Consider the following 230686-nt stretch of genomic DNA (forward strand, 5'->3'; position numbering starts at 1 on the left):
AACAGTTCTAACTGTAAATATATTAAATCTAGGACTTGACGGTATTTGGATAGGAATTTTATCAGATCAAACTAGTAGACTCCTAGGTCTAAGATATAGATTTAAAAAGGGTAAATGGGTAGATTTAAAAATATAAGGAAAGGAATATGAAAAAAATAATAACTTTTATTTTCATTACTCTAGCCTTAGTCGGATGCGAAAAAAAAGAAGAAGATATCCATCCTACTGAAACTAAGACTACCATAATTGAAATAGATAAAGATAAATCTAATATAGATAGTGAAAAAGAAGAATCAGAAGAAAATAATACTAGCGATGAGAATTATTTAAAAGATTCTAATACAAATTAGTATTTAGAACTAAAAAGAACTGCTGCAAATTGCAACAGTTCTTTTTTAATTTATTCTGCCGATAATAGCTCTACAGTCGATGTTAATATATCCGAGTAAGAATATGATACTGTTCTTTCAACATCGAAATCGTTGTTCACCCTTACAGTAAAGACACTTGGAAAAGCATCTACAATGACACCTGTTCTAGTTTTAATCCTCTTTCTTCCCATGTCAGCTTTCAAAATTACTTCTTTACCGATATTTCTTTGGACTTCCTGTCTGATGTCATTTACTGACCTTTCTTCCATTCAATCATCCTCTCATTAAATACTAATAAGCATTATACAGCAAATTAGTAAAAATGTCAAGATAGTCGTTTATTATACTTTTTAGTAAATTGTATGTCAAATATTTTTGTAAAATGCTCTATAAGCTCTTACAGTCTCATAAAGATCGGCCTTACTTACTAGCTCAGTTGGGGCGTGCATACTTATTACAGGTGTACCACAATCGACAACGTCCATACCATATTCTGCGAGTATAAAAGCAATAGTCCCACCACCGCCTGCATCAACAGCTCCAAGTTCACCAGTTTGATAAATCACTTCTTCCTTATCAAAAGCAGTTCTAAGCTCTTGTAAATATTCGGCATTGGCATCATTTGACCCACCTTTACCACCACTACCTGTGTATTTTGTTAGAGCAACACCGCATCCAAATTGTGCTGAGTTATCTATTTCTGATACATCTTTAAAGTTTGGATCATATGCTGAAGTTACATCCGCTGATAATACCTTAGAGTTTTGCAAGCTTCTTTTTAAGCTGATTAAATTTGCTTTACCTTCAATATTTAATAATTCTAGGACTGTATTTTCAAAGAATTGGCTTGTCATAGCTGTAGCTCCATAGGACCCTATTTCTTCTTTGTCAACAAATAAAGCTACTGCTGTCTTGCTTGGATTTTCTATATTAAAGATTGCACTTAAAGCTGAATAAGTACAAACTCTATCATCTTGGCCATGAGCTATAATCATAGAATTATCAAGCCCTGCATTCCTAGCCTTAATAGCAGGTACTACCTCAAATTCAGCTGTTATAAAATCTTCTTCGACAATACCATACTTTTCATTAAGAATTTTTAGAATATTTTTCTTAACTGGATTGTCTTCTTCGTCTGCTAGTGGTATAGATCCTACAATGACCTTTAATTGTTCACCTTCTATAACTTCTCTAGCTGATTTATCCATTTGCTTTCTTGATAGGTGGATTAAAAGTTCTGATATTGTAAATACTGGTTCATCTTCATTTTCGCCAATAGAAACTTCTACCTTATCTCCTTGCTTAGTAAATATTACGCCATGAAGTGCAAGAGGTATTGTTGTCCATTGATATTTTTTAACACCGCCATAGTAATGTGTTTTAAAATAAGCTATAGACGAATCTTCTGCTAGTGGAACTGGCTTAATATCAAGTCTTGGAGCATCTGTATGAGCTCCAACTATCGACATACCTTTTTCTAAATCTTCACTGCCAATTACAAATAAAACTACCGCTTTATTTTTATTTACTGCATAAACCTTATCTCCAGCATCAAGACTTCCACTTTTAATTTTCTCATCAAGTGATTTAAAGCCAGCTTTCTCAGCACGTCTTATAATCTCTTTTGTGGCAAGTCTTTCTGTTTTTGAAACATTTAAAAAATCTATATAGTCTTTGGATATTTCTTCTAATTCATTTTTCTTATTCTCATCAATGTTTAACCAAACATTCTTTCTTGTATATTCCATAATTCTTCCTTAGATTAATTTCCAAATATTTTTAGTATAAGTTACAGGATCTTTAATATCTAATCCTTCTATAAGTTTTGCTTGATCTAATAGTATACTTGCAATTTCAGATTTTTTATCATCATCTTTTGCATTATTTAATAGCTCATAGGCTTTAGAATTTTTATTAATCTCTAGGATCTTTTCTGCTTTTATTTCTGGCGCGTTAGGTTGATTTTTGAGAGCTTTTTCCATTTCTATAGAAATCTCTCCTCTTTGTTTAATCATTGATGGAATATCTTCTAGCTTATCTGTAAATTTGATGTCTACTACGTCATCTGGTAGACTTTCTAATAATTTTTCTACTAGATCTTTACTATCAGAGTTTTCTTCGCTAGCTTCATCTTCTTCTGATATTGACTTAAATTTAAGACCTTCATATTCATCAAGCATTCTTATTAAAAATTCATCAATCGGTTGATCAAGTAAAATTACATCACGATCTTTATCTACCATATTAAGTGCTGGTGAGCTTTTAATTTTTTCTATAGAATCTCCAGTTGCATAAAGAATATCCTCATCAGTTGATTTCATATTTTCTTTATAGTCTCTTAATGAAATCATCTTATCTTCTTTTCTTGTCTTAAATAGTAGAAGGTCTTGCAATTCTTCTTTATTTGCTCCATAAGATTCATAAATAGCCATTTTTATATTATTACCAAATTCATTGAAAAATTCTTCATATTTTTCTGGCTCTTTTTCTTTAATATTTAGTAAATGAGAATTGATTCTTTTGTTGATTTGTTTTGATATCACTCTTAATTGTCTATCTTGTTGAAGAGTTTCTCTTGATATATTTAAGGTCAAATCATCGGATTCTACAACACCTTTTGCAAAAGAGTAGGCATCTTCTAGTAAGTCTTCGCTTCTATCCATAATCTTTACACCATGTGTGTATAATTGTAAGCCCTTTTGATAATCTTTTGAATAATAATCAAAAGGAGCTTTTTTAGGTATATAGATTATAGCTCTAAACTCTACAGCTCCTTCTACATTAAAGTGTAGCCAAGAAAGAGGTTCATCAAATCCAAAGTGTTGATCTTGGTAGAAATTAATATAATCTTCATCAGATAAGTCGTTTTTATTCTTTTTCCATATTGGCGTATCTGAATTAAGAACATCTAGCTCTTTATACTCCTCATATTTCGGATCATCTTCTGTAGAATCTTCTGCAAGACGTGATTTTGTAACTTCCATTTTAATTGGGTATCTGATGTAGTTTGAATATTTATTTACTAAATTTTCGATTCTATATTGGTCTAGATAACCATCATAGTTTTCATCTTCTGTATTTTCTTTTAAAAATAACTTGATTTCAGTACCTTGATCTTTTTTTTCTATTTCTGTAATTTCAAAACCATCAGCATTTTTACTTTGCCATAAATAGGCAGTATCTTCTCCATATTTTTTTGTTCTTACTTCTACCTTATCTGCCACCATGAAAGCTGAATAAAATCCAACACCAAATTGACCTATAAGATCCTTAATATCAGAATTTTCTACAGAATTTTTAAAGTTTTCTGTACCAGATTTAGCAATAGTTCCTAAGTTTTCGATTAAATCTGACTCATTCATACCAATACCAGTATCTACAATCGTTAAACTTCTTTCGTCTTTATTAGGTATAAGCTCAATATAATAATCATCTTTGTTGGTTTCATTGTCTGACTTTAAGTCTTTATAATATAATTTATCTAAAGCATCAGATGAATTTGAAATCAATTCTCTTAGGAATATTTCTTTGTTTGTATAAATAGAATTGATCATCAAATCCATTACTTTTTTTGCTTCAGCTTTGAATTCTTGTTTCATTTTTCCTCCTTAGCACTCTAATAGTACGACTGCTAATATTATACTAAGAGTCTCTTAATTTGCAATTGTTTTTTCAAGCTCTCTTAATTCTTTTCCCTTAGCAACAAGTTGTTTTTGAAGTGCTAATCTTTGTTCAACAAGCTCTTTTTTTCTTTTATTGAGTCTATTCTTATTTAGAAAGGTTGAAAACGCCAAGCATATAATAAAAGTAATTATAAAACATCCTGCACTTTGATTAGAAGTAAATAATGAAAGCTTCATAGTTATAAATGTTACAATTGTAGCAACTATTAAAGGAACTATAAATAAATGTATAAAAGAAATACTAGATCCTAAGTCATTTATCATATCATTTTTTTCTTTTAAATCTTCTCTCAGCTTTAAAATTTCATCTAATAAATCTTTTTTTTGCTCAATTTTATTACTTTCCATATTGACCAATCCTCCTTTTAGTATTATTATACTTATAAATGATAGAAGTCTAATTCCTACTGATTAGCTTGCTATTATTAAAATTTAATAGTACCATTAAAGTATAAAGAGGGGGTACGATAGACAATGGAAAAATCAACAGATACAAAAAAAACAACTGGTGATGTTGAGATTACAACTGATATGCTAATCGGTGAAATTATCCAAGCTAAACCAGAAGCAATAAATACTCTCCTTATGGCAGGTATGGGATGCATAGCTTGTCCATCTTCATTATATGAAACATTAGAAGAAGCATGTATGGTTCATGGAATGGATCCTGAATATCTACTTGGAGAACTTAATAAATAAGCTCGAAGCCTAGGCTTCGAGCTCTTTTTGTACTTAAATTTCTATTAATATGTATATAATAAGAGTCAAAAATCAAATTATTCATTTCAAATTTATAAGGAAATTATAGTTAAATTGTCATTTTTATATTTGCTACTAGTAAAGTATTATAATTCAAATTTCAACATATCTATTATCCTTACTCAATTCAAATAAAAATTTAATAAAGGACTCTTTATAGGCTACAAATTTACCTTCTCTCCTAAGTTTTAATATCCCCTCTAGACTCTCCCACCTAGCATCTTTTACCTCTTCTTCTTGCAAGACTAAATTATCTGTGTCTATATCTTTATGAAGTATATAAAAATCATCGAATCCATGGGCAAAATTGACAGTTAAACTTGGTCTTATATCTTTAAAATTTATTGCTACACCAAGCTCTTCGAATAATTCACGACTAGCAGCAACTGAAGATGTTTCACCAGTTGATACAGCCCCACCGCAGGTGACATCCCATAAACCTGGCATCTTTTTGTTATAGGTTCTTTGTTGGATAAGTAACTTACCCCTACTATTAAAAATACATACATGGACAACTAATCTATAAAATCCCTTTGGTTGGGCTGTTCCCCTTTCATATGTTTTATCTGTTCTTATTCTCTCTCTGTCATATAAATCCAATATTTCCATAAAAACTCTCCTATAAAATTTTTACCCATCTTTAAGATTATTTATAAGATTTATAAAAGATCTAGTATAAACTAAATAAAACTTAGACAAAATGTATTTCATAATTTACTAAGGTTTTATTTAAGCTATATCCTAGCTAGGCTAAATAATCGTGACAAATACATGGAGGGATTTCATGAGATTTCTCCACTATGCTTCGCTCCGTTCGAAATGGGTAAATTTTATATTTTCTAAATTATCTGAGATAGGAAGTTTAGTTTACTCATCTTAGTACGTAAAAAAAGTAGACTTTATAATTTACTAATAATTTAATTTAAACTATATCCCATTTAGGCTAAATAATTATGACAAATACATGGAGGGATTTCATGAGATTTCTCCGCTACGCTTCGCTCCGGTCGAAATGGGTAAATTTTATATTTTGTCAACAGTCTGACTAGCATAAACTAGAACCTTTACTAATTGTTAGTTTTTAAAAAAGCATTTGTAAGTCTGGGCATAACTTGTTTTTTACGACTTAATACTCCTGGAGCTGAGATAGTTCCATTCTTTACCTTATTTCCAAATTCTTCTTCTATATCTTCCAAATGATCACCAACTACAAGTAACTCACTAGTTTCATTAAATATATCTGTTAATACAAGCACGAAAGTAGTTTCGCCTTTTTTGTTAATTTTTTCTTGCATCAACTGTGTTATTTCTTCTCTTAATGGCTCAAGTTCTTCTGGATTCATTGTCATAACTTGACCTACTCTTATGACTTCCTCTCCTATGGTAAAGGTCTTTACATCCCCTTCTACTATATCTAACGAAGATTTTTCTTTTAAGGATGTACCTGCCTTAAACATTTTATTGGCAAATTCCTCAACATCTAGATCCGCAATCTTACTCATCCTGTCTAATACTCTTCTATCTACATCTGTAGTAGTTGGAGATCTAAATAAAAGAGTATCTGATATTATTGCAGCACATAATAAACCTGCTATTTCTTTACTTGGACGTAAACCACTTTCTAGATACATTTCTGAAATAATTGTAGCTGTTGACCCTACAGGCTCTGCCCTAAAAAATAATGGGGAAGTTGTTGATATATTTGCTACCCTATGATGGTCTATAATCTCTACAATTTCTGCTTGGTCTATATCATCAATTGATTGATTCTTTTCATTATGATCTACTAGAATAAGTTTTTTCATCCCGGAAGATATCAAGTGATATCTGGATATTGATCCTACTAATTTTTTATTTTCATCTACTACAGGATATGATCTAAATCTTGATTTTGACATAGTCTCTCTTACAGAATCTATAGTATCAGTAGTTGAAAAATATACTAAATCTTCTGTTGACATAACTGAGCTAACTGGAATAGTCATTGGAAGCAATCTAGATGTCATAAATGTATTATATTCTGTAGATAGGATTGTTACATTATTTTCCTTTGCATAAGTAATCAGCTCATCCTCAATTCTTGATCCATTTGTTAAAATTATTAACGAAACCTTGCGAGTTATTAGATATTCTAAATAATCTGTTCTATTACCTAAAACTACTATATCACCTTCACTAAAGTAACCATCAAATTCATCACTTCCATCATTCATAGCCATAACTGTAATCTTGCCGTCATACTTTCTAGGATTTTCTGGTAAATTATAAACCTTGGCAGATAAAACATCAATTATATTTTCTATTGGAGTTTCAGATCTGCCTATAATTCTGTCATCCCAAACATCCATGTAAGCTTTGGTTATATTTGAAAGTGAAGCGATCCCTATAATTTTTCCTTCACTATTTACAACTGATAAAGAGTGGGTTACCCCTTCTTGAAATATATCCCAAGCTGTTCTTACGGGTATAGATGGATCTATAGCATAGGCCTTATCATAGTTAATATCCCTTACCTGAAGTATCATGGATTCTTTAACACTGGGTGCTTTTACCCCAAAGTAATCTAACACGAACTTAGTTTCTGGATTTAATTTCCCAAGCCTAACTGGAATGGCGTTTACATCACCTTGTCTATTTTTAAGATTAGCGTATGTAATAGCTGCTACAATTGAATCTGTGTCAGGATTTTTGTGGCCTGTTATATAAACTGTATCTTTCACTCAAATCTCCTCATAAAAACTCTACTTTTAACATTTCTATCTTATATCTATCTACTTCATCTACAGTTATAAGCATTTTATTGACTTCTATGCTATCTCCTGCTTCTGGAATTCGAGATAGATGATCAATTACAAAACCTCCTATGGAATCGTTTTTAATCTCCTCTAATTCTACATTAAAATAATCATTAAAGTCACTAAGATGTAGGGATGCTTTGACCAGGTATGAATTTTCAGTTAATTTAAAAATATCTTTATCATCTATATCATATTCATCATCTATCTCACCTACAAGTTCCTCTACTATATCCTCTATAGCCACTAGTCCACTTGTACCACCATACTCATCAATAACTACAGCAAGTGATGCATTTTCACTTCTCATATTTGTAAAAAGATCAAATATGTGCATATTATCATAAACATAATAAGCTGGCCTTATTAGATCTTTTAAGTCCAGGTCTTTACCCTGAACTGTAGCAGAAACTATGTCTTTCATATGGAGTATACCCAATATATTATCAATATTTTTGCCGTAAACTGGTATCCTAGAGTGGTTTGTATTAGATAAAAGTTCGTTTAACTCTTTACTATCCACATCTATACTTATAGCTTCCATATTTGTTCTTGGAGTCATGATATCTGAAACATCAGAGTTCCCAAACTCAAAAACATTATTAATCATTTCACTTTCTTCGTTATTGATAACTCCTTGCTCTTCAGAAACATCTACAATAGTTTTTAGGTCCTCTTCAGTTACAAGATTATTATCTTCCTCTTCTCCTACAAATATACTTGATATAAAATTTGTAATATTTCCTAAAAGAAAACTTAATGGTTTAAATATTATATCGACAACCCTTATCGGTTTTGCTACTGAGAGAGCTAGCTTCTCACTATTTGAAGTAGCTATATTTTTAGGTGTAATCTCACCAAAAATAAGAACAACTATTGTAAGGATAATTGGAGAAATAACTGCTCCCTTTGATCCAAAAACATCAGTGAAAAATATTGTGGCTATTGTTGTTGTAACTATATTCACTATGTTATTTCCTATAAGAATAGTAGTTAACACTGATCCTATATCATCAACTAGCTTCTTCACTAAAGAAGCATTTTCAACTCCATTTTTTTCCATCTGCCTTATCTTAAATACATTTAAACTCGTAAGAGCTGTCTCTGATGAGGAAAAAAATGCCGATAGCATTATCCCTACTATTATTAAAATTAATTGTATAACATTTACCTGACTCATACATCCTCCTAAAGATATTATAGTTTAGTGAGCTAAAAAAATAAAGACAATTAACAAAAATGATGTATAATAGCTCTGTATCATTTTAATTTTAAGGAGGATTACATGGCATTCGAGTCGTTTAATGAGAAAACTTTTAAGCTGCGTGAGCATGGTACAGATACCCGTACAGAAATCATGGCTGGTATCACTACATTTATGACAATGAGCTATATACTTGCTGTAAATCCAACTATATTGGCAGATGCAGGTATGGATAATGGAGCTGTATTCACTTCTACTATCATAGCTTCCATAGTAGCTATGCTCATAATGGCTTTTTATGCAAACATGCCTTTTGGTTTATCAGCGGGTATGGGCCTTAATGCATTCTTCACCTATACAGTTGTAATGCAAATGGGTATGAGCTGGCAGTTTGCACTTACTGCTGTTTTTTTAGAAGGTCTTATTTTTATTATTCTATCATTTACAGGAGTGCGTGAAGCATTATTTAATGCTATACCAATCAATCTAAAAAAGGCGGTTTCTGTAGCAATTGGCTTATTTATAGCTCTTATTGGTCTTATCAATGCTAGTATTGTAGAAGTTGGGGATATATCTCTTAAACTTGGCAACATAGCAAGTAAAGAAGGTTTTGTATTCTTTATAGCTCTAATAATTATGGTAGTATTAACTGCTAGAAAAGTTAAAGGAGCCTTATTATGGGGAATACTAGCTTCCACAGTTATTTCACTTATATTAGGTGTTTCTAAATTACCTGATGGCAACGCAATAGTTTCTTTGCCACCATCTATATCACCAGTAGCATTTAAGTTAGACTTTTCAAATATATTTTCATTTGAAATGTTCTCGGTTTTATTCTCATTTTTGTTTGTGGATATTTTTGATACATTAGGAACACTTACAGGAGTCGCAACAAAAGCTAATATGCTTGATGAAAATGGTAATCTAGAAGATGGATCCAAGGCACTTTTAGCAGATGCTATAGGTACTACTATTGGATCACTACTTGGCACCTCAACAATAACAACATTTGTTGAATCATCAGCAGGAGTTGCTGAAGGAGGACGCACTGGACTTACTGCATTATCAACAGCAATTTGTTTTGGAATAGCAGCGTTCTTTTTCCCATTATTTTCAATAATTCCAGCTCAAGCAACAGCAGCAGCACTTGTAGTAGTAGGATTATTCATGCTTTCAACTGTTGTAGAAATAAACTTTACTGATATAACAGAATCTTTCCCAGCATTTATGACAATATTAATGATGCCAGCTACTTATTCTATAGCAGAAGGTATTTCATTTGGTATGATTTCATACGCAGGGATCAAACTCCTAACAGGACGTGGCAAAGAAGTAAGCCCTCTTGTTTACGGTCTTGCAATAATATTCTTATTAAGATATATAGTTCCTGTATTTATATAACTAAAAAGCACTAAACTTTAAACATAACGTTTAAGGCTTAGTGCGATTTTTTATATTCTATAATTTACTTTTTACGGATTTTACCTTGTAATCCATATCATGATCTTTATCACGTCTATCATCCATCTTTATAACAGTATAAACTCTATCAGAACCAGCATCAAACACTTCTTCTTGCATTTTTCTTGCTATTTCAAAGCACTTATCAGGATCTGCTTGTATAACAGTTCCCATTGGATTAAGCTCATGTTTTATCCCTTCTTTATCAAGTATTTTGCTAGCACTTGCTACATATTTACTAACTGATGTTTCTTTTGTGCCTATTGGTATTAGACAAATTTCCATTATAGCCATAATCTCTCCTAAAAGTTTGTTTCATAAAAAGCTTTATAAATCTTATACGCTTCCAAGTGGTCTTCTATGCCTCCTAACTCTCTTATAGAGTGCATAGCAAGAATTGGTTCTCCCACATCTATTGATGTAATTCCTAATCCTGTAGAAGCTATCGGGCCTATAGTAGATCCACCTTGTTTATCATTTCTATTATGGAACTTTTGAACCTTGCATCCAATAGAATTTGCTAAATCTATTAATCTTGCATTGGAATTGATACTTGATGAATAAGCGCCATTAGCAGCAGTTTTTATTACTAGTCCACCATTCATACTTATAGGATTAGTTGGATCGTGATACTCTTTAAAGTTTGGATGTATGGCATGGGCTTGATCTGCTGAAATAAGATAGCTATTAGCTAAAGCTATATAAAAATCTTCTTCATCAAGATCCCTATTGACCGCTAATCTTTTAAGTGTATCTTTTAAAAATGGTGAAAATGCACCTGCACTTGTCCTAGATCCTATTTCCTCATTATCATTTAATATTAATACATTATTTTTTGTATTTTCGCTATCACAGATAGCTCTTAAAGATGCATGAACTGACCCTAGATTATCTATTCTACCAACTTGATACATGTTATTTATAATAGCTCCTTTTTGTCTATCATAAAGAGCTAAATCATAGTCAAGTATAGCAGAACTTTCTATACTTAATTCTTCTGCTAATAATTCTTGTATATATCCTACATCAAAATTATCTTCTATAGTTTTTACAATAGGATATAAGTGATTTTGTGGATTAAACTCAAACCCTTTATTTACTTCCCTATTCATATGAATAGCCGCACTTGGTATAGTTAATAAGTCTTTGTCAATCTTTACTAGCTTACTTTCTATCTTATCCGCATTTTTGTAGGAAACTTTTCCTGCAAGTGATAAGGTTCTATCAAGCCATGTATAATAAATCATTCCTCCATATGGCTCTATGTTAAATTTTAGATATCCATTATCATTAATTTCAGGATTTGATTTAATCTTAAAAGTCGGACTATCTGTATGACTTCCTATAATATCAAAACCTTTTGTTAAATCATTTCCTACTGTAAAAGCAATAAGGGCTGAATCATTGCGAGTAATATAGTACTTACCATTATCTTCTAGCTCCCATCTTTCATTTTCCAAAAGTTTCTTAAATCCATTCTCCTCCAAAATATCACTTGCATTTTTAACTGCAAAATAGTTAAGAGGACTCTCATCAATAAATTCTATTAAATCTTTACTAAATTCTAAACTATTCATATATTATTATTACCCAATTTATAAGAAAAATTTTATCTTGACTTTGACTATTTATGATAATATCCTTATAATAAGTATAATAATTAATAGAAATTACATAAGGAGTTATTTATAATGAAAGAATTAGAACAAAAAATCCTTGATGAAGGTATAGTCCTTGGCGAAGATATATTAAAAGTAGACTCATTTTTAAACCAACAAATAGATGTTGAGCTAATTTCTAAGATGGGTGAGGAATTTGCTGAACATTTTAAAGATCAAAATATAGATAAAGTATTTACAGTAGAATCATCTGGCATTGCACCAGCCTTAGCTACAGCTAAAAATCTTGGCGTTAAATGTGTATTTGGTCGTAAAAAACAATCTCTTACAACAAGTGAAGATGTCTACCATTCCTCAGTATTCTCATTTACTAAGCAAGTTATGAATGAGCTAATAGTTAATAAGGAATTTATCAAAGAAGGAGAAAATGTCCTAATGATAGATGATTTCCTAGCAAATGGTCAAGCCGCAAAAGGAATGATAGCTATAATAAGACAAGCAGGAGCTAATCCAGTAGGTTGTGGAATAGTTATAGAAAAGTCTTTCTCAAACGGTCGTTCCATAGTAGAAGATATGGGGGTAGAGGTCTATTCTCTAGCAAGAATTGCTAAACTTGAAGAGGATAATATTGTGTTTGAGGAAAACTAAATAATCAATATATAAAGTAATTTATATATACTTACAATATAAGTTTAGATAAAAGATAATAAAATAAGACTATCAACTATATTAAAACAGTAATATTAATTATCTATGTTATCTAATAAAAAATTATAATATAAAAAAGTAGCTTAAGTGAATGTTGTACTGACCCCAAAAAGTTGGACTAAAAAACCAACTTAAGGAGGTCAGTTTTTAGTACCATAAATAGTGTAAGAAAGAAATTATTTCTATCTTGCACTATTTTTGTATAATTAAGAAGTAGTATGACGAGTCAGTTTTAGGGTTAAAATATCCGTCATAAAAACTGTCAACTACCTCTTCATTATTCAAATTCGGTTAAGCAGGTTGGGCAAAACGTCCGTGTCACGAGCTAAAATGAGTGTAATGGTGCAGGTAGGAACTATAAATTAAAGGAAAGAAGGTCATAATATGATATCTATAGGGATAGACATAGCAAAAGAAAAGTTTACAGCCTGTGCATTAGAACAAGGTAGCAAAATCGTTCGGAAGCCTTTTGATGTTCATCTTAACAAAACGAAAGTAGAAGAATTTTTTAAAAAACTAAATTCATTAAATGAAGAAGTCAAAATAGTCATGGAAGCAACAGGGAAATACCATCTTCCAATCCTCTATGAATTAAAAGATAAAGGATACTTTGTAAGTGTAGTAAACCCTTTGAAAATGAAACAGTTTTGTCGAGTACTTAACTTTAGAAAAGCAAAAAATGATAATATAGATGCCATACAAATAGCAGAATATGGCTTAATGTACTGGAAGGAATTACAAGAATATAAAGTGGATTCAGAAAATTTCAGAGTCCTAAAAAAATTAAACAGATCCTATCAGCACTATATGGACCTAAGAATCAATCAAATGAACTTCATAGACCAAACAATAAGCCAAACATTTCCAGGAATAAAAAAATTAATTCCACATGCTTCAGGAGACTTTTCAAAAGATAAACTATTGGATTTCTTAGAAATATGGTGGCATAAAAATTTAGTATTAGAAAAACCAGAAGAAAAATTCATAGAAGATTTTAAAAACTGGGCAAAAGAAAAGAGATACCATCCTAATGCAGATAAAGCTAAATCCATATACAAGCTCGCAGAGGAAAGTATCTCAACTCAACCTTCTAATAGCTCATATATAAAGACTAGCATACAAGAAGGAATAGAATTGATAAAACATATAAATCAAATTTTACACACTATTTTATCACAAATGATGGAAATTGCCGAGCCCTTAGAAGAATATCAAGAAGCAAAGAAATTCTCAGGAATATCAGATAAATTAGCAGTGCAAATTACAGCGGAATTTGGAGACTTATCAAAATTTAAAAACAAAAAAAGTTTAATATCATTTGTAGGAATAGATTCACCACCATATGAGTCAGGGAATTTTAAAGCCGATCAGAGAAAAATAACAAAAAGAGGCAATGCAATACTAAGAAAAGTAGGTTATCAAGCTATGAAATGCATGATGAGCGCAAAAGATACTGAAAACGATATATATCTGTATATGATAAAAAAAGAAAAAGATGGAAAGGCTAAGAAGATTTGTAAATTTGCAGGATTAAATAAATTCTTAAGAATATACTATGCAAAAGTTATGGCATCAAAACAAGAAAAGAAGGTATTAAAAGTAGCTTAGAATCAAGAATGCAATAGTTGAACAAGCCGATGTAACCGGCTTATTTGTTGTGCTCAAATTTAAACTCGAAATAACAAGGAGAAAAGTAAAATTAATTTGCTTTTCTCCTTGACTTTTGTTAGCAGGTTTTTATGGCAAAATACAGCACAGAATTTAAGATGAAACTAGTAAAAGAATATCTTGAAGGGAAAATAGGATACAGAGAATTAGCAAAAAAATATAATATACCTAATAAGCGTGCTATTCAAACGTGGGTCAGTGCATACAAGACCCAAGGCTATGATGGGCTAAAAGTATCAAGAAGAAATAATAATTACTCTTTAGAATTTAAACTAAATGTAGTAAACTTGTACTTAACAGGAGAAATGTCCTATCAAAGCCTAGCAAACAATCTTAAAATCAATAATCCATCGATAATCACTCAATGGGTCAATGAATATAGAAAAAAAGGAATTGAAGGACTTAAACCTAAGAAGAGAGGAAGACCTTCAAAAATGGCAAAAATACCAGATAAATCAAAAGATATAAATATAGAATTATCAGCACAATTAACCACTGAAGAAGATAATTCATTAAATGAAGCACAACTAAAAGAAAAAATAAAGAAGTTAGAAGAAAACAACTATTGGCTTCAACTAGAAAATGATGCAATAAAAAAAAAGATAGAATTATCTCAGATGACAGATGCAGAAATAAGACAATTGCTCGAACAATCGAGATCTTAAGAAATAAATACAAACTTAAAGATTTACTTAGCTACTTTAACTTTCCAAAATCAACCTACATGTATTGGCAAAAAAGACTAGACAAGCCAAGCAAAGATAAAGAAATTGAAGCAAAAATCCTAGAAATCAGAAAAGAAAATCCAAACTATGGATACAGAAGAATAACAGCAATGTTAAGAAGATTAGGACTAAGCATAAATAAAAAGAAAGTACAAAGATTAGTCCAGAAGCTAAAAATACAAGTAAAGAACTTTTCTAGAAAAACAAGAAAATACTCATCATATAAGGGAACTGTTGGAAAAATTGCAGATAATAAAATAAAGAGAAACTTTAAAGTGGAAAAACCATACACCCAAATAACAACAGATACAACAGAATTTAAGTATTGTGAAAAAGATAAATCAGGCAATTATCAAATAAAGAAACTCTATCTAAATCCATACTTAGATATGTACAACAGTGAAATATTAAGCTATGAAATATCAAAACAACCAACACTAGAACCAATCCTAAAAGCCTTAGATAGAGCAATAAAAATAACAAACAAAAGCAAAGAAGAAAGAATATTTCACTCAGATCAAGGCTGGGCATACCAAATAAAACAATACACATCAAAACTAGAATCTAATGGCATAATCCAATCCATGTCTAGAAAAGGAAACTGCTTGGACAACTCACCAATGGAAAATTTCTTTGGAATATTAAAACAAGAAGTATACTACGGAAATAAATTCTACTCATATGAACACTTAAAACAAACAATTGAAGATTTCATAAGATATTACAACGAAGAAAGAATAAAAGAAAAATTAGACTATTTAAGTCCAATAGAATTTAGAAAGAGAAATGCAGCATAAAAGTTTCCTACCCCTAGGGGTAGGAAAGAACAAAGAAATAGCAGAGCTAGTATTAAAGCTTGCTCTGCTATTAGGTCCAACTTTATGGGGTCACCTTAATGTTCACTTAAGCTACTTTTTATTGTACTATTTAATTTTACTTTGCATTGTTTGCTGCGTTTTCTCCAGCTATTCTACCAAATACTGTTATATCTGCTATAGCTGCTGATCCTAATCTATTTGAACCGTGAATTCCACCAGTTACTTCTCCAGCAGCATATAGACCTTCTATCCAATTTCCATCTTTATCTAATACTTCAGCATCTGTATTGATCTTAAGTCCGCCCATTGTATGGTGAACTGCTGGACCTGCTTTTAACATATAGTAAGGACCTTCATCTATTGTCCATCCTAGCATTCTTAAGTTAAAGTCTGGGTCTTCTTCTTTTTTAGAGTTTTCGTTAAATGTTTCTACAGTTTTTAATAATTCATCTTTGTTTATATCAAAGTGTTCTGCAAGTTCTTCTATTGTATCTGCTTTGTATAGATTTCCTTTGTCAAACTCTTCTTTGGCTTCTTCTGGATTAGATTCCATTGTTCCTGTTTCTTTATTTGATTTTTCATCCCAGATTAAGTATCCAACATGATCTGTTTGATCTTTAATTGCTAAAGAAATTTCACGACGTGTTGCAAGTTCTTCTACAAATCTATCGCCTTCTTTGTTTACTAGAAGCGCTCCACCTACAAGTCTTGTATCTCCAGTATAAAGAATTCTACCTGTATCTACATCACAGATAGGATAAAGTTGAATTTGATCCATGTCTACAGTGTCTGCATTAAGTTTTTCTGCCATCTTTATGCCATCACCTGTTGCTCCAGGAGCGTTTGTTGACTTAACATGTTCATCTATTTCATGATCATACTCGTAAGTCATATCATCATTTGCACCAAAACCACCTGTTGCAAGTACAACTGATTTTGCATTTACTGTTAATTCTCCATCAGAAGTTTCTGCTTTTACTCCTACTACCTTATCATCTTTAGTAAGAATTTCTTTTACGTCAGCTTCTGTGATTACATCTATACCAAGTTCATCACATTTTTTAGTATAATTCTTAATTAATTCATTACCAGAGTGTGCTTCTGGAATTAATGATCTTTTTACTGAGTGTCCACCAAAGAACATTAAACTATCTAACCAGTGAACTCCTATATCATCTCTTAACCAATAAGCATCTTCTGTCGCATGATCAGCTAATACATCTATTAATTCTGGATCTCCTCCAGCTTCTTTAACATCTTTAGCAAATTGTTCTTTGCTATCCTCTATACCTTCTTCTTTTTGTAGCTCATTATCTGGAGCTGCCATTTCTCCACCAGAGATTAATGTATTGCCTCCAACTTGTGGCATTTTTTCAAGTAATACTACATTTGCTCCGTCTTCTTTGGCAGTTACTGCAGCTGCAAATCCAGCTCCACCACCACCTACAACTACTACATCAACATCTTTTGTTGAATCTGTTTTTTCTTTTGTATCTTTTGCAGCTACTTCATTTTGGAAGTTCTTAACATCTCTTCCAGAATCAGCTATTGCTGCTGTTACAGCTTCTAAGAAACCTACTGATGAATTAGTAGCTCCTGATACAGTATCTACTTTTACTGAATTGTTAGCTACGACTTCATCTGTAAGTTTTTCTATAGCTTGATCTCCGAGTCCTTCTGTCTCGCTATGTACTGTTTCTATTGATTTAATCTTATCTCCATCAAAATCAACTGTGGCTGTAATATCGCCTTTATGTCCTTTGCCTACTCCTTCTCCAGTAGTTTTTGCATCTGTCCCACTGTTAGAACCTCCGCAAGCTGAAAGTCCCATTGCTAGGGATAAAATTAAAGGTATGATTTTATTCTTTTTCATACACCCCTCCTATGAATTTGTTACAGATATAATATTAACAAATAAAATAGTTTTATGCAAGGGTTTACATCTATTTTATAATTATTTTGATTAATATGAAAATCACTCCCTTATATTATAGAGTATCTTGTAAGAAATTTAGCTAAATATACCCTATATATAAAATACTTATAGTTAATAATTTAGACTAAAATTTCCCAAAACTTTATATAAGGAAGTGCCAATCATTTGCAATAGGTGAGAAATTTTAATTATTTATTATAACCTCTACCTGTTCATGGATTACGCCTAGGTTATGTTTATTTTCTGATGAGTATGCAAAAATCAAACCCTCATCTTCTATATTTAGTTTTTTCTTTATAGCATTAATGTGCTTATGAAGTTGATTCTTAGAAATTTTATCGTATTTTGTAGCTATTACAAAACCAGTAAATCCAGAATCAATTATCCACTCATACATCTTGCAGTCAAGATCAGTTGGATCGTGTCTAATATCTACTAAAAGAAAAACTTCTTTTAAATTTTCTCTTTGGTGAAGATATTCATTGATTAACTTATCCCATTTAGACTTTTCTACCTTAGATACCTTGGCATATCCATAGCCTGGCAAATCTACTAATCTAAATTTACTATCTATATTATAAAAATTAATAGTCCTAGTTTTTCCAGGTTTAGATGATGTTCTTGCCAAATTCTTTCTTCCCAAAAATGCATTTATAAAAGAAGATTTACCTACATTGGATCTACCAACGAAAGCTATCTCTTCTATAGATCTATCTGGCCACTGTGATTTGAATCCTGCTACTTGTTCTAATTCTATCGACTTAAATTTCATATCAGAGTCCTATCTATAACTTCTGAAACATTTGAAACTTCTATAAAATTAATCTTATCTCTAATTTCCCTTGGTATATCTTCCGTATCTCTTTTATTTTTCTTAGGTATTATTACATCTTTTATACCATAACTATAGGCCGCTAGGGCTTTTTCTTTTAATCCACCAATTGGTAATACATCTCCTGTTATAGTAACCTCACCTGTCATAGCTATATTATTTCTAGCTTTTTTTCCAGTAAGGGCACTTACCATAGCTGTTGTCATAGTAATACCTGCTGACGGTCCATCTTTTGGGGTAGCTCCCTCTGGTACGTGGACATGGATATCTTTATCATCATAAAATTTGACTTTAATGCCTAACTTATTAGCATTAGACCTTATATATGTCATAGCCGCTTGTCCACTTTCTTTCATAACATCTCCAAGAGAGCCTGTAAATTCTACATTTCCCTTACCTTCCATGACATTTGCTTCTACAGTAAGCATAGTACCACCAACTGACGTCCAAGCCAATCCATTAACAACACCTACCTTATCTTCACGAGATATATGATCTTCTAGGAATCTCTCTCTACCAAGATACTTGTTATAATTAGCCATCGTAACTCTAACTTGCGCTTTACCTTCTAAGATTTCTTTTACTGCACGCCTACAAATTTTTGCTATAAGTCTTTCTAATTCACGAACGCCAGCCTCTCTAGTATAATTTTTTATAATTGCCTCTAAGACGCTATCAGAGATTGTAAGCTCATTTTCTTTCAGACCATTTCTTTCTTTTTCTTTAGATACTAAGTATTTCTTTGCTATATTTAATTTTTCATTTAGAGTATAACCAGAAAGCTCAATAATTTCTAATCTATCATAAAGAGCATCAGGAATTTCATTTGCATCATTTGCTGTTGTAATGAAAAATACATCTGATAAATCAAATGGTATGTCCAAATATCTATCTATGAATTTATCATTCTGCTCAGGATCTAGAACTTCTAGCAATGCTGATGATGGGTCTCCTCTAAAATCTGATCCAAGCTTATCAATTTCATCTAATAAAAATACCGGATTCTTAACACCAGATCTATTGATATTTGCCATAAGCCTTCCAGCCATAGCACCTACATATGTTCTTCTATGACCTCTAATCTCAGACTCATCAGTAACACCACCAAGTCTCATAGTTACAAACTCACGGTTTAAAGCACGTGCTATAGACTTAGCTATAGAAGTCTTCCCAACTCCAGGAGGTCCTACTAAACACAATACCGTGCCCTGAGTATTTTTGTTTTTAATCTTTACTGCAATAGATTCTAGAATGCGTTCCTTAACCTCATCTAGTCCATAATGATCTTCATCAAGGATCTTTTGAGATCTTTTTATATCTAATTTATCTTTAGATTTTTTATTCCAAGGTAAATTAACAACAAAGTCTAAGTAAGCACTGATAACACCATAATCTGGACTCATTTCAGGTATAGAAGCAAGTCTATTAGCATCCTTTAACAAAGATTTTTTGCTGTTCTCATCTAGCTTAAGTTTTTCAATCTTATTTATAAGTTCTATGGCTTCACTTTCATAATCACCAGTAGCTTCATTTAATTCTCTTTGAATTGCATCAATCTTTTCCCTAAGAAAATATTCTTTTTGAGATTGATTGATGTTTTCTTGAACTTCTTGATCTATTTCAAGGCTTAGGTTCTTAAGATCTATTTCTCTAGTTAAAATCTCATGCAATAAAGTAAGACGGGCTTCTGTATCTAGTTCTTTAAGTAGTGCATAGTACTCTTCAGCTTTTAGATCTAGATGATAAATTATTACATCAGCAAGTCTATGAAGATTATGCACTTCCCCCATTGAAAATACTGATTCGTCATATACATTACCGTCAAGCTCTACATAATTTTTGAAATCTTCTACTAAGAGCTTTCTTAAAGCTTCTTTTTTAGCTGTTATTTCTTCATTATCTTCTATATAAGTATATTGCTCAACATTTGCTCTATAAAAACCTTCACCTATCTTTATTTCATTGACTTTTGCAATTGATTTTGCTTCAACATAAACTCTCAAATCACCATTAGGAAGAGTAAATGATTCTTTTATCCCTACTACCATTCCATAATCATAAAGAGCATCAGTGCGTGGATTTTCATCAAAAATATTTTTTTGGTTTACTAAAAATACATCTGTATTTCTAATATTAGCATCTTCAATTGCTTTTTTTGAGATAGCTCTAGCACAGTCAAAATTTATTATTGTATTAGGAAATGCCCAAAGTCCTCTAAGAGGTACTAAAGGATATTCATTTGTGCTTAGTTTATAAACATCTGCCATCTTTAACTCCCTTTTAAAAAAGGGAATGACTAGCATCCCCTTTTACTTATCTTTACTTATTTTTTCTTATATTTTAATTTAGAGTGATCATCAATCGACTCTTTTGTAACAACTACTTCTTTTATTTCAGTTTTTGATGGTATATCATACATAACATCTAAAAGCAAATCTTCAAGTATAGTTCTAAGCCCCCTTGCACCAGTTTTTTGGGCAATAGCCTTATCAGCTATTTCCTTAATTGCCTTATCTTCAAATGTTAGTTTAACATCATCTAAATCGAATAACTTTTTATATTGCTTGATCAAAGAATTTTTAGGTTCCTTTAATATGCGTATTAAGGCATCTTGGTCAAGACTATCTAAAGTAACAATGATTGGAACTCTACCTATAAATTCTGGTATCAATCCAAATTTTAGCAAATCTTCAGTATTAACATCAGATAAGTTTGCAACATGGTCATTTGACTTTATTTCAGCACCAAAGCCTATAGTCTTTTGAGCTTGTCTGCGATTGATAATATCTTCAATGCCATCAAAAGCACCACCTAAAATAAATAGTATATTACTTGTATCTACCTGAATGTACTCTTGGCTAGGATGTTTTCTGCCACCTTGTGGAGGTACATTAGCTTCTGTGCCCTCTATTAATTTTAGAAGTGCTTGCTGAACACCTTCACCAGATACATCACGGGTTATAGATGGATTTTCGCTCTTACGAGTAATTTTATCAATCTCATCGACATAAATTATACCGTGTTCAGCAGCTTCGATGTCATAATCTGCTGCTTGGATAAGTTTTAAGATAATATTTTCTACATCTTCTCCTACATATCCTGCCTCAGTAAGGCTTGTAGCATCTGCAATGGCAAATGGCACATTTAGCTTACGAGCTAAGGTTTGAGCAAGTAATGTTTTACCAGAACCAGTTGGTCCTAGCATTAAAATATTGGATTTTTGTAATTCTACTTCACCCATATTCTCATTATTTGCATTTATTCTCTTGTAGTGATTATAAACCGCCACTGATAGAGTTTTTTTAGCCTCATTTTGACCAATAACATAATCGTTTAAAAATTCATTGATTTCCTTTGGTGTAGAAAGATTTACATTACCATCTTCATCAAAGTAATCATTTTTATATTTCACTTCTGCATTAATAATATCACTACATAAATCTACGCACTCATTGCAGATATAAGCATCTGCACCTGCGATTATACGATCTACTTGCGAACTATCCTTGCCACAGAAAGAACATTTTACATCTTCACCTTCGAAGTTTGCCATCTTTGCCTACTTACTTTCAATTACTTGATCGATTAAGCCGTAATTAAGTGCTTCTTCAGCTGTCATGGCAAAATCACGATCTGTATCTTTTTCTATTTTTTCTAGGTCTTGACCTGTATTATTTGCAAGGATATGGTTTAATCTTTCCTTAATTTTTATTATTTGCTCAGCTTGGATAACTATATCAGAAGCTTGACCTTGTGCACCACCACTTGGTTGGTGAATCATAATATTTGAGTTTGGTAAAGAAAATCTCTTGCCTTTAGCTCCTGAGGAAAGCAATACTGCTCCCATAGAAGCTGCCTGACCTATACAAATTGTAGATACATCTGGTTTGATGTAATTCATTGTATCATAAATTGCAAGACCACTTGTTACAACTCCTCCTGGGGAATTGATATAAAATTGAATGTCCTTATCTGGATCCTCACTTTCTAGGAAAAGCAATTGGGCAATAATTATATCACTCATTTGATCATTTACTTCTCCTGATAGAAAAATAATCCTATCTTTTAGTAATCTTGAATATATATCATAGGCTCTTTCGCCTTTATTTGTTGATTCTACTACAGTTGGTACTAAGTAATTTCTTGCTTGCATAAAATCTCCTTTTATTTATAAAATGGAGGATGATATCTTAGTTTTCTTCGCTTTCTTCTTTAGAATCTTCATTATCATGGTCATCACCAACTGCTTTGTGATACTCTTCATGAGGTAGAGCTTTTGCATTATCAACTAATAATTCAACAGCTTTACGTCTTTTAATATTTTCTTTCATAGTATCTTCTGATACATTACTTCTAAAGATTTCTTTGAATTTTTCGATATCATCAACACCATACATTTTAGCTGATTCGTTGATTTCTTCTTCGATTTCTTCATCTGTTACATCAAAGGCTTCTTTTAGAGCTACTTCATCCATTACAAGATTAGCTTTTACTTTTTCTTCAGCTTGAGCTCTGTATTGGTCTCTGATTTGGTCCATATCCATTTGTGTCATTTCAACATATTGGCTAAGACCAATTCCCATTTGTTGTAATCTTTGGTCAAGATTTTGCATTTCAACGTCAATTTCTTGGCTTACCAAAGATTCTGGAGCGCTTACTTCACTTATTTTTACTAAGGCTTCTATGGCTTGATTTTGCATCATATTTGTAGCATAGTTAGCCTTTTCTTCTTTAAGACTTTCTTTAAGATCAGCTTTTAGCTCATCTAATGTTTCAAATTCAGAAATGTCCATAGCAAAATCATCATCTAATTCTGGTAGTTCCTTTTCTGTTATAGAATTGATTTCCACTTCAAATTTTGCATCTTTACCTTGGAATTCTTTAGCTTGGTAGTCTTCTGGGAATGTTACATTAACATCAAATTTATCCCCAACTTTGTGTCCTGCAACTTGATCTTCGAATCCTTCTATAAAAGTATGTGAACCTAATACTAGATCATAATCACTTGCCTTACCGCCTTCAAATCTTTCACCATCAAGGTATCCATCAAAGTCAATATTTACAGTATCTCCCTCTTTAGCTTCTCTATCTTCTACAGGGATTAATCTAGCATTTTCTTCTTGTTGTCTTTTAAGTTCATTTTCTACATCTTCATCAGTTACTTCTGATGGAATCTCTTCGATTATTAATTCTGAATAATCACCTAAAGTTGGATGTGGTTTTGTTTCTACCTCAACTTTAAATGTGATATCTTTATCTTTTTCTATATCATCTAAGTCTACGGATGGTTGGTCAATTGGTTCAAGCTCTAATTCTTCAATTGCTTTTTCATATGGTTCTGGAAAAACTATTTGAATAGCTTCATCATAGAAAATTTCTGGACCATACATTTTTTCTAGAACTCTTCTTGGAACATGTCCTGCTCTAAATCCATCTACTCTATATCTTTTTTTATTTCTGTTATAAACTGTATTTACAGCTTTTGCAAAATCATCATAAGCAACATCAAATTCAAATTTTGTAAGGTTATTATCATGAGATTTTAATTCTGTCATTTCTTCCTCCTGCTTTATAGCTACTCATTTGTCTAATATACTACTTTTGTATTCTTCAATCAACATTTTTAAGTCTGGAATTAATGTAATTTATAATATCTTTCTTATTATTCTTAAGCTTTTCATCGTATATTAAATTTTCTATTTTTCTAATAGTATCTCCTAGTTCTTTACCTTCTTTAAAGCCCAATTGCTTTAAATCATTGCCATTGATTTTTATCTCACTTCTAGTCTTAGGAATATCGTCATCTTTTATCTCTTCTAAAAGCTTTAGTCCCAAATCTATATTAGAATCATTACCATATCTTGTAGCAAGAACATCGGCTCTTTGTAAGGCAAATAATCTCAATAAATTATCTTCTCCTATATTTCTTAAAAGCTTTCTTACAGATTTTTTAGTATAGATATTTGTATTATCCATATGCCTTTTTACCAAAATTGAAGTTTCCTTAATAAACTTACTAGAGTATTTAAGCTCTTTAAGTCTATTTATTAAAAGCTCTTCTGATAAATTTTGATGTCCAAAAAATCTTCCTTCTCCATTTTCATCCAAAAAGAAAGTATCAACCTTACCAACATCATGGTAAAGAGCTGCCATTCTAACTTCAAGAATAGGAGGAGTTTTTGCTAGAACTGTTAAGCTATGATCATACACATCCTCAAAATGAAAAGTCGAATGTTGGTTAAAACCTTTTGTTCTATAAACTTCTGGAAAAATATATTTTAATAATCCAACCTCATCCAGTAATTTTACTCCCCTTTTTGGATTATCTGCTAATAAAATCTTATTTACCTCTACTTGTATACGTTCTTTAGATATATCTGAAATTAATCTTGCATTATTTTTAATAGCTTTTTTTAAATTATCTTCGATTTTAAAATCAAGTGTTGTTGCAAATCTTACTGCTCTTAAGGCTCTAAGCATATCCTCATTTATGCGATCATTAGCATTTCCTACAGCTCTAATAACTTTTAACTTTATATCTACTTTTCCATTAAAAGGATCTATAATTTCATTATTTCTCTTAGCCATAGCATTTATGGTAAAATCACGCCTTTTTAAATCTTCATATATATCATCTGAAAATTCTATTTTATCAGGATGTCTCTTATCATTATATGAAGATTCTTTTCTCATAGTAGTTATTTCATATTCTTTATCATCTTTGAATACTTTTATAGTTCCAAACTTAGCTCCTATGTCAACAAGTTTATAGTCCTTAAAAATTTCCTTTATTTCATTAGGCTTAGCTTGGCTAGTAATATCTATATCATAATTTCTTCTTCCTAAAAGCTCATCTCTGACATAGCCGCCAACTAAATAAGTTTCATAACCACAAACTTCTAGTTTTTCTAAAATCTCATCATTCATCTTTTTTTTCTTCTTCTTTGCCATCATCTTTATCATTAGTAGACTTTTTCTGTACATCAATTCTATAATTTACTAGATTTTCACCATTATAGACCTCGACATATTCAGGTAAGTCTAATCTTACATCTCCATAAGAAGATGATTTTAAATTATTTATATTTATCGGCTTTGTATTTATCTGTTCAATATCTCTTATAATGGACTCCGGACCTTTTATAACTACCTTATTTGGAGATACTTCTCTAGAACTTTCCTCAAATCCTTGAGCAGGCTCTCCTGTTGTATTTAAATTCACTGGAACTTTTTTAGTTTCATAAACTAAAAATGACACGTTTATATCATCATTTGAAATATCTAATCCAGAAATTTTATTCCCACTCCTATCAAGAATTGCGACAGGCAAGCTGTGAATCTTACCATCAAGTAGATCCATATCCTCAATTCTTACTTCTGCTCTATCAATCTTATTAATATATGAAGCAGGCCCCTTCACTTTTATATCTTCTGGTGAAAGTTCATTAACTTCTACAATTCTACCATCTTTAATCTTATCACTAATTATCAAATTAACCGGCAATGTTTTTTCTATAACTTTTTGAATATTAAGGTTTATTTCTTCAGGTTCTAACTCATCTACTGTAACTCCTGTAGGTGTATCTACAACTATCTCGACTGATTGAATACCTTCCTTAACATCTGCGATATCAATATATGCATAGATATTAGAAGTCTTAAGTCCCACTAGTTTTTCGCGAGTACCCTTTAATTTAATATTAGTAGTTAAAGACTCATCATTTCCAACTATAGTATATCCAGATTTTTCTAAATTATCCTGATTCTTAATAACTACTGGAATGTTCCTATATGTCTTATTTACTGTAGGATTAGTAGAATTTATTACAAAAGTCCACATAAAAATAGCTAGAAGAACTGAAAGTATTTTAAGTTTTGTATCATTTTTATTGTTCATCTGAAACTTCCTTTTCTTCTTTCATTACTTCTTTTACAACCAACTCATTATAAAGTCTTTGTTTAAAAGAGTCCTCATCCAAATATCTGTCTATTCTGCCTGACTCTATTACTGAAATATTTCCTGTTTCTTCGGAAACCACTACAACTAAACAATCTGATCTTTCAGAAATCCCAACTGCTGCCCTATGACGGGTTCCAAGTTCTTTGGAAATAGTATTTGAATTAGAAAGTGGTAAATAACAAGCTGCTGCTCTTATCTTATCACTGCTTATGATAACTGCTCCATCGTGTAAAGGGGTATTGGGTATAAAAATATTTATTAAAAGCTCACTTGAAACATCTGCTCCTAAAGTAGTACCTGACTCAACTATATCATTCAGGCCCACTTCTCTTTCCAAAACTACTAGAGCACCAATTTTTTGCCTTGATAATGATGTCATAGCCCTAACAAGCTCATCTATAGTCTTTTCACTTTTTACAGCTCTTTCACCAGTAAAAATTGATCTACCTCGACCTATCCTCTCTAGAGCTGATCTAAGCTCTGGCTGAAATACTACTATGATAAAAACAAGTGCAACTGTCAAAAACTGATTCATAACCCAACTTACTGTATTTAGATTTAAAATATCAGCAAGAGATGCGAATAATAATACAATTATAAGCCCATATAAAACTTGCTCAGCCCTTGTATTTCTTAAAAGTGAAAATAGCTTATAAACAGCAAAAGCTATTATAGCTATATCAATAATATCTGTAACTCTTATAAGTGCTAAAGAGTTAATAAAATCTGTTATATAATTCATAATACCCCCTATACTTTTCTAATAATATAGTACTATTTATTTAAATAAATGTGTACTTTAAGGCAAAACAAAAAAATAGGTGACCACAAATATTTTGTGCAAACTCTTACTCATAAAATATTACACTATTCATATTTTAGTTGTAATTCACATTAGAAAATTAATTAGGTTTTATTAATCAACTATTTATTCTCATTCAAACAATTCTAGCTTTTAAGTAACTAGAACTTCAATTATTATATTAATCTTTTATATAAAAAAATACCCAGTTTACCAATACTAGTAAACTGGGTATTTTATTAATTACTTTGGCAAAGATAAACCAACAAAGTTATTAAATCCTATCCCAACATAACATCAAGTATCATCATTATTACAAAGCCTGCTGCAAATCCTAGAGTTCCTATATTTGTGTGCGCATCTCCTTCTCCTGTTGCTTCTGGAATAAGTTCCTCTACCACTACATAAAACATTGCTCCAGCTGCAAAGCTTAGTAAATAAGGCAGGATTGGAATCATTATTTGTGATAATAGAATTGTCAAAACTGCTGCTACAGGTTCCACTGCGCCAGAGCCAACTCCTGCCCAAAATGATTTATTCTTTGAGACCCCTGCAGTTTTTAATGGCATCGATATGATAGCTCCTTCTGGAAAGTTTTGAATAGCTATACCAATTGATAGAGCTAAAGCTTGAGCATAGTTCACATTACCTGCTCCAAAAGCTGCTCCAGCATAAGTTACTCCTACTGCCATTCCTTCAGGAATATTGTGTATTACTACAGCCAATACCATCATAGTTGTTCTTCTTAAATTTTCGCTATTTTTTCCTTCAGGCTGATTAGAATCAATATGTTGGTGAGGTACATGCTCATCTAGGAATAATAGAAAAATTATTCCTATAATAAAACCAACTACAGCTGGAATCCAACTCATATTCCCCATTTTTTCTTCTACCATATCCATTGATGGAATTAGTAGCGACCAGATACTAGCTGCAACCATGACGCCAGCAGCAAAACCTGATAATCCTTTTTGTACTTTTTGATTTATCTCATCTTTCATTACATAAACGCATGCCGCTCCCAAGGAGGTTCCCAAAAACGGGATGAGTAAACCCATTGTTATATCTTTATTCATTTTTTTCCATTTCTAATAATTTGGAGAGTCTACTTTCCAAATATGATCTGCATAATCAATTATTGTTCTATCTGATGAGAAGTAACCTGCATTGGCAATATTCATTAAACATTTTTTAGACCAAGCTAATTTATCTCTATAGTCCTTATTTATTTGTTCGTGTGCTCTTCTATAATCTTCAAAATCTTTTAGTACATAGTATCTATCACCACGTGAACCGTCTTGTGGATTTATCAATTCATTATAAATATCAAGGAACATATATGAATTATTATCATCTAGCTCTCCATTTACAAGAGCATCAACTGCATCTCTGATATTCTTATCAGTTTGATAGAGTTTTACTGGATTATAGCTTGCTTGAATATTCTTTAAATCTTCAACAGTTGCACCAAATCTGTAGTTATTCTCTTCTCCAGCGTGATCAAAAATCTCTATATTTGCTCCATCAAGGGTTCCAAGCGTTGGGGCACCATTTAGCATAAATTTCATATTCCCTGTGCCAGAAGCTTCCTTACCAGCTGTTGATATTTGTTCAGAAACATCTGCTGCAGGATAGATTTTTTCTCCGTATGATACTCTAAAGTTCTCTACAAATACTACTTTCAGTTTATCATTTACTTCTGAATCATTGTTTACTACTCTTGCTACTTCGTTGGCAAGCTTTATAATACCCTTTGCTCTAAAGTATCCTGGAGCCGCCTTACCACCAAAGATAAATGTCGTTGGATAAAAGTCCATATCAGGATTCTTCTTAAGCTCATGATATAGATAAATGATGTGAAGTATATTTAAATGTTGACGTTTATATTCGTGAATTCTTTTTACTTGAATATCAAATATAGAATTTGGATCAATCTTAACTCCCTCATGTTCTAGAATATATTTTGCTAATCTTTCTTTATTAGCATGTTTGATATCCCAAAGTTCATTTAAAGTTTTTTCATCACGAGCAAACTTTTCAAGTCCTTTAAGCTCATCTAGATTATATTTCCAATTATCACTTCCAAGTTTTTCTGTTATAAAACTTGATAATGGTCTATTAGCATAAAGTAACCATCTTCTAGGTGTTATACCATTAGTCTTGTTATTAAACTTTTCTGGAAACACCTCATACCAGTGCTTAAAAGTATCCACCTTTAATATCCCTGTGTGAAGCTCTGCTACACCATTTATAGAAAATCCTACATATATTGCAAGATTTGCCATATGAACTTGATCATTTATTACTATTCTATAAGGATCTATTTCTGTTTCTGATAATCCTTTTTTCTTAAAATGATTTACTAAAACATCATTAATTTGATAGATTATCTCTAAACACCTTGGACTTACTTCTTCTACTATATCTATTGGCCATTTTTCAATAGCTTCTTGCAAAACCGTATGATTTGTAAAGGCAAAGACCTTTCTTGCAACTTCAAGAGCTTCTTCAAAACTTAGACTATTCTCATCCACTAGTACTCTAATTAATTCTGCAATTGCTATATTCGGATGAGTATCGTTAAGTTGTATAACATGATATTTGTGGAAATTTTTAAATCTCATATCATCTGCAAAATACCTCTTATACTTAGCAACTATATCTTGGATAGATGCTGATACAAAGAAATATTGTTGTTTTAATCTAAGAACCCTACCAGCTCTTTGTATATCATTTGGATATAAAACTCTTGTTATGTCTTCCGCTCTATTTTTTTTAGCAACGGCAGCATCGTATTCAAAATTATTGAATTTATCAAATTCAAACTCTTCAAACGGTTCAGCTTGCCAAAGTCTTAGGGTATTTACTTTACCATTTTCAAGCCCTACAACTGGCATATCAAATGGCACAGCTTTAACCTGTTGATCTTTAAAGTTTACTATTCTTGAATCAGAATCTACTCTTATAGACCAGCCATCTCCGTCTTTTATCCAGCTATCTCCTTGTTCCTTTTGGAATCCATTCTCAAATGATTGTTTAAATAAACCCTCACGATAACGTACACCATATCCATACATATTGATATCTTGAGTTGCAGCAGAATCCATAAAACAAGCTGCTAGTCGGCCTAATCCGCCATTTCCAAGGGCAGCATCATCTTCATAATCCTCTAAAGCCTCAAAATCAATACCTAGTTCACATAATAATTCCTTTACATCATCATAAATACCTAAATTAATGAGATTATTACCAAGTGATCTACCAATTAAAAATTCAGCAGAAAAATAATATGCTTTCCTTTCATGTCTTGATTTCTCTTTGCTCTCTCTCCATTCTTGATTGATTAGTTCCATAATGGTATCACAAAGTGCATCATATTTATCTTTCTCACTAGTTTCATCAAAGTTTTTTAGAGTAATTCTCTGTAGGTTTTCAACATAGCTATCCGTAAACTTATCTTTTTCTAACTTATCCATTGTATCTCCCGTATAATCTTGACATTTCTTTAATCTTCTCTGCTAAATCATCTGTAAAATCTTCTTCTTTACTTCTCCACTTCCAATTAATTCCTAGAGTGGATGGGCTATTTATTTTTGATTCATCTCCCATTTCAAAGAAATCTTGGATTTGATACATAGCTACATCTGAAACTGAAGCCATCAAGGCTCTAATAATTTCCCAAAGGTAATTATCATCTTCTTCTAATCCAAAATATCTAGTTACAAAACTTAATTCTTCTTCATCTAGATTATCAAGCCACCCTTTAAGGGTAGATGAATCATGAGTTGATGCGTAGACTACTGAGTTTCTCTCATAATTATGGGGCAAGTAATTGCTATCGAAGTTTTCGTTAAAAGCAAATTGTATAACATTCATGCCTGGGAAACCATAATAATCTTTTAGATCATCAACTTCTTTAGTGATATACCCCAAATCTTCAGCAATAAATTGTCTATCTGGATACTTTTTCATTATATGATCAAAAAATTCATAACCTCCACCAATTTCCCAGCTACCAAACTTAGCATTTTCATCTGTCGCAGGAATTGCGTAGTATTTTTCAAATCCTCTAAAGTGGTCAAGTCTTAATAAATCATAAGTTCGTAAAGCCATACCAATTCTCTTTTCCCAAAAATCATAGGAAGTTTCTTTTACCTTATCCCAATTATATACTGGGTTACCCCATAATTGACCATCTTCAGAATAAGCATCTGGTGGTGCTCCTCCAACTATAAGGGCCTTTTTTGTAACTTCATCCATTGCTAGTATTTCAGAATTCACCCAAGCATCGCAACTATCAAATGCTACATATATTGGCAAATCACCAATTATATCTATATTTCTACGGTTTGCATAATCTTTTAGTTTTCCCCATTGGATAAAAAATTCATATTGAATAAATACATAAAAATCTATATCATCTTTGTGTTTTTTTCTAAATTCATCCAAGGCCTTAGTATCACGATCACGCAACTTATCATCCCATTCAACCCAACTTATGTCTAAATTATCGTGTTTAATAGCCATAAACATAGCATAGTCTTCTATCCAATAAGCTTCTTTTTTTCTAAACTCTTTTATTTTATTATCAAGCTTTCCTTTAGAATTTTCATATGCTTTTTTTAGAATTCTATATCTTAAATTATATTGAATAGCATAATCTACATACCTATCATTATCTCCAAAGTTAAGATTATCCAAGTCATCTTCTTTTAAAAATCCATCTTCTATTAACATATCTAAGTCAACAAAATAAGGATTGCCAGCAAATGACGAAAAAGATTGATAGGGACTATCTCCATAGGAAGTTTGTCCTAATGGTAAAATTTGCCAATATTTAAGTGACGCATCTGATATAAAATCGACTACATCATAGGCTGCCTTACCAAAAGTTCCTATACCATATGGTGATGGGATAGAAAATATAGGCATTATTACACCATTAGATCTTTGTAATCTTTCTTGAGTCTTACTCATTACTCCCCCTTATAATAAATCTATGAAATTTATGACTGGAACTTCATAAGGATGATTTTCCTTAATTATGTCAAAAGCTAAATCTTTATAAGTCTCTTTTATCCTAAATTCAAGCTTTACTTCATTTACATCGCAAAGCTTATCTATTTCTCCCTTATCAGGATTAGATCCTTTTAGAGGAATAAAATGACCAATGACCTTAGCTTCTGAAAATACGGAGTCGTATCCATTATCTTTTAAAATTTCTTTTTTATTAAGACCTTCTATAATTTTCCATTTGTCTTCTTCTGGTACAAATACTTCAACTTTTATATAATCCATAATCTTTCCTTTCAAAATATATAAGACCAGTATATGATCTTATCTGTCTATCAAAAATTTCAAAATTTATCTTATACTTTCTACCCCAACTTGAGATTACTAGTTCATGGTAGTCCCCCATATCATTACATTCTGTAATAGTTACTCCATGATGTTTCATAACATTTATAACATTACTCATCCAATTTATAAAAATAACTGGACAATTTTTCCTTAATCCATCATTTATAAAAGCAATCTTTTGCTCTGTAGAAACTTTCTTGAAATAATTCTCAGTTAATAAGTGAGCATCAAGCTTTAATCCATGAATTCTCCTTATACGATTAACCCTATTATTTAAAGCCTTTACAGTTGGTACACCATTAATGTGAGGCCTAAGCCTTTTATAAAATTCATACTGATACTTGTTATACTCATCTAAGCTAAATTCTTCGTCAGGGTGATACATATATAGATAAGTATTGGTAAACGCTGTTACAACACAAGATCTATCCCTATAAAATTTATTTACTCCTAATTCCATCAAAGAGTTTTGATATCCACCATAATAAATACCTTCAGTGGTTTTTATAGGAACAAATTTTCCTACTTTGCTATTTTTAAGCTTCATAATCTTCCCCTTTACATAAAGGTTAATATACAATATATTTTACCCGATTATAAAATTAAAAGTGTTATAATGATATGTAATAAATAAAAGGGAGAAGATATGAAAAGGTGTTTTATAATTGCAGGTGGAGATTTTGATGGATTTTATGATCAAATCAGAGATGATGATTTGGTGATAGCTGCTGATAGAGGATTTGATCATGCAAAAAAATCAGGAATTAATCCAGATATAATAATTGGAGATTTTGATTCAAGTGATAAACCAATAGATAATAATAAAGTAATTAAACTTAATCCTATAAAAGATTATACAGATACAAAAGCTGCAATGATGATAGCTAAAGATAAGGATTATGATAAAATTATAATATACGGAGGTCTTGGAGGGCGTGATTCTCATACCTTTGCAAATATTAGAAGTAGCCTAGAATATAAAAAACTAGGTATAGATGTAATTATAAAGTCAAAATATAAAAAAATATTTATAATTAATGATAGCTTTACTTATAAATTTAAAAATGAAGATGATTTTTATGTTTCAATATTTGCGCTCAGTGAAGCTGTTAAAGGAATTAGTATAAGCGGTTTATTTTATGAACTCAATGATTATGATTTAACCCTAGATAGCAGTTTGGGAGTATCCAATGAAACTTGTAAGAAAGATTTTTCAATAAATGTAAACGATGGATATCTTCTAATAATATTTGAAAATAAAAATGTATAAAAAAGGGGCTGTTGCAAAAGTCCTAATATAGAAAAAAGACGAGGAAACTGAAATCCTCGTCTTTTTCTGATACAATGTATTTATGAAAACCGTTAAAAATACATCATCATTAACTAATTTTACACTAGTTAATGATACTATTCAATTAAAAATGAATTTTGACACTGAAATATATGTCAGAGATGATGTTAAGTTAAGGCTTGTAAAAAATATAATTGAAAGGATGGATCTATCAGAATTAAAAAAAGTCTACTCATCATTTGGAAGAAAACCTACAGTAAACCCAGTAACAATGCTACAAATAATAATATTTTGCTACTCTGAAGGAATATTCTCATCAAGAAATATAGAAAAATCATGCAAATATGATTTGAGGATAAAATACCTTTTAGATGGAGAAAATCCACCAGATCATAGTACAATAAACAGATTTAGACAAAAAATCGTAGAACTAGCACCAAACTTGTTAAATCAAATGATTCAAATACTAATAGAAGAAAATCAAATAGACTTATCAAGCATATACATAGATGGAACAAAAATAGAAGCCTACGCCAATAGATATAGTTTCGTGTGGCGAGGAAGCATTGAAAAATGGCAAGAGAAACTAAGAGTAAAAATAATAAAGCACTTTAATTTAAATAGAGAACTAACACCATCACAGGTATTAGCAGTAGTAAGAATAGCATTCAATCAGATAAGTACAGAAAATAAAATAAACTTTGTACATGGACAAGGAAAAAGAAAACACCAACTCCAACGAGACTATGAAAAGCTCAAAGATTGGAAGAACAAACTAGAAAGCTACAGGAAACATCTAGAAATAATGGGAGAGCACAGAAACTCCTACTCAAAAACAGACCATGATGCAAGCTTCATGAGAATGAAAGAAGATCATATGAAAAATGGTCAATTAAAACCAGCCTACAACATCCAACTAGCAAGTTCCTCAGGCTTCATCATAGGAGAAAATGTATCCCACCATCCATCCGATATGTACACCTTAAAACCATTTCTAAATAAATTACTCAAAAACCACCCCGACAAACTAAACAAAATAGTAGCAGATTCAGGATATGAAAGCGAAGAAAACTATGTTTTTCTTGCAGAAAACAAGCTCTTATCATACATAAAACCATCCAACTACGAACAATTAAAAACTAGAAAGTATAAAAAAGAAGAAGAATTCAGAAATAGTCTAAGATATGATAAAACATCAGACAAATACATATCAAAAGAAGGCAAAGAATTCATAAGGTGCACTGATAGATACAGAAAAAGAAAAAGCGGATACACAACAACCAGCAAAGTATACAGATGCTTTAACTGGAACAAAGATGGTCAGAAAACCAAAGGAATCTACATAGCAGAAATCTTTCAAAAATATAGGAAAGAATCCTTAGAAAATATAAGCTCAGACCAAGGAATAGAAGAAAGAATAAATAGATCAATCCAAGCTGAAGGTGCATTTTCCAAAATAAAATCAGGACTAAACTACAACAGATTCCACCATAGAGGAAAATCAAATATAATAAGTGAAATATGCCTCTTATCAATGGCACTAAACCTAAATAAACTGGCATCCAAAATAGAAAACAAGAATTTAGAACTCATAAAATACAAAGCTTCTTAAGAAAAAAATATTAAAAATCTTAGCTGTATTAATTGAGCCTATTTTTATGAAAAATGTGGATAAATTCATTTTCATATTAAAGAAAGATACAGAATTTAATGGCTTGATACCAATATACACTAAAAAAGGTGATGAGCAGAATAGATTTATCTATTCTGCAACATCACCTCTTTTAAAATTCTTTTCTCAATTTTTCTTCTCTCATCTCATCATATGATTTTTTTGCCTTTTCTGCCACTGTTATCCTATCCATTTTTTTCTCTTTTAGTTTTTTATTTACATTATCTTGACTTAAAGTATAAAGTACAGCTGCTATTGGCATAAATAAGATCATACCTGGTATACCAAATAATCTGCCTCCTAATATTACTGATACAAAAATCCATATTGCTGGAAGCCCAGAATTTTTACCAATAAATAAAGGATAAATAATTTTTTCTTGTAATTGTTGTAAAATCACAAGAAATATTATAAACACCAAAGCTTTAAATGGTGAATGGATAAATATCAAAATCACGCCTATTGCTGCAGCTATTATTGCTCCAAAGTATGGAATAATATCCAATGTACCAACCAAAACTGATATCATCCCTGCATAAGGCAATCTAAGTATCTTCATGCCTATAAAGTTTAAAATACCTAGTGTTATGCATGATAAGATTTTTGAGTTTAAAAATTTAGCAAAAGCATCATAGCTTAGCTTAAATACATAATTAATTTGATCTGCAGTTTCTTCATTAAAATTAGCATAAAGCAACCTATTAGAGTTTAATTTCAATGATTTTTTGTTTATACTAACATATATTGAAAAAATAAAACCAAGTCCAATTGCAGCCAACCCTGAGCTTACAGATGATATTATATTTTGTGCTCTACTTAATAAGTTTGTGCTATCTCCACTTGCATAATCAGTAATTTTTTGAGATATAGTGCTTAAATCAAGATTAGCAAAATTTTCTTTAAAATCAATAGCTGCTTGATTTATAGATGGCATTTTTTGTGTATATTTTATAACAGCATCCATAAAGGCTGGAAGGTTTTGTATAGTTGATTGAATTGCATTTATTAATTCTGGTATGACTACAACTAATATCAACGTAATTATAGCAAAAAATATGACCCAGCTTATAAATAAGGAAAGCGCTAATACAAGATTTCTATGCTTTAATGGATCTATAAATTTACCAAATACCTTTTCTTGAAAAAAGCTCATAGGTAAATCTATCACAAATGCTATAGCAAATCCTATTATCATTGGTCTAACAACCCCATAGGTACTAAGTAAAAAATTTGATAGAGGTTCTATATACCACAATGCAAAGAAAGTTAATATCAGGTACAAACCTACCTTGTAATTATTTTTAGATTTTTCATCTAACTTATTTTTTTCTTTCATCTTCACCTCTAAATATCTATTCTTCTAAAGAAATATTAAGATCAAACCACTGATCTGACAAAGATTCTTTTTTATTTTCTAAACTCTTTATTTCTTCAAATGTTTCTTTGACCTTATCTTGGTTACTATAAAAATTTTCCATTAAAGTAAGTTCAGTTAACTCATCAACCTTACTATCTATATCTTCCATTTCTTTTTCTATATTTTTAATAGTTTGTTTAATTTTTTTTATTTCATTTTTTTTAAGGTTTTGTTTTTTCTTTTCTTTTGCAAGTTGAGTCTTACTTACTATCTGACTTTCTCTTTCTATAGAAGATTCTTTTATTTCTTTTTGTTTATTTTCATAATAACTATAGTTACCCATATACTCATCCATACCATCTGATTTCATCTCTAAAATTTTTATTGCTATCTTATTTAAAAAATATCTATCATGGCTTATTATAAGCATGGTACCTTCATAATCTAGGATAGCATCTTCTAGGATTTCCTTACTATCTATGTCTAAATGATTAGTAGGCTCATCCATTAATATAAAATTTGTATCAGAGATCATAAGCTTAAGTAAAGAGATACGAGCCCTCTCACCACCAGAAAGTTCAGAAATTTCTCTATCTACATCACTATCATAGAACATAAATTTAGCTAAATAAGATCTAATTTCAAAGTTGGTAAGCATAGGATAAGTTTCCCTTATTTCATCAAAAATAGTGTTATTTAAGTTAAGTGATTTTTGCTCCTGATCAAAATATCCTACATTTACACTCTGTCCATGTTTAATTTTTCCACCACTCGGAAGTTCTTCTCCCATAATGATTCTAAACAATGTGGTCTTACCAACGCCATTTTCTCCTATTATAGCTGTTCTTTCATTTCGGTATAAATCAAAGCTAATATTTTTGAAAACTTCTTTATCTAAAAAATTTTTCTCTAGCTTTTCTACCTTTAATACATCTTCACCGCTTTGTATTCTTGGAGTAAACTTTAGTTTCATTGAACTATTTACACTATCAGGTTTTTCTATACGATCCATCTTATCTAAAAGTTTTTGACGGGATCTAGATTGTGATATGCCTCTCTTACGTTTGGACCCACCTTGATTTTTAAGACGTTCTATTATCTCTTCTTGACGGTCAATTTCTTTTTGTTGAGCCTTATATTGGTGCATTCTAACTTCTAAATCTTTTTTTCTCTTATTCATAAAAGTAGTGTAGTCACCATTATAAGTATTTAGACTACCATTCTCTAGAAGAAATATTCTATTTACTGTATTATCCAAAAAGTACCTATCATGGGAGATGACTATTACCGAACCTTGATAATTTTTTATGAAATTTTCAAGAAATCTTATAGCATTTATATCCAGATGATTGGTAGGTTCGTCTAGCAAGATTAGATCTGGCTTTTCTAATAGTAAATAAGCAAGCTCTACCCTAGCTTTTTGTCCACCTGATAGGTCATTGATATTTTTATCAAAGTCTTCTTCTAAAAAACCCATAGCTTTAAGGGTTCCTTCAAGCTCTGATTTTATAGAATATCCATTTTGTGCTTCAAACTTCTCAAATAACTTATTATGTTCTTCTAATAATGAATCCATCCTATCTGAATTCATGTTTGGATCAGCTAATTTTTTTTCTATATTTCTTAATTTTTTTTCTATATCTATGATTTTATCAAAAACTTTCATACAGTAATCATAGATCGAAATACTATAATCTATTGCTAATTGCTGTTTTAAATACCCTACTTTAATATCATTTGGGATATATATATCTCCACTGTCTTTAGAAACTTCCCCCATTAAAATTTTAAAAAGGGTGGATTTGCCTGCCCCATTTATGCCAATGAGGCCGACCTTATCACCCTTTTCAATCTTAAAGCTTAAGCCTTTAAATATTTCCTTAGTAGGATATGATTTACTTAAATTGCTTGCTGTAAGTATATTCATTAATAATTAAAATCCTCTGGAGAGTTTATAAAATATGTAAGCGTAAATAGTGACTCATCTAAGTGTACATTTTCTAAAACAACTCCATTTTTTGTTTTAAGATCTACTGGAGAAAAATTCCAAATACCCATAACTTCACCATCACAAAGTACGTCACAAACATCTTGACTTGCTTCTTTTGGCGTTGCAATTATTCCAATATCTACCTTGTTATTTTTCAGATAATCGCTAAGTTCATCTATATCTTTTACTTCAATCTCTTTATTAGATGTTTCTTTATCAAAAACTGCAGTAAAAGTATAGCCTAAATCTCTAAAAGTTTTATATTGGTATAGGGCATGGCCTATATTACCATATCCTATCAAAACCATATTATATTGTTTATCTACACCTATGATTTTTGAAAGCTCATCCATAAGCTCTTTTACATTGTAACCATAGCCTTGTTGACCAAAACAACCATAGTGATTTAAATCTTGTCTAATTTGGCTTGCTGTAAGACCTGTAATTTCTGAAAGCTCCTTAGAAGAAACTCTTACAATCCCACGATCATTAATACTTTCTAGATACCTATAATACTTAGGCAATCTTTTTATTACTGATAATGATACTCCATTTTCCTTAGCCATTGTTATCCTCACCTTCCATAAGTTTTAAATCTTCATCTGTTAATTCTTCTACAAGATCAACTTTTTCTGTATTATACTCCACTTCTTCATTAATATCAGATTCAAATACAATTTTATCATCAGAATTCTTAGTTATTATATCATAATCTTCATTGTTTTCTTCCAAATCATTGTTAATTATAGAACTAATATCTTCATTATCACTACACTCTACATATTCTTCTGTCATATTTCTAAGCTTTAAAATATTTAAAATGTGAATAAAGTACACAACTATTAGAACTGTATAGAGAATCAATTGATTATTTAAATTAAGGAACTGATTATTTAAATTAAGACCTACTGGTAATCCTGGTATAAATCTTGCCAATACTAAAATTGCAGGAACACTTAAAACTCCAAATCCAATAGCCGTTACAATAGCCGTAAATATAGATAAGCCATAGGAATTTTTTTGAAATAATATGTATATTCCATAGACTAACATGAGTGCCCAAGCTATCAAAAAGCCCACCGCCCAAATATAATTTATAGCAAAAATATTTGCACGAGACGATATTATAGTAATGATAAACAAAGTAAGAACCACTACGCTCAATATTTGGCTAAGGGTCTTTTCAAATCTTCTATCCATATAATCACCTATTTGTTTTTCTTTGACTTATATCTTAGATTGCTATCTAGAATTCTCTTTCTTATTCTTAAATTATTTGGGGTAACTTCGATTAATTCATCATCTTCTACAAATTCCATCATTTCTTCTACACTCATTTTTTTAGCAGGTGTTAGCATAATAGCATCATCAGATCCTGAGGCACGTGTATTTGTTAACTTTTTAGTCTTACATACATTTACATCAATATCTAGACCTTTGGCATTCATACCTACTACCTCACCTTCATAAACTTCATCCCCTGCTTCGATAAACAATTGTCCACGAGATTGAGCAGCATTTAAACCATATGCTCTTGCTATACCTTGTTCACTAGCTATAAGAGATCCCACCTGACGTGTCTCCATATCGCCTTTATATGGTGCATATTCTTCAAATTCTGAGTTAAGAATACCTGTGCCCTTAGTATCTGTTAAAAACTCTGTTCTATAGCCTATAAGACCACGAGCAGGAATTCTAAATATCATCCTTGTGTATCCAGATGAAGTTGGACTCATATCTACAAGTTCGCCTTTACGACGACCAAGTTTATCTATAACAGAACCAGTATATTCTTGGTCAACATCTATTGTTGCTAGTTCTATTGGTTCATGTTTTTTTCCATCTATATCTTTAAACATAACTTCAGGTTTTGAAACTTGGAATTCATATCCTTCTCGTCTTAGATTTTCTATAAGTACTGATAAGTGAAGCTCTCCACGTCCTGAAACTCTAAAACTTTCTGTTGAATCTGTATTTTCCACTCTTAGAGAAACATCTGTTTCTTTTTCTTTAAACAATCTTTCTCTTAAATGTCTACTTGTAACATATTTCCCATCGCGTCCTGCAAATGGTGAATCATTTACTGAGAATGTCATAGAAAGAGTTGGTTCAGAAATCTTTGTAAATTCAATTGGCTCATGATCTTCTTCTGTACCAATAGTATCACCTATTGATATATCCTCCATACCTGATAAAGCTACAATAGATCCAAACTTAGCTTCTTCTACTTCTACTCTTTCTAGACCATCAAATTCATATATTGTTACAATTTTAGATTTTTCAAGCCTATCTTTTTCATTATAGTTTGTAATTACAGCATTGGCATTTTTCTTAATAACACCTTGCTCTACCTTACCTATTGCGATAGAACCTAAAAAAGAACTATAGTCGGTTGTTGAAACTAACACCTTAAATGGAGCTTGTTCATCAGCTTCAAATGCTGGTGTATACTCTATAATTGTATCTAAAAGGTCAATCATATCATTTTTTACTGTATCTTTTTCAAGGCTTGCCCAACCATTTTTAGCAGAAGCATAGACAAATGGACTTTCTAGATAGGATTCATCCGCGTCTAGAGAAATAAATAAATCTAATATTTCATCTTCAACTTCATCAATTCTTTGATCTGGTCTATCTACTTTGTTTATACAAATAATTGCTGGTAGATTAAGCTCAATAGCCTTTCTTAATACAAACTTAGTTTGAGGCATAGGACCCTCATGGCTATCTACAACTAAAACAACTGACTCAGCCATATTAAGTACACGTTCTACTTCACCACCAAAATCCGCGTGGCCTGGTGTATCTATAATATTAATCTTTTTATCATTGTAATGGATAGCAGTATTCTTAGAAAGAATAGTAATCCCTCTTTCTTTTTCTATACTGTTAGAGTCCATAACCCTTTCCTTGACTTCTTGATTTTCTCTAAATGTTCCTGAACTTTTTAGTAAACCATCTACAAGTGTTGTTTTTCCGTGATCTACGTGGGCTATGATTGCGACATTTCTTACATCTTCTCTTTTCATATATCCTTCTTTCATAACTAACAAATTCTATCAATATATTATATCAATTGCGCAAATATTATCAATAAAAGCCATAAAAAAACATCTAGGTACTTTATTAATCACTAGATGCTTAACAAATTTTTTGATCATTTAGTTCTAAAAAAGCTACAGTAGTATTATCCTGCACCAAAAAATTATCTGCAAGGGAATAGACTAATTGGATGCCTCTGCCATGATCTGATAGTATATCCCTATATTTAGCATAATCTATGCCATCTCCCTCGTCTTTAACTTTAATCATACAATAATCTTCATCAATCACAATAATAATATCAATTAATTTTTCATAAATTTTGTGGTTACCGTGTTTATAAGAATTTATGATTAATTCGTCTAGAACGAGTCTAATTTTAAAGATAAAATCTTCATTATAGTTCTGTTCTTCTAATAAACTTATCGTATTATCCCTAAATTCTTTTATTAATGAAAGATCACTATGAATTAGATTTCTAATAATTTCCATAGCATGCTCCTTAAACTATTATGTTTATACCCAAAATTAATAAAATTATAAACTTATGAAAATCCTATGCATTATTGTAAAAGTATGTAATAAATTTAGGAAATAGGGTATAATATAAAATGTAATAACAATGAAAGGAGACATTGGTATGAAATACGTATGTACAGCATGTGGATACATTTATGATCCTGCTGAAGGAGATGTTGATAACGGAATCGAAGCAGGAACAGAATTTGACCAACTTCCAGAAGATTGGGTTTGCCCAGTTTGTGGAGTAGGCAAAGATATGTTTGAACCACAAGAATAATAAAATTAACAAGGAGGCTCTATGCCTCCTTTATTTTTTTGCAAATAAAAATAAGCCATAAGGCTTATTTGTTAACTATCTTCTCGTCTTTTTAATGTATAAATAAAAGCTAAAGAAAGTCCTACTATAAGTAATATTACCATAGCTATTTTCTTGGCTTTATAAGAATGATTTCCTTCTTTGTATACTTTAGGATCTTTTGATAATCCTTTTGGATTAGTATTATAATCCTCTTCAGAGTTATCTTTCTTACTACCTACTTCATCTTCACCATCTATTTCTATAACTAGGGTCTCATTCTTTTGATCTAATATTGATGGTTCAACTTCCTTTTTAGCATCATCATAGGCTAATTTTGACGTTTGCTCTAAGGTTTTGTTGATTTTCTCACTAGCTTCTTTAGCTAATTCCTTTTTTTCCTGTGAAGTTTTTGCAGCTTCAATTTTTTTGTTGTACTCTTTTACTATATCTTTTGTATCAGTTTCAATTTTTTTCGATTCCTCTTTGTTAAGTTTTTTGGACGAAATAATATTATTTGCTAAATCAACTGATTCTTTATAACTTATACCATCACTGGAAGTTTTATTTATATTAGGTTTAGGTATAGATGTTTTTATTGGCTTATTTTTTCTATTGATTTTATTTTCTTTATATTCTATATCTGCTTCTTCTTCTCTTCTATTTTTAGGTTTATCTAATTTTTCAGTGTATTTATTTTCAGTAGACTTCTTTTTAGTTTCTTTTTTTATATCACTTTTCTCATTACCACCATCTCTAGTGGGACTTTCATTATGTTTTTGGGAATTCTTATTATCTGTCTCTTTATTTTTATCATAATTAGAATCTTTCTGATCTTCTTTTGGATAAATCCTATCTCCAGCATTTTTGCTATTCACTTTAACTGATATTACCTCTTGGGAACCAACATCTTTATTATCTTCTGATTTCTTATTAATTTTTTCAGGAATATTAGTTGTTTCCTTTTTACCATCAGCTGGATCTTCTGTAATTACCAGTTCATCACCAGTTTTTATATCTGATTTTTGCTTAAATTCAACTCTTTGACTTTCCTCTTCAGTCGCATAAGATTTTGTGATAAAAGAAAAAGCAACTATGAAACAAAGAGATCTTCTTAATTTGTTCATATTTCCTCCAGCATAACTTTACGCTGATATTTTACACTTATTTACTACATAATTCAAAAATTATTTATTATCTTTTACCACAGCTTGCTTCCACATAAATTGATATAAAGAATTAAACTTCCCTACATAATTACCTTTCCAAGGCTTTCTCTTGCCACAAAAATGTAATATTGCTGTATCCAGCATAACATCTTCTAGCTCATAACCATATTTAACCTTATAGGTAGAATACCTTCTGGCATCATAATTGAATTTTAACTCTGAAATTTCTTTTATCTTATTTCTAAATACTACATTTAATAAATCTTGGTCAGGCATCATAAGACCTGCTTTGGGTGAGTGTTCTATATAATTTATAATTTTATCATCATATGATTTTTCTCTTGCTTTTTTAAGATTTATCATAAGGATTCCAGAATTATAGTAATTTACTATATCACTCTTTTCCGATGTTAGTATAAGCCTTGCTTTATTTGCTGATTGGACTGTTGGTATGGTATGGATAGCAGCCATATAATAATTTTCTTCAAAGTCTGACTTGTATAACTCCATAAGTGAATTTAATATAAGAGTGTCAGGATCCAAGTATAGGATTCTATCAAGATCTTCTGGAAGATACTTATATGCTATAAGTCTAAAGTACATTTCGCTTGTATAATAAAAAGTAGTATGAGCTTTTTTAAACTCGTCTACTACTTTTAAGTTAATAAGTCTTGCTTTGGAATTTGACTTATCTTTTATATAATTTTCTAGTTCTTTTATATTTTCATCACTAATTGATGAATGAAGAATATAAATACTAATATAATTATCATTTGTTAAAAACAATGAATATAGCATTGTCTTTAATGGATTTAGATAATTAGTATCGCAACTTACTAATATGTTCAATTTCTTCTCCTAATCCTGGTCATTGGTTAGATAAAATCCCTTACCAACAATCTTTGAGGTATTTATTATAGTAATAAATGAATATGGATCTACCCCTTTTATATAAGCCTTAAATCTAGGTGATTCTTTGGGTGATAGGGCAGAAAGAAAAACCGATCTTTCAGCTCCCTTGTATATACCTACCCCATCTATAACTGTAGCAGATCTATTAAGTTCATTTCTTATATAACTCCCTACTTGATCAGGCTTTGTAGTTATTATTATAAAAAGTTTATCCGTATTCATCGACTGAATTATAATATCTACTATTATACCCTTTAGTAAAAGACCAAGTACAGACAACAAGCCAATCTCAACATTAAATACCCAAATAGATGCTATAGTAAAAATACTATCTACACATAATAAAGCCTTACCTACTTCTATGGATGAATATTTTTTTATAATCATAGCTATAATATCTGTACCACCTGAGCTTGCTGCAAGATTAAATAAAATTGCAGATCCAAATGCTGATATAAGTAGAGTGAAAATTAATTCTAATAACTTATTATCTGTTAAAGCTGCATTTAAAGGAGCTATATAATCAAGTGCTATAGCAGTCAGTGAGTTTAATATCGCAACAAAGCCTGTTCTTAAAGTGAAATGCTTACCTAATACAAAAAATCCTATTGTTAATAATATTAAGTTTATTATTAGAGTTAGCACAGCTCTTGTAAGGGGAATAAATGTTGAAGCTATAATACTGATACCTTCAACTCCACCTATTACAAAAGAGTTGGGATATTTAAAAAAATGGGTTCCACAAGCCATAAGAATAGCCGCAAAGGCCATCATAAGATACCTTTGTAGCTCATTCATAGGATCATGGTTATATTTGGCTTCTGCTCTTTTTTCAAAATAAGTATTTATATAAGAGTTAGCAAAAGCTTTATTATCTTTTTTTTGCTGGCCGCTTGATTTTGCCACCATATTCTCCTTAAAAACTAATTATTAGAGTAGTTATCGAAATATCCTTGAACTAAAACTATAGGTGTTCCTTTATCACCAGATCCTGAAGTTAAATCAGCAAGTGATCCTAAAAGATCTGTGATTTGACGAGGAGTAGTTCCTAAAGTTTCATTTCTACCCACTAATTCTTTTTCCTTTTTTGAAATTCTATCTACCATAGCCGATGTTCTTTCTTCAAGAGATAAATCTGAAAACTCATTATCAGCTATATATTTGATTTTAAGCTCACTAGGAGTACCTAAAAGTCCTTTTGTAAAAGCTGGGGATACAACTGGATCTGCAAGTTCCCAAATTTTGCCTGCCGGATCTTTGAAAGCTCCATCACCATAAATCATAACTTCTATTTCTTTTTCAAATTCATCTACCAATTTCTTTTGTAAACTAGCAACAAATTTTTGACCATCTCTAGGGAAAAGTTTGATTTCATTTTCCGTTGAAAGATTAGATCCTAATAAACCATAATCAGCATTAAAACCAGATCCATCAATAGATTCTGTTAATATTTCATCTAGAGAAAGAATGTTTTTTCCGCCAGCTTCTTTAAGCTGTCTTTTTACAATATTTCTAGTATGAATTGATGAGACTAAAACTTCGTCAGAAAATTCTAAAGCATCTACTGGATTGTTTAGAAGATGAATTTCTGAATTTGGTGCGATTTGGCTATAAAGCTCAGGATAATCAATGCCTGTAAAAGTATGCTTATATTCTCCCGCTATTTTTCTAAATTCATTTAAATCTAAGACATCTTTATAAGGGTTTATATCACTGTTAAATAAATCCATCTCATCCATAAGATAGTTACCAACCTCATCTTGTGGATATGATAAACATATATGTAATTTCTTACCTGTTAAAGCTATGGCTTTTAGTATAATTGAAAATCTATTTCTTGACAAAATAGGGAATAATACTACTAGTTCATCTCCTTTAAACTTATTGTTTAAATCCTTTGCTATTGTATCTATACTTACATAATTACCTTGAGCACGTGCTACTAGAGATTCTGTTACACAAACCACATCCTTATCATTTAGTGTGATATTATGATTTGTAACCGCTCTTTTGACTGTGTCAAAAACTATATCTTCTAAGCTATCTCCCTTTTCAATAATTGGGGCACGTAGTCCCATTGATCTTGTTCCTATAATTCTTTCCATATTATAATCCCCTTTCTAAAAAATTATACATCTTATTAAAAAAAATTAAAAGATGCTAGAAGTTAACTTCTAGCATCGAACTTATTACCACACTTAGGACATCTAACTTTTATTTTACCCTTTTTTTTGGGAATACGGAGCTTTTGATTGCAAGAAGGGCACTCTACATACTTAAAGTTTTTGTCCCCAACAGTGTTTTTTCTAAAGCCTTTAAATGACTTTTTTACTGGATTTAAAAAACTATTTTTAAATTGTGCATTCTCCATAGATCTTTTTGTAGTATTTCTTGAAAAAAACCTATATATAGCATAAATCACTACGATTGCTGCTAGATAATTTAAAAATGAAGATTTAGCAAAATAGGAAATAATACTTATAATTATCCCTGTCCAAACCAAAAAAATCCCATATTCATCTATATTAAATTTATTTTCCATCTAATTCCTCAACTACTTCCTTCATCACTTTGCTTATATCATCTGCAATAACATAATCTGCTGCTGATTCTCTGCCTGTAGCTTCCATATTAATTAAAATTAGCTTATTTCCTCTATAGAAATCTATAAGCCCTGCTGCAGGATAAACAGCTAAAGATGTGCCGCCTACTATTAATACATCAGCATTGCTAATTAAATTTATAGCATAAGATAAATTATCTTGATTAAGTCCTTCTCCGTAAAGAACTATGTCAGGCCTAACTATACCCTTGCACTCATCACAGTATGCTATATCATCAAACTTATTTACATAGTCTAAGTCAAATTTTTTGCCACAAGATGTGCAATAGTACTCAGCAAGACTACCGTGAAGCTCTATAACATTCTTACTTCCAGCAAGTTGATGGAGACCATCAATATTTTGAGTAATGATTCCTTTAAGTTTTCCCATTTTTTCTAATTTTTCTAAGGCATAATGGCAATCATTAGGTTCTACTCCATCTATCATTAGATTTTCTTTTACATAAGTCATAAATTCATCAGGAGATTTAGAAAAAAATTCATGACTTAGCATATATTCAGGAGAGTAATTAGAGTTATTTTCCCTATTATAAAGACCTGTTGCAGACCTAAAATCTGGCAAACCACTTGCTGTGGATACTCCAGCTCCTCCGAAAAAAACAATATTATTAGAGTCTCTAATTAATTCACTTACCTCTTTTATATTATCCATAATAGCCTCCTATAAGTCTATATTATCTCTTAAATTAAGTTTATTTACAAAAATCACAAGAATAAGAACCAATATATAATAAAGTATCGGCGTTATATTTTTATAAAGACCATATTTTCCACTTGCAAATGGATATATAAAAGCATAGTTCATAGGATTTGCCTTTTGTAAAGATCCATTTACTATCACTAATGAAAAGTACTTACATATAATATATCCAAACAATAAGATCAATACAAATAACCCAATTATATAAAAGTAAAACATTACTTCTAAGTCAAACCTTTTTATCTGGATAATAAGGCTTATTATAGAAGTAAAGATTAAATCCCATATAAGTCCTAATAAAAAGTAATAACTTATAGATGAGTTTAGCTTAAAATTTATTATCTTAAAAAATATAAAGAAAAATAAAAGGTTTAATAAATAAACTAAACCAATCTCTATTAATTTGGCTATTAGTATCTTTGCTGGATTTAGTGGCAATGAATATGTTAAAATTACACTATTTCTATAATAGTCTCTTTGAACAGAATAGATTAAATAAAACATATTAAATATTAGAAAAATAAATAGTCCTAATAGCAGAACAGTCTTTGCTGAACCATTATTTGCAATAATACTACGTCCCATAGCTCCTAGCAAAATGAAAATAAATTGTATGATTACTATCTTTCCTATAACGTTTTTATTACTTTTTAAATTATATTTTAATAAATTATTCATAACTACCCTAAATAAATCTCATCGTAAAAATCATAAATATCAGACATATTTTCATTTCTAATATTTTTAGCTTGATCAATATGGTGGATACTACCCCTATCTAAGAATATGACCTCTTCAAAAAGATTCTCCATAGATTCAATTTGATGTGTTGCCATTAGAAATGTTTTTTCTCCATCAAACTTTTCAATTAATAAATCTTGAACTTTAGCAAGACTTATAGGATCAAGACCATTAGTAGGCTCATCAAGTAGATATAAGTCAGTATCTCTTGATAAAACTAAACAAATAGCAAGTTTTTTATAATCACCTTTAGAAAAATTTAAGGGTTTGTCTTTTAGATCCACACTAAAATAATCCATTAGTCTTTCCGCTAATTCCTTATCAAAATCATCATAAAAATCAGCAAAAATATTAAGGTTATCCTTTGCTGTTAAATTATCAAATAAAAATCTCTTGTCAGCAAGAAAAGATATATTGTTTTTACTCTTATAACTTAATTTTTCACCCGAAATAATAATTTCTCCATTATCAGGGCGAGCAAGTCCTGCGATAGATTTAAGTAAAGTAGTTTTACCTGAACCATTAGGACCTAGGAGCCCATAGACTTTCCCTTTCTCTAAATCTAAATTCAAATTATCCAAAGCTACAGTTTTTTTGTAAGTTTTTGTAAGATTTCTTACCTCTATATAATTATCCATTAGCCATATTCCTTATATTCAACACTCTTATAGCTTCATCAATGCTAACATCGATAGTATCTAGATTATCTATAAAATCATTTATATAATCATTTAGATACTCATCTCTTAAAATCATTATATGATGTTCGTCTGCTTTTATATAGTAAGACCCATCTATATTTTCTATTAAGTTTTCATCTAGAAGCTCCATAAAAACCTCATCTACATAGGTGGGATTTACCTTAAAAAGACTAGTAAAAAATTTCCTATCATGAAGTTTATCACCATAGTTAAGATTTCCTTTGAGTATATCTAAAATTATATATTCTTTAATTTTTTTTGTTTTACTTTTATAAGCCATATTAATACACCAAACTTATTTTAGAATCATAATCTTTGACAGCATCAATAAATACTCTCACTAGAATATTACCATAATCACCTAGATTTAAAAATATCTGTCTAAAATTAATAATCTTTATTTCATTATCTTTAGTTACAAGTTGATCATAAAGGGCATCTAAATTTTGGACATAATATATAAAGTCGCATTTTTCATTTAAAATTTTATACACAGTTTCTTTGTCTTTAAAATCATTTGCATCTATTTCTATCATAACTTTCCTTTTCAGATTTTTTATTTTGATTTTTTTCTTACTTATGGTATTATTATAACAGACTTTCTAAAAGCCATTAAATAAATATAGGTATTTTTTAGAAAAATCAAAAAAATACTTGACAAAGCAATTTATATATCGTATACTTAATTAGTAATCACTTAACGGGGTGTGGCGCAGCTTGGTAGCGCGCGTGTTTTGGGAACATGAGGTCGAAGGTTCGAATCCTTTCACCCCGACCATAGAATTATAGAATCTAGGTTTTAGACTTAGATTCTTATTTTTTTGTCTTATTTTGGAATTTAATCATATTTTGCTAGCACTGGCTTTGAGAAATTTAAATTATGCTATATCGCATATCAACTAAAAGAGTAGAACGAACGCATTAAGAGGTCTCACGAGATTTCTCCGCTCACTACGTTCGGTCGAAATGGGTAAGTTTTTTCACTCATATGTTTAATAAAATAATCATGAATACCAATATACCATCTCGACTAAATGAGCGGTAGCGAATGCACGGAGAGATCTCAATACCTTAGTATTACCAGAGATTTCTCCGCTTTCTGCCTTCAGTCGAAATAATCGCATTTTTTATATCTTATTAATAATTTAAAATCTTAACTAAGTAAGTATAAGGAACATATAAATAGAACCGTGAGATTTCTCCGCTACGGTCGAAATGGGTAAGCTTTTTCACTTATATGTTTAATAAAATAATCATGAATACCAATATACCATCTCGACTAAATGAGCGGTAGCGAATGCACGGATAGGTCTCAATACCTTAGTATTACCAGAGATTTCTCCATTCCGCTCCGTTCCAGTCGAAATGGGTAAATCCGCATAAAAAATACTCTAACCTTTACTTGGCTAGAGTATTTATAATCAGAAGGACTTCATCTTATTAAAAGTTTGTCCTTGCATTTCACCTTGTTCTGAAACATCTAAAGCTCCATCTTCAAATTTCGCATTAATTGGTGTATCTACATTAACTCCTTGAATTGTAAGGGTTACATCTGATCCATCTTCTTTCCATATTCCTTGGTGTACCCTTTGATCTATTTTATATTTTAGTGTTCCATCGCTTTTAAGCGAAAGTCTAGTGTTATCGCCTTGATATTCACCAGCAACACCATCACTTTTTTCAAAATATTTTGAAACATCTTCTGCTATTGAATCATCAATATCTAGTCCTGATAGAGCATTATTTACTCTTGTTATAACTTCTTCTAAAAAGGCAAATCCATAATATGGGATTTCATAATAAGTGTAATCATCTTCTACAAAGAACTTATGAAAGATTTCATTGTCTGTAGTGATTGGCCCTTCTGTATAGAAAGATCCATCTTCACCTTTTTTATCTTTTACATTTTGATATTCTACAAAGCTATAGTAAGTGTAATCGTTAGTGTACTTGCCTTCATAATCTTCTTTAGCTTTTATCTCATAAACTAACATCACTCTATTTTTAAGTTCTTGTGCGTTAGCATCCGATCCTGTAATAGCTCCCAGGTAATTAATTTGATCTATTTGTGTAAAAGATCTATCCTCAAAAGTATTTTTAATAAGATCTCCAGCTTTTTCTTTCATAGTACCTAGTAAATTTTCATCAATATTATCAATGCTAGTAATGTATCCGTCTGCTGAATCCTTATTTGACTTTTTATCTTTAGCATCCTCTTTATTAGCATCAGACTCATCGTTACTTTCACCTGGTGCTGTAAAGACCTTATCCTTAGGATCAAGTTTTATACCATAGCTTTTGTAAAGTTCATCTTCATCATAAATCAGGCTTACATTGACCTCTTCTCCACTAGATAAGTCTGTTGTCTTACTTGGAGCAATCTCTATATTTGCCATATACTCTGGTGCATCTTCTTTTAAATTTGCTGTAAGGCTTATATTTGGACTTTCCCCACTAAATGATACATCTATATATTCAAATGGATCTTGGTGTTCACTAGTTATTAGATTATCTACTATTGCAGATTTCATTGTATTTGTAAACATTACATTATAATCCTCCATTAATGAGGAATCTGTAATATTAGCAACTACCGTTATTTCTTCTCCATTTGATAGCCCATTATCTTTGCTATATTGGAAAGTAGTCCCATTTTCAAGTTCTGAAACAAATTGATTAGCAGCTGATGAAAATTCATCTTTTTTTCTATCTTTATTCTTATAGGCTATTTGATTACCATAATCCGAAAGTAGTTTAGAAGTGTTTAGACTAGCACTTGGGCTTGCAGCTCCGTCATCCCCATTGTAAGCTACATCTATATAGTCACTTAAGTCTACCTCAATCTGAGGAGCTTTTTTATGTGTGAAAAAATAAGCTGCTATAAGCCCTGCCAAAACTATAAGAATTGGAATAAGATAAATAGGTTTAAATTTAAACTTATGCTTTTTCTTTTTAGCTTCTTCTTCTACTACTGCAAGACTCGTAGTTTTAAACTTAGGATTTACTTCAAATGATTCCTCTTTAGGAGGCGGAGCTTCTTCATTAAAATTTTTCGTAGATACATGATAACTAGAATCATACCCTGTGTAAAAACTAGGCTTTTGATTATTTCTTATAACCCCGCATATATTACCGCTCTTTATAGCCTTTTCGTTGTTATAACTAAGATCTCTAATACGATTTTTGCTTAAAATTTGTCGTGCGATTCTCGCTTCCACATACTCTTTTGGTATGTCATCGTATTTTATATCAAATACAGATCCAGCGTTATTATTAAATCCTTTTTCTTTACCAATCTTATTAGCAATTCTCGCTTGAGCTGAAAGATTGTTCTCGCCTTTCTTATTTATTTCATCTTTTAGTGTATCAGAATCATATCTTACTTTATCACTTACTACTTTATTTTGATTAATGATAGGGGAACTTTTTGAAATATTCTTGGAAGAATTAATTTTATTAGATAAGTCATCATTTTTATCTTCTTTGGAATTTTGATTATCCTTTTTAACTAGATTACTTATAAAGCTACTTACTTTATTATCTTTACTCTTTTTGTTTTGAGACTTCTCTTCTATTAAATTTTCATTATTTTTTACCGATTCGTAGGTAGACTTTTCTATAACATCATCATGTTCTTTATGCATGTCCGTTGATTTTTCCATTTTATTACCACAAACCGGGCAAAAAATAGATTTATCATCTACCAGAGCACCGCAATTAGTACATTTCATTTGTACTCCTTATAAAGTTATATATATTATAATACAACAAAACAACAAAAATATAAACCCTATATAGGGTTTATATTAATTAACGTTATAAATTATCGACTGTTAAATAAGCTTTACCAGAAGCTTTTGGAGCTTTTGACTTTCTTTGGAATATTATTAGTATTAATAATGTAGCTATATATGGAATCATAGAAATAAATTCTATTGGTACATTTATAGATGATCCACCTAAATATGTTGCTATCGATTGTGCAAGTCCAAAAAATAATGATCCTATTAATACACCTTGCGGTCTCCAATTGCCAAATATAACAGTAACTAAGGCTATATATCCTTGCCCAGCTATCAATGATTGAGAGAAGCTTGAAACAACTGCAAGTGACATACTAGCTCCACCTAAGCCTGCCATAAACCCTGAAAATATCACTGACCAATAACGTGTTTTTGTCACAGAAATATTAAGTGTCTCAGCAGCTTTTGGATGCTCTCCTACTGCTATTACCCTAAGACCCCATTTTGTTTTATAAAGAAATAAGTATAAAACCAATACCATTATAAGAGCTATATAAACTGTTGCATATTGACCAAATAAGTTTTGCATAACTTGATTTTCAGATCCTCTAAATAATCTTGGAATCTTATTTTTAAGATCAATAGATGGTGTTTGAGTTGCTCCATCAAAAAACATCCTAGCTAAAAATAGAGCAAGACCTGGTCCTAGAGTATTAATAGCAATGCCTGAAATAGTTTGATCTCCTCCAAGACTTACAGAAATAATTGCATGAATTAACCCAAAGAAAGCTCCAGCAAGACCACCACATAAAAATGCAAGCCATGGCTTTCCAAGATAATAGCCAACTACAGCCCCTACCAGAGCTCCAATAGTCATCATGCCTTCAAGGCCGATGTTTATAACACCAGATTTTTCACTCATCATACCACCAAGACCTGCCATTAATACAGGAGCAGCATTTGACAAAGTATTCCCTAATATTAACGATAGCATTACCCAGTTCATTACTCCTCCTCACTTTCTATTGTTCTTACAATTATGTCTTCTCCAGTTTCATTTATAATATTAGAAGATGACTTATTATTTGATACAATTTTCTTTTCTTCTACATTATCACTTGTAACCGAATCATTTTGAACGTTTTCTTTTCTAATCCTTGTTGGATTAACTTTTTCTTTAGGATTATTTTCTTCTATATCTTTAACTTCGGTATTTTTTAGTTTTCTATTTCTTCTCTTTGCTCTAATTATTCTAAATATTAGAGGAACTGATGTAAAGAGTATTATTGTACCTATTATAATATTGATTAATTCAGATGGTACTCCTAAAACCCTTTGTAAATTGCTACCTGCATATTTGAGAGACCCAAAAAATAATCCAGAAAAAATCACCCCTATCGGATTATTAGATGCCAAAAGTGATACTGCTAGACCATCAAAACCATAGTTATCCATAGCACTTGTAACTGATATTGCATAGGTAAATCCTAGAATCTGTGTTGCTCCAGCAAGGCCACATATAGCGCCTGATATAGCCATTGATTGAACAATCTTTTTACCAGCATTTATTCCACCGTATTCACTTGCTTCACGATTAAGTCCTACCGCTTTAAGCTCATAACCTAAAACTGTTTTATTTAGAATATACCAAACGATTATAACTGCAACTATGGCTAAAATTATTCCCCAATGAATAGGCGCCTTGAAAAACTTTGAGAAGAATGGTCCCATAGTCTTTGCTGTCTTTTTACTGACCAAGGTAATCTTTGCAGTATCAATGACATCAAAAGTCGCCATAGAATTTGGTTTTAAATATTTATAAGCCACAAAATTAGAAAAATAGAAGGCAACCCAATTAAGCATTATTGTAGAAATTACTTCATGTATACCAAATTTCGACTTGATCCAACCAGCCAAAGCTCCATATAAAGCTCCTGCAAGCATAGCAAGTAATATAGCTACTATTGGATGAAGGATCGGAGGAAGAGGCAAGGCATAAGCTATTAAATATCCTACAACCGAACCTATTATAAATTGACCTTCAGCTCCCATATTAAATAAACCCGTTTTAAAGGCAAAACATACACCTAGACCTGTAAGTATAATTGGAGTGGAGTTTACTATAGCCCAACCTATATTACGAGGACTTTTACTGATCCCTTCAATAAGCGCTTTGTAAGCTTCTAGAGGATTGTATCCTGATACAAGCAAAACTACAGCTCCTACTATGAGTCCTAATAATATAGATATTATAGTAAATAAGATCTTATTATTGCCACGAGAAATACTTCTTTGCGCTTTAATTTCTTTTGAATTTTCCATTATTTACCACCTGCCATTAATCTACCTAGCTCAAACTCATCTGTATCTTTTGGGTATCTCTCGCCTACAATTTTTCCATCATAGATAACAAGAATCCTATCAGATAAATCCATAACTTCATCTAGCTCAAATGATATTAATAAAACAGCTTTGTTAGAATTTCTAAGCTCGACTAGATATTGGTGAATAAACTCTATAGCTCCTACATCAAGCCCACGCGTTGGCTGAGCTGCAATTAATACCTCTGGATTATTTGATATCTCACGAGCTATAATGACCTTTTGTTGGTTACCTCCTGATAGACTTGCTGCTTTTTCATTAATATCATCAGGCCTTATATCAAACTTTTCTACCAGGGTTTTTGCATTATCTTCAATATTTTTAAAATTTAACTTACCTTTACTCGAAAAAGGCTCGTGCTCCACATTTTCCAAAATCAGATTATCTTTTATAGGATATTCCAGAATAAGTCCTCTTTTTTGCCTATCTTCTGGTATTGAGTTTATGCCAGTATCTATAATACTACGAGGATTGGCGTTAGTTATATCTTTACCATTCAATATAACTGTCCCTCTATTAGCCTTAGCCATACCAGTTATTGCATCTATAAGCTCTGTTTGACCATTGCCATCAACACCTGCTATGCCAAGAATTTCTCCAGCACGCAGTTCTAGATCAAGACCTTTAAGTACATCTATTCCTCGATTGTCCTTAACCCACAAATCATCGATTTTTAGTACTACTCCTCCAGTTTCTTGAGCTTTCTTATCAACATTAAAGCTTACATTTCGTCCTACCATCTTTTCAGCTAAGATATTTTCATCAATATCAGCAACTTTAAGCTTATCTATATATTTACCACGCCTAATAATAGTACAATAATCAGCCATAGCCTTGATTTCAGAAAGTTTATGAGTAATTATAATTATAGATTTATCCATTGTTGTAAGCTTATTTACTATATCTATAAACTCCTTAATCTCTTGAGGAGTAAGAACTGCTGTAGGCTCATCAAATATGAGTACATCAGCTCCCCTATATAAGGCCTTTAGTATCTCTACTCTTTGTTGTTGACCTACAGATATATCCTCAACTTTTGCATCTGGACTAATATGTAAGCTATATTCGTCAGAGAGATTTTGAATTTTCTCACGAGCTTTTTTCCTATCCAAAAACAGCCCTGTATCTTCTTCATAACCTAGGATTATATTTTCTGTAACCGTAAGAGGCTCTATTAACATAAAATGTTGGTGAACCATACCAATTCCTGCATCTATGGCCTCTTTTGGTGTCATATTAGCACATGTCTTGCCATTAATAGTAATCGCTCCATCCGTCGGAGCAAACATTCCATAAAGGATATTCATAAGTGTGGTTTTACCAGCACCATTTTCGCCCAAAAGAGCGTGTACCTCACATTTATGGAGATCAAAGTCTATATTTGATAAAACTTCCTTATCCCCAAAACACTTGGTAATATTTCTCATAGATACAACAGGAGTTTCGTTGTAATACTTATCCATAATACCCTCACTTTTCTAATAGTTTCTACATATAATAATATCATAAATCCACTAATTAGGGGAATATTTTTGAAAATAAATTGCAAAGAAAAAGGATCTTTCAAGATACTAAATAATCAGCCTTAGTCTATCTTTATTAGAGATTTCCAATAAGTTATAACGATTATTTATCTTAAAAGATCCTATATTTCGAGTTAATAATATATACCAACCATTATATTAATAAGTAAAAATTATTTATTTTCTTTAATCCATCCTTGTTCGATAGCTTCTTCTTCATTCTCTGGAACTTCGATTTTACCATCTACGATATCTTTTCTGATTTCTTCGACTTTATCTTTTGTTTCTTTACTTACTAAATCATTTGTAGTTGGATAAGCAATTGTTACAGCATCTCCATCAGCTAAAGTAAATTCTTGGTCTCCTGCTTTGAAGTTTCCTTTAGCATATTCATCTATTACACTATTAACAGCTTCACCTACGCCTTTGATTGTAGAAACTAGCATATTATCAGGAGCTTCATCAGATTGGTCACGGTCTACACCTATTACCCATTTATCATTTTCTTTTGCTGCTTCGATAACACCTATTCCTACACCACCAGCTGCATGGAATATTACATCAGCTCCATCTTGGTACATTTTATTAGCGATATTTTTACCAGCTGATTGGTCACTATAACTATTCGCATACTGAACGATTACATCAATGTCTTCGCCTTTATCCTTAGATGCTTGAGCTACACCAGCTCTATAGCCATATTCGAATCTATCTATAACTTCACTTTTTTGTCCACCAACGAATCCAACTTTATTAGTTTCACTAGTCATACCAGCTATATATCCTACAAGGAATGAGTTTTGATGATCTGCAAATGTTACTCCAAGAAGGTTGTCTCTGTCGTTAAGATTTTTGTTATCAATAATAACGTAGTTTTGTTCTGGATTTTCTTCCGCTGCTTCATCTGTAGCTGGAAATAAAGCATATCCTACTGTAAGGATGATATCTGATTCTGAATCCAAAGCAGATTCTAGATTTGGCACATAATCATCTTCTTTGTGAGATTCTATATAATCAAATGTAGCTGTGCCATCCTTATCAGCTTTTTGTAATCCTTCATATGTTGATTGGTTAAATGATTTATCATTTATACCACCAAAGTCTGTTACCATTGTTACTGAAACAGCATCTTCAGATGGAGTCTTATCATCCTCTTCAGTATCTTTATCTTCTTCGGCTTCATCGGCTGTATTATCTACTTTTGTATCTTCATCTTTCTTTTCAGTTTCATCTACTTTTTCTTCAACAGCTGCTTTGTTATCATTCGTTTTTGTTTCTTTATTAGCTGTATCATTACCGCAAGATGCAAGTACTACTGATAATGATAGTGCTGCTGCTAATGACATAAAGTTTTTAATTTTCATCTCTTCCTCCAAAAATTATTTACTTATAATTATATTTTATTATAAATGTTAACCTTTGTCTATAAATAACATTTTTTAACTAATTATATAAGCCCCATAATTTGAGGTATGAAAGTTATTAATAATAGTACTACTAAGTTTGCTAGTAAAAACGGCAGCAAAACTTTAGCTAAATTTTCTATCTTTACTTTAGTAATTCCACTTGCCACAAATAACACAGATCCAACTGGCGGTGTCATGGTACCTATGCACATGTTATAGATTAATACTATACCAAATTGTATAGCATTCATACCTAGTGACTCTGCAATAGGTAAAAATATTGGTGTAAATATTAATATAGCAGGTGTTATATCCATAAACATACCTACAAGTAATAAGATTATATTCATAAGCAATAGAATAACATATTTATTATTTGTTAGACCTAAGATACCATCGGATATTGCTTGAGGGATACCAGTATAAGCCATTACCCAACTCATCACTGTGGATGCAGAAATCAAAAACAAAACTACTCCAGAAGTTTCTGCAGTCTTTAGAAGGATTTGTCGAAGAGTTTTTAAATTAATAGACTTATATAGTATAGAAAGTATCAACGAATATAGAACTGATATACCAGCTCCTTCAGTTGCTGTAAAAATGCCTCCTACAATTCCTCCTATAACTATTAATATCATTAGCAAAGATGGTAGAGCATCAAGTATAACTTTTCCTGGTTTTTTTGGTCGACCACTTACTGGATAATTATGCTCTCTTGCATATCTATATCCAAAGTAAATGGCAATCAAACCCATTATTGTTCCAGGTATATATCCTCCCATAAACATAGCAGAGATTGAAACTCCACCTGCAACTGTTGAATACACAATAGGTGCAGAAGTTGGTGGAATCAATAAGCCTGCCGGAGCTGAAGCAATATTAACAGCTGTGGCTATTTCTTTATCATAGCTTTGTTCTTTTTGTACTGGGTATATAGTTCCTCCCATAGCTGATGCCGCTGCAACTGCTGATCCTGATAATGCTCCAAAAAATATATTTCCTAATGCATTTGCATGAGCTAATGATCCTCTAATATTACCAACAAATAACTCTGAGAATTTTATAAGCCTACGAGCTATACCTCCATTATTCATTATATTTCCAGCTAATATAAATAAAGGTACAGCCAAAAGTGAAAATGATTCTATTCCCGAATTCATTTTTTGCATAGCTATAAATTGGATATGATTCCAAGTTAATCCAGATAAAATAGCTGTAGCTATAGATGACAGGAGTATAGAAACTGATATTGGTACTCCAATAAATAAAAATATAAAAAATATCAAAAATAGTGCTAGTGCTGTCATTCCTATTGACATAATCCCCCCTAATCTAAGTTGCCTTCGTATGAAGTTCTATTTTTATCTAAATTTGTTGTCTTATCTACTTTTTGAAACGAAAAATCTTCACTTCTTTTCTCTTGATTAGCTTCATAATACTTAGAAGCAACTTTCTTTCCAGTCCACGATTCCCATAAATTTATTATCTGAGCTAAAACTATAAAAATACCACTGATCGGGGCAACAATATAAACTAAAGATCTAGGAATACCTAATAAGGCTGATCTCTGTGATCTAGCAGAATGTACTAATTTAAATCCTCCTATAACTATTATAAAAAGAGCTACAAGTAGGATTGATAAATCTATAAGAACTCTTATTCTTTTTTGAGACTTTGAATTAACCCTATCAGGTATTAATGTTAAAGACATATGTTCACGAGTTAAAAATCCATAAGCTGCCCCTATAAACCCTATCCATATCAACATATATCTTATAATCTCCTCAGTAAAATCTGCAGGATTATTTAAAATATATCTTGTAAAAACCTGGTATATGATTAATATAGTCATAACAGAAAGCAATATAGCAGAAAGTCTTGAAAGTAACCATATAAGCCCTCTTTTTAGATTGTAAAAGGTTTTATCCATTATTTACTCCTTACTTTTTCAATAGTAGTTAACAATTCATCAACTTCTTTGTAATCTTTTCTATATTGCTCTACTAATGGTTTGGTTTTTTCTATAAATGGTGTCTTATCTATATCATCTATAAATTCAACATCCATATCCTTTTCAGCTGTTTCTCTAGCTTCTTTTATTGACTCAGCCCATAATTTTTTGTGAAGTTCTGTTGAATTTCTTGCAGCTTCTAATATAACTTCTTGATCCTTAGCATCTATTTTTTCCCAAATCTCAGAAGATATTACTAGTGCATCTGGTATCATAGCGTGTTCATCTTTTGAGTAAACTTTTGCTATTTCACCATGCCCTCCAATAGTTAAAGCGGTTTCATTGTTTTCTGTTCCATCTATAATTCCAGTTTGAAGGGATGTATAAACATCACCATAACCCATGGCTACTGGTGTTCCACCTAAAAGATTAACCATTTCTGTTTGACTTTTCATATCTTGCACCCTTATCTTGAGTCCCTTTAAATCATCAGGAGTTCTAATAGCTTTATTTTTTGTATAAAAACTACGAGCTCCTGAATCATAATATGTTAAAGTTAAAAATCCTTTATCCTCACTTGACATAAAAAAATCTCTTATTTCATCAGAGTCCATTATATGATAATAGTCTTGTGTATCATTAAAAATATAAGGAAGACCAAAAGTATCATACCCCCTTTCATAAGTTGCAAGACTAGGGGATGCAACTCTTGCCATAGAAAGTACACCCGCTAATATTTGTTCCATAGATTCATTTTCACTTCCTAACTGTCCATTAGGGAATATTTTCACTTTATAACGTCCATCAGTCTTTTCTTCCACTTCTTTAGCGAATTCCTCAAGGGCTATATGTACAGGATGATCCTGACTTAAAGAATGAGCTAATGTAAGTGTAGTAGTTTCATTTCCATCATCTTCCTGATTACAAGAACTTAACCCCACTACTAAAAATAAGCTTAAAATAAAATATAAAATCCTTTTCATTACATACCTACCAAATCAAATTCTTCAAATGATATTAAAACTTCATAATCTTTATCTAAATTTGCATATTTTATTAAAACCGAACGAGATGAGTTATTATAATACCAACCTTCATTTGCTTTATCAAATAATCTCTTGTTTAAATAATGTTCTATTTCTTTTCCATCAATATTAACAAAATATGGAGATTTTTCTTTATTAATAATTTCTAAATCTATATTTTCTATAGATGATTTGTACTTACCTTCTTTTTTGAAATTTATATATGTTTTTTTACCAGCATCTAAACTAATCAATGTTTTTAGGTAGTCTCCATTTCTATAGTTATAGGTCTTACCATCATCTTCATACATTATAAATTCATTGTTTTTACCATTTGCAATTAGTATATATAAATCCTTAACTTCATCATTCCCTAAGTTTCTTAGTTTAGTTTTAGATATAGGTAAAATAGAGCCTTTTTTTACAAATATAGGTATAGATTCTAAGTTCACATCAAAGTCATAACTTTGACCGCCCCTATACACTTCTTTAGTATAAAAATCATAATACTCTTCATCTTCTCCAGGAAAATAAACCCTATGCTTATTTTGACCTTCCTCTAAAATATTTGATACAAATAAGCTATCACCTACAAAAAAATCCATTCCATTATTATAAGTATTTGGATCTTCTTGATAAAGAGAAAAAGTTGCTTGCATTATTGGCAGACCACACTCACTAGCTCTATACATAAGAGAGTATAGGTATGGAGACAGTGCATATCGTAAATTCATAGCGTCCCTTACGATATCCTTAATTTCATCAAACATCCAAGGTTCTGTGACTGTATTATCATTACTTGCAGAATGTATAGAAAAACGTGGTTGAAAAATACCATTTTGAACCCACCTTACAAATAGTTCTTCGCTAGGAGCAGAGCCAGAAAATCCTCCGATATCACATCCTTGGTTAGATACACCAGATAAGCCCATAGATAAAATTGTCGCAATATTGTACTTTAGACTATCCCAACTAGTAAAATTATCCCCAGCCCAAGTTTGAGCATATCTTTGTATACCGGCATGGCCAGACCTGCATACAACAAATGGTCGAGTGTTTTGATAGACTTCTTTTATAGCATCGTTTGTAATCTTGCACATAATATTACTCATAACAACTCTATTTCTTGTAATAGGAACTTCTTCTCCTTCGTAATCACACATTACATCATCATCAAATACAGAGTCATATTCACAATTGTCATTCCAAACAGATGCTGTGCCCATTTCTATAAGATTTGCTTTGAGCATACTTTTCCATTTATCGCGAGTTTTTTCATTAGTAAAGTCTATGAAAGCTCCGTACCCTCCCCACCAATTGCCTATATATTCCTCCTTTTTATAAGGATCATAAAGAAACATATTATTATCTTTAAACTTCTTATAATCGGGATGTAGAGTAAGAATACCTGGCTTTACATTTGGACTTACTACTATGCCTTTCTCATCCATTGACTTAAAAAAATTATCTGGAGCAGGAAATCTTCGCTTATCCCAAGTTAAAACACATCTCCTAGGTCCTTGACTAGTATTATAATTTGTATAGCCGCTAGACAATTGGAATCCATCTATAGGAAAGTCTTCCTTTTTTGCTATGTCTACAAACTTTTCTATAGCCTTATCACAATCCTTATCTAGTTCCGAATAATACATAGAGCTTGCTAAATATCCCAAAGATTTTTTTGGCAACAATGCACTCCTACCTGTCAAAAATGTATATCTTTCTATTACATCATTAATCATTGGTCCATTTATAATAAATAAATCTATATCCCCACCATCGGCTTTAAATGATCCATATCTATGCCAATAATTACTTTTTTCCTTGCCCATATTAAATTCACTTATAAATGAATTATGATAGAAAAATCCACTAGCCTTTTTACTGTCACTATCTAGTTTTATATAAAAAGGTATATGTTTATAGAGAGAATCAGTATGCTTAGGGTCATATCCCATAGAATCCATAGGATTGTTGATCATTCTAGTCATTATCTTGTTTATGTCACCACTTTTTTCGCCAAAACCATAGAAATTATCATTGTCTTTTATTTCAAATTTATTAATGATTCTTCCATTAGAATCCTCATAAAATCCCACATCATTAATTGACTTATAAATCTTATCACCATAACTATCATAAACACCTATAGTCATAGGACTTTCTATAATCTCTATTTTTAAGTTTCCACCAGAAATTACATATCTATCATTTGTCTTATAAAAATCATACTTAAGTGGAACAAATCGATTCCTTTCATTCCCAAAAAATTCGTCTAATTCATCTTCATAGAATGTGGATACTAAGGAATAACTTTTCTCCTTAAAATCGTCATTAAAGTTTGCTCGAATTCTTACTATATCATCAGTTAGATAATAAATTCTAATTTCATTGTCTTCCGATATTAAAGATACATAGGAACTTTTATCTGTAATCTTATCAAGATTTCTAGTCAGTTTCATTTTAACCTCCTAAATAAATGATATATATAAATATTGGTTAATTCTATTCTGATGTTGTATGAAAACGATTAATATTTTACATATATTGTCTTTTGATTTATACTTAGATTAAAGGAGATTGCATATGTTTGATAAAGCAGCCGTCTATATGAATATAGGAGACTCCTTTTCCTTAGAAAGATTAGCAGATGTAAATACAAATATGACTAAGGCTCACTCTCACCCATATTATGAAATCTATTATCTTTTAGATGGAGAAAGGATTCAAGTAATAAATAACAATATACTTAAGATTAAAAAGAATGAATTCGTCATTATCGCCCCTAATATAAAACACTATTCGTATGGAGAGGAAAACGTAAGTTTTGATCGTGTACTAATTTATTTCACAGATGATTTTTTTATATCTAAAGATATCAAAGAAAGATTTTATCTTCTTGGGAATAATGGCTACAGTGCTAAAGAATCCACTAATACTAGAGCTTGTATATTCGACTTATTAAACTCCACTCCAGTAAGTAAGAATAAAATTGAGTACGAAAAAATCAAACTTATATTTAACTTACTATTAATAAGTATAATAGAGCATAAAGAAAATATTATTAATAAAAATATGGACATGAGTGTTCTAAAAATCATGAACTACATAAATGATAACTTCAGTAAAGATATCTGCTTAGATGATATAGCTAGAGAGGTCTATCTCAACAAGTATTATATGTGTAAGAAATTTAAAAAGTATACATCTCATACTATCTATGATTATTTGAATACAACAAGGCTAACTGTAGCCGAAAAGCAACTAATGGAGACTAATAAAAGTATTACACAAATAAGTTCAGAAGTTGGTTTTAACAATATTGTAAGCTTTAATCGTGCTTTCAAAGCAAAAAATAACATATCTCCTTCAAAGTTCAGAAGAACTTATAATGAAATCTATTAAAAATATATATTTACTATTGCCTTTATTTATTTTTATGTTATAATTAGTGTAGAACTGAAAAGGTTTCCACAAATATATATTAGGATGAGGGCGAGTTGGATTATTTTTACACTCGCTTTTTGCGTTCTAGAGCAAGGAGGATATTATGAGAGATATTTTTGTGGCAGAATTCGTTGGTACTTTTTTATTGATTTTATTAGGTGATGGTGTTGTTGCTAACGTACTTACACGTAAATCTGGAATGTTTCAAGGTGGCCCTGTTCAAATTACTTTAGCTTGGGGTCTTGCAGTAATGATTCCTGCAACCATTTTTGGTGCAATGAGTGGATCTCACTTTAACCCTGCTTTAACTATTGCACTTGCATTTAAAGGTGATATTGCTTGGAACACAGTCTTCTATTACATACTTGGACAAATGCTAGGCGCTATGCTTGGTGCATTGATGGTCTATCTATTATTCAAAGATCACTTTAACGATGCTTGCCAAGAAGACCCAGCAATAGTACGCGGATGCTTCTGTACAGCTCCTTCTATCAAAAATACTGGAAGAAACTTCCTTTCAGAAATGGTAGGAACATTTGTGCTTGTATTTGCAATCTTAGGTTTTGGCAATGTAGCAGGTGCTAGCGATGTTGGAATGAACTTCTTATATGTAAACGGTCTTATAGTATCTGTTGGTATGAGTTTAGGTGGATTAACAGGTTATGCTATTAACCCAGCTCGTGATCTTGGACCTAGAATTATGTATCAAATACTTCCATTTGATAAAAAAGCAGATGTTATGTGGGACTATTCATGGATTCCTGTCATAGCACCAATAGTTGGTGGATTAATAGCAGTACTTTGCTATAACTGGATATTTTAATTAATTATTGATAGCTTTTCTTCTTATTGTATAATTATTATATAAGAAATATAGCTAAAGAGGGTAAGTATTATAATATACTTGCCCTTTTATTATTATAAATTATTTAGAGAAAGAAGGAATATATATGTATGATGTTTTAATTATAGGCGCTGGTGTATCTGGAGCTTCAATAGCTCGTCGTCTATCAAGATATAAGCTAGATATAGCAATAGTAGAAAAAGATGTTGATGTTTCTATGGGTGCCAGTAAGGCTAATTCAGCTATAGTGCACGGTGGTTATGCAGAACCACATGAGGAGCTCCGCGGTAGAATTTGCTATCCAGGCAGAACACAATTTGAAGGATTAAACAAGGAGTTAAACTTTGGTTTTGTTGCAAATGGTTCACTAGTATTAGCCTTTGAAGAAGAAGACAAAGATGCCCTACAAAAGCTCTATGATATGGGTATAGAAAATGGTTTACCAGATATGGAAATCATCGATCAAGAAAAACTTAGAGAAATAGAACCAAATGTTTCCGACAATGCTATTGCAGCCTTATGGTGCAAGGGTGCAGGTGTATGTTCACCATATGAGTATGTAATAGCTTTAGTAGAAAATGCTGTAGCAAATGGGGCAGAACTTTTCCTAAACTCTAGAGTGTGTGACATACAAAAAGATGATGATCATTTTGTTGTAAAAACAGAAAACGATAAAGAATTAGAAGCAAAATATGTCATAAATGCCTCAGGCCTTGAAGGTGCTATAGTTTCAAAAATGATAGCAGAAACAGACTTTGATATCCACCCAAGAAGTGGTGAATACTTAATTTTCCAAAAAGGAACAGGCAAAAAAATAAACAACGTGTTATTTCAAGTACCAACAGAAAAATCAAAAGGTATACTTGCCACAAGAACTTTCCACCAAAACCTACTTCTAGGACCAGATGCTATAGACGAAGAAGAAATAGACTTATCAACCCATGAAGATAGACTAATGTATATATATGAAGAAGCTCAAAAATCTGTAAAAGACGATGTAATAAATCTAAGAGAATTCATCAGATCTTTCACTGGCTTGCGTCCAGCAAGCTCAACCCATGACTTTATCATAGAAGAAAGCAATGTCCCAGGGTTTATAAATGTTGTTGGCATCCAGTCACCAGGAATCACATCAAGTCCAGAAATCGCTAAAATTGTAGAGAGCATACTAAAAGATAGTGGCCTAAATCTAGAAGAGGATCCAAATTATGATCCACATAGAGATCCAATTATAGAATACAAAGAACTTGAAGATATGAACAAGATTAAAGACAAAGTCAACCTACCATTAGGGGATCCAGAAAGAATTGTCTGCCGTTGCGAACAAGTAACAGAAAAAACAATTAGAGATGCAATGAATAGAGGCATACCAGTAGAAACTCTAGATGCAGTAAAGAGAAGAACACGTGCAGGAATGGGATTCTGCCAAGGTCAATTCTGTAAACCAAGAGTTTTAGAAGTTATGGAAGATGAAATGGGCAAAAAGCCATATGACGAAAAGTTCGATAGCGAAAGAAGCGGTCTATCAAGGCTAAACAAAAAGCGTATAAACGAACTAATTAAAGAAATGCAAGATACAAATAGAAAAGAAATAGAAAAAAAGGAAGAAAAATAAACAAGATTTTATAATCCATTTCGACTAAAAAGATATAAAAAAGAGAGATCTCTCCATGCATTCGCTATCGCTCATTTAGTCGAGATGGTTTTTTTATTTTAAAATTAAAGCATTATCCATTTCGACCAGAGCGAAGCGGAGTGGAGAAATCTAGCATAATCACTCTAATAACAAGATCTCTCCGCTCACTTCGTTCGGTCGAGATGGAATATTTTTTACATTAATATCTTAGCGTAATACCTCCATTTCGACTGAAGCGAAATGGAGAAATCTCTTTTATATTCACATTACAAATCCATCCAAGAAAATCCCCTATAATTCTTATAAGCTACATATCTCCTCTTCCCGCTCTCTTGTCCTATATATGATAGCCAATAATAGCCATTTGCCTTAACAATACTATCATAATATATAACTTGACCAGGATGATAACTTGATACTGCATGGGCATTTGTACTTGGAGCAGATCTAACATAGGTTGCCGCTTTTACCCTTGCCATTTTTATATGTGACTTATTTTTTAATTCTTTCTGATTTATAATTGGTCTAAAATATCTTTCATTTTCACTTCTTTTACAATCCAAAAAATACCTTATAAAACTCGATTCATTGTTTATGCTGACCGTTCCATTAAAGGCATTGCAATGTATTATCTCACCCTTTTTTAAGAAAATCCCAGTATGACCGGCTGCACCTAAACTTCTCCCTTCTTTTCCCCTTATAAATATATCTCCAGACTTAATACTTTCATATGAATAAACTTCATCTAGAACTGTTCCTTTCAATTTATATAGAGTTTCAGTATTTCCTATAGTATGGTTGGTTGATAAAAATCCTCCAGCTTTTAAGCTATAATATACAAAAGATGAACAATCCAGATATTCTGGGCCTAACCTTTGAGGATAAGCCATAGAATAACGGACTCTTCTGTGTTTACTTTTTGCATAATCTAACATGTTTTCAATTGATGACATATACACTCCTTTATTCCTTATTATTTTTAAGTTCTCTAATTTCCTTTAATATTTCATCAAGTTTTACATCTACTTTGTAAATCATGATGAGAGTTACTACTATCGGAAATCCTAAATCACCTATTAATTTTGTTATATCCATTTAATATTTCGGCTAATTTCTAAAAAGCTTATTATCTTAATAGAAAAGACTATTTGTCAGTTTCTCTTTCAAAACTCCTTAAGATAGGTGCGCCACTCCTTTCTTTATAATTTAGTCTTCTTTTTTTATTTCTTGATCGTCATTTTCTTCATTTTCTGAATATATTAAAATAACTGCCATATCATCACCCCCTATATGTATATAGAAAAATAGTAAAATTTTTCCCTTTAGCATATATAGATCTTAGAAGCTTATTATGTTTACCTATTATCCATATAGACTTATTTTCTAAACTTTATCTCTACTTATCCAATTAAACTTTTCTGATAATTTGATATACCATACAAGTGTCGACAAATAAAATGAGCGCGCGCTTTGAAAGGTTTAATATGCAAATAAATATAGACAATTCAGAGCAAATTATTGATGCTTATATGCCACTAATCAAGGCAAATGCCAGAAAGTTTTCTAGATTTGAATACGATGAAATGATAGATGAATCAAAAATGTTAGCTATTGAAGCAATTTGTGAATACGATGAAAGTAAAGGGAGTTTTGGTAATTTCTTAAAGCTTAAGCTTTTGTATCATTATCTAGATAAATCAAAGATTGATCCAGTAAATTCCTTGGATGATTTGGATAGCAATGGTCAAGCTATAATAGATACTTTAATAGATGACTTTGATTTTGAAGAAATGCTATTTAACAAAGAAGAATATAAATATTTGTATAAGGCTATAAATAACTTAGATATGAAAGATAGAAAAATTATTATGTACAAGTTTTTTTATGATATGAACTTAGCCGAAATTGCTAAAGTGATGAATATTTCTTATAAAACGGTTGCTAATAGATCTAGTTTAGCTATAAAAAATTTGAGAAATTTTTATAAATTATCATAAATAAAGCAGACTAAATAGCTTTATTATATTATCAATAAATGAGATCTCTCCGCTCACTTCGTTCAGTCGAGTTGGGATATTTTTTACAATAACATTCTAGCACAAATACCAACACACATTTCGACTGGAGCGAAGCGAAATGGAGAAATCTCTTGTAAGATTAAGAATTGGGATCTCTCCATGCATTCGCTACCACTCATTTAGTCGAGACGGTTTTTTATTTTAAAATTAAAGCACTATCTATTTCGATCAGAGTGAGGCAAAATAAAAATACGGAGATATTTATATACCTCCGCATCTTTTCACATATTAAGCTATTGTAAGTTCTTCTCTATCTATTGTTTCTATTTCAGCTTTAGCCTTATTTGCTAATGGTCCATTTTTGGTTAATAGTACTCCTGATTTAATCATAGAATCCATAGCTAGTTTTATATCTTCTGATGTATAGCTTCCTTTAGGATAATCTACTGTAACTGATTTTGAATTATTTGCTTGATCTTTAAAATATAATTTTAATTTTCTGCTTGCCATTTATATATCCTCCCTTATATTTCCTTAACATCTATTAAATATACTTCGACTTCTGTAGCATCTACTAAAGCAGTATATGCTAGAGCAAAGTTTTTGAAGTTTTCTGCACCTGCTTTTTCATCTATTTGAGAAAATGTCTTGCTTACCTTTTTTAATGATCCTTCTTCTGATTCAACTTTAAATTTGATTTGTAATTTCATATTTTCCTCCGTTTTCTGTTTGTGTAGTGGCCCTACATATGTATATAGAAATCAAGAGGAATTTTTCCCGAAATTTTTAAAAAAAGTTATTAGTAGATGTTTTAAGAAAGAAAAAGAATCATCATGCTTAATATACAAAGTATTAATAAACGTCTATAATATATCTGCGCTCACCAAGACAGTTAAGTCGAGATAGCGAAAGCGAAATAGTTTATATAATAAGCACAAAAAAATCTTCCACCTTTTGGTGGAAGATCTTTCAAGTGAGTACCGCGGTATCTAATATTTATCTATAGAGCCCCTAGCGAGTGCACTCTTTTTTGGCTCTATTAATATTTTTTAGTAAACCTAACTATTAATTAGTTATTTTTTTTGCTTGCTGCGTAAGCAACTGAAGCTGCTGCTAATACACCTGCAACACCAGCAACGCCAGCAATACCTGTTTTAGCATTACGTCCAGCTGTTCTGTTTGAAGAAGCTTTTTTAGATGGTGTAACATCTTTTGTTTCTTTTTCTTTGATTACAGTTGTTTTTTCTTCTTCTTTTTCAGAACCTTTGTTTTCTTCTTTGTCGTTATCTTTTTCTTTATCGTTATCTTTTTCTTTGTCGTTATCTTTTTCTTTGTCGTTATCTTTTTCTTTGTCGTTATCTTTTTCTTTGTTGTTATCTTCGATTTCTTCTTCTTTATCTACTTTTCTTATAGCATCTTTCATTTCAGCATTTTTGTTATTGATCTTGTTTGTAAGATCTTCAACATCATATTCTTCTTCAACTGCTTCTTCTTCAGCAGCATATGCTGTTGAGAATACAGAGAAAGCTACTTTTTTGTAGTTGTAAGCTTTAAGAGCAGCTTCACCTTCTTTAATTAGTTCGTTAGCTTCTTTTACTAATTTGTTAAGGTAAGCTTCATTTTTTTCTGAAATGTGATCAGCTGTTTCTTTAAGAATGTCAACAGCTTTGATTGTTGCTTTTGCTTCTTCAATAGATTCAGCAAGTTTATCTAATTGATCTTTTGTTGGAGCTTTTTTAGATGGTTTTTCTTCTTTACCTGCATCAAGAACGATATTAATGTCACCTGCTTTTTCAGCTCTGTCAATTCTATCTACAGATACACCTTCTTTGATTAGAGCTTTTTTAGCTACTTTATATGCTGCTTGAGCTGTAGATAAAGCTTTTTCAGCTTCTTGTCTTTTATTTACAGATTCGTTGTAATCACCAAGTCTTCTAGAAACTTCTGATTGAAGTTCTGATCTTTTATTTTCTACTTCTTTGATCTCATCATTATATTTAGCAATTTTTTCATTTAAAGCAATAATATCTTTAAGAGCTTCAGCTTGTGCTTCTTGTTCTGCATCTGTAGCTACTGAAGTTTCAATATATTGTGATAAATTTCCAAGATCAGCTTTGCTTAAATTATTGTAAGGAACAGAAATTAGGCTATAACTATTTTGTTCATATTTGTTTATAGCTGCTTTTCTTTCATTTATAGATCTATCAAGATCATTTTGATAAGCTGTGCCTGTATAAGAATTTGGTGTTTTGCCATATCTAGCTTCAAGTTCTGCTAAGTTAGCAAGAGCTTTTTCATAAGCTGATTTAGCTGCTGCTTCGTTAGCTTCTGCAGCTTTTAAATTCTTTTCAGCTTTTCTTAAGTTATTCCATTTAGCTACAAAGTCTTCTCTAGCTACTTTGTAATCATATGTGTATTCAGCTGATTTTTTATCTTTTCCCTCAGCAGCAAATGATGGAGCTACTGCACTTAAACCCATTGCTAATGCTAATGCACCAGCAGCAATTTTATTTCTTTTCATTATAAGTTATCTCCTTATTTTTTTAATTACTATTTGTATCTTAAATAGTACTCACTTTACACTATCTATAGTACACTAGATTCTACATTTTTGCAACACATTTATTGCATTTTCTCAATTTTTCTAAAAAATATAGTTTAACTAATGCTCACAATATCTTCAATATTGTAACTAATGTGTAATTTATAATCTTTGTGATTATAGATGTCAATAGAATGCATATCCTCTATTTTTCAATAAACATAAAAGATATTTGTATTTATTTAAATTGATATAAAGTTACTACAATCTATTTGAAACTACCGTTTACTTATGCACTCATAATTAAGATTTTACCTATTGGTATTAATCTTTGTTTAATAAAACGTATAGTTCTTTATTATTTTAGCACTATTAACCTTTTAGTCAAGCTTTTACTTGTTTACTTTTTCTTACTAATTTACTATACATAATCATCTAGAATACGAGCAGTTATATATCTAATGTTTGCATCTGATTCTATTAACGACTTATTGATTTCTTTATACAACATTAGCTTAGCATTATTTAAGTTAGTTATTAGGGTTTGTCTTGTAGCAAGAGTTGCTACCGATTCTCCTGTTATTAAAATAATCTCGGGACCTACTATCTTTTTTACATATTTTACATTTACAAATCCACGTGACTGTTTGTCATATATAGCTTTCCTATATTTGAAGGCAAAAAATACGTGACTAGTGTCTATAACATATGGTAGGTTTTTGCTTATTTGGAGTTCTCTGCTAATTTGTTTATTTACCAACTTTTTGTTTTTGCCCTTATCCTTATACATAGTATCTAGGTAAAGGCTTGGAGTTTTGGGACTAAGTTTGACTTCTGTTTGGCTATAAATGCGAGCGCATATACCAGTTCCTTTTACTTCTTCTGGAAGTACTGCAATAATGTCACCTGCCATTTATACCTCCTTTCGCGATACTAGACATTTATTGTCTATATCTGTCTTTAAGTGTACCACGTTTGGAGTTTGATGTCTATTGAGTCTTAGTTGGAATGGTATAATTTATAACGATCTGCATCGAGTGCATGGAGTGGAGATCTCAGGTCTTGCGATTTACTGGAGATTTCTCCATTCCGCTTCGCTTCAGTCGAAATGGGTAATACTTTTAACCCATATGATTAATATAATAACAAGAATACCTATAAACCATCTCGACTAAATGAGCTATAGCGAATGCACGGAGAGATCTCTTTATTTGCACTATACACTTGAGATTTCTCCGTTCCGCTTCGCTTCAGTCGAAATGGGTAATACTTTTAACCCATATGATTAATATAATAACAGGAATACCTATAAACCATCTCGACTAAATGAGCTATAGCGAATGCACGGAGAGATCTCTTTATTTGCACTATACACTTGAGATTTCTCCGTTCCGCTTCGCTTCAGTCGAAATGGGTTGTCGTATCTTCTCTTTGTCATTAATGTGAAATATATTCCATCTCGACCGAACACAGTGAGCGGAGAGATCTCAGGTCTTGCGATTTACTGAAGATTTCTCCGCTACGCTTCGCTTCGGTCGAAATGGGTTGTCGTATCTTCTCTTTGTCATTAATGTGAAATGTATTCCATCTCGACCGAACACAGTGAGCGGAGAGATTTCAGGTCTTGCAATTTACTGAAGATTTCTCCGCTACGCTTCGCTTCGGTCGAAATGGGTTGTCGTATCTTCTCTTTGTCATTATTGTGAAATATATTCCATCTCGACCGAACACAGTGAGCGGAGAGATCTCAGGTCTTGCAATTTACTGAAGATTTCTCCGCTACGCTTCGCTTCGGTCGAAATGGATAGGGATTTTCCACCCTGTAGCTCTTTGTCCTCTCAGAACTCTTGCGATTTCTTCGCTTAGTTCTGCGGATTCGCCTTCGGCTTATCTCGCAGATGAAAAATCCTTTGGATTTTCCACCCAAAAGCTCGGGACTACTTATGATAAGGATGTCCATTTATAATTCTAAATGCTCTGTAGATTTGCTCTATTAGTATTACTCTCATTAGTTGGTGAGGGTAGGTCATTTTTGAGAAGGATTGTTTTTTGTTTGCTCTTTGGCTTACATTTTTTGATAGTCCGTTGCTACCTCCTATTATAAATACTAGGTTTCTTCCAAAGCCTTCTGCCATTTCTGTTTCTATGAATTTAGCGAATGATTCGCTTGTTTCTTGTTTTCCTAAGATTTCTAGGCTCACTACGTAATCATCGTCTTTTACTTTATTCAGAATTTTTTCTCCTTCTTTGTCTTTTACTTGTTCTATCTCTTTTTCCGAAAGATTTTCTCCTGCTGGTTCGTCTGCCACTTCTATTATTTCTATATTATTGTATGTTTGCATACGTTTAAGATATTCTTCTATGGCTTGTTTATAGAATTTTTCTTTTATTTTACCTACCGCTATGATTTTGATGTCCATTATTCCTCCTAAAAAATAAACTCAATCTTTTGATTGAGTTTAGACTTGTATATATGAAACATATGAGTCGTAAATTTTACCATATCCTTCATCTTTTAATGATTGTTTCACGAATTCCTTGATTTCAGAAGTTTTAAATACTTTTCTATTTAGATCTTTCATATGATTTGATACATCTTCCATAAGTATCTCCACATCTGATCTATTTAGGTATTGACCATTGCTATCTGCTGCGTTTTTTATTGATCTTGCTATTTTATCTCTTGAATATTGCTCTAGATTACCACTTCTTTTTATAACATATAGACTCTCATCTGGACTATTATCTAGGTAATCTTTTACTACATCTATTTTAAGCTTATCTATTTCATTAACTATTTTATTTATATCGTATTCTTTGTTTTTGTAGTAATCTAATACCATTTGACTTAGTTCACTCATTTAGATTCCTCCTTGGTCCTTGTTATTACCTTGCTTTGTTTATTATCCGCGATTTCTTTTGCCCTATGAGTAGCTTCTTTTTTGCTATCATAATAGCCTTCTACTTGGCTAGCTCCCTTGGATTCTACTTGCCACATTTTTTTATCATAGTTATAGGAAACTATGACGTCGGAATCTTGGAGTCTGGCTGCTGATTTTCCATATGGCTTATCATGATCTTTTAGATCTTTTTTTCTAATCTTTTTAAGTTCACTAGTACTGGCATCAGCCGCCCAATCCTTGGCTTGAGATATAGCTATAGGAATAGCATTATCATCGTCATATCCTTCCTCTATCATGGCGTTTGCTATGTCGATAGCTTTATCGCGAACTTCTTTGTCTAGATTTTTCATAGACACTGGGTAGTCTCTTCTATCAAAAGGCATAATACATCTCCTTTTTTACTTCTTTTGTATTATTTACCCATTTATAATTATCCTGTAAAAATTCTTTACATCATTAGTTTTTATGCCATCTCGATTAGATGATCTTAGAAAATGCATATGTTAAACTCATACTGGGGATTTCTCCATTTCGCTTTGCTTCAGTCGAAATGGGTAGGTTTTTTTATCTTATATATTAAGAGTAATCATCAATAAAATACAACCATCTCGACCGAACAAAGTGAGCGGAGAGATCTCTTATTTAAACTACATACTGGATATTTCTCCATTCCGCTTCGCTTCAGTCGAAATGGGTTGGTTTTTTATCTTATATATTAAGAGTAATCATCAATAAAATACAACCATCTCGACCAAGCGTAGTGAGCGGAGAGATTTCTTATTTAAACTACATACTGGATATTTCTACATTCCGCTTTGCTTCAGTCGAAATGGGTTGGTTTTTTATCTTATATATTAAGAGTAATCATCAATAAAATACAACCATCTCGACCGAACAAAGTGAGCGGAGAGATCTCTTATTTAAACTACATACTGGATATTTCTCCATTTCGCTTTGCTTCAGTCGAAATGGAGATAATTTGCACATCAAAAAACAGAGTCTTTTTTTCTCTAGACTCTGTTTTTTTAGTTAAGCACGTTGAGCTTCTTTATCTTCTTTTGCCCTTATAGCTGGAAAAATCAAACCTAAACCTATTAGTACTAGTGGTGTAAGTATGTTTAATATCATTGTTGTTTTATTTGGTGAATATATTCCTAATACACATGATATAAGAGTAATTATAAAGCACCACAGTCCCCAGAATTTACCTGCTCCTTGTGATTTTGTAAATTTGTATTCTCCATTATCCATGCCCTTTTTCTTTAGCAAGTAATAGGCTAAAAATACCCAAAGATATCTAAGTGGCATGGTCACTGCATTAAGCTTAGTTAAGGTTTGTAATACGGAAGCAGCTCCTGGTAAGAATATTTGAAAAAGTACTATAGCTCCTGATAGAACAAATACCAATTTTATACCATTGATGTAAGCTCCATATTTATTTTTCTTAAGTAACTTAGTTGGTACATAGATACTCGTCTTTGGATCAGCTAATAATATTCTAAGTGGTGCATCTATACTAAGTAATAATACTGATAATTGACCAATAAGATTTGCTAGAGCATATATAATCAAAAAGAAATTACCTAGACCGTAGTATTCTCCAAGTTTTTGGAAAGCCCAATAAGCGCCATTTGCCACATAGGAATCAAGACTTTCTTGGCTAGCATTTATAACTGCAGGATCAAACATTCTTCCCATGGCAATCGTTCCAAATAAGGCAGAAACAACTACCATAATAGCTGTTACTATCATAGCCTTAGGGAACTCTTTGGATGGATCCCCTTCCATCTTGTTAATATAAGGTGAGATTTTTTCTACACCACCTACGGCAAATACCAATATAGAAAGTGATGTAAAATATCCTACATTGAAAGTTGGTATTATTGATTTTAATGAGAGATTTATATCATTATAATTTCCGCTTGGATTAACAGCTGGAGCAAATAATCCTAGAATAATATATAAAATACCTAATACAAACATAGAGCTTCCAGCTATTCTTGTAAGATTTTTAAGTGGATTAAGTCCGCGACTTGCTATAAATGTAAATATCAAAAGTAGAATAAAAGTTACTATTTGTATCTTTACTACAGGAATTGCATCATATTTTTCGGCATTATGAAATATCAACCAACTTAAAGCCTTTAGAGCTCCTGAGCCTTTTGAAGCTATATATGGCACGTGTACTGCCCAGTAGGTCCATCCTGCATAGTAGGCAAGTTTAGTTGTTGAGGTTTGCTCAACCCATGATGAAACTCCTCCACCTAGATTTTTGAAAGTAGAGCCTAGTTCCCCCACCATAAGTGCATATGGTACAAAATATAGGGCAAACATCAATATCCAAGAAAATATTACTTGGGTTCCATTAAAGTACATGAAGCCGTTGGCAACATTACCAAAGCCCCACAACCCAGCAAAAGCCATAAATGTCAAGCTCTGCCAGCTAATTTTCGTCTTATCTTTTACTTGTTTCTTATTCATCGTTTCCTCCAATTCCTTATAAAATTATCATTTTAGTTAATATTTGTCAATAAAAGATTACAAGTAATTGTGCTGTAGATTTTTGTTTATTTTAAATTTATAGAATTTATAATATCCTTTTCTTGGCTATAACTAGTTTAATAAACATAAAAACAAGAAGAGTTCATACAATCTCTATACTAAATTTACGCAATAAAAAATCAGATATAATTTCACTTATATCTGACCTATTTATCTTATATGTTTTTATGCAAAAATTCCAAAATATAGGAATACTATTACTGAAAGGATTATTCTATATACGCCAAATGGTATAAAGTCGTGTTTTTTAATATATGCCATAAATTTCTTTATTACCACATATGCTACTATAAAGCTTAATACCATTCCTACAAGTATTAATAACCATTGGTATCCTGAAAAACCATGAACATTTTTCACAACTTTTAGAAGTGTTGCGCCAAGCATAGTTGGAATAGCTAGGAAAAATGAGAATTCTGCTGCAGCTTCTCTTGTAAGCCCCAAAATCATTGCACCCATTATTGTTGCTGCTGATCTACTTGTTCCTGGTATCATTGCTAGCGATTGAAAAAGACCTATTAGTAATACTGTCTTATATGATATATTTGCTATATTATCATGAGCAAATCCTGTATTGGTCTTATTTCTTTTTTCTACTAGGATAATTATTACACCCCAAAGCGCAAGCATAGTTGCTACAACCATAGGATTAAATAAATGCTCATCTATATAGTCATCAAATAAGAGTCCAAGTATACCTGCTGGAAGTACACCTACTATTACTCTCTTCCAGATTTCCATAGTCTTTTGGTCTGGGTGAGTAAGTCTATAATAAAATCTAGATTGTCCATTTAATCTTTCGTAATTTTTCGGAAAATATTTTGCTGTTTTATCATGATCCCAAGGATTAAGTCTCTTAAAATAAAGGACAACAACTGAAAGTATGGCACCAAGCTGAATAATTACATTAAATGCATTTGAAAAATCTGCTGGCTCTAGCTTTACAAATTCATTTACTAATATTAGATGTCCAGTAGATGATACTGGTAAAAACTCTGTAATGCCCTCTACTATAGAAAGTATTAGGACTTTTAAAAAATCAATCATTAAATTCCTCCAAGAACGAGTGCTTAACTCCCTTTAGTTGATAGCCTATTACCATATCACAATTGACGTTTTCTGCAGATTTAAGTATTGACTTTTCTACATCAGGATTTTCTTTTTTCATATCAGCTATCATATATTTTATCATCTTCCTAGTGTAGGCTTCCTGTGATTTTGTTACTGTGCAAGCACAGTTAAGGGCATGAAGACCTACATAATCACGCCACTTTATAATGTCTTCTTCTTTTATATAGTAGAATGGACGGATAAGCTCCATATTATCAAAATTTTGTGCCTTTAATCTCGGCTTCATAGTTTTGAAATTTCCTGCGTATAGGACATTCATCATGATAGTTTCTATTACATCATTCATATGATGACCAAGAGCAATTTTATTACATCCTAATTCTTGAGCCTTTGCATAAAGATTACCCCTTCTCATTCTAGCACACATATAACAAGGATACTCTCCCTTGGAAACTTCTTCTGCTATTTCAAATACATGGGTATCAAAGATTTGTCCATCTATACCTAAATAGTCTAAGTTTTTTTCTAATTGCTCGCGATTTATCTTATCGTAGCCTGGATCCATTGATATATATACTACATCAAAATCTACTTTACTATGCTTATGTAATTCTTCTATAACTTTGGCTAATAATAGTGAATCTTTACCGCCTGACATAGCAACTGCCACCTTATCTCCATCATTTATAAGCTTAAATTCTTTTATCGCTTTTATAAATGGAGACCAAATTTCTTTTCTATATTTTTTTATAATTGATCTTTCTATTTCTTGAATTTCCATTAATTTTCCTTATAATTCTACAATACCAGATGGATTATGTCTATCTGCTACATCTAAAAGTATATCATTTTTTGTATCTAAGCCAAGACTTGTTAGATAGTTATCTACTGTTAGCCTTGATAACTCTGGTGTATTGTTAGTTTCTGATAAGTGACCCAAAAAAACTTTTTCTTCTTTACCCTCTAGTGCATCTGATAGAACTTCTGCTGTTTGGTCATTTGATAAGTGACCCATATTGCTCATCACACGAAGCTTAAGTGAATATGGATAAGGACCACGTTTAAGTGCTTCAAGATCGTGATTGGCTTCTAGATAATAGATATCAGATCCTTTTAGTTCGTAAGCCATACTATCATCTACTATTCCAGTATCAGTTATAAGGCTAATCTTTCTGTTTCCAATATATATTATAAATCCAACTGGTTCATTAGCATCATGGTGTACTTTTATTGGAAGTATATCCATTGATCCAAAGCTTAAGAATTTATCGGAGTCAAATACTTTTATATTTTCTTCTTTTATTTTTCCACAAAATTTCTCTAAGCCTTTCCAAGTACCCCCGTTGGCATATATTGGCAGATTAAATCTTCTTGATAGAGTACCTGCACCTTTTGAATGATCGGCATGCTCGTGAGTTATAAATATTCCGTCAAGATCACTTGCAGTTTTGCCTATTTGATTTAATAAAGATTCAATTCTTTTTGCTGAAAAACCAGCATCTATCAGGATTTTGCTGCCCTTGTATTCTATAAAAAGACAGTTACCTGATGAACCAGATGAAAGAATCGCAAATTTATCCATTTATTCCCCTAGTCTAAAAATTGTTCTAAGAACTTTCCTACTCCTGCATCATCATTTGTTAAAGTTTCTTTATCCGCTACTCTTTTGCTCTCTTTTTCTGCATTGCCCATGGCTATACCTAAGCCTGCCAATTCTAAGGAAGCTTTATCATTGGCACCATCCCCAAAGTATACTACCTTATCTAAAGTTATGTCGAGATAATCGCATAATCTTTTGAGTGAATTTGCCTTACCGGAAGATTTTCTATGGACTTCTAAAGAATAACTTTCATTTCTGATAAGTATATAGTCTTTTTCCAAGCCTTCCCTTACCTTTTCATAAAAATTATCTATAGTTTCTTTAGCTGCCATAAAATTCATTCTGGCTACTTTTTCTTCTATATCGTCAAAGTCCTTGAACTTTTGACGTGGCATATGCATCACTTCTTGATCTTTTCTAAATCCTTCGTTTACTTCATCTGCATTATTATATAATACATCTTTTGTAAAAAGTGCAAGTTGTATATCTTCATCTTCTATTAGGGATGAGATTTTTTCATAATCATCTCTGCTCATTGAGTTATCTATAATGATTTTTGCATCTGCATTACGTCTTACAAAAGCTCCAGTATTTGAAATTGAGTAGTCCTCATAATCTTCTAAACCCAGAGCTTCTCTTATCCACCAAAATCCATTAAAAGGTCTACCTGTTGCAATTACAATCTTTATTCCTTTTTCATGAAGTTTTTTTATTATTTTTTTATTTTTATTTACCAATTTTTCATCACTGCCTAGGAGTGTACCATCTAAGTCTAGAGCTATTAGTTTGATATCTTTATTCATTTTGCCTCTCTTATATAGATCATTGAAATTTTTCCACTACTCTTCGCTTGGATCGAAATTGTTGAATGACTTTATTTTAATTTTAATAAAAGTGATATCTTAGCGTATCCATATCGACTAAATGAATATACCTTGATTTGGTACATTCATCCCTAAAACTAGTGCGAAAGCACGGAAAAGTTTGCCTAGCAAACGAGTTTTAGTGTGAGTGTAACGAATGCATGGAGAGATCTCAATATTAGCTCAATATAATTTATACAAACAAAAGAGACTGTTACTTAGTAACAATCTCTGTTCTTTTTATTGCTTATACAAATCTTATTTTACTTTTATACTCATAATTAGCAATTATTTTATTTCTTTCACAGCCTCTGCTACTGCATCTGCTATTCCTTCTTCAAATGCTGATGGTATGATGTATTCTTCTTTTAATTCCTCATCTTCCACAAAGGCTGCCAGTGCCTTTGCTGCTGACATTTTCATATCATCTGTAATTTGTGATGCACGTGCATCTAGAGCACCTTTAAAAATTCCAGGAAATGCTAGGACGTTATTGATTTGGTTAGGGAAATCTGATCTTCCAGTTGCTACTACCCTTGCCCCTGCTTTGATAGCTTCATTGTAATCTATTTCTGGTACTGGATTAGCCATGGCAAATACTATGGCGTCCTCATTCATATTTTTGATATCTTCCCCATCTATAATATTTGGAGCTGATACTCCTACAAATACATCTGCACCAACCATTACTTCTTTTAAAGAACCTTCAAAATCTTCTGGGTTAAATATTTCAGCTATTTGTGCTTTCACAGGATTGTCTGAATCTAACATTTTTTTTGTAATTGCTCCACGTGAATCGCATACTATAATATTATTTACACCTAAATCTCTAATAAGTTTAGCACAAGAAAATCCTGCTGCTCCTGCTCCTGAAATTACTAATTTGATATCTTCTGGCTTTTTACCAACTAACTTTAGAGCATTGATTAAAGCTGCTACTGTAACTATAGCTGTACCATGTTGATCGTCATGGAAAACTGGGATATCTAACATCTCTTTTAATTTATCTTCTATATATACACATCTTGGAGATGATATATCCTCTAAGTTAATTCCACCAAAACCTGGAGCTATATTCTTAACAGTTTCGATTATTCCATCAGGGTCTTGAGTGTCTAGAACTATTGGAACTGCATTTACCCCACCAAATTCTTTAAAAAGTACAGACTTTCCTTCCATAACTGGCATAGCTGCCTTTGGGCCAATATTACCAAGACCTAATACGGCAGATCCATCACTTACTACTGCTATAGTATTAGCTTTCATAGTATATTCATAGGCTAAAGATTCATCATCAGCTATTTTCTTACAAGGTTCAGCAACTCCTGGTGTATAAGCATAGGTCAAATCTTCTGCATTATTTACCTTAGCCTTTACATCTGTACCAACTTTACCTTGCCAGTTTTTGTGCTTTTCTAGTGCTTTTTCATAAACGTCCATAATATGCTCCTTTTAATATTATTAATCCACTAGTTTTATATAATATTTGTAAATAAAGAAAATATTTATCTTATATTTAATCTAGCAAATATTTATCTTAAATAAATAATAACACTCGTAAAGCTTTAATGCAAACATTTCCATAAAGGTTTTAAATATCCTTAAAACTAGTATAATAAAGGATATTACGGGGTGTAGCGCAGCTTGGTAGCGCGCGTGTTTCGGGAACATGAGGTCGAAGGTTCAAGTCCTTTCACCCCGACCATATTTTAATGGAGATCTTACATAATAAATAAACGTCCTAAAATCATTAGAATAAACTCAATGGATACTTTTACTCTACGAGTTTTTAGACTAAGTTTAACCAAACTTAGAGAGCGTAGATTTCTCAGTCCTTGGACTACATACTTGAGATTTTTCCGTTTCGCTTCACTTCAGTCGAAATGGGGGTTATCCATCTCGACCGAGCGTAGTGAGCGGAGAGATCTCTTCATTTGGACTATATACTTGGGATTTCTCTACTTCGTTTCGCTCCATTCAAAATGGGTGAATTTTTTATCTTAATTATTTAATAAATCACGTCTTAATTCTAAATTTTCTAGATAGCTTGTTATTGTTGGATATTCTTCCTTAGCCTTATTAGCATCTTCTCTTATACTTGCTTTATCTAGTGGATCTATAGTTACAGTTGCAACTTTTTTGAAATCCTTATATAGATTTTGTGAGAATCCATCTACTACAATATCAAAGTTTGGGCTTATTTCTTCTTTATCCTCAATACTTTCCAAAGCCTTATTATTGGAAGATTCTATACTTTCTAAGTCATTAATAATAGCAGCTATTTTTTCTTTTTCTTCTGGATTATCTATTACATTACCTGTTTCAATAGCAAGGTTGATTTGTCTTGCTATTTCATCAATTTTTTCTGTATTTTCTTTAAGACCAGTTAGCATTTTATAGCTATCCTCATCTATATTGTTACTTAGGGTCATTACTGATTTAACAGCAGATTTACCATAAATATTAGAAAGTTCTTCTTGAACCATCTTATTAGATTTTTGGATTTTCTTGGTAAGTGATTCAATGTAGCTTGCACTGTATTTTCCTATATATGATGCATCTTCTTTAACTACTCCATCACGTATCGCTTCTTCATCATCAACTACCTTGATCACTTCTTTTATTTCTGCAGTTACTTCATCAAGTTCTTTTGTTATTCTTACGACATTATAAGCATTTGGCTTAGAGTTATCATCATCTAAGCTAGCATCAGATTCATCAGCATTCTCACTAGTTGATTTCTTGACTGCATCTATTGAATCTCTAAGCTTTTGATTTGTAGCTTCTAATTTTTTTGATAATTCTAAAGCTTTCTCATCATCTGATTTAGAATCTTCTTTATTTACAAAAGTTGCTCTTAAAATCCCAAAATAAATAAAGAAAACTCCATCAAAAATAGCTACGATTGTTGAAATACCCAAATAAATATTTACAATATGTATATTATTTCCTAAAAATTTTACCAATTCTCTAACAATGATCATGAATAAAAATCTCTAATAAGACTATCAGGCAAAACACTGAAAGTAATTGCAATTATCAAAATTACAAAAGTAAAGTGACCAAGAAAGACCTAAGATATATTTATTCTTCATTATAACCTCCTATAATTTATATTATAAATAATATTACTTAAAAATATTTATAAAAACACCTTCATTATAAAGTTTAGTAGATATAATACCAATAATTTTTAATACATCTAAAATGCAAAATATTTTTTTGATTTATGTTATACTTCATATATGAGAGATATTAAAAAATACACATGCGCCCTGAAAAAATCTATAGATAAAGAATTATCCAGAAAATATGGCTTTGGTTGTGTGACTTATTATAGTAAAGGATCCCATGAGGACATGGACTGGACTTTATTTAATAAATCAGCTAATGCTATTTGCTTAGCTTTCGAAGAAACTGAATGGCAAAATATTAGTGATTTTTATGATTTACGTCAAAGGGGCATTGATATAGAAAAGACTATGTTTGCTTCTACCAATAATATAAACACACATAAGGGCCTTATATTTTTACAACTATTTCTAGCTTATAGCTATGTTTATGAAAAAAAATGGAAAGATTTAGAAAATTTCATAAAAACTTTCGCCTCTCCTCTTCTTAAAGATTATAAAGCTGAATTTAAGGCAATGTTCTGGGATAATAACGGATTAAGGGATATAAGGAACTATCCCCTAACTGGTTATAAAGAAATAATAAGTATTACAAATTATATTTATAATAAGGATATTTCTGATACTAGCTTGACCCTATACCTAATTGCAAATGTAGATGATACAACAACTTTTCACAGGTCAAATTTAGATACTTTAAGATATGTTCAAAATAAAGCATCTAATATCGCTGATATTAAGGACCCCGACATCTATCAAGATAAGCTAGAAGAGTTAAATAATTATTATATATCAAATAATATCTCATCTGGTGGAATTGCTGATTTATTTACAACTATTAGAACTCTAGAATTTTTAAGGAAGGATTTTGATGGAAAAAATTTATCCTAAAAAAATAAGTAGTGATAAAAAGGACCTTTTTGAACTTCTCAGATCAGAATCTATAAGGTTTGAAGAAAACATTGATACAACTTTTGCTAAATATGAGAATAATAAACTCATAGCTACAGCATCTTTATATAAAAATATAATCAAATGTGTAGCTATTGATGATAACTTTAAGGGTGGTGCTATCTTTAATGAGCTTATGACCGTTGCCTTAAACGAAATTGAATTAAAGGGCTTTGATGGAGCTTTTGTATATACCAAGCCAATTTATGAAAATTCCTTTACTGCTATAGGCTTTAAGGAAATAGAAAGGGTTGAGCCTGATCTAATATTTATGCAAAAAAGTCATAATGATTTTAGTAAGTATTTAGAAAGTCTTTCAAAGACAAAAGTAGAAGGTGAATCTATAGGAGCTGTTGTACTTAATGCAAATCCATTTACCATAGGCCACAAATATCTAATAGAATATGCAGCTAAAAACACTAGCTACCTTCATATATTTGTAGTAAGCGAAGATGCATCATATTTTACAACAGAGGATAGATACAATATGGTTAAGGAAGGTGTAAGAGACTTATCAAATGTAATTATACATAAGACAGATAATTATCTAGTATCATCTGCAACTTTCCCTTCATATTTTATGGATGAAGATAAATCCATAACAAAAATACAGGCTAAATTAGATGCCAAAATTTTTAAATATCATTTTTCCAAAGTTTTAGATATTGATAAAAGATTTGTAGGGACAGAGCCAAATGATGAAGCTACTAGAATCTATAACGAAACTATGAAAGAGATCTTTAAAAGCAAGCCTAATCCAAATAAACCAGAAATTGTAGTAATACCTAGAAAAAAGGTAAATGAAGAGGCAATATCGGCATCCAGAGTAAGAACTTTGCTTAAAAATGGCAAGCTAGAAAATACAAAGGATCTAATACCTATTACTAGCTATGAATACATAAAGAAGCTATTTAGTTGACTTATATTAAAAATAAGTAATCATAGTCCTATAAATGATCTATTTATAGTTTTAAATATAAAACTACTAATTATATCAGATTAAAATTTCTACCAATTGTGAATTCAACTAACTAATAGAATACTTAGATACTAAGGATATTAATAGGTTCACTTTGAGATATTAAATATATAATTACATTATTAAGGATGAAAATTTATAATTAAAAAGTACTATGTAAATATTGCGGGGTGTGGCGCAGCTTGGTAGCGCGCGTGTTTCGGGAACATGAGGTCGAAGGTTCAAATCCTTTCACCCCGACCAATATTTATCTTAACATCTTAGCTAGACTTTCTATTTTTTCTTCATCTCCTGGTACATATCTATTTTTAGCAATGTTTGCTATTAGGTATTTTTTGCTTACTCCATACTTATCTGATAAATCACTTACATTTTTCATAAAAGCAGAATATATCCCATAGTAACCAATCAATATCATATCTCTCATATCCTTAATATTTACATCATATTTTTTAATTATTTTATCAAGCACTTTTACACATTCTATAGACTTAAACATATCAGCATTAATCTTGTAACCTTCTTTATCTAATACTGCAACAAGGCTTTCTGTTCTAGTATTCCCAGCTCCTGCGCCAAGTCCTGCTATTGCTGTATCTATAAAGCTTGCCCCACTTGATATAGCAAGCATGCTATTACCCACAGCAAGTCCTAAATTATCATGAGTATGGAAGCCTATTTCAAGTTTTGTAGCTTCTTTTACTTTTTTTATAGTATCTACTACACTACTTGGAATCATAGCTCCAGCAGAATCTGTTATAGTGATTGTATCAGCTCCAAATTTCTTTAGTTTTGAAGCTTCACTTGTTATTTCATCTGCAGATAAACGACTAGCCATCATCATAAATCCTCCAACTTGAATCCCCTTATCTCTAGCAAGTTTTATATAATCTTTAGCTGGCTCTACATTACTAGCTTGTACTGCAAGCCTTATAAGTCCTATATCGTAGTCTAGAAGTTTCTCATAACTTTTTATATCAGCCTTATTTGGAAATACTAAGATTGCAATCTTACTATTTTTTGCTTGCCCTATAGCTGCATCTAAAATTTGATAATCTGTTGCAAATCCCTCTTTATTAAAACTTCCCATTCCAAAACCATATCCTACTTCAATATAGTCTAAGCCAGATTGATCTAAAGTTTTTACTATTGATTTAATATCATCCAAATCAAATCTATTACCTACTGTATGATTTCCATCTCTTAGAGTTGAATCTATAATTTTTATCTTTCTATTTACCATAAGTCCCCTCATAATTATCTATCAAATCTTCTATCCATCTTATCATGCTATCTAAATTATGCTTTCTAGATCTAGCACAAATTTTTGCATCATCATTACACAAAAAGCACTTTCGTGATCCAAGATCAAGCTCTTGTCTGCTTACACTTTTCCCTTTATATATTAAATCTATATCGTAAAGTCTACCAAAATATGAATTTTCCTCAATATTTACCATCTTCATCTTTAAATCACAAGGATCCCCTTTTGCCACACAAAAATACTCTGGTCCTGTAATATCTTTTTTGCTATCATTATAAATTATATTTTTAGAATCTAGCGTTAAATTTATATCTATTACTCCAAGATTAAAAATATTAATAATAGCATCATTAATTTTTTGTTCTCCTGGTATATTCAATTTAAAACAAATTATAATCATATCAGGATAAACTTTTTCTAAGTCATGAATCTTTATTATTCTTCTTTCTCTATTATCCAATACATCATTTAAACTTGGAATATTATCAAATGTAAAATATTTATAATCATTCCTCATTGATATCTTCCTCTTTTTCATTTAGAACGAAATCCTTATATTTATAGGATTCTCCAATTATATAATTTTTTGATCCTTCTAAATGTTTTATAATAAATTCTTCCAGACTATTAAAATCTTTTGCTTCCATAAGATCTAAGATCTTGCTATGCTCTTCTATAGATAATTTTCTTCTTGAATTTTCGCTTCTCCCATCAAAAGATAACTTTCTTAAAACTTCTAGATAATCATTTAAGTTCGCTATAATCATTGTAAGCCTAGGCATATCTGCAAAATCATATATTGCTTCATTAAATAACTTGGCAGCTGCTCTTATTTCATTAATTTCTCCATTTTTAGAAGCAAGATCTGCCTTATTCAATAAGCGCCTCATATATGAAAAGTCATTTTCCCTCATATTCAAGCTAGCTTCTCTAAAGGAAAGAACATCCAGAGCAGTCCTAATTTTAAATATCTCTTCTATATCATCAACGGTTATTATTCTTACACTGTAACCAATATTTCTATTATAGTTTAAAAGGCCCTCATCATAAAGGCTGTTTAGAGCTTTATTTATAGGAGTTCTAGAAACATAAAGCTCTTCTGCTAAGTCCTTAGCCTTAAGCCTTTTGCCCATAGGATACTTACCGTTTATAATATTAAATTTTATTTCACTTCTAACTTTTTCATATAAACTTTGTGTATCATTCATAGTTGCACCTTATATTCTTTCTAAAAATAAAAGCCTCTACTTTTGTAAAGGCTTTTAAATTACTATACAGCTATTATTCCAAATAAAACTCCAAATAATAGCATAATTAAACTTATACCATAGCAACAAACAAAGGAAGCTTTGATGTGATCCTTTAAGCTAATCTCATCTTCAAATAATCCTAATCCAAGCCAGGTTGCTGGAACCATAGGTGATAAAAGTAATATACAGTTTTTACCTAATACCATAGCTATAGCTGTGTATAGCGATTTAATACCAAATGCTTCACCTACACTTGCTAGTGGTGGTAATATTCCATAGAAGTAAGCATCTGTTCCTGTAATCATACCAAGCGGTCCGCCTAGAATACCAAATATTATATGTATATATTTACCTAAGGATTGTGGAATAATGTTTATTAGAGTATTTGCCATTGCTTCTAGCATTCCTGTCCCTTCCATTATTCCAACCATCACTCCAGCGGCCATTATAGTGGCTACAATTGATAAAGCACTTGCTGCATTCTTTTTAATTTGATCGTTTTGATCTTTTAGATTAGGAAAGTTTATAACCATAGCTAGCACTGTACCAATCATAAATATATAATAACTTGGCAAGTTTATTACACTATTTGCCATAAGTAAAGCTATAATGGCAATCGTTAACAATATATTTACAGGTAATAACTTTTTAATTCTAGGACTTAGTTCACTTTTATTATTTTGATCAATACAAGTTGCTTCTGACTTATTAGAAGTTTTCGTAACTTCTCCTGTATTAGCTATATTAAAGTTAGCTTCTGCATACCTTTTCTCTTTTATACCTAATATAATTGCAGTTGCTAAAGCTAAGAAAACGCCAAGAATTTGTATAGGTATTAACTCTCTCCATAATTCAGTAGGATCCATTTTAATAACTGTTGCTGCACGTACTGTAGGGCCACCCCATGGAAGGAGGTTCATAACTCCTACTGATGCAGCTATAATTGTTAAAAGTGTTTGACTTCTCATTCCCATCCTTTTATATATAGGAAGCATAGCTGGAACCGTTATAAGTAAGGTGGCTGCTGCTGATCCATCCAGGTGAGCAAGGATTGCTATAAGAGCTGTAGATACAGTGATCTTTACTGGATTATCGGACGCCCACCTTGCAAGTTTGTCTACAAGAGCATCAAATACACCTACATCTGACATTATCCCAAAGAATAATATAGAGAAAATAAACATGAAAGCGTTATTTTTTATAGAATCCATACCATCTGTCACATAAACAGATAGATCGTCTATGCTTGTACCTACTATAAATGCAGCCACAGTTGGTATAAGAACCATAACTGCGACTGGACTCATCTTTTCTTTTAATAACAATATAATGATCAGTGCAATCATTATAAAGCCCATTACTGATAACATATTTTCTCCTTGTAATATTTAATTTTTATTTTTAACTTTTTTGACAACATCTATAATAGATCCATCTCTGTATTCAACTACCGCAACTACATCATCTTCATATTCTATTTTATTAGGTTTTCCTGTGATTTGTTCACCACGTTTTATAAGATAATCCATATTTACTATAGGTAAGTCTGTATTTTGTAATTGCTTTAATAAATCTTCCCTATTTGGATTTACTGCTACACCATAGTCAGTTACTATAACATCCACTGTTTCACCTGGCGTTGTAATTGAGGTACAACTTTCACGAACTGTAGCTATTCTTCCTCTTATAAGTGGTGCAACTATAATTGTGCAATGAGATCCTGCTGCTGTATCCGGATGTCCACCTGGAGCTCCTTGTATAGTTCCATCTGATCCTACAACTACATTAACATTAAAGTCACGGTCTACTTCCAATGCTCCAAGAACTACATAGTCAAGTTTATTTACATATGCTCCTTTATTAAGTGGATTAGCATATTCACTAGAATCTATCTCAAAGTGATTAGGATCAGTATAAACACTCTCTACACTTGGTACATCAAAGGCTTGATCATCTGCAAGATATCTTACATATCCTTCTTTTAAGAGATTTACAATAGGCTCTGTAATACCTCCCATAGCCCATCCCATTTTGATACCTGTATGCTCTAAATAAGATTTTATCTTTACAGCTACTGCAAGACTTGCCCCACCTGCACCTGTTTGGAAGGAAAATCCATCTTTAAACCACTCAGTGTTTGCAATTACTTTAGCACAATATTCTGCCATTTTTAGCTCACGCGGGTCTTTTGTCATTCTTATAGCACCTGAGGCTATTTTAGAAGGATCTCCAATCTTGCCTACATTTACCACATAATCAACATCAACAGAGCTTATTGGATGGGGATAATTTGGGAACGGAACTAGAGTATCTGTTATAACTACAACTTTATCAGCAAATTTAGCATCAGCTCCTGCATAGGAAAGAACGCCACAATTAGCCTTACCATTGATACCACTAGCATTGCCGTATTCATCTGAAGAACTCGCAGCAATAAAAGCAACATCTATCTTTACCTTTCCAGATTCAATAGCTCCAACTCTACCACCATGACTTCTAATATATGCTGGATTTTTAAGCTTTCCTTCTGATATAGCTTCCCCAATTTCATCGCGTACACCTGATGAAGAAATACCTGTTATAGTTCCGTCTTCTATCATTGGTACAAAGTTAGCATGAGCTTTACCAAGGGATGATGCGCATATAAATAAATCTTTGATTCCTAGTTCATGGATAGCTTCCATAACCATAGCTGCTACAAAGTCACCATTTCTAAAGTGATGATGGAAAGAAATTGTATCTCCATCCTTTAGACCAGTTTTCTTGATGGATTCTTTTATATTTTCAAGTAATTTGTTTTCACTTGGTTTTATATTAGTTTTTATAGTAGGAGTCTCTTTTACAAGATCTTTACCATCATTAGCATAGGCTCCCTTAAAGACTTCACTACCATCTTCTAGTAAGTAATCTGGAATTTCTCTATTTACTGCGTTTTTCATATCAAATCCCCCTCATATATTCCTGCGGCTTTTGCCATACTTAAAGTTCTATAAGCTCCTTCTACGTGGGCATTATCAACCATCTTTCCATTTACAACCACTACACCAATACCAGCCTCTTTAGCTTCATTTACAGCAACTATAACACGTTCAGCATTTGATATTTCATTATCATTTGGTGTAAATACTTGGTGGACTGTATCAATTTGTTTTGGAGAAATAATTGATTTTCCATCAAACCCCATATTTTTTATTAACTCTGTATCGTGTCTTAAACTTTCTTCATCATCTAGATCTGTATATACTGTGTCAAAACACATAACTCCGGCCGCACGAGCTGATAAAACCATTTGAGATCTTGCTAAGAAGTACTCCTCACCTGTCTTTGTAGTCTTTGCATGCATAGTTCGAGCAAAATCTCCACCTGAAAGTGCCACACCCATAAGTCTATCGCTTGATGTGCATATTTCATAGCAATTTATAATTGAAAGCGGTGTTTCTAAAGCTGCCATAAGCATAGTTATACCTATATCTTTACAAAATTCTTCCTCAGCTTCTTCTACTAATTTCTCAACTTCAACTACCTGATCACGACTCTCGCACATAGGAATTCTTATACCATCGCATCCACCTGCTACAGCAGCTCTGATATCTTCTTTATAATATGGACTATCAGTAGCATTTATTCTAACCCAAATTTCAGTTTCTCCATAGTCTATATATTTTAAGGTATTGTAAAGTTGAATACGCGCGGAATCTTTTTCATTAGGGCTTACTGCATCTTCAAGATCCAAAATCACACAATCAGGACCATAGATGTATGGATCTTTTACAAGAGATGCTCTTTGAGCATTTAAAAACATCATGGTACGTCTTATTTCTCTTTTCATATCTTATCCCCCCATGGTATATTTTCTGTAATATTATTAGATCTTAATATCGCAGTTTCTACTCTAGATCTGATAGTGCAATCTAGTGCACCTCTATCATCTACTAAAATTTCACCTGATTCTATTTCTAAATTATCTAGTATTTCTTTGACTGTTTGTTCTATTTGACTACCAAATTGAGCATAAACACTACTCTTAACTTCTAATTTTAGCTCTTCACTAGGATATACATTAACTTCAGCATCACTAGACTCTAGAGTTCCAGCGCTAGCTTTATTTTCAATCTTCATAATCTCCCCTTTCTATGAAAAATGTTTTCATACTCCTTAATTCTATTTTACAATAAATAAATAATAATAGAACCCTGTATATTGCTTAAATACAATCTAAATGCAAAATATATATATTTAATATAAATTGATTTTCCCAGACTATTAATGTATAATTAAGACATTAAATGACTTTATCAAGAGTCCTTGATAGATTAGGAGAAAATATGGCATTTGCTAACAAATTAAAAGAATTAAGAGAAGCTAACAACATAACCCAAGAACAACTTGCAAAATATTGCGATGTTTCATTAAAGACTATCTCTAGATATGAATCTGGTCAGACTAGGCCAAGATATAGAAAGACCTATGATGCCCTAGCTGAGGCTTTGGGTACTACTCACGATTACCTGGTAACTGACGAAGAGGACTTTATCCTCAAAGCTCGTGAACGCTATGGTAATGCTGGGGGCAAAGATGCTGAAGAAATGGTAGAAGGAGTCATAGGTCTTATGGCTGGAGGGGAAGTCCCAGAAGAAGACAAGAAAGCAATCCTTGATGCTATAAGTGAAGCATACTATATAGCTAAAACAGAAAATAGGAAATATAATCCACATAAGGACAAATAATGTCTACTACCTATGATAAAATTTACACTGATGTAAATAACTTAATAAACTTATATAAAACTCGCGATCCTCGTGAAATCCTTGAAGGACGTGGAGTGTTTCTTATTCCCTTTCAAAACCCTACTAAAGTTTTGGGAATGTATAAGATCATTAAGAGAAATCGTTTTGTCTTTTATAATCCCTATGTTGATGATAGGATAATAAATATGGTCTTCGCACATGAGCTTGGCCATGATTTATACCATAGAACCGAAGCAAAACAAGGCGCAGCAGAATACGAGCTTTTTGATATAAGAAGTGAAATGGAAATTGAAGCGAATATTTTTGCAGCCCATCTATTGCTTGATGAAAAAAAACTTATGGAGGATGTAAAAGAAGGTTATAGTTACAATCAACTGGCCAGCCTTTATGATGTAAATGTCAATCTTATGATTTTTAAGCTAAATGAAATGCATAGGATGGGTATGCCTATTGTAAAAAACGAAACTGATTCTAAATTTTTTACAAAAATTGATGGTAGTAGTGAAAATTTAGGTAATTATTTATGATAGATAGGCCAACAGACTTAGCACATGAACTAATAAAGCGTGAAAAAGATATAAAAATCGCAGTAGACATGACTGCTGGAAATGGATATGATAGCAAGTTCATTCTAGATGAATTAGATCCAGACAAACTCTTTGCTTTTGATATACAAGAAAGAGCTAAAAAAGCAACCTATGATCTATTAGGTCAAAAAGATAATTTTGAATTTATTTTAGATAGTCATGCTAATATTGATAAGTATATAAAAGATGACCTAGATTTAGTAATCTATAATTTAGGATATCTTCCAAAAGGCGATAAAAATATTACGACTAAAGCAGATAGCACTATAAAAAGCTTAGAAAAAGTTTTAATACTTTTAAAAAAGAATGGTAAAGTTGTAATGACTATTTACCCAGGCCATAAAGAGGGCTTTATAGAGTCAAAAAGATTAGATGATTTCCTAGGAGCTCTATCTTATAAAGAATTTACAGTTTTAAAAATGGACTATATAAATAAAGTAAACAATCCACCTTATTGTGTTGTTATTGCTAAAAATTGAGCTTTTCTTCTTATAATAAATATTAATAAAAATAGATCTACTTTTATTTAGCAGATCTCATACTTACTGTTGACAAAATATAAAATTCGACCACCCGACCGAACGTAGTGAGTGGAGATGGGCTGTAGCTTAATTTAAATTTTAAATTATTAATAAATTATAAAATCGACTTTGTCTACATTCTAAGATTTACTTTTGCTTAGCAGATCTATTTTTACATTCTTTTTTTATTCATAAGTTCCTTTTACCAACATATTTTTATCTTTCATCATAAATTTGCCATTTGATATTACTGTATCCAAATCCAAATTTTCATCTAATAATAGTAGATTAGCTATGTATCCTTTTTTCAAATATCCAATCTCCTTATCTAACTTTAAAGCCTTTGCTACATTTGATGTAAAAGGTTTGATTGCATCTTCTAATTTCTCTCCCGATTTTACAAGTTCTTTTATAGCTTTTAGTCCTGTATTTACTGGACTATATCCAATTTCTATCAAGTTTCCTTTATCATCATAGTTTGACCAGGATCCAAATCCATCTGAAGAAAAAGTAATTTTATCAAGAACGTTACTTTCTTTTGCCTTTTTATAGGATTTAATATCAGTCAAGTCTTTACTCATAGAAGTTGTTAAGTCTATATATCCCCCATTTGTAGCAAACTTTATAGCCTCTCCATAGAGTTCTTTATTCCTATTAACATGAGTAGGTCTAAATGTTGTTATTGGAATATTAGAATATTTAAGGGCATCATTTATTTGCTCAAAATAAAATTTACCATCACCCATATGGATAGTTACATGCCCGCTTTTACCAGAAATCATACCAGCGATCCTAGCTTCTGAGCCTATCCTTTGAAGCTCTTTGTAAGAAAGAGAAGAATCTCGATGATCATTTATAGCAATCTTTACTCCAATTAACTGATTTATAAAAATAATATCCTTTTTTATAGATCCTGTTATAGTAGGACTTGGATAAGCATATGATCCTGTCAGTGAATATGTTTTTATTCCTTCATTTGTAAGAGCTATAGATTTTGCTACAAGATTTTCTACACTTCTTGTTTCTGAATCCGTACCCAAAAGCCCAACTGCCGTAGTAATACCAGCCTCTACTAATTTTGAAAGACCAATTTCTGGTACTCTTGTATGAAATCCACCTTCTCCGCCACCACCTGTAATATGAATATGCTGGTCTATAAGTCCTGGAATCACAGTTTTACCGCATGCATCAAATACTTCATCAACTTTATATGGTGACTTTCCAGAAAAAATATCGACTATTCTATCATTTCCAATAAGGATTCTATCCTTATTTTTTTTACCAAGTATTTTCGTATTTTTAATTAAAATCATAGTTTCTCACTCTCTTTTGTCAAAAATTTTTCTTTTTCTTCTTCACTTATTTTTGTGATACCTATACCCGTAATTGCCCAAATTATAGCAAATATGATTCCTGTATAATTTAAAACTGCCCAAGGAAGGTAAGTCAATGTTTCAACTCCCAAGGTTGCAGCCATATAAGCTCCTGCTGCTGACCAAGGAATCAGCGGAACCAAAACCGTACCAGAATCTTCTAAAGTCCTAGATAAATTTTTAGGATGCAAATTTCTCTCAAGATAAACTTTTTTAAATAATTCGCCAGGTATTAAAATTGAAAGATAAGAATTTCCCGTTACAAAGGCAACTGTAAAGCAAGATACTATAGTTGATATAACAACTCCAAATGTACTCTTCACCCTGCTTAAAATTGCGTCCAATACTACATCAAGCATACCTGAAACTGACATAATACCTGCAAAACCCATAGAGCAAAATACTAAAATTGTAGTAGTTGTCATCGAGACAGCTCCGCCTCTATTTATAAGGGTTGCTATATCTTCAATTATTTTTCCATTAAATCCAGTCATCCCAATATCAAAACCATTTATCATAGAAGCAAAGCCATCTTTTAAGGAAAATCCTTGGACAAAAATTCCAATGACAACTGAGATTAAAGAATTTACTACCATAGTAGGTAAAGTTGGAAATTTTAAGATTGAACCTGCAAGCATAATTATTACTGGAAGAAGTAAAATAATATTCCAATTATAAATTCCTGATAGTTGACTTTGTATTATATTTACAGAATCTGCGCTTGCAAGACTTGTCTTTGACGATAGACCTGCAATTAGATAAACTATAATGGATACAATAGATGCAGGGACAGTTGTATATAGCATATGTTTTATATGATCGTAAAGCTCACTTCCAGCCGCAAGTGGAGCTAAATTCGTTGTATCAGAAAATGGTGATAGCTTATCTCCAAAATATGAACCAGCTACAACTGCTCCTGCTGTAATTGCTAAATTCATATTAAGTCCTTGAGCAATACCCATTATTGCAACACCAATCGTTCCAGCTGATCCCCAAGATGTTCCTGTAACCGTCGATAAAACAGCAGTAATTAAAAACGCAGTTACATATAGAAATCTTGGGCTAATAATTTGAACGCCATAATAAATTATCATAGGTACAGTACCGCAAAACATCCAAGAACCTATCAAAAGTCCAACCGACCATAAAATAAGAGTAGCTGGTAGAGCACTTGATATCTTTTCTATTATTCCTCTTTGCAATTCTTCCCAAGTATATCCTAATGTTTTAGCAATCATGCTTGTAATAATCGTACATATTAAAATTATAGGTTCTGCCCTTAGTTTCAAAAATCCTACTCCTATAGTAAGCAAAACAATCATAATAACTAATGGTGAAATAGCTTGCAAAGTGCTAGGTTTAGTTTTTTCTTTTGTATCTATCATATTATTCCCCCACGAAATTTTATTTCGATAATTATATAATATACTTTGTTAAAAAGTCAAGAAATATATGCTATTACAAAGTACTAACATAGAATATATAAATAGATTTTATAAAAAAAGACGAGGAATTTATTTTCCTCATCTTAGAACGTAGACAAAATCAATTTTTAAATTTATTAATAATTTAAATTTTAAATTAAGCTCCAGTCCATCTCGACTAGATGAAAGTACCTTGATTTGCTACATTCATCCCTAAAACTAGTGCGAAAGCACAGAAAAGTTTGCCTGGCAAACGAGTTTTAGTGTGAGTGAAAAGAACACATGGATAGATCTCCTGAGATTTCTCCGCTCACTACCTTCGGTCGAAATGGGTAAATTTATATTTTATCAACAGTCTGAGATAAGAGATTTATTTTCCCCATCTATATACCTTAATATCATATTTTGTATCTTATTTATTTAATAAATCACGTCTTAAGTCTAGATTTTCTAAATAACTTGTTATTGTCGGATAGTCTTTCTTAGCCTTATTAGCATCAACTCTTACACTTGCCTTATCTAGTGGATCTAGAGTTACAGTTGCAACTTTTTTGAAATCCTTATATAGCTTTTGTGAGAATCCATCTACTACAATATCAAAGTTTGGACTTATTTCTTCTTTGTCTTCAATACTTTCCAAAACCTTATTGTTAGAAGCTTCTATACTTTCTAAGTCATTAATAATGGCTACTATTTGCTTTTTTTCTTCTGGATTGTCAATTATCTTACCTGTTTCAATAGATAGGTTAATTTGTCTTGCTATTTCATCGGTCTTTGCTGTACTTTCTCCAAGTCCTGTTAGGATTTTATAGGTATCATCATCTATATTGTGACTTAGAGTCATTACCGATTTAACAGCAGACTTACCATAGACATTAGAAAGTTCTTCTTGAACTAATTTGTTAGATTCTTGGATTTTCTCGGTAAGTGTTTTGATATACTCTACACCATCATTTTCTATATCTGATGTATCTTCTTTACTTACTCCATCTCGCATTGCTTCTTCGTAATCAATCATCTTAATCATTTCTTTTATTTTTGTAGTAACATTATCAAGTTCTTTTGTTATTTTTGGAACATCATAAGCGTTTTGATTAGAGTTATCATCATCTAAAATAACATCAGATTTATCACCATTCTCATTACTTGATCTATTGACTTCATCTAAAGAATTGCTAAGATTTTGATTTGTAGTTTCTAATTTCTTTGATAATTCTAAAGCTTTCTTATCATCTGATTGAACATCTTTTTTACTAGTTTCATTCTCTTTATCTATATCAGTGATAGTTTCTTTGATTTGCTTAGCATTATTATCTAAATTTCCACTTAATTCTTTTATTTCTTCATTAGATTTTTGATCTTGCTCTTGGATTTCTCCTTTACTAACTCTTACACCATTGATATCCCAAGCTGAATCCTTATTTGGATCAACTGTAGAATTAATTGTAAGTTTTACCAAGGTATTATCTGGTATTACTAGTCCATTGAAATCCTCTACATTAATTTCACTTACTTGACCTGCTGGCTCATAACCATTTTTTGTAAGTTGATATCCTTGAAGCTTAAGACTAGATGGCTCAAAACTTTGATTTTCACTAGGCTCTAGTGGATAAGCAAGTTTTATATCTTTATCAGTGGTATTTGTTAGATAATCTGTCCACTCTATTTGATTATTTCCCACAAACTTACCAGAAAGAATAGATGCAACACCATCAAGGTCTTTATCTAATAGAGCTTTATTGCCCTTAGAATCTTCTATAAGTTCGGAAAATACTTTCTTTACTTCCTTGATACTCTCGTCTTCACTTACTAAGGCTAAATCAAATGAGTAAGTAGTAGTTGAATCTTCCTTAATATCAGCTTCTAAAGTTATAGTATTTTGATCTGTATTTGATAAGTCAAGTTCAATCTTTTGCATAGAAGTTAATTGATCAAAAGTTAACTTAGCATTGCTATTAACTACATTTAGATTCTTAAGATTAGAGTTATCTGGCAAATAGATGTAGGCTCTTAGATTAGATTGGCTCTCTATTTTAGGTATATTGAAAGTGTAAGATGCTTTTTTACCGTCATTTGATAGATTGTTAGAAACTAGATCTATATAAGATTTTTCACTTTTTTCCACTTGATCATTTTGATCTTCACTAATATTTTGCTCGACTTCTTGGCTATTTTCTAATGTTTCACTTGCAAAAGAATTTATTGGTACAAATAAGGCTAAAGCCAGGGCAAATGAGCTATAAGTTTTTATTTTTGTGTTTTTTGTATTTTTCATGAATCCTCCAAATTTATAACATTTTACTCAAATCAAGTTATTTTTCAAAAATTTAAGCCTTTATATAAATATAACTAAAATTATTCTCCTCTAGTTTTAGGAGTGAGTGTATTTTTAAGTTCATCTCTTAAATTATTTTGTATATCCATAAGTTCTTTTTCTGCAAGCTTGCGTTGATTAGTAGCATCTTCTTGAATTTGCATAGATTCATGGATAGTATCTATTAGATTTTGATTAACTTCTTTTAGTGTGTCAACATCTATAGTTGATCTTTGAGCTTCTTTTTGAATTTCAACTGTAGAGTTTTTAAGATTTTCTGAATTGCGTTTTAAAAGTTCATTTGTAGTATCGGAAACTTGTTTTTGCATATCTACTATCTCTTGTTGACGGTTTAATCCTAGAGCTATTATAACTTGTGACTTCCAGAGTGGGATAGTGTTATTTATAGAATCTGTAATCTTATCTACAAGTAATTGGTCATTGTTTTGTATGAGTTTTATTTGTGGTGCAGTTTGGAGAGCTACTGCTTTACTAGTCTTTAGGTCAAATATCCTCTTTTCAAATCTATTTACATTTTCTTCAAAATCTCTAACCACTTGCATAGCCATAGGCTCATCTGAAGCTTCAGCTTCTTTGTATAAGGCAGGGAGCGTTTCATTTCTCATCTCTTCTATAGATTCTTCACCTGCTATTATGTATCTTTCAAGTTCTTTAAAATAATCTATATTTTCTTCGTAAAGCTTATCAAATACACCTATATCTTTTAAAATCTCCATGCGAGCAGTTTCTAGTTTGGCAGAAATCTTATCTATCTGTACTTCCATATTTTGAAAGCGAGTCATATATTTTTCAATTTGATTTTTAGATCCACCAAAAATCCTATCTATAAGCGATTTTTCACCCATAGTTTGTATATCAACATCATTTACTTTAACAAGCAAATCGCTCATCAACTCCCCTACTTCTCCAGCATCCTTACTTCTTACTTCTGAGAGAATAGTTTCTGAAAATTGGGCAATTGATTTTTGAGCATTGGTTCCATAAACTGATGACATTTGTGAATTTCTAAGGTCTATCTGATTTTTAATCTCATCTATTTTAGATCTATCTTCTGGACTGATCTTTTCTACTCTTTTTTCTGTAAGTTTTGCGATTTCCTTTTTATCTAAGCTTATATCATTAACCTTGCCACTATCTTTCATAAGATTATCTAGTGAATAATCTGCCATAATATCTCCTTATTTTATAGCTTCCATGAGTTCTAACATTACATCTACACTTGGCATCGGCATTATTTTAGTTACTTGATCTGCCATACCGTTTACATCAAATTCATCAGGATTTTCTGTTCCTGATACTGTTGTTCTAAATCCATGATCTTTCCATGCCAAAGCTTGAATATCTTTATCCATCAAAGCGTTAAGACCTACCTTACCACTCTCTGTTAGTGCAATATAAACATGAGATGACCAGATTGTTGGTTCTGGATACATGATTATGACATCATCTCTAATCTTATCATACATATCAGACTCTTGCTTAGAAAACTCTAATAATTGGGATTCATAACCTGCTATTATAGGATAAGATCCTACCCCTTGGCGGAGAAATTGGTTAAACATATCTATAGATGATGATTGCATATAGCCAAGTTGCCTATAAATATGAACTATATTATCTTTCACTTCATCAATATTTGACTTAGAAACTGGTTTATTTCCATTTAAGGCATTTGCTAAAAGTCCTAGAAACATATTGCCTGAATTGGATTCATTAGGATCTGTGGTGTCAACTAAAATAGGTCCATATAACTGATTTAACCCTATATCCGTCCAAGTTTTTTCCTCAACCATAAGATTTGCAAGTTTTATCATATCCACATAATAAACTCCATCTCGATTATCTACTACGCCTTCTTTTTCTAGTGCATTTACTACAACTTTTCTTGAATATAGGACTATTGGTGTGTTAAATACTATTTCATTTTGTAAGTCCTTACCTCCATTTTTTCTAAAAAGCTCTAGGGCAAGTTGACTTGATGGCCATAAATAGTCTTTATCACTTGTATCAACATTCGCCATAGCTAAGGAACCTTCTTTACGATAATCCATACTTAGACCATAGGCCTTTTTTACCTTTTTCTTAAATTCATCGTTTTCCACAAAGGGAATTTTTTCTCCTCCTATATATCCATTTATAGATACTTGGTCAGGAGTTTGCTTTTGGTAAAACATATAGCCGCCAGCGCCTACTATTACCAACAATAATACAATTAATCCCCGCTTTTTTTCTTTCATTTAATATCTCCCCCTAGTTTCATAGTTTGTTCAAGAAGATCTGTTTCTACCTCAAGTTGAGTTATTTTATCCTTATAATAAGAATCTCTTTGTCTTTTAAATATTTCATTGAGTAAGTCTAAGGATCTTGACGTTTTTTCCTTGATTTCTTTAAACTTATCCTCACTTACATTTGCCTTATCAAGGTTACTGTAGTTTTTGACTATTTCTTCAGCTGTTTTCATATAGTAATCCAGAAAATACCTAGATTTGGATATCTGTCTAGGATTATTTTCTAAATATGATTTGATATCTTTGGATGTTCTGCTTAACTCTATAACTTTTGTTTTTATACTCTTATCTTTTATACTATCAGCTAGGGTTATTAGAAATTCAATTCTTAATTCAAACTCATTAAATATAGCTTGTATCTCTTCTCCATTTTCCAAAGCTTCTACATCAGTATTACCTATCATCATTTTTGGCTTACTTATAAGATAAACACCTGTATAAACACCTATAGCAAGAATAGCTGCTATCCAAAAGCTCCGCTTAAGACCAACAAGCAGGCCAAAAAAAGTTAAAAGTGAGGCTATTAAAGCCTTAATAGTTCTGCTTACTTCTATCATTAGTTATATCCCTTTACATTTTGAAAGGCCTTTATCATATCATTTCTTCCATCAAAAACTCTTGCCTTTGACATTGTCGCTATTTCCTCTAGGTCTTCTTCTTGCGCATCTCCAAACATTATCCCAAAAATCGGTATATCCATGTCTAGATCATCATAAGCTTCTTTAAGATCTTCAAAACTCCATTCACCATTAGGCCTACCATCTGTTAGTACAACTATAGCTGGTGAGTAATCTTTTAAGATATCTTTATTTTCTTCTAATATATCTATAGCTTCTCCTATAGCTTCGTACATATAAGTTGCCGATAGGGTATTATACTGTTTCAAATCGTTATATAGATAAGTAAGCTCATCGCTATTTCCTTCAGCTTGCAATATAGTTATAATTTGTTTAGAAAATGGAAGCACGAAAGTGTAATCTTTGCTAGTTCCTAGTAAAAGATTTTTACTAGCATTTTCTGGAATTAGAACTTGATTCATGGCCTCCATTATTTGATTATAACCATCATTTTCATCCATAGATTCTGAATAATCTAAAACATATATGGTAAATGCAGGCTTTTTAAACTCTGTTTGGTACATATTTAATGCTTCTAAGATAACATCTGCTTTTGGCATCCTTACAGGTGATAAAGTCTTATCTAAATCTATTCCCCATTCTTTTTTGTATACTTCTCTATTTTCTTTTCTAACATTTCCATAGGCAGACCTTTTACCTATAGCTTCGATTTTACTTTGAGCCTTATCACTTAGTAAATATTCTTGTAATTTTTTGAAGGCTTTTTCCTTTTCTCCATCACCCTTATCTACATATGCTAGTGGAGAGTCAGATATTGATAAGCCATCCACTGGGTAAATCATATACAAAGGTTCTTTGCCCTCTTCTTCTAATTTCTTATTTGTGGCAATTATTAGTTGCTCATAGTTTACCATAGCATCATAATCACCCTCTAAAAATAGATCTACCAGCCAATTAGATGAACCTGATGATCTTTCTACACCAGATAATAAGGAAATTATTTGATCTTTAAGATTTTTATCAGCTAAATCTTCGCTAGTAAGGCCATCCTTATCTTTAGCTAGAGCTTGAAGAAATCCTAAATAAGCACTTGCGCCAGAGTTAGACTGAGTAGCTGAAGTCATAGTAAATTTTAGCTTTCCAGCTTTTATAGCATCTATAATTTCACTTGTTTTTACATCACGACCTACAAATCCCAAATCATCAGCAAGAGATTTTTTAATTCCAAATACAACTGGTGTTTGAGAAGTAGTCTCTGTATATTTTAGTATGTGATTGCTATCTCCTAAATTAAGCCATATAGAAGAAGCTGGCCAAACCGCATCATATGTAATATTTGAATCTCCTATAAGTCTCATAATATCTAGTGATCCTTGGTAGTCGATTTGTATATTTTGTTTATTCTCCTTGGCATATTCTTCTATTATAGGCTCTAGTTCTTTATTCTCAGAACCAGATACAATTTTTAAAGCTTCTCCCTTGTTATAAGAAGATGAAAAATTAGAACTATTAGCAACTGGAAGTTCATTATCAACTTGACTGCAAGAACTTAGTAAAAATAATGATAAGATGATGGTAAGTAGCCTCTTCATAAATTTCTCCTTTTATTTTTCTTATTATAATTATACCAAAAAGCTTTTATTTTTAAGCATAACCAGCAATTTGTAATGAATATTTTACAAAAAAGCTTAGGGTTCATTTATATATTAAACATATTCTCTCAAATATAAAAGACGATATATTTATATATTTAATATTAAATATTTTTTAAAAAAGTATTTATGTTTTGTTTATATTTTTTTTAGCAGAGTATTATTTAATTGATAAGAAATTTTAACTTATTACATACTAGTTAAAAATATATCTTATCAAAAGGAGAAAATAATGAAAGTAATAGATAGTTATGATGAGAGAGTTAAATTTGTAAGTAGAACTGCTATGGAAGCTGTATATGCCCTATGCGGTGTAGAAAAGGGAATCCCTGAGGTATACGCGTCAAGATATGATATGAGATACTTGATGAATGCAGTAAGTGCATTAAACGATTATGAAAAACCCCACCTACCAATTCCAAAACTAGCAGCTCATAACTTAGAAAAGAAAATCAAAGATACAGATATAGAAATCTTATTAAAAGAAAACAATCTAATCTAGATTAGCAAAATCCCTAGAATTCTAAACTGACCCTCCTTAAGTTGGTTTGAACCAACTTAAGGAGGGTCACATTATTCTCATTCTAGGGATTTTAATTTATAATCAGATTATTGCTTGGCCCTTATATATCTCATAGGAGAGTATATTGCCCATGTAGTTGACCATAAAAGATCTGCTCCAAAAATTATTTGAACATCTTTATTATTAAGATGCGGATTTAATTGAGCACCTTTTAGACTTATCTCATCTTGATCTATTTTAAATCTTAGAGTTGTTTCATAGCTTAGATTTTCACTTTCATTTAATCCTAACATTTCTATAGTTTTTTTTGTATCTTTTTTATCCACAATCTTGTCAAAAATTTCTTGACTAACATTTGTTACTGGTAGTGAAGAATTAAGGGCAGCAAGTATTTTTTCTCCTTCAAATTCTATATATAGCACTGGTGCATTTTGTTGGTCTTTTGATTTTGATTTTCTAAAATCATCTATTTGAACTTCAAAATCTCCTTTTCTAAGATCTCCTCTAAAACATAATTGCGAAATAATATTCCAGCCTAAAATCATATCTGCAGGGAATTTATTACCTTGTGGGTCTTGCATAAGGTCAAATGAATCATCATTTGCAATTATAACAGGGGCACTACCTATCTCAAGTCCGCCTATCCTCATATCTACACGAGCACGTCTCCAACCTCTTTTTTCATCTATTGGTTTATTATCTATATAGGATACATTTATTTGATCAGCTATAGATTTTTTAATTAAGGTATTTCCCCTAGTATCAAACATAGTAGTTACTACTTTTCCATCTATAGCTGATTCTATAAATATATAATTTAGATACTTTTTATCTGAGACTGGTACTTTACTATATTTCATTATTGCTCCTTCTGATTTATTACTTCTATATGGGTAATAGTTTTTTCATTTATATTAAAGATATAATTGGTATTATTTTCAGCACTAAATACCATCTTTAGTGTCCCATCTTTATTTTTGCCTTCTCTTAAAAGTCGTCTTGGATTTTGATTTTTCTTATCCATTTTCTTTAGCTCATCAATACTTGCTCCTACATAGGCATTCCCTACAGATAAGTCTGAACTATTTTCTGCAACGAGTTTTATTATTTTAGCATCTTCATATGACATTGGCTTATCTGAAGTATTTTTAAGATAGAAATCCACCCCATATGAGCTATTCTTATCTTCTATTTTTTCATACATTGGAGAATATACTCTATAGGTCGTTTCTTCACCTGGATCTAGGTTTTGATTATCTCCATCTTTATTTATATTAAAATCACTTGATAAAAGCTCTTCTAAATCTCTAATGCTTAAAGGAAATTTAACTGTTTGGCCAAATATTGCAAACTCTCCTCCAACATAATTTTCATCTCTCATAAAAGATTTAGAAAAAATAGCTACTGATGATAACTCATTATTAGCGAAATATAGCGAAACAAAATTATCATCTGTATAATAGTTTAAAGTTCTATCGTTTTCAGTAGCTGCTTGCTCAGTATTTAAGTCCTTAAGAGCCTTACTAGCTTCTTCGTAGGAAGTTCCCCAAGCTAAGTCATGTATGCTAAAATCTTGATTCTTACCATCTTGATTATTTATGTATAACTCAATGATAGTTCCATCTTTGGTATCTATAGGCCCATCTTTTGTATTCTTAAAAGTTGCGCTCACATCTGATCCATCAGCTTTCATATTTACCATTATTTGTTGACTTTTATTTATATTAGGATGATAGTATTCATTTTCGTTTATATAAAATCCATTTTTCTCGAACTCTTCAAAGGATAAGGGCAAGCTATAAGTTTGACCTTTGAGTTTAAAGGAATCATAATCAGTATTTATTTCTATGGGGGCTACAATTTTTTTAGCAGGTTCTAGATCTGCTGACTCCTTATTAGTACAAGATGATAAAAATATACTAGCAAAAATAAATAAAAATTTCTTCATTCCTTTCCTCCCTATGTTCTATTATACATTATTTTTATATTTGGTATATATGTATTATAATAAATTAACGAATAAAATAAACGGCTAATTTCCAAAGATGCAACCAACAGTTGACAAATTTCCAAAGCCAATTGCTGGTATGCCACGATATTTTTTTGTAAAATAACATTAATAAAACATAAGGAGGCTATTATGATACTAGCTGATAAGATTACCACTCTTCGTAAAAAAGAAGGAATGACACAAGAAGATTTGGCTCAAGAGATTGGAGTCAGCCGTCAATCAGTTTCTAAATGGGAAGCATCTATGTCTATGCCAGATTTGGATAAGATTATGAAACTTTCTAGGATTTTTGGTGTTAGTACAGATTTTTTGTTAAATGATGATTTAGGAATGGAACAATTTGTTGTAGAAGAAGTAAGTGAAACTCAAACCGGTCATGTTTTTGATCTAGATAGTTTGAATAAGTATTATTCTAGCTTTCAAAAGATAGCTAAGTACCTAGCTATAGCTATTCCTCTTTTTATACTATCTCCTATTCCGGCAATGTTACTTGATGGTATAAATGATAATATAGGAACAATTTTAACAATTGTTATTATAGCTATTGCAGTAGGGCTTTGCATATATACAGGATTTGAAGGAAACAAATACAACTTTATAGAAAAAGAAGCATATGGATTTTCATACGGAGTAGAAGGTGTTATAGAAAAAAATATTGCTGAATATGAGCCAATTTTTAAAAGAAATACAATAATATCTATAGCTATTTTTATACTATCACCTATTGTCTATACTATAGAAGAAAATAGATATACAAAGAACAATACACTTACAATTATTTTTCTAATACTGATTGCAATAGGAATGGGATTAATTACTTATAGCTCTGTTAAATATTCTAGTAATAAGGACCTACTAAAATATCGCAATCCTAAGATGCAAGAAGCAGATAATAAGCAATCCAAAGCATCAGCAATATTATGGGTTCTCGCTGTTGGAGTATATCTAGTATATAGTTTTATAACAGGCAATTGGTACAATAGTTGGATAATTTTTGTAATAGCAATATTTATTCAAGCTGCTATAAGTATATTTTTTGATAAACAATAAGCTAAAAGACGAGTCATAAACTCGTCTTTCTGTTTGTTTTATATATACTATATCATTTACCACTATATTATTAATACTATCTCTTTCTTCTAGTAAACCAATTATCAGTAGAATAATTTAGTATATTTCTCTTATAAACTCTTTCTCCAAATCTATAAACTAACAATATGGTAATGATTAGAATAGCTATTGAAATAATACCTTCCGTAAGACCCGCATATCCATTTAAAAGTCTAAGTGGCATAAAGAAAGTAGATGCTAATGGTACAAAACTTAAAATTTTTGTAGCCAAAATATCTCCTTTATCTTGTAACATCATTGCTAGGAAAAATAATATTATAGTTGAAAAAATAAGTGGAGTTCCCATCTTTCCAGCGTCTTCAACTTTGGTAGCAAAGGAACCAAGCATACCTGCAATTACTAAAAATATAAAAATGCCTAGTAAAAATAATAACACTATCTCTGCTATCATTGCATAAGTAGATCCAGAAATATTAAATGATAAATCAATTTCATCTAGTAAACCTTTTGATTTTACAATAAAAAATCCTATTATTCCAAATATCACATAGGTGATGATTTGAACAAAAACCGCTATAAAGTTACCAAACATCTTGCCTGCAAAATAATCTCCAGGCTTTACAGATGAGAAGATAAATTCTATCATCTTTGTACCTTTTTCTGTAGCTATATCAGCTAGTACAAGGTTTACAAAACTCATTAGTACAATATACATTAAGAATAATAGTACAAAGTATACCGCTTTACCAATCAACTTATTATCAGAATTTTCATCTGTGATTTTGTTTATAATTGGTGTTTTTGCAAGTATTTCTTGCTGATCACTATTTAAACTTGCATTTTTTTCATTAAGACTCTGTTGTATACTTGTCAAAATATTTTGAAAGGTTAATATTTCAGTCATTGAAGCATCCGCTTCATTAAAATCTGCAATTATTTGACCATTTTTTTCTCTTATTTTTGCATAAGTAGATATTTCTTTATCATCAATTAATTTATCAATTTCATCTTCACTTACAGATCTAAATTTTTCATCATCAAAGTATGCATTTAAATCTTCATTTGCAACTATGCCTATTTGACTACTATTAGATGATCCAGCAAAATATCCTCCTATACCACTAATAACTCCAAAAACTATAGGAATTAAAATCATAGCCCAAAAACTTGCAGATTTGAGATGATTTTTTAAGGTTTCTAACATTACAATTTTTGTTCTATTCATGACTTTCCACCACCTTTGCAAAAATTTCATTTAAACTTGGTGCAGCTTGGCTAAATTGAGATACAAAACCAATATCATCATTGATTAATTGATAAATCTCTTTACTATCGCTAGGATTATTTAGATAAATAGTCCAAAAATCTCCTTTTTTAATATAATTTTTAACTTTACCTTCTATTAGCGGAAGCAAGTCTTTGTCCGTTTCAACCACCACTTTTTCTCTAGGAAATGAGTTTCTGATTTCTTGTGGTGTACCATTTAAAACAATGCTACCATTTTTTATCATAACAAGCTTATTACAAAGAGCCTCCACATTTTCCATATTGTGAGAAGAAAATAAAATTGTCATGCCCATAGCATTTAATTCTTTAATAATATCTTCTAAAAGCCTAATATTGTAAGGATCAAGACCTGATAAAGGCTCATCTAATATTACAAAGTCAGGTTTATAAATAACTGCCGCCAAAAGTTGGACCTTTTGTTGATTCCCCTTAGATAAAGACTTAATTTTATCAGTAAGCTTTCCCTTTATCTCAAATCTATCGAACCATTTTTCTAAGTTTTCTTTTGGAATATTATCCATACAGTTAAGCTTTGCAAAGTAGCGGATTTCTTCCTCTATAGTTTTTTTAGGAGATAGGGACCTCTCCTCTGGTAAAAATCCTATTTTTTCAAGGGCTATATCTTTCATATTAACTCCATCATATGTAATAGCTCCTGTGTAATCATCAAAAAAGTTCATCATGCATCTAAAAAGTGTAGATTTTCCAGCACCATTTTGACCAATTACGCCAAAAACATCACCCTTTTCGACAGTGAATGATACATTATCGAGCGCTTTGAGTGATCCAAAGCTCTTGGATACATTTTGTACATCAATCATAAATAATTCCTTTCATTTTTTATCTTATTATATCATAAGAAATAATATTAATTGTAAAAAATAGTTAATATAAAAGTGGAGCCATTAGGTTTCAATATTTATGACATAAAAAAGCTGTTGCAAAATGATATTTGTAAGAATTTATTTTGCAACAGCTTCTTTCTTATTCATTATCTTTTAAAAATTGATGTATATCATCCACGCCCATTTCTTTTAGAGCATCTTGTAATTTTTTTGTTGTTTTATCTAAGTCACCTGTTAGCTCTTCCATTTCTTCGCTATCTAGATTACTTGTTTCTATATCTTCTTCACCTGGTAAGTTTGTAGGTAGATCTATAGAAAAATCATTTCCATCGCCTAGGCTAAAGCTTACCGGTCTACCATTAGACTTTGAATCCATATTATTATCTGACTTATTGTCTCTTTTTTCTTCTAATCCCATTCTTTTCTCCTATTTTTCTTTTAAAATTTTCTTTAAATATTGACCTGTATATGACTTCTTATTTTTAGAAAGTTCCTCTGGATTTCCACAACCTACAAGTGTACCCCCTCCATCACCACCTTCTGGCCCTAGGTCAACTAGATAGTCTGATACTTTTATAACATCTAGATTATGTTCTATGACTACTACAGTATTGTTTTGATCTACAAGCCTATTTAAAACGTCGATTAATTTGTGAACATCTGCCATGTGAAGACCTGTTGTAGGTTCATCTAGTATATATAGAGTCTGACCTGTACCTACTTTGGCAAGTTCTGTTGCAAGTTTTACTCTTTGAGCTTCACCACCTGATAATTCTGTTGATGGTTGCCCAATTTTTATATATCCAAGTCCAACATCATATAGGGTCTGAAGCTTTCTTACTATTGGAGCATGGTTGGCAAAAAACTCTATGCCTTCCTCTACAGTCATATCTAGGACTTCAGATATATCCTTACCCTTGTATTTTACTTCAAGAGTTTCTCTGTTGTAGCGTTTACCATGGCATACTTCACAAGGAACATAGACATCCGGTAAAAACATCATGTCCACCTTAATTGTACCATCACCCTTGCAGGCTTCACAACGTCCACCTTTTACATTGAATGAAAATCTACCCTTATTGTATCCCTTCATTTTTGCTTCATTGGTCATAGCAAAGACATCACGAATATTATCAAATACCTTGGTATAAGTAGCTGGATTAGATCTTGGAGTTCTACCTATTGGTGATTGGTCGATAGCTATTACCTTATCTATTTGATCAAGTCCTAGTATTTCCTTATGCTTTCCAGGTCTAACTTTAGTCTTATTAAGCTTTTTGGTGACGGACTTATATAAAATCTCATTAACTAGTGAAGATTTACCAGATCCAGATACTCCTGTTACTGACGTCAAAACGCCTACGGGAATTTTTACATCAATACCCTTAAGATTATTTTCAGCGGCTCCCCTTATTTCTATAAATTTATCACTTTTTCTACGTTCTTTTGGAATAGGGATTTCTTTTCTACCTGATAGATAGTCACCTGTTATAGATCTTTTTGAATTTATTATATCTTCTACAGATCCCTTGGCTACTACCTCACCCCCATGAATACCTGCTCTTGGTCCTATATCTACTATGAAGTCTGCCTCTCTAATAGTGTCTTCATCGTGTTCTACTACTATCAAAGTGTTTCCTATATCAGTTAAGTTTCTAAGGGATGATATTAGTCTATCATTATCTCTTTGATGAAGACCTATAGATGGCTCATCCAGTACATAGCAAACCCCTACAAGACCTGAACCTATTTGGGTGGCAAGTCTTATTCTCTGACTTTCTCCACCAGAAAGTGTTGATGCTGCTCTATTAAGGGTTAGATAACCAAGTCCAACATCATTAAGGAACTTAAGTCTTGCCTTAATCTCTTTTATAATAAGCTCTGCTATATTTGCTTTCATTTCTGATAGTTCCAGCTTATCAAAAAACTCTGCTGATTTTTCAACAGAAAGCTTGCTAAGCTCTGCTATATTTGTTTCATTTACTTTTATAGATAAAACTTCTGGTTTTAGCCTATCTCCATGGCAAGTCTTGCACTCTTCCTCGCCCATAAATTCTCTAAATCTCTTTCTTTGAGTTTCAGAGTTAGTTCTTTCGTATCTATCTGCAAGATTCGTTACCGCTCCTTCAAATTTTCCTTTATATCTCTTTCTTCCAGAAAATCTAGAATCAAAGACAAAGCTTAAATCATAATCTGTCCCATAGAGTATATCCTCAACTAAGCCTTTCGGGGCATTTTTTATTGGCTCATCATAGGGAAAATCATAATGATCAGCTATAGCTCTTATAGTTTGGTAATAATAAGAGTCCTTAGCTGATCCACTATAGGCATCAACTGCATCTTGATTTATAGATAAATTCATATCTGGGATTACAAGTTCTGGATCTATTTGTAAGTGAAATCCTAATCCATTACAATCTGGACACATACCAAGTGGTGCATTAAAAGAAAACATATTTGGTGTAATCTCTGGCAGACTCACATGTCCATCAGGACAAGCAAGCTTGCTACTAAGCATAAAACTTTCGCCATCTATAACATCTATAAATACTAGACCATCAGAAAGTCTTAGGGCAGTTTCTAAGGAGTCTGTTAGCCTTGATTCTATACCTTCTTTTATTACAATCCTATCTACTATAATTGATATATCGTGTTTCTTGGTCTTAGAAAGCTCTATATCTTCTTCTAAATCGTGACGTTGCCCATCTATTACAACTCTTACAAAGCCTTCTTTTTGTATATTTGCTAAGGCTTTTTTATGTTGTCCTTTTTTACCTCTAATTACCGGTGCTAATATTTGAATCCTTGTTTTTTCTGGCAGCTCCAAAATTCTATCTACCATTTGATCAATAGATTGAGCTTCTATTTTTTTGCCACAAACTGGACAATAAGCATCTCCTATTCTAGCATAAAGCAATCTATAATAATCATAAATTTCTGTTACTGTTGCGACAGTCGATCTTGGGTTTCTATTAGTTGTCTTTTGATCTATGGATATGGATGGCGATAGACCCTCAATAGTGTCAACATCTGGCTTATCCACATTGCCCAAAAACTGTCTAGCATAAGATGAAAGACTTTCTACATATCGTCTTTGACCTTCTGCATAAATAGTATCAAAGGCTAAAGTGGACTTTCCAGATCCGGAAAGTCCTGTAAAAACTATCATCTCATCACGTGGTAGTGTAATATCAACATTTTTAAGGTTATTAGTCCTAGCACCTTTTATAACTATATCGTGTTCTGTCAATTTATACTCCTGCGAAGTTTTCTTTCATACTCTTGATTTGGTCACGTATATTTGCAGCACGTTCAAAGTCAAGCTCCTCTGCTGCCTTATACATTTGACTTTCAAGATTGATTAAAATTTCATCTATATCTTCTCTATTAAACTCTTCTATCTCAGCCTCTTCTGCTGCCTTAGTAATTTGAATCATCTCACCTATGTTTTTTCTAATTGTAGTTGGTGTTATGTCATGTTCCTCATTAAAAGCCATTTGTATCTCACGACGTCTAGCTGTCTCGTCAATCGCCTTTTTCATAGATTTTGTAACGGTATCTCCATACATTATTACATGTCCCTCTGAGTTACGAGCTGCACGTCCGATTGTCTGGATGAGGGAAGTTTCTGAACGTAAGAAACCTTCTTTATCAGCATCTAGTATTGCTATTAGACTTACTTCTGGTATATCTAGACCCTCTCTTAATAAGTTTATACCTACCAAGACATCAAATTCTCCCAAGCGAAGTTCCCTAATAATTTCACTACGCTCTATAGTTTTTATATCTGAGTGCAAGTACCTTACCTTAATACCAGTTTGGGTTAGATAGGTCGTAAGATCTTCTGCCATCTTTTTGGTAAGAGTAGTCACAAGAACCCTATCTCCTTTTTCAATTGTAGTATTAATTTCACCAATCAAGTCATCAATTTGATTATCTGTTGGTCGTACTTCAACTAGTGGATCTAGTAATCCTGTTGGACGTATGATTTGCTCAACCATATCCCCGCCAGTTTTTTCCATTTCATATGGACCCGGTGTTGCCGAAACATAGATTGCTTGGTTAACCAAGCTCTCAAACTCATTAAACTTAAGAGGTCTATTATCTAGAGCTGATGGCAATCTAAAACCATAATCTACTAAATTTTGCTTACGAGCCCTATCTCCCTCATACATACCCCCAACTTGTGGAATAGACACATGAGATTCATCCACCATTAGCACAAAGTCTTTTGGAAAATAGTCGATCAATGTATAGGGTCTGCTACCTGGCTCTCTTTGGCTTAAGTGTCTAGAATAATTTTCTATGCCTGAGCAAAAGCCAATCTCTTTTAACATTTCTATATCATAGCGTGTTCTTTGCTCGAGTCTTTGAGCCTCTAACAGTTTATTTTCTTTATTAAGTTCAGCAAGTCTTTGCTCGAGTTCTTCTTCTATAGTTACAATAGCACGTTCTGTCTTCTCACTAGTTGTCGCATAGTGACTAGCTGGATATATATATGCATGGCTAAGCTTTGCAGTAATCTTGCCAGTAAGCGAATCAAACTCAGATATTTCTTCTATCTCATCTCCAAAAAACTCAAAACGTATAGCCTTTTGGTCAAAACCTGCTGGGAAAACATCTAAGATATCCCCACGTTTTCTAAAAGTTCCTCTGTCAAAGTCTATATCATTTCTCACATATTGAACATCTATAAGCTTTCTCATAACTTCCTCTGGAGCTATCTCTTGACCTGGACGTAGGGAAACTACCAGCTCCTTATAATCAATAGGATCTCCAAGGCCATAGATACAAGAAACAGAAGCTACAATTATTACATCTTTACGTTCAAAAAGTGCCATTGTTGCTGAGTGGCGCATCTTATCAATCTCATCATTTATCGATGAATCTTTAGCTATATACGTATCAGTAGCAGCTACATAAGCTTCTGGCTGATAATAATCATAATATGAAACGAAGTACTCAACAGCGTTATCTGGGAAAAATTCTTTAAATTCTGTAAATAACTGATAGGCCAAGGTCTTGTTATGGGCAAGTATTAAAGTCGGCCTTTGAACTTCTTCTATAATATTAGCCATGGTAAAAGTCTTACCAGAACCAGTAACACCTCTAAGAATCTGATGCTTTTTGCCATCTTTAAGGCCCTTTGCAAGGCTGGCAATAGCCTCAGGCTGGTCTCCACGAGGTTTATATTCGGAATTTATCTTAAATTTTTGCAAAGATTGATCCTTTCTTTCTTATTTATAAATTTAGTATTTTTAAATATTATTAACTAAACTTAAAGATCTCTCCATGCACTTTGCCTAGTCGATATCGTATAAGTTTTCATTTACATTAAGGAAAAGATTTATAAAACTATAATTTCTAAAATTTTATAATAATAAGCTTATAAATCTATATACTCATCCCTAATTAGTATCTTTTAACTAAATCTGAAACCATTTCGACCGAATGAAAAGAGTGGAGAAATCTCTACTATATTCAATAAATCAAAATTACTAATTTCAACTTATCTATAATGAAAAAATCAAAGTTTTTGACCAACTCTGACCTTTATTTTTTACTAATTTCTACCTATTCAATATACTATCCTAAGCCCTAAATTTCAATAAATATTTCCCTTTTCATTGGGTATAAGAGTATTGTAACGGATTTGTATAATTGGAGGTATATTATGAAAAAAATTATCAATAATCCAGAAGACATAGTTGACCAAATGCTAGATGGTTTGGTTAAAGCAAATAAAGATAAAATTATTAGAATAGAAGATACAAATGTAATTGCAAGAAAAGATACACCAGTAGAAGGTAAAGTCGGACTTATATCTGGTGGAGGATCTGGACATGAGCCTGCCCACGCTGGTTTTGTAGGCCGTGGTATGCTCGATTGTGCGGTAGCAGGAGATGTCTTCACATCCCCTACACCAGATCAAGTTTTAGAGGCTATAAAAAAAGCTGATTCTGGTAAGGGTGTCTTTATGGTAATTAAAAACTACCAAGGCGATGTTATGAACTTTGAAATGGCCAAGGAAATGGCTGAAATGGAAGATATTGAAGTTGAATATGTCATAGTAAACGATGATATAGTTGTAGAAAATAAAGAAGATAGACGTGGAGTTGCAGGGACAATCTTCGTTCATAAAACTCTCGGTGCTATGGCAGAAAATGGAGCAAGCCTTGCTGAAATTAAAGAAGCAGCTGATAAAATTATAAAAGATATCATATCTATAGGTATGGCAACCAAGCCTTGTACCAATCCATCCGATGGCAAAGAAAGCTTTGAACTTGCCGAAAATGAACTAGAAATGGGTATTGGTATCCACGGTGAAGAGGGTATACAAAAAGAGGAAATGAAATCAGCTGATAAGATCGTAAAAGAAATGGTTGATAGACTCCTAGAAGAGGTTAAAGATCTTGATAGTGAGTATGCTCTTTTAATAAATGGAATGGGAGCAACTCCAGAAATGGAATTATACGTTATAAGCAATAGTCTCCATGATTATCTAGAAGAAAAAAAAGTAAAAGTAGTTAGATCATATATAGGAAACTTTATGACAAGTATGGATATGGCAGGCTTTTCAATTACCCTATATAAAGTAGATGAGGATAGACTCAAACTTTTAGATCAAGAAGTAGATATAGTTAGAAAGTAGAGAGAAAAATGGAAATTAATGAAGTAAAACAAAGATTAATAAAAGCAGCAGATGAAATAATAGCAAATAAGGACTATCTAACAGACCTGGATAGGTCTATAGGAGATGCTGACCATGGCAATAACATGGCGAAAGGCTTCAATTTCACCAAAGAAGCTTTAGAAGATGATTTTGATGATTACAAAACACTATTTAATAAAGTAGCTACTATATTATTATCAAAAGTAGGTGGAGCAAGTGGACCGCTTTATGGATCATTTTTCATGAAATTTGCAGCAAGTTTAAAAGACATAGATGACTTTAATCGTGATCAGCTTAACAAAGCCTTTAAAGCAGGAGTAGATGGAGTTAAGCAAAGAGGTAAGGCAGAAGTTGGTGACAAGACTATGGTAGATGTCCTAGAACCTGTATCTAATGCTCTTAATGAAGACAAATCCTTTGATGAAATAATACAAATAGCAGAAGAATCTATGAATAAAACTAAGGACATAAAGGCTAATAAAGGTCGTGCTTCATATGTTGGAGAAAGATCTATTGGTCACATAGATCCAGGTGCAGCAAGCTCATATATAATTATAAAAGAAGCTTTAGGAGGAATAGATGATTAATATATTAATAGCAAGCCATAGCAGAAAACTTGCAGAAGGGCTCAAAGAACTTATTGGACAAATGGCAGGAGATATCAATATTGAGTATTCAGGTGGTACAGAAGATGGAGAACTAGGATCAAACTTTGAAGAAATCAATGATAAAATGACAAGTCTTGCAGAAGATGGACTAGTAGTATTCTTTGATCTGGGATCATCAATGATGAACTGCGAAACAGCCTATGATATGCTTGATCCTGAATTACAAGAAAAAGTAATTCTTGCAGGCTCTCCTCTAGTTGAATCTAGCGTGCAAATAGCTATAAGCATTACCGAAGATACTAGTATAGAGGATATAAAAGAAATGGTTAATAAGTACGATCTAAATAAATTAGGCTAAACTTCTATATAAAGCATACTTTAAAAAAGGAATAAAAAAATTAATATAATTAATTTTAAAGCCCCTCTTGTTTAATTTATTATAAGAGGTACATTAACAATATAAATTTCAAATTAGGAGGGTAATTATGAAATTAAATAAAAATATTAAATATGGAGTATCAGCTTTAGCATTAGCACTTGCTTTTTCAGCTTGTTCTAATGAAAATGCTAACAAAGCAAAAGATGATGCAAAGGATGCAGCAAGTCATACAGAAACAGCTGTTAATGAAGAGGTGGATTCTGCTAAGGATAAAGTAGACGATACTAAAGATGAAGTAGACGATAAGGTTGATTCTACAAAAGATAAAGTAGATGATAAAGTTGACTCTGCTAAGGATGAAGCAGATGATAAAGTCGATGAATTAAAAGCTGGCATCGAGGATGAAGAATTTGATATTAGTCTTGATGATGCAGTTGATAAATTTAAAGAAGAGTTTAATCAAGAATCAATGGAAATCTCATCTGTAAAATTTGATGAAGAAGATGACAAATACGCTTATGATATCAAAGGTTATACAGAAGATAATGAATATGAAGCAAAAATAGATGCTGAAAGTGGAGAAATTATATCTAAAGAAGAAGAAAAAGAGAAAGAGTCAAAAGATGATAAGTCAATAGACTTCGTAGCAATCAAGAGTCCAAAAGAAGCTATGACAAAAGCCTTAGAAAATAACGAAGGTCAAGTAAAATCTTATGAACTAAAATATAACGATGATGATAAATTAGTTTATAACATAGATATTGAAGATGGCGATGATGTAGAATTAGACGCTGAAACTCTAGATATAATCCATAAATAATATGTGATAAAAAGGATGTTGATTTCTCAACATCCTTTTTTAAACTTATAAATAAAAGCTATATAGACCTATAATCAGTACCTTTTCTACTATAAATATATAAAAAAAGACCAATTATAAAAATAACAAATCCCAGCTCGCCTTCTTTAGAAAAGAACATAAAAACAGATAAGATTATCATTAAAATTCCTAAAGTCTTTTCTACTTTTATTTTTCTCATAATTATCTCCTCTATCTATGTATAAAAAATAGCCCCCCATGGGAAGGCTAAAATCTATTATAGTTATCTTGGTACATAGTTTTGATTTTCATTTTCGCTTTTCTTGCCTATACCAAATACAATGGCACCGATTAAAAGTACGAAAAATCCTAAGCCACCTCTTTTGTCAAAAAACATATATACAGAAAATAACATTACTATAGCACCAATTATTTCTGCTATCTTTCCTTTTTCCATAACTAATCCTTTCTTTATTTCATTTCTTCTAATGAAATTATACCCTAAAAATGAATTTTTATTGATAATTGATAGCTTTAATATTTACCATTTTTATTTTCATTTTCAGCAGTGCTTTTTACACCCATTAGTATAAATAATAGTCCCACAATTATTGCTAAAAGTGCAAATGGGATTTGATTCCTACTAAATTCTATAATTGCAACAATAATCCATATACCACCAATAATAAGTCTCAAATTTTTTCTATCCATTATAATCTCCTTTAATATTATTATAACTTTATTACTTAACAATGACCAAGATTAAAAAACTTATAAAAAATACTATAATAGGCAAAATATATTTTCTAGGATGCTTCCATATTTCATTTTGAGTTTTAGTATTAGTAATAGCTTTTTTAATTTCAAGCCAATAAGAAACAAAAATTTCAATTATAGATATTATTATCATATTCGCAACAAGTAGATATGATGAATTAATTTTATTATATGCTAGTATAGATATGAATAAATTAATTAAGACAAAATATATAGATAATAGTTTCCTATAGTTTGTCCTTAAGCTAATTTCAGAATTAGGAAACATCTTATCATAATCCCTCAATCCTTCACTTGAAGAAAACATAGTTAAAAGTGGAGTATTTACTGCTCCTAGTGAAGTTGCTATAACTACCCCCATTTCTTTAGGTAATACATAAACAGCAAAACATATCATTATAATTAGTCCTATAGTATTAATTATATAGACACTTTCTGCAAAAAAGAATTTTAGAAAATAATTTTTAATATGTAACTTAGAAATTCTTTCAATGCTCTTAGTTGAAAAATATAAATCTTTAAGTAAAAACCAAGATAAAAATAGATTAACTAGTGTTATTAATCCTCCATAAACTAAGTTGAAATTTATGACAATATATAAACTTAAAACAGAAGCTACGAATAAAAGCGCTAGTTTTCCTAAATTTAAGTTAAGGCTATTACAAGCTAAAGCAAACATAGCAGTAATTAGCATAATGTAAATTGCTTTTATATAAATATCATTGGGAGCCTTAAATATATATAAAGCTATGAATACTAATATTAACTTACTAAAAACTGTATCAATAATTACTGATAAAATAAATTTTAAATTTAAATCAGCTCTACTAACGGGCAAAGCATAATAACTTAAAATCCTATCATTACCAACATAAGCTCTTATGTAATAAAACACAGATCCCAATAAAGCTATTGATAAAAATATAAGGAATCTTTCATTAAATTCTATAAATTTAATATTTTTTAAAAATCCATCTAAAATAGCATAGCTTACCACTACATATACAAAGTATTTTATAATTCTCTGTCTATCCAGGAGATCTTTTTGAAAAACCTTAAACATTCTATACCTCAAAACTTTTAATTATCTCATCAGAGCTTAATTTACTTGTTATACGATTTTTATCACTAACTTTTCCATTATGAAGTAAAACATAGGAATCAGCAACTTCGTTTATAGATTCCAATATATGTGTGGACATAAAAATTGAGCCATACTCCTTATATTTCCTAAGCTCTTCATATAAAAATACAGTAGACTCAAAATCCAAACCATCAACTGGTTCATCTAAAACTAATAAAGGTAATCTAAGACCTAGGGCAGATATTATATAAAATTTTTTTCTATTTCCCATAGACAAATCTTTTAGTACATAATCTTCATATTTATTAAAATTAAATCCCTCTAATAAATGCTCAAGATAGTTTCTATCCATAGTCTTTCCATAAGTTTTATGTAGAAATTCAGTATATTCCCAAAAACTCCAATATCTAAAAGCAGTATCATCAGAAAAAACTGCAAGTCTGTTCTTCTTAAAATTTATATCCTTAAAATCAGAATCCTTACCTAAAAACTCTACCTCATCTACTTTAAAATTATGATGTATATCCATAATAGTTTTTATCAAGGTAGTTTTACCAGAACCGTTACTTCCTACTAAGGCCACAATTTCATTTCGATTAATAATAAAATTGCAACCATCTAAAATATTTTTTTGAACCTCATACCAAGACTTTAAGTTACAAACTTTAAAAAGTGTATCTGGCATCGACGCCTCCTTTTTTACTTTTTATACCAAATTTATACCCACTTTGATAAATTTATATATATATCATTTACATCCAAACTATTAATTAAATATAAAAGCAAACATTTACCTATTGACATAGCATTTTAATATGCTATAATAATCATATGAACAGTAATTCATATAATTAGGAGGTATTATGGATGATTCATTGAACAATGTCTCGGCTGAAAATTTAGAGTTATTATCTGATTTATTCAAAGTTTTTGGTGATCTTACAAGGATTAAAATAATGAATAAACTTTTTAATGGCCCTACTAGTGTTGGTGATATTGCCGAATCTTTGGATATGAGCCAATCAGCCATAAGCCATCAATTAAAATATTTAAAGGATGCAAGTCTTGTTAAATGTCAGAGAGAGGGTAAACTCATGCTCTATTCTCTAGCTGATAATCACATAAAGATTATTTTTAAGACGGGTATAGAACACATTAATGAATAGGAGGAATTTATGAAACTAAAATATAATGTAAAAAGTCAAAGTCTATGCGCAAATTGTGCTTCTAAAATAGAAGAAGCTATCAAAGAATTAGATGAAATCAACGATGCTAATCTATCTTTTATGACTGAAAAGCTTAAGCTAGAAGTAAATGATGATGCTGATGTCGATCATATAACTGAGCTTTGTAATCAAATTGCTGATAAACTTGAACCAGGAACATATTTTGTGGCTAAATAAAAATGTTTAAAGATATGACAGAAGATCATAAGAGTGAGCTAAAGAAACTGATTGTTCTTGCAGTGCTTACTCTTTCACTTGGTATATATGACTATAAATATATTTCAGGGCCTAGCCTTATAGTTGTTTTTGCTATAGTTTACCTTTTTACCGGATTTGAAGTTTTAAAAAAAGCAGGGCAAATGATAGTCCGTGGACAAGCCCTAGATGAAAATTTTCTGATGGCTATAGCTACTATTACAGCTTTTGCTATAGGTCAGTATACAGAAGCCATTTCTGTTATGCTATTTTATAGTTTTGGAGAATTATTTGAGGATATAGCAACTAATAAGTCACGTGAAAATATCAAAAGCCTATTAGATCTTGTTCCAGATACTGCCAATTTAATAAAAGAAGATGGATCAACTATCGAAGTTGACTTAGATGATGTAGAAGTAGGCGATATACTCCTAGTCCGTGATGGAGAAAAAGTTGGAGTCGATGGCCTAGTTATAGAAGGTAATGGACTAATAGATACCTCTTCAATTACGGGAGAATCTATGCCTGTAGAAATAGAAGAAGGATCTGAAATAATATCTTCTTCCATAGTAACAGAAGGTATTATAAAGATGCGCTGCCAAAAAGAATTTGATGATTCAGTTGCAGCAAAAATAATGGAACTTATAGAAGATTCTGCTTCTAGCAAGTCAAATAGCGAAAGGCTTGTTACAAAATTTGCTAGAATATACACACCAATTATTGTAGGTATCGCTCTAATAGTAGCCCTTGTACCTCCCCTATTTTTTGGTGGATCCTGGAATGATTATCTAATCCGTGCAGCAACCTTTCTAGTATTATCCTGCCCATGTGCCCTAGTACTTTCAGTACCTCTTAGCTTTATGTCAGGGCTAGGACTTGCAAGTGATAATGGTGTCCTTATTAAGGGAAGTCAATACTTTGAAACCCTTAATGAATCTAAAATATTACTTTCTGATAAAACAGGCACCCTAACTACAGGAGAATTTGTTGTTAAAAATATTGAATACTTTAATGATTGTGATAAAGATTTAATCTTAGATTATATCTATAACATAGAACTTATGTCCACTCATCCAATAGCCAAGGGTATAGTAAATAGCTTAAAAAGAAGCAAAAAAAATGATTTATTCAAAGATATAAGCAACGAAAAAGGCTTTGGAGTAAAGTCTATAAGCCAAAATAATGAAAAGATAAAACTAGGATCAGCTAGATACATTGGATTAGAAGAAGATAATGACAGGGCAGTTTATCTATCTATAAATGACAAGCCTGTCGCAAAAGTAATAATAGAAGATAAAATAAAGGATAAATCTCTTGAAACAATTAATAGTCTAAAAAAAGACTTTGACCAAATAATAGTAGTATCAGGAGATGGAGAAAACGCTGTAAAAAATACTGCTAAAGCTTTGAGCTTAGATAAGTACTACTCTCAAGTTATGCCAGACCAAAAACTTAAAATAATGAAAAACTTTCAAGAAAATGGTCAAAAAACAGTATTTGTAGGAGACGGCATAAATGACGCTCCTGTACTAACCAATGCTGATGTAGGCATTTCCATGGGAGAAACTGCATCAGATCTAGCTATAGAATCATCAGATATACTAATAGTAAATGGTGAATTTAGCCAAATGAAAAAACTAATGGCTATATCAAATCTAACAAATAGGACAGTTAGGCAAAATATTATTTTTATAATGTTAGTAAAAATAACCATCCTAGTCTTAGGATTATTTGGCTATGCAAACATGTGGCTAGCTATATTTGGAGATGTAGGAGTATCTATAATAGCTATATTGTGGGCTATGAGGATACTAAAAAAGAAAGTATAAGAGAAGACGAGCAAATGGCTCGTCTTTTTCATTGAAAAAGTATATAAATAACCTTCTCGACTAAGCGAATGAAATGAGCGCATGGAGAGATCTATGGTTATGGGTCATACGATGAGATTTCTCCACTTCGGTCGAAATGGGCATTATCCCCATTATCCTTGCTTCTATTTAAAAATATATAAAATAATTAACCTTCTCGACTAAGCGAATGAAATGAGCGCACGGAGAGATCTCCTTATTATCTTCCATGCATTAGGAATCCAGGGATTTCTCCACTTCGCTTTGCTTCGGTCGAAGTGGGCATTACTACCATTATCCTTGCCTATATTTAAAAATATATAAAATAATTAACCTTCTCGACTAAGCGAATGAAATGAGCGCACGGAGAGATCTCCTTATTATCTTCCATGCATTAGGAATCCAGGGATTTCTCCACTTCGCTTTGTTTCGGTCGAAGTGGGCATTACTACCATTATCCTTGCCTATATTTAAAAAATTATCTCACAATCTATTACAAGGATAACTGGTTAAATACCTCATCCTCATACTTATTCCATATTATAAAGCCTTGGGTCTTATCTTTACTTCCATCTTCTTTTTTGTAATTCTTATCAAGCCTACTATCTTCACCAGGAAGGTACTTTGCAGGAGTTCCTGGTATATATAAGTAATAGTCTGCATCTGGCTTTATACCTAGAGCAAAGTCTACATTTATATAGATATCATCATACCTACCATTTTCAGATGTAATCTCAAAATTATCTAGCTTCATCTTGTAGACATAGTCATTGACCTTTTCTATGATTTTAAACTTTCCCTTAAAATCAGAAGTATGGATCTCCTCACCTCTATGCCAGTTCCAAGCATAGTCAGTAAGACCTCCATCATATCCATCGTTTTTGATCTTTCCAAAGTATGATCCAGTAAAGTTACCATCTGAGCTAAACTCTAAGTTGGTCCAGCCTGTGTCTTCTCCATAGTTTCTTACAAGCTTTTGACTATCTAACTTTTCAAAAAGATAATCACTAATAGAGGCAATATCCACATCACTACTTGACTCTTCTTTTGCCTCCTCTTCTACATTTACAGTTTTTGGCATATCATTTTCTCCACCATTCTTACAAGAAACAAGAAAGGATAGAGAAAAAACTAGCAACATTATTTTATTTTTCTTCATTTTTATATTCATAATCATGCTAATACTATATTATTTAAAATAATTGCTTCAATATATGATAATGTTTATGATTGAATGAAGTTTGTTTTTTACCAAAGAGCGATTACAAGGCTATATATGGTATAATTGAAAGGTCTCCGAAAGGAGGTGATTTCAATGGAGATAGTACTCTATATAATGGAAAACTTAGTTTTCCCCTTGTTAGTTGCTTTATGTGCTAGTTATATAGTTTATAAGTGCAAAAACAAGTAAAAGAAAAGACAGTAGTTTACGGCTACTGTCTTTTTTGATCCCTCTGGAGAATCATCGTACTCTATATTATTTTTCCTTGATACTTTCAAGGGCTTTTTAGAGGTGGCTTCTCTTAAGATTATTATATCATTTTTACTTATTTATTCAATATCACCCCCCCTTATCCCCTAAGTTTTCCAAACACTCTTTTAAATACTCATCATCATGGTCAGGATAAATTGGATAGGTCAAATCTAATTTTTTTATAGACTCGTATGGCTCTACTGACTTTCCTCTATAAAGAGGGTTGCGCCATTTGCTATCAGTCTTATAATCGCATCTTTCCATCTAATCGTCACTTCTTAAAACCATTATACTATAAGAATTTTTACAATTATAAATAAATATACAAAAACCCTTGAAATATTTATAACTATGTCTTATAATGTAAGTGAAGCTAGGGGTGCTTCATAGCTGAGAGACTTTGGTCAACCCTTAAAACTTGATGCGGCTAATACCGACGAAAGAAAGCTAATTATTAGGCTAAGTTTTAAAGACTCTCTCAAGAGAGTCTTTTTATTTTATAATTTTTAAGTCTCTTAGAAATTAAATAAAGTTTTTGTTAGAGTGCTTTAAGCGCGAAGGGGCATACCACCACGGGTATGGTATTTCCTTCGCGCTTTTTTAATAAAGGAGGTGAAAATATGTTAAAAATAAATTCTAAAGAAATACAATTTATAGAAAATGAAAGTTTGTATGAATTACTTAAAAGGAGTAACTTTAATCCAGATTTTGTAGCTGTGGAAGTTAATGAAAAGTTAGTCAAAAGAGAAAATTTTAAAGAATATATCTTAGAAGACACATCAAATGTCGAAGTATTTTCATTTGTAGGAGGAGGTTGATATGGATGAAATTAGAGAGAAAGTGCTAAAAAGACAAGATCCTATAGTTAATGAAAAACTAAAAAATGCTAAAGTTTCTATTCTAGGTTGTGGTGGATTGGGGTCAAATATTGCTATGACCCTAGCCCGTAGTGGTATAGGAGAACTATTCTTATATGATTATGATATAGTGGAATATTCCAACCTCAACCGCCAAAATTATACACTTGATGAGCTTGGAGGAAGCAAGGCATATCTTACCAAAAAGAAAATAGAATCTACACTTCCCTATGTAAAATGCCATAGCAAAGACATATATTTAACAACAGAAAGTATAGATACTATTGTAGATAAAACAGATATATTTATAGAAGCCTTTGACAACAAAGAATCTAAAACTATGCTATTTGATTATTTTGTAGGTAGAAAGGACAAACTTCTCATCACAGGATCAGGTGTCTCAGGACTTGGTGAACTTTCCGATATAAAGATAAAACAAATAGAAAATGTAACTATGATAGGTGATTTTAATTCGAATCCAAATGATGGATTGTACCTAGCCTATGTTTCACTTATAGCAAATCTAGAAGCTCTAGTTGCTATAAAAATTATAAAAGGAGATTATAATGGAAAATAAAGATTATTTAGAACTTGGGGATAAGAAATTTACATCAAGATTCATACTAGGAAGCGGTAAATACTCTCCAGAACTCATAGATGCTGCCATCCAAAGTGCAGGGGCACAAATGATAACAGTTGCTCTTAGACGTGCAAACACAAAAGATGTAGCCAATATACTAAACTACATACCAAAAGATATCACAATCATCCCAAACACATCAGGAGCACGCAATGCAGATGAAGCAATCAGAATTGCAAGACTAGCACGTGAAATGGGTTGTGGTAACTTTGTAAAAATCGAAATAATGAGAGATACCAAATATCTCTTACCAGACAATGCAGAAACTCTAAAAGCTACAGAAATTTTGGCCAAAGAAGATTTTGTTGTACTTCCATATATGTATCCTGACCTAAACTACGCTCGTGATTTAAGAGATGCAGGAGCTTCTTCAATAATGCCACTTGCAAGTCCAATAGGATCAAACAAAGGCTTATCTACTAAAGACTTCATAAAAATAATCATAGATGAAATCGACCTACCAGTTATAGTAGATGCAGGTATAGGAACACCATCCCAAGCTGCAGAAGCTATGGAAATGGGGGCTGCTGCAATTATGGCAAATACAGGTATAGCAAGTGCTGGAGATATAACTATGATGGCAGAAGCCTTCAAGTTAGGTATCCAAGGTGGTAGACTCGCATATCTATCTAAACCAGGCAGAATCTTAGACAAGGGTGCAGACCCATCAAGCCCACTAAGGGACTTTTTTGATTAATATGAATATAAAAAATGTAGAAGATTATTTCCCAGGAATGGATATAATCGATTCAGATATAAAAGATAAAATTGATACTATATATAAGGAAGTCAAAAATAATGAAGTCAATGATGCTGATATAATATCATCTATGGAAAAAGAGAGTCTATCCTATCAAGATTTTTATAATCTTCTAAATGATAAAGATGGAAAGTTCTTAGAAATTATGGGAGATAAGGCATATAAAAAGAGAATAAGATACTTTGGTAACAATGTTACTCTATTCTCCCCTATCTATATAGCAAACTATTGTGAAAACTCTTGTAAATATTGTGGATTTAGAGCACAAAGCGATATCAAAAGAGCTAAGCTTGACTTTGAAGAGATAGAAGCTGAGATGGCAGCACTTGCTGCAACTGGTATAGAAGATGTATTGATCCTTACAGGAGAAAGCGAAAAATTTTCATCAATAGACTATATAGCAAAAGCTTGCCAAATAGCTAAAAGATATTTTAAAGTAATTGGTATAGAAATATACCCAGCAAATGTTGATGATTATAAAAAATTAAGAGCAGCTGGTGCTGACTTTGTCACAGTTTTCCAAGAATCCTATAATAAAGAATACTACGATTTCTACCATCCAGCAGGACATAAAAGATCATTCTCTTATAGGATAGATACTCAAGAAAGAGCTCTGATGGGCGGCATGAGAGGAGTAGGATTTGGAACACTATTTGGTCTTGGAAATCCTATAGAAGAAGCCTTCAAATTGGGAATTCATGCAAGCCTAATTCAAAAGAAATATCCAGATGCAGAAATAGCCATATCTCTACCAAGAATAAGACCTACCCATGGAGCAGATGAAAGCCTTATATTTGAAAATATAATAGACGATAAGAAATTTTTCCAAATACTATTAGCAATTAGAATATTCTTGCCATATGCATCCATAACCTTATCTACTAGAGAATCAAGAAACTTTAGAAACCTAGCTGTAAAATATGCAGCTACAAAAGTATCTGCATCAGTAGACACTTCTATAGGTCACAGATCTAAGAAAAGCGAAAATGGTGGCGGAAGTCAATTTGAAATAGATGATAAAAGAAGCACTGATGATGTAGTAAATGACCTCAAAGATATAGGTATGACCGCTGTTTTTACTGACTATATAAATTTATAATAAGCTATAATATAAACATTGACACCTAACTTAGAGACCTCTCCGCTTCGGTCGAGGTGGAGTGGATGAAGATTTCAACATATTAATTCTTATTTCGAAAAACTTATATAAAGTGCAAAAGGCAACCATCTCGACTAAATGAGCGTAGCGAATGCATGGAGAGATCTCTATTTTAATTGTATGAGCAAATTTATACTCCAAGCTTAAAAACCTCTCCACTTCGGTCTAAGTGGACATAGGATGCAGTGATCTAGGTGGATATGGATAATTAGTCTAGGTGCATATAGCAGAAACAGTAGGTGAGTGCATTATTATAATGATAATTCAGACAAAAAGCTTAAATCTAATTTTAAAAAGCTCCCAAGTCCTAAAATAGACTTGGGAGCTTCATTATTTATAAACTGATTTTTTTCTCCTATAAAGATAGTACACTATAAAGATCATAATTATATTAATGATAAATACAAAAATACTACCTTCCATCTTAAAACCACCACCAGATATAAGCTGATTTTCAGTTATTTTTATATTATATAAATGAGGATAATCATCCGCTAAGGAAACTGTACCAAAGATAATACCGCCAAAAGTATTCCATATGAAATGCATAATTACTGGAATAACTAGGGAATTGCTATACTCCAAAATAATAGTCATCAATAAAGACATAGTTATTACATTGATAACAGCTATAGGTCCAGCCTCAAATGCTCCTCCATGCATAAAGGTAAATATCAAAGTAGTAACAATACTTGCAACCCACAGATTGTATTCCCTTTTTATTAGTTGATAAATATAACCCCTAGCCAAAAGCTCTTGCATAATAGTATTTATAAAAGCCGAAAATATCCAAAGTGAAAGAATATTTATAGAATTCTTGCTTGTTATTTCTAAATATCCAAATACTTTAAGTAAACAAAATGGTAAAAAGAACCAAATAAATCCAGCTAGTATAGCTAATGCTACATCTTTGATAGACTTATTATAAGGAAATACAATTATATTATCCTTATCCATCCTATAAAATATATATGTAATTATTATAATTGCAGCAAAAGAGATCAATTCTGCTACAAAACGCCATTTAGCATCATCAAGACTATCCGGTATGGGAATCAATACAGATAAAACTAGCCATGTCACAAAAAATATAATAGATTTTAAAATAGTTTTCATTAATTTTTCCATAAAATTACTATACTAATTAATTTTTTGGAATACAATAGAAATAAATAATAAAATATATTGATCTATAAATCAAATATATTAATTTATTGTTTTTCACTTTTCTACTACTTATTCCTTTACATATCAAGATTACTTTAAGCATTACCTATATAACTTATTTCCAAATTCCACTACTTCCAACTCCTCCTTACCAGCTAAGTCTATTCCTAATACCAGCTCAGCTAATTCACATCATATCGGCAAATTAATCATACAATCTCCCGATTACTCACTCCAACTCGACCAATTATTCACTCCAACTCGACCGAAGCGGAGAGGTCTCTTAAACCAAAATAATTGCTAATATATTTATAAATTCAAAAAACTACCAAGCAAAACCCATGAGTTTCAATTGGTAGTTCAAATTAATTATTAACTTCTTGAAGCAAATCCTTTACAACATAGCCAGTTTTACCTTGGTATTCTAGCTTCACCCAAGCCTTTCCATTAGCTTCTAATTCTTCCAATGCCTCAAATTCTGTACCTAAATCTATAGCTGTGATAATATTATCTGCATTAGTATTAGGATCAGTTCTTAAGTTTAGAGAATTTGTCGCCTTGTATTTTTTCTTATTATTGCTATTGTTTGCGTTATTATCCTTATTATTTTCATTAGGATTTTTCTTATCTTCTTCTTTTACTTGATCATTATTCCCATTCTGATCTTTATTTTTTTCTTGATTTTGATTATTAGATGCTTGCTGATTATCCTGATTTTCTTTTTTATCTGCTTGATTATTTGTATCATTGCTGTCTTTAGCATCTTCCTCTTTGTCAAAAACAGAATCTACCTTGACATTTTTGCTCTCATAATGGTCTTCTTCTTTATTACAAGCAGCAAGACTTAATAGAATCATTGCAGAATAAATTAAATTTTTAGCTTTCATTTTCTTCTCCAAAAATTAAATATCCCCTTTTTTTCTCTTTTCTCTGGCTTTATTATCTTATCATACTCACTTGATATAAATTCATCATTTATAACCTTAGCTGGATTGATAGTTGAAAGTATCTCAAATCTTTCTTCTGATACGATTTTTAGCATCTCATCCTTATATGCTCTAATATCAGGATTTCTCCATTCAGATTGATGAGAATCCGTTCCTATTATATGAACCATATTTCTTTCTAAAAGCTCTCTAGTAATCTCAAAATTAGACTTAATAGATGAATAGTTTATTTGTATAAGAGCCCCCATTTTTATAAAATCTTCCAACCATTCTATATTATTTTCTACATAGGGATATCTTTCCACATGAGCTATGATTGGAACATATCCTTCAAGCTCTAAATTATAGAACAAATCCTTCAAAAAAGTGGGTTTATTTACAAAAGATAGCTCACAAAGCACATATCTAGAGTTATTAAGAGTAAGCAAATCTCCACTCTTAATTTTTTTTATCATGTCAAGCTCAACTTGAATTTCATGACCTGGATAGACTTTAAAATCTAAAGTTCGTTTTTCAATCTCATCATTTATAATAGAAACTTTTTCTTTTATCTCGTTAGCATCTACCATGTATCTTGACTTATCATAGTGGCTTGTAGCTATGATCTGATCAAATCCAGCTTTTTTATAAAGCTCGACCATCTTAATACTTTCATCAAGATTACGAGAGCCATCATCAACCCCATATACGAGATGATTGTGTATATCTATCATTAATAATAATTCCCATACTTTTTATGTTTCATAGGTACATGAGTAAGTACAGTACCTAAGATATTAGCATCTACTTTTTTGAGATTATCCAAAGCTTGAACTATCTCTTCTCTTTTAGTATCAGAAGATTTGATAGCAAAAATAACTCCATCACATAGGGTAGATACAACGGATGCATCTGTAAATAGTCCTGCTGGAGGAGTATCTATAAATACATAGTCATAGATATCAGAAAGTTGTTCAACTAAGTTCTTATATGCTTTAGAGGCCAAAATCTCAGCAGGATTTGGTGGTATAGGACCAGTAAAGATCATGTCAAAATTTTCTTGGTCAGGATCAGTATTGATTATCCTAGAATAATCAACCTTTCCTGTCAAATAATTGGTAAGACCAATATTATTATCCACACCAGATATCAAAGGAATAGTAGGCTTTCTAAGGTCGCAGTCAAGTAATATTACTTTATCGCCATTTTCCGCAAAAGATTTAGCCAAATTGTATATAATAGTAGACTTACCCTCTGCTGGCTTTGTAGATGTTATAGATATAACCTTATTCTTCTTATCAACTCCACTAAATTGTATATTAGTTCTTACTGAACGTATAGCTTCATCATACATAGATGAGCTGTAGTAACCATAATTTTTCTTTGCCATAATCTCTTATCCTTGTTTCTTATCTGGAATCACACCGATGACTGGTATATCAAAATATTCCATAACTTGTTCTTGAGACTTTATAGTCTTATCTGATAGTTCCTTAAATATTGCAATAAGCACTCCCAAAACTAAACCTAACACAATACCAATAGCTGTATTTTTCTTAATATTTGGTGATGAAGGTCCTTCAGGAAGTGTAGCTCCATCTAGTATTTGTACATTGTCAACTTTCATGATATCGCCAATAGAATCTTTAAATATATTAGCTGTCTCATTAGCAATATCCTTAGATCTTTCAGGAATAGTATCAACAACTTTTACAGATATTATCTGAGTATCTTTCACAGGTTCAATAGATACTTTTGATGAGAACTCTTCATAATCCATATCAAGATCCAAATTATTTATAACCTTATCAGCTATGCCTTTTGACTTAACCACTTCTGAATATGTTGAAGTAAGAGCCTTATTAGCTTGAATTTGGTTATAATCAACATCAGTTTGAGGATTATTAGGATCATTATTTTGTGTTGAGCTACTAACAATCATAGTCGCATTAGAATCGTACTTAGGTGTTACAACATATTTAGATAATGCAAAACTAATAACTCCAACTATTATTGAAAATAGAATAATCAAAGGCAAGTGCTTAGAAAGTTTTTTCGATAATTCCACTAAGTCAATTTCTTGTTCGTCCATTTATTTTCTCCTTGTTACTTTTAATATATATAACCTCTTAACTAAAGAAATTATAATCATAGCTATCTTATAGTTTATAATAAAACAACTCAAGTTTCAATATTTATTTCACAATTATATATAAAAATGATCAATAATAATAAACCATGTTATTTTAAACATCATATTAGTGTGATTTTATCAATATATATCTTGATATTGTTATTTAAATTGACATCATGTATGAAAAATGCTATTATATAAACATTAATTAATAGAAATGGAGAAAATTATGAAAAAACTATCAGTAAGCAAACTCGCTGATACAGTGATAAAAAATCGTAAAGAAAAAGACTTAACTCAATCAAAATTAGCAGAAATAAGTGGAATAAATAGAGCTATGATAAGCCGATTAGAGTCTTGTGACTATATTCCTTCTATAGACCAACTACAATCTTTAGGAGAAATATTAGATTTTGAAATTGTAGATCTATTTGAAGAAGAAAATAAAATTTTAAATATTAGAACAATAAATAAAAAATATAATATAGCAGTAGCAGGTACAGGTTATGTTGGCATGTCAATAGCAACTCTTTTATCCCAACACAATCATGTAACAGCAGTTGATATAATCCCTGAAAAAGTAGAACTAATCAATAAAAAACAGTCTCCTATACAAGATGACTACATAGAAAAATATCTTAAAGAAAAAGATTTAGATCTAATAGCAACTTTAAACGCAGAAAGTGCTTATAAAGATGCAGATTTTGTAATCATAGCAGCTCCAACAAACTATGACAGCAAGAAAAACTTCTTTGACTGCAAAGCTGTAGAGGATGTTATAGAATTAGTTCTAAAAGTAAATCCAAGTGCGACTATGATAATAAAGTCAACCATCCCCGTTGGATATACAAAATCTATAAGAGAAAAATATAATACAAAAAATATAATCTTTAGCCCAGAGTTCCTACGAGAATCTCAAGCCCTATACGACAACCTATACCCTTCCAGGATAATAGTTTCTTGTGATGATAATTCTAGAGATAGAGCAGAACTTTTCGCTAATCTATTGCAACAAGGTGCTATAAAAGAAGATATAGATACGCTATTTATGGGTTTTACAGAGGCAGAAGCCGTTAAACTATTTGCAAATACCTATCTTGCTCTACGTGTATCATATTTTAACGAACTAGACACCTATGCAGAAAGCAAAAATCTCGATACAGAAGAGATAATAAACGGAGTATGTCTAGATCCAAGAATAGGCACACACTACAATAACCCAAGTTTCGGTTACGGTGGATACTGCTTACCAAAAGATACCAAACAACTTCTAGCAAACTTCGATAAAGTTCCTCAAAATATGATTTCTGCTATTGTTGATTCAAACAGTACTAGAAAGGACTTCATAGCAGACCAAGTTTTAAATATAGCCGGATACTATGATTACAATAGTCAAGACCAGTATAATCCAAATAATGAGAAAGAAGTTACTATAGGTGTATACAGGCTAACAATGAAATCAAACTCAGATAACTTCCGCCAATCATCTATTCAAGGCGTAATGAAGAGAATTAAGGCTAAGGGAGCAAATGTAATAATATATGAACCAACCCTTGAAAATGGGGAGACATTCTTTGGTTCAGAAGTTGTAAATGATCTAAAAAAATTTAAAAAGAAAAGCCAGGCAATCATAGCAAATAGATACGATGACTGCCTGGATGATGTAATTAATAAAGTATATACTAGAGACATTTTTAAAAGAGACTAAAAAGGAGAGCAAAAGCTCTCCTTTTATACTGGTTCTTATACTGGTTCAAAAAAAGTATCAGGATTTTCAGGATCAAATATCTCATTACAAGTCATAACAGTCACTAAATCTTCTGTTTCTGACAAGTTGATAATATTATGAGTCCATCCAGGAATCATATATATTGCTTCAATCTTATCGCCACTTACTTCAAATTCGACCATTTCACTTGTATTGATATTTCTTTCCTGAATAAGTCCATGACCATGCACTACTATAAATTGTTCCCATTTTGAGTTATGCCAGTGTTGGCCTTTAGTGATACCAGGTTTACTTATATTAATGGATACTTGTCCACAATCTCCAGTATGGATTAATTCAGTAAAGCTTCCCCTATCATCAACGTTCATCTTCATTTGGTATTTAAATTTATCTGTAGATAGGTAAGTCAGATATAGTGAAAATAGTTTTTTAGCAAATGAACCTTCAGGCATTTTTGGCATCATTAGAGTCTTTGGTTGAGATTTAAATTCTTCTAATAAATCTACAATTTCACCTAAAGTAACATGATGAGTTACTGGAACACAACAGAATTTTCCGTCTGCTTTTAAAACAGTGTTTACCCCATCGAAATCACAGTGCTTTTCTTTTCCTTCTATTAAATCGAACATACCCTCTATAAGGTCCTCAATGTATAGCACTTCTAATTCAGTAGACCTATCATTTACGTGATATTCTTTATCATTTGCAACTGCCCAGCAAAATGTGCTTATGGCACTATTATAATTAGGCCTTGAATGTCCCATCAAATTTGGAAACCTATAAATATATATAGGCGCGCCAGTTTCTTCTTGATATTGGAAAAATAAATCTTCACCAGCTTTTTTACTCTTGCCATATTCACTATCAGAAAATCTACCAGCTAGTGTAGCTTGAATTGATGAGGATAGCATAATTGGTGCTTTATTATTGTATTTCTTTAGTGTATCCAGAAGTTTTGAAGCAAAGCCAAAGTTACCTTTCATAAAATCTTCTTCATTTTCTGGTCTATTAACACCCGCCAAGTTAAAAACAAAATCAGCATTTTGGCAATATTTTTCTAAATCTAGCTCACTACTTTCTAAATCATATTCATATATCTCATCAATTGTTATATTAGGTCTAGTTTTATTCTTATCATCTCTTATGTTCTTAAGATTATTAACAAGAGCGGTACCTACCATACCCTTTGAACCTGTAACTAGTATGTTCATTTTTATCTCCCTTGATTACTGTTTTCTCCAAACCATCTTGTTAACAACATTTATATATCCTTGGATAATTCTAACAACTTTCATTGATACATTTTCATCAGTATAGTCAGGACTCGGTTTACCCAAAACTCCATCAAGTTTCATTTTTATGGCCATGTCAGTTGCATTTATCAATTCTCTTGTTGTTATTCCAGCTAAAATGAAATTTCCAGTTTCCAATGCCTCAGGACGTTCAGTCGATGTTCTAATACATACAGCAGCTATAGGACTTCCAATAGATAGATAGTAACTACTTTCTTCTGGTAGAGTTCCACTATCACTAACAACTGCCAATGCATTCATTTGGAGATTATTATAGTCATTAAATCCTAGAGGCTCATTGACACGGACTCTATAATCTAATTCAAATCCACTTTCTTCAAGTCTCTTCCTAGATCTTGGATGACATGAATATAAAATTGGCATATCATACTTTTCTGCAAGAGCATTTATTGCCGAGAATAGGCTGATAAAATTTTCTTCTGTATCAATATTTTCTTCTCTATGAGCAGAAAGCAAGATATATTTGTCCTTCTCTAGGCCAAGTCTATCTAAAATATTACTTTCCTTAATCTTTTCTAGGTTCATGGAAAGAACTTCTGCCATTGGTGATCCTGTGACAAATGTTCTTTCTTTTGGCATTCCCATTTCATGCAAGTATTTTCTAGCTGGCTCTGAATAGGGAAGGTTAACATCTGAGATTACATCTACAATTCTTCTATTAGTTTCCTCTGGTAGACATTCATCCTTGCACCTATTTCCTGCTTCCATATGGAACAATGGTATATGAAGTCTTTTTGCTGATATAGCTGATAGGCAAGAATTGGTATCACCTAAAACTAAATATCCCTCTGGATTGAGGTCAGATAAAATTTCATAACTTCTTGCAATAATATTTCCACAAGTTACTCCAAGATTATCGCCTACAACTGGAACAATCATGTCAGGTCCGTACTCCCCTTGACTATTAGTTAGCTCGAAATCTTCCCAAAAAACAGTACTTAAGTTTTTATCCCAATTTTGATTATAATAAATAACACAAGTATCGAAATATTCCCTGCATCTTTTTATAACAGCTGCAAGTCTTATTATCTCTGGTCTAGTTCCAAGTCCTATACAAAGTTTTATCTTTCCATTATTTTGCCAATTAAATGTATAATCCATGTCAACTCTCTTTAATCTTCTAATAATCTCTTTCGAATATAATCTAATTTACCTATAGTTTCTTTTGTTTCTTCCAAATTTAGCATCTTCGTATTGTTACTATTAAACTCTGTCAAAGTATTTCTATCAGAGTCACCATCCCTGAAGAACTTATCATAATTTAAACTACGGTTATCAGCCGGTACCCTATAAAAATCCCCCATATCTACTGCTTTCTCGCATTCCTCATTAGTAAGTAATGTCTCATACATCTTTTCACCATGACGAATACCTATAACTTTTATATCATCTTTATTACCACCAAATAATTCACATACAGCTTCAGCTTGAGTCTTTATTGTACATGCTGGCGATTTTTTAATCAATAGATCTCCATTTTTTCCACTTTCAAATGCAAACATTACTAAATCAACTGCTTCTTCTAAACTCATTATAAAACGTGTCATAGAAGGTTCTGTTACAGTAATAGGATTTCCAGATTTAATTTGATCTATCCAAAGAGGAATTACTGAACCTCGTGAACACATTACATTTCCATATCTAGTACAACATATTTTAGTATTTCCAGAATTTCTTGATTTTGCTATAGCAACTTTTTCTTCAATAGCCTTTGTTATACCCATGGCATTGATAGGATATGCAGCCTTATCAGTTGATAAGCAAATAACTGTGTCAACTCCTTCTTCAATTGCCGCTGTAAGTACATTATCAGTTCCAATAACATTAGTCTTAACAGCTTCCATAGGGAAAAACTCACAAGAAGGCACCTGTTTCAAAGCCGCTGCATGAAATACATAATCAACACCTCGCATGGCATTTCTACACGACTCAATATCTCTGACATCTCCAATATAAAATTTAATTTTGTCAGCAACATCAGGCATACGAACTTGAAAATCGTGACGCATATCATCTTGTTTCTTTTCATCTCTTGAAAATACTCTTATCTCAGCTATATCTGTTTTTAAAAATCGATTTAACACTACATTTCCAAATGAACCTGTTCCACCTGTAATCATTAATATTTTATCTTCAAATATACTCATATAAACACTCCATAAACATCTAAATAATTAAACACACTATATCACAATACTTCCAAAAATCCCAATAATTTTATAATTATAAGATTTAATCTCTTATAAATATTTTAATCTTTCATAGAAAATAAAATACCAAATAAAAGCCAAAGAAAGTAACATTTAATGCCTGGCCCAAACGGAGCTAAACCTTCAAATAAACTATTAATAAAATATCCTATAGAAAGAAAATATAAAATTTCCCATAAATCATTACTTTTTCGTTTTATTGATGTAATGAGCGGTAATAAAGATATATATATAAGTATCCCTCCCGCAAATAGCCCAAATTGCAAAATAGCTGATAATGGAAAACACTCAAAATAAAATGGTCCTATACCAGTCAACCAATTATTTTTAATTAAAATTGGGAATTCTCTAATTATACTAATTCTTCCAGAACTTAAATTATCTAAGTCATTAATATCTCTTCCAGCAAATATAATATTATTTAATACTATATCATTAAAATTATCGCTTATAAATAATAATATTAATAAAAGTATTCCTCCTATAATTACAATTATTTTCTTCTTTTTATTCATGCTTTTAGAAAAAATAATAAAAAAAGATACAATTACTAAACCTAAAATAGTTGCCCTTGAACGAAGAATAACTAACATAAAAATTTGGAATATAATTATTAATATTTTAATAATATTTTGAAAATTATTTTTAGGTTTAAAATAACAGTAAAAAATAATTACTGATGTAAATAGAATTTGAGAAAGCGAATTTTTTGAAGAATAAGCATAAATTCTTGTATTCAAGCTAAATCCAAATCCAAAATATTTTATAAATACTACAATTGATACAATTAATGATGATAAAACATATGATATCACAATCTCTTGAAAAGTATCTCTATTAAAAAATGGACTTATTAAACTTCCTATTATAATTATAAATAATGATATCGCCAGTGAATAAATCATTGAAGATGAAAAATAATTTTTATTATAAATAATAGAAAACGTCAATATCAATATTATGAAAATAATTGTCAATAATAATAATTTAAATAACTGTCTAGATATCTTGAAGCGATTAATTGATAATAAAATTATAAATAATAAAAACCATATAGGAATACTTATAATCTGAGTTTTATCATTATTAACAAAATAAGGCAATTGAGATAAATTAGATAATATACAAGCTAATACAATTAAAATTTTTGAAATCTTATTTTGATTTATTTTTGTATTCATCATTTAACTTTCCTTTCAATCTAAAATATATCAACTAATATTCTTATCTAGTAATTTTCTCCAAATAGCTCTTAGCAACATTATAGTCTGAGTATTTATTTGCAGTAACATACGCATTATTAGCTATTTTTTTTATTTCCTCAACTTCAGAACTCATTATCTTTTTTAATAATTTATTTAATTCATAACTATCTCCTTGTTTACATAAATAACCATTCAAATTATTTCTTATAACACCATCAACTCCACCATCCTTAGAGGCTATAGTTAGACAACTAGCCGCCATAGCTTCAAGATATACTAATCCGAAAACCTCATTAGTACTTATCATTATAAAAATATGAGTATCTTGTAAAACTTCCATAACTTCATCTCGGGATATATGCCCTAAAAAGTTAACCTTATCATCACAATTTAATCTTTCAGTTAATTTTTTCAATTCTTCTTCTTGAGCTCCATCCCCCACTATATTCAATTCCCACTCTACTTCTATATTAGATAAAGCCTTTATAATAGAATCAACATTTTTATAACTTACTAATCTACCTACAAAGGTGATTTTCCATTTTTTTATATTTTCATATTTATTTAAATATAAATTGTAATGATTTAAGTACTCATTTGGAACCCCAGAATTACAAACAAACGGCAATATATCTAGACCCAATATATCTTTAGCTTCTTTTGCTTGGTATACAGATCTAGCTCCAATTCTATCTATATTTTCAATATATTTACTTGCATTAAATTTTTCAGAATTAATGTAACCCATACCATGTAAAACTATAGCTGTTTTACAATTATAAATAGACTTTAATTCTGATATAATCTCCATTTGAGGACTAGCCCAATGTCCAGTGATAACATCAGGTTTAAATTTATTATGTTTTAAAATTCTATTTATTTTATTCACTTGATTTTTTATCGTCCTATTGCCAGGACTGGTATGAGGAATATATTTTTTTATGGGTAGCCTAAATACTTTAGCACCTTGTTGTTCAAAATATTTCTTTCTGACCCCATCATAGTCCGAAATAGGAAATCCCATGTCAAATTCTAATTTACTCTTTATTCGTTTTGGAAGATCATGAATAAATCTAGGGTAACTATGTGAATTATGGATGACTATAATTGAATGTCCTTGACGCGACCATTCTTTTACGAAACTATTTACTATATTTGTTGATCTGTCTCTCTTTCCTAGAGACTCATCTCTATAAACTGATGTTAGTATTAATATATTCATTCTTTTTCTTTCTTTTTACAATAAATAATATTTTTATTTAAAATTTGATAAACTATACAAAACATTTCTTTAAATTTAATAAATAAAAAAGTTATATTTGTATATTGACATATTTATAAATTAATTAGCTTTTATAATAAATATTTATTATATTTTAAATATTCTACTTTAAAAAAGTTACTTTAATTAAACTTTTCAACAATTTTTTTATAGGAATAATAAACATCAAAATTATTTTCTAAAAATTTATATGAATTTATCTTTTTTTTATCTACTTTCTCTTCATTAAGTTCTTCTAATATTTTATATATAGTTTCTTTAAATTCTTTTAAATTATTATTATTTATCCACCAACCAACATCGTTGCTGACTATATCTAAACCTATATCAGTGCTTGTATCAGTTATTGCTAAAATAGGTAATTTCGCTTGAAGATATGTTAAAATTCTACTCGGATAATTAGGTATGGTAAATCTATAATCTAAAGAGATTAATCCTATATCAGATGCGGCAACTAATCTTTCAAATTCTTCTTTTTCTACTCTTTCCATAATTATTAAATTATTTAAACTGAATTTAGATTTAGTATTTAATATATAATTAAATTCAGTGCCATTACCAATAATCAGAAATAATATATCATCGATATCTCGAACACTATATATACATTGTAAAAGATATTCTAAACCTTGTGGTTTTCCTAAATTACCACCATAAATAAATATTTTCTTATCTAAAGGAAGACTATATTCATTCCTTACATATGTTCTTTCTTTTACATCTATACTTATATCTACAGGATCAATACTATTTGGTAAAATTTCAACTTTACGTTTATCTATCTTAGAATTATTTTTTAATAAATACTCAACATTTGCTTTTGACATACAGCCAATATAATCCGAAATTTCATAAAGCTTTTTCTCTTTATTCCTAAAATACATATAAATAGGACTCCTTTTACTAAAAAAGCCTAAATCAACTGCATTCTGAGGAAATATATCTTTAAGCATAAGATATGCCATAGATTGATCCCTTTTTTTTAAGTACTTTATTACTTTATAAAATGTAATAGGTGGAGTGGGATAAATAATCAAGTCAAACTTAATATTGCTTAAATATTTTTTTATAGCCTTTATATATTTTTTTTCAATATCAATAGTTGATATTCCTTTTTCTAACTTATTAGTTTTAGTAATATTCCCTATCAAGACATTTAAATAGTTAACCCCATCAATTTTTATTAACTTTTCAGATTGACCATTATATAATCTTTTTTCTATTGGATTTAATATATATACATCAAAATCATTTTCAATAAATTTGTTTAGTAAACTTGTATATATCCCATTAGAATCAATATTTGATGGGTTTATATTACTTAATGATAAAAAAATAAGATTTTTTTTGTTCATATATTTTCCAATCCTATGATAGACACTTCATTATATTTCATCATATAAACACCATCTTCATATGAAATATCTTTTTTATTTTTTATATTATTTAGATTATTTAAGATTAGTTTCATATTATTAACCCCACATTCATAGGCATGAGGATATCCTCCTCCAAATCTTGGGTTGACTTCTGAAATATAATACTCTCCATCTACATCAAATATATCTATATCTATCTGTCCTCTAAACCCTGCTTCTTTTACAAATTTTTCAATTAGCTCAAATAATCTCTCATCTTTAAAAGAAACGGATTTATCAGTTTCACCAGCTCTCATTAGGATTTTCTTTTTAGTAAATATAGAAACAACTTCTCCACTAATTAAGTCGATGTATACATCTGCACCAATTTCTTGTCCATTTAGGAACTCTTGAATCATTAAACCATCATGGTCTTCAAATAGTAGGTCTACTTGCTTTTTACTATCGACTTTATTAATTAATAAGGAGGCACTTCCGTCATAGGGTTTTACAAAAACAGGAAAAGATATATTACCTTTATCCAAATCCGTATAGAACTCATTTTTATCTAAATAGCTTTTTGCACTATTATATCCATTATTTTTTAGCCAATTGAACATATTCATTTTATCAAGTGCAAGCTCACAGCATTCATAAGATGATCCTATTATTGTTATGCCAATTTCTTTAAACCTATCTTCATTTTTTGCCAAGAGTGAAAGTTCAGGATCTATCAGTGAAAGTATGCCATCAATATTTTCTTTCTTACATATATCTAAAATAATATCAATATAATTAGGATCAGTTATCCTAGGAACAATATAGTATTCGTCAGCCTCATATAAAGCTGGAGCAAGTTCACTCATATCAGTTGCTATTGTCTTTCCATCTTTATTATTTTCTTTGAAATATTGAATTATTTTATTTCTTGTTCCTGCACTAGTTACCAGTATATTTTTATCTTCTGAGTTAATATTCATTGTTATCTCCCATGCTTAGCATCCAATTATTCCAGTTAAGAAAGTCATCCTTTGAAATTTTAGTATTAAGTAATCTTCCTCCAAAATATCTAATTGGATAATTATTATAAAATCCTAATTTTTCAAGGTCATTCCTTAGGTCACTATCTATACTGTTCCATAAGGTAACTTTTTTTATATCTGTATCATAACAGAGATTTATTATTTTATTAAATAAAGAAAAAAATTCGTCTTTACTTTTATATATATAGTCGATAATATTTATCTGATCGTTATACTTTTTAGCAACTATAAACGAAGAAACTGCATTGTTATCAATAATACAGTAATTAATATACTCATTATTAGGATTATTATAATATCTCCGCTTTAAAACTGAAGAATCCTTATTTACAATAAATTTCGATGCATCCAGACTTAATTTGTCATAATCATTATTAAAACTATTGTCATTTACAATTTTAAACTTCTTTTTACAAGAAATCTTATCTATATTTATATCACCAATATTATTCTCTAAAGTTGGTATCTCATAGATATTATTCCATTGTAGTTTACTTATAAATGTTCTATGAGAGATATTATTAGGATAACCCCAAACCATCTCATAACCTTGATTATACAGATTTTTATATAGTTTATCTGCTAAAGTAACAAACAAACCACGTCCTCGATAATCTGGATGTGTCATTGTGTTTAAAGAAATGGCTGTCTTAAATGTTTGATTTTTAAACAATAATTCTCTTGGACTAACTGCATAGAATGAAACTAATTTAGAAGCATTTATAGCTACTATTATTTGGATATCATCATAAGGATTGTCTAAATATCTCCATTTAAAATAATCATCTGTATTTAATTTTCCGAAACAATCCTTGTATAGACTTTCAATCTCGGATAAATAATTGTTAAAGTTAGTTCTATTTATATAAATATATTCCATAAATTTCTCTACTGCCTCATATATACAGAATCAGAATTAATAGCTTTTACTAATGTTTTAAGTAAAATTTCAAAGTCTAAAATGATATTAAAACTATCTATATACTCTAAATCTATTTTTATTCTTTCATCCCAAAAAACAGAATTCCTTACTGTAACTTGTGCTAAACCTGTTATACCAGGTTTGAATATGAATCTAGCCTTTGCCCAATCTGGATAGTTACCATATCCGTCATATGGTGTATAAGTAACAGGCGGCCTTGGACCAACCAGACTCATATCACCAACCAGTACATTTATTAATTGTGGTAGCTCATCTAGGCTATATTTCCTAAGAAATTTTCCTACTTTTGTTATCCTTGGATCACTTGAACTTCTTAAAGAAATTCCATCGCCAATATTCTCTGCATTAACTACCATGGTTCTAAACTTAAGTATATTAAAAACTCTACCATATTGACCTAGTCTCTCTTGAATAAAAAAAACAGGACCGTCAGAGTCTATTTTTATTAATATTGCTAATATAATAAATAGCGGGGACAAAATAATTAAACCTATCAGACTTAAAAATATATCAAATATTCTTTTTATAATTAAACTTATTTTTTTCAAACTGTCCTCTATTCAAAACAAGCCTTAATGACCTCTATAATACGATCTTGCTCTTCTTCTGTCATCTTATTATCACTTGGCAAGCATAAACCTCTTGAGAATATATCCATAGATATGTCTTCTGGTAGATTGTCTCTTTCATCTATAAATCCTCCTGATATATAAGCATTGGTCATAGCTTTTGCATGACCGTATCTATTTATAAAGTCATAATTCATAAAGATAGGTTGTTTATGCATTGGCTTCCAAATCGGTCTTCCTTCTGCATTTATGGACTTTATAGCATCTAATATCTCATGAGGCGATGACTTTCCATTCTCTTGTTTATAAAGGTACTCTTTATCAGATCTTACTTGTCTTGCCATATAATTCTTATCTATTATCAAGCATGATAACCAGTAATTAGGATTTGATTTATCTTCTTCAAATGGATTCATTTGTATTGGCAATCCTTCTAATCCTTCTTTATATCTATAATATATATTTTTCTTTTCTTCTATATGTGTAGTCAATCTATCAAGTTGATTTCTAGCTATACCAGCTATAACATTACTCATCCTATAATTATAACCTACTTCTTCGTGTTGATACCAGGGAGCATTTTCTCGTGATTGGGTTGACCATTTTCTTGCTTTCTCAGCAGCTTTTATAGAATCTGTTAGAAGCATACCTCCAGATGTCCCAGTAATAATCTTATTTCCATTAAAGGAGATAGCATTGTGGGCACCGAAACTTCCTGTTTGTTTACCATTATAAGTTGCTCCAAAAGATTCTGCTGCATCTTCTATGAGAGTAGCACCATATTTTTCGCATATTTCTAAAATTTCATCTAGTTTTGCTGGAGTACCATATAAATGTACTAATAAGACATATTTAGTATCAGGATAAAGTTCAAAAGCTTTTTCTAATGCTTTTGGATCCATATTCCATGTATCATATTCTGAATCTATGAATATAGGTTCTGCTCCTTCATAACAAAGTGGATTAACTGTTGCAGAAAAAGTTAAAGTTGTACAGAATACCTTGTCCCCTCTTTTTATTCCAGCAAGTTTTGTCATTAAATGTATAGAGCTTGTACCAGATGCAAGAGCAACTGCTTCCTTGCATCCCACCAATTCTGCAACTCTTTTTTCTAATACATTTATATTCTCTCCTACTGTCGACATCCAATTTGTGTTGTAAGCTTCCATAGCATATTGCATACTATCTTCATACATGGTGGGACTTGATAACCATACTTTATTTTCCAAAGCTTTTATATGCTTCTTATACACGCTACTCCTCCTTATTGTGTTTATTTTCCAATAAAAGTATCTATTAGACTAGTGATTGTTTGTATAATGTCTATTTCATCTATTTGTTCTTGATTTATTACATAATCAAGTTTTCCAAAAAATTCTTCCTTAGAGAACTCTAACGGTCTACCTATAGATATACCTTCTATGGACGTATCTGATAGCGCTTCCTCGTCCATGAGTCTTTCTTCATATAGTTTTTCTCCAGGTCTAAGTCCTGTATAAACTATTTTCATGTCAATATCAGGTTGATATCCTGATAGTCTTATTAACTGTCTAGCCAAATCATCTATCTTAACAGGGTCTCCCATATCTAGAACAAATATTTCTCCACCTTTAGCCATTGAACCAGCTTGTAAAACAAGCTTTACAGCTTCTTGGATAGTCATAAAATATCTAATTATATCAGGGTGTGTTACTGTAACTGGCCCTCCTGCAGCTATTTGTTCTTTAAATAGTGGAATAACCGAACCATTGGATCCCAGAACATTTCCAAATCTTACTGCTACAAATTCTGTTTGAGGATTTTTGTCCTTTAGTTTTTCACAAGGATCTATAGTTATATTTCTATCTCCATCTTGGACTATGACTTTTGCAAGCTTATCAAATTCCTTATTTGTTCTAGCTTCATTGAACCCTTGTATTATTTTCTCACAAACTCTCTTCGTTGCTCCCATTACCGAAGTAGGATTTACAGCCTTATCTGTGGATATGAGGACAAATCTTCTTGTATCATAGATAAGTGATAGGAGTCCAATTATATATGTACCTCTAACATTATTCTTTATTGCTTCTGCAGGACTTTCTTCCATAAGTGGCACATGTTTATGAGCCGCTGCGTGAAATACTATGTCTGGTTTGTAGTCTTTGAAGACTTTTCTGGCTCTATTGTAGTCTCTGACTGATCCTATAAGAGTTTTTAATTTTAAATTACTGTAGTTTCTCTTTAGTTCTTGCTCTATTTCGTAAGCATTGTTTTCATAGATATCAAATATAATTAATTGTTTTGGGCCGTATTGGGCTATTTGTCTACATAATTCTGACCCTATAGAACCACCACCACCTGTCACCAAAACAGTTTTATTATTAAGATAGTCATTACTAGCATTATTAAATAATCTAACTGGTTCTCTACCTAATAAATCTTCTATTTGTATGTCTTCCATTTTGGAAACGGAGATTTTACCAGAAACTAATTGGTAAATGCCTGGAAGAATTTTTATTTCACAATTGGTACTATTACATATCGTTAGGATTTCTTTCCTTTGATCTTCTGGTGCCGAAGGAATCGCTACAAGAATAAGATCAATATCTTCTTTTGTTACCAGTTCTCTTATTTTCTTTCTGCCACCATATATAATTGTCCCATCTATATATTGTCCTTCTTTGGAAGGATCATCATCTATAAATGCTACTACTTTTATGTGAGTACTCTCTTCTTTATTAGAATTATTTATATCTTTTTTTATAGTCTGTCCAGCTGAGCCAGCACCTATAATTATAGCTTTTTTTAAATTATTATTTCTGAATTTTATATTGTATCTACGTTGTATTAAAATTTTCTTTGCGAACCTCAAAGATACTGTCAAAACATATTGTATAAGAAATCCAAATACAAAATAAGAAACAGGCATTCTTCCAAATAAAATACTTATTCCTATAGCATGAGCAAAAAATGATAAAATAACAGCTTGTGTTATTTGAATTAACTCTCTGTAAGATGCATATTCTAAAATCATCTTGTACATTCTAAATCTGTAGTATATGAATACAGTAAAAATAGTATTTATAGTGGAATATCTTTTAAAATAATCTAAATATACCTTAGGTATACTATTAAACGATGCATCAAACCTGAAAAAAAGTGCTATAAAATAGCTCAAATTTATAATTAAAACATCAAATATTAATAGCAAAATTATTTTTTTATTTAAACGCTTTTTTTCATTAATTATATCTTCCATGGCTAATTTCCCTTAATCTTATTCTTAAATGATTTTCTTAACTTATCAAATTCTGGTACTCTTAATAATACTATCAAAACAATATAAATGAGACCAGCTATAGCAACAGCTATAAATAAACTTGGTAGCAACGTGAGTATTTTTTTTAGAAATTCATATATGATTCTCGCCAATATTGAAATTATAATAGATGCTGTTAAAGTTTTAATAATAGACTTTAAGCCTTTATTAGATTCTAATTGTCCAACCTTTTTCTTGAATGCAAATATTAATATTAATGATGCAACAATAGTTGAAATACTAGTTGCATAAGCTAGTCCATCCAATCCAAAAATTCGAGATAATAATACGTTCATAACAATATTAAGTAATTGTTGAATTATTATTATTATAACCGGTGTTCTTGAATTTCCAATTGAATAAAAAGCATTTGTTAATATTTGCATAAAAGCAGCAAAGATTATAGATGGAGCATAGGCTACAAGAAGACTTGCAACTATACTAGTATCAGACGGCAAAAAAGCATTTCTTTCAAATGCGATTTTAATAATAGGTACTGACAAAGCCATCATGCCTAAAGTCGCAGGGATAACAAGTAGCATAGACATTACTATTGCAGAGCTTACTGACTTATTCATTTGAACTATCTCTCCAGATTGTCCTAATCTTGCTATTTCTGGAAATGTCACTGTTGAAATAGATAATGTTACAACGCCTGTAATAAAATTAAGCATTGTCTTTGCATAAAATATTTTTGAAATACTATCCGCTCCAAAAAATGCTGAAGCCATAGAGTTGTCTATTAAAACTGATAATTGATTTGCCGCACTAGAAAATATTATTGGTAGTATCATAACCATTAAATATTTTATATATGGATCTTTAAAATCAATATTTTTGCTATAAGAAAAGCCTAACTTCTTACTTGCAAATGGAAACCTTATAAATTGTAAGTTTAGCCCAACAAAAGTACCTATAATAAGTAAATAAGGGTTTCGTGTCTTAGCATATAAAATTGTAGAAGCAATAATGATAGAATTATTTATAAACCCAATTATAGCTGGGTCAATAAAATTACCATGAATATTTAAATATCCGCCAATAACTGACGCATATAAGGACAAAAATACTGATAATGATAAAATTCTAGAAAAATTAGCAGCAAGATTCAATGAAGAACCACTCAAATCTGGCGAAAAAATCTTAGATATTGGATCCGCAAATAGTAATATCAAGATTACGGAAATTGCCCCATAAACAATTAGTATATTTATAAGATTAGATGTAAAGCCATTTGCTTCTTTAGTTCCTTTTTCATTCTTCACCTTATTATATACTGGTATATAAGCAGATTTTATTCCCACAATAATAACAGATGTTATAATTGTAGGAATTGTCATTGCAGTTGTATAAATAGATTTTAGCTCGCCAGCTCCAATATATGAAGCCATTACTGATTCCCTTACGAATCCAAATATTTTAGATATTACTGTTAAGATCATCAGCACTATTGTTGTTTGTCCCATTATTCTTTCCTTAAGTTTATCTTTTGTGTTCTATTTATCTTACTTATTATTCTCTTCTATCTTGTCGTGGACTTCTTTTATGGAGTCTTTGTTTGGTTGCATCATGTAAAGTTTGGAGTTTGGCATGAGATATGAGTTTAAACCACTTGCTCCTTCACCCTTTAGTGCTTGTGTTTCTATTGTCCAATCTCTGCCGTCTTCTAATTGGTTGTTTACTAGTTCTATCATCTTGTTATAGGATATGTCTGTGTCTACTGACTTAAGAGCTATGCTTGATATTTCGTTGAAGTTTAGCAGGATTTCTGGTCTAAGCATCTTTTTAATAATGGCTGTCATGACTCTAGTTTGGTTTTTACCTCTATCAAAGTCTCCTTCTGATAGATTGTATCTTTCTCTAGAATATGCTAATGCCTTCTTACCATCCATATCTACTTTCCCTTGAGGAAAATCGTATTTGCCACTAGAAGATGTAAAGGCCACAGGATTATCTACGGTTATTCCACCGATAACATCTATAAGCTCCGTAAGTGTGGTGAAGTTAACTTTACCATAGTAATCTATACCAACATCCAATAGATTTTCCAAACTTCTTATAGATGTATCTATACCAAATAATCCAGCATGAGTAAGCTTATCTAGTTTATTACTATCTCCGCCTAAAGCTAGGTAGGTATCTCTTGGCACTGTTGTTATAAGGATTTTTCTATCTACTGGATTGACACTTAATATTAAGTTTACGTCTGATCTAGATACTGTAGAAAGACTACCATAGGTATCGATACCTGATATATAGACATTGAATGATTCTGATTCTTTGACTTGTTCTTTTTCTTTCTTTTCTTTCTTATCATCTGCTACTACTAATGACTCTAATACTCTTGTCTTTTCTGAAAAGTTCTTTATATCTTCTTCTATAAGTGGTCTATAGTTTTCGTTAAGTAGCATCACTTCGCTTTCGCCACTCATAAGGGCACTGGCTGCTTGTGAATAAGTACGCATATCTTTTGTAATAAGATCATATGAATAATTTTTTTTGTATTCCGCTAAGGCTTTTTTAGTATTATCCTCATCGTAAGCATTGGCAACTCCTATCTCTTTGGTAGCTGCTTCTTCTAGGCTTTGAATACTCGAATCTTTTAATACAACAAAAGACATCTCGTTCTTATTAAGTTCATTTTTTTGATTGATTTGCTCTACAGTCTTGATTGATTTGTTAGCATAAGCTACAAAAAAGCCTTGTAATATACTTGTAATTATCAATATAACTGCAAAAACTGTAAGAGCTTTTGATGATTTCTTTTTTTTGAATGCTGAATATAGGGAATAAGCAATAAAGATTGCAAAAATTAACAATAGTATCAATCTTTGTTTTGATGGTAAAATATTGTATCTAAACAAAAATATAAAAAAGAAAATATTAATAATAGTAGCTAATATGACTACAATTTTTGAAAATTTGTTACTAGATCTTTCCATTAATCCACTCCATCTGACCTTATAATATATATATTTCCTTAAACATATTATATTATCATATCGATTTTGTCAATTATAATAAGATAAAAATGTAGGAAATATGTGAACATTTTGTCGGGAATATGTTTGCATAATTGTTATTTAATATTTACTATTAAAGAGTATTTTTTATTGAAAAGACTCATATTCTACCTAAGAATCTTACTTATTAAACTAATTACTTAATGAAATTCCTAGTTGCATTTAAATATTTTCCCAATCCATTATTATACAATTAATATATACTATCAAATTTTTGGTTTTTTAATCGCTCTATCACGTGAAATTTCTATAATCACGCCTTTATATTCTTTCAGATCTTGTATTATTTGTGGTTTGAAAAATATTTATGAGTTTTTAATTTGTTCATCTATTATTAATAGATGCCTTATATAAATTCATTTTTGTAAAAAAAATTTTACTTTTTACCCACTTAATAAGTTAGAAATATTTCTGTACATTTTTTATCTTTTAAAATTTAAACTCGATAATAGTTTTGATAATTTAATATATTCATATTTGTTATAGTCTCCTAAGCTTAGATCAAGTTTCTCATAAATGTGTTCATTAGTAGTCCAATTATAAAATCTTTTATAAAAAGCATAAATCCTTCTTAAGGAAGCATATCATGTCAAAAATAAAATATAAAAAAGGCCCACTCACAAAAGTGAGTAGACCTATTACTATGTAAACGCACCGATCTTATTCACAATATGGCATACTAAAACAACCTAAATAGGCTAAAAATAGTATCAAAATTTCTATATTACTTATAAAATCAGTGTACATTTACCTCCGTGTATGTTTGTTGATAATAATATACTAGCATCTATTTCTAAATCAAATCTGATTATAACCATATTAAAATATGTCTAATAAAGTCAAGAATAATAGCTCATAAATAAATATTCATTTTTAGTAGTTTGTGATTTTTCAAATCATATATTTTCATTATCTAAGCAAAAGCAAAATGGATTTATGTCTTAATAAATCCAAGCTTCTGCTAAAGAATAAGAAACGCTATCAGCAAAATCCTATTCCCAACACTAGAATCTAGATTTATAAAAACATTAAAATTTTCCTCTTATATTTCTTACAAAGTGATCAACACTTTGTCCTTTTCAAATAAAATATGTTTAAAACGTTTATTAGTTATCGATATTATAAAGTTCTTTTATAGTATCTAAATATTCCCTTCTACAAAGAAAAATAATTAATTGTTGATAATAATTATACCAGCACAATGCGAAATTGGCTTAAAAGTCGAATTTGGAAGATAATCTCTTATCTCATCATAGACAAAATAAATTTCATCATTATCCCAATATTTTCCTGCTTGCTCTTTACAGCTCTCTAATTCTTCACTGGTTTTAAATGCTACATCTCCAATAAAAATCTTACCTCCATCAGCTAGCAATGGAATCAATGACTTTATAAACAATATTTTTTCTTTATCTTCTAAGTGGTGTAGAGAGTATGTAGCAATTATAGCGTCGTATTTATTCTCTTTTAACGATTCATCCAAACCTTCAGAAATATCTTTTAAATAAAGATTTGCTTTTGGCATCTTTGCTAGGGCATGATTAAGCATTTCTTGAGAAAAATCTTGTCCATAAATTTCTATTCCTTTTTCATAAAGCTTCGTAGTAAGATTACCTGTACCAAATCCAATATCTAGAACCTTTTTACTAGATAATGCTAGTACTTCATTATAAATCTTATTTAAAATCTCCTTATATCCCGCAAATGGATAGGTATTATCATAATCAGATAAACCAACACTTTTATCATAATCATCATACCATAGGTCAAAGCCTTTATTATCTAACAAAATTTCACCTCTTTCTTTACTATCTTATTAATTATATGTTGTATTACATTTTAAATTTTATATTAAAATTCACTAAAACTATGTGTGGTTTTATCAAATGCCCTACTACTATAAATGTACGTTGATTATTTGTTAATATTAATATAAACTTACTGTATTAAATAGTACTAATTTTCTTCGTTATTAGTATTTGAACCCCAATTTATAATAGAATAAGCACACAATTGTGTAAGTGGATCTCCAATTGCAGTTTTATAATTAAAACCTAATAGCTGCATAGTCTTTAAAGTATCTACACTAATTAAATCTTTTATTTGATTTAAACTCTCTGCTATTTCTCTTGCTTTTTGTATAGCTTCATTCCCTTCTCTTTTTGCTTCTCTCATTTGAAAATTATTAACTATATCTAATATTTTCAACAGTTTTATGTAAGTGCTTAATATCTTCATCTTTAATTTGAATTTTATCAAGCTCTGACTTATATGCTTGTGCTATTCTTACCGCTTCTTCTCTCTCTAATAATATTTCATTTATAATTCCATCATAAGTTGCGCGCAAATTATCTATATTTTTTTCTTCTTTACTTGCTCTTATTTTTTATTAACAACAGATGCAGTGCCTTTTACTATTAATTAGCTAATGATAACGCCATAGTTGTTAGATTTTCATTAGTTAGTGGCTCCATATTACTAATAATTCCTCCTTAAATTAGTTCCTATAATAATATATAAATCATCAATTTTATCGCTTAAATAAATAGTGTTATTATTTTTAATGTATTACTTAAGCTCTATACTAAATTTAAATTATTATCACTATATTAGTTTATACAATTTTTCTTATCTATTCCACCTTACCTTTAAATAATGATCAAAAAAGATGGGAATAGCCCCATCTTTTAGATATCTCTTTTATTAATATTTCATAATTATTAATAAGCAATTTCCCAAATTTTTATCAATACTATTTAAAAGCTTAATCCAAAGCAATAAACATTCAAATAAAAATATATTTAGCTACTCAAATTAACTTGACACTAATATAGCTATTTTATTAGTTGAAATTCCAACAATTGGCTCTGACATAAAAATATATCTTTAAATACTGAATCCTCTCGAAAACTCTTCTAGAGTTTTCTCGCTTAGTTTTTCAAATGCTCTAACAAGCTTCGCTCATTAGTTTATCTAGAAAATGACCGATGCAAAGCATCCGGCCATCCAAAGAGGTGGGATTATTCCCACTCCCGACTCAAAATCGCTGATGCTCCTATTCGTCAAATCAGCGCTTCTCGCCTAAGAAGAGCAGACCAGCTATTGTTGAAACTTCGTTTCAACAATAGGGTCCTGACATAAAATAGCCTTTCAAGCTATTTTATTCCCATTCAATAGTTCCAGGTGGTTTTGAGGTTATATCATACACTACTCTACCAACTCCAGCGACTTCGTTTATCATTCTACTTGATAGGGTTTGTAGCAGATTGAATGGTAGCTCTGCTGCCTCTACGCTCATTGCATCTGTTGTTTCTACTGCGCGTATTGCTATTACATTGTCATAGACTCTGGCATCGCCTTTTACTCCTACTGTTTTAATTGGTGTCCATACTGTAAAATATTGCCATATGTCTTCGTTTAGACCATGGTTTTTGATTTCTTCTCTAAGTATTGCGTCTGTTTCTCGCACTATCTTTAGTTTTTCTTCTGTAATATCTCCCATGACTCTTATAGCAAGACCTGGCCCTGGGAATGGTTGACGCCATACCATATCGTGTGGTACTCCTATGGATTCACCTAGAGCTCTTACTTCGTCTTTGAAAAGATCTCTTAATGGCTCTACTAGGCCTTCGAAGAGCATATCTTCTGGAAGTCCTCCTACGTTATGGTGAGATTTAATGACACTTGCCTTGTCTTTTCCACTTTCTATAACATCTGGGTAGATTGTTCCTTGGACTAGATATTTTGCTTCACCGAATTCTTTAGCTTCTTTTTCGAATACTTCTACAAAATGGTTACCAATGATCTTTCTTTTTGTCTCTGGATCATCTACTCCTTTGAGTAAGTCTAAAAATTCTTGACTTGCGTCTACTTTTTTGACTTTAAGTCCTAAATTTTTATAAGTTTCCATAACTTCATCTGCTTCGTTCTTACGTAGTAAGCCATGGTCTACAAAAATACATTGAAGATTATCTCCTATAGCTTTTGATACTATAGTTGCTGCTACAGATGAATCTACTCCGCCTGATAAGGCGCATATCATTTTTTCCCCAGCGTACTTTTCTTTGATTTCTGCTATAATTTTATCTGCAAAGTCATCCATCTTCCATGTTTTTTCTGCTTTACAAATACCAAGAACAAAACTTGCTAGCATTTCTTTACCGTATTCTGAGTGAACAACTTCTGGGTGGAATTGTACTGCATAGATGTTTTTCTCTTTGTTTTCCATACCTGCTACTGGACAGTGAAGTGTCCAAGCTGTTTTCTTAAAACCATCAGCAAGCTTGCTTACTCTATCTCTATGATTCATCCAAATTGTTGATTCTTGTGGGACATCTTTAAATATCTCGCTATTTTTATCTACTAAAAGTGGTGTCTTGCCGTATTCTCCATTTTTGGGTGTTTCGATTTGTCCACCATAGTAGTTATTGATATATTGCAAACCATAGCAAATACCTAATATTGGTACTCCTAGTTCAAATATTTTGCTATCTGCTCTTAAAGAATCTTTGTCGTTTACTGATTGTGGCCCACCTGTTAGAATAATTCCAGCTAATCCTTCTAAATCTAAGCTATCGATATCAACATCGCATGGGTGAAGTTCTGCATAAACTCCTAGTTCACGTACACGTCTTACGATAAGTTGATCGGTTTGTCCACCAAAATTTAGTACAATAATTTTGTTTAAACTCATCTTTTCTCCTGTTTCTTATTCATCGCCGAATTTTGCTTTATAATATTCGATGATATCTGTGGCTGTTTGTTCAATAGTATTGTTGGTTACATCTATAACCTTGCAATCTAGATCTTTATAGACTTCTTTAGCATATTCTAACTCTCTATTGATTCTTGCATCATTATAGTAAATAGAATCTCCAATTAAGCCTAATTCCTTGCTCCTATCCGCTCTTATATCTACAAGTTTTTCTGGATCTATGATAAGACCTATTATTCTATCTGGATCTACCTCAAAAATCTCTCGTGGCATTCTAGATTCTGGTACAAGCGGTAGATTACTTACTTTATAGTTCTTAGTTGCAAGTATCATAGTTGTAGGCGTTTTGCTAGTTCTGCTAACTCCCAAAAGTACTATATCTGATTTTAAAAATCCTCTAGGATCTTTGCCATCATCGTATTGAATAGCAAATTCTATCGCCTCAATCATACTGAAATATTCTTGGGAAAGAGTACGGATTAACCCTGGCTTTCTAACAGCTTTTTTGTCTGTTACTTTTTCAAATACATCAAGTCCATACTCAAGGATTGATAGAACCTCTATATGATTTTCATCTGCAAGCTTACAAATGTAATCAGATATTTCTTTATCAGCCATTGTTGGAACTATGATAGAGTAGCTAGGTATAGTTAAAAATATCTCATCTACTTGTTCCATATTTCGCACTTCTGGATGTCTTACTACCCTAATTGGCAAATCTGGAAATTGGGTTGTAACTGATTTTAGATAGGCATCAGCAGTTTCACCTGTCGAATCACTTATAATTACAATTGTTAATGTTTCTCCCATCATAATTCCTTTCTAGCTTATCTGACTATTTGGCTAATATCAAATACCCTACTTATTCTATTTGAAATAGTATTTAACATAGCAAGTCTATTGTTTTTGACAGCCTCATCTTCTACATTTATCATTGTATTATCTAAATAATCATTACCCACATTTTGGGTTTGTGCTATCAGTTTTAGCTCATTTCTGTAATCTTCGCTATTTTGGAAAGGCTTCTCTTCTAGACTCTTAATAGTCTCATAGAAGCTTCTTTCTATATCATTTTCTAATAAATCTGGATTTATTTCTGTAAGAGATCTATCCCTAGCTAGGTTATTTATCCTTGTAAAATAACTTAATGTGTCATCATTATCTTCTACAAAGTCGCTTACTGCTGCTACTCTTTGTGCTATCCTTAATATATTTGTATCATCTGAATTAATTACAGAATTAACTACATCATATCTATAGCCATCATCTATAAGTAAGTTTCTAAGTCTATCTTTAATGAATTCTATTGATTTTTCCATAGTTGTATCATAGTCAAATGGCAAGCCATTTTTTTCTGTATAGACTATAAGTGAGTCGTTAATTAGCTTTTTAAGGTCTACGTCAATATTGTTTTTAAGGATAATATTAATAAGACCTAATGCTCTACGACGTAAACCAAATGGATCTTGGCTACCGGTTACATACCTTTCTATAGCATAAAGTCCTACTATAGAATCTATCTTATCTGCTATGGATAAAACTATACCTGTAATAGATTTTGGTAGAGCTCCACCTGCTGAGTTTGGAAAATATTGTTCTTCTATAGCTGTTGCAACTCTATCTGATTCGCCAGATTCTTTGGCATATATCCTACCCATAGTTCCTTCAAGCTCTGTAAATTCTATTACCATCTTTGTTACAAGATCTGCCTTAGAAAGGTAAGCTGCTCTTTTTAAATCTTCTTTGATATCCTCACCTAAGTTAAGTTGTTGTTGGTACTTAGCTGTAAGATCCATAAGTCTTTGAGTTTTTTGGTACATATCGCCAAGACCTTCAAAGAATGTTAAATTCTTAAGCTCTTCTACATATGATTCGAGTGGTCTTGCTGTATCAATATCATAGAAGAACTTAGCGTCTTCGAGTCTTGCTACTAATACTTTTTTATTACCTGAAACTACATTTTCGCTATGGTTATCATCGCCATTACGTACCAGTAAGAAGTATGGTAACAAATGACCTGTCTTCTCATCTAGGACTGGAAAATACCTTTGGTGGTCTTTCATAGGTGTAATGATTACTTCTTTTGGAAGTTCCAAATACTTCTCGTCGATATTTCCAGCAAGCACTGTAGGGTATTCTACTATATTTACTACTTCATGAAGGAGGTCTTCATCTTTCATGAACTCTCCACCCTTTTCCATATTTATCTTATTAAGACCACGTATAATTAAATCACGTCGTTCTTTACTAGATAGTATTACATAATTTTCACGAAGTTTATCTTCATATTCATCTATAGTTGATATTTCTATATGATCACTACCAAGACTTCTATGTCCTTTTGTAATATTGCCTACGCTGATACCTTCTGCATCAAAATCTAAGACTTTATCATCTAGGATTGATACAAAATATCTGATAGGTCTTGCCCAACGGATGGATTTGGCTCCCCAGCGCATAGACCTATTAAATGATATTGATTTTACTAGATCATATACATTTTCTCTTAGAACTTCTTCTACGGATTTGCTCTCTTCTTTTTTTTCTATAAATATATAATCAGACCCATTAAAGTCCTTTACTACTACATCTGATAACTCTGCTCCTTGACCTCTTAAAAATCCTAAAAGTGGTTTATTAGGATTTCCATTTTCATCATAAGCTATAGCTGCACTAGGTCCTTTTATAGAGATTAGCTCATCAGACTCACCTGCATTGATATTCTCTAAAAATATTGCAAATCTACGAGGAGTTGATTCTACTCTAATCTCATCTACAGTAAGTTTATTATCATCTATTAATTTTTTAAATTTATCTTTTAATTGGGTTTTAGTAGCCTCAATATAATCTGAAGGTATCTCTTCTACTCCGATTTCTAATAAGTATCTACTCATCATTATCCTTTCTTAGAAGAGGGTATCCTAGCTCTTCTCTTTTTGCTAAATAATTTTTCGCAACCTTGCTACTTACATCACGCACTCTTTTTATATAGTGGCTTCTCTCAGAAACTGAAATAGCCCCTTTGGCATCAAGTGTATTAAAAGCATGGCTGGTTTTGAGTACATTATCATAGGCTGGATAAACTAAGTCTAAGTCTATGAGTCTATTTGCTTCTTTTTCGTATAGATCAAACAAGTGCATGAGTGTATCATTGTCTGCATCTTCGAATGAATACTTTGAGTTTTCGTATTCTGGAATCTTAAATACATCTCCATATGTGAGATTCTCTGACCATTTTATATCGTAAACATTATCAACATTTTGAAGGTACATACAAATTCTTTCAAGACCTATAGTGATCTCTCCACTTTCAATCTCGCAGTTGATGCCTCCTACTTGTTGGAAATAAGTGAATTGAGTAATTTCCATACCGTCTAACCATACTTCCCAACCAAGTCCCCAAGCGCCTAGTGTTGGTGATTCCCAATTATCTTCTACAAATCTTATATCGTGTTCTTTTGGATCAATACCAATTGTTTCTAAACAATGTAGATATAAATCTTGGATATTATCTGGGCTTGGTTTAAGTAAAACTTGTAATTGATGGTGTTGGTAGAGTCTATTTGGATTTTCACCGTAACGACCATCTGCAGGTCTACGAGATGGTTCTACATATACTACTGACCAAGGTTCTGGTCCTAGTGCTCTTAGGAAAGTATTTGGGTTCATAGTTCCTGCTCCCTTTTCTATATCATAAGGGAACATGACTGAGCAACCTTGTTCTTTCCAATACTCTTCTAATTTTAGTATTAAATCTTCAAAATACAACATGTTAATTCCTTTCACTAACATTTCTATACACCCAATCAATAGATGAAAACCTAGTTATTTCAAGGTTTTTTAGGGTGTAATCAATTATTAAAATTGCTATCTTTTTATAGCCTGCTGGCTTTTCTATACCAGCCAAGTCCTCTGATTTTGTATAGAGGAGTTTTTTTAGGTAGGTAAATTCTTCCTTATTTAGGAAAATTTTATCACGTATCAAATTTTTGTCATCATCACAAATTATTGATGACTCATAAGGTGAGAAAAACACCTCTTTATAACTTAGCCTTTTTCCACATATACTGCAAGAATTTAAGTTTGGTTTAAAACCTGAAAATGAGATATATTTTAATAAAAATGCCAAAAATATATTAATTTGATTGCAATCTGCATTTTCAAAGGCTTCAAATGTATTGTCAAGCAGCTTAAAAATCGTCTCAGATTGGATCTGATCAATTGTTCTTAAAAGTAAATCTGCAATGGCTGATTTATATAGGATAACATCAAAATTTTTGTTTGATTTGCCGTAAGATTTTATAAGGATCGCTTCCTTAATTCCATAAAAATCATTTCCAGATTTATATAAATTATAGGAAGCTTTCACAAATCTTTGGGTAACCCCAAGAGTTTTGCTTTTTTTACTAAGAGCTCCTTTAGCAAGGATTGATATCCTTCCAAAGTCAGCTGTAAATATCTCTATAATCTTGCTTGTTTCTTTATAAGGAAATTCTCTTAAAACAAAGCCACATACATCTGAGAGATCATTTGTAGCCAAACCTATCCACCAGTTTTTCTTTTTTGCGCCAGTCCTTTTCGACTTTTACCCAAAGCTTGAGATTGACCTTGCTATCTAGGAATTTTTCAATTTCTTTGCGAGCTTCTATACCTATTTTCTTTACCATAGATCCACCCTTGCCAATTACAATTTCTTTATGTGAATTTTTCTCGACTATAATTGTGGCATCTATGTCTATTAATTTTTTATTATCACGTTCTTTAAAATTATCTATTCTAACTGCTATACCATGAGGAACTTCATAAGAAAGATTGTTAAGAGCTTTTTCTCTTATAATCTCTGACACTATAAAGCGCTCGCTCTTATCAGTTATCATATCCCTATCATAGTAAGCTGGACCCACATCAAGCATTGATTTTATCTGCTCAATATAATTATCAATATTAGTTTCTTCTAGAGCAGATATACCAATTATAGCTTCAAACATATTCATTGCTTCAAACTTTTCTTTTATAGTTTCAAATTCTTCTTCACTTAAAAGGTCAGTTTTATTTATAAGCAATATTTTTGGAACATGAATGCCCTTTAACATTTCTATAATTTCATTATCGAGTCTACCTATTTCTAGCGAATTGTCTATAACAAATGTTACTATGTCAGATTCCTTAAGACTATCCTCACTAAACTCAAATAATTTTTCTTGTAGTTTATTTTTAGGAGTTTGAATACCTGGCGTATCTATAAAAATAATCTGACTATCTTCGTCATTATAAATTATCTGTATCTTATCTCTAGTAGTCTGTGGCTTGTTTGAAATTATGGAAATCTTTTCTCTAAGAATTTTCTCCATAAGAGTTGATTTACCAACGTTAGCTCTCCCTACTACTGATATAAATCCTGATTTCATATCTCTTTTAAATCCTCGTTACTAAAACTATGTGGCAAAAGCTCATCGATGGTGAATATTCTATAGTCATCAACTGCATTTGCTATTACAATCTGTGTATTCTTATCGGCAAATTCTCTTATAAATTGCCTACAAACCCCACATGGAAAAGTATCATGACTATCTCCATTTATAACTATGTGGGTAAATTCTATTTCTCCTGCACTTATCGCTGCGCTCATGGCAGATCTTTCTGCACATATACATGGAGAATAAGCGGCGTTTTCTATGTTTACTCCCTTATAAATAGAACCTGTTCCAGTCTTTACAGCACAGGATACTCTAAAATGAGAATAAGGCGAGTATGAATTTTTCTTATTTTCTAAAGCTATATTAATTAATTGTTCGATTTCATTCATGAAAATATACCAAATATTGCCATTGCCATGGATGTACCAAGAATGGCTCCTCTAATTATTTCTGCCATTGAGTGAATATTTGCTTCATATCTGCTTTCTGCAACTATTAGTGCTAGTCCTATTAGCATAAGTCTAATTAATGGATCAGTAGTCAAAAACATACCAATTGTAGCTATGCCAAAGGCTATAGATGTATGACCACTTACAAAGCCACCCTTAAAGGCAGTTCCATGTCCTTCATAAAAGACACCTTTTAAAAATATAGTTACTACTATTACTAGAGATAGTGTTATAATGGCAAGATGGCTTGGCCTTCGAACTATCCTTACGATAACTGAATTGTAAAAATCTATAAATTTATCAAAAAATATTAGGTATGCTACAAAAAGTGCATTGAGAGCTGCTATAAAAGTAGCTGCTGCCGCAAGATCCTTACTTGCCTTGGCAAATGATGAGTACTTACCCTTGCTTGCTAAGTTTACTGCTTGCTCCACCGATGTATTAATAAGCTCAAAAGCCAGGACAAAGCAAACAGCAAAAACTAGGGTAATCATCTCTACCCTAGATAGGTTAAAAAATAAAGAAGCAACTAGGAGTATAGCTAGGGCAAACATATGAAATTTCATATTTTTTTCATGATTAATAGCCCATACCAGCCCTTCATAGGCATAATCAAAACCTTTTAGGAACTTTTGTCCATGACTAAGCTCTTCTTTTTCAAAGTTTCGATCATGGAGCTTTTGCTCTGCCTCTTCCTTTTTTGCTTGTTCTTTTTTCCGCTCTTCAAGAACTTCTACTTTGATTTCTTCTTTAAGAATTTCTCTCCGGTCTTTCTCACTCATTTTTAAAGACTCCCAAGCTTTTCATAACTTCTTTTTCTCGGGCGCGCATTTTTACTTTTTCATCATCTTCCATGTGATCATACCCTAAAAGATGCAAGCAAGAATGAGCTGTAAGATACATTATTTCACGGTCTAGGCTGTGACCAAAATCTTTTGCTTGATCTTTCGCTACATCCATGCAAATCACTATATCACCTAGCATTGTGTCCACACCCTCTATAAAAAAGTCCTCATCCATAGGAAAAGATAGGACATCTGTTGGCCTATCTACTTTCCTGTAATATTTATTTAATCTGTGAATCTCATCCTTATCTACAAAGCTAATAGAAACTTCATAATTCAAAGAAAGTCCTTCTGTTTCAAGGACTGTAGTAATAACGTCTTCTAACTTATCATCCATATTTATATCTTGGTCTGTTTGATTTGTTATAATGAGATTCATAATTTTTTCCTGTTCTTTTTTCTATGCTATGAAACTATTAGAAATCAACATAAAGTCAGCTAAACTACACCGCCCTACGCCCTACTTTTGTTCTTCTTTTATTTTTAGCTCCATTTTAGCATCCTCTTTATCGTAGGCATCTATAATTCTTTGCACTAGTGGGTGTCTTACTACATCTATTGATGTGAAGTTTTGAAACCCTATTCCTTTTACACTCTTTAGTATGCGTTCTGCTGTCTTTAACCCACTATTTTTGCCACGAGGAAGGTCTACCTGAGTTTTATCTCCTGTTATAATAGCTTTTGATCCATAGCCTAGACGGGTCAAAAACATCTTCATTTGTTCACTTGTAGTATTTTGAGCTTCATCTAGGATAACAAAAGCATTATCAAGTGTTCTACCTCTCATATATGCAAGGGGAGCCACTTCTATCATGCCTTTTTCTACAAGACCTTGATAAGTTTCAAATCCTAATATTTCAAAAAGTCCGTCATAAAGTGGACGTAAATATGGGTCTACTTTATCTTGCAAATCCCCTGGCAAAAATCCTAGGCTTTCTCCAGCTTCCACTGCCGGTCGGGTTAGGATGATCCTATTTACTTCACCTTGCTTAAAACTTCTGACAGCCATAGCTACAGCAAGGTAAGTCTTACCAGTACCTGCAGGGCCTATACCAAATACTACATCGTTATTTTTAATTTTATCTATATAGGACTGTTGTCCTAATGTCTTTGGTTTTATAGGTTTGCCCGTCGCAGTTATTATTATTGAGTCATCAAGGGCTTGCTTGATGACATCCTTGTTTTCTCGCTCCAACATATCAGCATGGTATTTAATCTTTTGAAACTCAAGATTGCCATTTTTATTTATCTCATTGAGAAGCTCTATGATAAGTTCCTTGGTAAACTCGACATTGATACCTTCACCAGTAACATCTATAGCATCTTCTTTTAATTTTATTTTTGTGTTAAAGCGTTCTTCTATATATTTTCTATTTTTATCAAAATTGCCAAACAAGGTCACAACATTGTTTGGATTATCTATTTGTATACTTGTATTAATGTCTATCCCTCCGCATTAAATTTGTGTATATACTATACCTTTTTTAGCGATTTTTTCTCTTAGAAAGAGGTGGAGATAGGATTTCTGCATACAGGATAGCTTTTTTAAGCTCCTTTTTCTTTTTTAGAGCATCATGATTTGCCTTAGACTTTTTTAATGCATAAGCTTCTTTTTTTCTAGTATAGGCTTCTTCTCTTTCCTTTTGCCTATCCTTTGCCTTTTTTTCAGCAAGTCTTCTTCTAAGGTCAGGGTTTACTGGATCTCCTTGCGCTCCCATCATGGTAGATCCTCTTATGCTGCCTCTTATGCTCTCATTGCCTTCATGAGTTTTCTTGTCTATATTATTTGAGCTTTTCTTATTTTTTTTGCTTTTATTTTTAGACTCTCTAGGAAAGAGTTCGCTCACTTCTTTATTATTAGAAAATTTCCTATATACTTTTTTATCTTTTGACTGTTCATTAGCCTCAGCTTCAAGATCATCTAGATATTGTTTAGCTTGCTTTGCCCAGTCATCAAATGACTTTATTGTTTTATCACTTTTTTTCTTCTTCTTAAACATCCATATCACCACTATCTACATCTGATAATGATTCTCGCATTTTAGTATCTGCATTGATATTTTTCATATTGTAATAATCCATAATACCTAGGTTACCATCTTCAAAAGCTTTTGATATAGCTTCTGGAATTTTAGCTTCTGCAGCTACTACCTTAGCTCTATTTTCTTGCTCTAGAGCTATAGCTTGGGCACGACGTTCCTCAGCCTTAGCTTGGGCAATATTCTTATCAGCTTCTGCCTGATCTCTTTGTAACTCAGCACCAACATTACGTCCTACATCGACATCTGCTATATCTATAGATAAAATCTCATAAGCAGTACCAGAGTCTAATCCCTTTAATAGTACTGTTTGGGAGATATTATCTGGATTTTCTAAAACCTCTGCATGAGATTTAGCAGAGCCTACAGTTGTTACAATTCCTTCACCGACACGAGCGATAATTGTTTCTTCTCCTGCACCACCTACTAACCTTTCTATGTTTGCTCTTACTGTTACTTTTGCAATAACCTTTACTTCTATACCATTTTTAGCAACTGCTGCTATAACTGGTGTATTGATTACCTTTGGTGTTACAGAAACTTGTACTGCTTCAAATACATTACGTCCAGCAAGATCTATTGCCGCTGCTTGTTCAAATGTCAAATCAATATTCGCTCTTTCTGCTGCTATTAAGGCATCTACAACTTGATTGATATTACCGCCTGCTAGATAGTGACTTTCTAAATCTTCTGTTCTGATTTCAAGCCCTGCTTGGTGAGATTTTATAAGTGCATTTACTATAAGACTTGGATTTAATCTTCTAAATCTCATAGCTACAAGGGAACCCATAGAAATATTAACTCCAGAAAATCTTGCTGTTATCCAAAGACCTACTGGCACCATGGTGAAAAATACTATCAAAACTATAATTACTATTGCCGGTACTATAAAATTACTCATGCTATCTCCTTTACGATTATATGTCCATTTTTTATGCTAGTTACTAAAACATTTCTATCCTTTGATATAAAATCACTCTCAGATTTTGCATCATATGTGTTTCCATCAATTTCAATTCTACCAGTTGGTCTTAAAATACTCTTACTAAGGCCAGTCTTACCTACTAAATTATTATGATTAGTTTTACTATTATATCCTCTAGTTGATGAATTCGTATTTGACAAGATCATCCTATCAAATAAAGACCTATCAAAACCTAGTTTTACATAAATAGTAACTGTGAGGATTATAGCAAGCGCTGTTACTACTAATACCAAAATCCCCATCATGCTATCAGAAAAACTATCCATTACTGAATATCCTGTTAAAATCAGACCAATGATCCCTATAACCCCAAAGCTTGGTATAAATATTTCCAAAGCCAAGAGAGTTATACCCATTATAAAGGTTAATATTGTTACATTATCTGCCACATTATATTTACTATTTTGATAGTAAAAATATCCAAATAATATTAGAGTTATTATGCCAAAAAGTAATTTTTTGTTAGTAAAAAGAACCGATATCAAAGAAATCACTGCCAAAACAAAGCTTAGAGCAATCACAATATCGTTTATAAGCATCTGCTACACCCCCCTCTTATTTTTCTTACATCAATTATCTTATAAAGTTTATAAAATTGCAAGATATTTACATTAACGAAAAAAGCTAGCAAATGCTAGCCTTCGATCAATTCCTTTAGCTCTCCCACTAGTTTGTAATCAACTTTCTTTAATTCTTTGATATTTTTCACACCTAGTAGAGCCATTATTATTTTTATTTTGTGTTGTATTTCTTTTAGAAAGTCTTCACAAGCTTCATAGCCACCATGTAGAAGGTAGTTTAGAACTTCTCCTGTCATAGCTGCCATATCTGCTCCTATTATAATGGATTTCACAACGTCCATAGCAGTTCTTATACCACCTGAAGCTATAATAAATGTTTCATCTGATATACTTCTTACATCTATTATAGATTTCGCTGTTGGAATCCCCCAATTATATAGATCTGAATAATCAATTTCAAAATCTCTTAAGTCCTCAATCTCTATAAAATTGGTGCCGCCTTTACCAGCAACATCAATATATCTTACTCCTACATCAACTAACTTTTCAGCTACTGCTTTAGAGATTCCTGAACCCGTTTCCTTTACAATAATTGGATAATTAAAGTTTTCAACCAAATCTTTAATAAGCCCTAGGGATGAATGATAAGAGTTATCCCCTTCTTTCATTACTAACTCTTGAGCAAGATTCAAATGAACTTGCATAGCATGAGCATCTATCAAATCTCTAGCAAATACAAAGTCATCAAAGTCTCTCTCAAATCCAAGATTACCTATTCTTAGTAAGTCTTCTTTTACCTTTACTAATTCAAATGATTCCCTAGAATCTGTATCGGAAATAGCTATAGATTCACTTCCTACAGCCATGGGAATATTTAAAGACTCACATATCGATGATAAGTCTTCATTAATAGACTCAGAAGAAGAGCCCCCTCCAGTCATGGCATCTATCATAAGTGGCATAGCTATAGTCTTGTCCATAAATTCTATAGATGTATCAATCTCATTCAAAGAAATATCTGATATAGCGTAATGCTCTATATACACATCTTCAAGAAGGGTATTTTCACCTGACCTAGTTCTTAAGTAATTTTCTATATGTTGGTCTTTTCTCTCTCTTCTTTGACTATTCATACTTAGTAATTCTCCTTATCATCACTTAATGATTCATCAAGCATATCTCTAGGTTCATCTGGTTTAGCAAGGTTATTTTTTTCTGATCTAGTCTCTTCTACAGTCTTGGTTTCAGGCAACTTAATATCTTTTTTAGGTTCTTGCTCTGGTTTTTCTACTTCTGGTATTCCTTTTCTTTTGGATTCATCTATGATATCTCCATAGCTATCGTACTCATGGTAACCAGAATCCTCTTTCTTCCAATTTTTAAGCTTAAAGTTTGGATAGACTTCATCTACTATTTGCCAAGTTTTTTCATAATCAGGGATATAATAGCTGACCCCATTTATAGTTTGTTCCATACCTGGAACTATGTGAGTATCCATCTTATCTGATGAAAAATTATTAACATTACCCGCTAGATCCATTATTACACTCATAGGCAAATTAGTTTTGACGTATTTAAGGTAGTTTGATATGAAGGTCATCAGATTCATATTTTTACTTTTTTTGACCAATTCATCTACCATAGCTTTTACAAAGCCTTGTTGAGTATTTACTCTACCTATATCACCGTTATTATATATACTTCTAGTTCTTAGATACCACATAACTTCGTTACCATCAAGGTGATTCTCTCCAGGTTTGATTTGAACCTTACCCTTATCAATACTTATGCCTTCTGGTACGTCATAATCCACTCCACCTAGAGCATCAATAATATTTATAAGAGCTTGATAGTTTATTTGGACATAATAATCTATATCAAGTCCTAAAAAGCTTCTTAAAGATTGCATTGTTAGCTCTATACCTCCAAAGGCATGGGCGTGGTTAGCCTTATCAAACTTATCGCGAATCTTGATACGACTATCTCTAGGTATACTCATAAGATCCATCTTGCCTGTTTTAGTATTTGCCTTTAAAAGCATGATAGTATCAGTACGAGTAAAGTCTGTATTGTTATCATCATCTCCATTCTTGTCTACACCAACTAATAGAATTAGATATTCTCCATCAGCTGTTTTAACTGCATCATCATCATAATTTGGTATGTCCTTATAAGCATAGTCTTTTTCATTAGCTTCAAATTTATCAAGAACTAATTTTGTTCCAAAAAATGAAGCTAGGACTACAAGTAAGGCAATAAAAAATCGTTTTGCTTTCATATTTTAATCTTCCTTTATTAGTTCATTATACCATATGTAAATAGATTTGAACTTTTATAGTAAAAAAATAAAGCCGCCACAAAATAATAACTCTATTTTGTGGCGGCTTTATTTTTTTTATAATAGTTGCTTATCTTCTTTTACTGTCACTACTAATGCTCTATTAGCAAATGAATATTTATCATGTACTTGATTGAAATAATCTCCTTCATTTAAAAACTCAGCTGATCCAATTATTCTAAATCCTGTGCCTTGATATCCATTAAATCCTTCGACTTCTCTAGCTGCCATGGTTAAGATCACATTGTCATTTTCTTTTACATCATTTTCTGTACTTGTCATACCTGCTGCCGGTATAAGTATTTTTTCTATATTATTTTCTTTCACCACTTGTAGATAGCTATTCCATGTACAAGTTACATGAGCTCCTTTTTTTGTCCATGAAGTTATTGATACACTTCCTTCATGATCTATGACATCATAAAATTTTTCACTTAACATTGTTTTCTCCTATTTATTCACTTCTTGTAATTCTTTTTGTTTTAGATTATCTCTTGCTTGACTCATCATTAGTTTTACACGGTTGATTTGGTTTACTTCACTAGCACCTGGGTCATAGTCTATTGCTACAATATTGGCCTGTGGATAATCTTCTCTGATTTTTTTCATAACTCCCTTACCTGTGATATGGTTAGGTAGACAACCAAATGGTTGTATACATACTATGTTTGGTGCATCGGCGTGGATTAGCTCCACCATTTCACCTGCAAGTAGCCATCCCTCACCCGCTTGGTTACCTAAGCTTGTAACTGTATCAGCATATTCTACTATCTGATCGATATATTCTGGCTCATTAAATCTTTTGGATGCTCTAAGAGCTTTTCTAACTGGTTTTCTATATTGTTCTACTATATTTATACCTAATCTACCAAACCTTGCACTCATCTTACTTTTGCCGTATAAATCTGCTTTAAGTTCTGAGTTTTTCATACAATACATAAAGAAGTCTGTAAGATCTGGTAAGATTACCTCTGCTCCTTCTGCTTCTAAGACTTTTTGTAGGTTGTTATTAGCTTCTGGCAAGAATTTTACTAGTATTTCCCCTACTATACCTGCCTTTGGCAGTTTAATATCTTTTACTGGAATATTATCAAAATTATCAACTATTTCTTTTACACACTTTTTATATTCCCTATCACTCATAGTAGGAGCTTCTACCTGTAGTCTTTCTATCCAAGCTTCTTTTAAGCTATCTGTAGCACCCTTCTCTACTTCATAAGGTCTTGTTGCATTGGCAACTCTATTGATTAGATCTCCAAATATTATCGCTCTAAATCCTCTTTTTAGGAAAGGTATAGTTGATGGCTTCTTAAGGTCAAAACCTGCATTTGTCTCTATTCCTTGAGCAGATAAGGCTATTACTGGGATATTTGGATAACCCGCATCACGTAGTCCCTTTCTAATGTATCCTACATAATTACTTGCTCGACATGCCCCACCTGTCTGAGTCATTACTATAGCTAGTTTATTTGTATCATATCTACCAGAATTAACAGCCTCCATGAACTGACCTACTACTGTTATTGATGGATAACATGAATCATTGTTTACGTATTTTAGACCTTGGTCTAAGACCTTATCATTTACCGAATCCAAAAATTCTATATTCATTCCATAATGGTGAAATACAGGAGCAAGTATTCTAAAGTGTTCTCTAGCCATTTGTGGTGCAAGTATTGTATAACCTTCATCAACCATTTGTTTTGTAAATTCTGGTGTAGAATAATCAAGTCGATCTAGGTCTTCTTTAAATACAATACCTTCCATTTTCTTTTGATTAAGAGCTTGGAGGAGTGATCTAATTCTAATTTTAATAGCACCAAGGTTTGAGACTTCGTCTATTTTAAGAAGTGTATAGATTTTACCATGAGCTTCCAATAAATCTTGTACTTGGTCTGTTGTTACTGCATCTAGTCCGCAACCAAAAGAATTTAGTTGGATTAGTTGTAGATTTGGGTTATCTGCTACATATTCTGCTGCACGGTAAAGTCTAGCATGATAAGACCATTGGTCAAGTACTCGTACCTTGGTGTCTACATCCTCTATATTATATGCAACTGCATCTTCAGATATAACTGGAATTTTCATTCCTTCAATCAACTCTGGTATACCATGATTTACTTCTGGATCAATATGATATGGGCGACCTGCTAAAACTATCGCATTAAGATTGTTGGCATTTACATAATCTATAATCTCCTTACCACGGATCTTTATTTGGTCGTGATAGTCTTGAAGCTCTTTCCAGGCAGCTGTAGCCGCATTTTTTATTTCTTTTTTACTAAGGACAATGCCATTATAAGTGTATCCATCAAATTCTTCTACTAATCTATCAGCAATTATCTTTTCACTTTCTAGTGATAGATAAGGATTCATGAAGTTTTTGCCTTCTAGGTTTTCTACGTTATTTTTAATAACATCAGGATAACCACTTACTACTGGACAGTTCATGTGGTTTTGCGCTTTATCAAATTGTTTATATTCGTAGAAAATTGCAGGATAAAATATCAAATCTAAGTCATCCCTTGCTGCTAGATCTTCTATATGACCATGAGCAAGTTTTGCTGGATAACAAGCAGTTTCTGATGAAATAGAGCTGATACCTTTTTCATACATTTTCCTATCAGACTTGCCAGATAGAACAACATCGAAACCTAGTGATGTAAAAAATTTATGCCAGAATGGATAGTCTTCGTACATATTTAATACTCTAGGAAGACCTACCCTACCCATACGAGCATTATCACCTAAAGTTTTTCTATTAAAGAGCAAATTATTTTTAAACTTATACATGTTTAAATCTGCTGCTGTTTCTTCTTTTTTGACTCCTGCGCCTCTTTCACATCTATTGCCTGTTACATAGCGAGTTCCATCTGGGAATACATTTATGATAAGAGCACAATTATTGGTGCAAAGACCACATCTTGCACTTTTTTGGCTATAAGTAAAGGACTCTAACTCATCTACACCCGCTAGTGTTGATTGACCAGTAGACTTATCACGAGAAATAAGAGCCATACCCATAGCTCCCATAAGTCCTGCTATTTCTGGTCTAGTTGTCTTTCTTCCAGTGATATTTTCAAAAGATCTAAGGATAGCGTCTCCATAAAATGTACCACCTTGAACAACTATATTCTCGCCAAGAGATTTTGGATCACGGACCTTAATTACCTTTTGGATAGCATTTTTGATTACAGAATAACAGAGTCCTGCCGCTATATCTCCTACTTCAGAGCCCTCTTTTTGGGCTTGCTTTACCTTTGAATTCATAAATACTGTGCAACGACTACCAAGATCAGCTGGCTCTTTTGCAAATAGAGCTTTTTTCTGAAAGTCCTCCACACTCATACCTACACTTGCTGCAAATGTTGATAAGAAAGACCCACAGCCTGAAGAGCAAGCTTCATTTAGCTGGATAGAATCTATAATACCATCTCTAATATGCATAGCTTTCATATCTTGGCCGCCTATATCTAGGATAAAGTCAACATCAGGATTAAAGAACTTAGCTGCTGAATAATGAGCTATAGTTTCTACTTCTCCATTATCTATATGTAGAGCATTTTTAATAAAATCCTCTCCATAACCACAAATACCAGATGAAGCTATATAAGCCTTAGGATTTTTCTTAGCATAGGCGTCTTTTAGCATATTTATGACTACTTCAAGTGGTCGACCTAAATTCATCCTATAATCATCGTGTAATATATGACCCTCATCTGTTATCAAAACCATTTTACTAGTTGTAGATCCTGCATCAATCCCTATATAGATCGGGCCTTCATAGTCTTTGATATCTTCATAAACTATTTGTTCTGTCTTATGATCTGCTACAAACTTTTTGTATTCTTCTTTTGAAGTAAAAAGTGGATCAAGCTTTTTTGTCATCTCCATATCTTCTGGAGCTTCTTTTTCAAGTTCTTTTATTAAGTCCTTATAAGGAACATAGTCTTCGTTTTCAGCAGAAAGGATAGCTGCACCCTTTGCTACATAAAGCTGAGCATCTTCTGGTGTAGTAAATGTATTTTCATCCTCTCCAAGAGTTTCTATAAACCTATCTCTTAAAGCTGGCAAAAAATGAAGTGGACCACCTAAAAATGTTACATTACCACGAATTGGTCTACCACAAGCAAGATTTGATATAGTTTGGTTAACTACAGATTGAAAAACAGAGATTGCTATATCTTCCCTGCTCGCACCTTGATTCATCAATGCTTGTATATCAGTCTTTGCAAAAACTCCACATCTACTTGCTATAGGATAAATTTTCTTGTAATTTTTAGATAGATCGTTAAGTCCAGATGCATCAGTATCTAGCAGAGCCGCCATTTGATCTATAAAGGCTCCTGTACCACCAGCACAGATTGAGTTCATCCTCTGTTCAACAGAACCTGATAGGTAGATGATCTTAGAATCCTCTCCACCTAGCTCTATAACAACATCTGTTTCCGGAATAAATTTTCTAATAGCTGCGGTTTCAGCTATAACCTCTTGTACGAAATTGATTCCCATATATTTTTCAAGGAACATACCCCCAGAACCAGTTACATTTATAGTTATATTATCATCCTTAAACTCATCATAAGCTTCGTTTAAGACAGCTTTTACCGTTTCTTTGACATCTGATTTATGTCTTCTATATACTTGATAAAGGGTGTTGAAATTCTCATCTGTAATAACAATTTTTACAGTAGTAGAACCAACATCAAGTCCCATATGCAAATTCATATTAAGCGCCTTCCTTATTTTAATCTATAGTGAAATTTATCTATAAAATAATTTTATTTATTGTATAAGTAACAATACTATTTTACCACTTTAGAAAATTTAATCACAAGCAAAAAACTAGGAATTAGACAAAAAATAAATCACATTAAAAATAACAAATCAAAGAATTTAAAAGACTTTTAAAAAGATAAAAAATACAAGAATTACAAAAACTACCTAATTCATTTTAATAATTCTTAGATAAAAATGCAAACGATAGAAAAAATCAAACTCAAGCAAAGAGCTAAGAGAAATTAATCTCTAGCTCTTATTTCTTTTACAAGATTTGATATAACTTTGAAATGTGCATCTTTTGAATCTCTCGCTATATCAAATAATAACATTTCTGTATTTACTACCATAGCTCCCATATCTCTCATGTTTATTAGAGCTGTATTCTTTAGTTCTTCTGAATAAGATGAAACTGCATCTTCTGCCAAAAATACGTTAAGTCCTAAATCTCTTAGAGTTCTAACTGTTTGGTAAACACAAATATGACCTTCTGCACCTGTCAAAACTACATTTGTAATCTTGTTTTCTCTTATATATTCTATAACTTCAGGAATAGCTGCATCAAAGATTGATTTAGCAAAAATATTATTTTCTTCTATTTCTGCTAGTAATCTATCATCTGATCTACCAAGCCCTTTTGGATATTGTTCCGTTGCAAGAATTGGCATACCATATTCTTTGAATGCATTTATTAGTACTAGAGTATTTAAAATAGTTTGTTCCCCATTTTCCATAGTATTCATTAATTTTGGTTGTTCATCTATTACTAAAAGTAATGTATTTTCTTTACTTGAATAGATATCTTTTTCTTTATCATAAGAATTCACATAGTATTTTGCATCTAAATTTCTTTCCATAAGTCCCCCTGTTTATAATCTTTTTCTTTCATTATTTTATCAATAGTTGATAAAACAGCCCCCTTGTTCTTTGACCAAGTAGGATAAGCGATATTTGCTCTTATTCCATCTCCCGTTAGTCTATTAATTACTATACCAGGATTTAAGTTTCTAAGCATCCTTACTACTATATTTACATAGTCCTCCTTAGTCATTGTATAGGATATATTGTTTTTTTCATAATAATATTTAAGATAGGTGTTATTTTCTATATAAAGGTTGTGGATTTTAATCCCCCAAAATCCTTTATCATTTATATAACTTATATCCCTTATATAATCATCTATACTTTCATTCACCAGCCCAACTATAACATGAGCTATAGTCGCTATTCCTAGATAATGTAATTTGTTAAGACCTAAGTTAAAACTTTCATGATCATAGCCTCTATTTATAAATTTGATAGTGTTATCATTTACTGTTTGCATACCAAGTTCTACCGTCAAATCAGTCATAGAATTAAGTTCATTTAATAAGTCTAATACCTCATCAGGCAAGCAATCAGCTCTAGTTGCTATTGAAAGCCCTACTATATCTTCATCTTCCAGTGCAGAATAGAACATCTCACTCATTTTACCTACATCTCCATAAGTATTGGTAAAGCTTTGAAAGTAAGCTATATAGCCTTCATCCTTACCCTGCTTTGATAAATTAGATTTTTGATAGGCAATCTGAGCTTTTATATCTCCTGCTGATTTATATGTCCATTCTCCAGCGCCCTCATCTGAACAATATATGCATCCTCGCTTTGATAAAGTTCCATCTCTATTAGGACAAGTAAAGCCCCCATCTAAAGGGAGCTTTATAATTTTTTTATTATATTTTCTTTTATAATAGCTATCAAGATCATTGTAACGTTTTTTATTAATCTGCATACTTTTATTTTACTTTAAAAATTTCGATATCTCATCTGCTAACCTTTTATGAAAGTCTCCTCTCATATGAAGGCCATCTATAAAATATGAAGGCTCGATTTTTCTAGCATCTACTACATCACATTCTAGGGAGTTTATCAAATCTCCCAGAGCATTGATAGCATTATTATTTAGTTCATATCTTGGGTAGGCCTCTTCTAACTCCATTAGTGGTGGTATAATCACAATATTTTTATCAGATAAAGATTTATCCAAAATTTTCTCTATATTTTCAAAACTATCATCAGGACTTATTTGATCATAGGTGTCGTTAGAACCGCCAAAAATTATCAGAACATCTGATTTTTCTGGTATAAATCTTTCAAGCATTTGATAAGTCCTATTACCATTTATACCAAGATTTATAACTTTATGACCCATGTCTTCTAAATAATCTGCATAGCTTTTGTCAACCAAAAATCCTTCAGTAAATGAGTCTCCCAAACAGATTATCTTCATTTGTTATATTTCTCCAAAGCTAAAGCTGTTCTTGATGGTATATATATTTTTATGCCATCATAATCCGTTCCAGCAAGTCTTTCTGTGTTATAAACATATGAGTGGCTAATCCTACCTGCTCCTCCAAATTTCTCTTCATCTGTATCCATGACAACTCTAAATTGTCCAACATCATGAATTGGTACCGCAAAAGATTCATAAGAATCTGTCGGATGAAAGTTAAATATATAGACTATATCCTTATTTCTAAAAGCTATTATCTTTCTGTCATTATCTATCCACAATCTAAATATAGTATTACCTAATTGATTATATTTTTCACTATGCTTTAGCATAGCTTTATCAAAATCTGCTAGATAATGATATTTCAAGTTTTCATTGTCTGCTAAAGACCATTGTCGTCTAGCATAATGAAAAGAATAATCATTGCCCTCTCTAGGGAAGTCTATCCATTCTGGATGACCAAACTCATTACCCATGAAGTTAAGATATCCATCACTTCCCATAGATATAGTTATCCACCTAATCATCTTGTGAAGTGCAAGGGCTCTATCTATGATGTAGTTCTCACTATCTTTAGTCATAGAATCATACATCTCTTTGTCTGCCAATCGAAAGATTGTAGTCTTTGATCCAACTAAGGCTTGATCATGGCTTTCTACATAGCCTATGCGCTTTTCTTCCGGTCTATGAGTAGATAGTTCATACCACATATTTGATAAATCCCAGTCTTCATCTCTTTTTAGGAGGGTACGCTCCCAAAAATCTGGCATACCCATAGCTAAGCGATAATCAAAACCTACTCCACCCTTGGATATAGGTAAGCACATACCAGGCATTCCTGACATATCCTCTGCTATTGTTATAACATCTGGTTTAACCTCTCGTGCTAATTCATTAGCTAATTGTAAATAATTTATAGCTTCTATATCTGTGTTCATAGAAAAATATTTTTTGTAATTATTAAAGGCATCTCCACGACCATGGTTTTTATAAATCATTGATGTTACACCATCAAATCTAAAACCATCAAAGTGGAATTCTTCTAACCAATATTTTACATTAGATAATAAAAAGTGAAGTACACCTGGCTTAGCATAGTCAAAAAGCTTGCTATCCCAGTCAGGATGATTACCTTCTTGCCCAGTATGGAAAAATTGATAATCCGTGCCATCAAATTCATTGATCCCCTCCACAGTATTTTTTACTGCATGAGAATGAACCAAATCCATTATTACATTAAGTCCCATTTCGTGGGCTGTGTTAATTAATGATTTTAAATCATTTATTTCTCCATACCAAGAACTAGGTGCATAGAAGTTGCTTACTTGATAACCAAAGGAACCATAATATGGATGCTCAGCTATAGCCATAAGTTGAACTGTATTGTAACCTGCTTTTTTTATCCTAGGGAGTATATCTACTTCAAATTCCTTATAAGTAGAAACCTTACCCTCTTCTCCTGCCATACCTATGTGAGATTCATAGATTAAAAGATCATCGTGATTTACCTTAAATTCCTCATCAGTCCATTTGAATTTAGACCTAGGATTTTGCATAATAGCAGCAAAGTCTCCATCATCATTCCTCTCTACACGAGTAGCATATAGAGGAATCCTATCACTTATAGAGCCATTAGTATCTACCAAAACTTTAATCCTTGAACCATGGGGAATTGTCTTGATGCCTTTTATAAATATCTCCCAGTCTTCTTCATTTATTTTTGTAAGTGGGTGGGCATGCCTATCCCAATCATTAAAGTCTCCTATTAGATAAAGACCATCGGCATGAGGAGCCCATTCTCTATAAATCCATCCATTTTTTACCTTGTGGAAGCCATAATAATGGTGAGCATTGGCAAAGTCTGTAAGTTTTTCTCCATCACTTATTAGTCTACTTTTCTGCTTTTCATATTCATTCATTCTAAGATTGATGTCATCTTCATAGTCCTTTATCCAAGGATCTATGTCTAAAATTTCCCGCTTTGCCATATATTCCTCCTATATTATGATCTATCTTCTATAACCTTTTGAGTAATTTCTTTTGGCACTTCTTCATATCTTTCAAATTCCATGGAGAATGAACCGCGCGCTGAGGTTTGGCTTCTTAAATCTATTGCATAAGTTAGCACTTCTGATAGCGGAGCTTCTGCTAGTATTATTTGACTACCATCTGCTTGTGGCTCTATACCTAAGATTCTACCACGTCTTTTGTTCATATCTCCCATTACATCACCCATGTTTTCTTCCGGAACCTTTATTTCAAGTTTCATAACCGGTTCTAAAAGTATAGGGTCTGCTTCTTCTATACCCTTTTTGAAGGCAAGTCTAGCAGCTGTTTTGAAAGCTTGTTCATTACTATCTACTGGGTGATAGGATCCATCATAAAGAGTTGCATGGATTCCAGTAACCTTAAATCCACCAAGAGGTCCTTCAACTAATGATTCTTCTAAACCTTTTTCTACAGCCGGAAAATAATTTTTAGGAACTGCTCCACCAAAAACTTCTTCATCAAATAAAAATTCTTCATCAGTTGATTCAAATCTAATAAATACATCACCATATTGACCTGCTCCACCAGATTGCTTTTTATGCTTACCTTGTACGTCTGATTTTCCCTTTATAGTTTCCCTATATGGAATCTTGTACTCAACAACCTCTGTATTTACACTGTAGTTATCACGAAGTTTATCCAATATTACTTCCAGTTGAACATTTCCAAGTCCAGATAATATTTGTTGGTGGGTTTCTATATTTCTTTCATCTTTAAGGGTTGGATCTTCTTCTATAAGTCTTGATAAGGCTTCAGAGATCTTATCTTCATCATTTTTACTTATAGGGTTTATAGCATAAAATAAAACTGGTTTTGGATATTTGATAGGCTTATATTCTATTGGCTTATCTTTACTTGCAAGAGTATCCCCAGTTGATAAGATATCTAATTTAGAGAAAGCTCCAATATCGCCTGCTACAAGCTTGTCAGTTTTGATTTGCTCTTTACCCCTTAGGAAAAATAGATTGCTAGCTTTAAGTTCTTCATCTTTATTCACATCAAAGATCTTATCATCCTTATTAATTGTTCCAGATAATACCTTAAAGATCGAAATCTTACCTAAAAATGGATCAGCTAAAGTCTTAAATACTACCGCAGAGAACGGTCCATCTTCTCTTGGAGTAAAAGCTTCATATCCATCTTTAACTCTAAATCCGATATTAGCAGCTTCATCATCTATAGAAGGCATATATCTTGTTATGACTTCTAAGAGTTGTGTCAAGCCTATTTCTTTTTCACTAGAACCTGCTATTAGTGGAACTACTGTTCCTTCAAGTATAGCTTGGCTAAGTCCTTTTATAAATTCACTTTCAGAAAATTCTTCTCCTTCAAAGAATTTTTCCATCAAAGAATCATCTGTTTCAGCAACAGCTTCTATGATTTCTTCATAAACCGCATCAACCTCTGCAAGTCTTATTTCAGGTATTTCTACTTCTTTTTTTACACCATTTTCGTAAGTGTAAGCTTTTTTATCTAAAACATCTATAATACCCTCAAACTTATCTCCCTCACCAAGCATAAGGGTAAGTGGTATAACTTTTTTGCCAAATTCTATATGTAGATCTGATACGATCTTGTTGAAGTTTGCATTTTCCTTATCTAACTTATTTACAAATATTATAGATGGCAGATTGATTTCTTGTGTATATTTCCAGTATTTTTCAGTTCCAACTTCTATACCATTTTCTCCATCTATAACAAAAAGTGCTGCCTCACTAGCCCTTAGAGCTTGTAAAACTTCACCTTCAAAGTCAAAAAATCCAGGTGAATCTATAAAGTTAATCTTATAATCTTCGAATTCTATAGGAATAATTGATGTTTGAATGGAAATATGTCTCTTTTTTTCTTGATTTTCATAATCTGAAACTGTAGATCCATCTTCAACACGACCTTTTTTATCTATTGCTCCTGTTTTATATAAAAGAGCTTCTATTAAAGATGTCTTTCCACTGCCAGAGTGGCCAACTAAACTTAAGTTTCTAATCTTGTCAGTAGTATAATTTTTCATATTTCCTCCTTATGAAAACATTTGTATTTATAAAAATAAAAATATCCTCAATTATATTTATATATTATATTATAAGATAATTTTATAAATTAATCTAGTATATCGAAAATGTTTTCATAAACAATTGCCTTTCTATAAATAAAAAGGCAATCGCAAAACTATTAATAATTGTCATATCATCCTTAGAAACTTATCCTAATGATTTTGGGACGATTTTTCATTCTGCAACAGTCCTTACATATTAGTTTATCTAAATCCATGATATTTCTTACTGTCCCAAAGCATCGCTCTATTGCTTCTTTTCTTTGTTTGTATTCTACTTTTTTCTATACTCCTCTAATATGTCTAAGTGGATTTACCATATATATCTTATTATTGTTTTCTGATTCTTTTTGTTATGATTAAGCTCACTTACTCTTAGACAATTTTGAATTAAACTAGATTTTCTTTTGTCTATCCTCATCAGTTTTATTTAATATAATACACCTTTTTCTATAATATATTTATATTGAAATCAAACCGTTTAAAGACAAAAAGTAGATAAGATTATGCTTTCTTACCTACTTTATCGACATTCTGAAACGAATATATACTAGTTTTTATCTACCATTTGCTTTTAAAATAGCTTCGGCTTTATCTATAAGTTTGTTTTGTTCTTCTATCAATTGATTAAGTTCATCGCCATGCTTTTTGGAAAAGTTAGGCATTTTGTTCATTAATATTTTTGCACCTTCTATAGTTTCTTTTGCATCTTCGATTGCTTTTTCTAATTCATCTAAAGATTCTTTTGAAGATTTCTTGAAGTTTGGATTACCAAAACTCATTGTGTAATTGCCAACGTAATCAACTTTTTCAACTTTATCTAGAAAAAAGAAAGGATCTTTGTCGTCAAAAGCAATTACTGCTGCACTTTTACCAGTCTTAGGATTTTCAACCTGACCATAACCTACACCTATACGCGGTGGACTGTATATTAGCATATTATAAACAGATTCATTTCCGTCATATGCACCGTTTTCATCAATTAATCTCTGATAGCCATTTTCACCTTTTTTATCCTTATTATACAAAATAGTATCAAATAACTTTTCCAGAGATATTTCTTCACCATAGTCATAGCAAACCCAATCATGTTTGCCTAATCTTAAATCTTTATAAGCAATTGTCTCATAAGAAGAATCATCTGGTCTTAATTGACTATCTCCTGTTAAAGTCAATTCATAAGCTCTTTGTAAAGCTAGATGCTCAAGTTCCAAGCTATATTCATATTTATTTACGTAATCTTCTTTACTGGGATTTCCTTTCGGATAATAATAATTAGCTACATCTCTAATTGTAGCTGTTCTTCCATCCTTTGCTCCCTCTAGAGTCACATTATCATCCCAAGCTTTAGATCTAATAGCTTTAAGCTGATCCAAAGCTTGCTGTCTAGTAGCATCACTTTGATTTAATTTAACAACACTTTCTTGATAAGGAGCATTTGATTGTGTAATTTCTAAGTTAGCTATTGGAGCATTTTTTTCTTCAGATGCCAAACTTACGTTATTATTAACTATAACATTTGCTCCTTAAAGAGAAAATGAAATTGCTAAGGTTGCTGCGGCTAATTTTTTGTAATTTTTCATATTCCTCTCCTATTTAATATTTTAATCATTAATATATTACCCAATTTGCTTATAATATATCGTTTTATAATTAATATTTTTATCTGATAGTTTGTAAAATTAAATGCAACAGATTATGTAAATAAAAAAGATGCAATTTTTAACTGACTGCCAAAAATTAGACATAAAATTAACTTAAGAAGATCAATTCTTTAATGTCAAAATAAGCATAGAATTTAAAATGAAATTTGTAAAAATATATTTAGAAAGCAGTATAGACTTTGAAAAATTAGCAGAAAAATATAATATTTCTCACCTCGAAATAAGAAGATGGGTTAACTCTTATCAAATACAAGGGTATGAAGGATTAAAAGTAGATAGAAAAAATACCAGAGCTAGTCTTAATTCTAACTCTGGTGTCTGATATAGTTTTATATTATCAGCATAATTATCACATCTTCATTTATTTGTCCTATGCAGTTTTATTTATTTTTTAATTGTATTTTATAGCTTATAAAAATAATTAAAATTAATATCACAGTCATATAAACAATGCTTGATATCGTATCTTTATTTTGCCTTTGGCTTATTTTTATTTTAGCACTATTTTGGGTATTATTAATATTAACTAAATTATGGTATTTAATATTACTTGCTAGTGTATTAATATCATCCTCATCTGAAACAAACTTATCATCAAGATGATATAGATTAAAAAGTAAAGACTTACTATAAATAAATATGTATTCTTTACTATCATTTATCCTATAAGCATAGACTATATTATAGTTAGCCTGCTTTTTATCATCTAATTTATAATTATTTAAGTTTTCTTTTTCTAGTATTTCTATATTTTTAGCTTCAATATCATCATAATTTATAGTAAAAATTTTATTACCATTAAGAGTAAATAAAAATATTAATAATATGATAAGAAGATATAATATTGTTTTTTTATTTGAACGTGTATGCATAATCATTTACGTAATTCCTTCCAAATACGGAGCTTATTACCATACTAGCCAACCTTGATGTTTTAGAGTCCCTTCCAGTTACACCATCATAGTAAGTATTACCTTTATACTTACTTCTACTATCATTTACAGCAACTTTTTTAATATAACATCCTAAAACTGAAAAATCTAATTAATTTATAAATAAATCAACTTCAATAATACTTAGTGATAAGTTGTGAAAACGTTCTTACTTTTAAGTCAAACTTAAGCCAATAAAATTATACACCTATTTATATTTTATTGTCAATATAACTAATATTAGCTAACAAATAAATAAAAAATGATATAATAGTTAAAAATGCTAACTAATAGAAATTAGCTAGTTTAATATTTTCAATTAGTATTTAGTATTAATATAAAGATTTAAGAAAAAAGATGATGCACATAATAGTTTTAACTATTCTATACATCATCTTTCTTTACATTCTTTCAAACAAAAATCTGCTATTTTTTAATATATATAATTTATGTGGGTCCATATTAATATCTTATTTATTAAAAGCTTTTTTTATATAATCCTTAATTGTAAGGGATCTTCTAAGCTTATCACTGGCTATATATTTATTGATAGTTCTAAGAGTAAGCTTATTATCTTTAGTTGAAAAGATAAAGTCGCCGTTCTTTTTTGTATGGACAGCAAATCTAGGAATTCTCTTTTTAAATACAACTTCTGCTGTAATTAAATCTACTTCTTGCCAAGGAATTTGTATATAGTCATTAGGGTTTCTTTCATTATAATATTCAAAAGCCTTATCCCCTACTATCACATTGCCTTGGCTAGTAAAGCCTTGTAAATGACTAGCTTGGATGGTTAAATCTACTATTTTATTCTGTGATTGTACCATGATCCTACATTATATTAAAGTATCTAGCTACAATTCCTATAATAAATAGGGCTATGATTATAGTTATTGGAGATACATCTTTTTTAAGAAGCTTAGATATACCTAAGGTTAATAGTAATGGAACTAATCCTGGTATTAATAAGTCTATGTTATCTTGTAATGTAGTAACTTTTACTGGATCTAGTGAACTTGGTCCATAAGTAGTATATGCCTTAAGAGCCTCTCTAATACCTTCAGCACCTGCTGGTAGATTTGCCCAGTCTATATATAAGTCGCTGTCTTGAGTAACTCTTGTAATTGGAACTGTAAAGTCAATATTTACCCAACGTTGTACTAATGCTCCTATGACAAACATACCTATTATAGAAGCCATTAATGTAACTCTACCTAAAAGACCTCCTGATAAATCCTTGCTGATCTCCTTACCTGCTTTATAGCCAAATTCTTGAGTCTTCCAAAGGAATATATATCTTATTAGATTCCAAAAAACAAAGAATATAATAGGTCCTAATATACTTCCACCAAGGGCAAGAGAAGCTCCTAAAGCTCCTAAAATCGGCCTAATAGTAAACCAAAAGACTGGATCTCCTACACCTGCTAGAGGACCCATCATACCTACTTTTACACCATTTATAGCTGCATCATCTATTGGTGTTCCATTCGCTCTTTCTTCTTCCATAGCTAGGGTTACACCTAAAACTGGTGCTGATACATAAGGGTGAGTATTATAGAACTCTAAGTGACGTTTTAAGGCTTTAACTTGACTGTCTTTGTCTTTGTATAAGGTTTTGATAGCTGGAATCATAGAATAAGCCCAACCACCATTTTGCATCCTTTCAAAGTTCCAAGTACCTTGTAAAAATTGATGTCTATTGCAAATATTTTTTCTAGTTTTTTTATCCAAAACTATTCTATCTTTGTCTTCTATAACTCTATTTTCACTAGATTCTTCTACTATTTGATCTTTTTCTTCTTTATTATCTATAGCAGAAGTATCATTTACTTTTTTATCAGTATTAGTTTCAAATACTTCTACATCTTTTTTATTTTTATCTTCACTCATTTAGCTCTCCTTAATAATCATTTATTACATCACCTAAAGGATCACCAGATCCATGAGATGAGCTACTGCTACTTTGAGCTAATCCTTTAAGTTTCATATATATAAGTCCAAGTGCTAGCCCTATTACTCCTAATCCTATAAGAGTAATTTGAGGGATAGCTGCAAGTACAAAACCTAAGGCAAAAAATGGCCATGTTTCTTTTGTACTCATCATATTAAGTACCATTGCATAACCTACTGCTGCAACCATACCACCACCTACTTGCATACCCTCTTTTAGCCAAGCTGGCATAGCATTTAAAGCATTTGTTACAGCTGAGGCTGGGATAAAGCAAAGGATGAGGGCAGGTATAGCGATTCTAAGACCTTGCATAGCTACACCTGACCAGTGGATTCTTTCAATTTTCTTAAAGTCTGCTGTTTCTGCTGCGCTATCCATTCCATGAACCATTGGTATAGCAAAAGTTCTTGCAAGCATCGTTAAGAATAGACCTGCAACTGAAAGTGGTATAGCTAAAGTTATCGAAGTTGAAACCACCTGATCTACATTACTAGCACCACCATTTAAGGCTAGAGCCATTATTATAGCTGAAGCTGTAGATGCAAGTGCCGCATCTGGAGCTATAGCCGCTCCTACATTTGACCAACCTAGTGCATAAAGTTGTAGTTGACCTCCAAGTATAATACCTGCTTTAAGATGCCCTGTTACAAGTCCTATTAGGGTACAAGCAACAAGTGGTTGATGAAATTGGAACTGGTCTAATATCCCTTCACAACCTGCTAAAAAGGCAACTACGAATATTAAAATAATATTAATAGCATTCATTCATCTCTCCTATATATTTAATTCTTTTTTTGCTTTTTTAAGCATATTATCTAAATTTTCCGGCTTATCAGCTGGAACTTTACGAACATCAAAGTTTACGCCGTACTCTTTGATCTTTTCTATTGTTTCTACATCATCCTTATCCATAGCAACAGAAGTTGAAAGATTTACTTTTCCTTCTGAATAAGACATGGAACCAAGGTTTACTGTATCAATTTCGCCCCCAAGTTCTAATAACTGCAACACATCTTGAGGTTTCTCAAATAATAACAAAGCTCTTGTAGCCCCAAATCTAGGATCTTCTAAGATTTCTTTCATCTTCCAAATTGGTACTACGTGTGCCTTTACCCCTGGTGGCTCAGCTTGCATAATCATATTCTTTCGCAAATCATCTTGGCTAACTGCATCAGATACAACTATAATTCGATCAGGTTTTGTTGATTTTGTCCAGCTAGTTGCTACTTGACCGTGCAAAAGTCTTGTGTCAATACGAGCTAGAACTATATTTATCTTTCCATCTCCTATAATAGTTCCTTCTGGAATAGAGCCATTTTTAGTAGCCTCTTCTATTTCCTTATCTGCTTGATCTTTCTTAGAATCTCCACTATCTTTAGAATCACTTACTTCGTTTAGCTCTTCTGGGTTAATCTTAACCCCTTCTCTAGCAGAAGCTATAATTGCTTTTGCAATATCATGAGAAGATTCACTAGTAAATCTCTCTGATAAGGCTTCTATAACCATAGGTAGATTCATCCCAGCTACTATTGCCCACTTATCTTCATGGCCTTCTAGTAAATTGGATGTTTGATTAAAGGGAGTACCTCCCCACAAATCTACTAAGAATAAAATTTGATCACAGTCTACTTTTTCTATAGCAGATTCTAGATCATTTCTTAAGTCATCTGGTCCCATGGAAGGTAAAAGTATAGCTGATTCAAATTGTTCTTGCTCACCAAAAATCATTTGAGCAGATTCTTTTATACCTTCAGCAAAGTGGCCATGACTTGCAAGTATTATTCCTACCATCTTTTCTCCTTTCATATATAATTTATATAAATACAAATAATTATTTATGCTTATATTATAACAGATTATTAGTCAACTTTATCAGCAGGATAAAAAATATTTGCATCAAAGCGAGCACGTGTTAAAACTTCCATATAATTTTGAGTAAGATTTAATAGATCCTCTATTTTTTTCCTATCATTATTTCTTAATATTCTTTCAATTTCTACAAATTCATAGTATAATCTTGACTTATTTTCTAAATTATAATTAAAATATTCTTTACTACTTCCATTAGTTCTACTAATATTAAATTCTCTAAAGCTATTTAAGGCATCAGGAATTTCAATTGTGGCATCCGTTCCTTGAATAGTATTTACAAGAGGTGCGGCAGAATCTTTTGACCCTATAGAAGATACTTTAAAGTCACCGTAATCTAAGATGACAACCCCAGAAGTATCTATATCATTTTCAATATTTGCAAAATACATTACATCTTTTGGCAAACCAAAAGCATCAACAGCAAAGGCTACATTATATAAATTTAAGTCGATTAAAGCTCCTCCAGAATTTTCTAGACTAAAGACCGGCTCTATAATACCTTCCTTGAATTTATCGTATCTTGATGAATATTGAGAATAGTTAAGAGAAACAATTTTTATATCTCCCAATTCTCCTATAAGTTTTTTAATTTCAATAGAATTTGGTATAAATCTATGGCTCATTGCTTCTACTATCATAAGATCATTTGCTTTTGCTTTTTTGATTATTTTTTCTGTTTCATAAGCATTTGATGTAAATGGCTTTTCACAAATAATATTCTTTTTATAATCGATGGTCTTATCCATTGCTTCAAAATGCAAATTATTTGGTAAGGCTATATAAACAGTATCAATTTCTGGATTTTCTAATAAACTTTCTATACTTGTATAATAATTTTTTATAGAAAAATCTTTAGCAAGTTTTTGTAGCTTTTCTTCATTTCTTGCTGCTATTGCATATACATCAATATTTTCTATTTGATCTAATACAGGTAAAACTTCCTTTACAATTTTACCAGAGCCTAAAATTCCTAATTTCATAAATTCTCCTTACTTTAACTAGTTTTTTACAAACTTATCCTTATATAAGTTAATATAATACATCTTGTAGTATAGTTAAACAAATGGAGGAGAAATATGACTTACACTTTAAAAGAAAAACAAACTTATAAAAAGATGGGGGTTACCGTCTTTTTATATGAACATAATAAAACAAAAGCTCAAGTAGCTTATGTAAAAAATGATGATCACAACAAAACTTTTGGAATAGGCTTTAAGACGCCTCCTACTAATTCCAAAGGTATGGCTCATATAATGGAGCATTCTGTTCTAAATGGATCCAAAAAATATAGGACTCGTGAGCCTTTTATGGATATGGCTAGCTCATCATTGCAGACTTTCCTAAATGCTATGACTTATCCAGATAAAACCGTCTACCCTGTTTCTAGCGAAAATGACAAGGACTTTTTCAATTTAACTGATGTTTATCTGGATGCTGTATTTAATCCACAAGTTATTAATAAAAAAGAAATACTAGACCAAGAAGGCTGGCATTATGTCATGGAAGATGGAAAAATAACTGGTATTTCTGGAGTTGTCTATAACGAAATGAAGGGAGCTTTAACAGATCCTGATGAGCTGGTTTATGATGACTTTATATCTTACTTATACAAAAATAGTCCTTACCAATATGAATCTGGCGGGGATCCAGCTGAAATTTATAAACTAAGCTTTGATGAATTTAAGGAATTTTATAAGAACCATTATCATCCATCCAATGCTTATATCTATTTTTATGGTGACTTAGATATAGACTTTTATCTAGACCATCTAGATAAGGAATATTTATCAAATTATGAATATAAAAATCTTGATTTTAATATAGAAGTCCCTAGTAATCAATATGATAAAATAATCGAATCAACCTATCCAGCTAGCAGGCTAGATGAAAGTAGTGATTATTTAGTCTATGGATTTTTGACTAAGGAAAATACAGATACAAAATATTATCTAACACTTTTGATACTTCTTAGCGCACTTTTTCATATGGATTCTTCAAAAATCCGTAATCAAATATACGAACAAATTGATCCAGAAGATTTTACAGCTCGTGTTGGCTATGGTGTACGTAGTTCTATAATTCTTCAAGCTCAAAAAACAGATGCATCAAAACTAGATAGATTTATCCAAATAATCGAAAATGGACTAAAAGAAGCTAGCAAAGGAATGAATAAAGAAAGTCTAAAGTCAGCCTTTTCAATATTTGAATACGGCCAAAGGGAACAACTAATCTCTGTAATGCGAGGACTCACCTATTTTCTTATGTGGTCTTTTGAAAAGCCAGTATTCGAAAGCTTTAAAATAGTTGATTACCTAGATGAATTACGTGACTTGATAGATACTGACTATTATGAAAACTTTATAAGAGATAATTTTATAGACAATCCTACAAAATTAATCTACATTGCTAAGCCAAGTACTAAGTATACAGAAGAAAAACAAGTTGAATTAAAATCATATATAGAAAATTTAAATTCTACTATGACTAAAGAAAAACTCGAACTCATAAGAACAGACTTGGAAAGATTAGATATCCATCAAAATAAAAAAGACAATGAAGAAGAAAAAGCTACAATTCCTGTTTTAAATATAAAAGATGTGGAAACTCATGTAGAAAAGACTCCTAGAGAAATTGTCGATGACAAATTTAAGTATGTTTACCATAATATAGATACAGCAGGACTAATATATACTTCGCTCTACTTTGATGTTGATCATCTAAGCCTTGATGAATTAAGATATCTATCACTAATAAACGACTTCATGGGTTCTGTAGATACTAACAATTTGCCATACACACAAATAGATGATATCTTATTTCAAAATTTATCAAGCCCTAACTTTTCAAATGCTTTCATAAGTATTAATGATAAAGACTCAGCAAGGCTAGAAAAAGTTTCATTTACTTCAACTATAGAAACTATAGAAAAATCTATAGATCTTATAGCTGATTTTATGTTTAATTCAAAGTTTGACAACAAGAAAAGGATCATAGAACTTTTAAGAATGAGAAAGTCATACTTTGAATCCACTATGTATGATAACGGTCATATCCTAGCGATTAATAGGGCAAATAGCCATATAGATGAGAATATTATGCTAAAAGATGAATTAAGTGGCATTGGCTCTTATTTATTTACTAAAGAAGTTATAAATCAAGCACAAGAAGACTTTGATGGATTTATAAATAAGTTAAATGATATATACAAAAAAATATTTACATCAAATCTTGAAGTAAATATAACTGGTTCTAGAGAAAATTTTTTAAAAGTAAAAAAGCTCTTAAATAACAAATTCAACTCTTTAGATAAAAAAGAAAATAAAGTTAAGTTAGATTTTATTCCAAAATCTTATAAAGAAGCTATAATTAGTGGAGCTAATGTAAACTATGTAGCAAAAAGTGCAAATATAAAAGAACTAAAATCAAAATTTAATGGTAAGATAATGTTAGCAACAACAATACTATCAAATCCTTATCTCTATGAATTAATAAGAGCTAAGGGTGGTGCTTATGGTGCAGGTCTTACAATAAGTAAAAACGGACTATTATCAGCTTATTCATATAGAGACCCAAATATCCTAAAAACTATAGAAAATTTTGATAAGATAAGTGATTTAACTAAAAATATTGATATAAGCAAAAGGGATTTTGAAAATCAAAAAATATCCTCTATGGGATCAATATTACGTCCAAAATCTCCATCCACCCTCGCTGATGAAGATTATGTAAGATATAAAAAAGAAAATCCTATTGATCCCGAAAAACTTTTATCTGAAATCAAGACAAGTACTCTTGATGAAATTAAGGCTTATAATGATTTATTTAAAAAATCAATGCAAGAAGAAAATATATGTGTCTTCGGTAATAGAGAAAATATAACAGATATAAAGAATGAATTTGATAAAATAATAGATTTAAATGATTAATTAATGAATATCAATTGTATATTTAAATATTTTAAAGTTTAGGGTATGATGTTTATAAGATATAAGGAGCTTTTATGAGTGAAAATAAAAATAAATTTAAATTTGATGATTTTAACTTAAATGATATAAATTTTAGCGAAATTGGTAATTCTATTAAAAAATCTGTAAACTCTACCCTGAAAAAATTTACAGAAGCAACAGAGACTGAAAACCTACCACAAACTAGAAATAAGGAAGTATGTGCCCAAAAACCACCTGAAATAAGCAAAGCTCATACTTTTCAGGCTCTTACTATACTATCAGCAATTGGACTAACTATAGTATTTTTTTACTTTTTATTTAGTTTTTTTAGCTTTAAAGGTTTTGGAAACTTCTTTGGATCAATATTTACTTTACTGTTGACGATTGCTATTCCTTACGTTTTTTGGAAAGCTAGCAAAGAATATCTAAGACTATCTAATAACTATATAAGATTTCTTAGAGAACTAGGCAATAATACAGTTATATCAATAAGAGACTTGGCTAGCTCCGTTACCCAAAGTGAAGAAAAGACTGTTTCGGACCTTACAAAAATGATGAAACGAGGCTATTTCTACCAAGCACGTATAGTAGAAGATGATTCACTATTTATACTAGATATTCCAACTTTCCGCCTATATAAGGAAAAGAAAAAGGAAATTCCACAAACTAGCAGAAATGAGGATAACATAGAAAATAACGAAGAATTGGTAGAAGATCTAAGCTATGAGAAAGCAAGTGAAATACTTAAAAAGGGTAATGATATATTAGCAAGAATTAACAAGACAAAGGCTAATATAAAAAGTGAAGACTTTAAGTCAAATGTAGAAAAGGTGAGCCACAATTCTACTGATATTCTAAGAATTGTAGAAAATCATCCAGAAAAGTCCTACGCCCTTAATAAATTTTCAGACTATTACTTACCTACCGTGGAAAAACTTACAGACACTTACTATGAATTTGAACTTATGCGTACAGATGATAGCAGAATAAAAAAATCAATGCATGATATAAATGAATCTATAATAACAATTACAGAAGCCTTTGATAAAATAAAAGTAGAACTTTTAGGTGATAGAGCGATGGACATTAAAACTGATATAGATACCATCAACCTACTTTTAAATCAAGAAGGCTACACAGAAGATGATTGGAGCAAGGAATGAGTGATATTGAATTAACCTTAGACGGTGCAGAAGAAAAAAAGACAATAAGCTAGAAAGCATAACCAACCAAGGACCTGATCTTGTAGAAAATAATATCAAATTTTCACCAGAAGAAGAAAAGATGATAGATGATTTTTCTAAAAAAATTAGCCTAGAAGATACCAACATAATACTTCAATACGGATCCGGAGCGCAAAAAAAGATTTCAAACTTTTCAGAAAAAACTTTAGATACGGTAAGGAACAAAGACCTTGGCGAAATAGGTGGTTTACTTGATTCTGTTGTAATGGATATAAAATCTATGGAACGCGAAGAACCATCAGGCCCTTTAGGATTTCTAAAAAAACAAGCAAATAAAATAGACGATATGAAAGTACGCTATCAATCAGCTGAAAAAAATATAGACGATGTAGCAAAAGCTCTAGAAAATCATCAAATCACTTTGATGAAGGATATTTCTATGCTTGATCAAATGTATGATTTAAATGAAGAATACTACAAAGAAATCACCATGTATATAGAGGCTGGCAATAGAAAGCTTAAAGAAACTTATTCCAATGAAATCCCAGCCCTAGAATCTAAGGCTAAAGAAAGCAACTTACCACTTGATGCTCAAAAAGTAAATGACATAAAATCTCAAGCAAATCGCTTTGAGAAAAAACTTCATGACCTAGATTTAACACGTATGGTTTCCATACAAATGGCTCCACAAATCAGAATGGTACAATCTTCAAACTCTATAATGGCAGAAAAAATTCAAACAACAATAGTAAATACCATTCCCCTATGGAAAAACCAGATGGTACTAGCTTTAGGTATGAATCATACTAACCAAGCTATAGCTACCCAACAAAGAGTAACAGACCTTACCAATGATTTACTTCGTAAAAATGCAGATACTCTAAAACAAAATACTATAGAAACTGCTAAAGCTACAGAGCGTGGTATAATTGACCTAGATACTATTAAACATACCAACGATCAACTTATTTCTACAATAGAAGAAGTTAGAAATATACAAATCGAGGGTAAAAAGAATAGGTCACTAGCTCAAGCAGAAATCGCAAGGCTAGAAGATGAACTAAAAAGTAACTTAACAAAAGGAAATACAAATTAGGAGAAACAATGGTAGATATAGGAGATTATAAATTTGATACTCAAATGCTAATAGCAGGAGAGGATTTAGATGAAGATGAGATCTTTGATCATATAACAGAAAATTTTGAAGGAGATAGCCTACTTGCTGTAGGTGATGAAGAACTAATCAAAATTCACTTTCATACAAACAAACCTTGGGAAGTCTTAGAATATGCTGCAAGTCTTGGAGAAATACATGATATAGTTGTAGAAAATATGCTAAGACAGGCCGAAGGATTAAAAGGCTAATAACTTATAAGACTAGAACTTCGGTTCTAGTTTTTTATTGAAATATTCGTATTTTTTAATATAATAATAGTTAAAGAATATATAAAAGAAAGAGTATATTATGAAAATAAAAAATTATATAGGAGCCTTTGCTTTAGGATGTGCTTTAGTATTTCCTTTAACAAACCTACCTGCCCAAGCAAGTGAACTCACTATAAATACCAATGAAAATATAATAGAGAAACAAAATACTAATATTAAAAATCTTCCAAACTACGATCTAGCTTCTAAAAGAGAAATTGAATCCTACAAGAAAATTGATATTTCTGATAATAAAGAAAATATATTTGGCAAAGAATTCCAAACTCGTCTAGATTTAGCTAGAGAAATCAAACTTTTAGAAAAATGTGATTATAAAGATAAAGAAATTTTAAAAGAATCTTATGATATCCTAAATTCTAGTAATTTAGAAAAAATCTCAGGACAAACACAAGCTTTACAAATATTAATTGATCAAATCCAAAAACAAAATCCAGAAAAAACTATATCTATTGATGATCAAGAAGAAAAAGCTATCCAGGAAAGTGTAAGAGGATATCTAAGTGATGGTATACTCGTAGGCTTAGATATCGAAAATAAGGATAATTTGAATACTTTTATAGAAGCTATTAAAAATTCAAAATCTTATTATGAAGCTAATGATAAACTAAAAGAAAAATATGATGAAGTACTCAAATCTGCTAGTGAAAATAAAGATTATAAAGAAGCTAATGAACTAATAGTTGATTTTATTAAAGATCCAAATAAAGAAGAATATAGATTAGAAGGTAGTAAGGCTTCCGATAATGAAAATATAAACTTTCAATCTTCAAATAATGAAAATGCCGAAGACAGCTTAACAATAGATGAAACTACCTTTGAGAATCCAAGTCAAAATACCTCCAATGAAACTACTACAAGTAGTCAATCAGCTTTTTTAAAGAATGAAAAGACTAAATCTAAGTATAGCGAATTATCAGATTCTCAAAAACGTGAACTAGATGCTATAGATACTAATAAAGACGGTAAAATTTCTAAAGAAGAATTAGATAATTCAGCAAATTATTCTTCAAGTCTCGGAGAGGACTCATGGATATACCCTTTTACCGAAGAAGCCTTATCCAAAGATACTAGTAGCAATTCATCTACTAATGATTCAGATCATAAAAGCTCAGAAAAAAACACAAGTACAAATGATAACAAAGATACTTCCAGCAAAGCAATGCCTCAGACAGTTACCATTGATGAGGAAAAAGTGAAGTCACCGGAATTAAAGTCTGATGATGACAATAAATCTACTTATAATAAAAACGATGAAAATAAAAATTTCAACGAAGCTCAGGCAAGTCAAGAAGCAGTAAAGAAAAATACCTCAGCTGCAAGCATAGTAAAAACAGGAATCAAAGGCATTAAAATAATATTAGTAGTATTAATTGTAGCAATTATAGCTTATTACTTTATGGCCAAGGATAAGAATAAAAGAAAATAATATATAAAAGGGACTGTTGCAAAACTACGAATAATTATCGCTCATTCTGCACAGCCCCTTTTTGCTTGCATTAATTTGTCTCATATTATAATATAATAATGAGGTGAATTATGAAAATACAAAGTAGTTTTCTTATTATACTTAGTTTATCTTTAATGATGTCGAATAATCTTTCCTATGCAGATGAACTAGATAATAAGGAAAATATCCAATCTCTAGAAATAGAAAACTCAGATAATATTGATACCTTAGATAACTACACTCTTTTATCATATATTGAAGAAATAAAAAATAGTCCCCAGTATTTATCCTCAAACAGCGAGATAAAATTACTGTATGATAATGCAATAGACTTTAATTCAAGAGCCTTAAAAAAAGATAATAAAGAATGGTTAGAATTTTCTTATAATAATTTGAAAGGTGATATTAAAATTATAGAAGAACTAACTAATGATAATGAGGATATTTCAAATATAAACTTGCATTCCCCTTTTTATACAGATTCTTCTTATAAGATAGCCTATTTGAAGCTAGATAAAGAAAAGCAAGATATCTTAGATAAGTTAAAGTCTGATAAAAGCAAACAAAGTTTTTTAACAATAGCAGAAGTAGACAATTCAGGAAAGTTTGCCCTCCCCGTATTTTTTAGTGATTGGCTATATCCTTTTATGAAAGATAAAGATCTAGATGGAACAGTTGGAGAAAGTAGTGCCGAACAAGAAGCTTTTACAAGGGATAAGGATCTATTAGAGGCTTATAGAAATACTAGTTTAGAGAAAAGATATGAACTAAAACAAGGATTATATAATAAAGAAAAAGTTATTAGCAAGGATCAATTATTAAATACAGATAACAATTTGACAGAAGTAGACTCTCAAAATCCTTATAATACTAGAGATGATGATAAAATTCCAGATATTAATCCTAATAATGAAGAAGATTTTTCTAAAAATGAGCTTGATGATAGTATTTCTGAAAATAATATTAACGATATATCCAAAGATAATAAGATAGAAGAAGACAATACTGATAAGTATAAGTATTCTTCTGTGTTTTATATAAAAAATAGAACTAAGGATTTATATGTTGCTTTAACTGATGACCAAAGGGAAGATTTAGATAATATGAATACAGATGGTGATGAATATTTAAGTATTGAGGAGCTAGAAAAATATGGAAAATATGCTTTACCTATTAAAGACGGCATAGATTGGCTATATCCTTTTATGTTTGATAAAAATGAAGACGGTATAATTGATGACTCCGATAGAAATAATAAAGCTAAGCAAGAATATGACAATAGTTATAATGATAATTACCAAAAAAATAATGTAAATCAAAAAAGCAGTGAAACAAAATCTATTTCAAATAATTATGATTCATCATTCTATAAAAATAACAAGACTCGTAATGCTTATCTAAACTTACCAGATGAAAAAAAGGAATTGTTAGATAAAATGAATACTGATGGCAATTATCCTTTAACTATAGATGAAGTTTTAGCTTCTGGATTATTTACTCTACCAATAAGTGAAAATGACTGGGTTTATCCATTTATGATTGATAAAAATAATGATGGACTAATAGGTGAGGACTATTATTATTTTAAAGAAAATACAATACCACAAAATTCTACAAGCTATCCGAAAATAACTTCTAACTCATATCCTAGTACACAAAAAGTATCTAGTATGAAATCAACACCCAATATCCAAGCAAATAAGAATGTAAAGACAGGAATTAAAAAACTAAAATTGCCTTTAGTCTTACTAATAAGCTCTTCTTTTGCTTATAGTATTACTAAAAAATATCATTAAAAATGACCTTCATTAGTTGCTTTTAAGCTCAACTTTTGGAGGTCATTTTATTAATAATCAAATTTCTTATTTAAAAATTTCCATCTTCTATCTCTTCAATAGTATCTATAGAATTTCTAAAACTACCTGATTGTATATCTGGGCTGGTCTTTTTTTCTGCATTTATTGTGCCGTCTGGCGCATAACCTAAAGTATTTGTATATGTAAATACTAGGCCTGAATTTGGCATGACATCATTTATGACGCCAAGAGTTATACCATCTCCTCCTGTTTTCTCTCCTACTAGAGTTGCTGATTCGCTATTTTTCATAAAACTAGCCATTCCTTCTGCAGCAGAAAACACAGCCTTATCCACTAAAAGATATACATTTCCATCAAAACCATTATTTTTATTTTTCTCATCTGGACTAATGCTTATAGTATCCTTTATATAATAGTCAAAATTTTTTAAATCAGCTGAATGATCTAATTTTACTCCTGAAATATCTACATTGCTTAGCTTCTCTACATTTAATGTATCATCGGCAAGTATCAACTTTGCTCTATCAGAATCTTTGAAGAATAAATGATTAGTTACTGATTTTTGGCTGGTTAAAAGCTTAGGTAACAAGAAATTTTGCCAATATTCCATATTGCCACCGTAATTTTCTCTAATATCTATTACTAAAGCCTTATAAAGATGTTTATTTCTCAAAAATTCATTTAAAACATCTTGATCAGCTGCAAACTTATCAGGATCCACCATGCCATTTATTTTTATAATTGCTATATTTTCATTACTCGTATCAAGAGTCATATTGCTAGCTTGGTTGTTTGGGATAATTGTTGATATTGCAAGCTTATTATTTTGTCCATTATCTACTATTTGCTTGCCATCTATATGATATCTATTTCTCACCACTTGTTTATTTAGACTTAAAAACTCATAATAAATTGATGGGGAATTCCAGTTTTTTGAATAATAATCTAAAGTACTTTTTACGTAAGCTTCATCTGCAATTCTGGCGTGATGGTTATTAAGCTCTCCCATAATACCAGTCATTACATCTATAAACTCTTGATCAGTTTTAGCTTCCTCTACCCTTTTTAAATATTTATTATAATTACCTATAAAATCTACATTTTGTTCTCTTTTAAGAACGTCAAAAAAAGGATAATTCTCCTTTAGCTCTTCAAATAAATAATTGAAATCATCTACCATCTCTTTATTTGTAAGAGACTTTGGATTTTCTGTTGCTGGCAATTGTAATTTAGGAGGCTTATCTAAATCCTTATACCACTTTAGATAGCTATCTACATCAAATTTGTCAATATTCTCAGGATAAAAGATATTGCTGTTTGCATCAAAGCCATTATTTTCTACTATATCTTCAGCTCGATTTGCTTCTAATTTGTCTAGTCTCCTTTTTGCGCACGAGGTATTTATGAGCATAAAAACAAGGATCAGACAAAAAATCTTAGCTTTATTTTTCATCAAATCCTCCTTTTATGGCATAATCTCTTTTATATAAGTCAAATATTACTGCAATATTTCCTATAGGATTTACTAGTGAAAATACCACTATACTTATAACAAGAAATTTAAGTCGGCTTCTTTCACTTCTTGCAATAGCTGCTAAGCTTGTAAGCCTCCTTGTTCTTAGGCTCGCCATACCATAAATAGATGCAAGTATGCCAAAGATAATCTCAAAAATTTCCTTATAATAGATGCCAAAAGCCAAAATACCCAGCCCTGATAAGATCCAAATTATGGAACTTATAGTTTTCATTTTATTATATTTTTTTAATAAATTAGTATTCTCACTTTTTCTTCTTCTCATAGTTTAATTATATTATAATTCTAAGTTTGGGTAAACTTTCATAAATTTATTACTTCTTTGCCCTGACTTATAATCTAGATAACCTGTCATAGCTATCATAGCTGCATTGTCTGTGCATAGCTCTAGGGAAGGATAATAGAATTTTATATCCTTTTCTTTACAGGCTACTTCTAATCTTTCTTTTAATCTAGAATTAGCAGCTACTCCGCCAGACACAGCTAATTTATTATAGTCTGTTTCACCGATTAACCTCATAGACTTTTCTACTAAAACATCTACCACAGCTTCCTCGAAGCTCGCTGCTATATCTGCTTTATTAAGCTCTTCGTCTTTCTGCTCAAGTTGATGCATATAATTAATTACAGCTGTTTTAAGTCCTGAAAATGAAAAATCATATGAATCTTTTTCCAGCATAACCCTAGGGAATACTACTGCTTCTTTATTACCCTTTTTCGCTATTTTATCTATCTTTGGACCACCAGGATAACCCAATCCCATTTTTCGAGCCACCTTATCAAAGGATTCACCAGCAGCATCATCTCGGGTTTTGCCAACTATCTCATAATCAGTATAGCCTTTTACCTTTACTAAATAGGTGTGACCACCACTTACTACAAGAGATACAAAAGGTGGCTTGAGATCTTTATTTGCTAGATAATTTGCACATATGTGTCCTCGCATATGATTCGCTCCTATCATTGGAGTATTTGTAGCTAAAGATAGAGCCTTGGCCGCAGAGATGCCTACAAGTAAAGACCCCATTAGACCTGGTCCCTTTGTTACAGATATTAAGTCGATATCATCATAGCTAAGATTTGTTTCATTAAGAGCCTTATCTATCAAAGGATTGATAGCTTCAAGGTGCTTTCTACTTGCAATCTCTGGAACAACTCCTCCAAAAAGAGTATGAATATCGATTTGTGATGATATTAAATTTACTAAAAGTTCTCTATCATTTTTAAGAATTGCCACACAGCTATCATCACAACTGGTTTCAATTCCCATTGTATAAAAATCAGACATTTATAATTCCTTTAACATATTATAGGCATCTTCACCTATTTTTTGATAATAGTTTTTACGCAAGCCCATTATTCTAAAGCCAAACTTTTCGTATAAATTTATAGCAGCAAAATTTTTAGTAGATACCTCTAGCCAAATCTGTCTGACATTTTCATTTTTACTAGATTTAACTAAATGATTTAATAGCCTTGTGCCAATGCCCATATGGTGGTAAGCTGGATCTACTGCTATAGTAAAAATTTCTACTTCATCCAGTACATGGCTTGATATGTAAAATCCTACGACTTTACCTTCAATTTCTTCAACAAAATGACGCAAAAAGGAGTTGGACTCTAGTTCCTTTATTAAATGTTTCTTAGACCAGGGTTCAAAAAAGGCTTTATTTTCTATATCATAAACTACATCAGCATCACTAATTTGCATTTTTCTTATCATTTAAAAGCTCTCTTTCAGCTTGTGATTTTCTAAGATAATTTGGGCTTAGTTCATACAAGTTGTAGGACTGATCAAGGTTTTCAAGACATACTTTTATTAAAGATTTGCCTATACAATTATTAAAAGAAATTGGTAAAGTCCTTCTATTAATAAATAAATCTTCGTATTTACTAGATACTTCTCCTATCAATTCAACTTCATCATCAAGTTCATTAACAAGTTTTGAGAATACATCTATGGTATACAAATCTTCTTTTATAACTTCATTAAAGTCCTTATCATAAACAGCTCCATAAATCCTGTTACCTCTGGCATCAATCATAGGAGCCTTTAGCTTATCACTACACGAATTATTAGCAAGAGCTAAAAGCGTACTCACAGCTATTAGCTTTTTATCATTTGCCTGTGCAAGAGTTTTTGCTATAGTCATTCCTATTCTAAGGCCAGTAAAAGAACCAGGACCTTTAGATATAACAAATCTATCAATATCCTTTATATTCATGCCAAGCAAATCCAAAAGAGTTTCTATCATAGGAACTAGGGATTCACTATGGGTCTTTTGTTGGTTTACATTAAAATCGCCTATGATCTCACTATCACTAGCTATAGTGACAGTAGAAATCATAGTCGATGTATCAATTGCCAAGATATTCATTTATCTCTTTCCCCCTTTCCGAATCCTCATAAATTTCTATTTCTCTCTTATTTCCGCTGATTTTTCTAATCTCTATATTTATCATATCATCTGGCAGATAATCACTTACATTCTCTGCCCACTCAAGTATAGTAAGTCCACCATCTGGATAAAAATATGTCTCATAATCTATATCCAAAATCTCATCTTGATCATCAAATCTATAGAGATCTAGGTGATAAATCTTGATATCTCCTTCGTATATATTTACAATTGCAAAGCTTGGAGATGAGCTATTTTCTATAGAAAAATACTGGCTTATAAATCCTGTTAAGGTTGTCTTTCCAGCACTCATTTCTCCTATCAAATTAAGGACATCACCCTCTCTAAGGCTGGATGCCAATTTATTTGCAAATTTTTTCATTTCACTTAATCCGTTAATAATCATAATCCCTCTTTATCTGTCTATTATACTATTTTTGTAGTAAAAAAAAATGAACTAATACAGTTAATACTTCCTGTACTAGTTCATACAATCTATAAAAATAGATTTATATAATCAGTAAACTTATTATTTTAAAATCAAACAATCTCTTACTTATTCAGTATTATACACTTTATAAAAAAGGAATTTATAAAAATTCTAGAATTAAATTGAATAAAGTCATATTACATAAGCATGTTAAAATTATATACTTTTTTTTCTTCTCTAATATAGATTTTATAAATAAGTATGGTGTAATAAAAGCTAAAATTAATATAAAAAGTATTATTAAATCATTAATCATTAAATCCTCCATGCTATAATAATAAAGATAATTGAATATACAACATTAATTACACATAATATTAATACAAGTTCAAAGTCCAGTCAAATATTTAACTAAAATAATTATATATATAAAATCCTTTCCATCACTTTCTTTTTTAATATATAAGTTTACACTAATAAAACCCCTCAATCTTTACTCTAGATTTTTGGGGTTTCACTACCCTTAGAGAGTAGATATAGTTGTATTTAAGAGTATTTAAGTATCGGTGAGATACGTTTATATATTAGCTCGGTTACTATAGATGCCACAGCTCCTTTTATAATATTAAATGGTGCGATTGAAAATATCATAAGTGTAAAATAATTTTTTACTAAAGAATTTTTTCCAGCCTGAGCTGCAAAAGCTGATAAGTCCATATTCATTGCCTTACCATATAATGGGAATACTACAAAGGCATTGGATATAGTTGCTACTGCACTCATTGCAAGAACTCCTAATATTAAAGATAATATAGAGTTCTTTTTGGTCTTATTATTTCTATAAATTAAACTTGATACTAGAACAAATGTTGATCCTACTATAAAGTTAGATAATTCTCCTACTCCACCTGTCATTGTCTTTGAAAGGTTGAGTAAGTTTTTTATAAATTGGATCATAACCCCATACCAAGGTCCTAGGGCAAAGCCACCTATTAAAGAAGGGACATCTGCTAGGTCTAGTTTCATAAATGGTGGTGCTATAGGTATTGGTACTTGGATAAACATAAGCCCATATGATAAAGCTGAAAGAATTCCAACTTTTGTAATCCTATCTAAACTAAATGATTTACTTCTACTTTGATTCATTAATACCTCCTAATATGGGCAATAAAAAATGCCCTAATAATCAGGGCATGAAAGTTAGCTAATCCATCCATAATATAAAGGAAGTGCTATTATATACTTCTCTCATCCAGACTATACTGTCGGTATTGGAATTTCACCAATTCAACCAAGATGGCTCGCAGACTATAACTGCCGGTTTAGGAATTTCACCTTACCCCGAATTAAGCTCGTATGACTAGAATAATCCTATAATATATTCAAGTCCAAACAAACTTATAAATTATTTACTTCTTGTTATTATTATATCACAAGGAAAACATTTTTCAAGTTTATTTTAGGTCAAATTTAACTAAGGAAGTCATATTTTTCCCTGCTTCCCAACTTGCTGAAACTTCTTTTCCATTATTTAAAGTATCAGATATGGCAAGTTCGCCACCCTTACCTACAACATACACTGTATAATCATAATCAGTCTTTGAACTAAAGCTTGCCCCTAGATTATCTCCATCTTTGCTAATATCCCAGTTTTTGATATCTGGTATGTCTATATCTTTCTTTTCTCCCTTATTTTCATTTTCTAAAATAAGTTCATTATCTGAAACATTTTTTATTTTTATCTTATCATTTTCTTTAAGACTTATCTCTTTGCTAGTATAGCTATTACCCTCTGAGTCTTTTGCCACTATCCTAAAAGTGCCGCCATTAGCAAAAAGACTATTTGGTATTACATAGTTGCTATTCTCATCCTTGCAAAGGAGGATTTGGCTATCATCTGCAATTCCTAAAGCTTCAAAATCTTGCTTACTATCATTTCCTATGTGCACCGCTTCTAGCTTATTGTTATTTCTATTTATAAAATAAACTGCTAATCCTATAACTACTACAGCTATCAAAACAAATAAGGCTGTGTTCTTTTTATTTCTCTTCATTTTTTAATCTCCAAACATTTATCAATTATTTCATAGCTAGTCTTGCTTATATTTGCAAAATCTTTATCATGGCTTACTATTACTATAGTTTTGCCCTTAGCATTTTCCTCTAGAAAAAGCTGCATCAAAATATCTTTATTTATAGTATCTAATGACCCTGTAGGCTCATCTGCCAGGAGCAGGTCATAAGGCTTTAATAAAACTCTTGCCATAGCTACCCTTTGTTGCTCCCCACCTGATAATTCATATACTTTATTATTTAGCTTATCAGCTATGCCTAGCTTATCTAAAGTAATATTTATCTTTTCTTTATCATTTTTAAACTCACTATATTTTAGGGCTATGTCAATGTTTTCTTTAACAGTCATATTATCTACAAGGGCAAAGTTTTGAAACAAATAAGCTATCCTTTCTCTCCTTAAGATCATTGACTTATTTTTATCCTTATAAGGATCAGAATAACCAAAGCTTCTTATGCTACCACTATCATAATCTTCCAAAGTTCCTAGTATATTTAGTAGGGTAGACTTTCCGCTACCACTTCTTCCAAAAATGGTTATAAAATCTTTTGGGTATATATTAAGATTAACATTATTTAATATAGTATGGTCCCCATAAGTTTTATTTATATTTTTAAGGCTTACTTGAGCTTCCATTACTTATCCTCCTTTAAACTTTTGATTATATTAGCTTCTTTTCTTAACATTACTATTTCAGCAAGAGTAAATATTATAAATAAGAGGAGGCTAATCCCAAAGCCTATTAAAACCATCCTGTTAGTCCAACCTTCTCTTGGAGCATAAAAGCCTAATCCTCCAAAAACTACACTCAGTCTGAGTACTAGATAGTAGATAGCTATAGATAGTAGATATGAGAAAGCTATAGACCTTATCTTGCCTTTGTGTATGTCCTTAAAAGGATATCCAAACAAGCTCTTTACTGCAGATTCATCTCCATGGTTTAGATAGTAATTTTTATGATCTGTATTTACTATAAATCCATAAATACATAGTAGGATAATTGAGGCTATAATATAAATTATAGTTTCATTTTTGTATACTTGAACTTTATACTCTACATGGTCATAGGCTGTCTCAATCCAAAGAACATACTTACTAGCTGGCGTAGTGGATATTAGTTCCTTTAAGTCTCCTAGACTCTCCTCACCCTTATCTAGATAAGGGTGTAGCTGAGAATTATCTAATCCCTTAGACAGTAAGCTTTCTTCTGACTTAAGTCCGTCCTCATTTATTAAAATGTAAACATAATTGTCCGCATAAGGCTGATCGATCTTAGTATTGGAGTCTAGGCTTGCTAGCTTTTGGCCGCTTTTTATTTTTACAATATTCTCAACTAAATCATCACTATTTTTAGATTCAGATATTTGATTTTCTTTGATATCATCCAAATCTTGATCAGTAAGATTAATATCTTCTGGAACTAATATAACCCATTCATTTTCCTTTGCTTTAGTATCTAAAGCATGTCCCTTATCATCTAATATATCAAACTTTGTAAGGTAATTGTGGTTAATGAAGGCAAATTTTCCATTATTTAACTTATGTTCTCCAAATAAGTCATCATCTATATTTAACCCTTCGACATCTTGGTATGGGTTTAGGAATAATACTGCCCCTCTATCTACTAATATCCTAGCCAATTCTTCTGTAGGTTTTGCAACTAATTCTTTATCTTTATCTCCATCAATTACATATTGCCAAGGTTCCCCAGTGGCTATGTTGGCATATGATTTTGCATCATCCCAATCACTTAAATATTTATTTACATCTTTATAGTCTCTTAAAGAAAAGACAGTGATAGCTAATAAGTAGGCCAAGGACCCTGCAAATATTATTTTGAATATAGATAAGAATTTAGCAGAAACCTTTCTCTCTCCCTTTAATACACTTAATATATCTTCATGATTTGTTTTATATAATAATAGGATAAATTCTAATAAAAATATTACTAAAGCAAATAATAAAATAAATATATACATAGGCGTCATAGCTATCAAAAATCCACCAATGCTATCTGGACTAACTAAGCTATAGAGCAAGACCGAATCAATTATTAAAGCTATTAATATAGGCATAGCTATAAGATTAACAGACTTGTTTGTGGCAATCTTCTTATCATCATATCCAAATAGGAGTGATATGGACAGCTCCTTAACTAGGCTCCTATTATAAATAAGCAAAGCAAATATAGTAGCAAAAATACTAATCAAATTAATGACAAGCATTAAGAAAAACTCTTTCATAGTCATTTCAGAAACACTCATATAATCAGGTGTCTGTACAATATCTGCATAAGCTTTTAAATCATCTATAAATGATTCGACATTATTTTGATCTCCACTTATAGCATAGTCTCCAGATATATTATCTATGTCGATATCTTCATATTTTTTTATATCTATATTGTTTTTAGTTAAAAGATTATTAGAACTTATGCTATCAAATTTATTAGAAGTATTGCTATCTTCATCTATCTTTAAGTCCTTATGGGACTTAGTAAAACTACTAGGATCACTTAAAAATAAATAAGCATCTACATCCATATTTTCTTTTTCACCAACTCTAGACTTCTTGACAAATTTTATTAAATTGATATTATTATCTGATGCAGCTTTAGCAATGTCATCTCTAATATCCTCATCATTATAGTTGACAAGATTTACAAACTTATCAAAATCAGGGAATTTACCTATAGCCTGATTGCTATCTATGTAATAAAAATAAGTTAAGGAACTTAGTATTAATGTTATTGTTATTAATATCTTTAGTATTTTTTTCATAGCTTTACTACCTTATAAAAACCAACTTGTATAAAATCAAAAGATTTTATACAAGTTGACTTAACCATACTTTATTCTACATTTGCATATGCTTCATTTCCAAAAGGTGCTTTTTCCCAACTAGCATAAGCTGTTTTACCAGGAGCAGTTCTACCAGATTTTCCAAACCTACCGCCTGCACCCTTTACCTTGGTATTATGATATTTACTTACGTGATAAAATCGTGACCACACATGGGAAGTGTTAACTCCATGTCTCCACTTACCACCTAACCAGTCCTTAACTCCACTGTCGTAGGTTTTTGATGAATAAGTGCTAACACTCTCTGATTCTACTGTAACCACATCATTGTTTGATGAATCAATGCTATATTCTTGATCTGCAAAAGAAACTGGCGTATTAAATAATATTAGTCCTCCCAAATATATTTTTGGAATATAAAGTGTACACTTATTCTATATCTTTATTATAAAATATTTTAAAATATTAATTAATAGCCTATATGCATGATAAAAATACCAATACAGATACTGATAAATACACAAAAAGCCAGTTTTTATTAATTAATATCAAAAATGATTTGAATTTTTCTAATATTAACTTAATAAAAACTGGCTTTAAAGCATGGTTACTTGTCTTGATAAATTAATTTATTAAATTTTTCTTTTAATTCTGACCTATTTGTTAGTAAACATAAGTCCATAGATTTATTTAAATATGATAAAAACTCTGGGTTTTCAATTTTAAAAAGGATCTCGCCTCTCTGATAGTATGAGTTAATCAAGTTAATAGTGTCATTATTTCTAATAGATGAATCGATAGATTTTTTATTCCACTCTAAAGCTTTTTCAACATCACCTTCATAACTATATGAACTACTAATATCATAAGATACTCTTGGATACAAATTATTATTTTTACCTATATTATTTGCTATAAATAGTAGTATATCGTAGCTCAATCCAATGTCTCCATTCTCCCTATAATAATGAGCCATAGCAGATAATATCCTGTATTCGAAATTTGTATAGTTATAATTTTTATACTTTTCAATCTTAAAGTCTTTATGAGATATAACCATAGCCTTATTTAGACCTTTTATAAAACTTTCGCTGTTTCCTTTCGTATTATAGATTATAGATTGGTAAAATTTAAAATACTGGCTATATTTCTTTTGATAAAAACTAGGTAGAATATCTTTATTTACCTTCTCAAATTCTCCTAATGTTTCCTCTACTTTTTCATAGTTAAATTCATCCATATAATAATCTAAGTCAGTTATGTAATCATCTATATACGACCATATAGATCCCTGAAAAGAATTGAATATAATGTCAAATTCAAGGCCCAGCTCTTCTAAAATCAACAATAAAGAGCTAAGCTTTATATCTACCTTTCCACTTTCAAGCCTCCTTATTGTATCTACTGATAAATCAGCAGCAAAGGCCAGTTCCTCTTGGGTTAGTTTTTTTTCTTTTCTTATAGTCCTTATTTCATTACCTATATAGGCTAAATTATAATTCATTATTCACCCTTTCTATGGTGTACAAGAATCGAGTACCCACCTATAACCCTTACGGTTTACAGTTTCAATTGGATTTAAGTCAGCTTTTTTAAATTCTAGTCTTATTTTTCTAATATGCTCCCTTACAGATCTTTCTGTTGTTTTAAGTCCTTTCTTTTCCATGGCTTCTACTATTTCATCCTTTGATAAGGTTTTACCCATCTTGGATATTAGTACTGAGCAGATGCTTATTTCAAACTTGGTTAAATCTAGAATATCATTGCCTATCCTAAAGATACCGTTATCCTCTTCCATAGTACAAAATCCTAATCTTACAATATTTGTATCGTTGATTTCTTCTACTTTATTAAAAACATTATTTATAAACTCCTCACGTGTGTTAGAATGGATTACAAAATCTTTATCATCTATTTCTTGTTCGTAAGGATTATCTGTATTTCTCTCTGTTAGATATATTACTGGAACGGATGTAGTTTGTTTTATGTATTGAATTACTTGAAGACACTTATTATAGGTCATATCTACCAAGATTAGATCGTAGCTATCTAAATCTAAGTCAATCAAGTCTTCCATTTGTTCGAATTTATGTATAACTACTTCATGTTTATCAAAATGTGAGTTTAAGAGAGAAGATACACCGTTTTCATTTTCTACTGATGCTATTTTCATATTTTCTCCTTTTTGTTTATATATAGATTATATACTTTCTAATGACAAATGTAAATATATTTTTATATAAATTTATAAACTTAAGATAAAATACTTAAATTTCTTTGTAAAAAGACAAGCAAAAAGGACTTGCTTTGCAAGTCCTTTTGAATATATCTTATAAATAATATTTTTTAACCATCTTAAGATCATCATCTAATTCATAAACTAGTGGTTGACCTGTTGGGATTTCTAAGTCCATTATATCTTCATCTGAAATTTCTTCTATGTGTTTTGCAAGTGCTCTTAAGCTATTACCATGAGCTGCTACTAATACTGTTTCATCTTTTAGTAACTGTGGAGCTATGTTATCAAAGAAGTATGGTAGTGCTCTATCTAGAGTAATCTTTAAGTTTTCTGCTGCTGGGATTACATCTTGTGGAAGATTTTTAAACTGTCTCATGTTTAATTGTTCTTTTTGAGCTTCTTCTGATAATAATGGAGGGAGTGTATCATATGATCTTCTCCAAATGTGAACTTGTTCATCCCCGTATTTTTCAGCTGTTTCTGCTTTGTTTAGCCCTTGTAAAGCCCCATAATGACGTTCATTTAGTCTCCATGATTTTTCTACTGGAACAAATAGTTGCTCAGAATATTCTAGTACATAGTTACAGGTTTTTATAGCACGTTTTAGTATAGATGTATGTGCATGATCAAATACTATACCTGCTTCTTTTATTTTTTTACCAGCTTCTATAGCTTCTTCTGTTCCTTTTTCAGAAAGATCTACGTCTACCCATCCTGTAAATTTGTTTGCAAGATTCCATTCACTTTGACCGTGTCTTACCATTACTAATGTTTTTGTCATTATCTTCTCCTTAATTTTTCATTCTTTTCAAGTTCTTTTTGCTTAGCCTTAATAGATTCATTATGTCCTTTATCTATTTCATCTAGCCAATTTAAAGCTCTACCTGTACCTACTATTACACATTGTTCTGCATTTTCTGCTATTTTTACGTTTATTTGGAATTTTTCTCCTATACGCTCACGCAGACCTAATGTATAAGCTGCACCACCTGTTAGAATAATTTCTTTTTCATATATATCTGCAGCTAGTTCTGGAGGTGTTACCTCTAATACCTTTTTTACCCCATCCACGATTAAATCCACATCAGGTTTTATCGCTAGAGCAATTTCTCCTACTGGGACATATACTTTTGCTGGAAGTCCATCTGTTATTTGCCTACCTGCAACTTCTATGGATTCGCTAGGTTCTGCCTTACCTGATTCAATTTTTATTTCTTCTGCCTTGTTATCTCCAATAAGTAATCCATATCTTGATCTTATATAATCTTTAATAGCTTTATCAAAGCTTAGACCTGCTACTGGCACTGATGTACTTGCTATAATCTGACCCATGGAAATAACCGCTATATCTGTGGTTCCTCCACCTATATCAAGGACTAATTCTCCACCTGCATCTGTTATATCAACCCCAGCTCCAATTGCTGCTGCTAAAGGTTCTTCTATAAGATAAGTCCTGTGTGCTCCAGCATTTTCGCTTGCTTGAAGAACTGCTCTTTTTTCAACTTGAGTTGATCTACTTGGAACACAGATGAGAACGTCTGGTTTTATAAGAGCCTTGCTTATTGATTTTTCTAAAAAGTACTTAAGCATGCGCTCTGTTGCTGGAAAGTCTGCTATAACTCCATCTTTCATAGGCATAACTGCCTTAATGTTACCTGGAGTCCTGCCAACAAGTTTTTTAGCTTCGCTTCCTACTGCAAGTATATCATCTGTTAGGATATCAATGGCTATTACTGATGGTTCTTCTAAAACTATTCCCTTGTTATTTACATAGACTAGAACTTGAGCTGTTCCTAAATCTATTGCTACACTTCTTCTAAAGCTTGCCATTTTTTCTCCTAATAATTTTTAAGTATATCTACCTTATCTAGTTTTTCCCATGTAAAATCGGGATTATTTCTACCGAAGTGTCCATAAGATGATGTTTCTTTATAGATTGGTCTTAACAGATCTAAATAATCTATAATTGCTTGTGGTCTAAAATCAAAGTTTTCCCTTAGTATTTCCAGTAGTCTCTCGTCATCATATTTGCCAGTTCCAAAGCTATCTACGTAAATTGAAAGTGGATGTGCTACACCTATAGCATAGGATATACCTATTTCAAGTTTATCCGCAAGTCCTGCTGCAACCATGTTTTTAGCTGCATATCTTGCCATATAAGCAGCTGATCTATCAACTTTAGTAGGATCTTTTCCAGAAAATGCTCCACCACCTGCTTTAGAGTATCCGCCATAAGTATCAACTATGATCTTACGACCTGTTAGTCCACTGTCTCCCTTTGGACCGCCTATTACAAATTTACCTGTTGGATTTACATAGATTCTTGTATTTTCATCAATTAAGCTATCATCTATAACTTTATTTATTACCTCATCTATTATATCTTGACGAACTTTTTCTAATGATACGTCTTCTGTATGTTGAGCAGAAATAACTATATTATCGATTCTAACTAGTTTATCATCATCATATTCTACAGTCACTTGAGTTTTTCCATCTGGTCTTAGATATGAAAGAGTTCCATCTTTACGCACTTCAGTAAGTCTCATGGAAAGTTTATGAGCATAGGTTACGGATACTGGTAGATATTCTTCCGTTTCATTATCTGCATATCCAAAGATAATACCTTGATCTCCTGCACCTATTCGATCATATTTTTCATTAGTTGATTTATATTCTTGGGCACTATTTACACCTTGGGCAATGTCTGCTGATTGCTCTATTAACGAGGTTAAAACTGCTACATTTGAATAGTCAAACCCTAAACTAGGATCATCATATCCTATTTCTTTTATGACATTTCTAGTTATTTGCTCTACTGGTGCATAGGCTGTTGTGGAAATTTCTCCAACTACTAAAACTAAACCAGTTGAGGTTACTGTCTCGCAAGCAACTCTACTATTTTTATCTTGTCTTAAACATTCATCTAGTATTGCATCAGAAATCCTATCACAAACTTTATCTGGATGGCCTTCTGTTACTGATTCACTTGTTACAAATCTTTTCATCATTTCTCCTCTAATATTACAACTGCACGAGCTTCTATACCTAGACCTTCTCCCGTAAAGCCTAGACCTTCACTTGTTGAAGCTTTGATTGATATGTTTTCCATATCAGTATTTAGATGCTCTTTAAGTAATTTCCTTATTTCTTCTCTCTTTGGACTTATCTTAGGCATTTCACAAATTATTACACTATCAATATTACCTATCTTATACCCTCTATCATCCATTAGCTTTACTACATTATCAAGTAATTCTATTGAATAAATCCCTTTATATTTAGGGTCTGTATCTGGAAATAACTTTCCTATATCAGTTTCTGCTAAAGCTCCTAGTATAGCATCCATAATAGCATGTGTAAGTACGTCTGCATCAGAATGCCCTAACAGGCCTTTTTCATAATCAAATTTGACTCCACCAAGAATCAAATCCCTATTTTCTACTAGCCTATGAACATCATATCCTATTCCTATTCTCATCTTTGCCCTCTATTCTGGGTTTCAATATATGCATCTGCAAATAATATATCTTCATTAGTAGTGATTTTTATATTAGAATATTCTCCTTCAACTACTTTTACTGCTTCTTGTCTATTGAAAAATTCAAATAACTGACTATCATCTGTTATCATAAATTCACTAGCAACATACTTCTTATACATAGAAAATAGTATATTTTTATCAAAAGCTTGGGGAGTTTGAATATTATAAACAAAGTCCCTATGTGGGGTAAAATCCACAAGCATATTTTCATCTACGATTTTAACTGTATCTTTAGTTTTTGTAGCGCTTACTACTGCCTTATATTCTCTAAGTTCATCTAATGTTTTATAGAAAAGCTCTCTACTAGCAAAAGGCCTTACCCCATCATGGGTTAAGACCAATTGTGTTTTTTTATTTAAAGCTTTAAGTCCTTCAAAGGTTGACTTTTCTCTAGTATCACTACCGTAAACATACTTAATCTTTCTATCATAATTTTTGAGTATATCTTTGATAATATCCTCATCTTCAAGTCTGATAACTAAGATAATCTCATCAAATTCCTCGATACCTACTATGGTATCTAAAGTACGTTCTATAATCTTTTTACCTTCAATTTCTAAAAAGGGCTTATTTATATTGCTATTCATACGTCTTCCAGATCCAGCTGAAGTTATGATAGCTGATAAAAATTTGTTATCAAACATCTAGTCCTCTTCACTCTTTACAAAAATCATACGCCCTGCAGAAGTTTGTAAAACACTGGTAACGACAGCATTTATGGTTTGGTCTATATATTTATCACCATCTTCAACTACAACCATAGTTCCGTCATCTAAGTATCCAACTCCCTGGTTTTTACCCTTACCTTCCTTGATTACATCTATTTTCATATGCTCTCCAGGAATTACTACCGGTTTAAGTGCATTGGCAAGATCATTTATATTCAAAACTGGTATGCCTTGAACATCTGCAACCTTATTTAGATTATAGTCATTGGTAAATATTTTACCATCCATATCCATAGCTAACTTTAAAAGTTTGCTATCAACTTCTTTAATCTCAGGATAATCAACATCAGTTATTCTAAAATTAATCTTACCACTTTTTTTGATAGTGTTTACTATATCTAAGCCCCTACGGCCTCTTTCTCTTTTAAGATCATCTGGACTATCAGCTATATGTTGAAGTTCTTCTAGGACAAACTCAGAAATAATAAGCTCACCTTCTATAAATTCTGTATCTATAATATCTACTATACGGCCATCTATAATTACAGATGTGTCAAGGATTTTTGGACTAGCAATCTTACTATTTTTACTAGATTTTAAAATATGACGAGAATCTTTATTTTCTTTGTTCTCTTTAGAGGTCTTAAAAAGATTTAAAAAATCATCACTATTTTTTGTAGCAACTCTCCATCCTAAATAACCTAAACCAATATATAATAAAATAGATAATAACACAAAAATAGAATTGCCTACATATGGTAATTGTAAGCTGGTTAAAGGTCTTGTAATTAAGGTTGCTATAAGAATACCAATTATCGCTCCAACTGTACCGACTATAAGATTTCCTGCTGGTATCTCACTAATTTGTCCTTCTATATTCGAGAAATTAACGAGAAATTTATCTACAAATGATGTAGATATAAAATAAAAGATTATTCCTCCAATTAGCCCTGCTATTATGTTTGCAATTATAAATATAATGCCGCTAGAATCTATGAAAGAACTTGCGGCATTAACCACATTTAATATTACAATACCAAGAGCAGCTCCAATTAGCGTAATAACCAATTGAATTATTCGCTTCATTTATGCTCCTTGTTATCATTTTTAAAGAAAACAATCAAAGACCAATAGATTCATCTATCATTTCTTCAGCTTTTTCTTTTTCTAGAGAACCTGCCATGACTAACTCACTAGCCATAATTCGTCTTGCCCTGTTTAATAATTTTTTCTCAGTAGTGGATAGACCCTTTTCTTTATCTAAAATCGCTAAGTTCCTAACCATTTTTGCAATTTCAAATATATCCCCAGACTTAATAACTTCTTGGTTTTGTCTATAGCGGACATTCCAGTTATTTGACATTTGGGTAGGATCATCATCTAAGATTCTAAGTACTTCATCGCCTTCTTTTTTGCCGATGACCTCTCTTATGTTCATTTTGTCAATATTTGCCATTGGAATCGAAATATCCATAGAACCGATTGGCATTTTTAGGATAAAATAATCTTTCTCTTCTCCTAAAAATTCTTTTTTTTCAATAGAATCAATTATACCCGCACCATGGTTGGGGTATACGATTTTATCGCCTATTTTAAACATTTTTACCTCCTAGGTTCTCAATTATATTATATCAAATTAGCACTTTTTCGTAAAACAAATTTGAAAATCTAGCTCTTTTGGGGTAAAAAGATAGACTAGTTACGTAATCCAGTTCGCATTCTTATTTTTTCTTGTTCCACCTTAATTTTTGCATGAGTAGTAGATCCACCATACTCACCATCCAAAGACCAGGCTACTTTACTGTTAGTTTTTATCTCAAACTCACTTCCTTGACGGAGAATTAACATATCATTTTCTTTTCTATTTGTTAAACCAAATATTATCTTATTTATATCAGAAAGAGATTGGGGACGCTTTACCATGGTTAGCTCAAATATCCCATCCGATAAACCGACATTATCTCCTGTTATGCCTATAAAACCGCCTACAGACACTGAATTAGTTACCATAAAATGGATGAAATCTCCCTTTATGGTATCTCCATCTACTGATACTTCTATTTTATAGGTTGGAATGTTAATTAGAGGTAAAGTTTGCTTAAGACCTTCAAATATATATGCATTTCTACCAAAGATATTTTTGACATCTTGGCCAGTATTATAGGAAACTTCTGCTATTGTTCCAAAAGCTGCTACATATACAAAAAACTTATCATCAATTTTCCCTATATCTATGCGCTTTTGATAACCTCTTGTGGCTACTTTAGTAGCCTTTTCTACATCCTTTGGAATATTTAAAGATTTTGAAAAATCATTTGTTGAACCAGTTGGTATGTATCCTATCAAAGGGTCTATATCAAGTTTTGATACAGCTGCTATGACTTCATCAAGTGTTCCATCACCACCACCTACTATAATTTCATCAAATCTATTTCCCAATTCTACAATAGTTTCACTTGCATCTTTTGGGCTTTGAGTTGCATATATACTTGCTAAATATTCTCTCTCACTTAAATAATCAACAATCCAAGACAAGTGCTCATTGATTATTCTTTGACCACTATTAGGATTGTATATAAAAAGGGCTTCTTTCATAGTTTCTCCTTTTACTAAGTTAGCTAAGTCAAGTATACACCAAATCAATATTTTATAAAAGAAAAAAGGGGGAGTATCCCCCTCAAAACTTCTTAGTTTACTGATAACTTTTTATCATGGAAGTAATATGTTAGACCATAAAGAATAGCTGATATTACTATATTTATAATTATAGGAAAAGCCATAGAAGCACTAGGAAGCTCTGCAGATATCTCTAAATTATTTGGCCCATAATTAAAAGTAGAAGATACATACTCAGCTAAAGCAGATGCTTGAATCTTAGATGATAGCATACCTAGGGCAAAAAATAATACTAGGAATATAATTATAGGTGTCCATTTTGATTTTTTGCCAAATAACTTAGTAGATCCAGCTGTATTAGCTAGCATTATTATATTTACTAAATAAAGTCCTATAGTAAATATAGTAATTATCAAAGCAAGCACAGTATTTGAACCTATTTGTCCGATACCATTTGCTATTGAGTCTAAAAGCTCTCCTATGCTTAAGTTAGAAGTAACTAATATTAATATGATATAGTTTATAAAAGTAACAATAGCTATTAAAATCCCTAGTAATATGAATCCTACAAGCCTTGCACCACTAATTGCTGATGAAGCTAAGGGTAAGGCTGAATAGAAGGCTGCATTTTTCCCATAGAATCTTTCATAATCATTTTTAGCAGCTATCCCTAGAGCTATAAGAGGACCTATGGTAAGCAAAGTCATAGAAATTGTCATTCCAATTCCTAAAAAAGGGCTATCTTTAAAGATATTTAATAATTGTAAAAACATTAAGGCCGAAGCTATTGGCAATAATAACCATAATATTATAGACTTAAAGTCTTCTTTAAATATTTGTCCTAAAAGTTTTCCCATTATATAACCTCCATAAAGTAATCTTCAACACCCATATGGTGTTTTTCCCTTATATCATCAACGCTCTCATTTACCACTAGTTTACCATGATCCATAAATAGGACTCTATCTAAGGCACGTTCTACTTCACCGATTAAATGTGTTGATAAAAGCAAAGTTCCATCATAATCAAAGTTATCGATTATAGTAGTTAAAACCATCTTTCTTGATTTTGGGTCAATACCACTTAATGGTTCATCTAAAAGATAGATCTTAGATTTTCTTGATAAAGTTAAGGCTATTTGAAGTTTTTCTTTCATTCCTTTAGAACATTCCTTAATCTTTAGATCTTTGGATATTTCAAATTTTTCTAATAGTTTATAAAATTGATCGCTAGAGAAGTCTTCAAAAAATTTATTATATATATCTACTACTTGATAGATTTTTAAGTTATCATCTAAAGCCAGATGATCTGGTTGATATGACACCATATTATTAGTATCTCCACCAGGTAATTCACCATTTATTTTTACTCTACCTTGGTAGTTTCTCTCAAGACCTGCAAGTATTCTTATAAGCGTTGTTTTACCAGATCCATTTTCACCTACAAGTCCAACAATCTGCCCATCATCTAAGTTTAAGTTGACATTGTCTAAAACAGCTTTGCCGTTATAGACCATAGTTAAGTTTTTAGCCTCAATCATCTTTTCCCTCCCAATATAACCTTAATTGATCAATAGCTTGATTAATATCTAAGTGCAAATTTTCCGCTCCTTCTATAAATTGGTCTGCTAATTCATAAAAGGAAGAATTTTCTAATTTTAATATCAAGTTTTTATTTTCTGTAACAAATCTACCAGCTGTTCGTCTGGTTTCTGTAAGTCCAGCACGCTCAAGCTCTACCAGAGCTTTTTGAACCGTATTTGGATTGACCTCATAAGTACTTGCAAGGTTTCTTACGGAATCAATCTTAGAACCTGCGGGCCATTGTCCAGTCGATATTTTTAGCTTAAATTCTTCTAGAAGTTGCAGATAGATAGGTCTAGAATTATCAAAGTCCATCTACGTCTCCTTAATTTGTATTATTGTATTACTATCTTAGTACAATAATATTATAGCATGGTTTTAAATAAATGCAAGCACTTTTTTCATTTTTTTAAATTAAATAAAAAAAGAGCAAGTTAAAGCTTGCTCCAAAAAAAATATTATCTATTTTCTAATTTAGGTAAATCTCTTGTCAAGAAATTTCTTAGTAGATATATGATTAATACAGTTATTATAAATTCTACCGCCAAGAAAGATCCATTATAGGTTATTGAATAAACCCATGAATTCATCCCTTCTGGTGTATATTCTTTAAAAAATATAACTCCTGACAATACATGACAAATTAATCTAGCTAAAACTCCAATAGCAGATCCTTTTAACACAGGTGCTATTGATTTGGTCTTTTGGAATTCTTCTGCATAGATCCCAGCAAGACCTAACAGTCCAAACGCTAATGGATAGTCTAGGATTGCTTGTACTGGATGATATATACCCCCACCTAGCATCATATCTATAATCCCATATAAGGCTCCAACAACAAACCCCTTTCCTGTTCCATATCTCATAGCAAATATAATCAAAGGAATCATTTGTCCAGCAGTAACTGAACCTTCTTGAGGCATGGTAAAAAGCTTAATACGTCCCAACACAAATGATAAGGCTAAACAAATAGCTCCCTCAGTTAACATTCTCGTTGTCCAATTTTTATTATTTTCCATAAAAAATACCTCCTTCTAGCACAATGCTAATAAGAGGTCAGACACTTTCCCCCGCAAGCATTACCTTGAACTGGTTTAAGGGTATATTCTCAGCCATAAGGCACCCCTAGTGCATATGTATATTATAACTTTTTGATAAATTTTTGCAAATTGGAGTAAGGAGTCTCTGATCTAGATATTAGCCTATCATATATCCATAATGATAATAGAATCATTTACTCCTTACAATATTTAATTTACAGATACTTAGATACCTTTTAGTAAGCTTACCTTCACATAAGCTTGATTCCCATTATAATCTACCTTAACAAATCCTTTTTCAGCTTCTTCTAGAATTGTTACTACAGAACCTTTATCAAGACTATCAAAAGCTGTGCTATCATCTGCTTTAGAGTACATTTTAGCATCTTCTATAGTCTCATAAAGTCCATTTATTTGGACTTCTTCATCTATATATTTGCTTTTTTTATTTTCTTTAATTTCTATATGCTGAGGATTATATGTCACTTGATTTGTACACGATGTTAATGTTAGAGCTATGAGTAAAATTAAGCGCTTATTTATAATAAATCACCCCTAGTACTTTTATACCAAGTCTTTCTAATTCTCTAACTTGCTTTATTAAATCTTTTTTATGTGTAGACTTTTTAGCAACAATTATCTTATAATCTTCTAAACCTGCTAAATCATAGGCTTCTGAATTTTCTAGAGACTCTTCATCTACGAGTATATAATCCTTATCCACATCATAATTTAGAATTTGCTTTTTGACTTGCCTATAATCAAGTCCTTGTGAAGATACAACTGGTGCCTCTATATTCTCAGCTAATTTTTTTGTGATATTAGCTTCATAAGATTTATCATTTATAGAACTTAGACCAATAACTGCTTTGTTAGAAGTATTTATGATTTTTCTTCTAATCTTACCAAGCTCACTTTTATTATCATAGGAAAAATCTCCTAAAACCTCAAGGCCAAGTTGTCTTATATCATCAGCCTCTTCTATCTTATCGGAAAAAATTTCCTTAATTAATAGTATTAAAAGACCTACTAAAGCTCCTACTATAAGTCCTATGATAGAAAATACTATTCCTCTAGTCTTAGATGATTCTTTAACCACAACATTTTGTAGATATTCAATATTTTCCATATTTAGATAATTTTTAGCATAATCTCTAAACTCTTCAGTTATTAAAGTAAGGCTATCTCTTGCTCGATTTTCATTTCTATCTTTATAACTAAAGCTAATTACTCCGCCTTGTGGATTTACTTCATACTCTAATTTATCTTCAATATCATCTGATTCTAAGTTTGTATCTAGTTTTTCAGATACTCTTTCGTATAAATCCTCTGATTCCAAAAATTGTGCATAAATATTTGCTAATTTCTCATTTAAAATCAACTTATTATAACTGATGGGTTCATCGTCATTACTTGTTACCATAAGTACTGCCTGAGCCTCATAAGAATCACTATTTAAAACTTTTGTCCCAAAAATTCCAAGTCCTAATACAAGAGCTGGAACTAAAATAAGCCATTTATTCCTTTTGATTGACTCCATAATTTGTTTTGTAGTTATTTTTTCCATTTATCCTCCTTACCTTAACGAATGGATAGCATTTAAGTTTGTAAAGAAAAAATCATAAGCTGGTGCCTTAGCCATTAAAAATATGGCATAAGGAATTAAAAATATTAGAACACTTAATCCTATCAAAAATCTGCCCAGCTCATCTTCCTCTTTTATTTCTTCCATAACAAGTGGTATGTAAATAATCTCTAATATTGTAAAAAATGTTGAAAATCTGAAAGCTATAGCTATAGATGATCTAAATACTAATAACACTAAAAGACTAAACCAAATAGCCTTGTTACTCGCTTCTTTCATAGATAATTTATCGAAACTCTTTTTGTTAAAATACATTAAGCTTGTCATAAATAAAGCTATAACAAAAATTATCCTAGGATCATAAAATTTCATAGCTCCTGCAAATTTTCCTGTAAAAGTATAGGTCATTACCTTAGTAGACATTCTTCCAAGTCCTATTGCTGCTAATATATTAGCTAGCATTCTAAACATAAAACTAGAAAATACCGATATAACAAAGGCTAAACCTGCTGTAATAATCTTAAAAAGATTGCCTATACTAAAAGACATAAAAAATAAAAATGGCAAGAGAATTATACTCGCTCTATGAAAACTAAAGGCAAATAGAAAAAATAAAAAGCTCTTTAGCCATCTTTTTTCACTAAAAGAATGTATACTTATTAGTCCAAGCCCCACAGCACTAGCAGTTCTTGCAGTCTGCATATCAAACTGGATAAATATAGGTAAAAATATTAAGGCTGATAGAAAAGGATTTGGACTATACTTTAAACTTATAAAGGCTACAGGAATAATAGATAAAATATTCATAAGTACAATTATCCACTGACGTGATAAGCTTAAAATATTTATTAGATAGGAAAATAATCTAAAAGAAAATTCTACAGGATATGAAAAATTCATAACTTTAGAAAAATCAGTTCCTATATCACGGGCAAACCACAAATAATTATAGTAATCCGCATCTCCAGAACCACGAAAGGCTGCAAAGATAAACATGATAAAAAACATTAACCCTGCTAAAAGTTTCTTCTCCCTTTCATCTTTAAATTTTATTAAAGTATTTATTAAAAACAAGCTTAGTTCACTAAGCGTAAATAAAGTAAATCCCATATGCTCCTCTTATTCTAGAAATATTATAACAGATATCAAGACTATTAAAAATATAAATTTAATCTTACTTTGTAATAATACGATAAACATTATATATTTTTTATTAAAATAAATATAACTTAACAAATACTTTACAAATCTCTTATGTTTCTAAAACAATTATCCACTATCATACTTAATAAGGAAACAGTTATAGTTCAACGTATTAATTTTCATCGCAATGCGTACTCTTCCTTAATAAAAAATTATATAAACTGTTTACCTATATGTGCAAAGGTCCTTACCCTCAAACTTTTGTGCTCTCTCACTTAAACTCTTCTTAGCATATATTTTGCAAACTCCGTGAGAGCTTTCAACAGTCAACATGAAGCGTTGGCTGTTTTATTATTAAGGAAGTCTCTTTCTTCCAATCACTAATTTATTAAATATTTAATAAAATTTTACATTAAAAAATAGAGCTGTTTGACCAGCTCTATTTTTTAATGTATTTGTAAACATATTACATATTTATTTCTTTGTATTCCATTTCAAGGTCTTCTGCTACTGGTTCGTAAGCTATGCTTCCTTCAAATGTATTAATACCACTGATTATTTCTGGGAATCTTTCACAAGCTGTTTTTAGGCCATTATCCGCTATAGCTTTTGCATATCTTGTTGTAGCATTGCTTAATGCGTAAGTACTTGTTCTAGCAACCGCACCTGGTATATTTGCTACAGCATAGTGAACTACTCCATATTCATTAAACACTGGATTAGAGTGTGATGTTGGTCTATTCTTAGTAAGGTCTGTAGAACCACCTTGGTCAATAGCAACGTCTACTACTACTGAGCCTTCTTTCATCTCTTTTACATATTCTTCTTTGATAAGTTGTGGAGCTTTACGTCCTGGGATTAATACTGTAGAAATTACTAAGTCTGCATTTTTAGTAGCTTCTTTGATATTAAGTGGATTTGAATAAAGTGTTTCTACCTTATCTGGGAATATGTTTGTGATCTCTGTAAGTGCATCAATATTAACATCTAGAACTGTAACTCTAGCTCCCATACCAACTGCTATTCTTGTTGCAGCTGTACCTACTGTACCAGCTCCTACTACAACTACGTTTGCAGGTCTAACACCTGGTACACCTTGAAGTAGGATTCCTTCTCCACCTTCTGGACTTGTTAGATATCTTGCACCTTCTTGTACAGCCATACGTCCAGCAATTTCTGACATTGGACGTAGTAATGGAAGTTTATTTTCTAGTTGAACAGTTTCATAACCTATACCTATAACTTTATTATCCACTAAAGCTTTAGCTAGTTTTTCATTGCTTGCTAGGTGAAGGTAAGTATAAAGTATAAGACCTTCTCTAAAGTATTGGTATTCCTCTTCTAAAGGTTCTTTAACTTTATAGATCATGTCAGATTTTTCCCAAACTTCTTTTGCAGTATCTAAAATTTCTGCTCCAGCTTCTTTATAATCTTCATCTGAAATACCTGATCCTATTCCTGCACCTTTTTCGATGTAAACTGTATTATTTTTACTTAGTTCTAATACAGACCCTGGTATAACAGCAACTCTGTTTTCATTATCCTTTATTTCTTTTGGTATTCCTATAATCATATTTTAACTCCTTATATACTATTTAACGAATTCTCTTTGTGACTTTAATTTTATACCCATTTATAATAAATATTAAAACTTGCAATATAATAAGTTTTATTTTTCATCTAATAAATATATATCTTTACTAGCTTTCGGAGAGATTCTTATTTCCTTATTTTTAGTTTTAACAATAACCGTATTATCAAAGTTATCATAAGCAATAAGTTTTATTTTATCGCCTATTTTTATATCAATAGATTCGCAATACTCAAGTAAATCTCTTTTATCTCTTATTCTACTAATTATATACTCTTTATCCGGATTTGCTTGATTCATTTTTATAAGATCCTTTGAAGAACTTTCATTGTTAATAAAAATAACTGAACCATGAGGGCAATAATCAGGATATCCTAGATAAGCATTTAACTTGTCTAATAATTCATCATCTGTTACAGATTGCAAATTATTCGCTATAGGATGGACATCTTTCCAAGAAAATTCTAGTTCCTTTTCAAGAAAGTACTCCCATAATCTATGCTTTGATAAAATCTTTTTTGTTAAAGCTAGACCACTATCTGTTAGTATATTCTCTTTGCTATTTTTAACTAGACCTTGGTCTTTAAGTTTTTTAAGCATCTCTGTAACTGAAGATGGAGCCAAGTCAAGCTGTTCACTTATGGACTTATTAGTTACTTTCTCACCTTCTCCCATCAGTTTGAAAATTGTTATTAAATAATCTTCCTTTTGTGAATTTACTTCTGACATATGTCTAAATTTCCTTATCTAACTACTAAATATTCCTTAATTTGTATATTTAATATACTTCTTAACTAAAAGTATAGCTAGATAAGTAATCATATTGATAAATGCAATAAAACCTGCCACAGAAACATTTAAGAATAGGGCAAGATAAAATCCCACTATAGAATTTATAGCTGCTATAATGCAGGCCACTATAAGCGCTGATTTTAAACTCTTTACAAGTTGAAGACTACTAGCTCCAGGCCCTATAAAAAACGATATAACTAGTATAGCACCCACACTATTAAAAGAAATAACTGATGTGATACTAGTTAATGTCATCAGTCCATAAAATAAAAAACTAGTTGGTATGCCTATCAAATAAGCAAAATTATTATCAAAAGTAGATATTTTTAACTTCTGATAATTAATAATTATAAAAAGTATAGTCAATATCAAAATTAATATTCCATAAACTATTGCCACAGATATCTGATGACCAAATATATTAGCAGTTACTAAAGAGGAAAATAAAACTTCCCCCATCAAAACAACATCAGTATCTAGATGAACATTCCTAAAAAACTTACTAATAAGTATTACGGCAAGCGCAAAAAATATTGGAAATACCATACCTATGGCATCATCATATTTACTAATTCCTCTTTTACCTATATTTTCTACTAGATAAACTGTCAGTAAACCTATTAAAGATGCACCTATTATTAATAAAGGAGAGTCTAAATCTTTAACTAAAAAATATGCCAAAACTATACCTAACAATACCGTATGACTTATGGCATCTGTAAGCATAGAAAGATTTCTCAAAATCAAGAATACACCAAGTAAGGAGCAAGTTATTGAAGTTATTATTAAAACTATAAGTGAATCAATCATAAGCTAGCTCCTTATCTTTAAAAATTTTGTAAATGTAATTACAAGAATAGCTATAAATCCTTGGCAAAGAATAATAGTAGGCCCTGTAGAAAATCCAACATATGCTGTTGATATAATACTTCCAACTACTGATGCAAGGACTGATAAAAGGCTAGAGATTATCAAAACTCCTATAAATTTATCACTTAACTTTGCAGCAGTAATAGTAGGTATTATTAATAGAGAGCTAATAAGTATTACACCACAAGTTTTTATCCCAAGACCAATGACTAGAATAGTCATAAATAAAATTAAGTAATCTAATTTATTGGTTCTTATACTCATCATTTCAGCAAATTCTCTATCAAATAAATAACACTTTATATCTCTATAATTTAAGATAATTATAGAGATACAAATCAAAAAAGCTATAGCAAGCAAAAAAATATCTTCTTTCATAAGATAAGCTGCTTGCCCAAAAATATACTTATCAAGTCCTGCCTTACTAGCTTGAGAATAAACAGGATTACCCTGAATATATGACTTAAGAAGTAATCCAAGGCCAAAAAATCCTGTTAAATGTATGGCCATATTTGCATCAGCTCCAATTTTACTATTCCTATTAGAATACTGTATCAGAAAATAAGAAAGGCTAGCTGTAAGCATAGCGCCTATAAGTAAAATCGTTGGATTTTTTTGACCACTTAACATAAAACTTAAGATTATGCCTGGATATGTTGAATGACCTAAAGCATCCCCAATAAGAGATTGAGATTTATAAACATTCAGGGAACCTACTATAGCAGATATTATTGCCAAAAGAGAGGTTCCTATTAATATTATCTTAAAAGAGTATAAACTCAAAAGCTTCATAGCTAACTCCTAAATCCAAGGTTAATTACTTCATCAATTTTATTAATGAACAAAGGTCCACAATATTTGATATTCTTATTCAAAACAACAAGATTATCAAAATATTTATTGAGAGTATATATATTATGATGAACAGCTATAATTGTTTTTCCTCTTTTTTGTAGTCTCAAAAATTCATCTGATATAATATCTTCTGTTTTCATATCAACTCCTGTTAGGGGTTCATCTAGTATATAAATATCAGCATCAGAAACCAAGGCTCTTGCTAAAAAGACTCTTTGCTTTTGCCCACCTGATAGATTATTGATTTGCCTATTTTTTAAATCTGCTATGCCCATTTCCTCTAGGGCAGCCATAGCTAAAGCTTTTTCTTTATTAGATATACGACCAAAGGACTTCATTTTTTTATACATTCCCATCATAACAACATCTATTACAGTGGTTGGAAATTGCCAATTTACAGAATCTTTTTGAGGAACATAGGCAATAGATGTCTTAACTTCTTCTAAAGATTTATTCAAAATTTTAATCTCCCCTCTATCCTTTTTTATTAGACCCAAGATAGCTTTGATAAAAGTAGACTTGCCAGCTCCATTTGATCCTACTATTGCACTTCTTGTATTAATGGGAATCTTGACATTTATATTATCTAAAACCAAATTATTACCATAAGAAACATCAAGATTTTTTACCTCTATTGCATAATCCATTTCTACCTACTTTAAATTATCGACCATAAGATCTATATTATGCTTATACATTTTAATATATGTGTCAGCCTCACCAGATTTAGCTGATAAAGAATCCGAATAAAGTTCTTGACCCTCTCCACCTACTACCTTAGTTTCAAAACCCTTGCTTTTTACTATGTCAGCTAATTTCTGCATTCTTTCCGGATTTGTGGTAGATTCTGCAAAAATGGCCTTTATTTTTTTATCAGCAATAAAACTTGCTGTATCCTCTAAGTCTTTATTAGATAACTCAGAATCTGTAGATACACCTTGTGGTGCCATAACACTTATATCATATTTTCTTGAAAAATAATTAAAGGCATCATGAGGTGTTATTAAATATCTTTTATCTTCTGGTAACTCATTTAATCTATCTACTACATAAGTATTTAAATCATCGAGTTTGGCTAAGTACTTTTTGCAATTAGTATCAATTAAATCTTGCATTTTTTCATCATTCTTGTAAAGTTCTTTTAATTTATTAGCTGTATTGGTAAAAGCTTCCTTATAAAGGTCAATATCAAACCAAAAATGTGGGTCAACTATAGTTTCTCCATCTTCATCCATCTGACCTATATCTTTTTTATCAAAAGTTTCAGTTATAGGATAACCAACAGCCTCTAAAGCATCTACCATTTTCCCTTCGAAGTGAAGACCATGATATAAAACTAAATCAGCATCTTTAAGTTTTTTTAAATCTTCTGGTTTGGCAACATAAAGATGAGGGTCTTCTCCAGCAGGTATAATCAGCTCAATATCTGCTTTATCCCCAATAAGTTCATTTACCATATCCGCTATAAATGTAGTAGTAACTGTAATAGATTTCTTATCAGTCACTTCTTTTGTATTTATCTTTGCTCGAGTATCATCATTATTTATATCTTTTTTTATTAGAACAAGCTACCAAACTTGCCATAATCAAAATCAACGCTAAAATTCTTTTCTTCATATTTTACTCCTTATATTTGTTTCATTCAGGAATATTATAATATATTTTTCGCATTTTGTAAATACATTTTTAGGTAAACCTAATTATTTAGAGCTATATGCTTGTCTTACTTATTAAAGGTATAGTTCTACTATGATTAAATTAATAACCATTGATGTGGATGGCACCCTTGTTACACCACTAAAAAGACTTACAAGTGAAAATATAAAGGCTATAGACAAGGCTCGTGATATGGGAGTACATATAGCTTTAGCATCCGGCAGACCTTATTCTGGTATGAAATCCATTAACAAAAAAATTGGTTTAGATAGAAAGGGCAATTTTACTGTCTGCCAAAATGGATCATATATTTTTGATAATGCAAGCCACAAGCCTATTTCAGGCACTTTCCAAAATCCAGTAGACTTAAAAATTGTAGATGATCTAGTAAAAGATTTTAATGTAGAAGTTTCTGCAATGGATCATGAGGGATTTTATTCAAGACACAAAAAGCCGAGTATTTATACTAAAATAGATGCTAGAATATCAAAACTCCCTATAACCTATGTAAAATACGATGATTTTGCTGATAATAAAACTTTTGGTCGTATCTTAATCTTAGGTAAAAGATCTGCTGTAGATAAACTTTATAGCAATATGCCAAAGGATCTTTGCGAAAAATATTATGCTGTTAGAACAGCCCCATTTTTAATTGAAGTAATGAATAAAAAGACCAATAAAGGATATGCCATATCCGTAATGGCAGAGGATTTAGGTATAAAACAAGAGGAAATAATGAGCATTGGTAACGAGAGAAATGATATACCCATGCTAGAGCAAGCTGGATTTGCAGTAGCTATGGAAAATTCTGTAGCAGAATTAAAATCACACGCAGATTTTATAACAAAATCTAACCGAAAATCAGGTGTTGGATTTGCTATTAATAAATTGATAGATAATAATTTAGAAAAATTCACATAAAAAGAGCGTTTCATAAAAAACACTCTTTTCTTTCACTATTTTTTCTTATTATCTTTCTTTGGCTCTACTATAGAACCTTTATAATCATCTTTAATATATTCATCAAGTTCTTTTTCTTTAGAAATTTCGTAAACAGTTTTCTTCTTTTCAGCTTCTAGTCTTCTAATTATAGTTTGAACTGTTCTCTTAGATTTTGTGATATCAAATTGCTTAAAACGCATATTAGTCTTAATAGCAACATCACTCGGCTTACTATTAGCTGAAGAAAATTCACTCATTTTGCTTGGTAATGAAATCTTATTAGCTAATCTTTCATCAAATAAAAGTAAATTTGCATGAAAATCTAATAACGCTTGCTGTGCACGATCAATATTGCTATTAACAGCACTAACCTTATTTCCTCTTAAGAAATTTCCTAAAAAATTTCCTCTAAGAGCTTCATGAGATGAATAATCATATTTGCTATCGATTTTTCTTTCCGCTCTATCTAATTGATTAAAAACATCTTTTGCTTGTCTTAATAAACTTTCTACTTGCTTTAATTTTAATTGATAATCTGGTCTTTGGTAACCAGCTGTTGTTTTAATTGCCATAGTCCCTCCCTATGTCTAGTATTTATGATACTTATACCCAGATTTATTATTTGTTTATCATTTGCTTATAAAGTATAGTTGTTTTAGTAAAGTGAGGAAATTATGACAAAAGTTTTATTATATAATATTAAAAAAGATTACGACATAGAAAAATTTAAGGAGCTTGCTGATAGCAAAGACATTGAAATTATTCGTGTTGAAAAAGATGATATTGATCAAAACATTGGCTATCTTTTAGGTTTCGATGGCTATAAAAAAAATGATAAAGATTTAGAATTTGATGCAAGTTTAGATTTTCCATTCATACTTTTTGCAGGATTTGATCGCGATCAATTATTTGAATTCTTAGATCTAATGAGAGAAAATGGTCTTGCTATACAACATAAGGCAGGAGAGACGGAAAATAATGTTAAATGGACCTTGCGTGAACTACTTACTGAAAATGATAAAGAAGCAAAAACCATGGGCCTTATTCACAGCATTAATGGGTTATTAGCCAGAGCAAGCGAATTAAAAGAAGAACATGGAGAAGATCCTAAACTTAAAGGATTAGTAGATGAAATGCAAGCATACTTTGATAATTCAAGCCTCTTTGAACTAGAAGTAGCCCAACAATATTATCTAAAACTCGCCAATGAAGTTGCTAGAGTAGAAGAATCTTATAAGTAAAATGAGGTGCTTTTGAAAAACGATAATCATTTATCGTTTTTCAAAAGTTCCCTTTTTAAGTAGCTTCTTATAAGTCTTATCTGTTAGTATTGCACCTATAGGTGCTGTAATTAGTATTGCTATTACTGATACTGACAAGATTAAATTTCCACTAGAAAGACCCATGGATAAAGCTACAGGTCCTATGGCTGCCTGGACTGTGGCTTTTGGTAAATAGGCGAATGATGTAAATAATCTTTCATCTTTATTTAGATTTGTTCCTAAAAGGGAAACATTTACTCCAATCATCCTAAATATCAAACCTATTAAAATTAATAATACGGCTAGTATTCCAGCTTCTTTTACATATGACATGTCTACAGATATTCCTACTAGTACAAATAAAAATAGCTCAAATACTTTCCATAGTCTGTCATATGAACTTAAAAGTTCTTTTGTTAAAGTTTCATCTTTCCTATTAATAGTCATCCCACTGACCATAATTGCTATTAAGGCTGCCATAGCTATATAGTTTTCTATTAAATTTTGAAATTTCATCATCAAAAATGAAGTACTTATAAAAATCATTGCCTTATAAATAGAATTAATATAAATTTTATTAAATAAAATAGCTAAAATTTTTCCAACTATAATCCCAAATAAAATTCCTGTAAATATAGAAATAGGAATATTTATAAAGCTCATAGCTGATAATTCACCTCCAGTTTTTAGAGCTAAAAAAGAGGAGAAAAATACTATTACAAATACATCATCTACACTAGCTCCAGCTAAAATCATCTCAGGAATACTTTTATCTCTTCCATACCCCTCATCCATAAGTTTTATCATTCGTGGCACAACTATAGCTGGGCTTACTGCTGCTAAAACTGCTGCAAGTATACCTGCGTCTATAGTGTCTATCTTAAATATCATCTTGCCAAAAATAATTAATCCTAGCATCTCAAAAGTAGCTGGCAAAAAGCTTAAAAAAATAGCTGGACGTCCAACTTTTTTTAGTTTATCAAAGTTTAAAGAAAGTCCCGCACGAGTCAATATAGTTACCAAGGCAATTTGCCTTAAATCAGCACTTAAATTTACAATATTTTCACTAACAAGCCCAAATTGATTAGGACTTATTAATATCCCCGCAATGAGCATGCCGATAATAGGTGCAAGCCCTATTTTTTCTGAAAATCTTGCAAAAATAATACCAAAAATAAAAATAATAGCTATATCTGTTAACATAAAATCTCCTCATATTAAAAAAAAGCTGATACTATCTGCACTCGCAGAAGTCATCAGCTTTTAGCGGTTTTGAATAATTTCATGGAAGAACTTCATTTCCATTTCTATAATAAATTTTACTAATATCTCTATATTTTACAAGTATTAATAGACAATATTTTGTTAATCTATTATAATTATACATATTAGAAAAGAGGTTATAATGAATAATCAGAGAAAATACATAAAAAATATTAGCAAGGAAAATTTTATATTCATAGTCCTATTTTTCGGATTTTTTATCCCTATCGCAAAAACAATGGGCCTTACTAATATGCTTTCAACAATTATGAGTCAAGCCTTTGATTTACTTATAAACACTTGTCTTTATCTTATGGCAATATGTGTATTAACAGGAGCTCTATCAGCTTTATTTGCTGAGTTTGGATTTATTGCCTTAATAGATGTCCTGCTTTCAAAAATAATGAAGCCTATCTATAATCTTCCAGGAGCATCTTCTCTAGGTATATTAAATTGTTATTTGTCAGATAACCCATCAATATTAACTCTGGCAGATGAGGAAAACTTTAAATCACTATTTAAAAAGTTTCAACTACCATCTTTGACTAATCTAGGGACATCATTTGGCATGGGACTAATAGTTACTACTAGCCTAGGTGCCTTACCACTAGAAAAAGCTGGCAAAGCTGCTCTTATAGGAAATCTTGGAGCTTTCATAGGTTCTATTGTAAGCGTTAGAATGATGCAATCTTTTACTAAAAAAGAATATGGAACAGAAGAAATGGTAAATGTAGAGTCACTTAAAGATTTGCCTAAAGATTCTAGAACTATTCGAAATGGCTCTGTTGGAGTAAGATTTATAGAAGCTTTACTCGATGGTGGCAAGTCTGGTGTAAACATGGGAGTATCAATAATTCCAGGTGTTATAAGTATATGCACTATCATAATGCTTCTAACAAATACAGCAAATCCTGATGGGATTTATACAGGTGCCATTAATGAAGGTATTCCTGTTCTACCATGGATAGGAAATAAGCTTTCTTTTATATTAAATCCTTTATTTGGATTTACTCATAGTGAATCAATAGCAGTTCCAATAACAGCCCTAGGATCTGCGGGGGCAGCTATGGGCGTTGCTAAAGGACTTGTAACTTCTAATCTTGCAAGCGCCAATGACTTAGCAGTGTTCACAGCAATTTGCATGTGCTGGTCAGGATATTTATCCACCCATGTTGCAATGATGGATGCTATTGGATCAAAAGATCTTACTGGTAAAGCCATTTTGTCACATACAATTGGTGGTATCGTTGCTGGCTTTTCAGCTCACTTGATATTTATGGTGCTTGCTTAGTTATGATTTTCATATATTTTTATTAAATATTATTTTATAACTTATGTATACTCTCTCGGTGGTATGGTGATTATGATTACAGTAATCTCCACGATCCCGAGAACGCGAGTAGATATAACACACTAAAATAATAATTAAATTACACAACATTCTATATAGATTCAATAACAAAATAATAACTTTAAAAAGAGCTGTCGCAAAATAAATATCTATTATTTGCAACAGCCTCTTTTATATTTCTATACCACAAGCTTTCTTTGCAAGTAAATCTGCTTTATCATTGTACTTATCGTTAGAATGACCTTTTACTTTTACAAAATTTATTTTTATTCTTTTTCTTGCTTCATATATAAATCTCTTATAGGATTTGGTAAGATCATTATTAGTCTTCCAGTGCCCATCTGCCCAACTTGCTATGCCTTGGTAGTCGTGGTAGATTACTATTTGATCTTTCTTATCTTTGATAGCTTCACTTATGGCAAGTTCACTTGCCTTAACTTCTCCTGCTACATTTCTATGAGTATGATAAGAATCATCGTAAGACCTCATTAATTCTTTTTCTTTTCCTTCTGTAATATATACTACTCCTGATCCATAAACTTTTAGTTTTTGATTGTAAGAACCGTCTACATAAGCTATTACAGAATTTTCTGTTAATTCTAACTCTTTTTTGCTATCATCCATAAAAGTATTAGCATCTTCTAAACTTTTAAATGACTTATAGATTGCTCCACTATAGCCTTTTACTTCTTCTAAACAAGAATCCCAGGATGTATATATCCCAGGATTCCTACCTTTTTTTACTGCATAATATTTCATAATGTTTCTTTATTTGTCCAATAAGTTACTTTCCCGCCGCCTACTGTAAATAATCCATTTCCATCATCATCTATAACTACTTCTTCATTTTTACCTGATAGATCTACATAAGTAGCACCTGCTTCACTTTCTCCAACGTGCATTTGTTTTTCTGCATTATCTTTGATTGAAATTAGTACTGCTAGTGGCTTGTGTTCCTCATCTCCGCGTCTAACCCAACC

General features: G+C 31.3%; 222 protein-coding genes, 3 tRNA genes, 3 pseudogenes and 4 riboswitches (2 of these 232 only partly in view). Of the genes and pseudogenes, 47 read left to right on the forward strand and 181 right to left on the reverse strand.

Going from position 1 to position 230686, the window contains the following annotated elements:
• Window positions 1-136, forward strand: partial view of an MATE family efflux transporter gene (locus ABXG81_RS07015; RefSeq protein WP_209814688.1) — the 3' end only. 1205 nt of this gene lie to the left of the window's left edge; 136 of the gene's 1341 nt are visible here — the last part of the coding sequence; its start codon lies beyond the left edge, outside the window; it ends in the stop codon at window positions 134-136.
• A gap of 10 nt (window positions 137-146) precedes the next feature.
• A complete protein-coding gene (locus ABXG81_RS07020) occupies window positions 147-350 on the forward strand; it encodes a membrane lipoprotein lipid attachment site-containing protein (protein WP_117522028.1) in 204 nt (67 codons plus the stop codon).
• Window positions 351-400: 50 nt separating this feature from the next.
• Here ABXG81_RS07020 and ABXG81_RS07025 read toward each other — a convergent pair whose 3' ends face one another.
• From ABXG81_RS07025 to ABXG81_RS07040, 4 genes are all read right to left on the reverse strand, one after another.
• On the reverse strand, window positions 401-640 hold the full coding sequence (locus tag ABXG81_RS07025; protein ID WP_117522027.1) for a Veg family protein: 240 nt from the start codon (window positions 638-640) through the stop codon (window positions 401-403).
• 96 nt (window positions 641-736) lie between these two features.
• The gene (locus ABXG81_RS07030; protein WP_353528642.1) at window positions 737-2119 is read right to left on the reverse strand and encodes an aminopeptidase; all 1383 of its coding nucleotides are present in this window, start codon (window positions 2117-2119) and stop codon (window positions 737-739) included.
• A 9-nt stretch (window positions 2120-2128) separates the two neighbouring features.
• Window positions 2129-3970, reverse strand: coding sequence for a molecular chaperone HtpG (gene htpG / locus ABXG81_RS07035; protein WP_353528644.1), 1842 nt, complete (start codon window positions 3968-3970; stop codon window positions 2129-2131).
• Window positions 3971-4024: 54 nt separating this feature from the next.
• Window positions 4025-4402 carry a hypothetical protein gene (locus ABXG81_RS07040; protein WP_117522024.1) on the reverse strand — a complete coding sequence of 126 codons (378 nt, stop codon included), beginning with the start codon at window positions 4400-4402 and terminating at the stop codon, window positions 4025-4027.
• A gap of 126 nt (window positions 4403-4528) precedes the next feature.
• Here ABXG81_RS07040 and ABXG81_RS07045 point away from each other — a divergent pair, with 126 nt between their 5' ends.
• Complete coding sequence (locus ABXG81_RS07045) at window positions 4529-4753, forward strand: DUF1858 domain-containing protein (protein WP_117522023.1); 225 nt, start codon at window positions 4529-4531, stop codon at window positions 4751-4753.
• A gap of 153 nt (window positions 4754-4906) precedes the next feature.
• On the opposite strand, the gene ABXG81_RS07050 is transcribed toward ABXG81_RS07045, so the two are convergent.
• The 3 genes from ABXG81_RS07050 to ABXG81_RS07060 form a co-directional block, all read right to left on the reverse strand.
• Window positions 4907-5422 carry an NUDIX domain-containing protein gene (locus tag ABXG81_RS07050; RefSeq protein ID WP_288223188.1) on the reverse strand — a complete coding sequence of 172 codons (516 nt, stop codon included), beginning with the start codon at window positions 5420-5422 and terminating at the stop codon, window positions 4907-4909.
• A 458-nt stretch (window positions 5423-5880) separates the two neighbouring features.
• Window positions 5881-7533: a putative manganese-dependent inorganic diphosphatase gene (locus ABXG81_RS07055; RefSeq protein WP_316116165.1), complete on the reverse strand. Its 1653-nt coding sequence runs from the start codon at window positions 7531-7533 to the stop codon at window positions 5881-5883.
• A gap of 10 nt (window positions 7534-7543) precedes the next feature.
• Window positions 7544-8788, reverse strand: coding sequence for a hemolysin family protein (locus tag ABXG81_RS07060; protein WP_209814693.1), 1245 nt, complete (start codon window positions 8786-8788; stop codon window positions 7544-7546).
• Between the two features lie 105 nt (window positions 8789-8893).
• On the opposite strand from ABXG81_RS07060, the gene ABXG81_RS07065 reads away from it, so the two are divergent.
• Complete coding sequence (locus ABXG81_RS07065; RefSeq protein WP_117522019.1) at window positions 8894-10213, forward strand: NCS2 family permease; 1320 nt, start codon at window positions 8894-8896, stop codon at window positions 10211-10213.
• 57 nt (window positions 10214-10270) lie between these two features.
• Here the strand turns inward: ABXG81_RS07065 and ABXG81_RS07070 are convergent, their stop codons facing one another.
• Together ABXG81_RS07070 and ABXG81_RS07075 are read right to left on the reverse strand one after the other, a co-directional pair.
• Complete coding sequence (locus ABXG81_RS07070) at window positions 10271-10567, reverse strand: MTH1187 family thiamine-binding protein (protein ID WP_117522018.1); 297 nt, start codon at window positions 10565-10567, stop codon at window positions 10271-10273.
• Window positions 10568-10575: 8 nt separating this feature from the next.
• Window positions 10576-11850 (reverse strand): M18 family aminopeptidase, encoded by a 1275-nt coding sequence (locus ABXG81_RS07075; RefSeq protein WP_288223189.1) that lies wholly within the window; start codon window positions 11848-11850, stop codon window positions 10576-10578.
• 114 nt (window positions 11851-11964) lie between these two features.
• Here ABXG81_RS07075 and ABXG81_RS07080 point away from each other — a divergent pair, with 114 nt between their 5' ends.
• From ABXG81_RS07080 to ABXG81_RS07095, 4 genes are all read left to right on the forward strand, one after another.
• Window positions 11965-12540, forward strand: a complete 576-nt coding sequence (locus tag ABXG81_RS07080) for a xanthine phosphoribosyltransferase (protein WP_117522016.1) — start codon at window positions 11965-11967, stop codon at window positions 12538-12540.
• 444 nt (window positions 12541-12984) lie between these two features.
• On the forward strand, window positions 12985-14208 hold the full coding sequence (locus ABXG81_RS07085; protein WP_353528648.1) for an IS110 family transposase: 1224 nt from the start codon (window positions 12985-12987) through the stop codon (window positions 14206-14208).
• 131 nt (window positions 14209-14339) lie between these two features.
• A complete protein-coding gene (locus ABXG81_RS07090; protein WP_316116691.1) occupies window positions 14340-14933 on the forward strand; it encodes a transposase in 594 nt (197 codons plus the stop codon).
• Complete coding sequence (locus ABXG81_RS07095; protein ID WP_245949677.1) at window positions 14927-15790, forward strand: IS3 family transposase; 864 nt, start codon at window positions 14927-14929, stop codon at window positions 15788-15790. The genes ABXG81_RS07090 and ABXG81_RS07095 overlap by 7 nt, the downstream gene beginning before the upstream one ends.
• Before the next feature lie 136 nt (window positions 15791-15926).
• On the opposite strand, the gene ABXG81_RS07100 is transcribed toward ABXG81_RS07095, so the two are convergent.
• From ABXG81_RS07100 to ABXG81_RS07165, 14 genes are all read right to left on the reverse strand, one after another.
• On the reverse strand, window positions 15927-17684 hold the full coding sequence (locus tag ABXG81_RS07100) for a flavocytochrome c (RefSeq protein ID WP_117522012.1): 1758 nt from the start codon (window positions 17682-17684) through the stop codon (window positions 15927-15929).
• Window positions 17685-17931: 247 nt separating this feature from the next.
• Complete coding sequence (gene yihA / locus ABXG81_RS07105; protein WP_117522011.1) at window positions 17932-18519, reverse strand: ribosome biogenesis GTP-binding protein YihA/YsxC; 588 nt, start codon at window positions 18517-18519, stop codon at window positions 17932-17934.
• Window positions 18516-20846 carry an endopeptidase La gene (lon, locus tag ABXG81_RS07110; RefSeq protein ID WP_353528649.1) on the reverse strand — a complete coding sequence of 777 codons (2331 nt, stop codon included), beginning with the start codon at window positions 20844-20846 and terminating at the stop codon, window positions 18516-18518. The genes yihA and lon overlap by 4 nt, the downstream gene beginning before the upstream one ends.
• Before the next feature lie 56 nt (window positions 20847-20902).
• The gene (gene clpX, locus ABXG81_RS07115; RefSeq protein ID WP_117522009.1) at window positions 20903-22132 is read right to left on the reverse strand and encodes an ATP-dependent Clp protease ATP-binding subunit ClpX; all 1230 of its coding nucleotides are present in this window, start codon (window positions 22130-22132) and stop codon (window positions 20903-20905) included.
• 6 nt (window positions 22133-22138) lie between these two features.
• Window positions 22139-22732, reverse strand: a complete 594-nt coding sequence (clpP, locus tag ABXG81_RS07120; RefSeq protein WP_209813136.1) for an ATP-dependent Clp endopeptidase proteolytic subunit ClpP — start codon at window positions 22730-22732, stop codon at window positions 22139-22141.
• Between the two features lie 37 nt (window positions 22733-22769).
• On the reverse strand, window positions 22770-24134 hold the full coding sequence (tig, locus tag ABXG81_RS07125) for a trigger factor (protein WP_353528651.1): 1365 nt from the start codon (window positions 24132-24134) through the stop codon (window positions 22770-22772).
• A 55-nt stretch (window positions 24135-24189) separates the two neighbouring features.
• Complete coding sequence (locus ABXG81_RS07130) at window positions 24190-25530, reverse strand: HD domain-containing protein (RefSeq protein ID WP_316154292.1); 1341 nt, start codon at window positions 25528-25530, stop codon at window positions 24190-24192.
• On the reverse strand, window positions 25499-26476 hold the full coding sequence (locus tag ABXG81_RS07135; RefSeq protein ID WP_288223252.1) for a CdaR family protein: 978 nt from the start codon (window positions 26474-26476) through the stop codon (window positions 25499-25501). Before ABXG81_RS07135 ends, ABXG81_RS07130 begins: the two co-directional genes overlap by 32 nt.
• Window positions 26466-27281: a diadenylate cyclase CdaA gene (gene cdaA, locus ABXG81_RS07140; protein ID WP_117522005.1), complete on the reverse strand. Its 816-nt coding sequence runs from the start codon at window positions 27279-27281 to the stop codon at window positions 26466-26468. Before cdaA ends, ABXG81_RS07135 begins: the two co-directional genes overlap by 11 nt.
• Before the next feature lie 341 nt (window positions 27282-27622).
• Window positions 27623-28417, reverse strand: coding sequence for a ZIP family metal transporter (locus ABXG81_RS07145; protein ID WP_117522004.1), 795 nt, complete (start codon window positions 28415-28417; stop codon window positions 27623-27625).
• A 12-nt stretch (window positions 28418-28429) separates the two neighbouring features.
• On the reverse strand, window positions 28430-30817 hold the full coding sequence (locus ABXG81_RS07150) for a glycogen/starch/alpha-glucan phosphorylase (protein WP_353528654.1): 2388 nt from the start codon (window positions 30815-30817) through the stop codon (window positions 28430-28432).
• Entirely contained in the window at window positions 30810-32318 is a 1509-nt protein-coding gene (malQ, locus tag ABXG81_RS07155; RefSeq protein ID WP_353528656.1) for a 4-alpha-glucanotransferase, read from the reverse strand. The genes ABXG81_RS07150 and malQ overlap by 8 nt, the downstream gene beginning before the upstream one ends.
• A gap of 9 nt (window positions 32319-32327) precedes the next feature.
• Window positions 32328-32639 carry a hypothetical protein gene (locus ABXG81_RS07160; RefSeq protein ID WP_353528657.1) on the reverse strand — a complete coding sequence of 104 codons (312 nt, stop codon included), beginning with the start codon at window positions 32637-32639 and terminating at the stop codon, window positions 32328-32330.
• Window positions 32620-33249, reverse strand: coding sequence for a hypothetical protein (locus ABXG81_RS07165; RefSeq protein ID WP_353528658.1), 630 nt, complete (start codon window positions 33247-33249; stop codon window positions 32620-32622). The genes ABXG81_RS07160 and ABXG81_RS07165 overlap by 20 nt, the downstream gene beginning before the upstream one ends.
• Before the next feature lie 99 nt (window positions 33250-33348).
• Here ABXG81_RS07165 and ABXG81_RS07170 point away from each other — a divergent pair, with 99 nt between their 5' ends.
• The gene (locus tag ABXG81_RS07170; RefSeq protein ID WP_117521999.1) at window positions 33349-33972 is read left to right on the forward strand and encodes a thiamine diphosphokinase; all 624 of its coding nucleotides are present in this window, start codon (window positions 33349-33351) and stop codon (window positions 33970-33972) included.
• Between the two features lie 82 nt (window positions 33973-34054).
• On the forward strand, window positions 34055-35605 hold the full coding sequence (locus ABXG81_RS07175; protein WP_353528659.1) for an IS1182 family transposase: 1551 nt from the start codon (window positions 34055-34057) through the stop codon (window positions 35603-35605).
• 172 nt (window positions 35606-35777) lie between these two features.
• On the opposite strand, the gene ABXG81_RS07180 is transcribed toward ABXG81_RS07175, so the two are convergent.
• From ABXG81_RS07180 to ABXG81_RS07205, 6 genes are all read right to left on the reverse strand, one after another.
• On the reverse strand, window positions 35778-37001 hold the full coding sequence (locus ABXG81_RS07180; RefSeq protein WP_353528661.1) for an AI-2E family transporter: 1224 nt from the start codon (window positions 36999-37001) through the stop codon (window positions 35778-35780).
• A 16-nt stretch (window positions 37002-37017) separates the two neighbouring features.
• Complete coding sequence (gene abc-f, locus ABXG81_RS07185) at window positions 37018-38949, reverse strand: ribosomal protection-like ABC-F family protein (RefSeq protein WP_353528662.1); 1932 nt, start codon at window positions 38947-38949, stop codon at window positions 37018-37020.
• Window positions 38949-39578: a redox-sensing transcriptional repressor Rex gene (locus ABXG81_RS07190; protein WP_117522319.1), complete on the reverse strand. Its 630-nt coding sequence runs from the start codon at window positions 39576-39578 to the stop codon at window positions 38949-38951. The genes abc-f and ABXG81_RS07190 overlap by 1 nt, the downstream gene beginning before the upstream one ends.
• Entirely contained in the window at window positions 39571-40212 is a 642-nt protein-coding gene (locus ABXG81_RS07195) for a hypothetical protein (protein ID WP_353528664.1), read from the reverse strand. Before ABXG81_RS07195 ends, ABXG81_RS07190 begins: the two co-directional genes overlap by 8 nt.
• An 8-nt stretch (window positions 40213-40220) precedes the next feature.
• Complete coding sequence (gene typA, locus ABXG81_RS07200; protein WP_117522317.1) at window positions 40221-42041, reverse strand: translational GTPase TypA; 1821 nt, start codon at window positions 42039-42041, stop codon at window positions 40221-40223.
• A 112-nt stretch (window positions 42042-42153) separates the two neighbouring features.
• A complete protein-coding gene (locus tag ABXG81_RS07205; RefSeq protein WP_316122431.1) occupies window positions 42154-42546 on the reverse strand; it encodes an ATP-binding protein in 393 nt (130 codons plus the stop codon).
• Between the two features lie 148 nt (window positions 42547-42694).
• On the opposite strand from ABXG81_RS07205, the gene rd reads away from it, so the two are divergent.
• Window positions 42695-42853, forward strand: coding sequence for a rubredoxin (gene rd / locus ABXG81_RS07210; RefSeq protein ID WP_019190929.1), 159 nt, complete (start codon window positions 42695-42697; stop codon window positions 42851-42853).
• Window positions 42854-42924: 71 nt separating this feature from the next.
• Here rd and ABXG81_RS07215 read toward each other — a convergent pair whose 3' ends face one another.
• From ABXG81_RS07215 to ABXG81_RS07260, 10 genes are all read right to left on the reverse strand, one after another.
• Window positions 42925-43998: a hypothetical protein gene (locus ABXG81_RS07215; RefSeq protein ID WP_353528667.1), complete on the reverse strand. Its 1074-nt coding sequence runs from the start codon at window positions 43996-43998 to the stop codon at window positions 42925-42927.
• Between the two features lie 60 nt (window positions 43999-44058).
• On the reverse strand, window positions 44059-44889 hold the full coding sequence (locus ABXG81_RS07220) for a glycosyltransferase family 8 protein (protein WP_117522314.1): 831 nt from the start codon (window positions 44887-44889) through the stop codon (window positions 44059-44061).
• Window positions 44890-44898: 9 nt separating this feature from the next.
• On the reverse strand, window positions 44899-45858 hold the full coding sequence (locus tag ABXG81_RS07225; RefSeq protein WP_353528669.1) for a YitT family protein: 960 nt from the start codon (window positions 45856-45858) through the stop codon (window positions 44899-44901).
• A gap of 17 nt (window positions 45859-45875) precedes the next feature.
• Entirely contained in the window at window positions 45876-47057 is a 1182-nt protein-coding gene (locus ABXG81_RS07230; protein WP_117522313.1) for a coenzyme F420-0:L-glutamate ligase, read from the reverse strand.
• Between the two features lie 62 nt (window positions 47058-47119).
• Window positions 47120-47494 carry a zinc-ribbon domain-containing protein gene (locus ABXG81_RS07235; protein ID WP_117522312.1) on the reverse strand — a complete coding sequence of 125 codons (375 nt, stop codon included), beginning with the start codon at window positions 47492-47494 and terminating at the stop codon, window positions 47120-47122.
• Window positions 47484-48227, reverse strand: coding sequence for an NAD-dependent protein deacylase (locus tag ABXG81_RS07240; protein WP_209813149.1), 744 nt, complete (start codon window positions 48225-48227; stop codon window positions 47484-47486). Before ABXG81_RS07240 ends, ABXG81_RS07235 begins: the two co-directional genes overlap by 11 nt.
• A 9-nt stretch (window positions 48228-48236) precedes the next feature.
• Window positions 48237-48953, reverse strand: a complete 717-nt coding sequence (locus tag ABXG81_RS07245; protein ID WP_117522310.1) for a hypothetical protein — start codon at window positions 48951-48953, stop codon at window positions 48237-48239.
• Window positions 48954-48955: 2 nt separating this feature from the next.
• On the reverse strand, window positions 48956-49654 hold the full coding sequence (locus ABXG81_RS07250) for an ABC transporter ATP-binding protein (protein ID WP_353528673.1): 699 nt from the start codon (window positions 49652-49654) through the stop codon (window positions 48956-48958).
• Window positions 49647-49997 carry a GntR family transcriptional regulator gene (locus ABXG81_RS07255; RefSeq protein ID WP_117522308.1) on the reverse strand — a complete coding sequence of 117 codons (351 nt, stop codon included), beginning with the start codon at window positions 49995-49997 and terminating at the stop codon, window positions 49647-49649. Before ABXG81_RS07255 ends, ABXG81_RS07250 begins: the two co-directional genes overlap by 8 nt.
• A 1-nt stretch (window position 49998) precedes the next feature.
• Window positions 49999-50253, reverse strand: coding sequence for a barstar family protein (locus ABXG81_RS07260; RefSeq protein ID WP_117522307.1), 255 nt, complete (start codon window positions 50251-50253; stop codon window positions 49999-50001).
• A 165-nt stretch (window positions 50254-50418) separates the two neighbouring features.
• Between ABXG81_RS07260 and ABXG81_RS07265 the strand changes: the two genes are divergently transcribed.
• Window positions 50419-50495, forward strand: a tRNA-Pro gene (locus tag ABXG81_RS07265).
• A gap of 643 nt (window positions 50496-51138) precedes the next feature.
• Here the strand turns inward: ABXG81_RS07265 and ABXG81_RS07270 are convergent.
• The 9 genes and pseudogenes from ABXG81_RS07270 to ABXG81_RS07310 form a co-directional block, all read right to left on the reverse strand.
• Entirely contained in the window at window positions 51139-53448 is a 2310-nt protein-coding gene (locus tag ABXG81_RS07270) for a zinc ribbon domain-containing protein (RefSeq protein ID WP_353528674.1), read from the reverse strand.
• Between the two features lie 85 nt (window positions 53449-53533).
• Window positions 53534-54466, reverse strand: coding sequence for an ABC transporter permease (locus tag ABXG81_RS07275; RefSeq protein ID WP_117522305.1), 933 nt, complete (start codon window positions 54464-54466; stop codon window positions 53534-53536).
• Between the two features lie 215 nt (window positions 54467-54681).
• A pseudogene (locus ABXG81_RS07280) lies at window positions 54682-55782 on the reverse strand (ABC transporter permease); the annotation flags it as partial.
• Complete coding sequence (locus tag ABXG81_RS07285) at window positions 55782-57305, reverse strand: ABC transporter ATP-binding protein (protein WP_353528676.1); 1524 nt, start codon at window positions 57303-57305, stop codon at window positions 55782-55784. The pseudogene ABXG81_RS07280 and the gene ABXG81_RS07285, both read right to left, overlap by 1 nt.
• A 233-nt stretch (window positions 57306-57538) precedes the next feature.
• The gene (locus tag ABXG81_RS07290) at window positions 57539-58729 is read right to left on the reverse strand and encodes a BMP family ABC transporter substrate-binding protein (RefSeq protein ID WP_353528677.1); all 1191 of its coding nucleotides are present in this window, start codon (window positions 58727-58729) and stop codon (window positions 57539-57541) included.
• 83 nt (window positions 58730-58812) lie between these two features.
• Window positions 58813-60090, reverse strand: a complete 1278-nt coding sequence (locus ABXG81_RS07295) for a TRAP transporter large permease (RefSeq protein ID WP_353528679.1) — start codon at window positions 60088-60090, stop codon at window positions 58813-58815.
• Between the two features lie 8 nt (window positions 60091-60098).
• Window positions 60099-60701, reverse strand: coding sequence for a TRAP transporter small permease (locus ABXG81_RS07300; protein WP_117522300.1), 603 nt, complete (start codon window positions 60699-60701; stop codon window positions 60099-60101).
• Window positions 60701-61705 carry a TRAP transporter substrate-binding protein gene (locus ABXG81_RS07305; RefSeq protein WP_288223237.1) on the reverse strand — a complete coding sequence of 335 codons (1005 nt, stop codon included), beginning with the start codon at window positions 61703-61705 and terminating at the stop codon, window positions 60701-60703. The genes ABXG81_RS07300 and ABXG81_RS07305 overlap by 1 nt, the downstream gene beginning before the upstream one ends.
• Window positions 61705-64209 (reverse strand): TIM-barrel domain-containing protein, encoded by a 2505-nt coding sequence (locus tag ABXG81_RS07310; protein WP_353528681.1) that lies wholly within the window; start codon window positions 64207-64209, stop codon window positions 61705-61707. The genes ABXG81_RS07305 and ABXG81_RS07310 overlap by 1 nt, the downstream gene beginning before the upstream one ends.
• Window positions 64210-64333: 124 nt before the next feature.
• Here ABXG81_RS07310 and ABXG81_RS07315 point away from each other — a divergent pair, with 124 nt between their 5' ends.
• The 3 genes from ABXG81_RS07315 to ABXG81_RS07325 all read left to right on the forward strand — a co-directional run bounded on the left by ABXG81_RS07315 (window position 64334) and on the right by ABXG81_RS07325 (window position 67653).
• A complete protein-coding gene (locus ABXG81_RS07315) occupies window positions 64334-65152 on the forward strand; it encodes an AraC family transcriptional regulator (RefSeq protein ID WP_117522297.1) in 819 nt (272 codons plus the stop codon).
• Between the two features lie 145 nt (window positions 65153-65297).
• Entirely contained in the window at window positions 65298-66017 is a 720-nt protein-coding gene (locus ABXG81_RS07320; RefSeq protein ID WP_117522296.1) for an MIP/aquaporin family protein, read from the forward strand.
• 127 nt (window positions 66018-66144) lie between these two features.
• Window positions 66145-67653, forward strand: a complete 1509-nt coding sequence (locus ABXG81_RS07325; protein ID WP_117522295.1) for an NAD(P)/FAD-dependent oxidoreductase — start codon at window positions 66145-66147, stop codon at window positions 67651-67653.
• 287 nt (window positions 67654-67940) lie between these two features.
• Here ABXG81_RS07325 and ABXG81_RS07330 read toward each other — a convergent pair whose 3' ends face one another.
• The 3 genes from ABXG81_RS07330 to ABXG81_RS07340 all read right to left on the reverse strand — a co-directional run bounded on the left by ABXG81_RS07330 (window position 67941) and on the right by ABXG81_RS07340 (window position 69003).
• A complete protein-coding gene (locus ABXG81_RS07330; RefSeq protein WP_353528684.1) occupies window positions 67941-68627 on the reverse strand; it encodes a peptidoglycan amidohydrolase family protein in 687 nt (228 codons plus the stop codon).
• A gap of 10 nt (window positions 68628-68637) precedes the next feature.
• The gene (locus ABXG81_RS07335) at window positions 68638-68769 is read right to left on the reverse strand and encodes a YvrJ family protein (RefSeq protein WP_117519879.1); all 132 of its coding nucleotides are present in this window, start codon (window positions 68767-68769) and stop codon (window positions 68638-68640) included.
• Window positions 68770-68880: 111 nt separating this feature from the next.
• On the reverse strand, window positions 68881-69003 hold the full coding sequence (locus ABXG81_RS07340) for a hypothetical protein (RefSeq protein ID WP_353528686.1): 123 nt from the start codon (window positions 69001-69003) through the stop codon (window positions 68881-68883).
• A gap of 155 nt (window positions 69004-69158) precedes the next feature.
• Between ABXG81_RS07340 and ABXG81_RS07345 the strand changes: the two genes are divergently transcribed.
• Window positions 69159-69671, forward strand: a complete 513-nt coding sequence (locus ABXG81_RS07345) for a sigma-70 family RNA polymerase sigma factor (protein ID WP_353528687.1) — start codon at window positions 69159-69161, stop codon at window positions 69669-69671.
• A 309-nt stretch (window positions 69672-69980) separates the two neighbouring features.
• On the opposite strand, the gene ABXG81_RS07350 is transcribed toward ABXG81_RS07345, so the two are convergent.
• From ABXG81_RS07350 to ABXG81_RS07410, 13 genes are all read right to left on the reverse strand, one after another.
• Window positions 69981-70202, reverse strand: coding sequence for a DUF2922 domain-containing protein (locus ABXG81_RS07350; protein WP_117519881.1), 222 nt, complete (start codon window positions 70200-70202; stop codon window positions 69981-69983).
• 14 nt (window positions 70203-70216) lie between these two features.
• Window positions 70217-70402 (reverse strand): hypothetical protein, encoded by a 186-nt coding sequence (locus tag ABXG81_RS07355; protein WP_353528688.1) that lies wholly within the window; start codon window positions 70400-70402, stop codon window positions 70217-70219.
• 359 nt (window positions 70403-70761) lie between these two features.
• The gene (locus ABXG81_RS07360) at window positions 70762-72213 is read right to left on the reverse strand and encodes a hypothetical protein (RefSeq protein WP_353528689.1); all 1452 of its coding nucleotides are present in this window, start codon (window positions 72211-72213) and stop codon (window positions 70762-70764) included.
• Between the two features lie 442 nt (window positions 72214-72655).
• On the reverse strand, window positions 72656-73147 hold the full coding sequence (locus ABXG81_RS07365) for a hypothetical protein (RefSeq protein ID WP_316112364.1): 492 nt from the start codon (window positions 73145-73147) through the stop codon (window positions 72656-72658).
• Window positions 73148-74171: 1024 nt separating this feature from the next.
• Complete coding sequence (rlmH, locus tag ABXG81_RS07370; protein ID WP_117519885.1) at window positions 74172-74654, reverse strand: 23S rRNA (pseudouridine(1915)-N(3))-methyltransferase RlmH; 483 nt, start codon at window positions 74652-74654, stop codon at window positions 74172-74174.
• 39 nt (window positions 74655-74693) lie between these two features.
• Window positions 74694-75095, reverse strand: coding sequence for an ATP cone domain-containing protein (locus tag ABXG81_RS07375; protein WP_117519886.1), 402 nt, complete (start codon window positions 75093-75095; stop codon window positions 74694-74696).
• Window positions 75092-75520, reverse strand: a complete 429-nt coding sequence (locus ABXG81_RS07380; RefSeq protein ID WP_117519887.1) for a DUF2188 domain-containing protein — start codon at window positions 75518-75520, stop codon at window positions 75092-75094. The genes ABXG81_RS07375 and ABXG81_RS07380 overlap by 4 nt, the downstream gene beginning before the upstream one ends.
• Window positions 75521-76166: 646 nt before the next feature.
• Window positions 76167-77618: an amino acid permease gene (locus tag ABXG81_RS07385; protein ID WP_288223317.1), complete on the reverse strand. Its 1452-nt coding sequence runs from the start codon at window positions 77616-77618 to the stop codon at window positions 76167-76169.
• A gap of 246 nt (window positions 77619-77864) precedes the next feature.
• Window positions 77865-78746, reverse strand: a complete 882-nt coding sequence (locus ABXG81_RS07390; protein ID WP_353528690.1) for an undecaprenyl-diphosphate phosphatase — start codon at window positions 78744-78746, stop codon at window positions 77865-77867.
• Window positions 78739-79551, reverse strand: coding sequence for an ATP-binding protein (locus ABXG81_RS07395; RefSeq protein ID WP_117519892.1), 813 nt, complete (start codon window positions 79549-79551; stop codon window positions 78739-78741). The genes ABXG81_RS07390 and ABXG81_RS07395 overlap by 8 nt, the downstream gene beginning before the upstream one ends.
• A 9-nt stretch (window positions 79552-79560) precedes the next feature.
• A complete protein-coding gene (locus ABXG81_RS07400) occupies window positions 79561-80352 on the reverse strand; it encodes an MBL fold metallo-hydrolase (protein ID WP_353528691.1) in 792 nt (263 codons plus the stop codon).
• 8 nt (window positions 80353-80360) lie between these two features.
• Entirely contained in the window at window positions 80361-81173 is an 813-nt protein-coding gene (locus ABXG81_RS07405; RefSeq protein WP_316116219.1) for a Cof-type HAD-IIB family hydrolase, read from the reverse strand.
• A 348-nt stretch (window positions 81174-81521) separates the two neighbouring features.
• A complete protein-coding gene (locus ABXG81_RS07410; RefSeq protein ID WP_353528692.1) occupies window positions 81522-82673 on the reverse strand; it encodes an NADP-dependent malic enzyme in 1152 nt (383 codons plus the stop codon).
• A gap of 188 nt (window positions 82674-82861) precedes the next feature.
• Here ABXG81_RS07410 and ABXG81_RS07415 point away from each other — a divergent pair.
• Window positions 82862-82938, forward strand: a tRNA-Pro gene (locus ABXG81_RS07415).
• 295 nt (window positions 82939-83233) lie between these two features.
• Here ABXG81_RS07415 and ABXG81_RS07420 read toward each other — a convergent pair.
• Window positions 83234-84217, reverse strand: a complete 984-nt coding sequence (locus ABXG81_RS07420) for a hypothetical protein (RefSeq protein WP_353528693.1) — start codon at window positions 84215-84217, stop codon at window positions 83234-83236.
• Between the two features lie 261 nt (window positions 84218-84478).
• On the opposite strand from ABXG81_RS07420, the gene ABXG81_RS07425 reads away from it, so the two are divergent.
• The 3 genes from ABXG81_RS07425 to ABXG81_RS07435 all read left to right on the forward strand — a co-directional run bounded on the left by ABXG81_RS07425 (window position 84479) and on the right by ABXG81_RS07435 (window position 86537).
• Window positions 84479-85255 carry a triphosphoribosyl-dephospho-CoA synthase gene (locus ABXG81_RS07425; protein ID WP_353528694.1) on the forward strand — a complete coding sequence of 259 codons (777 nt, stop codon included), beginning with the start codon at window positions 84479-84481 and terminating at the stop codon, window positions 85253-85255.
• Window positions 85236-86234, forward strand: a complete 999-nt coding sequence (gene citC, locus ABXG81_RS07430; protein WP_117519904.1) for a [citrate (pro-3S)-lyase] ligase — start codon at window positions 85236-85238, stop codon at window positions 86232-86234. The genes ABXG81_RS07425 and citC overlap by 20 nt, the downstream gene beginning before the upstream one ends.
• Before the next feature lie 226 nt (window positions 86235-86460).
• Window positions 86461-86537 (forward strand) — tRNA-Pro (locus tag ABXG81_RS07435).
• Window positions 86538-86541: 4 nt separating this feature from the next.
• Here the strand turns inward: ABXG81_RS07435 and ABXG81_RS07440 are convergent.
• The 7 genes from ABXG81_RS07440 to citD all read right to left on the reverse strand — a co-directional run bounded on the left by ABXG81_RS07440 (window position 86542) and on the right by citD (window position 92927).
• Window positions 86542-87537, reverse strand: coding sequence for a hypothetical protein (locus ABXG81_RS07440; protein WP_353528695.1), 996 nt, complete (start codon window positions 87535-87537; stop codon window positions 86542-86544).
• Entirely contained in the window at window positions 87527-88075 is a 549-nt protein-coding gene (citX, locus tag ABXG81_RS07445; protein WP_209813168.1) for a citrate lyase holo-[acyl-carrier protein] synthase, read from the reverse strand. Before citX ends, ABXG81_RS07440 begins: the two co-directional genes overlap by 11 nt.
• Entirely contained in the window at window positions 88065-88766 is a 702-nt protein-coding gene (locus tag ABXG81_RS07450; RefSeq protein ID WP_353528696.1) for a GntR family transcriptional regulator, read from the reverse strand. The genes citX and ABXG81_RS07450 overlap by 11 nt, the downstream gene beginning before the upstream one ends.
• A 62-nt stretch (window positions 88767-88828) precedes the next feature.
• Window positions 88829-90178 (reverse strand): citrate:proton symporter, encoded by a 1350-nt coding sequence (locus ABXG81_RS07455; protein WP_353528697.1) that lies wholly within the window; start codon window positions 90176-90178, stop codon window positions 88829-88831.
• 18 nt (window positions 90179-90196) lie between these two features.
• Window positions 90197-91747, reverse strand: a complete 1551-nt coding sequence (gene citF, locus ABXG81_RS07460; protein WP_117519914.1) for a citrate lyase subunit alpha — start codon at window positions 91745-91747, stop codon at window positions 90197-90199.
• The gene (locus tag ABXG81_RS07465) at window positions 91744-92637 is read right to left on the reverse strand and encodes an aldolase/citrate lyase family protein (protein WP_353528698.1); all 894 of its coding nucleotides are present in this window, start codon (window positions 92635-92637) and stop codon (window positions 91744-91746) included. Before ABXG81_RS07465 ends, citF begins: the two co-directional genes overlap by 4 nt.
• A complete protein-coding gene (gene citD, locus ABXG81_RS07470) occupies window positions 92634-92927 on the reverse strand; it encodes a citrate lyase acyl carrier protein (RefSeq protein WP_117519918.1) in 294 nt (97 codons plus the stop codon). The genes ABXG81_RS07465 and citD overlap by 4 nt, the downstream gene beginning before the upstream one ends.
• Window positions 92928-93133: 206 nt before the next feature.
• On the opposite strand from citD, the gene ABXG81_RS07475 reads away from it, so the two are divergent.
• Genes ABXG81_RS07475 through ABXG81_RS07485 form a run of 3 tightly spaced genes read left to right on the forward strand, consistent with a single transcriptional unit; the run spans window position 93134 to window position 94622 of the window.
• Window positions 93134-93535: a helix-turn-helix domain-containing protein gene (locus ABXG81_RS07475; RefSeq protein WP_353528699.1), complete on the forward strand. Its 402-nt coding sequence runs from the start codon at window positions 93134-93136 to the stop codon at window positions 93533-93535.
• The gene (locus ABXG81_RS07480) at window positions 93535-94083 is read left to right on the forward strand and encodes an ImmA/IrrE family metallo-endopeptidase (protein ID WP_209813174.1); all 549 of its coding nucleotides are present in this window, start codon (window positions 93535-93537) and stop codon (window positions 94081-94083) included. Before ABXG81_RS07475 ends, ABXG81_RS07480 begins: the two co-directional genes overlap by 1 nt.
• Window positions 94080-94622, forward strand: a complete 543-nt coding sequence (locus ABXG81_RS07485; protein WP_209813175.1) for a class I SAM-dependent methyltransferase — start codon at window positions 94080-94082, stop codon at window positions 94620-94622. The genes ABXG81_RS07480 and ABXG81_RS07485 overlap by 4 nt, the downstream gene beginning before the upstream one ends.
• A gap of 227 nt (window positions 94623-94849) precedes the next feature.
• On the opposite strand, the gene iadA is transcribed toward ABXG81_RS07485, so the two are convergent.
• The 7 genes from iadA to ABXG81_RS07520 form a co-directional block, all read right to left on the reverse strand.
• On the reverse strand, window positions 94850-95977 hold the full coding sequence (gene iadA / locus ABXG81_RS07490; protein WP_353528700.1) for a beta-aspartyl-peptidase: 1128 nt from the start codon (window positions 95975-95977) through the stop codon (window positions 94850-94852).
• Window positions 95974-97422, reverse strand: coding sequence for a Na+/H+ antiporter NhaC (gene nhaC / locus ABXG81_RS07495; protein ID WP_353528701.1), 1449 nt, complete (start codon window positions 97420-97422; stop codon window positions 95974-95976). The genes iadA and nhaC overlap by 4 nt, the downstream gene beginning before the upstream one ends.
• A 451-nt stretch (window positions 97423-97873) precedes the next feature.
• Window positions 97874-99736 carry a hypothetical protein gene (locus tag ABXG81_RS07500; protein WP_209813181.1) on the reverse strand — a complete coding sequence of 621 codons (1863 nt, stop codon included), beginning with the start codon at window positions 99734-99736 and terminating at the stop codon, window positions 97874-97876.
• An 80-nt stretch (window positions 99737-99816) separates the two neighbouring features.
• The gene (locus ABXG81_RS07505; RefSeq protein ID WP_209813183.1) at window positions 99817-100965 is read right to left on the reverse strand and encodes a toxic anion resistance protein; all 1149 of its coding nucleotides are present in this window, start codon (window positions 100963-100965) and stop codon (window positions 99817-99819) included.
• Between the two features lie 9 nt (window positions 100966-100974).
• Window positions 100975-102033 carry a hypothetical protein gene (locus ABXG81_RS07510; RefSeq protein WP_209813185.1) on the reverse strand — a complete coding sequence of 353 codons (1059 nt, stop codon included), beginning with the start codon at window positions 102031-102033 and terminating at the stop codon, window positions 100975-100977.
• Window positions 102030-102641, reverse strand: a complete 612-nt coding sequence (locus ABXG81_RS07515) for a 5-bromo-4-chloroindolyl phosphate hydrolysis family protein (protein WP_209813187.1) — start codon at window positions 102639-102641, stop codon at window positions 102030-102032. The genes ABXG81_RS07510 and ABXG81_RS07515 overlap by 4 nt, the downstream gene beginning before the upstream one ends.
• Window positions 102641-104254, reverse strand: coding sequence for a VWA domain-containing protein (locus ABXG81_RS07520; protein ID WP_209813189.1), 1614 nt, complete (start codon window positions 104252-104254; stop codon window positions 102641-102643). The genes ABXG81_RS07515 and ABXG81_RS07520 overlap by 1 nt, the downstream gene beginning before the upstream one ends.
• Before the next feature lie 322 nt (window positions 104255-104576).
• On the opposite strand from ABXG81_RS07520, the pseudogene ABXG81_RS07525 reads away from it, so the two are divergent.
• Window positions 104577-104816, forward strand: a pseudogene (locus ABXG81_RS07525) (oleate hydratase); the annotation flags it as partial.
• A gap of 107 nt (window positions 104817-104923) precedes the next feature.
• Here the strand turns inward: ABXG81_RS07525 and ABXG81_RS07530 are convergent.
• Window positions 104924-105697, reverse strand: coding sequence for a hypothetical protein (locus ABXG81_RS07530; protein WP_209813191.1), 774 nt, complete (start codon window positions 105695-105697; stop codon window positions 104924-104926).
• A complete protein-coding gene (locus tag ABXG81_RS07535) occupies window positions 105697-106785 on the reverse strand; it encodes a hypothetical protein (protein ID WP_353528702.1) in 1089 nt (362 codons plus the stop codon). The genes ABXG81_RS07530 and ABXG81_RS07535 overlap by 1 nt, the downstream gene beginning before the upstream one ends.
• Before the next feature lie 192 nt (window positions 106786-106977).
• Here ABXG81_RS07535 and ABXG81_RS07540 point away from each other — a divergent pair, with 192 nt between their 5' ends.
• Window positions 106978-107898 (forward strand): helix-turn-helix transcriptional regulator, encoded by a 921-nt coding sequence (locus ABXG81_RS07540; RefSeq protein ID WP_117519943.1) that lies wholly within the window; start codon window positions 106978-106980, stop codon window positions 107896-107898.
• Between the two features lie 76 nt (window positions 107899-107974).
• Here the strand turns inward: ABXG81_RS07540 and ABXG81_RS07545 are convergent, their stop codons facing one another.
• The 5 genes from ABXG81_RS07545 to uvrB all read right to left on the reverse strand — a co-directional run bounded on the left by ABXG81_RS07545 (window position 107975) and on the right by uvrB (window position 115270).
• Window positions 107975-109144, reverse strand: coding sequence for an ABC transporter permease (locus ABXG81_RS07545; RefSeq protein ID WP_181965092.1), 1170 nt, complete (start codon window positions 109142-109144; stop codon window positions 107975-107977).
• Window positions 109137-110027, reverse strand: coding sequence for an ATP-binding cassette domain-containing protein (locus ABXG81_RS07550; RefSeq protein WP_316111015.1), 891 nt, complete (start codon window positions 110025-110027; stop codon window positions 109137-109139). Before ABXG81_RS07550 ends, ABXG81_RS07545 begins: the two co-directional genes overlap by 8 nt.
• A gap of 163 nt (window positions 110028-110190) precedes the next feature.
• Window positions 110191-110469: a hypothetical protein gene (locus ABXG81_RS07555; protein ID WP_117519949.1), complete on the reverse strand. Its 279-nt coding sequence runs from the start codon at window positions 110467-110469 to the stop codon at window positions 110191-110193.
• Between the two features lie 9 nt (window positions 110470-110478).
• Window positions 110479-113301, reverse strand: coding sequence for an excinuclease ABC subunit UvrA (gene uvrA, locus ABXG81_RS07560; RefSeq protein ID WP_117519951.1), 2823 nt, complete (start codon window positions 113299-113301; stop codon window positions 110479-110481).
• A gap of 1 nt (window position 113302) precedes the next feature.
• Entirely contained in the window at window positions 113303-115270 is a 1968-nt protein-coding gene (gene uvrB, locus ABXG81_RS07565; protein ID WP_353528703.1) for an excinuclease ABC subunit UvrB, read from the reverse strand.
• A 455-nt stretch (window positions 115271-115725) separates the two neighbouring features.
• On the opposite strand from uvrB, the gene dhaK reads away from it, so the two are divergent.
• From dhaK to ABXG81_RS07585, 4 genes are all read left to right on the forward strand, one after another.
• Window positions 115726-116703 (forward strand): dihydroxyacetone kinase subunit DhaK, encoded by a 978-nt coding sequence (gene dhaK, locus ABXG81_RS07570; protein ID WP_353528704.1) that lies wholly within the window; start codon window positions 115726-115728, stop codon window positions 116701-116703.
• Window positions 116704-116711: 8 nt separating this feature from the next.
• Window positions 116712-117311: a dihydroxyacetone kinase subunit DhaL gene (dhaL, locus tag ABXG81_RS07575; RefSeq protein ID WP_117519957.1), complete on the forward strand. Its 600-nt coding sequence runs from the start codon at window positions 116712-116714 to the stop codon at window positions 117309-117311.
• Window positions 117304-117690 (forward strand): dihydroxyacetone kinase phosphoryl donor subunit DhaM, encoded by a 387-nt coding sequence (gene dhaM, locus ABXG81_RS07580; protein WP_117519959.1) that lies wholly within the window; start codon window positions 117304-117306, stop codon window positions 117688-117690. The genes dhaL and dhaM overlap by 8 nt, the downstream gene beginning before the upstream one ends.
• A 127-nt stretch (window positions 117691-117817) precedes the next feature.
• On the forward strand, window positions 117818-118531 hold the full coding sequence (locus tag ABXG81_RS07585; RefSeq protein ID WP_117519961.1) for a PepSY domain-containing protein: 714 nt from the start codon (window positions 117818-117820) through the stop codon (window positions 118529-118531).
• Between the two features lie 58 nt (window positions 118532-118589).
• Here the strand turns inward: ABXG81_RS07585 and ABXG81_RS07590 are convergent, their stop codons facing one another.
• The 5 genes from ABXG81_RS07590 to ABXG81_RS07610 all read right to left on the reverse strand — a co-directional run bounded on the left by ABXG81_RS07590 (window position 118590) and on the right by ABXG81_RS07610 (window position 121077).
• Entirely contained in the window at window positions 118590-118751 is a 162-nt protein-coding gene (locus tag ABXG81_RS07590) for a hypothetical protein (RefSeq protein WP_181965093.1), read from the reverse strand.
• Window positions 118752-118814: 63 nt separating this feature from the next.
• Complete coding sequence (locus ABXG81_RS07595; protein WP_181965094.1) at window positions 118815-118988, reverse strand: hypothetical protein; 174 nt, start codon at window positions 118986-118988, stop codon at window positions 118815-118817.
• A 77-nt stretch (window positions 118989-119065) separates the two neighbouring features.
• Window positions 119066-119242, reverse strand: coding sequence for a hypothetical protein (locus ABXG81_RS07600; RefSeq protein WP_181965095.1), 177 nt, complete (start codon window positions 119240-119242; stop codon window positions 119066-119068).
• Between the two features lie 31 nt (window positions 119243-119273).
• A complete protein-coding gene (locus ABXG81_RS07605) occupies window positions 119274-120371 on the reverse strand; it encodes a hypothetical protein (protein WP_117519963.1) in 1098 nt (365 codons plus the stop codon).
• Between the two features lies 1 nt (window position 120372).
• A complete protein-coding gene (locus ABXG81_RS07610; protein ID WP_117519965.1) occupies window positions 120373-121077 on the reverse strand; it encodes an ATP-binding cassette domain-containing protein in 705 nt (234 codons plus the stop codon).
• Window positions 121078-121255: 178 nt separating this feature from the next.
• Here ABXG81_RS07610 and ABXG81_RS07615 point away from each other — a divergent pair, with 178 nt between their 5' ends.
• The 3 genes from ABXG81_RS07615 to ABXG81_RS07625 are packed head-to-tail and all read left to right on the forward strand — an operon-like array spanning window position 121256 to window position 123642.
• Window positions 121256-121558, forward strand: a complete 303-nt coding sequence (locus tag ABXG81_RS07615; protein WP_117519967.1) for a metalloregulator ArsR/SmtB family transcription factor — start codon at window positions 121256-121258, stop codon at window positions 121556-121558.
• Window positions 121559-121567: 9 nt separating this feature from the next.
• Window positions 121568-121795, forward strand: a complete 228-nt coding sequence (locus ABXG81_RS07620) for a cation transporter (protein WP_117519969.1) — start codon at window positions 121568-121570, stop codon at window positions 121793-121795.
• 2 nt (window positions 121796-121797) lie between these two features.
• Window positions 121798-123642, forward strand: coding sequence for a heavy metal translocating P-type ATPase (locus ABXG81_RS07625; protein WP_353528705.1), 1845 nt, complete (start codon window positions 121798-121800; stop codon window positions 123640-123642).
• 511 nt (window positions 123643-124153) lie between these two features.
• Here ABXG81_RS07625 and ABXG81_RS07630 read toward each other — a convergent pair.
• Window positions 124154-124819 carry a hypothetical protein gene (locus tag ABXG81_RS07630; protein ID WP_147318531.1) on the reverse strand — a complete coding sequence of 222 codons (666 nt, stop codon included), beginning with the start codon at window positions 124817-124819 and terminating at the stop codon, window positions 124154-124156.
• Between the two features lie 402 nt (window positions 124820-125221).
• A complete protein-coding gene (locus ABXG81_RS07635) occupies window positions 125222-125398 on the reverse strand; it encodes a hypothetical protein (RefSeq protein WP_181965096.1) in 177 nt (58 codons plus the stop codon).
• Window positions 125399-125499: 101 nt separating this feature from the next.
• A riboswitch (TPP riboswitch) is annotated at window positions 125500-125596 on the forward strand.
• Window positions 125597-125754: 158 nt separating this feature from the next.
• On the opposite strand from ABXG81_RS07635, the gene thiS reads away from it, so the two are divergent.
• From thiS to thiH, 4 genes are read left to right on the forward strand one after another with little or no spacing between them, the layout of a single operon-like run.
• Complete coding sequence (gene thiS, locus ABXG81_RS07640) at window positions 125755-125952, forward strand: sulfur carrier protein ThiS (RefSeq protein WP_117519975.1); 198 nt, start codon at window positions 125755-125757, stop codon at window positions 125950-125952.
• A 1-nt stretch (window position 125953) separates the two neighbouring features.
• Entirely contained in the window at window positions 125954-126568 is a 615-nt protein-coding gene (thiF, locus tag ABXG81_RS07645) for a sulfur carrier protein ThiS adenylyltransferase ThiF (protein ID WP_353528706.1), read from the forward strand.
• Entirely contained in the window at window positions 126558-127328 is a 771-nt protein-coding gene (locus tag ABXG81_RS07650; RefSeq protein ID WP_117519979.1) for a thiazole synthase, read from the forward strand. The genes thiF and ABXG81_RS07650 overlap by 11 nt, the downstream gene beginning before the upstream one ends.
• A gap of 1 nt (window position 127329) precedes the next feature.
• Window positions 127330-128490 carry a 2-iminoacetate synthase ThiH gene (gene thiH, locus ABXG81_RS07655; protein WP_353528707.1) on the forward strand — a complete coding sequence of 387 codons (1161 nt, stop codon included), beginning with the start codon at window positions 127330-127332 and terminating at the stop codon, window positions 128488-128490.
• Between the two features lie 390 nt (window positions 128491-128880).
• On the opposite strand, the gene ABXG81_RS07660 is transcribed toward thiH, so the two are convergent.
• From ABXG81_RS07660 to ABXG81_RS07680, 5 genes are all read right to left on the reverse strand, one after another.
• The gene (locus ABXG81_RS07660; protein ID WP_353528708.1) at window positions 128881-129666 is read right to left on the reverse strand and encodes a type II CAAX endopeptidase family protein; all 786 of its coding nucleotides are present in this window, start codon (window positions 129664-129666) and stop codon (window positions 128881-128883) included.
• Window positions 129667-130082: 416 nt separating this feature from the next.
• On the reverse strand, window positions 130083-130604 hold the full coding sequence (locus ABXG81_RS07665) for an SH3 domain-containing protein (RefSeq protein WP_353528709.1): 522 nt from the start codon (window positions 130602-130604) through the stop codon (window positions 130083-130085).
• Entirely contained in the window at window positions 130601-131377 is a 777-nt protein-coding gene (locus ABXG81_RS07670; RefSeq protein ID WP_353528710.1) for a CpsB/CapC family capsule biosynthesis tyrosine phosphatase, read from the reverse strand. Before ABXG81_RS07670 ends, ABXG81_RS07665 begins: the two co-directional genes overlap by 4 nt.
• On the reverse strand, window positions 131377-132033 hold the full coding sequence (locus ABXG81_RS07675) for a CpsD/CapB family tyrosine-protein kinase (RefSeq protein WP_353528711.1): 657 nt from the start codon (window positions 132031-132033) through the stop codon (window positions 131377-131379). The genes ABXG81_RS07670 and ABXG81_RS07675 overlap by 1 nt, the downstream gene beginning before the upstream one ends.
• A gap of 6 nt (window positions 132034-132039) precedes the next feature.
• Window positions 132040-132735 (reverse strand): Wzz/FepE/Etk N-terminal domain-containing protein, encoded by a 696-nt coding sequence (locus ABXG81_RS07680; protein WP_353528712.1) that lies wholly within the window; start codon window positions 132733-132735, stop codon window positions 132040-132042.
• Between the two features lie 271 nt (window positions 132736-133006).
• Between ABXG81_RS07680 and ABXG81_RS07685 the strand changes: the two genes are divergently transcribed.
• The gene (locus tag ABXG81_RS07685) at window positions 133007-134485 is read left to right on the forward strand and encodes a nucleotide sugar dehydrogenase (RefSeq protein ID WP_288223343.1); all 1479 of its coding nucleotides are present in this window, start codon (window positions 133007-133009) and stop codon (window positions 134483-134485) included.
• Between the two features lie 35 nt (window positions 134486-134520).
• Here ABXG81_RS07685 and ABXG81_RS07690 read toward each other — a convergent pair whose 3' ends face one another.
• From ABXG81_RS07690 to ABXG81_RS07880, 39 genes are all read right to left on the reverse strand, one after another.
• The gene (locus tag ABXG81_RS07690; RefSeq protein ID WP_353528713.1) at window positions 134521-135717 is read right to left on the reverse strand and encodes an NAD-dependent epimerase/dehydratase family protein; all 1197 of its coding nucleotides are present in this window, start codon (window positions 135715-135717) and stop codon (window positions 134521-134523) included.
• Between the two features lie 15 nt (window positions 135718-135732).
• Complete coding sequence (locus ABXG81_RS07695) at window positions 135733-136920, reverse strand: UDP-N-acetyl glucosamine 2-epimerase (RefSeq protein ID WP_353528714.1); 1188 nt, start codon at window positions 136918-136920, stop codon at window positions 135733-135735.
• A gap of 11 nt (window positions 136921-136931) precedes the next feature.
• Window positions 136932-137966 (reverse strand): polysaccharide biosynthesis protein, encoded by a 1035-nt coding sequence (locus ABXG81_RS07700; RefSeq protein WP_288223346.1) that lies wholly within the window; start codon window positions 137964-137966, stop codon window positions 136932-136934.
• Between the two features lie 104 nt (window positions 137967-138070).
• Window positions 138071-139213, reverse strand: coding sequence for an O-antigen ligase family protein (locus ABXG81_RS07705; RefSeq protein ID WP_353528715.1), 1143 nt, complete (start codon window positions 139211-139213; stop codon window positions 138071-138073).
• A gap of 40 nt (window positions 139214-139253) precedes the next feature.
• On the reverse strand, window positions 139254-140456 hold the full coding sequence (locus ABXG81_RS07710) for a glycosyltransferase (RefSeq protein WP_353528716.1): 1203 nt from the start codon (window positions 140454-140456) through the stop codon (window positions 139254-139256).
• Window positions 140457-140638: 182 nt separating this feature from the next.
• On the reverse strand, window positions 140639-141871 hold the full coding sequence (locus ABXG81_RS07715) for a glycosyltransferase family 4 protein (RefSeq protein ID WP_353528717.1): 1233 nt from the start codon (window positions 141869-141871) through the stop codon (window positions 140639-140641).
• The gene (locus tag ABXG81_RS07720; protein ID WP_353528718.1) at window positions 141868-142854 is read right to left on the reverse strand and encodes an ATP-grasp domain-containing protein; all 987 of its coding nucleotides are present in this window, start codon (window positions 142852-142854) and stop codon (window positions 141868-141870) included. Before ABXG81_RS07720 ends, ABXG81_RS07715 begins: the two co-directional genes overlap by 4 nt.
• A complete protein-coding gene (locus tag ABXG81_RS07725) occupies window positions 142844-143797 on the reverse strand; it encodes a GNAT family N-acetyltransferase (RefSeq protein WP_353528719.1) in 954 nt (317 codons plus the stop codon). The genes ABXG81_RS07720 and ABXG81_RS07725 overlap by 11 nt, the downstream gene beginning before the upstream one ends.
• Window positions 143798-143805: 8 nt before the next feature.
• Window positions 143806-144408, reverse strand: a complete 603-nt coding sequence (locus ABXG81_RS07730; protein WP_353528720.1) for a sugar transferase — start codon at window positions 144406-144408, stop codon at window positions 143806-143808.
• Between the two features lie 8 nt (window positions 144409-144416).
• On the reverse strand, window positions 144417-145682 hold the full coding sequence (locus ABXG81_RS07735) for an aminotransferase class I/II-fold pyridoxal phosphate-dependent enzyme (protein WP_353528721.1): 1266 nt from the start codon (window positions 145680-145682) through the stop codon (window positions 144417-144419).
• Between the two features lie 20 nt (window positions 145683-145702).
• On the reverse strand, window positions 145703-147667 hold the full coding sequence (locus ABXG81_RS07740; RefSeq protein WP_353528722.1) for a nucleoside-diphosphate sugar epimerase/dehydratase: 1965 nt from the start codon (window positions 147665-147667) through the stop codon (window positions 145703-145705).
• A gap of 2 nt (window positions 147668-147669) precedes the next feature.
• A complete protein-coding gene (gene murJ / locus ABXG81_RS07745) occupies window positions 147670-149193 on the reverse strand; it encodes a murein biosynthesis integral membrane protein MurJ (protein ID WP_353528723.1) in 1524 nt (507 codons plus the stop codon).
• Between the two features lie 39 nt (window positions 149194-149232).
• Entirely contained in the window at window positions 149233-150669 is a 1437-nt protein-coding gene (locus ABXG81_RS07750; RefSeq protein WP_353528724.1) for an LCP family protein, read from the reverse strand.
• Window positions 150670-151921: 1252 nt separating this feature from the next.
• On the reverse strand, window positions 151922-152539 hold the full coding sequence (locus tag ABXG81_RS07755) for a class I SAM-dependent methyltransferase (RefSeq protein WP_353528725.1): 618 nt from the start codon (window positions 152537-152539) through the stop codon (window positions 151922-151924).
• Between the two features lie 167 nt (window positions 152540-152706).
• Window positions 152707-152925, reverse strand: coding sequence for a hypothetical protein (locus tag ABXG81_RS07760; RefSeq protein WP_353528726.1), 219 nt, complete (start codon window positions 152923-152925; stop codon window positions 152707-152709).
• A 10-nt stretch (window positions 152926-152935) separates the two neighbouring features.
• Window positions 152936-153097: a hypothetical protein gene (locus tag ABXG81_RS07765; RefSeq protein ID WP_353528727.1), complete on the reverse strand. Its 162-nt coding sequence runs from the start codon at window positions 153095-153097 to the stop codon at window positions 152936-152938.
• Between the two features lie 813 nt (window positions 153098-153910).
• Window positions 153911-155443 (reverse strand): glutamine-hydrolyzing GMP synthase, encoded by a 1533-nt coding sequence (guaA, locus tag ABXG81_RS07770; protein ID WP_353528728.1) that lies wholly within the window; start codon window positions 155441-155443, stop codon window positions 153911-153913.
• A 15-nt stretch (window positions 155444-155458) separates the two neighbouring features.
• Window positions 155459-156274, reverse strand: a complete 816-nt coding sequence (locus ABXG81_RS07775) for a pyruvate, water dikinase regulatory protein (protein WP_316115883.1) — start codon at window positions 156272-156274, stop codon at window positions 155459-155461.
• Window positions 156275-156291: 17 nt separating this feature from the next.
• On the reverse strand, window positions 156292-158361 hold the full coding sequence (gene glyS / locus ABXG81_RS07780) for a glycine--tRNA ligase subunit beta (protein WP_316122416.1): 2070 nt from the start codon (window positions 158359-158361) through the stop codon (window positions 156292-156294).
• On the reverse strand, window positions 158351-159232 hold the full coding sequence (glyQ, locus tag ABXG81_RS07785) for a glycine--tRNA ligase subunit alpha (RefSeq protein ID WP_117520598.1): 882 nt from the start codon (window positions 159230-159232) through the stop codon (window positions 158351-158353). Before glyQ ends, glyS begins: the two co-directional genes overlap by 11 nt.
• Window positions 159233-159236: 4 nt before the next feature.
• Complete coding sequence (gene recO, locus ABXG81_RS07790; RefSeq protein WP_288223139.1) at window positions 159237-160004, reverse strand: DNA repair protein RecO; 768 nt, start codon at window positions 160002-160004, stop codon at window positions 159237-159239.
• A complete protein-coding gene (gene era, locus ABXG81_RS07795; RefSeq protein ID WP_117520066.1) occupies window positions 159991-160872 on the reverse strand; it encodes a GTPase Era in 882 nt (293 codons plus the stop codon). The genes recO and era overlap by 14 nt, the downstream gene beginning before the upstream one ends.
• The gene (cdd, locus tag ABXG81_RS07800) at window positions 160869-161270 is read right to left on the reverse strand and encodes a cytidine deaminase (protein ID WP_117520068.1); all 402 of its coding nucleotides are present in this window, start codon (window positions 161268-161270) and stop codon (window positions 160869-160871) included. Before cdd ends, era begins: the two co-directional genes overlap by 4 nt.
• The gene (locus ABXG81_RS07805) at window positions 161267-162112 is read right to left on the reverse strand and encodes a diacylglycerol kinase (protein ID WP_353528729.1); all 846 of its coding nucleotides are present in this window, start codon (window positions 162110-162112) and stop codon (window positions 161267-161269) included. Before ABXG81_RS07805 ends, cdd begins: the two co-directional genes overlap by 4 nt.
• A complete protein-coding gene (gene ybeY, locus ABXG81_RS07810) occupies window positions 162105-162554 on the reverse strand; it encodes an rRNA maturation RNase YbeY (protein ID WP_209813280.1) in 450 nt (149 codons plus the stop codon). Before ybeY ends, ABXG81_RS07805 begins: the two co-directional genes overlap by 8 nt.
• Window positions 162555-162635: 81 nt before the next feature.
• Window positions 162636-163577, reverse strand: coding sequence for a PhoH family protein (locus ABXG81_RS07815; RefSeq protein ID WP_117520074.1), 942 nt, complete (start codon window positions 163575-163577; stop codon window positions 162636-162638).
• A gap of 82 nt (window positions 163578-163659) precedes the next feature.
• Window positions 163660-164175 carry a hypothetical protein gene (locus ABXG81_RS07820; protein ID WP_353528730.1) on the reverse strand — a complete coding sequence of 172 codons (516 nt, stop codon included), beginning with the start codon at window positions 164173-164175 and terminating at the stop codon, window positions 163660-163662.
• Entirely contained in the window at window positions 164168-165115 is a 948-nt protein-coding gene (floA, locus tag ABXG81_RS07825) for a flotillin-like protein FloA (protein ID WP_117520078.1), read from the reverse strand. The genes ABXG81_RS07820 and floA overlap by 8 nt, the downstream gene beginning before the upstream one ends.
• A complete protein-coding gene (locus ABXG81_RS07830) occupies window positions 165112-165738 on the reverse strand; it encodes an NfeD family protein (protein WP_117520080.1) in 627 nt (208 codons plus the stop codon). Before ABXG81_RS07830 ends, floA begins: the two co-directional genes overlap by 4 nt.
• A gap of 95 nt (window positions 165739-165833) precedes the next feature.
• Window positions 165834-166853, reverse strand: coding sequence for a type 2 isopentenyl-diphosphate Delta-isomerase (gene fni, locus ABXG81_RS07835; RefSeq protein ID WP_353528731.1), 1020 nt, complete (start codon window positions 166851-166853; stop codon window positions 165834-165836).
• 2 nt (window positions 166854-166855) lie between these two features.
• A complete protein-coding gene (locus tag ABXG81_RS07840) occupies window positions 166856-167998 on the reverse strand; it encodes an LCP family protein (protein WP_288223136.1) in 1143 nt (380 codons plus the stop codon).
• Between the two features lie 117 nt (window positions 167999-168115).
• Complete coding sequence (locus ABXG81_RS07845; RefSeq protein WP_117520086.1) at window positions 168116-168499, reverse strand: pyridoxamine 5'-phosphate oxidase family protein; 384 nt, start codon at window positions 168497-168499, stop codon at window positions 168116-168118.
• 9 nt (window positions 168500-168508) lie between these two features.
• The gene (locus tag ABXG81_RS07850; protein WP_353528732.1) at window positions 168509-172786 is read right to left on the reverse strand and encodes an acyl-CoA dehydratase activase-related protein; all 4278 of its coding nucleotides are present in this window, start codon (window positions 172784-172786) and stop codon (window positions 168509-168511) included.
• Between the two features lie 293 nt (window positions 172787-173079).
• Window positions 173080-173694, reverse strand: coding sequence for an isochorismatase family protein (locus ABXG81_RS07855; RefSeq protein WP_117520090.1), 615 nt, complete (start codon window positions 173692-173694; stop codon window positions 173080-173082).
• Window positions 173679-174608 carry a TIGR01212 family radical SAM protein gene (locus ABXG81_RS07860; protein WP_353528733.1) on the reverse strand — a complete coding sequence of 310 codons (930 nt, stop codon included), beginning with the start codon at window positions 174606-174608 and terminating at the stop codon, window positions 173679-173681. The genes ABXG81_RS07855 and ABXG81_RS07860 overlap by 16 nt, the downstream gene beginning before the upstream one ends.
• 9 nt (window positions 174609-174617) lie before the next feature.
• Window positions 174618-175106, reverse strand: coding sequence for a GDSL-type esterase/lipase family protein (locus ABXG81_RS07865; RefSeq protein WP_117520094.1), 489 nt, complete (start codon window positions 175104-175106; stop codon window positions 174618-174620).
• A complete protein-coding gene (locus ABXG81_RS07870; RefSeq protein ID WP_353528734.1) occupies window positions 175103-177097 on the reverse strand; it encodes an alpha-amylase family glycosyl hydrolase in 1995 nt (664 codons plus the stop codon). The genes ABXG81_RS07865 and ABXG81_RS07870 overlap by 4 nt, the downstream gene beginning before the upstream one ends.
• Window positions 177098-177111: 14 nt before the next feature.
• The gene (fusA, locus tag ABXG81_RS07875; RefSeq protein ID WP_117520098.1) at window positions 177112-179166 is read right to left on the reverse strand and encodes an elongation factor G; all 2055 of its coding nucleotides are present in this window, start codon (window positions 179164-179166) and stop codon (window positions 177112-177114) included.
• A gap of 599 nt (window positions 179167-179765) precedes the next feature.
• Entirely contained in the window at window positions 179766-180701 is a 936-nt protein-coding gene (locus ABXG81_RS07880; RefSeq protein ID WP_353528735.1) for a hypothetical protein, read from the reverse strand.
• A 298-nt stretch (window positions 180702-180999) separates the two neighbouring features.
• Between ABXG81_RS07880 and ABXG81_RS07885 the strand changes: the two genes are divergently transcribed.
• Window positions 181000-181194 carry a transposase gene (locus tag ABXG81_RS07885; protein ID WP_353529251.1) on the forward strand — a complete coding sequence of 65 codons (195 nt, stop codon included), beginning with the start codon at window positions 181000-181002 and terminating at the stop codon, window positions 181192-181194.
• A 58-nt stretch (window positions 181195-181252) separates the two neighbouring features.
• On the opposite strand, the gene ABXG81_RS07890 is transcribed toward ABXG81_RS07885, so the two are convergent.
• The 6 genes from ABXG81_RS07890 to ABXG81_RS07915 all read right to left on the reverse strand — a co-directional run bounded on the left by ABXG81_RS07890 (window position 181253) and on the right by ABXG81_RS07915 (window position 186607).
• On the reverse strand, window positions 181253-181750 hold the full coding sequence (locus tag ABXG81_RS07890) for a hypothetical protein (RefSeq protein ID WP_353528736.1): 498 nt from the start codon (window positions 181748-181750) through the stop codon (window positions 181253-181255).
• 524 nt (window positions 181751-182274) lie between these two features.
• Window positions 182275-182631: a DUF956 family protein gene (locus ABXG81_RS07895; RefSeq protein ID WP_353528737.1), complete on the reverse strand. Its 357-nt coding sequence runs from the start codon at window positions 182629-182631 to the stop codon at window positions 182275-182277.
• 4 nt (window positions 182632-182635) lie between these two features.
• Window positions 182636-183694, reverse strand: coding sequence for a PTS system mannose/fructose/sorbose family transporter subunit IID (locus ABXG81_RS07900; protein WP_353528738.1), 1059 nt, complete (start codon window positions 183692-183694; stop codon window positions 182636-182638).
• A gap of 10 nt (window positions 183695-183704) precedes the next feature.
• Entirely contained in the window at window positions 183705-184520 is an 816-nt protein-coding gene (locus ABXG81_RS07905) for a PTS mannose/fructose/sorbose transporter subunit IIC (RefSeq protein ID WP_353528739.1), read from the reverse strand.
• Window positions 184521-184529: 9 nt separating this feature from the next.
• Window positions 184530-185546, reverse strand: a complete 1017-nt coding sequence (locus ABXG81_RS07910) for a PTS sugar transporter subunit IIB (protein WP_353528740.1) — start codon at window positions 185544-185546, stop codon at window positions 184530-184532.
• A 68-nt stretch (window positions 185547-185614) separates the two neighbouring features.
• Window positions 185615-186607: a Gfo/Idh/MocA family oxidoreductase gene (locus ABXG81_RS07915; RefSeq protein WP_353528741.1), complete on the reverse strand. Its 993-nt coding sequence runs from the start codon at window positions 186605-186607 to the stop codon at window positions 185615-185617.
• Between the two features lie 96 nt (window positions 186608-186703).
• Between ABXG81_RS07915 and ABXG81_RS07920 the strand changes: the two genes are divergently transcribed.
• From ABXG81_RS07920 to ABXG81_RS07945, 6 genes and pseudogenes are all read left to right on the forward strand, one after another.
• Complete coding sequence (locus tag ABXG81_RS07920; RefSeq protein ID WP_353528742.1) at window positions 186704-189553, forward strand: insulinase family protein; 2850 nt, start codon at window positions 186704-186706, stop codon at window positions 189551-189553.
• Window positions 189554-189627: 74 nt separating this feature from the next.
• Entirely contained in the window at window positions 189628-190737 is a 1110-nt protein-coding gene (locus tag ABXG81_RS07925; protein WP_353528743.1) for a 5-bromo-4-chloroindolyl phosphate hydrolysis family protein, read from the forward strand.
• Window positions 190734-191854 (forward strand): annotated as a pseudogene (locus ABXG81_RS07930) (toxic anion resistance protein). The gene ABXG81_RS07925 and the pseudogene ABXG81_RS07930 overlap by 4 nt, the downstream one beginning before the upstream one ends.
• 8 nt (window positions 191855-191862) lie before the next feature.
• Entirely contained in the window at window positions 191863-192123 is a 261-nt protein-coding gene (locus ABXG81_RS07935) for a kinase to dihydroxyacetone kinase (RefSeq protein WP_209813309.1), read from the forward strand.
• A 100-nt stretch (window positions 192124-192223) separates the two neighbouring features.
• Window positions 192224-193630, forward strand: coding sequence for a hypothetical protein (locus tag ABXG81_RS07940; RefSeq protein ID WP_353528744.1), 1407 nt, complete (start codon window positions 192224-192226; stop codon window positions 193628-193630).
• Between the two features lie 110 nt (window positions 193631-193740).
• Window positions 193741-195447, forward strand: a complete 1707-nt coding sequence (locus ABXG81_RS07945; protein ID WP_353528745.1) for a hypothetical protein — start codon at window positions 193741-193743, stop codon at window positions 195445-195447.
• Window positions 195448-195517: 70 nt separating this feature from the next.
• Here the strand turns inward: ABXG81_RS07945 and ABXG81_RS07950 are convergent, their stop codons facing one another.
• The 34 genes from ABXG81_RS07950 to ABXG81_RS08115 form a co-directional block, all read right to left on the reverse strand.
• A complete protein-coding gene (locus ABXG81_RS07950) occupies window positions 195518-196921 on the reverse strand; it encodes a S41 family peptidase (RefSeq protein WP_209813318.1) in 1404 nt (467 codons plus the stop codon).
• Complete coding sequence (locus ABXG81_RS07955) at window positions 196911-197267, reverse strand: hypothetical protein (RefSeq protein WP_117520129.1); 357 nt, start codon at window positions 197265-197267, stop codon at window positions 196911-196913. The genes ABXG81_RS07950 and ABXG81_RS07955 overlap by 11 nt, the downstream gene beginning before the upstream one ends.
• Before the next feature lie 12 nt (window positions 197268-197279).
• Entirely contained in the window at window positions 197280-198290 is a 1011-nt protein-coding gene (tsaD, locus tag ABXG81_RS07960) for a tRNA (adenosine(37)-N6)-threonylcarbamoyltransferase complex transferase subunit TsaD (protein ID WP_245325645.1), read from the reverse strand.
• Window positions 198291-198725, reverse strand: coding sequence for a ribosomal protein S18-alanine N-acetyltransferase (gene rimI / locus ABXG81_RS07965; protein WP_353528746.1), 435 nt, complete (start codon window positions 198723-198725; stop codon window positions 198291-198293). It lies immediately after the preceding gene.
• Window positions 198703-199380 (reverse strand): tRNA (adenosine(37)-N6)-threonylcarbamoyltransferase complex dimerization subunit type 1 TsaB, encoded by a 678-nt coding sequence (tsaB, locus tag ABXG81_RS07970; protein ID WP_316122395.1) that lies wholly within the window; start codon window positions 199378-199380, stop codon window positions 198703-198705. Before tsaB ends, rimI begins: the two co-directional genes overlap by 23 nt.
• Window positions 199361-199807, reverse strand: a complete 447-nt coding sequence (gene tsaE, locus ABXG81_RS07975) for a tRNA (adenosine(37)-N6)-threonylcarbamoyltransferase complex ATPase subunit type 1 TsaE (protein WP_353528747.1) — start codon at window positions 199805-199807, stop codon at window positions 199361-199363. Before tsaE ends, tsaB begins: the two co-directional genes overlap by 20 nt.
• A gap of 570 nt (window positions 199808-200377) precedes the next feature.
• Window positions 200378-200977, reverse strand: a complete 600-nt coding sequence (locus tag ABXG81_RS07980; protein ID WP_316115858.1) for an ECF transporter S component — start codon at window positions 200975-200977, stop codon at window positions 200378-200380.
• 90 nt (window positions 200978-201067) lie between these two features.
• Window positions 201068-201184, reverse strand: a riboswitch (FMN riboswitch).
• Window positions 201185-201285: 101 nt separating this feature from the next.
• Window positions 201286-201885, reverse strand: coding sequence for a hypothetical protein (locus tag ABXG81_RS07985; protein ID WP_288223117.1), 600 nt, complete (start codon window positions 201883-201885; stop codon window positions 201286-201288).
• A complete protein-coding gene (locus tag ABXG81_RS07990; protein WP_353528748.1) occupies window positions 201882-202541 on the reverse strand; it encodes an ATP-binding cassette domain-containing protein in 660 nt (219 codons plus the stop codon). The genes ABXG81_RS07985 and ABXG81_RS07990 overlap by 4 nt, the downstream gene beginning before the upstream one ends.
• Window positions 202541-204685, reverse strand: coding sequence for a hypothetical protein (locus tag ABXG81_RS07995; protein ID WP_353528749.1), 2145 nt, complete (start codon window positions 204683-204685; stop codon window positions 202541-202543). The genes ABXG81_RS07990 and ABXG81_RS07995 overlap by 1 nt, the downstream gene beginning before the upstream one ends.
• 71 nt (window positions 204686-204756) lie before the next feature.
• Entirely contained in the window at window positions 204757-205107 is a 351-nt protein-coding gene (locus ABXG81_RS08000; RefSeq protein WP_353528750.1) for a lactococcin 972 family bacteriocin, read from the reverse strand.
• Between the two features lie 206 nt (window positions 205108-205313).
• The gene (locus tag ABXG81_RS08005) at window positions 205314-206210 is read right to left on the reverse strand and encodes a helix-turn-helix transcriptional regulator (RefSeq protein ID WP_353528751.1); all 897 of its coding nucleotides are present in this window, start codon (window positions 206208-206210) and stop codon (window positions 205314-205316) included.
• A 12-nt stretch (window positions 206211-206222) separates the two neighbouring features.
• A complete protein-coding gene (locus tag ABXG81_RS08010) occupies window positions 206223-206879 on the reverse strand; it encodes a winged helix-turn-helix domain-containing protein (RefSeq protein WP_288223114.1) in 657 nt (218 codons plus the stop codon).
• 157 nt (window positions 206880-207036) lie between these two features.
• Window positions 207037-207726, reverse strand: coding sequence for a 2,3-diphosphoglycerate-dependent phosphoglycerate mutase (gene gpmA / locus ABXG81_RS08015; protein WP_117520154.1), 690 nt, complete (start codon window positions 207724-207726; stop codon window positions 207037-207039).
• A complete protein-coding gene (locus ABXG81_RS08020; RefSeq protein WP_117520156.1) occupies window positions 207726-208775 on the reverse strand; it encodes a rod shape-determining protein in 1050 nt (349 codons plus the stop codon). The genes gpmA and ABXG81_RS08020 overlap by 1 nt, the downstream gene beginning before the upstream one ends.
• A gap of 8 nt (window positions 208776-208783) precedes the next feature.
• Window positions 208784-209953, reverse strand: coding sequence for a methionine adenosyltransferase (metK, locus tag ABXG81_RS08025; protein ID WP_316122390.1), 1170 nt, complete (start codon window positions 209951-209953; stop codon window positions 208784-208786).
• Window positions 209953-210426, reverse strand: a complete 474-nt coding sequence (gene ispF / locus ABXG81_RS08030; protein ID WP_117520160.1) for a 2-C-methyl-D-erythritol 2,4-cyclodiphosphate synthase — start codon at window positions 210424-210426, stop codon at window positions 209953-209955. The genes metK and ispF overlap by 1 nt, the downstream gene beginning before the upstream one ends.
• Window positions 210423-211133 (reverse strand): 2-C-methyl-D-erythritol 4-phosphate cytidylyltransferase, encoded by a 711-nt coding sequence (ispD, locus tag ABXG81_RS08035; RefSeq protein ID WP_117520162.1) that lies wholly within the window; start codon window positions 211131-211133, stop codon window positions 210423-210425. Before ispD ends, ispF begins: the two co-directional genes overlap by 4 nt.
• Window positions 211134-212243: a PIN domain-containing protein gene (locus ABXG81_RS08040; RefSeq protein WP_117520164.1), complete on the reverse strand. Its 1110-nt coding sequence runs from the start codon at window positions 212241-212243 to the stop codon at window positions 211134-211136.
• A 34-nt stretch (window positions 212244-212277) separates the two neighbouring features.
• Window positions 212278-212757 carry a CarD family transcriptional regulator gene (locus ABXG81_RS08045; protein ID WP_117520165.1) on the reverse strand — a complete coding sequence of 160 codons (480 nt, stop codon included), beginning with the start codon at window positions 212755-212757 and terminating at the stop codon, window positions 212278-212280.
• A gap of 95 nt (window positions 212758-212852) precedes the next feature.
• Window positions 212853-213752 (reverse strand): YegS/Rv2252/BmrU family lipid kinase, encoded by a 900-nt coding sequence (locus tag ABXG81_RS08050; RefSeq protein ID WP_117520167.1) that lies wholly within the window; start codon window positions 213750-213752, stop codon window positions 212853-212855.
• Window positions 213753-213844: 92 nt separating this feature from the next.
• Entirely contained in the window at window positions 213845-214630 is a 786-nt protein-coding gene (locus ABXG81_RS08055; protein ID WP_117520169.1) for a hypothetical protein, read from the reverse strand.
• Window positions 214630-215313, reverse strand: coding sequence for an ABC transporter ATP-binding protein (locus ABXG81_RS08060; RefSeq protein WP_117520171.1), 684 nt, complete (start codon window positions 215311-215313; stop codon window positions 214630-214632). Before ABXG81_RS08060 ends, ABXG81_RS08055 begins: the two co-directional genes overlap by 1 nt.
• The gene (locus tag ABXG81_RS08065) at window positions 215306-215671 is read right to left on the reverse strand and encodes a GntR family transcriptional regulator (RefSeq protein ID WP_117520173.1); all 366 of its coding nucleotides are present in this window, start codon (window positions 215669-215671) and stop codon (window positions 215306-215308) included. The genes ABXG81_RS08060 and ABXG81_RS08065 overlap by 8 nt, the downstream gene beginning before the upstream one ends.
• Window positions 215672-215814: 143 nt before the next feature.
• On the reverse strand, window positions 215815-216375 hold the full coding sequence (thiT, locus tag ABXG81_RS08070) for an energy-coupled thiamine transporter ThiT (RefSeq protein ID WP_117520175.1): 561 nt from the start codon (window positions 216373-216375) through the stop codon (window positions 215815-215817).
• Window positions 216376-216404: 29 nt separating this feature from the next.
• A riboswitch (TPP riboswitch) is annotated at window positions 216405-216493 on the reverse strand.
• A gap of 128 nt (window positions 216494-216621) precedes the next feature.
• Window positions 216622-216882, reverse strand: coding sequence for an SH3 domain-containing protein (locus ABXG81_RS08075; RefSeq protein ID WP_353528752.1), 261 nt, complete (start codon window positions 216880-216882; stop codon window positions 216622-216624).
• Between the two features lie 49 nt (window positions 216883-216931).
• Complete coding sequence (locus ABXG81_RS08080; protein ID WP_353528753.1) at window positions 216932-217963, reverse strand: Wzz/FepE/Etk N-terminal domain-containing protein; 1032 nt, start codon at window positions 217961-217963, stop codon at window positions 216932-216934.
• A gap of 9 nt (window positions 217964-217972) precedes the next feature.
• Complete coding sequence (locus tag ABXG81_RS08085; protein WP_117520181.1) at window positions 217973-219091, reverse strand: EpsG family protein; 1119 nt, start codon at window positions 219089-219091, stop codon at window positions 217973-217975.
• A gap of 499 nt (window positions 219092-219590) precedes the next feature.
• Window positions 219591-220697, reverse strand: a complete 1107-nt coding sequence (gene ald, locus ABXG81_RS08090) for an alanine dehydrogenase (RefSeq protein WP_288223110.1) — start codon at window positions 220695-220697, stop codon at window positions 219591-219593.
• A 96-nt stretch (window positions 220698-220793) separates the two neighbouring features.
• Entirely contained in the window at window positions 220794-221444 is a 651-nt protein-coding gene (locus tag ABXG81_RS08095; protein WP_353528754.1) for a metal-dependent transcriptional regulator, read from the reverse strand.
• Window positions 221445-221480: 36 nt separating this feature from the next.
• A complete protein-coding gene (locus ABXG81_RS08100; protein ID WP_117520187.1) occupies window positions 221481-222317 on the reverse strand; it encodes a metal ABC transporter permease in 837 nt (278 codons plus the stop codon).
• A 3-nt stretch (window positions 222318-222320) separates the two neighbouring features.
• Window positions 222321-223169 (reverse strand): metal ABC transporter permease, encoded by an 849-nt coding sequence (locus tag ABXG81_RS08105; protein ID WP_353528755.1) that lies wholly within the window; start codon window positions 223167-223169, stop codon window positions 222321-222323.
• Window positions 223170-223171: 2 nt separating this feature from the next.
• Window positions 223172-223879 (reverse strand): ABC transporter ATP-binding protein, encoded by a 708-nt coding sequence (locus tag ABXG81_RS08110; RefSeq protein ID WP_288223108.1) that lies wholly within the window; start codon window positions 223877-223879, stop codon window positions 223172-223174.
• A gap of 6 nt (window positions 223880-223885) precedes the next feature.
• Entirely contained in the window at window positions 223886-224737 is an 852-nt protein-coding gene (locus ABXG81_RS08115; RefSeq protein ID WP_353528756.1) for a zinc ABC transporter substrate-binding protein, read from the reverse strand.
• Between the two features lie 244 nt (window positions 224738-224981).
• On the opposite strand from ABXG81_RS08115, the gene ABXG81_RS08120 reads away from it, so the two are divergent.
• Window positions 224982-225809, forward strand: coding sequence for a Cof-type HAD-IIB family hydrolase (locus ABXG81_RS08120; protein WP_117520195.1), 828 nt, complete (start codon window positions 224982-224984; stop codon window positions 225807-225809).
• 35 nt (window positions 225810-225844) lie between these two features.
• On the opposite strand, the gene ABXG81_RS08125 is transcribed toward ABXG81_RS08120, so the two are convergent.
• Window positions 225845-226402, reverse strand: a complete 558-nt coding sequence (locus ABXG81_RS08125; RefSeq protein WP_353528757.1) for a hypothetical protein — start codon at window positions 226400-226402, stop codon at window positions 225845-225847.
• Between the two features lie 102 nt (window positions 226403-226504).
• On the opposite strand from ABXG81_RS08125, the gene ABXG81_RS08130 reads away from it, so the two are divergent.
• A complete protein-coding gene (locus ABXG81_RS08130) occupies window positions 226505-227071 on the forward strand; it encodes a DUF3783 domain-containing protein (RefSeq protein WP_353528758.1) in 567 nt (188 codons plus the stop codon).
• Window positions 227072-227101: 30 nt separating this feature from the next.
• On the opposite strand, the gene ABXG81_RS08135 is transcribed toward ABXG81_RS08130, so the two are convergent.
• Window positions 227102-228295 carry a cation:proton antiporter gene (locus tag ABXG81_RS08135; RefSeq protein ID WP_353528759.1) on the reverse strand — a complete coding sequence of 398 codons (1194 nt, stop codon included), beginning with the start codon at window positions 228293-228295 and terminating at the stop codon, window positions 227102-227104.
• 37 nt (window positions 228296-228332) lie between these two features.
• Window positions 228333-228404: riboswitch (Fluoride riboswitch) on the reverse strand.
• Between the two features lie 93 nt (window positions 228405-228497).
• On the opposite strand from ABXG81_RS08135, the gene ABXG81_RS08140 reads away from it, so the two are divergent.
• On the forward strand, window positions 228498-229646 hold the full coding sequence (locus tag ABXG81_RS08140; RefSeq protein ID WP_316115850.1) for a hypothetical protein: 1149 nt from the start codon (window positions 228498-228500) through the stop codon (window positions 229644-229646).
• 231 nt (window positions 229647-229877) lie between these two features.
• On the opposite strand, the gene ABXG81_RS08145 is transcribed toward ABXG81_RS08140, so the two are convergent.
• Complete coding sequence (locus tag ABXG81_RS08145; protein WP_209813365.1) at window positions 229878-230465, reverse strand: ribonuclease H family protein; 588 nt, start codon at window positions 230463-230465, stop codon at window positions 229878-229880.
• Window positions 230462-230686, reverse strand: partial view of an alpha-amylase gene (locus ABXG81_RS08150; RefSeq protein ID WP_209813366.1) — the end only. It continues 1227 nt past the right edge of the window; only the last 225 of its 1452 coding nucleotides appear in the window; its start codon lies off the right edge, out of view; its stop codon occupies window positions 230462-230464. Before ABXG81_RS08150 ends, ABXG81_RS08145 begins: the two co-directional genes overlap by 4 nt.

This window comes from Anaerococcus nagyae (genome assembly GCF_040364225.1).
GTDB classification, from domain to species: Bacteria; Bacillota; Clostridia; order Tissierellales; family Peptoniphilaceae; genus Anaerococcus; species Anaerococcus nagyae.

What these genes read in the sequence shown, in the direction of transcription:
- fusA (WP_117520098.1), bottom strand. Translation starts at nt 179,166, where the DNA reads ATGAAAAATTATACTACTGACAAGATTAGAAACTTAAGTTTAGTTGGC.
- ald (WP_288223110.1), bottom strand. Translation starts at nt 220,697, where the DNA reads ATGATTATAGGAATACCAAAAGAAATAAAGGATAATGAAAACAGAGTT.
- ABXG81_RS08130 (WP_353528758.1), top strand. Translation starts at nt 226,505, where the DNA reads ATGACAAAAGTTTTATTATATAATATTAAAAAAGATTACGACATAGAA.
- ABXG81_RS07330 (WP_353528684.1), bottom strand. Translation starts at nt 68,627, where the DNA reads ATGTCATCAATTGAAAACATGTTAGATTATGCAAAAAGTAAACACAGA.
- ABXG81_RS07135 (WP_288223252.1), bottom strand. Translation starts at nt 26,476, where the DNA reads ATGAACAATAAAAATGATACAAAACTTAAAATACTTTCAGTTCTTCTA.
- ABXG81_RS07935 (WP_209813309.1), top strand. Translation starts at nt 191,863, where the DNA reads ATGGTAGATATAGGAGATTATAAATTTGATACTCAAATGCTAATAGCA.
- citC (WP_117519904.1), top strand. Translation starts at nt 85,236, where the DNA reads ATGGAAAAAATTTATCCTAAAAAAATAAGTAGTGATAAAAAGGACCTT.
- ABXG81_RS07315 (WP_117522297.1), top strand. Translation starts at nt 64,334, where the DNA reads ATGTTTGATAAAGCAGCCGTCTATATGAATATAGGAGACTCCTTTTCC.
- ABXG81_RS07845 (WP_117520086.1), bottom strand. Translation starts at nt 168,499, where the DNA reads ATGTTAAGTGAAAAATTTTATGATGTCATAGATCATGAAGGAAGTGTA.
- ABXG81_RS07805 (WP_353528729.1), bottom strand. Translation starts at nt 162,112, where the DNA reads ATGAGTGAGAAAGACCGGAGAGAAATTCTTAAAGAAGAAATCAAAGTA.
- ABXG81_RS07955 (WP_117520129.1), bottom strand. Translation starts at nt 197,267, where the DNA reads ATGAGAAGAAGAAAAAGTGAGAATACTAATTTATTAAAAAAATATAAT.
- rlmH (WP_117519885.1), bottom strand. Translation starts at nt 74,654, where the DNA reads ATGGACATCAAAATCATAGCGGTAGGTAAAATAAAAGAAAAATTCTAT.
- ABXG81_RS08100 (WP_117520187.1), bottom strand. Translation starts at nt 222,317, where the DNA reads ATGATTGATTCACTTATAGTTTTAATAATAACTTCAATAACTTGCTCC.
- ABXG81_RS07720 (WP_353528718.1), bottom strand. Translation starts at nt 142,854, where the DNA reads ATGAATATTAACTCAGAAGATAAAAATATACTGGTAACTAGTGCAGGA.
- ispD (WP_117520162.1), bottom strand. Translation starts at nt 211,133, where the DNA reads ATGTTTGATAACAAATTTTTATCAGCTATCATAACTTCAGCTGGATCT.
- ABXG81_RS07020 (WP_117522028.1), top strand. Translation starts at nt 147, where the DNA reads ATGAAAAAAATAATAACTTTTATTTTCATTACTCTAGCCTTAGTCGGA.
- ABXG81_RS07400 (WP_353528691.1), bottom strand. Translation starts at nt 80,352, where the DNA reads ATGGATAAATTTGCGATTCTTTCATCTGGTTCATCAGGTAACTGTCTT.
- ABXG81_RS07625 (WP_353528705.1), top strand. Translation starts at nt 121,798, where the DNA reads ATGTTTAAAGATATGACAGAAGATCATAAGAGTGAGCTAAAGAAACTG.
- cdd (WP_117520068.1), bottom strand. Translation starts at nt 161,270, where the DNA reads ATGAATGAAATCGAACAATTAATTAATATAGCTTTAGAAAATAAGAAA.
- ABXG81_RS07990 (WP_353528748.1), bottom strand. Translation starts at nt 202,541, where the DNA reads ATGGAAGCTCAAGTAAGCCTTAAAAATATAAATAAAACTTATGGGGAC.
- glyS (WP_316122416.1), bottom strand. Translation starts at nt 158,361, where the DNA reads ATGATGAGTAGATACTTATTAGAAATCGGAGTAGAAGAGATACCTTCA.
- ABXG81_RS07040 (WP_117522024.1), bottom strand. Translation starts at nt 4,402, where the DNA reads ATGGAAAGTAATAAAATTGAGCAAAAAAAAGATTTATTAGATGAAATT.
- ABXG81_RS07170 (WP_117521999.1), top strand. Translation starts at nt 33,349, where the DNA reads ATGAAAAGGTGTTTTATAATTGCAGGTGGAGATTTTGATGGATTTTAT.
- ABXG81_RS07025 (WP_117522027.1), bottom strand. Translation starts at nt 640, where the DNA reads ATGGAAGAAAGGTCAGTAAATGACATCAGACAGGAAGTCCAAAGAAAT.
- cdaA (WP_117522005.1), bottom strand. Translation starts at nt 27,281, where the DNA reads ATGAATTATATAACAGATTTTATTAACTCTTTAGCACTTATAAGAGTT.
- ABXG81_RS07540 (WP_117519943.1), top strand. Translation starts at nt 106,978, where the DNA reads ATGATACTAGCTGATAAGATTACCACTCTTCGTAAAAAAGAAGGAATG.
- clpX (WP_117522009.1), bottom strand. Translation starts at nt 22,132, where the DNA reads ATGGCAAACTTCGAAGGTGAAGATGTAAAATGTTCTTTCTGTGGCAAG.
- ABXG81_RS07395 (WP_117519892.1), bottom strand. Translation starts at nt 79,551, where the DNA reads ATGGAAATTCAAGAAATAGAAAGATCAATTATAAAAAAATATAGAAAA.
- ABXG81_RS07705 (WP_353528715.1), bottom strand. Translation starts at nt 139,213, where the DNA reads ATGATGAATACAAAAATAAATCAAAATAAGATTTCAAAAATTTTAATT.
- ABXG81_RS07070 (WP_117522018.1), bottom strand. Translation starts at nt 10,567, where the DNA reads ATGGCTATAATGGAAATTTGTCTAATACCAATAGGCACAAAAGAAACA.
- ABXG81_RS07390 (WP_353528690.1), bottom strand. Translation starts at nt 78,746, where the DNA reads ATGATTGATTTTTTAAAAGTCCTAATACTTTCTATAGTAGAGGGCATT.
- ABXG81_RS07675 (WP_353528711.1), bottom strand. Translation starts at nt 132,033, where the DNA reads ATGGCAAAGAAAAATTATGGTTACTACAGCTCATCTATGTATGATGAA.
- ABXG81_RS07045 (WP_117522023.1), top strand. Translation starts at nt 4,529, where the DNA reads ATGGAAAAATCAACAGATACAAAAAAAACAACTGGTGATGTTGAGATT.
- ABXG81_RS07455 (WP_353528697.1), bottom strand. Translation starts at nt 90,178, where the DNA reads ATGTTATCAGTAATGGGCTTTATAATGATTGCACTGATCATTATATTG.
- ABXG81_RS07900 (WP_353528738.1), bottom strand. Translation starts at nt 183,694, where the DNA reads ATGAGTGAAGATAAAAATAAAAAAGATGTAGAAGTATTTGAAACTAAT.
- ABXG81_RS07915 (WP_353528741.1), bottom strand. Translation starts at nt 186,607, where the DNA reads ATGAAATTAGGAATTTTAGGCTCTGGTAAAATTGTAAAGGAAGTTTTA.
- ABXG81_RS07270 (WP_353528674.1), bottom strand. Translation starts at nt 53,448, where the DNA reads ATGAAATGTACTAATTGCGGTGCTCTGGTAGATGATAAATCTATTTTT.
- ABXG81_RS07060 (WP_209814693.1), bottom strand. Translation starts at nt 8,788, where the DNA reads ATGAGTCAGGTAAATGTTATACAATTAATTTTAATAATAGTAGGGATA.
- ABXG81_RS07235 (WP_117522312.1), bottom strand. Translation starts at nt 47,494, where the DNA reads ATGGAAAATAAATTTAATATAGATGAATATGGGATTTTTTTGGTTTGG.
- ABXG81_RS07345 (WP_353528687.1), top strand. Translation starts at nt 69,159, where the DNA reads ATGCAAATAAATATAGACAATTCAGAGCAAATTATTGATGCTTATATG.
- citX (WP_209813168.1), bottom strand. Translation starts at nt 88,075, where the DNA reads ATGAGGAATGATTATAAATATTTTACATTTGATAATATTCCAAGTTTA.
- rd (WP_019190929.1), top strand. Translation starts at nt 42,695, where the DNA reads ATGAAATACGTATGTACAGCATGTGGATACATTTATGATCCTGCTGAA.
- ABXG81_RS07350 (WP_117519881.1), bottom strand. Translation starts at nt 70,202, where the DNA reads ATGGCAAGCAGAAAATTAAAATTATATTTTAAAGATCAAGCAAATAAT.
- ABXG81_RS07335 (WP_117519879.1), bottom strand. Translation starts at nt 68,769, where the DNA reads ATGGATATAACAAAATTAATAGGTGATTTAGGATTTCCGATAGTAGTA.
- ABXG81_RS07405 (WP_316116219.1), bottom strand. Translation starts at nt 81,173, where the DNA reads ATGAATAAAGATATCAAACTAATAGCTCTAGACTTAGATGGTACACTC.
- ABXG81_RS07425 (WP_353528694.1), top strand. Translation starts at nt 84,479, where the DNA reads ATGAGAGATATTAAAAAATACACATGCGCCCTGAAAAAATCTATAGAT.
- ABXG81_RS07250 (WP_353528673.1), bottom strand. Translation starts at nt 49,654, where the DNA reads ATGGATAATTATATAGAGGTAAGAAATCTTACAAAAACTTACAAAAAA.
- ABXG81_RS07520 (WP_209813189.1), bottom strand. Translation starts at nt 104,254, where the DNA reads ATGAAGAGGCTACTTACCATCATCTTATCATTATTTTTACTAAGTTCT.
- ABXG81_RS07190 (WP_117522319.1), bottom strand. Translation starts at nt 39,578, where the DNA reads ATGGCTAAGGAAAATGGAGTATCATTATCAGTAATAAAAAGATTGCCT.
- ABXG81_RS08145 (WP_209813365.1), bottom strand. Translation starts at nt 230,465, where the DNA reads ATGAAATATTATGCAGTAAAAAAAGGTAGGAATCCTGGGATATATACA.
- ABXG81_RS07160 (WP_353528657.1), bottom strand. Translation starts at nt 32,639, where the DNA reads ATGGATTATATAAAAGTTGAAGTATTTGTACCAGAAGAAGACAAATGG.
- abc-f (WP_353528662.1), bottom strand. Translation starts at nt 38,949, where the DNA reads ATGAATATACTTACAGCAAGCAATTTAAGTAAATCATATCCTACTAAG.
- ABXG81_RS07450 (WP_353528696.1), bottom strand. Translation starts at nt 88,766, where the DNA reads ATGAATGATACACAAAGTTTATATGAAAAAGTTAGAAGTGAAATAAAA.
- ABXG81_RS07410 (WP_353528692.1), bottom strand. Translation starts at nt 82,673, where the DNA reads ATGGACGTTTATGAAAAAGCACTAGAAAAGCACAAAAACTGGCAAGGT.
- ABXG81_RS07085 (WP_353528648.1), top strand. Translation starts at nt 12,985, where the DNA reads ATGATATCTATAGGGATAGACATAGCAAAAGAAAAGTTTACAGCCTGT.
- ABXG81_RS07360 (WP_353528689.1), bottom strand. Translation starts at nt 72,213, where the DNA reads ATGAAAAGAAATAAAATTGCTGCTGGTGCATTAGCATTAGCAATGGGT.
- era (WP_117520066.1), bottom strand. Translation starts at nt 160,872, where the DNA reads ATGAAATCAGGATTTATATCAGTAGTAGGGAGAGCTAACGTTGGTAAA.
- ABXG81_RS08060 (WP_117520171.1), bottom strand. Translation starts at nt 215,313, where the DNA reads ATGATTGAGGCTAAAAACTTAACTATGGTCTATAACGGCAAAGCTGTT.
- ABXG81_RS07550 (WP_316111015.1), bottom strand. Translation starts at nt 110,027, where the DNA reads ATGATTGATGTACAAAATGTATCCAAGAGCTTTGGATCACTCAAAGCG.
- ABXG81_RS07585 (WP_117519961.1), top strand. Translation starts at nt 117,818, where the DNA reads ATGAAATTAAATAAAAATATTAAATATGGAGTATCAGCTTTAGCATTA.
- ABXG81_RS07380 (WP_117519887.1), bottom strand. Translation starts at nt 75,520, where the DNA reads ATGCCTTTTGATAGAAGAGACTACCCAGTGTCTATGAAAAATCTAGAC.
- thiH (WP_353528707.1), top strand. Translation starts at nt 127,330, where the DNA reads ATGAATATAAAAAATGTAGAAGATTATTTCCCAGGAATGGATATAATC.
- ABXG81_RS07555 (WP_117519949.1), bottom strand. Translation starts at nt 110,469, where the DNA reads ATGGGATTAGAAGAAAAAAGAGACAATAAGTCAGATAATAATATGGAT.
- ABXG81_RS08080 (WP_353528753.1), bottom strand. Translation starts at nt 217,963, where the DNA reads ATGGAAAAAATAACTACAAAACAAATTATGGAGTCAATCAAAAGGAAT.
- ABXG81_RS07980 (WP_316115858.1), bottom strand. Translation starts at nt 200,977, where the DNA reads ATGAATCAAAGTAGAAGTAAATCATTTAGTTTAGATAGGATTACAAAA.
- ABXG81_RS07075 (WP_288223189.1), bottom strand. Translation starts at nt 11,850, where the DNA reads ATGAATAGTTTAGAATTTAGTAAAGATTTAATAGAATTTATTGATGAG.
- ABXG81_RS08055 (WP_117520169.1), bottom strand. Translation starts at nt 214,630, where the DNA reads ATGGGAAAACTTTTAGGACAAATATTTAAAGAAGACTTTAAGTCTATA.
- ABXG81_RS07530 (WP_209813191.1), bottom strand. Translation starts at nt 105,697, where the DNA reads ATGAAATATAGTAAAGTACCAGTCTCAGATAAAAAGTATCTAAATTAT.
- gpmA (WP_117520154.1), bottom strand. Translation starts at nt 207,726, where the DNA reads ATGACAAAAACATTAGTAATGGTAAGACACGGTCAAAGTGAATGGAAT.
- ABXG81_RS08120 (WP_117520195.1), top strand. Translation starts at nt 224,982, where the DNA reads ATGATTAAATTAATAACCATTGATGTGGATGGCACCCTTGTTACACCA.
- ABXG81_RS07365 (WP_316112364.1), bottom strand. Translation starts at nt 73,147, where the DNA reads ATGGCAGGTGACATTATTGCAGTACTTCCAGAAGAAGTAAAAGGAACT.
- malQ (WP_353528656.1), bottom strand. Translation starts at nt 32,318, where the DNA reads ATGAGTAAGACTCAAGAAAGATTACAAAGATCTAATGGTGTAATAATG.
- ABXG81_RS07590 (WP_181965093.1), bottom strand. Translation starts at nt 118,751, where the DNA reads ATGAGAAAAATAAAAGTAGAAAAGACTTTAGGAATTTTAATGATAATC.
- ABXG81_RS07855 (WP_117520090.1), bottom strand. Translation starts at nt 173,694, where the DNA reads ATGGAAAGAAATTTAGATGCAAAATACTATGTGAATTCTTATGATAAA.
- ABXG81_RS07715 (WP_353528717.1), bottom strand. Translation starts at nt 141,871, where the DNA reads ATGAACAAAAAAAATCTTATTTTTTTATCATTAAGTAATATAAACCCA.
- ABXG81_RS07690 (WP_353528713.1), bottom strand. Translation starts at nt 135,717, where the DNA reads ATGAACATACTAGTTACAGGTTCAAAGGGTATGGTAGGTACCGCTCTT.
- ABXG81_RS07510 (WP_209813185.1), bottom strand. Translation starts at nt 102,033, where the DNA reads ATGAAAGAAAAAAAGCGGGGATTAATTGTATTATTGTTGGTAATAGTA.
- ABXG81_RS07065 (WP_117522019.1), top strand. Translation starts at nt 8,894, where the DNA reads ATGGCATTCGAGTCGTTTAATGAGAAAACTTTTAAGCTGCGTGAGCAT.
- ABXG81_RS07295 (WP_353528679.1), bottom strand. Translation starts at nt 60,090, where the DNA reads ATGTCAATAGGAATGACAGCACTAGCACTATTTTTGATATTTTTTATA.
- ABXG81_RS07260 (WP_117522307.1), bottom strand. Translation starts at nt 50,253, where the DNA reads ATGATAGAAATAGATGCAAATGATTTTAAAGACAAAGAAACTGTGTAT.
- ABXG81_RS07300 (WP_117522300.1), bottom strand. Translation starts at nt 60,701, where the DNA reads ATGGATAAAACCTTTTACAATCTAAAAAGAGGGCTTATATGGTTACTT.
- ABXG81_RS07680 (WP_353528712.1), bottom strand. Translation starts at nt 132,735, where the DNA reads ATGGACGAACAAGAAATTGACTTAGTGGAATTATCGAAAAAACTTTCT.
- ABXG81_RS07860 (WP_353528733.1), bottom strand. Translation starts at nt 174,608, where the DNA reads ATGCAGATTAATAAAAAACGTTACAATGATCTTGATAGCTATTATAAA.
- ABXG81_RS07145 (WP_117522004.1), bottom strand. Translation starts at nt 28,417, where the DNA reads ATGAATAAAGATATAACAATGGGTTTACTCATCCCGTTTTTGGGAACC.
- ABXG81_RS07505 (WP_209813183.1), bottom strand. Translation starts at nt 100,965, where the DNA reads ATGGCAGATTATTCACTAGATAATCTTATGAAAGATAGTGGCAAGGTT.
- ABXG81_RS07080 (WP_117522016.1), top strand. Translation starts at nt 11,965, where the DNA reads ATGAAAGAATTAGAACAAAAAATCCTTGATGAAGGTATAGTCCTTGGC.
- ABXG81_RS07325 (WP_117522295.1), top strand. Translation starts at nt 66,145, where the DNA reads ATGTATGATGTTTTAATTATAGGCGCTGGTGTATCTGGAGCTTCAATA.
- ABXG81_RS07100 (WP_117522012.1), bottom strand. Translation starts at nt 17,684, where the DNA reads ATGAAAAAGAATAAAATCATACCTTTAATTTTATCCCTAGCAATGGGA.
- tsaB (WP_316122395.1), bottom strand. Translation starts at nt 199,380, where the DNA reads ATGAATATCTTGGCAATTGATACATCGACTATGATTTCTACTGTCACT.
- ABXG81_RS08085 (WP_117520181.1), bottom strand. Translation starts at nt 219,091, where the DNA reads ATGGGATTTACTTTATTTACGCTTAGTGAACTAAGCTTGTTTTTAATA.
- iadA (WP_353528700.1), bottom strand. Translation starts at nt 95,977, where the DNA reads ATGATTTTAATTAAAAATACGAAAATACTTGGTAAAAAAAATAAGGAT.
- ABXG81_RS08050 (WP_117520167.1), bottom strand. Translation starts at nt 213,752, where the DNA reads ATGAAAGAAGCCCTTTTTATATACAATCCTAATAGTGGTCAAAGAATA.
- ABXG81_RS07940 (WP_353528744.1), top strand. Translation starts at nt 192,224, where the DNA reads ATGAAAATAAAAAATTATATAGGAGCCTTTGCTTTAGGATGTGCTTTA.
- ABXG81_RS07635 (WP_181965096.1), bottom strand. Translation starts at nt 125,398, where the DNA reads ATGGAAAGATGCGATTATAAGACTGATAGCAAATGGCGCAACCCTCTT.
- ABXG81_RS08125 (WP_353528757.1), bottom strand. Translation starts at nt 226,402, where the DNA reads ATGGCAATTAAAACAACAGCTGGTTACCAAAGACCAGATTATCAATTA.
- ABXG81_RS07480 (WP_209813174.1), top strand. Translation starts at nt 93,535, where the DNA reads ATGTCTACTACCTATGATAAAATTTACACTGATGTAAATAACTTAATA.
- ABXG81_RS07375 (WP_117519886.1), bottom strand. Translation starts at nt 75,095, where the DNA reads ATGAGTGAACTAAGTCAAATGGTATTAGATTACTACAAAAACAAAGAA.
- ABXG81_RS07205 (WP_316122431.1), bottom strand. Translation starts at nt 42,546, where the DNA reads ATGGAAATTATTAGAAATCTAATTCATAGTGATCTTTCATTAATAAAA.
- ABXG81_RS07750 (WP_353528724.1), bottom strand. Translation starts at nt 150,669, where the DNA reads ATGGAAAGATCTAGTAACAAATTTTCAAAAATTGTAGTCATATTAGCT.
- ABXG81_RS08105 (WP_353528755.1), bottom strand. Translation starts at nt 223,169, where the DNA reads ATGAAGCTTTTGAGTTTATACTCTTTTAAGATAATATTAATAGGAACC.
- ABXG81_RS07255 (WP_117522308.1), bottom strand. Translation starts at nt 49,997, where the DNA reads ATGGCTTATAAAAGTAAAACAAAAAAAATTAAAGAATATATAATTTTA.
- ABXG81_RS07995 (WP_353528749.1), bottom strand. Translation starts at nt 204,685, where the DNA reads ATGAAAAAAATACTAAAGATATTAATAACAATAACATTAATACTAAGT.
- ABXG81_RS07475 (WP_353528699.1), top strand. Translation starts at nt 93,134, where the DNA reads ATGGCATTTGCTAACAAATTAAAAGAATTAAGAGAAGCTAACAACATA.
- ABXG81_RS07320 (WP_117522296.1), top strand. Translation starts at nt 65,298, where the DNA reads ATGAGAGATATTTTTGTGGCAGAATTCGTTGGTACTTTTTTATTGATT.
- ABXG81_RS07545 (WP_181965092.1), bottom strand. Translation starts at nt 109,144, where the DNA reads ATGAATAGAACAAAAATTGTAATGTTAGAAACCTTAAAAAATCATCTC.
- ABXG81_RS07090 (WP_316116691.1), top strand. Translation starts at nt 14,340, where the DNA reads ATGGCAAAATACAGCACAGAATTTAAGATGAAACTAGTAAAAGAATAT.
- ABXG81_RS07620 (WP_117519969.1), top strand. Translation starts at nt 121,568, where the DNA reads ATGAAACTAAAATATAATGTAAAAAGTCAAAGTCTATGCGCAAATTGT.
- ABXG81_RS07595 (WP_181965094.1), bottom strand. Translation starts at nt 118,988, where the DNA reads ATGGAAAAAGGAAAGATAGCAGAAATAATTGGTGCTATAGTAATGTTA.
- ABXG81_RS07285 (WP_353528676.1), bottom strand. Translation starts at nt 57,305, where the DNA reads ATGGATAAGTATTACAACGAAACTCCTGTTGTATCTATGAGAAATATT.
- ABXG81_RS07030 (WP_353528642.1), bottom strand. Translation starts at nt 2,119, where the DNA reads ATGGAATATACAAGAAAGAATGTTTGGTTAAACATTGATGAGAATAAG.
- ABXG81_RS07340 (WP_353528686.1), bottom strand. Translation starts at nt 69,003, where the DNA reads ATGCTAAAGGGAAAAATTTTACTATTTTTCTATATACATATAGGGGGT.
- ABXG81_RS07740 (WP_353528722.1), bottom strand. Translation starts at nt 147,667, where the DNA reads ATGGAAGATATAATTAATGAAAAAAAGCGTTTAAATAAAAAAATAATT.
- ABXG81_RS07165 (WP_353528658.1), bottom strand. Translation starts at nt 33,249, where the DNA reads ATGAAGCTTAAAAATAGCAAAGTAGGAAAATTTGTTCCTATAAAAACC.
- ABXG81_RS08135 (WP_353528759.1), bottom strand. Translation starts at nt 228,295, where the DNA reads ATGTTAACAGATATAGCTATTATTTTTATTTTTGGTATTATTTTTGCA.
- ABXG81_RS07830 (WP_117520080.1), bottom strand. Translation starts at nt 165,738, where the DNA reads ATGCTTATAAACGATATTGTGATTGCTCTAAGCTTTGTTTTGGCAGTG.
- ABXG81_RS07305 (WP_288223237.1), bottom strand. Translation starts at nt 61,705, where the DNA reads ATGAAAAGGATTTTATATTTTATTTTAAGCTTATTTTTAGTAGTGGGG.
- thiS (WP_117519975.1), top strand. Translation starts at nt 125,755, where the DNA reads ATGTTAAAAATAAATTCTAAAGAAATACAATTTATAGAAAATGAAAGT.
- ABXG81_RS08110 (WP_288223108.1), bottom strand. Translation starts at nt 223,879, where the DNA reads ATGGATTATGCAATAGAGGTAAAAAATCTTGATGTTTCTTATGGTAAT.
- ABXG81_RS07850 (WP_353528732.1), bottom strand. Translation starts at nt 172,786, where the DNA reads ATGAATTTGCATATGGGACTTGATGTTGGTTCTACTACTGTAAAAATT.
- ABXG81_RS08005 (WP_353528751.1), bottom strand. Translation starts at nt 206,210, where the DNA reads ATGAATTATAATTTAGCCTATATAGGTAATGAAATAAGGACTATAAGA.
- ABXG81_RS07275 (WP_117522305.1), bottom strand. Translation starts at nt 54,466, where the DNA reads ATGAACTGGGTAATGCTATCGTTAATATTAGGGAATACTTTGTCAAAT.
- ABXG81_RS07840 (WP_288223136.1), bottom strand. Translation starts at nt 167,998, where the DNA reads ATGAAAGCAAAACGATTTTTTATTGCCTTACTTGTAGTCCTAGCTTCA.
- ABXG81_RS07440 (WP_353528695.1), bottom strand. Translation starts at nt 87,537, where the DNA reads ATGGTAAATAGAAAGATAAAAATTATAGATTCAACTCTAAGAGATGGA.
- ABXG81_RS07650 (WP_117519979.1), top strand. Translation starts at nt 126,558, where the DNA reads ATGGAAAATAAAGATTATTTAGAACTTGGGGATAAGAAATTTACATCA.
- ABXG81_RS07985 (WP_288223117.1), bottom strand. Translation starts at nt 201,885, where the DNA reads ATGAAGAGAAATAAAAAGAACACAGCCTTATTTGTTTTGATAGCTGTA.
- ABXG81_RS07230 (WP_117522313.1), bottom strand. Translation starts at nt 47,057, where the DNA reads ATGGAAAGAATTATAGGAACAAGATCAATGGGACTACGTGCCCCAATT.
- citF (WP_117519914.1), bottom strand. Translation starts at nt 91,747, where the DNA reads ATGAAAAACGCAGTAAATAGAGAAATTCCAGATTACTTACTAGAAGAT.
- ABXG81_RS07895 (WP_353528737.1), bottom strand. Translation starts at nt 182,631, where the DNA reads ATGGTACAATCACAGAATAAAATAGTAGATTTAACCATCCAAGCTAGT.
- ABXG81_RS08095 (WP_353528754.1), bottom strand. Translation starts at nt 221,444, where the DNA reads ATGTCAGAAGTAAATTCACAAAAGGAAGATTATTTAATAACAATTTTC.
- ABXG81_RS07500 (WP_209813181.1), bottom strand. Translation starts at nt 99,736, where the DNA reads ATGAAAAATACAAAAAACACAAAAATAAAAACTTATAGCTCATTTGCC.
- ABXG81_RS07685 (WP_288223343.1), top strand. Translation starts at nt 133,007, where the DNA reads ATGAAAAAACTATCAGTAAGCAAACTCGCTGATACAGTGATAAAAAAT.
- ABXG81_RS07195 (WP_353528664.1), bottom strand. Translation starts at nt 40,212, where the DNA reads ATGGATAGAAGATTTGAAAAGACCCTTAGCCAAATATTGAGCGTAGTG.
- ABXG81_RS07605 (WP_117519963.1), bottom strand. Translation starts at nt 120,371, where the DNA reads ATGTTTAAGGTTTTTCAAAAAGATCTCCTGGATAGACAGAGAATTATA.
- ABXG81_RS07600 (WP_181965095.1), bottom strand. Translation starts at nt 119,242, where the DNA reads ATGGATAGAAAAAATTTGAGACTTATTATTGGTGGTATATGGATTATT.
- ABXG81_RS07870 (WP_353528734.1), bottom strand. Translation starts at nt 177,097, where the DNA reads ATGGCAAAGCGGGAAATTTTAGACATAGATCCTTGGATAAAGGACTAT.
- ABXG81_RS07910 (WP_353528740.1), bottom strand. Translation starts at nt 185,546, where the DNA reads ATGGTAGGAATAATACTTGCAAGTCATGGCCACTTTGCTGAAGGTATA.
- dhaK (WP_353528704.1), top strand. Translation starts at nt 115,726, where the DNA reads ATGAAAAAAATTATCAATAATCCAGAAGACATAGTTGACCAAATGCTA.
- ABXG81_RS07760 (WP_353528726.1), bottom strand. Translation starts at nt 152,925, where the DNA reads ATGAGAGAAGCAAAAAGAGAAGGGAATGAAGCTATACAAAAAGCAAGA.
- ABXG81_RS08040 (WP_117520164.1), bottom strand. Translation starts at nt 212,243, where the DNA reads ATGAAGCGAATAATTCAATTGGTTATTACGCTAATTGGAGCTGCTCTT.
- ABXG81_RS07515 (WP_209813187.1), bottom strand. Translation starts at nt 102,641, where the DNA reads ATGATAGAAGTAAGCAGAACTATTAAGGCTTTAATAGCCTCACTTTTA.
- ABXG81_RS07535 (WP_353528702.1), bottom strand. Translation starts at nt 106,785, where the DNA reads ATGAAGAAATTTTTATTTATTTTTGCTAGTATATTTTTATCATCTTGT.
- tig (WP_353528651.1), bottom strand. Translation starts at nt 24,134, where the DNA reads ATGACAGAATTAAAATCTCATGATAATAACCTTACAAAATTTGAATTT.
- fni (WP_353528731.1), bottom strand. Translation starts at nt 166,853, where the DNA reads ATGAATAGTCAAAGAAGAGAGAGAAAAGACCAACATATAGAAAATTAC.
- tsaD (WP_245325645.1), bottom strand. Translation starts at nt 198,290, where the DNA reads ATGTCTGATTTTTATACAATGGGAATTGAAACCAGTTGTGATGATAGC.
- ABXG81_RS07695 (WP_353528714.1), bottom strand. Translation starts at nt 136,920, where the DNA reads ATGGATTATACATTTAATTGGCAAAATAATGGAAAGATAAAACTTTGT.
- ABXG81_RS07420 (WP_353528693.1), bottom strand. Translation starts at nt 84,217, where the DNA reads ATGATCATTGTTAGAGAATTGGTAAAATTTTTAGGAAATAATATACAT.
- typA (WP_117522317.1), bottom strand. Translation starts at nt 42,041, where the DNA reads ATGAAAAGAGAAGATGTAAGAAATGTCGCAATCATAGCCCACGTAGAT.
- ABXG81_RS07665 (WP_353528709.1), bottom strand. Translation starts at nt 130,604, where the DNA reads ATGAAAGCTAAAAATTTAATTTATTCTGCAATGATTCTATTAAGTCTT.
- ABXG81_RS07465 (WP_353528698.1), bottom strand. Translation starts at nt 92,637, where the DNA reads ATGAAAAGAGAAATAAGACGTACCATGATGTTTTTAAATGCTCAAAGA.
- ABXG81_RS07700 (WP_288223346.1), bottom strand. Translation starts at nt 137,966, where the DNA reads ATGAGTATATTTGAAGATAAAATATTAATGATTACAGGTGGAACAGGT.
- ABXG81_RS08010 (WP_288223114.1), bottom strand. Translation starts at nt 206,879, where the DNA reads ATGAAAATAGCATCAGTAGAAAATGAAAACGGTGTATCTTCTCTCTTA.
- citD (WP_117519918.1), bottom strand. Translation starts at nt 92,927, where the DNA reads ATGAAGATTGAAAATAAAGCTAGCGCTGGAACTCTAGAGTCTAGTGAT.
- thiT (WP_117520175.1), bottom strand. Translation starts at nt 216,375, where the DNA reads ATGGAAAATAATAAAAATTGGACAACGAGAATGTTAACTGAGGGAGCT.
- ABXG81_RS07175 (WP_353528659.1), top strand. Translation starts at nt 34,055, where the DNA reads ATGAAAACCGTTAAAAATACATCATCATTAACTAATTTTACACTAGTT.
- ABXG81_RS07180 (WP_353528661.1), bottom strand. Translation starts at nt 37,001, where the DNA reads ATGAAAGAAAAAAATAAGTTAGATGAAAAATCTAAAAATAATTACAAG.
- ABXG81_RS07890 (WP_353528736.1), bottom strand. Translation starts at nt 181,750, where the DNA reads ATGATTATGCATACACGTTCAAATAAAAAAACAATATTATATCTTCTT.
- metK (WP_316122390.1), bottom strand. Translation starts at nt 209,953, where the DNA reads ATGAAAAGATTTGTAACAAGTGAATCAGTAACAGAAGGCCATCCAGAT.
- ABXG81_RS07670 (WP_353528710.1), bottom strand. Translation starts at nt 131,377, where the DNA reads ATGATAGATATACACAATCATCTCGTATATGGGGTTGATGATGGCTCT.
- ABXG81_RS07920 (WP_353528742.1), top strand. Translation starts at nt 186,704, where the DNA reads ATGACTTACACTTTAAAAGAAAAACAAACTTATAAAAAGATGGGGGTT.
- floA (WP_117520078.1), bottom strand. Translation starts at nt 165,115, where the DNA reads ATGAGTAATTTTATAGTACCGGCAATAGTAATTATAGTTTTGATAGTA.
- ABXG81_RS07485 (WP_209813175.1), top strand. Translation starts at nt 94,080, where the DNA reads ATGATAGATAGGCCAACAGACTTAGCACATGAACTAATAAAGCGTGAA.
- ybeY (WP_209813280.1), bottom strand. Translation starts at nt 162,554, where the DNA reads ATGAATCTCATTATAACAAATCAAACAGACCAAGATATAAATATGGAT.
- ABXG81_RS07355 (WP_353528688.1), bottom strand. Translation starts at nt 70,402, where the DNA reads ATGAAATTACAAATCAAATTTAAAGTTGAATCAGAAGAAGGATCATTA.
- ABXG81_RS07290 (WP_353528677.1), bottom strand. Translation starts at nt 58,729, where the DNA reads ATGAAAATTAAAAACTTTATGTCATTAGCAGCAGCACTATCATTATCA.
- ABXG81_RS07925 (WP_353528743.1), top strand. Translation starts at nt 189,628, where the DNA reads ATGAGTGAAAATAAAAATAAATTTAAATTTGATGATTTTAACTTAAAT.
- ABXG81_RS07150 (WP_353528654.1), bottom strand. Translation starts at nt 30,817, where the DNA reads ATGGATAAGTTAGAAAAAGATAAGTTTACGGATAGCTATGTTGAAAAC.
- ABXG81_RS07240 (WP_209813149.1), bottom strand. Translation starts at nt 48,227, where the DNA reads ATGGATAATATAAAAGAGGTAAGTGAATTAATTAGAGACTCTAATAAT.
- ABXG81_RS07945 (WP_353528745.1), top strand. Translation starts at nt 193,741, where the DNA reads ATGAAAATACAAAGTAGTTTTCTTATTATACTTAGTTTATCTTTAATG.
- dhaM (WP_117519959.1), top strand. Translation starts at nt 117,304, where the DNA reads ATGATTAATATATTAATAGCAAGCCATAGCAGAAAACTTGCAGAAGGG.
- ABXG81_RS07660 (WP_353528708.1), bottom strand. Translation starts at nt 129,666, where the DNA reads ATGAAAACTATTTTAAAATCTATTATATTTTTTGTGACATGGCTAGTT.
- ABXG81_RS07865 (WP_117520094.1), bottom strand. Translation starts at nt 175,106, where the DNA reads ATGAAGATAATCTGTTTGGGAGACTCATTTACTGAAGGATTTTTGGTT.
- ABXG81_RS07710 (WP_353528716.1), bottom strand. Translation starts at nt 140,456, where the DNA reads ATGAATATATTAATACTAACATCAGTTTATAGAGATGAGTCTCTAGGA.
- ispF (WP_117520160.1), bottom strand. Translation starts at nt 210,426, where the DNA reads ATGAGAATAGGAATAGGATATGATGTTCATAGGCTAGTAGAAAATAGG.
- ABXG81_RS08065 (WP_117520173.1), bottom strand. Translation starts at nt 215,671, where the DNA reads ATGGACTTTGATAATTCTAGACCTATCTATCTGCAACTTCTAGAAGAA.
- ABXG81_RS08045 (WP_117520165.1), bottom strand. Translation starts at nt 212,757, where the DNA reads ATGTTTAAAATAGGCGATAAAATCGTATACCCCAACCATGGTGCGGGT.
- ABXG81_RS08140 (WP_316115850.1), top strand. Translation starts at nt 228,498, where the DNA reads ATGAATAATCAGAGAAAATACATAAAAAATATTAGCAAGGAAAATTTT.
- guaA (WP_353528728.1), bottom strand. Translation starts at nt 155,443, where the DNA reads ATGAGTTTAAACAAAATTATTGTACTAAATTTTGGTGGACAAACCGAT.
- ABXG81_RS07245 (WP_117522310.1), bottom strand. Translation starts at nt 48,953, where the DNA reads ATGAATAATTTATTAAAATATAATTTAAAAAGTAATAAAAACGTTATA.
- ABXG81_RS07610 (WP_117519965.1), bottom strand. Translation starts at nt 121,077, where the DNA reads ATGCCAGATACACTTTTTAAAGTTTGTAACTTAAAGTCTTGGTATGAG.
- ABXG81_RS07310 (WP_353528681.1), bottom strand. Translation starts at nt 64,209, where the DNA reads ATGAAACTGACTAGAAATCTTGATAAGATTACAGATAAAAGTTCCTAT.
- yihA (WP_117522011.1), bottom strand. Translation starts at nt 18,519, where the DNA reads ATGAAATTTAAGTCGATAGAATTAGAACAAGTAGCAGGATTCAAATCA.
- tsaE (WP_353528747.1), bottom strand. Translation starts at nt 199,807, where the DNA reads ATGATTATTAACGGATTAAGTGAAATGAAAAAATTTGCAAATAAATTG.
- ABXG81_RS07905 (WP_353528739.1), bottom strand. Translation starts at nt 184,520, where the DNA reads ATGAATGCTATTAATATTATTTTAATATTCGTAGTTGCCTTTTTAGCA.
- rimI (WP_353528746.1), bottom strand. Translation starts at nt 198,725, where the DNA reads ATGATAAGAAAAATGCAAATTAGTGATGCTGATGTAGTTTATGATATA.
- ABXG81_RS07820 (WP_353528730.1), bottom strand. Translation starts at nt 164,175, where the DNA reads ATGTTTAAGAAGAAGAAAAAAAGTGATAAAACAATAAAGTCATTTGAT.
- ABXG81_RS07950 (WP_209813318.1), bottom strand. Translation starts at nt 196,921, where the DNA reads ATGAAAAATAAAGCTAAGATTTTTTGTCTGATCCTTGTTTTTATGCTC.
- ABXG81_RS08020 (WP_117520156.1), bottom strand. Translation starts at nt 208,775, where the DNA reads ATGGCAAGCTTTAGAAGAAGTGTAGCAATAGATTTAGGAACAGCTCAA.
- ABXG81_RS07385 (WP_288223317.1), bottom strand. Translation starts at nt 77,618, where the DNA reads ATGAATAAGAAACAAGTAAAAGATAAGACGAAAATTAGCTGGCAGAGC.
- ABXG81_RS07130 (WP_316154292.1), bottom strand. Translation starts at nt 25,530, where the DNA reads ATGGCAAAGAAGAAGAAAAAAAAGATGAATGATGAGATTTTAGAAAAA.
- dhaL (WP_117519957.1), top strand. Translation starts at nt 116,712, where the DNA reads ATGGAAATTAATGAAGTAAAACAAAGATTAATAAAAGCAGCAGATGAA.
- ABXG81_RS07215 (WP_353528667.1), bottom strand. Translation starts at nt 43,998, where the DNA reads ATGAACAAATTAAGAAGATCTCTTTGTTTCATAGTTGCTTTTTCTTTT.
- ABXG81_RS07630 (WP_147318531.1), bottom strand. Translation starts at nt 124,819, where the DNA reads ATGAAGAAAAATAAAATAATGTTGCTAGTTTTTTCTCTATCCTTTCTT.
- thiF (WP_353528706.1), top strand. Translation starts at nt 125,954, where the DNA reads ATGGATGAAATTAGAGAGAAAGTGCTAAAAAGACAAGATCCTATAGTT.
- lon (WP_353528649.1), bottom strand. Translation starts at nt 20,846, where the DNA reads ATGGCAGATGTTTATAAACTAAGCACAAATGAATATCCTTTAGTACCT.
- clpP (WP_209813136.1), bottom strand. Translation starts at nt 22,732, where the DNA reads ATGCAAGCAAGAAATTACTTAGTACCAACTGTAGTAGAATCAACAAAT.
- htpG (WP_353528644.1), bottom strand. Translation starts at nt 3,970, where the DNA reads ATGAAACAAGAATTCAAAGCTGAAGCAAAAAAAGTAATGGATTTGATG.
- nhaC (WP_353528701.1), bottom strand. Translation starts at nt 97,422, where the DNA reads ATGATAGATACAAAAGAAAAAACTAAACCTAGCACTTTGCAAGCTATT.
- ABXG81_RS07775 (WP_316115883.1), bottom strand. Translation starts at nt 156,274, where the DNA reads ATGGGAGAAACATTAACAATTGTAATTATAAGTGATTCGACAGGTGAA.
- murJ (WP_353528723.1), bottom strand. Translation starts at nt 149,193, where the DNA reads ATGGGACAAACAACAATAGTGCTGATGATCTTAACAGTAATATCTAAA.
- ABXG81_RS07725 (WP_353528719.1), bottom strand. Translation starts at nt 143,797, where the DNA reads ATGGAATATATTTATATAAATAGAACTAACTTTAACAATTATTTATCC.
- ABXG81_RS07050 (WP_288223188.1), bottom strand. Translation starts at nt 5,422, where the DNA reads ATGGAAATATTGGATTTATATGACAGAGAGAGAATAAGAACAGATAAA.
- ABXG81_RS07615 (WP_117519967.1), top strand. Translation starts at nt 121,256, where the DNA reads ATGGATGATTCATTGAACAATGTCTCGGCTGAAAATTTAGAGTTATTA.